Source organism: Thalassospira australica (assembly GCF_044790785.1).
Classification (GTDB): Bacteria; Pseudomonadota; Alphaproteobacteria; order Rhodospirillales; family Thalassospiraceae; genus Thalassospira; species Thalassospira australica_A.
In genome coordinates, this window is record NZ_CP085258.1 from 333,331 (window position 1) to 564,016 (window position 230,686).

Sequence of the window (230,686 nt, forward strand, 5' to 3'; positions counted from 1 at the left end):
AGCCGTTACCGGCGCTCTTAAAGAAGTTGTCGGTGCCACTGTCAAAGTGGACCTGAATGTCGATCCGGCGGTTCTTGGCGGCCTTGTCGTCAAGGTCGGTTCCCGGGTTTTTGATGCCTCGCTTCGTACCAAATTGCAGAAGCTCGAGCTCGCTATGAAAGGGGTTGCGTGATGGAAATCCGCGCCGCGGAAATCTCCGCTATTCTTAAGGATCAGATTGCCAATTTTGGCGCTGAAGCCGAAGTTGCCGAAGTCGGTCAGGTTCTTTCTGTCGGTGACGGTATCGCCCGTGTTCATGGTCTTGACAATGTTCAGGCCGGTGAACTGGTCGACTTCCCGGGTGGCATCAAGGGCATGGCCCTGAACCTTGAGGAAGACAATGTCGGTATCGTTATTTTCGGTTCTGACCGTAACATCAAGGAAGGCGACCAGGTCAAGCGTACCGGTGCCATCGTTGACGTGCCGGTTGGCAAGGAACTGCTGGGCCGCGTTGTTGACGCGCTTGGCAACCCGATCGACGGTAAAGGTGAACTGGGTGCAAAAGAACGTCGCCTTGCCGACGTCAAGGCACCGGGCATCATCCCGCGTAAATCGGTTCACGAGCCGGTCCAGACCGGTATCAAGTCGATTGACTCGCTGATCCCGATTGGCCGTGGCCAGCGCGAGCTGATCATTGGTGACCGTCAGACCGGCAAAACCGCGATCATCATCGACACCATTCTGAACCAGAAGCCGGTGAACGATGCCGCGAAATCCGACAGCGACAAGATGTTCTGCATCTATGTTGCGGTTGGTCAGAAACGTTCGACCGTTGCACAGGTTGTTAAGGTCCTTGAAGAACGTGGCGCGATGGAAAACACCATCGTTGTTGCCGCGACCGCTTCTGATCCGGCGCCGATGCAGTTCCTGGCACCGTTCGTTGCCTGCGCAATGGGTGAATATTTCCGCGACAATGGCATGCATGCCACCATCTTCTATGATGATCTGTCGAAACAGGCTGTTGCCTATCGCCAGATGTCGCTGCTTCTTCGCCGCCCGCCGGGACGTGAAGCTTTCCCGGGTGACGTTTTCTATCTGCACTCCCGTCTGCTGGAACGTGCGGCGAAAATGAATGACGAAAACGGCGCTGGCTCGCTGACCGCACTGCCGGTTATCGAAACCCAGGGCAACGACGTTTCGGCGTTTATTCCGACCAACGTGATTTCGATCACCGACGGTCAGATCTTCCTTGAAACCGACCTGTTCTATAAGGGTGTTCGCCCGGCTGTGAACGTTGGTCTGTCGGTTTCGCGTGTGGGTTCGTCCGCGCAGATCAAGGCAATGAAACAGGTTGCCGGTTCGATCAAGCTGGAACTTGCCCAGTATCGTGAAATGGAAGCCTTCGCGCAGTTCGCATCGGATCTTGATCCGGCGACCCAGAAGCTTCTGGCACGTGGCGCACGTCTGACGGAACTGCTCAAGCAGCCGCAGTATTCGCCGCTCAAGGTCGAAGAACAGGTTGTTGTGATCTATGCCGGTGTGAAGGGTTACCTTGACGGCGTGGCAGTTGGCAAAATTCGTGCTTTCGAAGAACAGTTCCTGAGCGATATCCGTTCGTCGGGTGCTGACATTCTTGATGCGATCCGCACCGAGAAAGTCCTTTCGGAAGCCACCGAAACGAAGCTCAAAGCGTTCCTCGACAAGTTCGCGAAAACCTTCGCGTAAGTCTGAAATTTAGGCGAAGGAGGAAACGCAATGGCTAGTTTGAAGGATCTGCGCTCGCGCATTGCCAGCGTCAAATCGACGAAGAAAATCACTTCGGCGATGAAGATGGTGGCAGCCTCCAAGCTCCGCCGTTCGCAGGATGCAGCAGAAGCAGCCCGTCCCTATGCGGATCGCATGGGGACGATGCTGGGACGGCTTGCAGCTGCGGTTGGCGGATCACAGGGGGCACCGAAGCTTCTGGCAGGTACAGGCAAGGACGATGTGCATCTGCTCGTCGTCTTTACTGCGGACCGTGGCCTTTGCGGTGGTTTCAACGCATCGATCATCAAGGCTGCCCGTCTTAAAATCCGCGCCCTTAAGGCTGCGGGCAAGACGGTGAAGCTGATCTGTGTTGGCCGCAAGGGGGCTGATGCGCTCAAGCGTGAATTTGGTGACGCGATTGTCGCCCGGTTTACCGGCATCGAAGGCAAGAAGGGGATTGATTTCTCTGCTGCTACCGACGTTGCCGACAAGATTCTGGCGCTGTATGACGAAGGCGAATTTGACGTCTGCTCGATCTTCTATAACAAGTTCGTGTCAGCAATTTCGCAAATCGTCACCGAACAGCAGCTGGTACCGTTCGCGGTGCCGGAAGCCGACGGGCAGGAAGAAGCTACCGGTTCTTCTGCGGTTTATGAATATGAACCGTCCGAAGAAGCCATTCTGGCTGATCTGCTGCCGCGTAACGTCGGGGTCCAGATTTTCGGTGCGATGCTGGAAAGCAGTGCATCCGAGCACGGTGCGCGTATGTCCGCGATGGATAACGCAACCCGCAATGCCGGCGATATGATCGACCGACTGAGCATCCAGTACAACCGCTCACGTCAGGCCCAGATCACCAACGAACTGATTGAAATCATTTCCGGCGCCGAGGCTTTGTAAGCGGGTCGCAGGAACTAACGGATAGTTTTGTCCGAGCAGGAGACAATACCTATGGCGAACAAGAAGGCGGGGAAAATTTCCCAGGTTATGGGCGCCGTCGTCGACGTTAAATTCGACGGCGATCTGCCTCCCATTCTGAACGCGCTGCATGTTGACAACAACGGCCAGCGTCTGGTTCTTGAAGTTGCACAGCATCTTGGTGAGAATGCCGTCCGTACCATCGCGATGGACACCACCGAAGGTCTGCGTCGCGGTCAGGAAGTCATTGATACCGGTGACGCGATCTCGGTTCCGGTTGGTCCGGAAACCCTTGGTCGTATCCTGAACGTCATCGGCGAGCCGGTTGACGAACGTGGTCCGGTCAACGCGAAAATGACCTCTCCGATCCACCGTGAAGCACCGTCCTTTACCGATCAGTCGACCGACACCGAAATTCTGGTTACCGGCATCAAGGTCATCGACCTGATCGCGCCGTACACCAAGGGTGGTAAAATCGGTCTGTTCGGTGGTGCGGGCGTGGGTAAAACCGTTCTCATCATGGAACTGATCAACAACGTGGCAAAAGGCCACGGCGGTTATTCGGTTTTCGCAGGTGTTGGTGAACGTACCCGTGAAGGTAATGACCTCTATCACGAGATGATGGAATCGGGCGTTATCAATCCGGAAGGTGCATCCAAAGCCGCACTGGTTTATGGCCAGATGAACGAACCCCCGGGAGCCCGTGCACGTGTTGCTCTGACCGGTCTGACGATTGCGGAATATTTCCGTGATGAAGAAGGCCAGGACGTTCTGTTCTTCGTCGATAACATCTTCCGCTTTACCCAGGCTGGTTCGGAAGTGTCGGCACTTCTGGGTCGTATCCCGTCTGCTGTGGGTTATCAGCCCACGCTGGCAACCGACATGGGTGCGCTGCAGGAACGTATTACCTCGACCAAAAAAGGTTCCATTACCTCGGTCCAGGCCATTTACGTCCCGGCCGATGACTTGACCGACCCGGCGCCGGCAACCTCGTTTGCCCACCTTGATGCGACCACGACGCTTAACCGTCAGATTGCCGAGCTTGGCATCTATCCGGCTGTTGATCCGCTCGACAGTACCTCGCGTGCGCTTGATCCGGGCGTTATCGGCAAGGAACACTACGAGACGGCCCGTGAAGTGCAGCGTATCCTTCAGACCTATAAGGGTCTTCAGGACATCATCGCAATTCTCGGCATGGACGAGCTTTCGGAAGAAGACAAACTGGTCGTGGCCCGTGCCCGCAAGATCCAGCGTTTCCTTTCGCAGCCGTTCCACGTTGCAGAAGTCTTTACCGGTACGCCGGGCGTGTTCGTTCAGCTCGAAGACACCATCAAGGCGTTCAAGGCCATCTGCGCTGGTGAATATGACCATATGCCCGAACAGGCATTCTACATGGTCGGCACCATCGAAGAAGCCATCGAGAAAGCCAAGAAGATGGCCGAAGCTGCCTAAGGCAGCTTCGGTCCCCCTTCCCATACGGGAGAGAGGACTGTCATGACTGATACGACTGTATTGGAACTTGTTTCGCCGTCTGCCCTGCTCAAATCCGAGCCGGTCGAGATGGTCGTTGTTCCGGGCACGGACGGGAATTTTGGCGTGCTGCCCAAGCATGCGCCGATGATCTCGACCATTCGTCCGGGTGTCATCGACATCTATGCAGGTGGCAAGGTTTCCGAACGTATCTTCGTTGCCGGTGGCGTCGCCGAGGTTAACCCCGAGCGTTGCACCATTCTGGCCGAAGAAGCTGTTCCGGTTTCCGATATCAAGGCCGATGAAGCCCAGGCACGTCTTGAGACCGCCGAGGCGGATATGAAGGCGGCAACCACGGCGCATGACAAGGCGAATGCCGAACGTGCGTACGAGATTGCCCGTGCGCAGATTGCCGCATTGTCCAACTGATCATCGATCTTTGATTTTGTGAGAAAGGCCGCTGTTGTGCAGACAGCGGCCTTTTTTCTGTTCAATCCCGTTTGCGGATCGCGGCTGCCGGAATGCTGTCCTTCAGGGGGTCGGGGTCAGGGCAAGACCCAGCCAGAAGGATTCGATCATTTTCATCAGGTCGATAAATTCGGTCACATCGACCGGTTTGCGCAGATAGCAATTGGCCCCGGCGGCATAGCACAGATCAACATCATGTTCGGCCCCGGATGTCGTCAGAACGATCACGGGGATGGAGGCTGATGACGGGTCATTGCGGATTTCGCGCAGCATTTCCCGGCCATCCTTGCGCGGCATGTTGAGGTCGAGCAGGATCAGGCGCGGCTTGGGCGCATTGCGATAGGGACCGTCCTGTTGCAGGAACTGGCGGGCGGTCATCGCGTCCTTGACGTGATGCAACTGAACCGGATGGGTGAATTCGCGCAGGGCTTCCTGAACCAATCGGGCATCCCCCGGATTGTCTTCAATCAGCAGCAAATTGCTTATGGTCCCGCTGGCACCGGCGATCATGCGATGTCCTTATTCTTTTGGGTGGGGGATAGATACATACAACCCCTTTGATTGATCATAATCATAATCAATATTTGTCGTAAAACGAAGAAAAAGACAGAATAATTTCAATGTTATAGGGCGATATGATCACATTTTCCGAATTTGGTTCATTTTTTGCCGGATATTGATCCGGGCTGGAATAAGACAAATCAATAGGAATTGGGAGAAGATTTCAACAAAATACTATTCTTGCGTATTAAATCTTATCAAATCCGAGGGTGTCGGTGCAAAGAAAAACGCACCGGAGAATCCCCGGTGCGTGTCGATAGAAATGGCAGAAATCATGCAAGGTGGATGATTGTTATTGCGCGGAAATGCCAAGTTCGTCGGCAAGACCGGCAAAGCGGTTTAACAATCCGGTATCGTCGGAAAATTGCTGCCGGGCTGTATCATAGGCCTGTCTGGCCTGATCGGGTTGGCCGATGACCATATAGGCACGCATCAATCGGGCCCATCCTTCGGGGTTTTCCGGGTCTTCGGCCAGTCTGTCGGCCAGTTGGGAGACCATGCCAAGGATCATTTCCCGGCGTTCCTCGGGCGTCATTTCAGCCGCGGCTTCCATGTCCTCGCGCGAGGGGCCATTGGGGGCCGTTGCCGCCATCGGTGGTGTTGCCGTGATGCGTCCGGTGATGTCTATGCCCTGGGCAAGGGCTGCTTCTTCGATCCGTCCCAGCACCATCGGAAGCCAGCCGGAATCCGCCGGGGCGGAATTCACAAGGGCGATCCAGCGGTCAATGGCAGCGGTAACATCGCCATTCTGGGCATCGGCAAGCCCCAGGAAATACTGGATGCGCGGGTCCTGGCTGTCAGATTTTGCGGCTTCTTCGAGCGCACCGCGTGCGATTGCATTGACCTGCCCGTTGTTGGCGCGAATGACGCTTTCGGCATACATCGCCAGATAATCGCCGTCCCGGCCGGATTGCTTGACTGCTTCGAGGAAGGCGGTCTGGGCTTCTTCGGCACGGCCAAGCGCCATCAGGCTGGCCCCAAGCAATTCCCACCCCTTGAGATCATCGGGGTTGTCAAGAAGCCGGTTTGACAGGTCTTGCACTGCGCGGTTCAGCGCGGCATTGCGGTTGGCGTCATTGTCGCTGGCCTGACGGGCGGCCATGATTTCGTCGGTGCGACCGGCAATGGGCCGATCACGCAGGTCCGGGCGGCCAAGGTCTGCATAAAGGCCAATACCGGCAGCGAACAGCAGTAGTGTAAAAACGGCGACGGTTGGTCGCAGGCGCGATACCCGCGTTGCGGCCTCGCCGGATTGCCGACGTTTGCTGATCCGCTGATCCGTGGCCAGAATACGCCGCTGAACTTCGGTACGAGCGGCATCGGCCTGTCCGGCTGTCAGCACCCCGCGTTCGATATCCCGGTCGATTTCGGCAAGCTGGTCGCGATAAACGGCAAGGTCGCGTTGCAGTTCGTCGGCACCGTCGTTTGAAGCATTTGCGGAGGCATTCGATGATCGCCAGATCGGCCACAGGACATAACCCGCTACCACCAGCGTCAAGGCGCCAAGAACAATCCAGATGGTCATAGAGATTCCTAACGCTATTCGGCTGGCACGGTGGTGGCGGTTTTGGCAGAGCGTGTCGGGGCGCCGACACGATAGCGGCGATCCGAAAGTGACATCAGCCCGCCAAGTACCATGATGATGCCACCGGCCCACATCCACGGGATCATCGGCTTGACATAAAGCCGGGTAACCCATTTGCCGCTGGCATCCTCGTCGCCGATGACGGCATAGATATCGCCGGTGAAACCGGACCGAATGCCGGCCTCGGTGGTGGGCATGCCTTCAACGGTGTAGACCCGTTTTTCCGGTGTCAGGGTGAAGGTGCGTTCGCCTGGCGTCGTGATGGTGATGGTGGCCTCGCGGGCAACGAAGTTCGGACCCTGATATTCACGCAGGCTGCTGAGTGTGAAGGTATGGCCGGAAACCACCGTGCTTTCACCAATGGCAAGCGATTGAACCGATTCCTCGGTCCAGGCCTGTGATCCGGTGATCCCGGCGACGACAATCGCCATCCCGGCATGGGCCAGCATGGTGCCGTGTGCGGAGCGCGGCAGATTGCGCATGCGGCGGAAGCTGTTGCCCAGTGGTTCGCGGAACAGTTTGATGCGTCCGGCCCATTCCAGCATCGTTCCGACAAACAGCCAGATTGCCAGCCCCATGCCAAACAGGGCAAAGGCCGGACCACCGGCAAGCCAGTAGGTGACGATCAGAACCATGATCACGGCGGCAATGGCGATTTTGAGCCTGCCCATTACCGCAAACAGATCGGCCCGTTTCCACGGCATCATCGGGCCAAAGGCCATGGCGATGATCAGGGGCGTCATGATCGGAACGAAAGTGGTATTAAAGAATGGCGCACCCACCGAGATTTTTTCACCGGTCAGGGTTTCCAGCAAAAGCGGATAAAGGGTGCCAAGCAGCACCATCGCAGCCGCAATCGACAGCAACACGTTGTTAAAGACAAGCGCGCCTTCGCGCGAGATCGGCTGAAACAGGCCGCCGCCCTTCAATGTCGGGGCGCGCCACGCATAAAGCGCCAGCGACCCGCCCACCGTCAGGCAGAGCAGGAGCAGGATAAACACCCCGCGCGTCGGATCGGTGGCAAAGGCATGCACCGAGGTCAGCGCGCCGGAACGGACAAGGAAGGTGCCGAGCAGCGAGAAGGAGAAGGCGAGGATCGACAGGAAGATCGTCCAGCTTTTGAGCGCGTCGCGTTTTTCGACAACAATCGCCGAATGCAAAAGCGCGGTTCCCGCCAGCCACGGCATGAAGGATGCGTTTTCCACCGGGTCCCAGAACCACCAGCCGCCCCAGCCAAGTTCGTAATAGGCCCACCAGGAGCCAAGCCCGATCCCCGCGGTCAGGAACATCCATGCGGCCAGGGTCCAGGGACGGACCCAGCGCGCCCAGGCCGGATCAACCCGGCCTTCGATGAGTGCGGCGACGGCAAAGGCAAAGGCCACCGAAAAGCCGACATAGCCGAGATAGAGGAAGGGCGGATGAATGGCGATGCCGGGGTCCTGCAGCAGCGGGTTCATGCCCTCGCCATCCAGTGGCGGGTTGAGGACACGCTCGAACGGGTTGGACGTCAGAAGAATGAACAGGAGGAAGCCGAGCGCAATCAAACCCATGACGCCAATGACGCGCGACAGAAGGCTTGGCGGCAGGTTCTGGCCAAAGGCGGCGACGGCAGCGGAAAACAGGGTCAGGATCATCACCCAGAGCAGCATCGAGCCTTCGTGGTTTGCCCAGACGCCGGTGATTTTATAGATCAGCGGTTTGGAGGTGTGGCTGTTGGCAACCACATTGACGACCGAGAAATCGGATGTGACATAGGCATAGGTAAGTGCCGCAAAGCTTGCGCCAACCAGCGCAAAACAGGCAATTGCCAGACGCGGGGCAATTTTCAGAAGTGCGGCATCACGCCGGGATGCGGCCAGAAACGGGATGGTCGACTGCGCCATCGCCATCACAAGTGACAGCACAAGGGCATAATGTCCGATTTCAACAATCATAAGTGGGCCTGTTGTTTGCTCTTATCCGCCTGCGGGGCTGATATAGTCGCTCCGGTCCGGTTTGAAAACCTTGCGGAATATCAAATATGCGCTATTTGCTGCACAGGCGAAGGTCAAAGTATGGCAATAGTCATTACATATTACGCCAATTCACGATATAAAACCGCAATCAGCGAGCGGAAATTGAAGACCAAGGGTCTGTAGAACATGAGTCAATGTCCTGTCATTGACATCGCGCAAAGGGAAATATGGGCACGTCGGGCAACGACGGCCTCTATTGTCATTGCCGCGACGCTGATTGCCATCAAGGCGGTCGGGTGGTTCATGACGGACTCGGTCAGCCTTCTGTCTTCGATGATTGATAGCATGCTTGATGTCGGGACGTCTGTGATCAACTTCATGGCGGTCCGCAGCGCATGGCGCCCGGCCGATCACGATCACCGTTTTGGTCACGGCAAGGCCGAACCGCTGGCGGGGCTTTTCCAGTCTGCCTTCATGATCGGGGCGGCCATTCTGGTTCTGGCGGAGGCCGGATCGCGGCTTGCCGATCCGCAGCCGATCCGGTTTGCCATTGAAGGCGTGTGGATCATGGCGGTATCGCTTGTCATGACCGTCGGGCTGGTGCTGCTGCAACGAAAGGCCGTGCGGATGTCCGGTTCGGTCGCCGTGGATGCAGATTCGTTGCATTACAGCAGTGACATCCTTGCCAATCTTGCGGTGATTGTTGCCCTTGTGGCCGGTTTTTCCGGTTTCAACTGGGCCGATCCGGCGATTGGCGGCATGGTTGCGCTTTTCCTGCTTTATTCCGCGGTCAAGGTCGGGCGCAATTCGGTTTCGGTCCTGATGGATCAGGAATTGCCGGAATCAGACAGCCAGCGGATCATTGAACTGACGATGAAAAACGCATCCGTGATCGGCATTCACCGTCTGCGTACCCGGTCATCTGGCGTGCATCGCTTTGCCGAGATCGAGCTGATCATGGATGGCGGGATGCTGATGCGGGAATCGCACACGATCTGCCATCAGGTGATGGACAGCATCCGGTCGGAATATCCGGATCTGGATATCACCATCCATCCCGAACCGCCCGAAGATATCCATCTTGATGAGTTTAGCGGTTATACAGAAGACCCGGAATTCTGGCATACGGGCCGGGCACGCAAGGCCGGGCAGGAAGATATTCCGGTTTCCAATGGCGAGCTTGCGACGGGCCGCTGATCTTTTGGTGCGTCGGGCCGTGTCCGCCGATTGACAACATTCCCATAACTTGCAACCCTGCAATCGATCACCTGGGGAGCCCCGACAAGGGGCTGAGAAACTGCTGGCTTTGCAGCGCAGTGACCCTTTGAACCTGATCCAGTTCATACTGGCGTAGGGATGGTGCGGATGCCGGCATATTTACCTGTTTTGACATATGGGGTGCGCCCTTTTTGTCATGGCGGGTTTACCCATCACCGGTCGGCATTTTTCATCAGCAGCCTCTCGCAGAACTGGGTCTCCATTGCCTTGATTGCAAAGGGGCCTTTTATGTCTGTTCCATCTACCAAAACCGATATCACCACCGGTATCACAGGCGATGTCACAACCGGGCCGTTGCCCGCATCGCGCAAAATCCACATTGCCGGATCCCACTTTCCCGATATTCGCGTGCCGATGCGCGAGATTGCGGTTCATCCCACGGCGGGCGAACCGCCGATCAAGGTGTATGACCCGTCGGGGCCTTATACCGACCCGGATGTCACGATTGATATTGCCAAGGGGTTGCCAAGGCTGCGCCGAAGCTGGATCGCGGCGCGTTCCGATACCGAAAGATATGCCGGGCGCGATATCAAACCCGAAGATAACGGCTTTGTTGAAAGCGAAAGCCACGCGGTTCCGCCATTTCCGCAAAGCCATGCACCGTTGCGCGCGATTGGCGGGCGGGCGGTAACACAATTGGCCTATGCCCGGGCCGGGATCATTACCGCCGAAATGGAATATGTCGCGATTCGTGAAAATCTGGGCCGGGCGGAGATGCGCGCCAATGCCAAGCGCGACGGCGAGGCATTCGGAGCGGTGATCCCCGATAATGTAACGCCCGAGTTTGTGCGCGATGAAATTGCACGGGGGCGGGCGATCATTCCGGCCAATATCAACCATCCCGAAGCCGAGCCGATGATCATCGGGCGGAATTTTCTGGTCAAGATCAATGCCAATATCGGCAATTCGGCGGTGACATCATCGATGGCCGAAGAAGTTGAAAAGATGGTCTGGGCGACGCGATGGGGGGCGGATACGGTCATGGACCTGTCGACCGGGCGCAATATCCACAATATCCGTGACTGGATCATTCGCAATTCGCCCGTACCGATCGGGACGGTTCCGATCTATCAGGCCTTGGAAAAGGTCGGCGGGATTGCCGAGGACCTGACATGGGAAATATTCCGCGACACCTTGATCGAGCAGGCCGAACAGGGGGTGGATTATTTCACCATCCATGCCGGATTGCGGTTATATCACATCCCGTTAACCGTGGACCGGGTGACGGGTATCGTATCGCGCGGCGGGTCGATCATGGCGAAATGGTGCCTGCATCATCATCGCGAAAGTTTCCTGTATGAGCATTTCGCCGAGATTTGCGATATCTGCCGGGCCTATGACGTTTCCTTTTCGCTGGGCGATGGATTGCGACCAGGATCAATTGCCGATGCCAATGATGCCGCGCAGTTTGCCGAACTGGAAACGCTTGGCGAATTGACCCGCATCGCGTGGGATCACGATTGCCAGGTGATGATCGAGGGGCCGGGCCATGTGCCGATGCATAAAATCCGTGAAAACATGGACAAGCAATTGTCGATTTGCGGCGAAGCGCCGTTTTATACGCTGGGGCCGCTAACCACTGATATTGCGCCGGGTTATGATCACATTACGTCCGGCATCGGGGCGGCGATGATCGGCTGGTTCGGGACCGCAATGCTGTGTTACGTGACGCCCAAGGAACATCTGGGCCTGCCGGACCGGGATGATGTGAAGACCGGGGTGATTACCTATAAGATCGCGGCCCATGCCGCCGATCTTGCCAAGGGGCACCCGGCGGCGAAGGTGCGCGATGATGCCCTTTCGCGTGCGCGGTTTGAATTTCGCTGGGAAGATCAGTTCAACCTGTCGCTGGACCCGGAAACAGCGCGGGCATTTCACGATCAAACCCTGCCGAAAGAGGCACACAAGGTCGCGCATTTCTGTTCGATGTGCGGGCCGAAATTCTGTTCGATGCGGATTTCGCACGAAATCCGGGCCGATGTGCAGAAGGAAGGCATGGCGGCAATGGCGGAAAAATACCGCGATGGCGGGGATTTATACATGCCCCGAAGCACCGGGGAATAAGCCTACGAAAATGGCGGGCCCGGTGACGGACCCGCCTTCTTCTTTTAGTTTGCCGTGCCGAAAGGTCAGAGGACGGTCAGCATGCTGGCGACCAGCGGATGACGGACGATGTCCTTATCCGCCAGTTTGACGCAGGCGATGTCTTCGACATTTTCAAGACGGTCCGACATTTCCGACAGGCCCGACATTTCCGGCAGAAGGTCGGTCTGATCCGGGTCGCCGGTCAGGATCATGGTCGAGTTCCAGCCAAGGCGGGTAACCAGCATCTTGAGCTGCCCATAGGTGCAGTTCTGGGCTTCGTCGATCACGACGAAGGCGTTGTTGAGCGTGCGGCCACGCATATAGCCGATTGGCGCGATTTCGATTGTGCCGTCCGAAAGATACTGCCGCAGGCGTTTGGCACCGAGACGGTCATTAAGCGCATCGTAAAGCGGGCGAAGGTAGGGGGCCATTTTGGCTTCGACGTCGCCGGGCAGGAAGCCGATATTTTCCCCGGCCTCGACCGCGGGGCGGGCCAGAACGATGCGGCCGATTTCGCCGTTATCAAGGGCCTCGACGGCTTTGGACACGGCGATAAAGGTTTTCCCGGTTCCAGCCGGGCCAAGTGCAAGGATGAGGTTGAAGGCGTCGATTGCTTCCATCAGGGCCGCCTGGTTTTCGCTTTTGGGGCGAATGTGGCGGCGGAAGCTTTGATCGCGTTGGCCGTTCTGGGGGGCGTCACCCTGACCGTTCAGGGGATGCCAGTTTGACTTGTCACCGTCAAACAGCTCGTGAACGTTGGTGTCTGCCTGCTGCGGACGGCTACGACGGCGTGCTGCGCGCTTACCCATAAGTCACCTCATCAATTGTGCCAATAAAGCAAAACGCGCCATTCCAGCATGGAAAGGCGCGCATTCAATTTTCATCTTGCGATGGAAGTGGCGGGTGGGTTCTCCGCCGTTCGCAGCAGCATGTTGCATCTGCGATCCGGGGGGCGAAAAATTCCGTTTTACAACGTGCTCTCGCGTCACTCGGGAACCCCTCCTTCGGTCCAGTTCTTGACCGTACTTTGGAATCGTACCCCTACATCCTGTGTTTTGTCACTGTTTTTTATCGGATGAAATTTAAGTGAAATCGGAAACTGAGTCTTTTCAGCGATTTATCCCGCATCTGCGAGATAACTTTTTTCTAATGCAGCCCCTAAGACGTTGCCGATTGGTGTTTTGGCAGGCCAAAACTGATCATCCAGCCGATCAGAAGGAACGCAGCCGACACCACCAGACAGCCGACCAGACCCCCATACATATAGGCCAGTCCCGACAGGACGGTGCCGGTCAGCCGCCCGACGGCATTGGACATATAATAGAACCCGACATTCATCGCGACCCTGTCCCCATCGGCATAGGCAAGGATCAGATAGGAATGCAGCGACGAATTGACCGCAAAGACCAGCCCGAAGACCATCAGGCCGCCCAGAACGGCGATTTCGGGCGAGATATCAAACTGCACGGCGGCCGCAATGCCCGCGGTCACGATGATCAGGGCGAAAATCCACAGACGCGCACTTTGACCATCCGGGGCATGCGTACCTGCGCGCAGGATTTTGGGGGCAATCGTCTGGATGAAGCCATAGCCGATCACCCAAAGCGCCATATAGGTGCCGACCTCGATATGGCTCCATCCAAGGTGCGTCGCCAGAAAGACCGGAAGCCCGACGACAAACCAGATATCGCGCGATCCGAACAGGAACATGCGGGCGGCTGACAGAACATTGATCTTGCGATCCTTGGAGAAGACTTCGCGGAATTTGGGTTTGGCTTTGTTGGCTGGTGCGGCCATTTCGGGACCGATTGAAAGGGCCACCGCAATAAGGATGATGGTCAACCCGGTTGCCATCGCCAGCAACGCCCCGCCAAAGCCAAGCCACGCCAGAAGTGCGCCGCCCATGAAAAATCCGGCACCCTTAAGCGCGTTTTTCGAGCCGGTCAGAAGGGCGACCCAGCGAAACAATGCCCCGTCGGCATTTTCGGGCACCAGAACCTTGATGGCCGATTTGCTGGACATTTTGGTCAGATCCTTGGCGACGCCCGATGCCGCCTGCAGGCCCATGACATAGGCAACGGAGATCCACGGCAGCCAGTTTTCACTGGTCAAAGACAGGGCGGAAAGGGCGGCGATCTGGGTGATCAGCCCGGCAAACAGGGTAAAGCGCAATCCGCGCGCCTGCGCCAGCCAGCCGCCGACCAGATTGGTGATAACCCCGGCACATTCATAAAGGACAAACAGAAGGGCGATTTCAAAGGCCGAGTATCCAAGGTCATTGAAATGCAGCAGAACCAGCATGCGCAAAGCCCCGTCCGTCAGGGTAAATCCCCAATAGGCGGACGTGACAAGGGCATAATTGCGAATGGCCGATGACATGAAAATGATCCTAAAGGCTTTGCGCGACTTTGGCGGCCAGATCAACCATCCGGCAGACATAGCCCCATTCATTGTCATACCAGGCGAATATTTTGACCTGCCGTTTGTCGATCACCATGGTTGATCCGGCATCGATGATCGAAGACCTGGGATCGTTGAGATAATCGCAACTGACCAGCGGGCGTTCCTCGTATCCGAGAATTCCGGCAAGATAGGTTTCCGATGCGGTGTGCAGCAGGTTATTGACCGTTTCGACATCGGTGTCGCAGGCGACCTCGAACACACAATCGGTCAGCGACGCATTGAGCAACGGCACGCGCACGGCAATGCCGTTCAGCTTTCCGGCCAGTTCCGGATAGATCATGGTGATGGCGGTGGCCGAGCCGGTGCTGGTGGGGATCAGCGATTGCAGGCTGGACCGGGCCCGGCGCAGATCCTTGTGCGGCAGGTCGACCACGGTTTGGGTGTTGGTCACATCATGGATGGTGGTGATGGAGCCATGCACGATACCGAGTTTTTCATGGATGACCCTGACCACCGGGGCCAGGCAGTTTGTCGTGCAGCTTGCCGCGGTCAGCAGGTGATGGACCGCCGGATCATAGAGATCGTCATTCACACCATAAACGATGTTAAGCGCACCTTCCTTGACCGGGGCGGCGACGATGACCTTTTTCACACCCTGATCGAAATAGGGCTGAAGCGTTTCGGGGGTTTTGAATTTGCCGGTGCATTCGAAAACGATATCGCAGCCCAGCCCGACCCAGTCGGTATCGCCCGGTGTGGCATTTTCCGAAAAGGTCAGGGTGGCTTGGCCGTCAATGACGACCGTATCATCGATACAGGCGACCTGATGATCCCAGCGCCCATGCACGGAATCGAATTCCAGCAGATGGGCGGCGGTTTTTGCCCCGCCGCTGATTTCGTTGATATGGACGAATTCAAGGCCGGGATGGCCCCAGCCCGCGCGCAAGGCAAGACGCCCCATGCGGCCAAAGCCGTTGATGCCGATACGGATTTTGCGGGTCATTTCGAGGACTCCGGGACAGGGGGTGTATCAGATGCCGGGAACCAGTGGCGCGACCGGTTGGCAATCGCGACAAGCGATAACATCACCGGGACTTCGACGAGAACGCCGACAACGGTGGCAAGCGCCGCACCGGACGAAAATCCAAACAGTCCAATCGCGGTGGCAACCGCCAGTTCAAAGAAATTCGATGCCCCGATCATCGCCGAAGGGGCGGCAATGCGATGTTCAACGCCCAGAAACTTGTTCGCACCATAGGCGATGGCGGCAATGAAATAGGTTTGCAGAATGATCGGCACGGCCAGCATGGCAATGATCAGCGGCTGGTCGATGATCTGTTTGCCCTGAAAGGCAAACAGCAAGACCAGTGTTGCCAAAAGGGCCGCCATTGAAACCGGGGCGAGTTTGGCCTCGAACCGTTTCAGGCGATCGGGACCGCCCTTCAAAACGCGGTTGCGGATCGCCTGACCGGCCAGAAGCGGAATGACGATAAAGGCAATGACCGAAATCGTCAGGGTTTCCCACGGCACCGTAATCGCGGAAATGCCGAGCAACAGGGCGACAATCGGCGCAAAGGCGAAAATCATCACCGTGTCATTCAGGGCCACCTGACTTAGCGTGAAATTCGCATCGCCGCGTGTCAGATGCGACCAGACAAAGACCATCGCGGTGCAGGGCGCGGCGCCCAGCAGGATCAGCCCGGCGATATAGCTTTCGATTTCGGTTTCCGGCAGGAAGGGGCGAAACACGATGCCGATGAACAGCCAGCCAAGGGCCGCCATCGTAAACGGTTTGATCAGCCAGTTGACCCCAAGGGTCACGCCAATGCCGCGCCATTGACGGCCGACTTCATGCAGGGCATGGAAATCGACCTTCATCAGCATCGGCACGATCATCAGCCAGATCAGAAGCGTCACGGGCAGATTGATTTCATAGGCGGTCAGGCTGCCGATCATCTGAAAGACATCGGGGAAAGTTTCCCCAAGGCCGATGCCGACGATGATGCTGGCAGCGACCCATAGCGTCAGATAGCGTTCAAAAATCCCCATCGGTGCGGGATCGGAGCGGGTGGTCATGTTCAGGCACTTTCGTTTGCAGGCAATTCCGTTTTGCCAATGTCGTCGAGTTTCTTTTGCAGCGACATCCGGTCAAGGGAGGCGAAAGGCAGGCTCATGAAAATCGAAATCCGGTTGCGCAGCATGCGATAGGCATCGGCAAAGGCAAGGCGGATTTCGGCCTCCGTCCCTACCGCACTTGCCGGGTCTGGCACGCCCCAATGGGCTGTCATCGGCGAACCGGGGAAAATCGGGCAGCTTTCCTTTGCCGTCTGGTCGCAGACCGTAAAGATGAAGTCGAATTTGATTTCGTCCTGCGCGGAATAGATCTCCATCGGCTTGGAGGAAAAGACAGACGGATCATCGCCTAGGCTTTTGAGAAGGTCGATTGTATAGGGATGCAGATTGCCGCGCGGATGTGCCCCGGCACTGTAGGCGTGGAAATGTCCGGCGCCTTCACGATTCATGATGGCCTCTGCCATGATGGAACGTGCGGAATTTCCCTGACACAGGAACAGGATGTTATAGGTACCGCCAGTCATGATGATGTCTCCGTCCGGTTATGCCGGTTTGGTGTTTCAGCAACAGGTCGAGCTCGCGTTCGATGTTTTGCCGGGAACCGCGATACCGCAAAGTTCCGGGCGGCCCTGACAGCAATCATCGGCAAGAAATCCCAAAAGATCACGCATGGCGTCGGGGACGATCCGATAGATGATCGACCGGCCATTGCGTTGCGATGTGATCAGCCCGGCCTGGCTTAGAACCGACAGATGGGTGGACATGGTGTTGTGCGGGACCGCAAGGCTGCGTGCAAGTTCGCCCGCCGCCATGCCGTCTTCGCCCACGCGCACCAAAATCCTGAATGCCGCCAGACGATGTTCCTGTGCCAGTGCGCCAAGGGCGCTGATTGCTGTATTCATTTCCATATGTCGGGAAATATCGACATGTTGTGCCAAAGTCAAATGACAAGTTTGCGACATCCGTTTCGCCGATCAGCAATTCAGAAAAAAGATGACAAAACTAGTTTTATAGTTATATTATTTTCCCCATGAGAGACACCGACAATATTGCAACGGCGTTTGCCGCCCTTGGTCATTCTGCCCGGCTGCGGATTTTCCGCCTGCTGGTGCGGGCTGGTGCGACGGGCCTGAACATTGGCGAGATTGGCCGACATACCGGATTGCCAGCATCCACATTGGCCCATCATCTTGGTGCGCTGGTGCAGGCCGGTCTGGTCTGGCAGGAACGCCACGGGCGCGAAACGATGAATCATGCCGATGTCGTGGCGATTCGCGACGTGCTTGATACGCTGATTGCGGAATGTTGCATCGGTGTGGAAGCCGAAGAAAAAGAGGATGCGGTCTAGCCGTCTCTTTTTTTGGGTCAATATAACTATTATTCTAGGGATGTAGATATGACTGAAATTGCACTGACACTGCGCCGTGTCGCCAGATCGGGCAAATCCCTTGACCGTGTCTGGATCAGCGTCGGCGCCATCCTGCTGGCGATTGGCATTTTTGTGCCGCATCAGCTTAATCCGAGTATCGGCTTTACCATTGATCAGCTGTTGGCGGTCGCGCCGTTCCTGATGGCGTCGGTTCTGATTGCGGCATGGGCCGGTGCGACCGGGGCGGATAGCCTGATTGCGCGTGCCTTTACCGGGCAGCCGGTTGCGATGGTATTGATGGCATCCGCGTTCGGGGCGCTGTCACCGTTTTGTTCCTGCGGCGTGATTCCGTTGATTGCAGCGTTGCTGTCGATGGGGGTGCCGTTGGCACCGGTCATGGCGTTCTGGCTGGCATCGCCGGTGATTGATCCGGGGATGTTTGCGTTGACCGCAGGCACCATCGGGATGGATTTTGCCATCGGCAAGACCATGGCCGCGATCGGGATCGGCCTTATGGGCGGGTTTGCGACATTATGGTTGTCGCGGATGGGGTTCCTGACCGATCCGTTACGCGACGGTGTGGGCAATGGCGGTTGTGGCGGGGCCAAAATGCGGACGCCCAAACCGCCGGTATGGGCTTTCTGGCGGGAAAGCGACCGTGTGACAAAATTTCGCCGTGACGGGGTGAAAACCGCACTGTTTCTTGGCAAATGGCTGGCACTTGCCTTTTTGCTTGAAAGCCTGATGCTGATTTATGTTCCGGCTGAAACGGTGGCGGCTGCGGTTGGCGGGGATGGCATCGCGCCGATCCTGATTGCGACATTGGTCGGGGTTCCTGCCTATTTGAACGGTTACGCCGCCCTGCCGCTGGTCGGGGGACTGATCGGGCAGGGGATGCAACCTGGTGCTGGTATGGCGTTTCTGGTTGCGGGTGGCGTGTCATCGCTGCCTGCGGCGATTGCGGTTTTTGCGCTGGTCAAGAAACCGGTTTTTGCCCTGTATCTTGCCTATGCCCTGATCGGATCGTTTGCTGCGGGGCTGGTGTTCCAGCTTGTGATATGAAACCGGACGTTCTTGTCCGTTCATGTCCGATATGACGATTTCGGGATGGCGCGCGCTGTAAAAATCAGTACAGTGCGCGCCAACCCGAAATCATGATCAATGGATGAACCATGCCGACGATCGACGAGCAGGTATCGCGCCGCCGTACCTTTGCCATCATTGCCCACCCGGATGCGGGTAAAACGACACTGACCGAGAAGCTGCTGCTTTTCGGGGGTGCCATTCAGATGGCCGGTGCGGTGAAGGCGAAAAAGGAACAGCGCGGGGCGCGTTCGGACTTCATGAAGATCGAACAGGATCGCGGTATTTCGGTGTCGTCCGCCGTTATGACGTTCGAGTTTGAAAAGAACATCTTCAACCTGCTTGATACGCCGGGCCACGAAGACTTTTCCGAAGATACATACCGCGTTCTGACCGCGGTTGATTCCGCCGTCATGGTGATTGACGGGGCGAAGGGCATCGAGGCCCAGACGCGCAAGCTGTTTGAGGTCTGCCGCCTGCGCGATGTGCCGATCACGACGTTTGTGAACAAGCTTGACCGTGAATCGCGTGATTTCTTTGAACTGATCGATCAGATTGAACGTGACCTTGCGCTTGATGTGTCGCCGGTGACATGGCCGATTGGATCGGGCCGGGATTTCCATGGCTGTTACGATCTGGTCAATGATCAGCTTCTGTTCATGGAAAAAGGCGGCAATGTCGTCAAGGAAGCCATTCCGATCAAGGGGCTTGATGACCCGAAGCTTGATGAACTGATCCCGGGTTACCTTCTGGAAAAACTGCGCGAAGAAGTCGAAATGGTGCGCGAAATCTGCCCGCCATTTGATTTGCAAAGCTACCGCGAGGGACATCTGACGCCGGTCTTCTTTGGCTCGGCGGTCAATAACTTTGGGGTTCGTGAATTGCTGCGCGGACTTGGCGATATCGCGCCGACCCCGCGCCCGCAGGAAGCGGCAACGCGGCTGGTCGAAGCGGCCGAGCCAAAGGTTTCGGGCTTTGTGTTCAAGGTGCAGGCCAATATCGACCCGAACCATCGCGACCGCATTGCGTTCATCCGCCTGTGTTCCGGCCATTTCAAGCGTGGCATGAAATTGAAGCACGTGCGCGCGGGCAAACAGATGGCGGTGCATAACCCGATGCTGTTCTTTGCCAATGAACGCGACATTGCCGAAGAAGCCTGGCCGGGCGATATCATCGGCATTCCGAACCACGGCACATTGCGCATCGGCGATACCCTGACCGAGGGCGAAGACCTTCGTTTCCGGGGTGTTCCGGCCTTTGCCCCGGAATTGTTGCAGAAGGTACGCCTTGATGATCCGCTGAAGGGCAAACATCTTCAGCGCGCGCTTGAACAGCTTGCCGAAGAAGGTGCATCACAGGTGTTCAAACCGATGATGGGTGCGGACTGGATCGTTGGTGTGGTTGGGCAGCTTCAGTTCGAGGTTCTGAAAGAACGCATCGCGGCCGAATACGGCATCAAGGTGCATTTCGAACCGACCCCGGCCTATGCCGCGCGTTGGGTGATTGGTAGCGATCCGCTGGAAATCAAGAAATTCCGCGATGCCAACCAGTCGGCCCTGTTCGAGGATCACGACGAAACGCTGGTGTTTATTGCGCGCAATGCCTGGCATCTTGAAACCACGCAACGCGATTGGCCGAATCTGAAATTCGAAGCGACGCGTGAGCAGAATATGGTTGCGGCGTAAAGCCCCTCGTAATCAGGATTTAAAAAGGCCGCCCGTAGATTTCCGGGCGGCCTTTTTGTTTGTGTATCGTGGTGTGTCGTCAGCCGAGGAAATACCGCCCCGCCGCGACAAGCACCATGCCCGCGACCATCGCGGCAAACAGGTTGCGCACGACAATCATCGTAATCACGGTGGCGGCGGCACCGGCGATGCCAATCGCACCGGCAGATAATGCGCTTGGCACCCAGACGGAAATCAGCACAGCACCCGGAAGGCGTTCAAGCACATGGGCCCAGCGACCGTGTTGCGGCAGGCGGTCGGCCATCAGAAGGCCGCCAAGGCGCATGCCATAGGTGACAATCGCCATGCCAAGGATGGTCAGGACCGAGGCGGTGCTAAAACTGGTCAGATCGGGAAAAGTCATCATTTGCCAGCCTCCGTCGAATAGGTGCCTTCGGGGGCGCCATAGGCATCTGCTGCTATTTCAGGTTCGGGTGCCGTATCGTCCATGTCTTCGCGCCATGTCAGGGCGGCAACAATCACCCCCGCCCCAGCCCCGGCAAGGATCGACCACGTGCCGGGCAAGGTGTAATGCCCGATCAGGGAGCCGATGGCGGCTGCCAGCCACGGCAGAAGATCAACCCGGCCCTTCCACATACCAACGGTGAGTGCGGCAAAGACGGCGGTGAAGGCGAAATCAAGGGCATAGACATTCGGGTCGGGTATGCCCCCGCCCAGCAGATAGCCAATAGTGTTGCCCGTCGCCCAGACAACGCCAAGGAAAATGCCGCCGCCGAGCAGGAAGCCCGGATTGGCAAGATTTTCCTGGGTCATGGTCACCGCCCAGTTTTCATCGGCCACCATATGCATGCCGCAGATTTTGACCCAGAGCGGACGACCGCGAAACACCGGGCGCAGCGACGCGCCAATAAGGACATAACGCAGATTGATCACCGCGGTTGCGACAATCATCGTCACACTGGGGATGGTTTCGCGCCACAGATCAACCGACACAAACTGCGCCGATCCGGCAAAGACCGTGAGGCTCATGAACAGAAGTTCCCCCAGCGACAGGCCGCGCTGGGTGGCAAGCACGCCCAGCACCGCGCCAAAGATCATGGTGCTGGGCAGCAGGGGCAGACAGGCGATGGCACCGCGTCTTATGGTGTCGGCATCAAAATGCCGTGTCGGGGCGGATTGGGGGCGAGACATCTTGTGCGTTTCCGTTTCAGTCTTTTGATTTTGATCGCTGGTGGCGATGGGCACGATTGGTGGTGGGCGAGGAGCCTGTCCTTAAGTTAAGGCAGTTCCAAGCAGGAATATTGGACGATATTGCTGTTTCGCAATCTTGACCCAAGGCGATGCGGGATGAAGCGAGGGCCTAGCGGGATTTTTTGGCTGCGGGGGCAAGGCCCGCGATGAAGGCACCGGGGCTGACACCCCACATGGTTTTGAAATGCCGGTTCAGGTGGCTTTGATCGGCATAGCCGGTGGCGGCCGCGACATCGGCGATGCCAAAGCCGTCAAACAGCATCCGTTTTGCCCGGCGCAGACGCATGTGATTGAAATAGGTGTGCGGTGGCAAGCCGGTCGCATGGCGGAAGACGCGGAGCAGGTGAAAGCGGCTGAGCCCGGTCAGGCTTGCCAGTTCATCGAGTGATATGTTGGCATCAAGATGGTCGGCCATATAGTCGATCACCGCCCGGACACGTTTGTCTTCGGAGCCCGGTTGATAGGAAAAGGGCGGCGCATCGGCATGGCGAAGGGCGAGGCGGGCGGCACTGTATAAGAGCTGGCTGTCGCGTTCGAGAAGGGTTGCGACCGGATCAAGGTCGGGGCGGAACATGCGATGCAGGGATTGCAGTTGCAGATGCAGTTCCGGGTCATCGACCACATGATTGCCAAAAAACGGCAGGCCGGTGCTTTTTGGGGAGAGTTCGGCCACCAGATTGCCAAAGATTTCAGGCGCGATGAACATGATTTGATACTGATAGCCGTCATCACAGGCCGGGCTGCCGTCATGGACCTGCATCGGGTTCATCATCAGCAACTGACCGCGTCTGGCGACATAGTTGGTGCCGCCGGTCATGAATTGTTCCGCGCCGTTCAGGATGGTGCCGAACGCATAATAATCATGGCTGTGTTTGGGGAAGGAAAACCGTTTGTAATCGGCTTCGAACAAATCAATGCCGTCTGCCGCCCGCCAGTGACGGGCGACTTCGCGGGTGGGGGCGGTTTTCCGTGCGCCGCGCGACGGATCATGTCGATGTGAGTGCGCCATGGGCGCAAGTATAATCATGGAATTGCCATTCCGCTTGAACATTCTTGCCATTCAAGCGGCTGCGGTTCTTTCCAGTGTCGAATCGGTGCACAAGTCGCGGATTCTGCCGGTTTTGGGCGCGGACATACGGATAGGCGCGGACTGAGCAACCGTATAGTGAGGGTTCGGTTTGCGTATTTTGCAACGCAGCAAATGTTCAGGTGAACATTAAAATGTCCTCATCTGCCCGAACTTGAATAGACAAATGCGGATTTCATCTAACTGTTACAAAACCGACGCGAAAGCCGGGTTATTGATCGCGGAAATGTCCCACATTCCGGATCATTGGAGATCCCATGTTTCTCGACCGTATTCGCATTGGCTATCGCATTTTTGCAGGATTTCTTGTGCTTGTCGTCATGCTGATCGGGTTAAGTGCCCTGTCTTCCTGGTATCTGCTGGGATTTGGCGGGCATGCTGATCGTATTGCAAAAAGCACCCAGCTTGTCGGGCTTGCAAACGAATATGCCCTGAAACTTGAACGCCTGTCGAACCAGGTTCTGCTGTTTGCCCAGACGGTTGATCCGCTTGATCGCGAAGGTATTTCGACCATCCGCGAAAGTGCGGAAGCCAGTGGTGCGGCCCTGATCAATCAGCTTCGTGCCGAGGGCGATGCAGAAAAAGCCGACGCACTCGAAAGCCTGAATGCGGAATATATCGCAACCCTGGAGCCGCTGGTGCTGCGGGCCGAGAATTTGACGGCGGCGTCTGATACGATGCTGCTGGGTGCCAATCAGCTTGGCAAGTCGGCGGGCGAACTGGTTGATTTCATCACCAAACGCGATCCTGCACTGGCAGAAAAATACGCAGACAAGCTTGGAACCGCCAACCTGAACGCAATTGTGGGCAACCTGCAATATGCGATCATGCGGACATCGGAAACCCTTGATGCGGCGCGGGCGCAAACCTCGGCGCTGACCGATCTTCAGGAAGAAATCAAAGGTTCGGTTGATGGTCTGACGCGGTCGGATAAAAAACTGTTCTCCTATGCCATTCGGGATAATGACCTTTTGAAGCAGGGGGCGAACCAGCTTGAAGGGTCGATCGTCGGTTTTCGTCAGTCGATGGATGATTTCAAATCAGCCGTTCGCGAAGTTCAGACAATTGCCCAAAATATCCGCGAGGAAGCGGTTGCGGGTCAGAATGCCCTGGTCGGGGCGGCGCATAGCCAGTCCGAAAACAAGGCGATCACCAATATGGTGGTTGCCGGGATCGGGGCGCTGATTGCGTTTGGTCTGGCGATTGGCATCGCGCTTAGCATTCTGCGGCCATTGGGACGTGTGAATGGTGATATGACGCGGCTTAGCGAAAACAACACCGATATCGATCTGGTTGATTTCAATCGTGGTGATGAATTTGGCGCGATGTCACGCACGGTGGCGATCTTCCGCGAAAATGCCCTTAAGATTGAACAGATGGCCGAGGAACGTATCGCTCTGCAGCGCGAAGAAGAAGAAAAACGCCGTGCATCCCTTGGCGCGATGGCCGAAACCATCGAGGGCGAGACCGCAGGGCTTGTGCAGTCGGTCACCCATCAGGTCACCCGGATGCGGGACGCGGTTGGCGAAGTTGCCGCCGCCGCCGAACGTGTGACAGGGCAAACCGAAACCGCAACGGCCGCCGCCGAACAAAGCCAGTCGCACGCTCATTCGATCAGCGAGGCGGCAACGCGGCTTTCCGATGCCATCGGATCGATTGCCAACCGCGTGGATCGTCAGCGTTCCATTGCGCAGAACGCGGTGGGGTCGACCCAGCAATCCGCCGAGGCGGTCGATGACCTTCGTGAAGTCGCGACCAGCATCGAACAGATTGTCGATCTGATCCGCGGGATTGCAGGGCAGACCAACCTTCTGGCGCTGAACGCGACCATCGAGGCGGCGCGTGCGGGCGAAGCGGGCAAAGGCTTTGCCGTGGTGGCGGCCGAGGTCAAGAACCTTGCAGGCCAAACGGCACAGGCGACCGAACAGATCACCGCCCATGTCAGCGCGATGGGCAATGTGACGGATCGTTGTGTGCGGTCGATGGAAGATGTTGGTGTGACTGTGCGCGACATGATGTCCATTTCCGAAGAAGTGGCAGGCGACGTTGAACATCAGCGCCGCGAGACCGAGGAAATCACCCTTGCGATTGCATCGGCCAGCGATGCGGCCCTTCATGTCAGCAATGCGATACACGAGGTATCGCGCGATATCGAGGTCACCCGTAAACTGAGCATTGATTTGACGCGTCAGGCCGATGAGGTTGATCGTGATGTGACGGCACTTTCGGGGTCGCTTGATCGCGCGGTGGAATCTGCTGCCAGCGATGAAAGCCGTTCTGATACGGATGGCGACGAGATGGAAGAAGTGTCAAACCTTGTTGATTTTCCAAGTAATTATATTCGCGGGGCAGCCTGATCCGTCCGGTTTCTTCGCCGTTTCGGACAACGGGTCACACAATTCAATCAGCCAAAAGCCCGTGCAGGTTTGTACGGGCTTTTGTCATTTTATCGGGGGAAAGTGATCCGGACAGGGCAAATCCGCCTATTACCTGATGCGTACAAGTTGCGACATTTCTGATACAATTTTCGGGTCGCTGCCCTTCGGGAACTAAAGTAAGTTCTATTGTACTGACAATAAGACATTTTCAGCGATGTCTTCGTATGTTTCCAGAACACACAAGAACGGACATTTGATGTCACGCACAGGTAGGCTAGTCGTTTTTCTGTTGGTTATTGCCGCAGCCGGTGGCGGCTGGTTTGCGTATTATAAGGGCATGTTGCCCTTTGTCGGGGCAGACAGCCAGACAGGGGATGATAACCTACAGCGTTCGGAAAATCCTGCCCTGCCGGTGATTGCCGAATATGCGAGCATCATGGAAGAAAAAACCGTTGTCGAGGCCGTCGGAACCGGCCGGTCGACACTGGGCGTTTCGATTTATCCGGCGGTTTCGGGCGAAGTAGATGATGTTCTGTTTCATGCCGGTGAAAAAGTATCGCGCGGACAGGTTCTGCTGATCCTTGATTCGGACCGGGAACGTCTGGCACGGGATCTGGCATCCGTCCAGGTCAAGGATGCAAGCCAGCTTCTGGACCGCTACGAACAGGCCCGTCCGCTTGGCGCGGTATCGGCAAGCGAGGTGGATGCGGCACGCACTGCCCTTGCCGAAGCGCGCATAAGGTTGGATCAGGCAGAGGTTGACCTTGCGGACCGGACCATTCTTGCGCCGTTTAACGGCACGGTCGGTATTCCACAGGTGGAGCCGGGCGACCGCGTGGACAGTTCCACATTAATCGCGACCCTGGATAACGTTGAAAGTATTCTGGTGGATTTCGAGGTTCCCGAAACCCGGTTTGACAATGTGAAGACCGGTCAGTCGCTTCGGGTAGAAACCTGGAGCCTTCCGGGGGAATGGTTTGAAGGCACGGTGGATTCGATTGCCAGCCGTATCGATCCCGAAAGCCGCACATTCAGGGTGCGCGCACGCATCCCCAACCCGACGGGGCGTCTTCTTTCGGGGATGTCCTTTGCGGTTTATGTCGATATCGAAGGTCAGACTTATCCGTCTGTGCCGGAAATTTCCGTGCTTTGGGGCGATGGCGGCACCTATGTCTGGCGGATCAAGGACGACAAGGTCGAACGTGTGCCGGTCCGTGTCGTGAAGCGGACACAGGGTCGGATCCTGCTTGACGGGCCGATTGCCAAGGGTGATCTGGTGGTGGTGGAAGGCGTGCTTCGCCTGCGGCCTGGTCGTGATGTGGCGGCAACTATCCGCAGTGGCGATGAAACCGGTGTGGCACAGCGCAACGGCACCGGCGAGGGATCGTAACATGCAGAACGAAAATCAGAATGACCTTGCGTCGCTGAGTATTCGTCGCCCTGTCCTTATTTCGGTGGTTGCGCTTCTGATCATTCTGGCGGGTCTTGCGGCCATGCTGGGGGTTGAAATTCGGGAACTGCCGAATGTCGATCAGCCGACCGTGACGGTTTATGCCACCTATGACGGGGCATCGCCGGAAACGGTCGATGCCGAGGTGACCAGTATTCTTGAAGGGGCGGCATCGCGGGTCAGCGGTGTCAAAAGCATCAGTTCCAACAGCGAAGAAGCCACGTCGCGGGTGCGTGTAGAATTTTATCCCGATGTTGAAATCAATGATGCCGCCAATGACATCCGCGAAGCGGTCAGCCGCGCGTCAAGAAGCCTTCCGGACGAGGTCGAGGATGTTCGCGTGGTCAAGGCCGATGCCGATGCCAGCGCGATCATGCGCCTGGCGGTGGTCAGCAACCGCCTGACCGAGGAAGAGCTTGCGAATATCGTCGATGACCAGATCAGTCCGGCACTGCTTTCCGTGCCTGGTGTGGCCGAAATCACGGTCAATGGCGAACGCGAAAAGGTTCTGCATGTGCGGGTGGATCCGCTGCGTCTGGCCAGTTATGGCTTTTCGGTTCAGGATGTTGCGGATGTTTTGAGGACCGCCAAGTTCGATATCCCGGCGGGCAGCTTTGATTCCAGTGATCAGAAGCTGTTTGTACGTGCTGATGCGTCGGTCTGGAAGGAGGAAGACGTCAAACAGATGTTCATCCGCAATCAGGTGCGGGTGGGCGATGTGGCGGATGTCTATTACGGGCCTGATGATGCGACGTCCTATGTGCGCCTTGATGGCCGGACAGTGATTGGCCTTGGCGTGGTACGCCAGGCGCAATCGAACACGATCGCGATATCGAATGGTATTCGCGAGGTGGCCGAACGCCTGAACAATCAGTATGACGATATCGAAGTCTTTGTGAATTCGGACGATGCGGTGTTCATCGAAGGCGCACTTTGGGAAGTTCTGAACAGTCTGGCGTTGGCGATCATCATTGTGATCGGGGTGCTTTATCTGTTCCTGCGGTCGTTTACCGCGACGCTTATCCCGACGGTGACCATTCCCATTGCGCTTGTCGGGACGGTAGCCGCGATCTGGATGATGGGCTTTTCGATCAATATCCTGACGCTGCTGGCGCTTGTTCTGGCGACGGGGATGATCGTTGATGACGCGATTGTGGTTCTGGAAAATATCCAGCGCCGCCGTCATCAGGGATTGGGATCAATGGCGGCCGCCGTTCTGGGGACGCGGCAGGTGTTCTTTGCGGTGATTGCCACCACCCTGACGCTGGTGTCGGTGTTTGTGCCGATTTCGTTTTTGCCCAGCACGGCGGGGCGTTTGTTCCGTGAATTCGGTTTCGTGCTGGCGTTTTCGGTTGCGGTGTCGTCGTTTGTCGCACTTTCGTTGTGTCCCATGCTGGCGTCGCGGTTAAAGCATATTGATCCGCATGACGGCCAAAAGGATGCCAAACCCAACTTCCTTGAACGGATAGGTCTGTATTGTTCGGGCATTTACAAATACGTTCTGGAATGGGTTTTGCGGTTCCCGGTGATTACCCTGATTGTCTCGATCTTTGCCGGGGTTCTGGCTTTTGGGGTCTATAACACGGTCACGCAGGAACTTCTGCCCGACGAGGATCGCGGTCGTCTTCTTGTATCGTTGCGCGGGCCGGACGGGGTTGGCATTGATTACATGGACCGGCAGGTGGAAACGGTTGAAAACATCCTGCGTCCGGTGGTTGAGGCCGGTGATGCCTATAATATATATACCATTGTCGGGTTTTGGGATCCGAACCGTGCCCTTGTGATTGCGCCTCTTGTGCCGTGGGATCAGCGCAGCCGCAGCCAACAGGATATCACCAGTTCGATCCGCGGAAGCCTTGAGGCGCTGCCCGGTGTGCAGGCCTTTGTCTATCAGCCCAACAGCCTTGGATTGCGCGGCGGTTCGGGCGAGGGATTTGAATTTGCCCTGACGGGGACGAATTATCAGACGCTGGCGGCGAATGCGCGCGCCTTGCAGCAGGAGCTTGAGGCGAATTATCCGCAGCTTGTCGGGCTTCGGGTTTCCTATCAGACGACACAGCCGCAATTGATGGTCAATATTGACCGGCAGAGGGCGTCTGATCTTGGCATTCCGATCGAAAGCCTTGATACGACGCTGCGTGCAATGATCGATGGATACGAAGTTACCGAGATCACCGTCGATGATGAGAACATCCCGGTCAAACTGCGCAGCAGTGCGGGCAGCATCAATGACCCATCCGACCTTGAGAATCTTTTTGTCAGCAATCAGGAGGGGCGCATTCTGCCGCTGTCGTCGGTGATTGACCTGAGCGAGGAAGCGGTTGCATCGGAACTGGAACGCGAGGGGCAGCAGCGCGCGGTGAAGATTTCGGGCAATCTTGAGCCGGGTTATGCCCTGCAACAGGCGGTTGTCGACATTGACGCGGCGGCGGACAAGGTGCTGCCGGCGGGTATGGATGTGCTTTTCCTGGGGGATGCGGCGACATTGGGCGAAACATCAAACGATGTTCAGATTACATTCCTGATTGCGGTGCTGGTGGTGCTTCTGGTTCTTGCCGCGCAGTTTGAGAGTTTCATGTCGGCGCTTGTCGTGGTTCTGACCGTGCCGTTCGGCCTGGCCGCCGCGATTTATGCGTTGGGCATCAGCGGCACATCAATCAATATATACAGCCAGATCGGGTTGGTGATGCTCGTCGGGCTTATGGCCAAAAACGGGATTCTGGTTGTCGAATTTGCCGACCAGTTGCGCGATGCGGGCAAATCTGTGCGCGAGGCGGTGCATGATGCGGCGATGATCCGTTTGCGCCCGATCATGATGACGATGATTTCAACCGTTCTGGGCGGGTTGCCGCTGGTGCTGGGCACCGGGGCGGGGGCCGAGGCCCGGGCCGCGATTGGCTGGGTGGTGTTTGGCGGGCTTGGTTTTGCAACGGTCTTTACCCTGTTTTTAACCCCGGTTCTGTATCTTTTGCTGGCACCTCTGGTCTCTGCGCGTGCAGATGGCGGCAAGAAACTGCAAAGCCAGTTGCGACAGGCCGAAAGCATTCCCGACAAGGGCGAGGTTGAAGGAAGTGTCAGCTAGAATGTCTGTAAAACGTCTTTCAATCTGTTGCACCCTGCCGCTTATGATCGGACTTTCGGCCTGCCAGACGGTCGGGCCGGATTATGTTGCGCCGCAATTTGACCTTGTCGGGGCCTATACCCCGCCGGTACCGGTGATTGCCGCCAATCAGGCCGATCATGGCCGATGGTGGGAAAGTACCAGTGACCCGGTTCTTTCTGATCTGATCGCGCTTGGTCTTGCCAATAACCTTGATCTGCGGATTGCGGCCAGCCGGATCGAGGAAGCCCGTGCGGTGGCGCGCGGTGTATCGGGGGAAAATGGCATCGAGGTTGGCGCCAGCCTTTCGGGTGACGCAGAACGCGGTACATCGTCACGCGAACGCGGCGATCAGACGACGGATATCGGTTACGGTGCCGGGATTGATTTTTCCTGGACCCCGGATGTCTGGGGCGGGCAGCAGCGCGAGGACGAGGTGGCGCTGGCGGATTATCTGGAACAGGTCTATCTGCGCGAAGACGTTTACCTGACCGTGATTGCCGATATCGTGCGCAATTATATCGAGTTGCGCGGCACGCAGAAGCGCCAGGAATTGCTGCGCAGTTCGCTTGACCTGCAACGCCAGACCAGCAACATTGTGCAGGTCAGGATGCAGACGGGGCTGGCGTCCGAACTTGATCTGTCACGCGCCCGTGCCGAGGTTTCCGATATCGAGGCGACATTGCCGACATTGCAGACCGATATTGACCGGTCGATCAATGCGATTGCCATTTTGCTGGGGGCGCAGCCGGGAACCTATCGCGACCGTCTGGTCGATGTGCAGCCATTGCCGGAATTTGACAGTTCTCCGCCCATCGGCATTCCGGCCGATCTTTTGCGGCGGCGTCCCGATGTCCGGGCGGCTGAACTTTCATTGATTTCCGCGACCGCCGAAATCGGGGTTGAAACGGCGGATCTTTATCCGGAACTGACACTGGACGGGTCGCTGGCACTCGGAGCGAGCGGGTATGGCACCGGACCGATTGTCCGTACCGCAATCGCAGCCATTGGGGCTGTCATTGATGCCACTTTGTATGATGGCGGTGCCCGGCAGGCTGATATCGACGTTGCCGAACAGCAGGCGCAGCAGGCATTTTACAGCTATCAGCAGACGCTTCTGGTCGCCATTCAGGATGTTGAAAGTGCAATTTACGGCTATGTTGGTGCCGTCCAGCAACGCGATTCCCTGATTTCGTCGGTGCGCTATCATCGCCAGGCGTTTGAACAGTCGCGCGTCCGGTATGTTCAGGGGCTTTCAAATTTCCTTGATGTACTTGATTCACAGCGCACCCTGACGCAGTCGCAACAGGACCTGGCGGATGCGGAAACCGATCTGGAACTGGAAACCATCAATCTTTATGCCGCGGTAGGGCTTAGCGTTGATGATGTGGAACGTTATGCCGACAAGGCCGGGATTGATATGACCAATGGCTAGCGCCACCAAACATCTGTAATAACGCTGATTTTCATAAGCTGTTGCTTGTTTTCGTCGACGGTTCGTCCTAGGTCTTGGGGATCATGAACCGGGGATAAAAATGACGGGCGATCTGTTTGCCAATGAACCACCACACAATCTGCTGCCCTTTGACGGGGAGGCATTGCTGCTGCGTGAGGTCATGGCGGCAAGTGACGCGGATCGTGTGTTTGAAAAGCTGACAAGCGGTATTGTCTGGCAGCAGGAAATTGCCAGATTGATGGGGCGCGAAATTGCCGTGCCGCGATTGACGGCGTGGTATGGCGACGTTGCCTATCGTTATAGCGGTGTTTATCACCCGGCGTCACCGTTTCCGAAAATTGTCGTGCCACTTCGCGAACTGGCGGAGGAAAGATCGGATGCGTCCTTTAACACGGTTTTGCTGAACCAGTATCGTGATGGTCGTGACAGCGTTTCATGGCATGCCGATGACGAGGATGTGCTGGGTGAAAATCCGGTCATTGCCAGCCTGTCATTTGGTGAAGAACGCCGGTTTCATTTCCGGCACAAGAAAACCGGGGATCGGGTCAGTGTCGATCTGCCGCACAATTCGTTGCTGATCATGCGGGGCGCAACCCAGCATCACTGGTTACACCAGATTCCCAAAACCGCGCGCCAGATCGGGCCGCGGATCAATCTGACATTCCGTCATACCGCACCGGAAAACAAGGTGCGCGGCCGATGAGTTCGGGGGGCTCTGAAAAAAGCCGCCCCGGCAAGGGCGGCTTGAAGTCAGCAATTCGAGATTGCCGGGAAAACCGTCAACACCAGGGTGCAAACGGACAAACGCATAGGCTGTTGTGCAATCGATGCGTGCAATAATGAATCGATTCAATGAATGCAGTGTGGCGGTTCAGAAGGGGTTCTGTCAATATCGGGATGAACCGATTCAAAAAAATGTCACGTGATCGCCGGTTAATCCGCAGGATCGGGTGAATATCCGGGTGAAGAAAAGGGGAGACATCGCAAGGATGGCAAAACGGGTACGTCTTCTGGATGTGGCCAAGGCGGCCGGGGTATCGCAAGGTACGGCATCAAATGCCTTTGGCAAGCCTGATCTGGTACGCAAGGAAGTCCGGGAACGCATTCTGGAAGTTGCCAAAGAGCTTGGCTATCGCGGGCCGCATGTGATGGCGCGCATGCTGCGTACCGGCAAGGCCGGGGCGCTTGGCGTGGTGTTTCCCGATAACCTTGAATATGCCTTTAGCGACCCGGTGGCGATTGAGCTTCTGCGCGGTGTCGGGCGGGAATGCGCGCGGCAGGCGGTCAATATGATGATCATTTCGGCCGAAAATCCCGAACAGGCGATTACCGCGATCAACAATGCCGCCGTCGATGCGTTTCTGGTGCATTGTTATTCCGATGACAATGACATCATTTCCGCCATTCAGCGCCGAAACCAGCCATTGGTCTGCATCGATACCGATATTGCCGGGGCGGCGGGGACCGTGGTGCTTGATGATTTTGCCGGGGCGGAAATGGCGGCCCGGCATTTGATTGATTGCGGCGCGCGAAAATTCGCCATCCTGTCCCTGCAGGCCAACAAGGCGGAAAATTTCGGCCCGATGAATGCCAAACGCCGGGGTGCTGTCAGCCACCGTGTGGTGCGCGAACGGCTTGGCGGATATCACGCAGCCCTTAAAAAGGCCGGGATTGCGATCGAGGATATCGTCCATATCGAATGCGAAAACCTGTCATCGCACAGTGCCGAAATGGTCGAAACCATGTTGCGCGACCACCCGGAAATCGACGGTATTCTGGCGATGTCCGATGTGATTGCCATTGGCGCACTTGACGGTGCGCGGGCCGCGGGCCGCAAAATACCCGATGATCTTAAGGTGATCGGCTTTGACGGTATTGCCGAGGGTGAACGCACCGACCCGCCATTATCAAGCATCCGTCAGGATTCCGTTGAAAAGGGACGCTTGGCGGCCGAAATGGCGCTTGGCGAAGCGCAAAGCGATAACAACCGCATCCTTCAAACCAGCCTGCTTGTGAGGGGATCAACGCGTTAAGCCGAAAGTGCTGCGTAGCAATGGCAATCGATGGTGTGGTCCATCACAAGGCCGGTGGCCTGCATGAAGGAATACATGATCGTGGTCCCGACAAACTTCATGCCGCGTTTTTTGAGGTCCTTGGACAGGGCGTCGCTGAGTTTTGTCGATACCGGCACGTCTGACATGGTTTTCCAGTGATTGATGATGGGTTTGCCGCCAATGAAATTCCAGATATAGGCATCGAAGCTGCCAAATTCCTTCTGGATTTCGATGAAGGCGTTGGCATTAAGGATGCTTGCCGCGACCTTGGCCCGGTTGCGGATGATGCCCGGATCGGCCAGAAGGGCCTGTTGTTTGGCCTCGTCATACCTGGCGATTTTCTGGACATCGAAATTGTCATAGGCCGCGCGATAGGTGTCGCGCCGGGCAAGGATTGTCAGCCAGCTTAAACCGGCTTGCGCACCCTCAAGGATCAGCATTTCGAAAAAGTGCCGGTCATCATGAACCGGAACGCCCCATTCCTGATCGTGGTAGTCGACATAAAACGGCTTGTCGAGATGGGTTTCGGCCCATTTGCAACGGGGGAGCGTGTTCGCCGACATGGTCGATCCTTCTTTGTCGTTTGATGGCGGGGGCATTGTTGGATGGGATCATGGGGGCTGGCAAGCCTGATGACTTTGTCCTGACATTTCTCCTGACAGAAACTGTCGGGGAGGGGGATTTTGCCGGTCATTCAAGCGTGATGGTGGGGCCAAAAATCCGCAATGTCTGGTGAAGCATGTCACATCATGTGGAAAACTTGATCAAAGCTTTCGAAATCAGGCGCTCTGTGCTTGCGCCCGGGGCTAAGGCCGACTAGGTTTTGCAGCGTGTTAACTATAATTCCGATCAGATCGGCCCGATCTGGACCGACTGCAAGAAGGAGCGGCGATGCTGGCGATTTTTTGGCTTATTGACACCGTTATCGGTATCTACATTTTCATGCTGATTGCGTCAGCAATCCTGTCATGGCTTGTGGCGTTTGACGTGATCAATTCCAGCAACCGGTTTGTCTATATGGTTGGTGATTTCCTGTACCGGATCACAGAGCCGGCATTGCGACCGATCCGCCGGATCATTCCGAATCTGGGCGGCATCGATATTTCGCCGATTATCCTGATCCTGATCCTGCAGTTTGCCAATATGCTGATCCAGACAGATGTGCGCGCGGCGGTAATGGGGTATTAAGCCCGCAGATGGGTAAACCGTTCTGCGAGAAGCTTTCGGATGGCAGCGGCATCAGGGTGTTTTTACGCCTTACACCAAAGGCTTCGCGAAATGCGATTGCCGGACTGGCTTTGGATGGCAACGGACAACAGCAGATCAGGGTGACGGTTACGGCCGTGCCTGAAAACGGCAAGGCGAACACCGCCCTGATAAAGCTTTTGGCAAAAACGGCCAAATGGCCTAAATCGTCAGTCGAAATTGTTGCCGGGCATACGGACCGCAACAAGGTTCTGGAAATTTCAGGCGATCCGGACGCACTCATTGCGCAACTTCATGAATTGACGGGCGGACAAGACATATGAGCGACGCAAAAATCATCGACGGCAAAGCATTTGCAGCCAAACTGCGCGGCGATATCGCAGCAGAAGTGGCCAAGCTTAAAGATGCGCACGGCGTCACGCCGGGCCTTGCGGTTATTCTGGTCGGTGAAGACCCGGCAAGCCAGGTCTATGTCCGTAACAAGGGCAAGCAGACCATCGAATGCGGCATGAATTCCTATGAGCACAAGCTTTCGGCTGACACGTCGCAGGAAGATCTTCTGGCGCTGATTGCGAAGCTGAATGCTGATCCGCAGGTTCATGGCATCCTGTGCCAGTTGCCGGTGCCCAAACATATCGACGATCAGGCGATCCTTGCGGCCATCGATCCGGCCAAGGATGTTGACGGCTTCCATGTCGTCAATGCCGGTGCACTGGCAACCGGGGGCGAGGGATTTGCGCCCTGTACGCCTTATGGCTGTCTGATGCTTCTTAAAGATACGCTTGGTGATCTTTCGGGGATGCGGGCGGTGGTTGTCGGCCGGTCCAACATTGTGGGCAAGCCGATGGCGCAGTTGCTTCTGAAAGAAAGCTGCACGGTGACCATCGCGCATTCGCGTACCCGTGACCTGCCCGAAGAAGTCCGCCGTGCCGACATCGTCGTTGCCGCCGTCGGCCGCCCCAATATGATCAAGGGCGACTGGATCGCGCCCGGTGCCACCGTGATTGATGTTGGCATCAACCGCGTCGAAGGGGCCGAGGGCAAAATGAAGCTGGTTGGCGATGTCGAGTTCGAAACCGCATCCAAAGTCGCCGGTGCGATTACGCCGGTGCCGGGTGGTGTCGGCCCGATGACGATTGCGTGTTTGCTCAACAACACCCTGATTTCGGCATGTCGAGCCAATGGGCTTGCGGTGCCGAACCTTGGTTTTGACGGCTAAGTCGTCATCAAATCGAATTTTAAAAGGGCAGCTTCGGGCTGCCCTTTTTCTTTACAGCGGCCAGATCCAAAGCAACATCGGCACTCCGACCAGAACGACGATGATTTCAATCGGCAGGCCGAGCCGCCAGTAATCACCAAAGCGGAAGCCGCCGGGGCCGAGGATCAGGGTGTTGTTCTGGTGGCCGATCGGGGTCAGGAAGGCACAGGATGCGCCGATGGCGACCGCCATCAGGAAGGCGTCGGGATTGGCGTCGAGTTGCGCGGCACTGCCAATTGCAATCGGGCACATGACAGCCGCCGTGGCGGCGTTGTTCATGAAATCCGAGAGCGTCATGGTGATGATCAGGATCAGGCCAAGTGCGATGACAGCATTCCCCTGCGCGACCGAGTTTAGCAGGAAGCGGGCAATCAGATCAGCCGTGCCGGTGGTTTCCATCGCGGTTGCCACCGGGATCAGGGCGGCGAGCAGGACAATCACCGGCCAGTCCACCGCGTCATAGACATTGCGCGGGGCGACCACGCGCATCACCATGGCGATCAGAACCCCGATGGCAAAGGCAATGGCGGCGGGCATGACGCCAAAGGCGGCGGCACCGATGGCAGCCGCCATGATGCCCGTGGCCTTCAGCGCCTGGGCATTGTCGGGGATACGAAGGGCGCGCTCGGCAAGCGGCACACAGCCAAAGCGGGAGGCAAAATCATAAATGGCTTCGGGCGGGCCTTGCATCAAGAGCACATCGCCAGCCTTCATCGACAGGGTGCGCAGGCGGGCCATCGAACGTTGCCCCTGCCGCGATACCGCCAGAAGGTTTACACCGTACCGGGTGCGCAGATGGATATCGGTGGCCGACCGGCCGATAAAGCCGGAGTTCGGCAGGATGGCGAGTTCCATGAGCGCAATATCATCGGACTGGATCGCGCCGCGGCGGCCATCATCGGGCTTTTGCGTATCGGCTTCGGGCGTATCGTTTTTCTTTTCGGCTTTTGCCGATTTGGCGGCAATTGTCTTTGCTTCCGGGGCATCGGAGGCATCCGTATCGCCTTTATCTTCCGGTTGTTCCGCCGCTTTTGCCTGTGCCTCCAGATCGCGCAATTCTTCCTCAAGTTTCAGGTCAAGTGCCGACAGGGCCGTTGCCAGTGCTTCGGGGTCGGCTTCGATGATCAGGATGTCGTTTTCATGCAGTTCGCGAAACGGATTGGGCGCGGGAATGCGTTTTTCATTGCGGATTAGCCCGATGACCTGTGCGTCGCCCTTTTCCAGTTCACGGTTTACATCGCGCAGCATCATGCCGATTGCCTTGCTGCCCGTGGCAATGCGTGCCTCGGTCAGGTAGGAACCGGTTTCAAAGCCCTCCGCCCCGGCGCGTTCGCGGGTGGGGACAAGCCAGCGGCCAAACATCATGACGAAAATCAGACCGGTAGCGGCAACAACGATCCCGACCGGGGTATAATCAAACATGGTAAAGCTGCCATCGCCGGCTTCGGTCCGGAAACCGGCGACGATCAGGTTGGGCGGGGTCCCGATCAGGGTGGTCATCCCGCCCAGGATCGACCCGAAGGCCAGCGGCATCAGGATTTTACCCGGCGGCAGGTTTTGTTTGGCGGCGATTTGCAGGGCGACAGGCATCAGAAGCGCCAGCGCGCCGACATTGTTCATGAAGGCCGACAGGATTGCGGCAAGCAGGCTGAGTGCGGCCATGGTCACGAACGGACCGGTCGATTGCGGCAATACGGTCCGAGTCAGGGTATCAACCGCACCCGATTGTTGCAGGGCCGATGACAGGATCAGGATACAGGCGACCGTAATCACCGCCGGATGACCGAAACCCTGAAACGCGTTATCGATGGGTACCAGACCGACAACCACACAGCACAGAAGGGACCCCATCGCGACCATATCATGACGCCAGCGCCCCCACAGGAACATGACGACCGTTCCGACAAGAATGGCAAGGATCAGGATTTGTTTGAGTTCCATGGATGCCTGTCTGGTTGCTTCTTCGGGTTGAGAAAATGATCAGCACGAACCGAGCGGTAACGAAGAACGATCCAGTCCGCCTGAATGTTCCTGCAACCTCCTGCCATTATTGTCAGGAGGGTATGATACCATCACACTGTTTTTCTTTGCGATTTTTCAAAGGCCATCATGATTAACGACAAAGCCGCGATTTCCGTATCCGCCCGGCAGGCGCGCAATCTGGCGCTAACGGCACAGGGGTTTGATCAGGACGATAGCCGACCGGTGACCAAACGCCGAATCATGAAAGCCATCCGCAAGACCGGCATGTTACAGGTCGACAGTGTCAATGTTTTGACCCGTGCGCACTATATGCCGGTCTTTTCGCGGCTTGGCATTTATGACCCGGCGGACCTTGATCAACTGAGCTGGGGCAACGCCCGGCAGCGGCGGTTGTTTGAATATTGGGGCCACGAGGCATCGATGATCCCGGTTGAGGATTACGGGTTTTATCGCTGGCGCATGGCGGATGCTGCGGAAGGCAAAGGCACCTGGGGGCAGATCGCCAAAATGATCCGTGATCATCCTGAATTTGTGCGCAGCATTCTGGACCGGATCGAAAAGGAAGGGGCACTTGCTGCCAGTGATCTGGAACAGGAAGGCGCATCGAGTTCGAAATGGTGGGGATGGTCGAAAACCAAAACCGCGATGGAATTCCTGTTCTGGAGCGGGCAGGTGATGGCGCGCAAACGGCGCACCAGTTTCGAGCGGGTTTATGACCTGCCCGAACGGATCATCGGCCCGGAGGCGCTTGAACAGCCAATGCCGCGCGCCGAAGCCCAGCGTGCCTTGATCCGCAACGGGATTGCCGCGATGGGGATCGCGACCGAGGCCGATCTTCGGAAGTATTTCCGCCTGCCGACCGATGATGCCAAGGCGCGCGTTGCCGAAATGGTCGAGGACGGCACGTTGTTACAGGCGAATGTCGAGGGCTGGAAACAGCCGGGATATTTGTGCCCGCATGTCAATCCGCGGTGCCGTGCCAAACCAACGGCGTTAATGGTGCCGTTTGATCCGGTCATGTGGGAACGCGACCGGGTGGAACGCATTTTCGGTTTCAATTATCGCATCGAAATCTATGTCCCGGCGGAAAAGCGGCAATATGGTTATTACGTTCTGCCGTTCATGCAGAACGGCGAATTTGTTGCCCGTGTTGATCTGAAAGCGGATCGGCAAGAAGGGGTTCTTCGGGTGCAGAGCGCGCATCTGGAAGAGGGTTGTGATGCAACGGCCGTTGCGGACGGTCTGATGGTGCATTTGTCGCGATTGGCGCGGTTTTTGGGGCTTTCGGGTGTTGTCGTTGTCCCATGCAATCCGTTTTCGGTGTATCTTGGCCGCCAGTGTGAAGGCTGAAAAGGTGAACGGGGCGAAGGTCCCACAACCACGCCCCGTTCCACCACAGTCCTGACCTGATCGCAGAAGCTTCAGGACAATGCGATCAACAGTTTTACCTGTGCCTTACCAGCAGGTATAACCCCCATCAGCCAGGACAATGGAGCCGGTCATCAGGCTGGACGCGTCGGATGCCAGGAACAGCACGACCGATCCGATTTCCTCGGTCAGACCAAGGCGGGCCATCGGGGTACCGTTGATCCAGGCGTCATACATGTCCGGCTTGGATTTCACGAATTCATTTAACGGTGTTGCGATATAGGTCGGGGCAACCGCATTGACGCGCACGCCACGCCCGCCCCATTCGGCAGCCAGCGATTTGGTCAGATGGTGAACGGCGGCCTTGGATGCGTTGTAATAGGCCTGTTCCTGCGGCTTGTTGACGATGAAGCCCGACATGGAGCCGACATTGACGATCACGCCGTTTTTCTTGGCCAGCATCTGTTTGCCAAATTCGCGGCAGCACCAGAAGGTGCCGTTCAGGTTGACGTCAATGACGTTGAGCCAATGTTCATCGGTCACGGTTTCGGCCGGGGTTTCGGAACGTGCGATACCGGCATTGTTGACCAGAATGTCAACACCGCCTTCGCGGGCCATTTTTTCGGCACTGGTGCGAACCTGATCGGTGTTGGTGACGTCCATGATGTCGATATCGGCGGTGTAACCCTTTGATTTCAGGTAATCACGGCCTTCTTCGGCCACGCCTTCGCTGATGTCACCGATAATGACATGCGCGCCTGCTTCGGCCAGTGCCTCGCAGCATGACAGGCCAATTGCGCGACCGCCCCCGGTGACATAGGCGCGGCGTCCGGTAAGATCGAACTTTTTGAGGTACATTTGGGTCTCACATTCTTGTGGTGGTCAGGCTGGGTCGCATGGCGTGTGGGGCAATGCGATCCGGTTTTTTTGAAAGTCTCAGGGATTTCCAAGAGCAATACCGTTTGCATCAAAACGGTGGATACGGTCCTGTTCCGGTGTCAGCCAGATCTTGTCATTCTCGCCCAGCGGCACTTCGCCGGTTGCACGTACCGTCATCGGGCCAAAGCCGTCTGCATTGACGTGCAGATAGGTTTCGGCACCAAGATGTTCGGCAATCTTGACGGTTGCGGCCAGATCACCGCTTTCGGTGCTGACCGCGACATGTTCGGGGCGGATGCCGATTTCGTGGCAGTCATATTTTTGGGCATAGTCGCCACCGATGAAGTTCATTTTCGGCGACCCGATAAAGCCCGCGACGAACTTGTTGGCGGGATTGTTATACAGTTCCATCGGTTTGCCGACCTGCTCGACCCGGCCGGCCTGCAACACGACAATCTTGTCGGCCATGGTCATGGCTTCGACCTGATCGTGGGTCACGTAAATCATCGTGGTTTTCAGTTCCTGATGAAGGCCGGTGATTTCAAGACGCATATTGACGCGAAGGGCGGCATCAAGGTTGGAGAGCGGTTCATCAAACAGGAAGGCCGCCGGATTGCGCACAATCGCACGACCAATTGCGACACGCTGGCGCTGCCCCCCGGAAAGCGCGCCGGGGCGGCGTTCCAGATAATCGGTCAGATTCAGGATTTTGGCCGCGTTCTGAACTTTTTCTTCAATCACGGCCTTGCTTTCCCCGGCCATTTTCAGGCCAAAGGCGATGTTGTTATAGACCGTCATGTGCGGATAAAGCGCATAGGACTGAAACACCATCGAAAGGCCGCGTTTTGCCGGGGCTTCGTTGGCGACATCGGTTCCGTCGATCAGGATCTTGCCATCGGTGACGTCTTCAAGACCGGCGATCAGGCGCAGCAAAGTGGATTTGCCACAGCCCGACGGGCCGACAAAGACAACAAATTCACCATCATTGATATCAAGGTCCACACCCGGAATAACATCCAGCGTTCCGAAGGTTTTCTTGACTTTTTCCAGTCGGATAGCACCCATTTCGGTGTTCCTTCTCGTTGAATTTCGATCAGGCGGCGGTTACTTGACCGCGCCAAATGTCAGGCCACGAACAAGCTGTTTCTGCGAGAACCAGCCGATGATCAGGATCGGTGCAACCGCCATTGTCGACGCCGCCGAAAGCTTTGCCCAGAACAGCCCTTCGGGGCTGGAATAGGAGGCAATGAAAGCGGTCAGCGGGGCGGCATCGGCAGTGGTCAGGTTCAGGGTCCAGAAAGCTTCGTTCCAGGCCAGGATGATGTTGAGCAGCATGGTCGATGCAATACCCGGAACCGCCATTGGCAACAGCACAAAGATGATTTCCTTGGGCAGGGTGGCACCATCCATGCGGGCCGCTTCAAGGATGTCGGACGGGATTTCCTTGAAATAGGTGTAAAGCATCCAGACCATGATCGGCAGGTTCATCAGGAACAGAACCATGATCAGACCGAACCGGGTATCGAGCAGACCCCAGTCGCGGAACACCAGATAGATCGGGACCAATACACCAACCGGCGGCATCATCTTGGTCGACAGCATCCAGAGAAGCGCATCCTTGGTCCGTTTGGTCGGATTGAAGGCCATCGCCCATGCACATGGCACGGCAAAAAGCAGACCCACCAGGGTGGAGCCAACCGACAGGATCACCGAATTCATGGCGAACCGGAAATAATCGGACCGCGCCTGTACCTCGGCATAGTTTTCCAGCGTCCAGTCGAACGAAATGAAGCTTGGCGGGATCGATACCGCTTCAAGTTCGGTTTTGAAACTGGTCAGGACCATCCAGAAAATCGGGAAGAAGATCAGAAGCCCGACAATCCAGGCAAAGATCGAAAAACCGATATGGCCAAGGGCTGTTTGTTTGTTTTCCATCTCGTGTCCCCTACCTGTCCAGGTTCTTGCCAATGAGGCGGATCAGGAAGATCGCCACGATATTTGCCAGAACGACAGCAACGATACCGCCCGCCGATGCACCGCCAACGTCGTATTGCAGCAGGGCCTGGGTATAGACGAGGAAGGCAATATTGGTGGTTGCAAGGCCGGGGCCACCGCCGGTTGTCACGAAAATCTCGGCAAAGACGGTCAGCAGGAAAATTGTTTCGATCAGCACGACCACCGTGATCGCACGGCTGAGATGGGGCAGCGTAATATAGAAGAAAATCGAAATCGGGCCGGCACCATCCATCTGGGCGGCTTCCTTCTGATCGCGGTCAAGCGACTGAAGGGCGGTCAGCAGGATCAGCACGGCAAAGGGCAGCCACTGCCACGACACCATGATGATGATGGCTGTCAGGGGGGCTTCGGAAAACCAGTCGATTGACTGGAAACCCAAACCGGTGGCAATCCAGGCAAACATGCCCGATACCGGATGCATCAGAAGGTTTTTCCAAACCAGCGCATTCACGGTCGGCATGATAAAGAAGGGCGCAATCACCAGCAGGCGCAGGATGCCACGGCCAAAAATCGGCTGATCAAGCATCAGGCCCAGCAGGACGCCGCCGACCACCGTGATCACAAGAACCGATCCGACGAGCAGAAGCGTGTTTGTCAGCGACGCAAAGAATGCCGGGTCGGTCAGGAAGAATTCATAGTTCAGCGTGCCAATCCATTCTTCCATACCGGGCGAAAGAAGGTTGTAACGCAGGAACGAGAAATAAATTGTCATGCCCAGCGGCACGATCATCCACAAAAACAAGGCGATGATCGACGGTGCAGACATAATGCGCCCGGTCAGGGTAGAGGACCGTGTCGACATGATGTGCTCCCTGTTTGAAGTCCCTGTTACCTCGATCCGGATGGAAAGAGGGTGGCGGTCAGAAGTGCCGCCACCCCAAGTTCATCAGGTCAAGGAGGCATAGGCCAGAAATCATTGCATCAGGTGCGGGTTTTCTGGCCTGTCATGCATCAGTAGTAACCGGCTTTGCGCATGGTGCGGTCGGTGCTGGACTGTGCGGCGGCAAGCGCATTGTCAACAGTCGAGGAACCGGCCAATGCGGCAGAGAATTGCTGGCCTACTGTGGTGCCGATACCCTGAAATTCAGGGATAGCGGCAAACTGAACACCGACATAGGGCTTCGGTTTCATGGTCGAATTGATCGGATCGGCACTGTCGATGGCAAGAAGGGTCTCGTCAGCGAACGGTGCGGCTTCCAGATATTTCGGGTTTTCGTACAGGGACATACGGGTACCCGGCGGAACGTTAGCCCAGCCTTCTTTGGAGGCTACGAGTTCCAGATAATCTTTGGACGTTGCCCAGGCGATGAATTTCTGGGCGGCTTCGACTTTCTGGGAACCGGTCGGAATGCCAAGGTTCCATGCCCAGAGCCAGTTGGCACCAGTGCAGGTTTCGGCGCACGGGGCTTCGGTGAAGCCGACCTTGTCTGCAACGGTCGATTCTTTGGGGTTGCTGACAAAGGATGCGGCGACGGTTGCATCGATCCACATACCGCATTTGCCCGAGTTGAACAGCGAAAGGTTTTCGTTAAAGCCGTTCGACGTTGCGCCCGGAGGGCCATATTTGCCGAGGATTTCGACATACATATCGAGGGCGTTTTTCCATTCGGGGCCGTCGAAGGTCGGGTTCCAGTTTTCATCAAACAGGCGCGCGCCGTAGGCATTGCCCATGGTGGTGATCAGCGCCATGTTTTCGCCCCAGCCAGCCTTGCCGCGCAGGCAGATACCATAAACACCGTTATCCGGGTCATGAAGCTTTTTGGCGATGTCGAGCGTCTGGTCCCAGGTCAGGCGACCATTGATGGAAATACCGGCTTTTTCAAACAGGTCGGTACGATACATCATCATCGAGCTTTCGCCGTAGAAAGGTGCGGCAAAAAGCTGATCATCCATGCTTACCGCAGAGCGGATCGCAGGCATGATGTCATCGGTATCGTAATCGGCACCCAGATTATCGAGCGGTGCCAGCCAGCCCTTTTCAGCCCAGATCGGAACCTCGTAGGTGCCAATCGTCATGATGTCATACTGACCGCCCTTGGTGGCGATGTCGGTGGTGACACGCTGACGCAGGGTGTTTTCTTCGAGCGTAACCCATTCAAGGGAAATGTCGGGGTTTTTGGAGGTGAAGTCATCCGTCAGCTTCTGCATGCGGATCATGTCACCGTTGTTCACGGTAGCGATGGTAAGTTTTGTTTCGGCATTGGCGGAGAATGCGACACCGCCTGCCAACAGCGCACAAAGCGCTGCTCCCGTTACGCGTTTCATAGTTCCTCCCAAAGGACTGTGTACCCGATGGGCAAATTATCTTGCCCGTTTGATCATTTGTTCAGGTAATGAGCATTCACTCAATTTGAGGGTGGTTTGTCAAACGAAATCGTTTTTGCGCTGCAACAAGAAAACCCCGCCAAAACTTTTGACGGGGTTGATTTCTGTATTGATTCAAAACGTGTTTTGCGGCGATCAGGCGCGCAACAAAGCTTCGGCGGTGGCTTCGTCGGTAATCAGTGTGGTGATCAGTTTGCCGCGCATCGCCCCGCGAATCGCGGCGACTTTTTTGGCCCCCTTGGCGACAGCGATCGTATTTTGTGCCGGAATATGGATCGGCGCGCTGGTGACACGATGGTTGACATCGTGGTCAAGGATCGCGCCATTTTCATCGAACGACCAACTGACGACTTCGCCGATGCCGCCATCTTTTTGCAGGGAACGCAATTCATCCTTGCTGATGAAGCCATCGATATAAAGCGGCGCATCGGCACCAAGATCACCAACCCCGACAAAGCGCACATCGGCCTTGGCGGCCAGATGCATGATATTGTCCATCGGCGGCTGTTGCTGCATCTGGGCGCGCACACTGGCACTTTCGACAATCACCGGGATCGGCAACGGATAGTGCGGCGCACGGGTCCGGTCCGCGAGGTCGGTGACCGCGTCATAGAAACTGGCCGCGCCGTCGTGGGCAATCGTTCCGACAAGCGAAACGATCTTGTGATGACGTCCATTGATACGTTGAACTTCATCGACCATGCCGCGCATCGCACGCCCGGTACCAACCGCAATGATTTTGGGTTCGGGGGATTGCAGCACGCGTTCAAGATAGGTCGCAGCCGTCTGCGCCATGCCAAACATCGCGTCCGGTGCCGCCGGATCGGTCGGCACGACATCGCAATTGGCAAGGCCGTATTCCTTGCACAGCGAGGCGGCCAGTTCCATGCAGTGGGCAATCGGGTGATCAAGGCGGACCTTGACCAGACCTTCGCTTATCGCGGCGGATACCAGACGCTGTGCCGTGGGGCGTGAAACGCCAAGTTTGGTGGCGATTTCATCCTGGGTATTGCCCGCGCAATAATAAAGCCATCCCGCGCGGGCGGCTTCATCCAGTCTTGTGGCCTCTTTGCGTGTTCGTTTTACCATCCCTGTCCTCGATTTATTTTTCTTTATGGATCGCGGCGCTGATGGCGGGAGCGCCGGTTAATCGATATAAATTCCCTATCGTTTTTTTGCGGTTCTGACCAGCGGGAATGATCCGGGCAAAAAGAAACCCGCCGGGATAGGCGGGTTTCGAAGATGTTCATTGAGGTCGCGATTATTTCTTTGGCAGATATTCCGCGACCAGCTTTTCGGCAATCTGAACCGCGTTAAGGGCGGCCCCTTTGCGCAGGTTATCGCCAACACACCAAAGCGAAAGCCCGTTTTCAACCGTCGGGTCCTTGCGCACGCGCGACACGAAAACATTGTCTTCGCCCTGGACTTCCTGGGGCGTGACATATCCCTCGTCCTGACGGTAATCGACGACGGAAACGCCGGGGAAGTCTTTCATTGCCTTGCGGGCTTCTTCGACGGTGACGGGGTGTTCAAACTCGATATTGATCGCCTCGGCATGGCCGACAAAGACCGGGACACGTACACATGTCGCATGAACCCGGATATCGGGATCAAGGATTTTGCAGGTTTCTGCCGTCATTTTCCATTCTTCACGGGTCGAACCATCATCCATGAATTCGTCGATATGCGGAATGACGTTAAAGGCGATCTGTTTGGTGAACTGTTCCTTGACCGGTAGATCATTGACGTAAATGCCCTTGGTCTGGTTGAACAGCTCATCCATCGCAAGTCGACCGGCACCGGAAACCGACTGATAGGTCGCAACCACAACACGTTTGATCGGTTGCAGGTCATGTAGCGGTTTGAGCGCCATGACCATCTGAATGGTCGAGCAGTTCGGGTTGGCGATGATGTTTTTCTTGGCGTAACCGGCCAGTGCGGCACCATTTACCTCTGGCACGACCAGCGGTACACCGGGCTCCATCCGCCAGTAGCTGGAATTGTCGATGACAACGCAACCCGCAGCAGCAGCCTTGGGCGCCAGCGTTTTGGCCGTTGTGCCACCGGCAGAGAACAGCGCGATATCGACCTTGGAAAAATCGAAGGTTGCGGCATCTACGACCTTGAGTTCCTTGTCACCGTAATCCAGTTCGCGGCCGACCGAACGCGAGGAGGCGAGTGCGAAAATTTCATCGGCCGGAAATTGGCGTTCTTCAAGCGTATTGAGCATCTCGCGCCCGACATTTCCGGTCGCGCCGACAACGGCGATTTTATAGCCCATCAGGAGCCTCTTTCAGTCTTGCTGGCATTGCTTTATACGCGTTGCCCCTCTTTGGTATGGGGCGTTCGGATTTTGCATATGCCTGTGGATAATCGTCTGTACAGCTTGGGGCGAGATGTAAGGTTTTATCGAGGAGCACGCAAGGAGTTCGTCGGTATTTACCCCTTGAGATTGCAAAAAAATCTGGCAGAATTACCAACGGGGTTCGAGCACCGAACCCTAAATCAGAATCGTTCGGCCCCGGCTTTGAGTTTTCTGTTTTCAATGTCCGTAGGTGCGCGGCCTGTCTTGTAGCCGTTTCTGCATTTCCTTATTCGAACGATTGACTAGGCGATCCTGATTTAGGGTCCGGTGCTTATGTGAAATTCGGAAACGGATTTCATGTGGGGCGATGGCATTTCCGGCTTAAAAAGGACGGCAGATGACGTACCCGATGACACTGGACTGGACACAGAAAAAGGTTCTCGATTTTTTCCGGGAACATGTCACGCGCGGAACACTGGTATTCCGGGCGGACGATAGACACGAGATTGTTCTGGGGGATGGCAGCGACCCCAGGGCAACGATGACCATACCGAACTGGACCGACACATTGAAAATGGCGCTAAGTCCCGATCCGGGATTTGGTGAAGCCTATATGCGTGGCGGTTTTGATGTTGTTTCAGGCGAGATGGAAGATCTGATCAGGGTCTTGCGGCTTAACTTCGAAGGTGGTCATTCGGCAAACGGATTTGGCCTGTTCATCGAAAAGCTGCAGGCGCTTAAATTCCAGATCGCGCAATTTACCTCGGTCAAGGCCGCGTCCCGGCGCGTGCGCCATCATTATGATATCGGCAATGATCTCTATACCCGTTTCCTTGATCCGGAAATGCAGTATTCCTGCGCCTTCTGGGATGATGGTGCCCAGACGCTGGAAGAAGCGCAAAACCGCAAAATGACCCTGACGACGCAGCGTCTGAAGATCGATCAGCCCGATCTTCGGGTGGTTGATATCGGCTGTGGCTGGGGCGGGTTGAGCCGCTTTATCCGGCGTACCACCGGGGCTGAGGTGCACGGGATCACGCTTTCGACCGAACAATATAACTGGGCGCTCGAACGCAAGGCGGAACTGCCCGATAACTTCCACGAAGGTCTTGGATATCATCTTCTGGATTACCGGTTGTTTGCCGATGCGAATGAAGGAAAATATGACCGGGTTGTTTCGGTCGGCATGTTTGAACATGTCGGGCGGCCACAATTCAAAACCTATTTCGAGAAGGTCGGCAAATTGCTGAAAGCTGGCGGTCGGGTGGTGATCCATACGATCATCAAACCGCGCCCGGATTTCACATCGCCCTGGATTGATCGTTATATCTTTCCGGGGGGATATATCCCGGCTGTCCACGAAGTCATCGAGGCGGCCGAGAATGCAGACCTTAAAGTCGAGGCATCGCATTTCCACGCGGGACTGAACTATGCCCGGACCCTGGTTGCATGGCGCGACCGGTTCCGCGAGATTGCCGATCAGCTTGATCCGGAAAAATACGACACCGAGTTTAAACGGATGTGGGAATTTTATCTGGCGGGCTGCATCAATGCCTTTGACGAACGTGAAGGCGGTGGCGGGATGCGGGTGGGGCAGTTTGTTTTCACCAAACCCGGCTATCGCTTTACTTGAAAACGCATCGGTCGGGCTGTCGTTTTGTGATGACCCGACCCATATATATTCAATGTTCAAACGGGCCGCAGAGCCCGAACCCGATAATGCGTGTCGTGGGTCAACCGGCATGGCGCGCGATGTTCATACCCGGTTGTTCCTTCGGGAGGAAACAACATGCTGAACATGACACACCGGGATACTCCGGGCACACGTGCATATTCCACCCAGATCACCCATCGTACCGGACCCCATATCGGCCGTGTTGACGATTATGTCCGGGCGCTTCGATCCATTGATATGTCGAGCTGCGAACGTGACATGCTGCGTGCCCATGCCAAGGCACCGGGGCGTGAAATCACCGGTAATCAACTGGCAAATACCATTGGCCATTTTGGTTCGCGGATCGGAAACAAAAAATATGGCAAACTGGCGCAAAAAATAGCCTTGGCGGCCGAATTGCCGATGTGCAAATCCGATGTCAGCGATTATCTGGCGGCGGTTTTCACATTGGCCGATGGTGAACAGCAAAACAGCGAAGACTGGCATTGGGTGATGCATAAAGAAGTCGCCGAAGCCCTGAAAAAGACCCGTATCCTATAGAATTCGGCGGCAATAAAATTTTTTGGCCGGATGTGTAACGTGGGGTAAAGCTGTTTCGTCCTGATTGCAAAGGGGGATTTTCCCCGGTTTTCAATCACGGAGAAACACAATGAGCCGTTTTGACGTTCCGAAATCCAGCCCGAAAATTTTTGAAGCGATGCTGGGGCTTGCCAGCAGCCTTGAAGACAACCCGCGGATTCCGCGTGTCTTGCGCGATCTGGTCGAATGCCGCGTGTCGCAAATCAATGGATGTTCGCATTGCCTGCGCATGCATTCCAAAAGCCATGCCGATCACGGTGGGGACGCCATCAAGGTGACCATGCTGGCGGTCTGGCGCGCGGCCAAGGGATATGACGAGGCGGAACGGGCAGCACTTGATTGGGCCGAGTGCCTGACCGAAGCGGTTGATCAGGACCGCATTTCGCAAAGCTATCGCAACCTTGTCGATCATTTCGAAAAAGACGCCATTTCCGAGCTGACCTGCATCATTTCAACGATGAATGCGTGGAACCGTCTTGGCATTGCGCAGCATGAGTTTGCCTGATCGCACTCCCCGATCCGATAGGGTCTTTGCTTCGCCAGACCTATCGGGCAGGATGACCACCCAATCGGCGATACGGGCCTGTCCCGTATCGCTTCATGTGTTTGACGGGGATCGCATGGCAGATCAGGTTTTCGAAACCCATCGCGGGCGGCTGCATGCCCTGGCCTATCGCATGCTGGGCAGTCATGCCGATGCCGAAGATGCCGTGCAGGATGTCTGGTTGCGTTGGCGGGCGACGGCAAAGGATGACATCCGCGATGCAACGGCGTGGCTGGTGCGGGTCTGCAGCAATATCTGCCTTGATGTTCTGAAATCGGCCCGTCGCCAGCGTGAAAATTATGTCGGGCAGTGGCTGCCCGAACCCTGGGCGCCAGTGATTGAGGCGGAAGCCGAAAACAACCTGATTGAACGGGATGGTCTGGGGCAGGCCTATGTCATGATGCTTGAACGGTTGGGACCGGTCGAACGGGTTGCCCTAGTCCTTCATGATGTGTTTGACTGGTCACACGAGGAAATCGCCCCGGTGATCGAGCGGACCGAAAACAATACCCGCCAGATCCTGTTTCGGGCGCGCCGTAAAGTAAACCGGGAACATGATCGTGATCCCACACCGGTGCCCGATAGTGACACTGCAGACAAAGAACAGGTCTCAGCCTTTGTCGATGCCCTGATCGGGGGTGATTTGAACGCTTTGATCGGGCAATTGGCTCCCAATGTGATCATGCATTCCGATAGCGGCGGCAAGGCCTCGGCTGCGGTGAATCCGATTTACGGGGCGCGAAATGTTGCGCGCTTCTTTGCCGGAGTCTGGCGCAAAAAGGCCGAGAATGCGGTTGAAAGCATCGCGTTTGACGGAACAGGTTACTGGATATTGCTTCATGAAGGCGACAGGCTGGTAAGTGCCGTTGGATTGGCGCAAAAGGACGGTGCCGTGGTTGATATTTTCGTTCACCGCAACCCGGACAAACTTGTTTTCCTGCAACATCTGGGGCGGCCATAGAAAAAGGCCGGATCGATGATCCGGCCTTTTGCGGTTCATTCAGTTTTTTTTGATCAGGCGATCTTGTCGAGTTCGTTGATAAGCGACTCACCCATGACGGTGGTCGAAACCTTTGCCATGCCCGGTTGCATGATGTCAGCGGTGCGAAGCCCGCCTTTCAGAACATTCTGAACGGCGGTTTCGATCAGGGTTGCATCATCGCCCATGTCGAACGAATAACGCAGCATCATGGCGAAGGACAGGATGGTTGCCAGCGGGTTCGCGATGTCCTGACCGGCAATGTCCGGGGCGGAGCCGTGTACCGGCTCGTAAAGCGCCTTGCGCGCACCGTTTTCATCGGCGGCCCCCAGCGATGCGGATGGCAGCATACCGAGCGAACCGGTCAGCATGGCAGCACAATCCGAAAGGATGTCGCCAAACATGTTGGTGGTGACCATCACGTCGAACTGTTTCGGGTTGCGGACCAACTGCATGGAGGCGTTATCGACATACATATGGCTGAGCTCGACTTCCGGGAAGTCCTTGGCAACACGTTCGACAACTTCGCGCCACAGGACGGTCGATTCCAGAACGTTGGCCTTATCGACCGAACACAGGCGTTTGTTGCGTTTCATGGACATGTCAAAGGCGACACGGGCAATACGTTCAACTTCCGGCTCGGAATAAACCAGCGTGTTGAAGCCAAAACGCACACCGTCGCGTTCTTCGATGCCGCGCGGCTGACCGAAATAAATGCCGCCGGTCAATTCGCGCAGGATCATGATATCCAGACCCTTGACGATGTCTTCCTTCAGCGTCGAGGCACCGACAAGCGCATCAAACACAAGGGCCGGGCGCAGGTTGGCAAACAGGCCCATTTCCTTGCGGATTTTCAAAAGGCCGCGTTCCGGTTTGATATCGAACGGAAGGTTGTCCCATTTCGGACCACCGACAGCACCGAGCAGAACCGCATCGGCAGCCATGGCATCGGCAAGCGTTTCGTCGGTCAGCGGGTTGTTGTGCGCATCGATCGATGCGCCGCCGATCAGACCTTCGGTGATTTCGAAATTGACGTTACGCTTCTTGGCCATCCAGTCCATGACACGCTGAACCTGACGCATGACTTCGGGGCCAATGCCGTCGCCGGGCAGCATCAGAACTTTTTTGGTGGTGCTCATCAAACAATCCTTCCCAGATATTATCGGGGCCGTTCACCCCGTATCGACAAAAAGGGCGGCAGGCCGATCTGGCCTGCCGCCACTTTGAATTACAGCGACAGCCAGGGCTGCGACGCAGCGCGCTTGGCTTCGAAGTCGTTGATTGCGTCTCCCTTTTGCAGGGTCAGGCCGATGTCATCAAGGCCGTTTAACAGGCAATGCTTGCGGAACGGTTCGACATCAAACGTGATGCAACCGCCATCCGGACCATGGATTTCCTGTTTTTCAAGATCGATGGTGATGGTGGCGTTTTCGCCGCGTTCGGCGTCATCCATCAGCTTGTCGACATCTTCCTGCGGCAGACGGATCGGCAGAATGCCGTTCTTGAAGCAGTTGTTATAGAAAATGTCGGCAAAGCTTGGCGCGATGATGCAGCGAATGCCGAAATCAAGCAGCGACCACGGTGCATGTTCGCGCGACGAACCACAGCCAAAGTTGTCACCCGCGACGATGATCTTGGCATTGCGATAGGCCGGTTTGTTCAGGACGAAATCCGGGATTTCGTTGCCCTTGTCGTCGTAACGCATTTCATCAAACAGGTTCTTGCCAAGGCCTGAACGCTTGATGGTTTTGAGGAACTGTTTCGGGATGATCATGTCGGTATCGACATTGATCATCGGCAGCGGTGCTGCCACACCGGTGAGGGTCGTGAACTTATCCATTAATCTTATCCCTTGCTTCCTGCTTCCCAGGCAAGACCGAGTGCCTCGATCAGTTCCTCGGTTGCGTCGATGTCCTTCGCAACGAAATCGGGCAGATTGATCCCGGTCAGCTGCGGTAGAAGCTGTTCAAGGATCGGGGCCCGGCCACAGCGCGCGGCGCCGTCACGGAAACTGATGAATGACTGTTCTGCCATGGGTGTCTGCCTTAACCGAGTTTGCGGACGTCAGTCAGATGACCGGTAACTGCTGCGGCCACGGCCATCGCCGGGCTGAGCAGGTGGGTGCGGCCACCACGGCCCTGACGGCCTTCGAAGTTACGGTTCGAGGTCGATGCGCAACGCTCGCCCGGCTCCAGACGGTCCGGGTTCATTGCCAGGCACATCGAGCAGCCCGGTTCACGCCATTCAAAGCCGGCTTCGAGGAAAATCTCGTGCAGGCCTTCGGCTTCGGCCTGTTCCTTGACCAGACCCGACCCCGGAACGACCATGGCACTGACGTGATCGGCAACCTTGCGACCCTTGGCGATAACCGCCGCGGCGCGCAGGTCTTCGATACGGCCATTGGTACAGGAACCGATAAAGACGCGATCAATCCTGATATCTTCGATATTGGTACCCGCGGTCAGGCCCATATATTCGAGCGACCGGGCGATGGCTTTCTGTTTGCCGGGATCCTTGGCATCGGACGGAGCGGGTACTTTGCCGTTAACCGGTACGACGTCTTCGGGGCTGGTGCCCCAGGTGACCTGCGGGATAATGTCGGCAGCATCGATTTCGACGATCTTGTCGTAATGTGCGCCTTCGTCGGACGGAAGCGTCTTCCAGTATTCGACGGCCTGTTCATATGCCGCACCTTTGGGTGCCATCGGACGGCCCTTGATATATTCAAAGGTTTTTTCGTCCGGTGCGATCAGGCCTGCGCGTGCGCCGCCTTCAATCGACATGTTGCAGACGGTCATGCGGCCTTCCATCGACAGCGAACGAATGGCCGAACCGGCATATTCGATGACATAACCGGTGCCGCCAGCCGTGCCGATGCGACCGATGATGGCAAGGGTGATGTCCTTGGCGGTAACGCCCGGATGCAGATCGCCTTCGACCTTGACCAGCATGTTTTTCGCCGGTTTCTGAACCAGCGTCTGGGTGGCCAGAACATGTTCGACTTCGGAGGTGCCGATGCCAAATGCCAGGGTGCCGAATGCACCGTGGGTCGAGGTATGCGAGTCGCCACAAACCATGGTGATACCCGGCAGGGTGAAACCTTCTTCCGGGCCGACAATGTGGACGATGCCCTGACGCAGGTCATTCATCGGGAAGTAATGGATGCCGGTATCCTTGGCGTTCTGGTCAAGGGTGTTGACCTGGATACGGCTGTCTTCTTCCTTGATGCCTTCGGAACGGTCTGTGGTCGGAACGTTATGATCCGGAACGGCAAGGGTCAGTTCCGGGTGGCGCACTTTGCGGCCGGCATTGCGAAGGCCTTCGAAAGCCTGCGGGCTGGTCACTTCATGAACGAGATGGCGGTCAATATAAATCAGGCAGGTACCATCATCCTGCGTATCAACCACGTGACTTTCCCAAATCTTGTCAAAAAGGGTTTTAGGCGCACCCATCTCGACCTCCTCTTAAAATCGATCTTTTATGCAGCGACGATCAGACATTTGCGCAGGTTTCGGATGTTGAACCGGGGGATAGCAAGAAGACAACCCAAGGATTGCCATGTCGTGTGGCGCGCAGTGTCGCCTGTTCCTCCGGGCATCCGGGTTTATCCCGGCTTGCGAAATATTATTATCCATAACCGCGCGGACTTGATCATTTTTGCCGCGGGAGTGCCTTTATACACTCAAGCTTCCAAATCGCAAGCAACCGGGCGCGTGTTTTTTTACCCGATTACATCCATAAGTAGATTGACGGAAAATCGGGCATCCAACGGTAGCGAAAACGATCAGATTCCGGGGATTCCAACTCAGAACAGAGATATCTGATATAAAATAAAATTATATATAATCCGCAAGGTTTCTGCGCTTCACATCAATTGGTCTGAAAAACCGGCGATTCGATATGATGCACGTATAAGGTGCATTCTGGAATTGTTTGTCGCCCGGTTTTGCGCCGCCATGCCCGGGTCAAAAGAAACGGGCTCACCCGAAGGTGAGCCCGCAGATCATTCCGACAATGCGAAACGCAGATTATTTCTTGCGTTCTGCGGCGGTCAGTTTGCCTTTGTGACCGGTGGTCTGTTCGGCGATACGTGCCGATTTACCGGTACGGCCACGCAGATAGTAAAGTTTTGCGCGACGAACGTCACCGCGACGGACGACTTCGATTTTGTCGATCGCCGGGGAGTAGTTCTGGAAGATACGCTCGACACCTTCGCCCGATGCGATTTTACGCAGGGTGAAGGACGAGTTCAGGCCGCGGTTTTTCTTGGCGATGCAGACGCCTTCGAACTGCTGGATACGCTCGCGGGTGCCTTCAACGACTTTCAGGTGAACACGGACGGTGTCGCCTGCGTCGAATTCCGGAACTTCGCGTTTTGCAGCGATTTTATCGAGCTGATCTTTTTCGATCTGCTGGATGATTGCGTTGGTCATGGTTTAACCCTCTTTGATGTGCCCGCGTGCGACATACTGGTCCCAAAGGTCAGGACGCCGAGCACGGGTAATTTCTTCTGCCTGAGCATGCCGCCAGGCTTGTACCTTGGCATGATGTCCGGAAAGCAAGATTTCCGGCACGTCACGCCCGTTCCAATTGGCCGGGCGCGTGTAATGCGGATATTCAAGCAACCCGGTTTCAAAGCTTTCCTCGTCGACGGATTCGGTCTTGTTGACCACACCTTCGATAAGGCGAATGCACGATTCAATCAGGACCATGGCCGGCAGTTCGCCGCCCATGAGGATGTAGTCGCCAATGCTGATTTCCTCGACCTGATGTTCATCCAGTACGCGCTGGTCGATACCTTCGTAACGACCGCACAACAGGATGGCACCCGGTCCCGCTGCCAGTTCGCGGCAGCGTTTCTGGTTCAGCATTTTCCCGCGCGGGCTGAGATAAATCAGCGGCAATTGCGGAGCTTCCGCACGCAATTCACGCAGGGTGGCGTCGACAATATCCGGGCGCATGACCATACCGGCCCCACCCCCGAAAGGATTGTCGTCAACAGTGCGGTGACGGTCGGTTGCATGATCACGGATGTCTTTGACATCCAGCGACCAGATCCCGTTTTCCAGTGCCCGTCCGGCCAGAGACTGACCAAGCGCGCCCGGGAACATTTCCGGGAACAGGGTTGCAACTTTTGCCTGCCACACAGACATCGATCAGGCCTCCTTTCCGCTGCCGGTCGCAGTTTCTGCGCCTACTGCATCGGCAGTGACGGCATCAGAATCGCGGTCGGCCTGAGAGTCCTTGCGGGAGCTGCCCGGACGACGGGTACGATTGCCCGGTCCTTCTTCTTCCTGCAAAAGCCCCTCGGGCGGATTTACCACCAGCTTGCGTTCCGAAAGCACCACATCGGGCACGACTTCTTTGGTAAACGGCAGAACGACGACTTTGCCACGGACTTCTTCCAGCGCGATTTCGATCACATCGCCCGCGCCAAAATCAGCCACACCCCGTACGGTCCCGAAAAGCGTGCCATCAACATGATGGGCTTTCAGGCCGACAAGATCGGCAAGATAGAATTCGTCTTCGTCTTCCGTTTCCGGCAGGGCCGTCCGCGGTACGTAAAGCTTGGTACCCCGCAGCCGTTCGGCGGCGTCCCGATCGTTCACACCATCGATCTTGGCGATCAACTGGTCGCGAACATGTCCGACAGGAGACAGTTTGAATTTCGCCTGTCCCTTGGCGTCGAACAACGGGCCGTAACCGACAAGGTTATCCGGATCGACGGTATAGCTTTTGACGCGCACGGCACCACGCACCCCGTGCGGGGCGGTGATCATGCCGACGCAGACAAAAGCATCGTCGGTTTTGGATTTGCGGGTATCAGCCATTTCGGTTCACAAATTTCCGGTATCTGATCAAAGCGTGCAGAAAAGCTTATTCTTCGCTGGCAGCTTCTTCAGCAGGAGCCGCAGCAGCTTCTGCGGCTGCAGCAGCAGCGGCTTCGGCTTTTTCAGCTTTTTCGCGAAGACGTTCCTGGGCTTTCGCTTTCGGAGCAGACTTCTGGGGCTGTTCGGTCGGTTTGAACGCTTCGGCCAGGCCAGCTTTGCCCAGGAAACGTGCAACACGATCGGTCGGCTGTGCGCCAACGCCCAGCCAATACTTGATGCGTTCTTCTTTGAAGGTCACGCGGTTGTCAGCATCCTTCGGGAGCATCGGATCATAGGTACCGACTTTCTCGATGAAGCTGCCGTCACGCGGGGCACGGGCATCTGCAACTACGATACGGTAGTACGGACGCTTTTTGGCACCGCCACGGGAAAGACGAATCTTGACAGCCATTCGGATAAGTTCCTTTCAGCTTGGGTTTGTAGTCTTCAAGTTACGACCCCGAGGGATCAATTCATTCCGGTTCAGTGAACCGGGGTGTTTGGTTCTTTCGAAAAATCTTGAGAACCGGGGGCTTGGTTATTTCTTTTTACCGAACCCCGGAAATCCCGGCGGCAAACCACCGCCGCCCAATCCCGGAAGCCCGGGCGGTAATCCGCCCCCGGCACCGGGAAATCCTTTTGGCAACTTGCTCATATCGGGCATATCGCCACCCTCCAGCATCGAGGGGTCCATTTTCGGCATGCCGCCAAACAGTCCCTTTTTGCCCATTTTTCCCATCTTTTTGATCATGGTGGACATGGTCTGATACTGTTTGAGCAGCTTGTTCACATCCTGAACCGAAAGACCGCAACCTGCGGCAATACGCTTTTTGCGCGATGCCTTGATCAGGGCCGGGTTTTCACGTTCCTTGGGCGTCATCGACAGGATGATCGCTTCCTGATGGGTCAGAAGTTTGGGATCAAGCTTGGTCTGCGACATTTGTTTTTTCAGCGCGCCCATGCCCGGCAGCATCCCCATGATGCCGGAAAGATCACCCATTTTCTGAAGCTGCTTGAGCTGGGAAAGAAGATCGTTCAGGTCAAACTGACCCTTTGCGAGCTTCTTCGCCATTTTCTCGGCGTCTTCCTGTTTGATCGTTTCGGCAGCCTTTTCGACAAGACTGACGACATCGCCCATCCCGAGGATGCGGTTGGCGATACGATCCGGATGGAAGGCTTCCATCTCGTCGATTTTTTCACCGGTACCGAGCATCTTGATCGGGCAGCCGGTGATCTGGCGCATCGACAGGGCCGCACCACCACGTGCATCACCGTCGATACGGGTCAGAACGATACCGGTGATGCCGACCTTGTCGGCGAACTCCTTGGCAACATTGACCGAGTCCTGACCGGTCATCGCATCGGTGACCAGAAGGGTTTCGGTCGGGTTGACCGCGTCACGGACCTGGGCGACTTCGCTCATCAGTTCCATATCGATATGCAGGCGACCCGCGGTATCGAGGATGACGGCGTCATAGCCTTCCTTGCGGCCCATATCCATCGCACGTTTTGCGATCGATACCGGCTTTTCGCCCATGATGATCGGCAGAACGTTCAGGCCATTATTGTCGGCCAGAATTTTCAGTTGCTGCTGTGCAGCCGGACGATAGATATCAAGCGACGCCAGCAGGACTTTCTTGTTGCGCTTTTTGCTCAGATGCAGCGCGATCTTGGCCGAGCTCGTGGTTTTACCCGAACCCTGCAAACCGACCATCAGGATCGGAACCGGCGGGGTGGCCGCAAGGTTGATATCCTCGCCTTCGCCCAGCATGTTTTTCAGTTCGTCATGGACGATCTTGACGACCATCTGGCCCGGTGTAACCGACCGCAGAACGTCCTGACCAACCGCACGTTCGGTGGCATTGGTAATGAATGATTTGACGACCGGCAGCGCAACGTCAGCCTCAAGCAGGGCGACGCGTACTTCGCGCATGGCTTCCTTGACGTCGGATTCTTTCAGCGCGCCACGTTTGCGCAGCTTGTCAAGAACACCGCCAAGGCGATCGCTTAGTCCTTCAAACATTCCAAATCCCGTCTGTGTTTCCGGTGTTTCCACCGTTTGCGCACAAAAAACTAAAACCCAGTGCTCGACAACTCGAGGACTGGGGGAGTCACCCCTTGGGCGACCTTTGCTGCGCAGGGTTTATGCGATAGGGGGTAGAGAGTCAAGCGCAATCAGGCGCAAAAGCGCGATGTTCTGCGCTTTTGATGCCAATCGCATCGCAATCAGCGATTCGTCCCGGCCAAGCCGCTGTTTAACCCGTGATATGGGCCGGTTCGATGGCGTGATTGTCAATCAGGCGGGCTTTGCCAAGATGGGCGGCGACAAAGACGCGGCTACTTTTGCGCACCCGATCTTCGACCCGTTCAAGCGTTTCCGCGTCGCGGATTTCAAGGTAATCAATCGATTTGAAACCGGCGTTCAGAATATCTTCGCGTCCCTTGGCCAGAAGCGGGGCGATTTCCGCCCCCGTTGCTGAGGCTTTGGTGATTTCGCCCAAAATCCGGTTAAGTGTCGGGGCGAGCGCGCGTTCATCGGGTGTGAGGTAACGGTTGCGCGATGACATCGCCAGACCGTCTTCCTCGCGCAGGATCGGTGCGCCGATGATTTCGACAGGGATGTTCAGGTCGGTGGTGAACCGGCGGATGACCATCAGCTGCTGATAGTCTTTCTGGCCGAATATCGCGCAATCGGGCAGGGCCTGAAGCAGAAGCTTGGTAACGATCTGGGCGACGCCATCGAAATGGCCCGGACGCGCAGCACCGCACAATACGTTGGTAAATGAGCCATCAACGCTGACACGGGTGGCAAAGCCATCGGGATACATTTCTTCGACCGAGGGGGCAAAGCAAAGCTCCACCCCGGCGGTGTCGAGCATTTTCTGGTCGTCTGGCAATGTACGGGGATAGGCACCGAAATCCTCGTTCGGGCCAAACTGCGTCGGATTGACGAAAATGCTGACAACAACACGATCAGCGTGATTGCGGATATGTTCCGTCAGGCTGATATGCCCGGCATGAAGGGCCCCCATTGTGGGAACCAGTCCGACGCGCAAACCTTCTGCGCGCCATTGGGCAATAACCGCGCGCAGTTCTGCAACGCTGTGAACGGTTTTAAGCGTCATTGTCGTGTTGTCGATCGTCTGTTGGGCGATATGCGGTGCTGCTATTTTACAGCGCGCAATTTGCCGGGTTTGGTCACGCCAAAGCAATGATCATCGGTCGGAAACTGACGTGTCCGGACTTCGGTGGCGTAGCTTTCAACCGCCTTGGAAATCTGATCGCCGAGATTGGCATAGCGTTTGACGAATTTCGGGGTGAAATCGGAAAACATTCCGAGGATATCTTCGGTCACCAATACTTGTCCGTCACAGGCGACAGATGCGCCGATGCCGATGGTCGGAATATCAATTTCCGTGGTGATGCGTCGTGCCACGGCTTCGACCGTGCCTTCGACAACCACCGAAAATGCACCGGCCTTGGCGATGGCCTTGGCATCCGCAATTACCTTCGCAGCGGCTTCTTCGCCGCGACCCTGGCTTTTGAAGCCCCCCATGGTGTTGACCTGCTGGGGCATCAGGCCGATATGGGCCATGACGGGAATGCCACGCTGGCTCAGAAACTCGATGGTGTCGGCCAGTTCGGCGCCACCTTCAAGTTTGACCCCGGCACATCCGGTTTCGGCCAGAATGCGCGATGCCGTGCGAAATGCCTGTTCCTTGGATTCCTGATAGCTGCCAAACGGCAGATCGACGATCACGCAGGCATTGGAACTGCCGCGCATCACGGCCTTGCCGTGATTGATCATCATGTCGACGGTGACGGCAAGCGTGCTTTCCATGCCGTAAACAACCATGCCCAGCGAATCACCGACCAGAAGAAGGTCGCAGTGTTCATCCAGGCGTTGCGCCATCGGTGTGGTATAAGCCGTCAGGCAGACAATCGGTTCTGCGCCCTTGCGGGCACGAATGGCCGGAACCGTTATGCGGCCCTGTTTTCTGGTGGTGGCACTCATGACGTTTCTCCCCCGGTGTTACCGGATTTGGCTGCCCGATCTGTGTCAGGCGTGCCGTCATGTTTACAATATGATGACCATTTGCGGGAACTGTTTTTTCGCAATCGCGAAATACGCCATTGGACCAATAACTTGTGGGCGTCGCGTTTCTGGCCTTCGTTTCCGCAGGATATTCAACGCATTTTCATATTCGTTGCGCAATGCACAACAATATTCACAGACCTTCGGCAAGATCTTCGAGCATATCGATGCCAATGGCTTCAATATGGCGATTGTCCCGGAACGAAATCGTTGCTTCCTTACGCAACTGGGTCAGGGTGCGCGATACGGTTTCGATGGTCAGGCCCAGATAATCGGCGATATCCGAACGGCTCATCGGAACCTGAATCGTATCGCTGTCCTCGCCACGATGTTCCTGCCGACGGGTTAGCATCAGAAGGAAAGATGCGACCTTTTCCTTGGCCGTCTTACGGCCCAGCAGCAACATCTGATCCTGTGCCGCAGCCAATTCGTCGACTGCCATACCCAGCATGCGTTTTTCAAGGCGCGGGAATTCATCAAACAGCTTTTCAAGCTTTTCACGCGGAAACCGGCACGCGGTTACCGGTTCGATTGCTTCGGCGGTGTAGCTATATGTGGTGTTCAGCGCCAGACCAAGGAAATCACCGGGGAAAAGGAAACCGGTGATCTGGCGGCGACCGTCACCCAGCAGTTTGTAAAGCTTCACCGAACCCGACGTGACGTTGAAAACATAATCGGCATCTTCGGCTTCATGAAAGATCGTGCTGTGCGGGGTATACTGAACATGAGTCAGCATCTGGCGCAAACGATCATGCTCCGTCCCCTGCAATGACGAGCAGAAGGTCAAGTCCTTGATTCCGCAGGCCTCACAAAGCTGGGAACGCACAGACATGGTAAACTCCGAAGCTACATGCATTAAGGTGTTGAATTGGAATTAATCTATTCGATCAGATAGGGGTAGTTCAAGCGATACTAACGTTTCATTCCGTTGTTTTTAGTATGGCTGTCCTGCGGTTCCTGATCGTCGTCATCAAACAAAATCCGGTTTGCCGCCCCTTCAATATCATCAAACTGCCCGGATTTAAGCGACCACAGAAATGCAGCCAGCCCGAGAAGCCCCAGAAACAGGGCGATTGGTATCAGAAGTAATAGGTTGCTCATACTGACGGAGCTCCTGCCTCTTGGGCACGTACGGAGAGGGTCGCGCGATCTTCGATTACCGGTTTGTCACTTCCTGATCGCAGGCGCAATGCGTTGGCGATCACAATCAAAGATGATGAAGACATCGCAATGGCGGCCACCAGTGGGGTGACCATACCCGAAACCGCCAATGGAATCGTAATCAGATTATAACCAAACGAAAGCATGAAATTCTGCCGTACAAGCCGGTCGGATTTTTTTGCAACGTCGATAGCCTCGACCACGGCCGAAAGACGATCACCCTGAAACACGATATCGGCGACATTCTGGCTGATTTCGGCGGCACTGGCGGGTGACATGGATGCGTAGGCCGCGGCAAGGGCCGGCGCATCATTAATACCGTCCCCCACCATCAGATCGCATTTGCCACCTTCGGTGCGACGGGCGATTTCGTTCGCCTTGTCCGCCGGTGAAAGTTGCGCCTTCCAGTTGCGAATACCCAGGGTTTCGGCAAGCCGGGCAACCGTAACGGCCCGGTCCCCTGATAGCAGCGATATGTCAAACCCGCGCGCAGACAGGGTTTCGATGACCTGTTCTGCATCATGACGGGGGGCATCGCGGAAAACAAAGCGGATTGCCGCCCGACCCGGCTCCTGCAACCACATTTCGGGACCTGCAATGTGGCTGGACAGGTCGGCATTTTCGGCGATGCCGCAAAACGCGCGACTGCCCAACCGGACCGTGCCACCGGGCAATTCGGCCGATAATCCCTGCCCCGGATGTTCCGAAACATTGGCGATTGGCGTCACATTTCCGGCCGCCCGGACAAGGGCGCGCGACAAGGGGTGGGTGCTGTTGGCGGCGATGGATGCCGCAAGGGCCAGCGAGCCGTCATCGTCCGGGTTGCTGATCAATTCCGGTTTGCCGGTGGTTAATGTACCGGTTTTATCGAAAATGATGCCGCGAATGCTGGTCAGTCTTTCAAGGGCCGTGGCCGATTTGACAAGAATACCCGCACGCAGCAGCCGCCCGGTTGCAATTACCTGAACGACCGGCACCGCAAGTGCCAGCGCGCAGGGGCAGGTGATGATCAGAACGGCAATCGCATTCATCAGCGCATCCTGCCAGCCGATCCCGCCAATCAGCCACCAGCCCAGAAATGTCGTGCCCGACAGAAGATGAACCACCGGGGCATAGGATTTGGCAACACGGTCGGCAAGGGCGACATATCGGGCGCGCCCCTGTTCGGCATTTTCCATCAACCGGACAATTTCTGCCAGAAGTGTGGTTTGACCGGTCGCGGTCACGCGGATGCGCAACGGGGCCGATATATTGGTTGTTCCGGCGAAAACGGTGGTGCCCGGTTTGGCGGTGTTGGGAATGCTTTCGCCGGTGATCAGGCTGGTATCGATATCCGATTGACCGTCAAGAATTTCGCCATCAATGCCGACCCGCTCCCCCGCTGCTACCAGAACCACCATGCCCGGTTTGGCCTTGTCCGGTGCGATCAGCCGACGGGAGCCATCGTCACCCAGAACCGTGACCGACCGCGCATTGAGCGATAGCAGATGTTCGGCGGCGGACCGGGCCTGACCGCGTGCGCGGCTGTCAAGATAACGACCAACCAGAAGGAAAAACAAAAGCGTTATGGCAGAATCGAAATAGGCATGCGGCCCGCCGCGCATGGTTTCGGCTAGGCTCATGCCAAGGGCAAGAATGACGCCGAGGCTGATCGGGACATCCATATTAACCCGGCGATTGCGGATTGCACCCCAAGCGGAACGGTAAAACGGCATCCCGGCATAGGCCGCCGCCGGAAGGGCAATCAGGGCCGATATCCAATGGAAAAGATCACGGGTTGCCCCGCCCATCCCCTGAAAATATCCGGCCCATACCGATACCGACAGCAGCATGACGTTGCCCGCGGCAAATCCGGCAACTGCCAGACAGCGCAGCAATTCGCTGTTGCGAGCCTGTGTGGCCTGCTCAAGCGCTGCGGGATCAAACGGGATCAGCCGGTATCCCATCTGCAGAACCGGTTTGACCAGTTCATCGACATCGGCAATGTCACCATTCCATGCCAGACGCAGGCGGCGGGTGGTCATATTGACTCGCGCGTGCCGGACAGACGGATTTTTTTGCAAAAGGGTCTCGATCAGCCAGACACAGGCGGCACAATGAATGCCGTCTACCATCAGGTTCAGATGATGACTGCCTTCGGCGTCGGTGCTGACAAGATCGGTGAAATTAATTGCTGCGATTTCATCCGTGTCAGGGCGCAACGGTCTGGTTTTGGGATCAATGCTGCGACGGTTGTAATAGGATTTGAGGTCCAGATCACCCAGAAGTTCAAACGCACCTGCACATCCCCGACAGCAGAAATCGGGTCCCGCCGGTGACATGGATGTCACCGGATCTCCGCAATGGAGGCAGGTGGTTTGGGAGATCATGGTTTTACGACAACGGTCTCGACCGCTTGGTAATCATCACCAAGGGCACGGGCAATGGTCCTGATTTCCCAACGACCATAGACCGGGAACGCGGCACTGGCGCGATATTCGCCCGGTGCGATTTCGGCCATGCGTACGGTCTGGTCAAGGTCGTCACGGTCCGAACGCCGCAAAAGGATTTCCATTTCGGCGCCACTGATCGGCCGGGAATCAATATCCCGGAACAGGATTGTAACCGTCGCGGAGCGATTGATCAGACCATCGACGGACAGTTTGCTGCGCCATCCGAGTTCTGCCTGACGCTGTGCGCCGGACATCGCGGCATTGTAATTATTGCCTTCTTCAAAGGCGTGCTTGGTGACAAGCCCGTTCCAACTGGTCATTGAAAACGTGATCAGCGCGATATTGGCAATCAGCATGATTGCGAAACCGCCGACGAAATACCACGGGATCAGACGATCCGATTTGCGCGGGCCGGCACCAGAAGCCTGTGAAGTTGTGGTCTGGATCGTCATAATCTTTATCTCCTGCCGGTGGCACGCGATCAGTGGCCGGATCATCAGGCCGGTCCGGTTATTTCGGACCGGCAAATACCGTATCATAAGTTTCGCGAACATTGTTCTCTGGATCGGTCACGCTGAACTCGAACGGTGTTGATTCACTGTTTAATGTTTCCGGATTTGCCGCAACAAAGACGCGGAAACTGCCGACGCGATCCGGCGCGACATTGAGGCTGAATGTGCCGTCCTGATCGGGTGTCAGGCCGATGACCTGAAAATCGGTGGCATCAAGGCCTTCGATCCGCAGGATATAGGTCTTTTGGGCCTGTTCCTTGTTCAGGACCTTCAAGGTATAACCGTTTCGAACGTCACCATCCGACAGCGTCACAAAGATCGGGTTGCGGTCACGCAGGACGTTTACCTCAAGCGTTGTGCGGTTCAGAAGGCCAAAGGCCATGACCGCAGCAACCAACATCAGAATGATCGAATAGAAAATCGTGCGCGGGCGGATAATGCGGATTTTTGTGGCTTTGCCATGAGCGCGCAACTGGCTGTTCTGCACCGAGTCAAACCGGACCAGATCGCGCGGGAAACCGACCTTATCCATCATCTCGTTGCAAGCATCGATACACAGGCCACAGCCGATGCATTCCATCTGCAATCCGTTGCGAATATCGACACCGGTGGGGCAGACGTTAAAGCAGGCATAGCAATCAATGCAGTGACCGGTTTCGGGGACTTCGCCGCGCACAAGGTTCTTGCGTTTGATCGGGCCGCGCGGTTCGCCGCGCCAGCCCTCATAGGTGACGATCATCGATTCGTCATCAAGCATCGCCGACTGGAAACGCGGCCACGGGCACATATAGGTACAAACCTGTTCACGCGCCCACCCCGCAAGCAGATAGGTCGAAAATGTCAGAAACGCGATAGTGACATAAACGCCCAGCGACGCATCACCGGTAAAGATATCGACCATCACCGTCGGGGCATCGTTGAAATAAAGCACGAAGGCACCGCCGGTTGCGGCCGCAATCACCAGCCATGACAGGTGGGTTGCGCCGATTTTCCAGATTTTTTCAAAGGTCCAGCGCGATTTATCCAGGCGCATACGCGCATTGCGATCCCCCTGGATATAACGTTCGACCAACATGAAAAGATCGGTCCACACCGTTTGCGGACAGCCATACCCGCACCAGATGCGCCCAAACAGCGACGTCGCCAGAAACAGACCAATGGCGGCCATGATCAGAAGGCCGGTGATGTAATAGACTTCCTGTGGCCATATCTCGATAAAGAAGAAATAGGCACGCCCCATATCCATATCGATCAGAACCGCCTGATCGGGTGCAGATGCACCACGATCCCAGCGCAGCCAAGGCACGACCCAGTAAATCGCCAGAAGGGCAATCAGTGCGAACCATTTGAGATTGCGGAAACGGCCCGACACCTGTTTCGGATAGACCTTGTCGCGGGTTTTATAAAGCGGCTGGTCACGGTCATCTTCCGGCAGCGTGTCGTTTTGCGGGACGGGATATGCGGGATCGGGCTGTTGCAAATGGGGCATGGCCATTGTCGCTACCTGACTGTTGTGCCGCATCGCAGATCGCTGCTCTCTTGTGGTGTTTGGCCACCAGTTTTCTGCAAATTGCGCGACATGGCATGCGGCATGCCTATGTCCGATTAGGATTATTCAAATGACAGTGCGAACATACGAAAAACCCGCGACACACCACCATGATACAGATCAATTTTCGATCAGATCATGGTGCGAAAGTGCCGCGGGTCGAAGATTTTTGGCGGTTACTGACCACCGCCAAGCGAATGGACGTAAACCGTCAGCATTTTGATGGTTTCCTCGTCAAGGCGACCACCCCAGGCCGGCATCACGCCACCGCGCGAATTGGTCACGGTTTCGGTGATGGATGCGGTATCGCCACCATATAGCCAGATCGCGTCGGTCAGGTTGGGCGCGCCAAGCTCCTGAATGCCCTTGGCATCTTCGCCGTGGCAGGATGCGCAGTTATCAGCGAATACCTCGGTGCCGCGAGTTGCGGCGGCCGTGTCGGTTTCGCGCCCGGTAAAGGCCAGGATGTATTGAACAACATCACTGATGTCCTCGCGTTCCAGTATCCCGTCGCGACCAAAAGCGGGCATATCGTTGAAACGGGTATCGTCATTGGCATCCCAGCGAACACCGACATGAAGGGTTTCATTGATGGTTTCAAGTGTTCCGCCCCACAGCCAGTCATCGTCCTGAAGAGACGGGAAGCCCGGATTGCCCGAACCGCCCGTGCCATGACACGGTGCGCAGTTTTCGGCAAATACGGCCTTGCCCCCTGCCATCGAGAAATTCAGCAATTCGCTGTCATTGACGATTTCATCCAGATCCAGTGCTGCCAGACGTTCCATATAGGGGGCGCGTTCGGCGGCAACATCGGCCATGGTTTCATGCAGTTGCGTGCGGTTGGTGGTTTCGAACATACCGGTCAGGTAGCTTGTTGCGGTTGGCCAGGACGGATAAACCACCCAATAGCCGACCGACCAGACGATGGTGGCCCAGAAAACATAGACCCACCAGGACGGCAGCGGCGTATTGAGTTCCTTGATGCCATCCCATTCATGACCGGTGGTTTCGCGACCCGAAACCTGGTCTTTTTCGACATGTGTCGACATAGCTCGGTTCTCCCCCTAATCCTGATCCCGAAGCGGAATCCGGGCGTGCTCTTCCATGTCTTTCCGGCGCTTTTTGCTGGGCCACATGACCCAGGCAATGATCGCCCCGAAAAGCAGCATCAGCCACAAACCCCACAAGGGCCGGAAAAAGTCAGCGAGTTGCGTAAAGAATTCCATGACGTTCCCCTTCGCCTTAGCGCAGGTTCAGTTGCGGGTTGTAGGTGGTGAAATCGACCATCCGGCCCAGGACCTGCAAATACGCGACCAGCGCATCCATTTCGGTCAGTTTTGCCGGATTGCCGTCGAAATCGCCGGTCGCCGCATTCGGATAGCGTGCAAGGAGTTCATCGTAATCCTCGTCCGCCATCGCTTGCAGATACAGGTCGGCCTTGGCATTCTCGATCTGCTCGTCGGTGTAGGGAACCCCGACCATTTTAAGCGTTTCAAGATGGGCTTGGGCGTCATCGAACTTCAGTTCGCGTTCGGCCAGGAACGGATAGCCCGGCATGATCGATTCCGGCACGACCGCGCGCGGATCAATCAGGTGGGCAACATGCCAGTCGTTGGAATATTTGCCACCAACACGGGCAAGATCCGGTCCGGTACGTTTCGATCCCCACTGGAACGGATGGTCATACATCGATTCCGCAGCAAGGCTGTAATGGCCATACCGTTCAACCTCGTCACGGAATGGACGGATCTGCTGGGAATGGCAGTTATAGCATCCTTCGCGGAGATAGATGTTGCGCCCCGCCTGTTCGAGCGGTGAATAGGGACGGACCCCTTCGACCTTCTCGATGGTCTGTTCCATTGTGAACAAGGGCACGATTTCGACAATACCGCCGATAATGATGGTCAGGAAAATCCCGAGGACGAGAACAAAGACGTTCTTTTCAACAATATGGTGTTTTTTCAGAAGCATTTTCCCATCCCCCTTATTCGGCTGCCACGGTGGCGGGTGTGCCGATCGGTGCTTCGCGACGCAGATCACCCCGGATCGTCTTGTAGACGTTCCAGACCATGATCAGCGAACCCAGCACGAACAGAAGGCCACCCGTTGCACGAATGATGTAGTAGGGGTGCATTGCCTCAACGGTTTCGATGAAGGAATACTGCAGGAAGCCAAGATCATCGTAAGCACGCCACATCAGGCCCTGCATGATCCCTGAAACCCACATCGACGTGATGTAAAGAACGATACCGATGGTGCCCAGCCAGAAGTGATAGGCAACCAGGCGCATCGAATAGAGCCGTTCACGGTGCCACAGGACCGGGATCAGGTGATAGATCGCACCAAAGGAAACGAAGGCCACCCAGCCAAGCGCGCCGGAATGAACATGCCCGATGGTCCAGTCGGTATAGTGTGACAGGCCGTTGACTGCCTTGATCGACATGACCGGTCCCTCGAAGGTCGACATGCCATAGAAACCGACGGCTGCCACCATGAAGCGCAGCACCGGGTCGGTACGCAGTTTGTCCCAGGCACCCGAAAGCGTCATCAAGCCGTTGATCATTCCGCCCCAGGACGGCATCCACAACATGATCGAAAACGTCATGCCAAGGGTCTGCGCCCAGTCCGGAAGGGCCGTGTAGTGCAGGTGATGCGGACCGGCCCAGATATACAGGAAGATCAGCGCCCAGAAGTGAATGATCGACAGGCGATAGGAATAGACCGGACGTTCGGCACGTTTCGGAATGAAATAGTACATCATGCCGAGGAAGCCCGCCGTCAGGAAGAAGCCCACCGCGTTATGGCCATACCACCACTGCGTCAGCGCATCCTGAACACCCGAGAACATCGAGTAGGATTTGGCACCCGTAAACGAAACCGGTATCGCCAGATTGTTGCCCAGATGCAGCATCGCAATCGTGACGATGAAGGCCAGATAGAACCAGTTCGCTACATAGATATGCGGTTCCGTACGTTTAAGCAGCGTACCGACGAAAACGGCAAGATACGCAACCCAGACCACGGTCAGCCAGATATCGACAAACCATTCCGGTTCGGCATATTCACGGCCCTGGGTAACCCCCGTGACATAGCCGATTGCGGCCATCACGATGAAAAGTTGATAGCCCCAGAAAACAAACGACGGAAGCGCCTTGCCACCATAAAGTGACGTGCGGCAGGTTCGTTGCACCACATAGAATGACGTCGCCAGCAGGGCGTTGCCGCCAAAGGCAAAAATCACTGCCGATGTATGCAGCGGGCGCAGACGTCCGAAGTTCAGAAATTCGTTATCAAAGTTAAGCGCCGGAAACGCGAGCTGCCAGGCAATTAAATCACCCGCCAGAAATCCGACGACGCCCCAAAATACGGTCGCCAGTGCGCCCCAGCGCACAACGTCCATATTATAATCGACAGCAACTGGCGTTGATGCTGTCTGTGCCATGCTCCCCTGGCTCATGCTTGACTCCCGTTCAAGGTGTTCGGGTGAGTTGTCCCCAATCCGATCGGTCAACTCCATCAGTCCCGGCGGCGACCGGGTGCAACACATGTCGTCCCCTTGTCACCTGCACCGAAAGCCCCGCTGCTTCTGTGATGAGCTATTTGCGACATCACATGCAAAACGGGTGAGGCTTTCGATTATCTGATGATTATGCGGGCAGAAGCCTTTCGCGCCTTTGATCCACGTCAATATTGGCGTGTAAAACCCCGGTCCTTTTCAATCTTCAGGCAAAGCTCGCCCGCGTTGCGGGACAATTGATTGCTAAGCCCCTTTATGCGCGTTCGGGGCGGCAAAGGTGTTGATGCAGGTCAAGGTTGATGGGGAATCTTTACGGCATGATCGCTGACAAATCGCTAGAAGAGCACCAATCATGTCAGCAACATATCAGGCACGGCCCCTTACACATCTCACGGCGGATATGACCTTTCCACTCGTGCAGATGATGCAAACAGGCCTTACGGTGGAACGCTGGCGCGAGTTTGTTGCCGAGTTCTGTGCAGATCGCGGTAACAGCGCGATCGGTGCCGGATGCGACGATATCCTGTGGCAGCGCCCGCGCGGCATCATCGTGATCGCCAATGAGCGGGGGTATATCCATGGCCTGTTTTCCTATCAGGTGCGTGACGACATTGCCGAGGGCCTTGTCCTGCATGTCGACAATGTGATGGCGGTTGAAATCGTATCGCGCCCCTATGTGCTTGATGCGATGCGTGATGCAATGAACCGGCTGGTTCGCGATCATCACTGTGCGGCGGTGCATGTATCGCTTGGCGAAATGGAAGAACGCCTGCGCCACTATTTCAGCGGTGCCGGGTTCGTGCCGCGCAAAATCCGTTATTGTGCCCCCGCTATACACGCCTGATCACATTGACTCTGGTGGACGACATGCGCCGACACCGCTATAAGGCGGGTATGAACGGTATTCCTTTTGTCAAAATGCATGGTCTGGGAAATGATTTCGTTGTCTTCGACGGACGACGCGATCCCGCTGTGCTTGATCTTGATAACGCGACCGCGGCCCGAATCGCGGATCGCAAGACCGGAGTCGGTTGCGACCAGTTGATCGTGATCGAACCGGCACGCGACGAGCTTGCAGATGCCTTCATGCGCATTCGCAATAATGACGGCGGTGAGGTCGAGGCCTGCGGCAATGCCACGCGCTGTGTCGCGAACATCGTCATGGGTGAACTTGGCCGTAAGGATGTTATTATTGAAACCGTTGTCGGTTTGCTTGATGCCAATGGACTGGCCGATGGCCGTGTTACGGTCGATATGGGGCAGGTCCGGCTGGACTGGCGCGATATTCCGCTAAACCAGGCAGTCGATACCAACCATATCCCGCTGTCCCTGGGCGGCCTGTCGGATGCGGTCGGTGTTAATGTCGGCAATCCGCATGCAGTGTTCTTTGTTGACGATGCCGAGTCGATTGATATCGAAAAGCTTGGACCCGTCCTCGAATATCACGAGATGTTCCCCGAACGCGCCAATATCGAGGTATGCAGCATCATCGGTGAAAACCGGATTCGCATGCGGGTCTGGGAGCGCGGTGTTGGTGTTACGCGCGCATGTGGCACGGGTGCCTGTGCTGCCGGTATTGCGGCTGCGCGCCGTGGTTTGACGGGGCGGAAAACCGAAATCATTCTGGATGGCGGTCCGCTGACCATCGAATGGCTGCCTGATGACCATGTCCTGATGACCGGGCCGGTTGCGACCAGTTTTTCGGGCTTTCTGCACGGATCCCTTCTGGGACAGCATTGATTGGATTTATGGTGCCGACCCCGTGGGCAACATGACGGGTCGGTGTCGCTATGAACGGGTTCTCCGTTCACCCCATGTCGGGACGCCCCCTCCCGTCTTTTGTTAAACTCAAAAGCAGGTTCAGATAATGGCTGACTTCAATACGCTTGACGGTGTCAATGTCGCTGGCAAGCGCGTTTTGCTGCGCGCTGATCTTAACGTTCCGATGAAAGACGGCGTTGTGGGTGATACCACCCGCATCGAACGGACGGTTCCGGGGCTGATCGAACTGTCCGATGCCGGTGCGAAACTGGTTGTGATTACCCATTTTGGCCGCCCCAAGGGCGAACGCGTTGCCGAAATGTCGCTTAAACCGGTTGCCGATGCCCTTGCCAAACAGCTTGGCCGTCCGGTGAAATTCGCCGATGATTGCATCGGTGCGGCGGCAGCAGACATTGTGAACAGCCTCAAGGACGGCGAAATCGCGGTTCTGGAAAACCTTCGTTACCACGCGGCAGAAGAAAAGAACGATCCGGACTTCGTTGCCGAACTGGCAAAGCTTGGCGATATTTATGTCAATGATGCGTTTTCGTGCGCGCACCGTGCCCATGCCTCGACCGAGGGGCTGGCGCGCAAGCTTCCGGCCTATGCCGGGCGTCTGATGCAGGCTGAACTTGAAGCTCTTGGCAAGGCACTTGAAGCGCCGAAACATCCGGTGATGGCAATCGTCGGCGGTGCCAAGATTTCAACCAAACTGGATCTGCTTGGCAATCTGGTTGCCAGGGTTGACCAACTGGTGATCGGCGGCGGCATGGCCAATACCTTCCTGGCGGCCAAGGGTGTCAATGTTGGCAAATCGCTGTGCGAGCATGACCTTCTGGAAACGGCGCGCGAAATTTTTGCCAAGGCCGAAGCCGCCAATTGCGAAATCGTCCTGCCAGTCGATGGTCTGGTCGCCAAGGAATTCAAGGCGCACGCCGATCACACGGTTTCCGACATTGATAATGTCGATGCCGATGGCATGATCCTTGATGCCGGGCCGAAAACCATTGTCGATCTGAACAAACGCCTTGAGGCTTGCGAAACGCTGGTCTGGAACGGCCCGCTGGGGGCATTTGAGATCGCCCCGTTCGATACGGCGACCGTTTCAGTGGCCCAGCAAGCGGCAAAACTGACCAAGGCGGGTAAACTTCTGTCTGTCGCGGGCGGTGGGGATACGGTTGCGGCCCTGCGGCACGCCGATGCCGATCAGGATTTCTCTTATGTCTCGACGGCGGGAGGTGCCTTCCTCGAATGGCTTGAAGGCAAGGAACTGCCGGGCGTTGCGGCCCTGCGTGGCTGATCCATACTCTTGCTGATATCAAATGCAAAACCCCGCCGGTCTGGCGGGGTTTTTGTTATCCGGGAAGGCTGTTTCCAGCTGTCTGGGCAATGATCGTATCGCGATCTTTCAGGAACGCCGCATAACCGTTATCCATCATCGCACTGGCCAGTTCGATATAAACGGCAAACAGGCGTGACAGGGTATCGGTTTCTTCCGGATCAAGGATCGCCAGAAGTTCGGCCGACCGGGCCTGTCCGGTTTCAAAATGTTCCCAGGCCCGTTCCAGCAGAATGGTGCCCAGACGATCCAGTTCGTCATATTTCTTTTGCCCGATGGCATTACGGATTTCACCAAGCGTGATGTCGGCGGCAATCAGGATTTCGGCCGGTATCGTCACCAGCCTGTCCGGGCCTTTGATATCGTCGGGAAGGTCGCGCAGGATATGCACGACATAACAGAAAATCGCCATGTCGCGCGCATGATAGAGCGGTGGATTGGTCAGGGGGGATGTATATCCGATCTCATTATCGAACCGTGCCGACAGCAGATAGACAAAAATCGATGCCGGGGCGGCGGTTGCTCCCTCGCAATAGGAGATGAAATCATCCCATTCATCCATCGGGTCTTCGGCAACGTCACGGCGCAGGGCATCGGCCAGATCAACCCACGGATCAACTTCCAGGTCGCTGCGGCCCAATGTCAGACGCAGGGCATTGAACACCGGCTGGCTGAGCGGGCCGCTTTCGGGATGGGGATTGTCGCCATCGATCTTGGCGGCTTCGATCTGTTGTTGCCACTGATCAATCGCAATCAGGGTATCCTCGCGCGCATAGTCGCGTTCGTGGTCGGTCAGTTCCAGAAACCCGTCATCGACAATATCGTCAATCACCCGCATCGACGCATAGGCCGCCAGAAAGAACCGTTGCCGTTCCGGGCCAAGGCGCATGGCGGCACGATACAGATTGGCGTTCTTCGCCGCCGCAAGGGCATTGCAGGCGGAAAACGGGTCGGCATTCGGGCCTTCTGTCGGTACTGGCGTCGTGGTCATGCTGCGTGCCATCTTTCCCTGATAAGTCCTGACCCTAGGAGTCATACAGCCTCGTTCGGGTCGACAAAAGGGTAATTGAACATCGCGGGCAGGATTGGGGCAAAACGGGCTCAGAATTCCAGACGATAACCCGCCGTCAGGCCTAGCATCGCATCGAAGCGGTCGGGCGCGGCGGCATTCGGACCTGATGATGAAAGGTCGCTGGTGACACGCCCGTGCAGACCGATCCAGATATCCTGAAACGGCATATAGGACAGGCTGGCGGCAATGCCCGCATCATCTGTTCCTGCGGGATTGCTTGAAAAGTTTTGGCTGTAGAAGTCACCGGGACGATGGGTTGGCGTCACATCGTAATCATTGACTGATCCGATGCTAGCACTTTGGCCGATCGGACCATTCAACTCGAAAACCGGGCCGAAGGCAAAGCCAAGATCGGGACGCGGCGCATACCCTACACCAAGCTGGGCCGCAATACCGTTGCCCGATGTCGGCTGACTGTCCATTTCAAGCCAGAAAAGAGATTGGTCATCTTCGGAATTGTTGCCGGGATTGCCCAGAACGATACCGCGATTGCCTCGCGTGGAAAAATAGTTGCGCATGCCGCGTGGCGATGCGGGCGGCAAAATACCGGGAACCAGTGAATTGGGGGAGCTATCGATTTTGGGCAGACCAATCGTCACGCCGGTTTCGTCTTGCGTGGTGGATAGTGTCGATTGTGCTTGGGCTGTTTGCGAAAACCCGCTTGCCACCAAGGCAATTGCAAGGCTTGCAATCGGCCACATCATTGGACGTGATACATTCATGCCTCGTATCCCGACAGCCTGATCCCAGTTGATGCACATCCCCTTGTGCGAAAAAATACTGGATGTTTCCGGTCCCGGCTTTATCAGTCGGTGAGGAACGCCTTGATGGCTTTTATCTGTTCCTCATCATTCAAGTGGGGTGCGTGTCCGCAGTTTGCCACTGTTAAAACCGGCATTTCAGGTTTTTGTTCTCGCATTTTTTCTACGATGGCGGGGGGAATCAGATCAGATTTGGCCCCGCTGATCAGCATAACCGGACAGGAAAGGGCATTAAATTGATCCCAGGCATCAAAGGAATCAATATGTTCGGCAAAAACACGCATGACTTCGGGGTCATAATGCATCATGAAATTTCCGTTCGGCATACGCCGGATGGAACGCGCAGAGATGAATGACCACGTGGCTTCGTCCGTGATCCCGAAGGGGGCATAGATCAGTTTTACGATTTCTTCGACATCATGAACTGTCTCGAACTCGGGCGTTGTGCCGACATAGGATTTGATCCGGGCAACCGCCGCCGGGTCAAGTTCCGGGCCGATATCGTTCAAAACCAGCTTTTCGATCCATCCGGCGGCCTCTGCGGTAACCGCAAGCCCGATCAATCCGCCCATCGATGTACCGATCCAGTTGCAGTTCGAAATTCTGAAATGTTCCAGCATTTCGAAAGTCTGCGCGACATAAAAGGGCAGGGTATATTCGCTGTCGGGATTTTTCGCCCATCCCGAAAGCCCGCGTCCGATCATGGACGGGCACAACACGAAATAGTCGTCAGCAAACTGCGGGGCGACATGATCGAAATCATCGGCCAGTCGCGCCAGTCCGTGGCTCATGACAAGGGCCGATTTGTCGGGACTTCCCCAGGTTCGGACATGAACTTCATAACCGCAGCAGGGAACAAAATGGTCGCGAAAGGCGGGCATGAGTTTCTCCGTTATCGGGATGCCCTCCAACCGACCTATGCGTCGCGTTTGCGGGCGATCATGAATAATCGGTTGAATGGAAACAGGGTGATGCCATCTTCACGCGGCGGATAGACCTGTTTCAAGCGGGTTTTGTATTTTTCGCAAAAGGTGGTGCGTGCCTCGTCATCGGGCAGAGCCGCCAGAACCGGCCGCAATGCGGTTGACGATATCCAGTCAAATACCGGGTCTTCGCCCCGCAATACATGGCAATACTGGGTTTGCCAAAGATCGATGGCATCGCAGTCACCTGATAGCACGTCAAAATAATCACCGGGCCGCATGATCCTGATTTGTCCGGTTGCTTCGGCCACCGCGTCGCGCCATTCAATCCCGGCTTCGCCAATCAACTGATGGCTTGGGGCCAGGAAATTGTTGGGCACCTGAACAGCCAATAACCCGCCTGGTCGCAAAAACGCGGTCAGGCGTGGAAACAGTCTGGCATGCTCGGGGACCCATTGCAGGGCGGCATTGGAAAAGATGATATCAACCGGCGCATCGGGTTCCCACTGCGCGATATCGGCCTGTTGCCAGTCGATATGTTCGTCACGTTTGCGGGCTGTTTCAAGCATTTCAGATGACGAATCGATGCCCGTAATCCGTATATCGGCATTGTCCGGCGTGCGATAGGCATGGTCGAGCAGGGCGGTAATCGATCCCGGCCCACAGCCAAGGTCGATGATGTGACGTGACACGAAACCGTCCACCGGTTTGGGCAGACGGGCAATCAGATCGATGGCCGGACGGCGGCGTTCATCGCCAAACAGTCCGTAACGGACGGGATCCCAGTGTGTGTTGCTCATACTCTGATCCATACCGCGCACGGCCCTGAAAGAAAACCATAAAGGCGTTTCCGGCGCTCGAACGCTTATTTGTGATGTTCTTTTTCCTGCTGGTCATAATGTCCCTTGATCAAATGGAACATGAACAGCACCGCACCGATGAACAGTGCCAGACCAATAAAATAAGAATACGCGTCAAGCGATCCCGAGGCATAAAACAGGCCGAAAAGACCCACCGCGATCGTCAGAACACCGAAGATCAAGCGATCCGCACCCATCTTGGAACTCCTCTAAGCTTCTGATGTATATCGATTTCAGGCAATAACCGGTGCCTTATATCGTGCCCAAACTACGAATTCTTTGAGGTACATCACGAAAGATTTCGACAAGTTGTAAATAAACCGGTCTTTTGAACGGCACAATCAGATCGGGCAGCGTACAAAAATCGGTCCAGCGCCAGGCATCGAATTCGGGGTGGGGCACGTCGATTTTGATATGCTTTTCCTTGCCAGTAAAGTGCATGGCAAACCATTTCTGTTTCTGGCCGCGATATTTGCCGCCAAACGCCTTACCGATCAGATGGTCGGGCAGGTCATAGGTCAACCAGTCCGGGGTTTGCGCAACAATTTCGGCCTTGCTGGTGCCGATTTCTTCGGAAAGTTCGCGAAAGGCGGCTTGTTCTGCCGTTTCACCTTCATCGATGCCGCCTTGCGGAAGCTGCCAAGCCCCTTCAAAGCCGACCCTGTTACCGATCCATACCTGACCGTCATCGTTAAACAGCGCAATACCGACACAGGGGCGATATGGTAGATCATCTGCCGTCAGGCCGTTTTGCCCGACATCGCGGGCCTCGTTGTCAGCCTTGTTGTCAGTCTGCTCATCGGTCGCTCTGGCAGTCTTCTTCGATTTGCCACTTGATTTCTTGGTCATGTTCATACCCTCGCCCTTGCGCCGACTGTCGGTCATTCGTTAATTTTCGATTGTTTCGGCTGCACCGTCGTCGGCCTCTGCCGGGGCGTCGTTTTGCTGTGCCCGTGCTTCTGCCTCGGCGGCTTCTTGCCGGGCGGCTTCCGCTTCGTCTGCAGATTGCGGTGTGACCTGCCGATTGGCAAGCGCCGAAACCGGTGCAAGCTGAACCCCCTGCCGCCCAAGTCGGGCAGCCCAGTTGCGCAGGCGCTGAATGGTGACCGGATAGGATTGGGCGATGCCAATGGCAACCCCGTTGCTTTTTGCCTGTTCGACCAGATCGGCAAGCCGTGCGTCAATCTGGCGACGGCTTGGAATATCGTCGATCATGATATTGCCGATGGCATTGGGGGTATCGGTATTGGCTGCCAGTTGCGCACCAAGGCTGATTGACCCGGAATTGGTGCCTTCGACATACATAAGGCCCGTGCGGTCGACAAATTCGATCACCGGGCGAATGGCGCTATCGAGACTTCCGAATTTTGAACCAAGATAGCTGACCACACCGGCATAGCCGGGGAACCGTGCCAGCAGCCATTCCAGCCTGACAAGGTTTTCACCTTCGGGCAGACTGGTTAAAAGCGCACGGGGGCCGGGGTCGGACAACGGGAAATCAATCGGCTCCATCGGCAATTGCAGGAACACTTCATGCCCCATGGCGCGGGCATCGGCGGCGACCTGCGGCAGATTGTTGGAATAAGGCGACAGCGCAAGCGAGATGTTAAGCGGCAGTTCTTCAATCGCAGACCGGGTGCGGCTGCTGTTCAGGCCAACACCGGTCACAATGATTCCGACATAAGGCTGGCCATCGACAATATCGAAAGGCCGTTTATAGGCGTCAAATGGTGTGGTGCCGTCATCTGCAATGCGCGGAATCCGCCCGAAACTGCCTTCTTCGTCAAGGCCGGGGATGGGGGCCGGGCGCAGGGGATCGGGGTCTATCGGCTGATCAAGTGCGCCTTCCTCGGCAAGGGCAGCAAGTTCTTCAGGCGTTGGTGTTGTACTGCCATCGGGTGTGCCGTCCTGCCCCGGTGTTCCAACCAGATCGGAAACGCCTTCAAGCTGTCTGGCAATGTCCTCGGCATTTTGCGGTTCACCGGGTTGATCTGCTCCGGCATTGGCAAGGGCTTCCTGCTCGGCCCGGGTGCGTTCTTCAACGTCGCGTACACCCTTGGCGATTTCTTCCTGAAGTTCACGTTCGGAACCGGGAACCGCCGCAATGGTTTTGGGGCTGCCCATATGGAACAGCCGCCAGCCGGTTTCCGGATCAAGGATCGGAATCAACCCGACCGAGACCGCCCCTATCGGACTTAAGAACAAGGCAATGATCAGGAGTTTGGATAACCACCAGCGCCGTGACGGCGGACGCTTGGGCAGACGTTCCCATTGCACCTCGACCGGCAGTTCGCCAAAAGGAACATCCACGTCATGCAGGATGTCTGAAACATCATCTGTCTCGTCGTCGCCCGTGCCCTCAAGAGGATCGCGATCCTTCTTTCGGCCAAACCGCAAGGATTTTATGAGTTTCCTGATCACGAAAGGTCAGTCTCTTTCGATCTGCGGTTCGCACCTCACCCTTGCGGGCGGGGTGCGAACAGGGCAATGCCCCGGATCATGTCAAGGGCACGCGACAGCTGATAATCCTCCTGCGCAAGTTTCTCTGCTGCTTCGCGCCGGTCATTCGCATCGAGTTCCGCGTCGCTAATGGTTTCGTCCTCGTTTTGCAGGGCACCGTTCAGGGTTGATTCAGACCGCCGTTCGGCGGCTTCGGTGCTTTCAACACGTCCCTGCGGCACGATAATATCGGGTACGATACCGACTTCCTGGATCGACGTGCCCGACGGAGTGTAATAGCGCGCGGTGGTCAGACGAAGTGCCACATTTCCCGGCATCGGCAGGATCGTTTGGACCGAACCCTTGCCAAAGCTGCGCGTTCCCATGATGACCGCACGGCGATGATCCTGAAGGGCACCGGCAACGATTTCGGACGCGGATGCTGACCCGTCATTGATCAGCACGATCATCGGAAGTCCGTCGGCAAGATCGCCCGCACGGGCATTGTAACGTTCGGTGTTTTCGGTATCGCGCGGACGGGTTGAAACGATTTCACCCTTGTCAAGGAACGCGTCCGAAACCGAAATCGCCTGATCCAGCAAGCCCCCCGGATTGTTGCGCAGATCAATCACAAAGCCCTTTATTTCCGGGCCGATCTGATCGCGCATATCGGTAATGGCACGCTGCAGTCCGCTATAGGTCTGTTCGTTGAATTTGGTGATGCGGATATAGCCGACATCGTCCTTTGCTTCGGCCTGAACCGACTGGATCTTGATCACGGCCCGGGTCAGGGTGACATCAAACGGTGCCGGTTCGTTCTTGCGCATGATGGTCAGAACGATATCGGTATTGACCTTGCCGCGCATCATCTCGACCGCCTCGTTCAGCCCAAGGCCGCGGATCGGCGTGCCGTCGATATGGGTGATAAAGTCACCGGGCTGCAAACCGGCCTTTTCGGCTGGCGTGTCGTAAATCGGGGAAATGACTTTTACAAAGCCTTCTTCCATCGTGACTTCGATGCCAAGCCCGCCGAACTCGCCGCGGGTATCAACCTGCATTTCCTCGAAATTATCCATATTCAGATATGAGGAATGCGGATCAAGCGATGTCAGCATGCCGTTGATGGCTGCTTCGATCAGCTGCTTGTCGTCGACTTCTTCGACATATTTCGATTTTACCTGTTCAAACACATCGCCGAACAGGTTCAGCAGCCGATAGGTTTCGGCTGAAGTTGATGTTGAAGATTGCGCCAGCGCGGGCGAAGCAAGGCCCAAAGTCATGCCGGTAGCGAGTGCGAATACTGCCAATCGAGAGGTTTTCATCCACTTACCTTGCCGTTTTTCGAGGCCAGCCAGGGAAGCGGATTGACCGCTTCACCGTCATGGCGCATCTCCAGATAGAGTTTAGGCGATATTTCACCCATTATTCCAACAGGTTCGCCCGCCAACAAATACTGTCCTACCACACTGTCGAGCCGATCAAAACCGGCGATAAGACTATGGTATCCTTCGCCGTGTTCGATAATCAAGAGGCGGCCATAGCCACGGAAGGGCCCCGCGAACACAACTTTACCGTCAAAGGGCGATACGACCTGCGCGTTTGGACGCGTATCGATCTCGATCCCTTTGGAATGCGTAACCGCCAATCCGTCCGGTCCGCGCGACCGTTCACCAAACAGTGTAACCACCTTGCCGCTTGCTGGCATACGCAATTGTCCGTGTGCCAAAGTGATTGAACTGCCAACAGCCACTTCTTCATCATCTGCCACCGACGGTTTGCTTGCCGGGGCCGTTTTTTCAGGCGGCGGGGCAGGCGGTTCGTTTCTGGCAATGGCTGATGGAGGCTGGGGCGATTTTGGTTCTTCACGTTTGGCGATCTGGCGTTCCGGTCGCGTGCGTGGTTGGGGAAGCCCTTCGGCCCGTTTTTTCAGGCTCTCCAGAAGATCGCCCAGTGATTTTGCCTCGGTGGCCAGTTCATTGACCGCACGCGATGCCATTTTTGCCTCGGCCTCGGTTTCCGAACGCAGCTTGCGCTTTTCGTTAAGCAAGGCGGCAAGTGACTGTCGCTCTGCCTGTAATTCTTCGGTGGCAGATGCCATTTCGCTGCGCCGCGAACGGATATCTTCGCGAAGGGTGCCGATTTCTTCAAGTTCGGCCCGCAGATCGCGCGCATGCTGTTCGACACCGGGCAGGGCGGCCTTTAACAGGATGGCCGAACGCAATGTATCCTGCGGGCTGGTCGGCAGGGCGATCACGGCTTCCGGCGGGGTGGTCGATAAACGCTGCAGGGCCATCAGGATGCGGGCATATTGCCCGGCCTTGTCTTCAAGGCTGGTAGCGGCGCGCTTTTCACGAATTTCAAGTTCGTCAAGCTGTTCTTCAAGCTCTGTCAGGGTTGTTTCAAGGCGTTGTGCGCGTCTGGCAACCGAAATGGCTTCTGATTGAAGCGCCTGTTCCTCGGTCCAGAGCTCGCGCGATTTGCGTGACAGGAATTCTTCCTGTTTCTGCTGTTCGGACAACTGGCTTTCAAGTTTATCAAGCTGGCTGTCGACCTTGCGCAGCGATTGGGCAAAAGAGGGCGCTGCCCCGCCCGCAATCATGGCTGCAATCACAGCCAGCGCAGGCAGGGCGGTCTTGGAACACAGATCAGCTCGCAAGAAGCGCATCATTTCCTTTCAAACCCTTGATCAACGGTTTGCCGGTCATTTCGTCGGGCTGCGGTAGGCCCAGAAGCTGCAACAAAGTCGGTGCCACGTCGGCCAGGCGACCATTTTCCAGTGTTACGCCTTCCGGCCCATTCACCAGAATGGTCGGTACCGGGTTCAGCGTGTGCGCGGTGTGGGGTTCACCGGTTTCCGGGTCGACCATCATCTCACAGTTCCCGTGGTCGGCGGTAACGAACATCACACCGCCCACCGATTTAACCGCATCAACAACCTGCCCAAGGCAGGTATCGACGGCTTCGGCGGCCTTTATCGCAGCCGAAAGAATACCGCTATGGCCGACCATGTCGGGATTGGCAAAGTTCAGAATGATCGCGTCATAGGTTTCCGCCCTGATCGCCGCCACCAGCTTTTCAGTCACTTCCGGGGCAGACATTTCCGGTTGCAGGTCATAGGTCGCAACCTTGGGCGATTGCACCAGAATGCGGTCTTCGCCCTCGAAAACCTGTTCCTCGCCGCCGTTAAAGAAAAACGACACATGCGGATATTTTTCGGTTTCCGCGATGCGCAATTGCTTCATCCCGGCCCTGGATACGACTTCACCAAAGATATTTGGCAACACCTGCGGCGGATAGATCGCATCCATATATTTCGCATGATCCGACGAATATTCGACCATGCCGGCCTGCACGGCAAACTTGATCGGGGTTCCGCGATCAAACCCGTCGAAATCGGGCGCGCAGATCGCAGCCAGAATTTCACGCGCGCGATCCGCCCGGAAATTGGTCATCAACAGCCCGTCGCCGTCTTTCATGCCATTATAATCGCCAATCACGGTCGGCAGAACGAATTCATCGGTGGTGTCGGCGTCATAGGCCGTCCGGATCGCGGCTTCGGCACTGTTGGCAGTGTGGCCATCGGCGTAGTTCTTGCCCTGCACCATCGTGAAATAGGCCTGGCTGACGCGTTCCCAGCGATTGTCGCGGTCCATCGCGTAATAGCGCCCGGTGACGGTCACGATTTCAACATTGGCATCGCCGATCAGGGCGCGGAATTTCTCAAGGAATTTGGCAGCACTTTTGGGCGCTGTATCGCGGCCATCCAGATAGGCATGGATTTTTACCGGCACACCGGCTGATGCGATGATTTTGGCAAGGGCCGCCATATGGGCCTGATGGGAATGCACACCACCTTCGGACAGAAGTCCTGCGATATGGCAGGCGCCACCGCTTTCTTTCAGCTTGGCGATCACCTTTTTGACTGTATCGGTTTTCGCGATAGAGCCTGTTTTGACCGCCTCGTCAATTTTCGGCAGTTCCTGCATCACAACCCGGCCGGCACCCAGATTCATATGGCCGACTTCGGAATTGCCCATCTGCCCTTCGGGCAGGCCGACATCAAGACCGCACGCTTTCAGAAAACCGGTCGGGTTATTGGCATAAAGCGCATCCCAGACAGGGGTATTGGCCAATGCAACCGCATTGTCCTTGCTTTCCTCGCGATAACCCCAGCCATCCAGAATGCACAGCACCACCGGACGCGGGCGCTTTACGGTATTTGATACAGTCACAATCATAACCCCACGAAATAAGGTAAAAGGCTGAATTACCGGTAAAGATGGTTATTTTCCGGTAATTTTGCTATCCGTACAAAGACGCCGGGCGCGGTGGGTCCGCCTTTGGGCGCTGCCAATCAAAGCATTTTCACCGCGCAATCTATCATGAATGGGGGCATTGAACAGCCTTCCCGCCGGGTATTTTTTGTGCAGGTGCAAAGTCGCTTTTTGACAAGGATCATGGCCTGCCTGTAATCTCTGGCGTGACGGTGATACCTCGAATAACCGCGATGGGAGAGCCCGCTTTGATCTCGCGATCAGATCGGCGCCGAAGGAGCAATAGCCCCGAAAACTCTCAGGCAGATGGACCGTTGCGGATTGAGGCTCTGGAGAGAGAAGTCGGTGACGGGGTTAAAGCCCGGCATCATATTTCCACCGAAGGATGAAGCCATGTTGTCAAGAACGGTTGTTTTTGATCGCAAGGCGCACAATCTCAGGTCAAGGGACAGAGGGGGCAAGACACCGGTTCTATAACGTCATGCGGCATTGATCCCGCATGACCAAGAGCCGTGGGAGGCCCTTTTGACCGAAGAAAACAAACAGCGTCCGCAAGACGTTAACCTTTCCGTTGTCGATCTTTATACCATCGGGATCGGCCCATCGAGTTCGCATACGGTTGGCCCGATGCGTGCGGGCTATCGTTTCTGTCTGGAACTTGACGCCCGTAATCTGCTTGAAAAGACTGGTTCGGTAATTGTCGACCTTTACGGATCGCTTGCCCTGACCGGTAAGGGGCACGCCACCGATACCGCGGTGCTCATGGGGCTTTCGGGGGAACGCCCGCGTTCGGTTGATCCCGACCGGATCGCACCGACAATGGATGCGATTGATAAAGATCACGTATTACAGCTTTACGGCACCCATCCGGTTGCGTTTAACCGCGATACCAATCTTGTGTTTCACATGACCGAAAGCCTGCCCGAACATCCCAATGGCATGCGGATCACCGCCTTTGACCGTGACGGTGTGGTTTTGCACAAACAGGAATATTTTTCGGTCGGGGGCGGGTTTATCGTATCGGGCGATGATCGCGGGGCGGAATATTCCGGCGATAACATCACGCTGCCTTATCCTTTTTCCTCGGCCGATGAACTGATGGCGATCTGCAAAAAGGAAAAGCTGTCGATTGCCGAAATCATGGCCGAAAACGAAAAAAGCTGGCGCGAACCCGCCGAGACCGAGGAATTCGTCGACCGGGTTCATCGCGCAATGATGGATTGCATCGAACGGGGCTGCAAGGCGGATGGCATCCTGCCCGGCGGGCTGAATGTCAAACGGCGTGCGCGCAAACTGTACCTTGAACTGACCGAACGACCCGAAGCCGGGCTTAAGGACCCTTTGACGGTGATCGACTGGGTCAATCTTTATGCCCTTGCGGTCAACGAGGAAAATGCCGCCGGTTCACGCGTGGTTACGGCCCCGACCAACGGGGCAGCGGGCGTCATTCCCGCCGTGCTGCGCTATTACGAACGGTTTGGTGCCAATGTGACGCAGGGAAAATTACGCGAATTCCTTCTGACCGCAGCGGCCATCGGTTCGATTTATAAAAAGCGTGCCTCGATCTCGGCCGCCGAAGTCGGTTGTCAGGGCGAGGTCGGTGTGGCCTGCTCGATGGCGGCAGGCGCGCTTTGTGCCGTCATGGGCGGCACCCCCGAACAGGTTGAGAACGCAGCCGAAATTGGCATGGAACATAACCTTGGCCTGACCTGTGATCCGATTGGGGGGCTGGTGCAGGTGCCCTGCATCGAACGCAACACCATGGGGGCGGTCAAGGCGATCAATGCTGCCCGTCTGGCCATGCGCGGCGATGGGCAGCATACCGTGTCACTCGACAAGGTGATCGAAACCATGCGCCAGACCGGCATTGATATGCAAAGCAAATACAAGGAAACCAGCCAGGGCGGGCTGGCGGTCAATGTCAACGTGGTTGAATGTTGATCTGACAGTTTGAAATACTGTTTAAACGCCCCCAAAACAGCGGTTTCGGGGGCGTTTTTCGTCCGGCCTGATTCTTGCCACCTTGCGCCTGCAATCTGATATCATTGAGAAATCAAAAACGGGGCAAAGACCCCGAACAGGTTGGGCAAAGCATGAAAAAGAAACTGTTCCGCATCTATATCGCGGTCAGTCTGGATGGCTATATCGCGCGCGCCAATGGTGCGGTTGACTGGCTTGATCAATTCGATCCAGCCGAGTTTGATTTCGAAGGCTTTTTGGGCACCGTGGGAACACTGATCATCGGGCGAAAAACCTTTGATCAGGTGATGGAATTTGGCGAGTGGCCCTATGAAGATCGCCGCACGATTGTCCTGACATCACGCGATTTACCCGATAACCGTCCGGCCAATACAGAGGCATATGGCGGCAGTCTGGTTGAACTGGCAAGCCAGCTTCGTGATGACAAATCTGATACCGGCGATATCTGGATTGTCGGCGGGGCCAGCGTGGTAACCCAATTCCTGTTTGGCGGCCTTGTTGATCAGCTTGAAATGTTCATCATCCCGGAAATTCTCGGCGATGGCATCCGCCTGTTTGGCCGGGATGCTGCGGGCACAACACCGAAATTGATTGCTTCGGAAAGCTACAAATCCGGTGTCGTGCGCATGCAGTATGATTTGCGTTAAAGCTGGCTACTTCAGCGTTTCCAGTTTCGCGGCAATCTTTGATGCAAGTTCACGAAGGGCATTAACAGCACTGCTTTGCCAGTCGCTGTCGAGCACCATCTGCATCTTTTCCTGATAGCTATCAGTTACTGTAACCGGTTCGCCATTGTTAAGCTGTGCGGATTTCAGCGTAACTTCAGAGTTGTTATGCACTGTCACCTGCCAGAATCCCGGTTCTAACCACGACCAGAACTTGATCAGGTCGGCATCCACGGCATCCGCACTATCATATTCTGCATCACCCGGTTCAAGGACGCGGTATCCGGCCTGTTTGAAGCCGTTTGAAATCGCCTTGTTGACGGCATCCGCAACGGTTTTGTCTTCGGGCAGCATGACATCGCCAAGCGCCATTCCGTAGGTATTACGTTTGCGGGCATAGGCGCGCGACGTAAAGGCAACATCATCAATCTCGTCATTCGACAGCGACGGAATGTCCGGTGTGGATGGATCAATCTCGAATTGGCGTTTGTCTTCGACCGAAACGATTTTAACGGCCGGGCCAGTAGCCGGGTTTTCGATTTTGGCTGGTTCCTGAATTTCCACAACGCTGCGCGAAGTTGCACATGCGCCAGTCAGCATTGCCAAGCCGATAACGGCGGCAATCTTTAAGTATCTGGTTTGCATCGTTAATTCCCCTACTCAAACAGATTGAGAAATACCCACGGACAAATTTTGAAACAACTTATCCAAGAGTGGGGGAACCAATGCTTTTGGTGACTTTGGGGGAAAGGGATGGTCGGCCTGGAAGCTGTGGGTGACGATATGCACCTGTCGCGTTAACGAATGTTGGATGGCAGCAAATGACGCAGTTCTTTAATGGTATCTTCTATATCGAATGGTGCCAGGCTGCCGATCCGCTTGAGGCTTGCGACCTCGACTGTCGCGATTTTGGCTGTTCTGATCAGCGAGGGTGATTTCAATCCTGTTGTGGTCAGGTTCGATATACGAACATCCCCTTTCCAGCACTGATTTGCTTCCGATGTGATCATCAAAACCCAGGCCAGCTTTCCTTCTGCCGGTGTCGCGATAATCAGGCAGGGGCGACGACGTGTGATCGGCCTTTCGACATAGGGGAACGGTGCTGCGACGACATCAAAAGGCTTAAAGATCGTCATATGCGTCCTCGTCGGCCTTTGATGTCCACTCTGTAAACAGCATGAACGGGTCGTCTTTGTTCTGCTCGATTGTCTTGCGTTTCAGGACGACCTCATCATTGCGAATTTCATACAGAATCTCGTCACCCGGACCGACATGCAGAAAGTCGCGGACGCTGCGCGGGATGACAGTCTGTGCCTTTGATGTCAGCTTCGAAGAAATCATTGTGATCACCCGGTAGGAAAAATTCTTACCCTCAGAATGTAAGAATTTATTCTTACTTCGTCAAGGTGGATCCTATTCCCGGTGATAGGGATGATTGGTCTGGATGGCGTGGGCGCGGAAAAGCTGTTCGGCAATCAGGGCACGCACCAGCATATGGGGCCATGTTGCCTTGCCAAGTGACCACAGCGTATCGGCGCGTGTTTTGATGGCGTCCCCGTGCCCGTCGGCCCCACCAATGGCAAAGGCGATGTTTCCGGCATATTGATCAATCCAGCCTTCAAGTTTTGTCGCAAAATCGATGGAACCGTATTCGCGGCCACGCTCGTCAAGTGCGATCAAAAAGGCATTTTCGGGGATGACGCCCAGTAAAAGCTCCGCCTCGCGGTCTTTGAGCTGATTGGGCGGAAGCTTTTTCTTTTCCTCGACTTCCCGCACGACAAAGGGCCAGCGCAGGCGGGCTGCGTAATGGTCAAAGAGATCTTTCTCGGGGCCGTTTTTTATCCGGCCCACCGCAGCAAGGGTAATTTGCATCTTTCCGATCCGGCTCCGGCCCGGCTTTAGGACCACCGATGGCATATCCCCGCGGTGGTCAAGGCAAACCGGGACGGACTGTATTAATACAGTCGCGCCGCCTGCTGTTTAAGCGCCGGGTTCTCAACGCCCCACATCTGTTCGATGTTGTAGAACGCGCGCACTTCCGGGCGGAACAGATGAACGATGACATCACCGGCATCAACCAGCACCCAGTCGCCCTGTTCCTTGCCTTCGGCCTGAGCACGGCCCTGACCGGCTTCTTTCAGCTTTTCGACAATATGCTCTGCCATCGACGCCACCCGTCTGGAGGATGACCCGGTTGCAATGATCATATGATCGGCAAGGGAGGTTTTATCGATCAGGTTAATGGTGACAAGGTCTTCGGCCTTGTCGTCTTCGAGTATGCTCTGGATAAGGGCAAGGAGCTCGCCCGGTGTCAGAGTCTTTTTTGCGGTACCTATGGTCGCCACCTCAATTTACGCGAGGAAGCCCGATCCGTTTCGGATCCGGGAACTTCCCGCCGGTCAAACCTGCCATCTGCCTTCGGCGCGGATTGCGGTCGAAGAGGCCGGATGGCGCTTTATTGGCAGGTAAACCCAGGCCGGAACATCGAGATCGGCCAGCAAACCCGCCCTGTCCGATGGAATGCGCCAGCGTTCCATACGCTTGGCTGCCGTCCCGGACAATGCCTTGTTAGAATACCCCTCGCGGTCAAGGACCGCAATGGGAGCGCGCAAAATCAACCTGTCCCACCATTTCCATTTATGAAACTGGGCCAGATTGTCCGCCCCCATCAGCCATACGAACCGCGTTCGGGTAAAACGACGCTGCAAGGCTGCGAGAGTGTCGGCCGTATAACGGGTTCCCAGTTCCGATTCAATTGCAGAAACAACAATGCGGGGATGCTTCGCCATCATCAGGGCCGAATCGAACCGGTCGGCAAGGTCGGCCATGCCTTGTGTGGGCTTGAGCGGATTTTGCGGCGACACCAGCCACCAGACCGCATCAAGTTGCAGGCTTTTCAAGGCTTCCAGCGATATATGCAGATGCCCTTCATGCGCCGGGTTAAACGACCCGCCCAGCAATCCGACGCGGGGCGGGGCACTATGACTTCTGGGCGTCGAAAAGCTCATGGACGGGTCTGGCCGGTGCCGCGCACGATGTATTTATAGCTGGTCAGCTGTTCGACTCCGACGGGGCCGCGTGCATGCAGCTTGCCCGTCGAAATGCCGATTTCCGCCCCCATGCCAAATTCGCCGCCATCGGCAAACTGGGTTGATGCATTGACGATCACGATGCCGGAATCAACACCGTTCAGGAACGTCGCCGTCACATCGGCATCCTCGGCCAGAATGGCGTCGGTATGGTGAGATCCATATGTGTTGATATGGTTGACCGCGTCCTCGACCCCGTTGATGACCCTGATCGACACAATCGCATCAAGATATTCGGTGACCCAATCCTCGTCGGTTGCGGGCAGGATGCGGGTGTCGGCCTTCTGCGCGGTGGCATCGCCGCGCAATTCACAACCCTTGTCGGCAAGGGCGGCGGCAATTTTCGGCAACAGATCATCGGCAACCGCCTGATCAATCAGGATGGTTTCGGTTGCACCGCAAATGCCGGTCCTTCGCATCTTGGCATTCACCACGATATCGACGACCTTGGACTGGTCGGCACTGGCATGGACATAGGTATGGCAAAGCCCTTCCAGATGCTTGAACAACGGAATGCGGCTCTCATCGGTAATCCGCGATATCAGCGACTTGCCGCCGCGCGGAACGATGACATCAATATAATCGGACAGTTTCAGCATCTCGCCAACGGCTGCGCGATCCGTCACCGGGATCATTTGCAACGCATGTTCCGGCAAACCGGCATCAAGAATACCGGCAAGCATGCAGTCAAAAATCGCGCGTGATGAATTGAAGCTTTCCGACCCGCCACGCAGGATCGCGGCATTGCCCGATTTGATGCACATGGCACCGGCATCGGCCGTGACGTTCGGGCGGCTTTCATAAATGATGCCGATCACGCCAAGCGGCACGGACACGCGCGCGATATCAAGCCGGTTACGTTCGGGGCTCCAGCGGGCAAGCTCGCGGCCCACCGGATCAGGCAGGTCGGCCACTGCCTCGACACCGGACGCCATGCTTTCGATGCGCGCAGGGTCAAGCGCAAGACGATCAAGCAATGCCGGCGTCAGGCCCTTGGCACGGCCTGCTTCCATGTCACGCGCATTGGCGACCAGAATGATATCGGCATTTTCGCGCAATTTGCGTGCGGCCGCCTTAAGAGCAGCGGCTTTTGGTTCGGACGGGACCTGTGCCAGTTTCAGCGAAGCTTCACGGGCATTGATGCCCATGTCGCTCATCAATGCTGCGATGTTCTGGTTTTCGATGCTGGCAAGTGCCGTCATGGTCCTGGTTCCGTTCCTTGAAGATGTTCCGCGGGCCGGAAATGCCGGGGCGGGCTTATCGCAATTTTATCGACAATTTGACAAAATATCCCTCTGACCGCGCAACTGCAATCATCTAGGAACGATAAATCAATGTTTTGCGAACTATCCCGTAGACTGCATGACATGCTTTCTTGTCCGACTTGCTTGCCAAATCATTGATTACGGGCCATCTGTTGTTTTGGGAAAGCGGGACGTCAATCAGAAAGCCGGGGCTGTGTCGGACACGCCACATGGTGCCCCCACCAGGGGATAAAAACTTGAAAAATATGGGTGATAACCAGCCATCAGCCCGTGCTGAATTTGGTGTTGTTAAAACTTTTCTGCCGTATCTTTGGCCGCGTGGCGAGTTCGAGCTCAAGGTCCGTGTGGTTATCGCCCTGCTGTTTCTGGTCGGGGCGAAGGTGGCCAACGTTTATGTCCCGGTTTTGTATAAATACGCGGTCGATGCGCTTGACGGCGGTGACAAAGCCGGTGCTTCGTCTGGTGGTGCCGTCGATGCGACATCCCTGATTGTTGTGCCGGTGGGGATGATTGTCGCCTACGGGCTTGTGCGGGTTTTATCCTCGGCCTTCGGGGAATTGCGCGATGCGGTGTTTGCCAAGGTCGCGCAACGCGCCATTCGCACATCGGCGCTTGGCGTTTTTGAACATTTACATGCCCTGTCGCTTCGGTTCCATCTGGATCGTCAGATGGGCGGGCTTTCGCGCGCGATTGAGCGCGGGGTCAAGGGGATTGAATTCCTTTTGTCCTTCATGCTGTTCAACATTCTGCCGACCCTGCTTGAAATCTTCATGGTCTCGGGCATTCTTTGGGTGCTTTATGATTTCTGGTTCGCGCTGATCACGTTTGTCACCATTGTGATCTATATCGCGTTCACCCTGATCGTGACCGAATGGCGCATGAAGTTCCGCCGCGAAATGAACCAGCGCGATGACGAAGCTAACACCAAGGCTATCGACAGTCTGATCAATTATGAAACGGTCAAGTATTTCAATAACGAGGATCACGAATCCAGGCGTTATGACAACGCCCTGCGCGGTTACGAAACCGCGGCGGTGAAGTCGCAGGAATCCCTGTCCAAACTCAATATCGGGCAGGGTGCGATCATTGCCGTCGGTCTGGTTCTGAACATGCTTCTGGCCGCCAAGGGCGTTCAGGATGGCAACATGACCATTGGCGATTTCGTGCTGGTGAACACCTATCTGCTGCAGCTTTACATGCCGCTCAACTTCCTTGGTTTCGTCTATCGCCAGATCAAACAGTCGTTGACCGACATGGAACGCATGTTCTCGTTGCTTGATGTCGAAAAGGAAGTCGAAGACAAGGCCGGGGCACCGGCCCTTGCCTGCGGCGATGCCGCGATCCGGTTCGAGGACGTCAAATTCGCCTATAACCCCGACCGTCAGATTCTGAAAGGCGTCAGTTTCGAAGTTCCCGCGGGCAAAACTGTTGCCGTTGTTGGGCCAAGCGGGGCGGGCAAATCGACCCTGACCCGCCTGATGTTCCGTTTCTATGATGTCTCATCGGGCCGGATCACGATTGACGGGCAGGATATCCGCGATGTGTCGCAGACATCCCTGCGCCGCTCCATCGGTATCGTGCCGCAGGATACGGTCCTGTTTAACGATACGATTGCCTACAACATCGCCTATGGCCGCCCCGGTGCGGACGAGGCGGAAATCACCAATGCCGCCAAACTCGCCAGCATCGATGGCTTCATCGCCGGTTTGCCGCAGGGCTTTAAAACCATGGTCGGCGAACGCGGGCTTAAACTTTCCGGCGGCGAAAAACAGCGTGTGTCGATTGCGCGCATGTTGCTGAAACGCCCGAAAGTCATGATCTTTGACGAGGCGACATCGGCCCTCGATACTCGCACGGAGAAAGACATCCAGCAGGCGCTTCGCGATGTGTCGCGCGGGCATACGACGCTTGTGATTGCGCACAGGCTTTCGACCGTGATTGACGCCGATGAAATCATCGTGCTGCGAGACGGGCAGGTCGCCGAACGTGGCCGCCATCAGGATCTTCTGTCACAGGACGGGCTTTATGCCGAAATGTGGGCCCAGCAGCAGGAAATCCGCGAGGCCGAGGAAATCCTTGCCCATGCCGGTGATGTCAAGGCATAGGCCCGAACACCTGTGTGATATCAAGCAGCCAAAGGGCGGTTGAGATGGTGATGAAGGACAGCAAGGTCGCAACCATAAGCGATGCGGCACACAGTCCTTCATGGCCATAACGCTGCCCGAAAATCGCATAGATGCTCAGCATCGGCGAACAGGCGAAACTGACCGCTGCGATCTGCAAAACCGGTTCCATCGGCGGCAGCATCCAGACCAGTGAAAACACCGCAACCGGATGGAGGATCAGCTTTCCGGCAACGATGCGGGCCATGGCAATCCGCATGCCTTTCAGTTTCAATCCAACCAGCCCCGCGCCAATGACAAACAGGGCTACCGGACCGGATGCCAGGGCCAGCATTTCAATTGCCTTCAAGGCGGGACCGGGCAATTTGATCCCCGTCAGGGCTAGGCCCAGCCCGATGAAAATCGCAATGATGATCGGTGTCTTGCACAGGCTTATTATGGCATTGCCAAGAACGCGAAGGCGTCCGTGCCCTCCGTTATTGGCACTGTCGCCCAGCACGAGAACAAGCGGCATCATCACCAGTGTTTCAATTATCACACATAATGCAAGCGCGATTGCCGCGGGCGGACCAAGGACCTGTACCGCCACCGGATAACCGATAAAGCCGCTATTGGAAAAGGACATGCCCATGCCCTGCAAGGTCGCATTGGCAAAGGATTTCCGCGCAACGAAGCGTGTATAGGCGATGCCGAGTGTCAACATGATCAGCGACCCGCCGCCATAGGCGATCAGAAATTCGCCGTGAATGATTTCGGCCGGTGCCCGCCCCGATAGCGTCTTGATCAGAAGGGCCGGAAGCGCGAAATTCATCACAAACGCCCCCATCCCGCGTGCCACATCCTGGGCAATGATGTTTTGCCGAACCGCAAAATAGCCCAAGGCGATGATCAGAAAGATCGGCGTTGTGATGGCCAGAACGTCAAGCATATGGTGGCATGTCCCGATTGCGGCATATCCGGGGTCCGCGACGGACATATCCCGCTTGCGCCGATAATGTTTGATTTCATTAGATATCCCGTGCCATGCGGTGAAGGTCAAGAAACGGAACGGATTTATCAATGAACCAACAGGTAATAGATTGGCCCGAAGACCTGATGCCCGGTCATTTTCGCGGCCTTGATCATCTGCGATCCGTTTCGGCACGCGCGCGGAATGTGGCCGGTCTGGTTTCCCGTCATGGTGTATTACAGGCCCTTTCGGGTTTCGATCCGCTCCTTGCCGGAACCATTCCGATCAATCTTGATATCGACGGATCGGATCTGGATATTCTGTGCCATTGCCCGGATCCGGACGCTTTTGCCGATCACGCACAGGCCGCCTTTTATCATCATGATGATTTCAGCCTGCATCGCCGCCCGGCAACGCAGAATGTCGGTCCGGCAATCATCATACGGTTTGTTCTGGGTGATCTGCCGATAGAGATTTTCGCAACCGACACACCGTCGGAATGCCAGTTCGGCTTTCGCCATATGCTGGTCGAGGCACGGTTGATATATCTACTGGGGCCGCAGCTTTCCGAAGAAATCCGAAAAATGAAATGGGCCGGTGTCAAAACCGAACCGGCCTTTGCCAGCCTTCTTGCGCTTGGCGGTGATCCCTATCTCGTGCTGGACGAAATGTATGACCTGGGCCCAGTTGCGTTAAAAAGCAGGGTGGGGCGGTTCATCATTTAGGGCCATCAAGGCTGCCATGTCTGTCCAGCGCATGATAGCTGACCGTATCGCGCCCGTTTTCCTTGGCTTCATAAAGGGCTTCGTCGGCGATGCGCAGCACTTCATGCGGTTCATAAAGACCAGTCGATTCATTGGAAATCCAGGTTGCGCCGACGCTAACCGTGATTGGAATCGTATCGCCGTTGGTGTCGCTGACCCGGCATTGATCGCGCACCGTATCGCACAGCTTGTAGCCAAGATACAGTGTCTGTTCGAGGCGAAGACCCGGCAGGACACAAACGAATTCGTCACCGCCGAAACGCCCGACAATATCATGATCGCGCAGGCTCGATGACATGATGGCGGCAATGCCCTGTATCACCTTGTCGCCGATCAGATGGCCATAGGTATCATTGATCTGTTTGAAATGGTCGATATCAAGCATGAAAACACCGACCGATCCGCCCTTGATCCGCGAACTTGTCATTTCCCGTGCCAGCAATTCCTCAAGTCCGCGGCGGTTCCACACGCCTGTCAGTCCGTCGATCATCACATCGCGGTGGGCCGCATCAAGATCAAGGAGAAGCTGCTTCTGGCTGCGTTCGGTATAACGCAGTGCCAGAACGGTCTCGACCCAGTGGGCAAGGTCTTTGAGCGTTTCAATTTCGGGATCGGAAAAATGGCGCACTTTTGAATCAATGATACAAAGCGTGCCAAGCTTGTATCCCTCGCTGTTTGACAGCGGAACACCGGCATAGGACCGGATATGCGGTGCGCCCACCACCAGCGGGTTGCCGTTGAAACGGTCGTCATTCATTGCATTTTCAACAACAAGCGGGGCATCGTGCATGATGGCATGGCTGCAAAATGAAATATCGCGCGGCGTTTCAGAAACCGCCAGATTGACGCGTGATTTGAGAAACTGCCTGTCGCCATCCAGCAGCGATATTGCCACCATCTCGGTCTTGAAAATGCGTTCGGCAAGCCGTGTGATCCGGTCCAGTTCGGGATCGCGCGGCGTTGACAGAATACCCATGCTGTCCAGCGATCTCTGCCGTTCGGCCTCGTCTTCCGGGGTGGGTGCAATTTTCAAGGACGATCTCCCGTTTCGTCATGCATCTGTTTCAGGGCGGTATTATTGCTGTTCAAGCAGCCCCTCGGGGCGATTTTCTACAATGTCGGTATTGAAGACAACCCGGTCACGCCCGCTATATTTTGCCGTGTAGAGCGCATTGTCGGCTGTCTCGAAGACGGGCTTGCGGTTAACGGTGCCCATATCGGGCGATATCCATGTCGCCCCGATGGATATTGTCAGGCGAAGGTTCGTACCCTCGCTGGTTTCAATCGGGCTATTGCGGATAATGTCACAAATCTTCTGGGCAATTTTCGGTGTCATCTCGCGCGAGATACCCGGAATGATACAGATAAATTCCTCGCCGCCGACCCGGGCGATGATATCGTTTTCGCGTAAACGGGTTTTCAGTGTTTCGGCAACATTGATGATAACCTCGTCGCCGATCAGGTGCCCGTGCGTGTCATTGACATGTTTGAAGTGATCTATATCGCATATCAGAACCCCAAGCGGTTCCGGCACGGGTGCCCCTTCCGGGGCCAGTTCCCGATTAAGAATCTCGTCAAGCCCTCGCCGGTTCCAAAGCCCGGTCATTGGGTCAATCATGCTTTGGCGCACCGCATCGTCCAGATTCTGCAAAAGCCGTTTCTGGCTGAACTGCGCAAACCGCAGCAACAAAATCATGTCGACCAGATAGGCAAGGTCCTTGAGGTTATCGATATCGCGCTGGCTCATCTCGCGTGGTTTGTTATCGAAAATGCACAGCGTTCCGATTGGATGGCCTTCGTGATGATACACCGGCATCCCGGCATAAAAAATGATCGGCTCGTTACAAACAACCAGCGGATTGTCGCAAAAACGGTCGTCATTGCGCGCGTCATTGATCACAAAGGGTTCTGTCTGGGTAATCGCATGGCCGCAAAATGAAATGTCGCGACGGCTTTCGGTCATATTGAAATTGGCACGGGATTTGAAAATCTGCCGGTCGTGATCCAGCACCGTGATGGTTGCCGATTTCACATCGAAAACACGCCGGGCAAGGGCGGTGATCCGATCAAGCTCCGGTTCGGCATCAAAGGTTGCAATACGCATCCGGGTGATGGCGGACTGACGTTCGATCTCGTTATGCGGTATCGGTGCAAGCTTCATCCTGTTCCCCGATCTGGTTGTTGCCTTTTTAGGTGGGATGCCGGCGTCGGATTTCCAGATGGGCAGCAGGCAGATCAGTCCGTAATAATCGGATCGCCAACCCGGATTGAACCGGGTTCGATGGTACGGCACGTAACGCCACCCCGCCAATCGGGGGCAAGCGCCTTTTCAAGGCCTGCTGCCGCGTCTTCCATCCGGCTGCACGGATCGGTTTCGCCGGTGATTTCAAGGACCAGATCACCGATCCGGATGCGCGCACCGGGCGTTTGCGGCAATTTCACACCCCGCACCAGCAGGTTGGCGCGTCGCGTGGTCCAGGGCAAATCCATACGGTCAATTTCCGCGCAGGCCGCCAACCAGTCTTCTTCGGCCATAACCGTGATCTGGCGTTTGCGAAGCCTGCCGCGATAATCGCCATCAATACCAAGATCAAGGCTGACAGAAACACCATCAAGCGTTTCCATTGGCGCACGCGAACGGGCCTTGCGGGCAATACCAATCAGGGTAGCGGTCATGACAGTCTCCGGTTTTGAGCCACGAAAGCAGGGAAAACATACCTTTTCGATCAGGTTTTCCATTGCCCGGAAACGACCCAGCGACCAGCGAAGTTTTCCGGTACCAGAATGGTCTGGCGTGGGGTCGCACTGTCATCGCGTTCCGGATAATCGGTGGTGTAATGCAGGCCGCGGCTTTCATGGCGCCACAATGCCGACTGGATGATCAGCTTGGCGACAACCGACAGGTTACGCAATTCAAGCAAATCGTTGGTGACACGGAAATTACCGTAATATTCGTCGATTTCCGATAACAGCAAATCAATGCGGTGCTGCGCCCTTTGCAGGCGTTTGGTGGTTCGGACAATGCCGACAAAGTCCCACATCACGTTGCGCAACTGTTCCCAGTTATGAGCGACGATGACTTCCTCGTCGGAATCGGTGATCCCGGTTTCGTCCCAGTCCGGCAGGACCTTGAACCTGTCATCAACCGGGAGTGCTTCGACAATGTCGCGTGCCGCCGCCTCGCCAAAGACCAGGCATTCCAGAAGCGAGTTCGACGCCAGCCGGTTCGCTCCGTGAAGACCCGTGCCCGCGCATTCACCAATCGCATAAAGCCCGGTCAGATCGGTACGCCCGCGAAGATCGGTCAAAACCCCGCCGCAGGTATAATGTGCGGCCGGAACAACCGGGATTGGCTGTTTGGTCATGTCGATGCCATATGTCAGGCAGGTTTCATAAATGGTCGGGAAATGCTCGCGGATGAAATCCTCGCCCTTGTGCGTGATGTCAAGGTACACGCAATCCGCACCAAGGCGTTTCATTTCATGGTCAATCGCGCGCGCGACAATATCGCGTGGGGCCAGTTCGCCGCGTTCGTCAAACCGGTCCATGAAACGCGTCCCATCGGCCAACAGCAATTTGCCGCCTTCGCCGCGAACGGCCTCGGTAATCAGGAATGATTTAGCCTGCGGATGATACAGGCAGGTCGGATGAAACTGGCTGAATTCCATATTCATCACCCGGCAACCCGCACGCCATGCCATGGCAATACCGTCCCCCGTCGATCCATCGGGGTTGGATGTAAACCGGTAAACCTTGCTGGCACCCCCGGTGGCAAGTACCACGGTGCGCGCATTGAAAGACCGGACCTTGCCGGTATTCAGATCAAGCGCATAGGCCCCGATGCATCGGCGGCCTTCACCGCCAAGCTTGCGGTCTGTCACCAGATCAATCGCAAGGTAATTTTCAAAAATCCTTATGTTCGGATGTTTGGCGACCTCACCCTGCAAGGTGGTCTGCACCGCGCGTCCGGTGGCATCAGCGGCATGAACGATGCGGCGATGGCTATGCCCGCCTTCGCGCGTCAGGTGAAACGGCTGATCATTGCCGCCTTCCGGGTCACGGGTTAGCTGAATGCCAAGGTCATCCAGCCATTTGATGGCATTGGGCGCGTTACGCGCGACAAATTCGACGGTATCGCGTTTGCACAATCCGGCACCGGCAACCAGCGTGTCTTCGACATGGCTTTCGATGCTGTCGGCGGCATCAAGCACGGCGGCAATCCCGCCCTGCGCCCAGTTGGTTGAACCGTCATCGATCTTGCCCTTCGACAGGACAGCAACCTTGACATGCGGCGCAAGCTTGAGTGCGGTGGACAAACCGGCAGCACCACTGCCGATGACAAGCACATCATAATGGAAGGACAGATCGGTCATGATATCCCATCGCTTGTGAGGCAAGGCGACGGATGGCATCTGGCGCGGTGGCGTCATCATCCGGGGCCCGAACAGAAGCGGCAGAATAGGACTGCTTTTGGCGAAGCTCAAACATTATCGTCGTAATTTCGCCAGCAATTACATCGATATTGCACCATGCCATGCTTGCATGGTGCCGGTTTTTATCCAGATACTGGTGATGGCATTCGATCAGAAGGGGAAGGTTTGATGAACACACCGACACCATCAGGGGTACCGTCCGGGGCCGTCCATGTTGGCGGCTGCCATTGCGGCGAGGTCCGTTATGAAGTGCGTGGAAAACTGCATGACGCCAAGCTGTGTCACTGCAATCTGTGCCGCAAACTGCATGGTCATGTCAGTTCCTATGCCAGCGTCGAAAAGGATGCGCTGCATCTGATCCGCGACGAAGGGCTTCGCTGGTATCGCCTTTCCGATCAAAGCGACCGGGGTTTTTGCAAGGAATGCGGATCATCCCTGTTCTGGCGGCCGGTCCGTTCGCAGGCGATTGCGATTACGCCCGGTACACTTGATGGCGCAACCGGTATTTCCACGTCGCTTCAGATGTTTTGCAAGGACAAAGGCGATTATTACCCGCTTGATCCGGCGATCCCTGCCTATGACGGCGATGACGAGGATTGATTGACGCGCAATCAGTCCTGATCGGTCACTCCGGGGACCTTCATCCAGGTCAGTTCGTGCTTGTTATTGTATAAATGCACGACCTTCGATCCGGGAATGTCGGCAAACTGCATAATGGCGGCATAGTCGGTGTCGCCCTGCAGTTTGATGGTGCAGATGAAATTGGTTGCCATACCGGCATCCATCCACTGATTGACCAGCTGGAACAGCCGGTCCGGATAACAGATCACGTCCGAACACAGCCAGTCGATATAACCGATTTCATCGGGGTTCAGCCCGAACGCGCTTTCCTGTCGGAAATCAACACGCGGCAATTTGGCGATCTTGGGATCAAGGCGCGCCTTGTCGATGCTGATCACATCGGTGCCAAACTCATGCAAAACCCATGTCCAGCCGCCGGGGCTGCCGCCCAGATCCATTGTGCGATCGCCAACTTCAGGCCCGACACCAAGACGGGTGAAGGCTTCCCACAGTTTCAGATAGGCGCGGTTGGGCGGGGTGGTTTTGTCTTCTTCAAACTCGACCTCGCCATTTTTCCAGGGGCTTGAACAATCCATCGATGCGATGATCGTATCGGGATCGATCAATGTCCATGAACCCAGCGGCGCGGTCGGGGCCGGTTCGCCAAAAACCTGCCGTTTGGCCGACACATGCGGCAGGTTGGCTTCGATCAGTTTCGCGCGCGAAAAATGGTCAAACTTGAACATCGCCCAGTTGCGCTGATTGAATTTCAGGATTTTGGCCGCCCCCTTGATCGATGGGATCGCCATCCGGATCGGGTTGCGCCAGACATTCTGCGCCCAGAAAACGCGCCGTTCCGGGCCGGGCGCAAACATCAGCCGGTCATGGCTTTCGATCACGTCGCCAAGTTCGGCGCGCAACTGATCTTCAAAGCCGACAGGGGCAAGATAACCGGTCGCATCCATCGGTTCGATGACCGCATCGATACCGTCGGGGATGTCAAAAGTCCGGGTGGTGTGTGTCTGATCGTTTTTCATGGGCCGCTTTTACGCTGATTTCGCCCAATAAAAAAGCGGGAAAGCCGCATAACAGCTTTCCCGCAATGTCAGATGATCCAGCGAGAGATCAGAATTTGTCTGCCTGCACCAGACCGTCGATCAAAAGCACCTTGGTGGCATCGCCCTTGATGCCGAAATCGTTGTCATTGATCAGGGCCAGCGCACCATCACCCATAATCGCAAGACCTTCGATCTTTGTCGGGGCCATAGGGTAATCGGCACTGTCGAAACGAAGTGTTTTGGCAACTGCCTTCAGGTCAAGCTTTGACAGGTCGTTTTCCTGTTCAAGCGACGGGCTGGTCGACATCTCGTCCCAGCGAGATGCCAGAATGTTCGACGCACCATCGAGTTTGACTTCATGCAGTTTGGTGGTGCCATCGGTCCGTTCCAGAACCAGCAGGCGGTCATCGCCAAGGCCAAGGACCTCGGAGATGCGCGGTGCATTCTGTTTGTCGGACGGATCGTTGCGGAAGGTCTGCGGATCATCAAGCTGATAGATATATTCGCCCGCAAGCTCGCCATTTATGCGGTCATAGACAAACAGACGGGTATTCTTGGCGGTTTTGTAAGCATCGGCATTCGGGTTGGCCAGCGGGTTCTGAACCATGAAATACAGTTTGCTTTCATCGGGCGATACGGCCATCGATTCAATACCGCGATTGGTCTGGCGGGTCACAAGGATCGCCGGAAGATCGCCGGTGATCTTATAGGCCGCACCTTCGAAATCCTTTCCCGAGCCGGCTGGAACGATACGTTCATTGACCGTGCCGTCGGCGGCAACATGCAGGATCGACGGACCGTTTTCTTCACCGATCCAGTACGAACCATCCGACAGGCGAATGATGCCTTCGGCGTCAATTGCCGACACCGACTGTGCCAGTTCCTTGCCATTGGCATCGACCGGCTTTTCGGTTTTGGCAACCGACAGCTTGTTGGTCAAACCGGTCAGGGGCACGCCATTCTGGTCCTTAAGCGCGATAACGTCCTTGACGTCAAAGCTGCCGTCATCATTCAGGAAGATGGTATAGATCGACGGCGAATAATCCGGGGTCGGATAGACGCGAACCTTGCGGCCCTGGCACACGACATCTTTGGAAACGCCAAGCACGTCCTGAACGTCATCGCAAACAAAGTTCGGGCCACGGTCGGAAACGGCATAGAACATATTGGCGGGATCACCGGGACGGCGATAGGCCCCTGAACCGAAACCAACCGTCAGGTCGCGTGCCTTGCCGCCATCCACCATGACGGTCGACAGATTGTTAATCGCACTTTTGGTTTCGAAAACCTTGGCCTCGCCCGCCATTGCCGTTGTTGCAAGAAGCATGGCCGCAATACCGGCAAAACCGGCTGCAATCGTCCGTTTCATGGTGTGATCCCCATCGAGTAACCCATACGAAGAAACGCCCGAACCCGGCATATGCATCGGTTCAGGCGCAAGTGATGAGGATCACATTAGAATTTTACTGTGACAGTTTGTTTGCGGTTGCGGGTCGTTTCCGTGAAACAACAGAAAGTCGTAACCTATCGCCGTAAACCGGCGGGCTGTTTACCAGAAATCCTCGCGCCGGACGGTAAAGGTTTCCGCTACACTGGCATATTCGTGATAGCCAAGCCGTGCGAGGGGCTCGAACAAAGTCACATCGACCATGCCGTCGCGAATGATCGCTTCATCGATATGCAGGCCGACGACGGTGCCGATCACCATGGCGTTTTTGCTTTGCGGGTTGGGGCCGGGCAGATCGACAATCTGGAACACCTTGCATTCCATATGGATGGGGACTCCCTTGATCCGGTGCGCGGCCACCGTTTGGCCCGGTTCCTTGGTCAAGCCGGCATATTCAAACTCGTCTTCGCCCGGTGGCAGCGGGGCGGAACAGAAATTGATTTCGCGCAGCATCGCACGCGGGGCGACGGCGGCAATGAACTCGCCGGTTTCACGGGCATTGTTCAGGCTGTCAATCGATCCGCCGGATGCAAACATGACCATTGGCGGATTACCACAGACCGCATTGAAAAATGAATAGGGGGCAAGATTGGCGTGCCCGTGTTTATCGACCGTCGAAATCCAGCCAATCGGACGCGGGGCCACACAGGCCTTGAACGGATCATGCGGCAGATTATGCGGCGTTTTGCCCGGTTCATAAAACATGGCGGTTCCCGGTAAAGTGCGTTTATCCCCATCATATGGAGCGTTACAGCGAATGGATCACGTGAATTGTCGCATTATGCGCCAACTCAGATTCTCGTAGACTGAAGGGTCGCAACAGTAATGTCATTCGCAGACCCTCTCAGACAAGGCTCTTGTGGAATTTGTCCAGAAAAACCCGAAGCTTGGGCAGGACCTGCCGCCGCGACGGGAATACGGCCCAGATCGCAAGATCGCGCGGCGATGCACCCTCGATTGGTATCGGAACAAGACTGCCGTTCTCAACCTCGTCCTTTACATCCCATGCAGAAAGCTGAGCCAATCCGAGGCCCGAGACGCACGCGGACAGGAAACCATCGACAGAGCTTGAGGAGAAGCGGCTTTTTACCCGTACCGAGCGTTCCTTGCCATCAACGAGGAATTGCCAATGGGTGAAGTTGGAAAAAGTAAGGCACTCATGGTGCTCCAGATCCTCGATCGTTCGGGGTGTTCCATGCTTTTCAATATAGGCCGGTGCGGCATAAATAAGCTTTGGATTAGAAACGATTCGTCGTGCGATAAGCCCGGAATCCTTGAGTGGGGCTATCCTGATTGCGAGGTCCACACCCGATGCGACGATATCGACGATAGCATCGTTCAGATCGAGTTCGATCATCAGTCCCGGATTCTCGTCGAGCAGTTCCTCGATGATTGGCATGATCCTTTTGCGGCCAAGCGTCACGGGGGCAGTAACCCTTAGCAACCCTGTCGCCCCGCCTCTGGTCGGGTTAAGCGTCGCTCGCGCGGCTTCCTGTGTATCAATGATTGCCGTGGCGAAAGGCATGAAAACCTCCCCCTCGGGCGTCAGTGCAAGGGATCGCGAGGTCCGGTGAAGCAGGCGAACACCCAATTCCTCCTCCAGTGCTGCCAGACGTCTGGTTGCGGACATCGGCGTCAGTCTGAGATGCTTGGCCGCCTCGGAAAGACTGCCCGTGCGCACCGCGCTTAGGAATACTTCAAGGCCTTGGGGATTCATGCCTATCATAACGAAATGTGTTATTGTAGTTAACAATATGCGTACATTGAAACAAATATCGTGATTTCATATGTTTTGTCCATAGCAAACCATATGAGGCAACTATGGAAAACGATCCTCTTTTCAAACCTCTCCGGCTCGGTGCTTTGAAGCTGAAGCATCGCGTCGTCATGCCGCCGTTGACCCGCATGCGTTCAAAGCAACCGGGTAACATTCCTTACGCGCTTAATGCCGTATATTACGGCCAGCGGGCCAGTGACGGCGGGCTTCTGATCACCGAAGCAACCGACATCAATCCGCAGGCCCATGGCTACAATTGGGTTCCGGGTGTCTACACCCCCGAACAGATCGAAGGCTGGAAGGCCGTCACCGCAGCGGTTCATGCAAAAGGCGGCATGATCGTCAATCAAATCTGGCATGTCGGTCGCGTGTCCCACACATCGCTCCAGCCTGACGGAATACTACCGGTTGCCCCTTCGGCAATCCCGGCCACGGGTCAGATTTATACATCTGAGGGCCAACAGGTTCCCTTCGAGACGCCGCGCGCCCTGGAGCTTGCCGAGATTGATGCAATCAGGGCCGATTTCGTTCAGGCAGCCCTGAATGCCAGGGCTGCCGGTTTCGATGCGGTCGAGATCCACGGAGCAAACGGCTATCTGATTGACCAGTTTCTCCACGATGCGAGCAACAAGCGTACCGATCAATATGGCGGTCCGATTGAGAATCGCGCCCGGTTCCTTTACGAGGTCGTCGATGCGGTTACAGCCGTCATCGGTGCAGATCGCGTTGGTGTGCGTCTATCGCCATGGTCCAATCTGCTTGGCATGGAAGATAGCGATGGTGTCGCCCTTTGGGAGTCTGTCATCGCCGGGTTAGGTAAACGCAATCTGGCCTATCTTCACCTTATCGAGCCTCGCGCAGATTTCACGGATGATGAAAGTCCGCTCGACATGGATGCACCGGACGTTGCGTCAATGTTCAAAAAGACGTTCGGTGGCCCGATCATTTCTGCCGGCGGATTTCAGCCGTCAACGGCACGTGCTGCCATCGCGTCCGGGAACTCGGATGCTGTGGCCTTCGGTCGCCCGTTCATTGCCAATCCGGATCTGCCGGAACGGCTTCGTCGTCATGCGCCGCTAAACCAGCCTGTTCGCGATACCTTTTATGGTGGTGGGGCAGAGGGATATACCGATTACCCTACGCTTGACCAGGTGGCCGCAGAATAGCCATGCAAGACGTCCGTTCAGCCGCCTTCAAGTTTTTGGGGGTGGCTGAACCCGGCAGCTTTTATATGCATTCATTCAAATGCCGGTTCTATTTCCCCGGGGCATAATCATCGCTGCGCACGGTTTCCGGCCGTTCCGAAAGATGCAGGCGGGTTTGCTGCAACGGGGTTTCGGCGATGATGTTAGCGCGCCGGATGACATAAAGCCGGTTGGCGCGAAGGCGGATGGCCTCGATCGTATCGCGGGCCTGCAACACGACGAAATCGGCATTGTTACCAACCGCAATCCCGTATCCCTCAAGCCCCATGATTTTTGCCGGTTCGGTTGTCACCGCGTCAAAACATGCCCGGATATCATCGCGCGACGTCATCTGCGCGACATGCAGCCCCATTGATGCGACTTCAAGCATATCGCCCGATCCCATCGAATACCACGGGTCCATCACGCAATCATGGCCAAACGCCACGGTAAGCCCCGCCTTGCGCAATTCCGGCACGCGCGTCATGCCGCGACGCTTGGGATAGGTATCGTGACGCCCCTGAAGCGTGATGTTGATCAATGGGTTGGCAATCGCGCTGACCTCGGCCTCGGTCATCAGGGCGATCAGTTTCGAGACGTAATAATTATCCATCGAATGCATCGATGTCAGATGCGATCCGGCAACGCGCCCCTGAAGGCCAAGGCGCTGCGTTTCATAAGCCAGCATTTCGATATGACGCGACAGTGGGTCATCGGTTTCATCGCAATGCATATCAACCCGAAGGCCGCGTTTGGCTGCCATTTCGCAAAGTTCGGTAATGCTTTGCGCGCCGTCTGCCATGGTGCGTTCGAAATGGGGGATGCCGCCGACAACATCAACGCCTTTATCGAGTGCGCGAATGACATTCTGCTTTGCCGTTGGGCTGCGCAGATAACCGTCCTGCGGAAACGCCACCAATTGCAGGTCGATATAGGGTGCGACCTGTTTTTTGACCTCAAGCAACGCATCGACCGCAAGCAGACGGTCATCGCAGACATCAACATGCGTTCGGATGGCAAGCAAGCCCTTCGATACCGCCAGATCGCAGTAACGAAGGGCGCGTCCAATCACCGCCTCGATGGTCAAAATCGGCTTAAGTTCCCCCCAAAGCGCGATGCCTTCCAGCAACGTACCCGACTCATTCATCCTTGGCAGGCCCAGCGACAGGGTGGCATCCATGTGGAAATGGCTATCGACAAATGGCGGGCTGACCAGCATTCCGTCGCAATCGATTTCCTCGCCCGCCAGGATCGGCAATTTCGGCCCGATTTCGATGATTTTGCCATCCTTGCAGGCGATATCAACACCGGTGCGACCATCGGGCAGATTGGCGTTTTTCAGGATCAGATCGGCTTGCATGGCGGCGTCCTTCGGTAATGGGATATTTTAATCATCAGGCTATTTGTTTCGGGGCGAAAATCAACGCTGTCCCTTGAACCACGGCACCAGCAATGCCTTGGGATAATCGGCCTTGCGCGCGACAATGATCAGGGCGGCAATCGACAGTAAATAGGGCATCATCAGGAAAACCTGCGATGGTAGAAATGCGCCGACCTCGGTTTGCAGGCGGACCTGAAACGCATCAAACGCACCAAACAGCAACGCCCCCAGCAATGCCTTGCCCGGTCGCCAGCTTGCAAACACGGTTAACGCAATACAAACCCAGCCACGGCCATTGATCATGCCAAAGAAAAACGCATCAAACGCCGACATGGTCAGAAACGCGCCGCCCAGCGCCATCAGGCTCGACCCGGCAACCACGGCCCCGATGCGCAGCGCATAAACCGATAACCCTTGCGCCTCGACCGAGGACGGATTATCGCCAACCGCCCGGATCGCAAGGCCAAGCGGGGTACGATACAAAACCCAGCCTGTGACAAACACCATGATAAGCGCCAGCATGGTAAGGGCCGTTTGCGAAAACAGCGCCGGGCCGATAAACGGCAAATCCGACAGGATCGGAATATCAAGTGGCTGGAACGGAATGATCCGTGGCGGCGACGACACATCGGGCAATGCCGTGCGATAGGTGAAATATGACAGGCTGGTCGCCAGCAACGTCACCCCGATCCCCGACACATGCTGCGACAGGCCAAGCGGCACGGTCAGGATCGCGTGGATCAGGCCGAAAAAACCACCGGCCAAGGCGGCAACTAGAACGCCACCCCACAATCCGGCACCCAGCCAGACCGCCATCCATCCCGCCATGGCACCGGCGGTGAAAATCCCCTCGATGCCAAGGTTAAGAACACCAGCGCGTTCACAAATCAGCGCGCCCAGCACCCCGAAAATCAGCGGGGTGGCAATACGAAGCGCTGCGGCCCAGAAATTCGTGGTCAAAAGGATATCGATGATTTCCATGGTCTTTCCCCTTAACCCGCCGATTTTTGGCGTTCGAAATGGACCTTGAACCGGGTCAGAAAACCGCCGATCAAAACGCACAGCAACGCCATCGCGACAATCAGATCGGCCAGATAGCTTGAAACGCCAATTGCGCGGCTCATGGAATCTGCACCAACAAAAACCGATGCTACAAACAATGCTGATATAATAACACCAATGGGTGACAGCCGGGCCAGCATGGCAACGACAATCCCGGCATAGCCATAACCCGGTGACAGATCGGTCGCGAGGTAACCCCGCGTTCCCGCCACTTCCGATACACCGGCAAGTCCGGCCAAACCGCCCGACAGCATCGCGACCAGGACCATGGTCTTGGTCACCGAAATACCGGAAAATTTTGCTGCGGCGGCATTTTCACCGACCGCACGGATTTCAAATCCCCAGACGGTGCGGTTGACAAAAATCGCCAGCGCCACGGCGCAAATCAGCGCGATCACCAGCCCCAGATGCACCCGCATCCGTTCGATCAGCGGGGGTAAAATGGCGCTATCAATCACCGGTTCGGATTGCGGCCACCCCATCGACATCGGGTCTTTAAGTGCCCCTTCCAGCATCATCTGCACAAACAGAATGACGATGAAATTCAAAAGCAGGGTGGTCACCACCTCGTCCACACCCAACCGCGTTTTCAAAAGCGTTGGCCCGATCAGCATCACCGCCCCGGCGACTGCCCCGGCGATCAGGACAACGGGGATCATGATATAGCCTGGCCCGTCAATGACCCCCGATCCGCTGGCAACAGCGGCCATCGCCCCCATATACAGCTGTCCCTCGGCCCCGATATTCCAAAGCTTGGCGCGAAACGCGATGGCGGCCGCCAATCCGGTCAGGATCAGCGGGGTGGCACGCGTCAGCATTTCCGAAATCGAAAACATCGATCCGAACGCGCCGCTTATCATCAGGCCATAGGCGTTTATGATCGGTGCTCCGGCAAGGGCAAGCGGGATCGCCGCCAGAAGAATGGCGATAATTGCCGCCATGACGGGTACGCCATAAACCATGATTGCGGATGGATTGGTACGGGGTTCAAACCGAATCACGCCGGGTCTCCTGATCTTGGGGCATTCTCGTCGGTTTTTGTGCTGGGCTTGGTACTGGGCTCAAAATGATCAGTCCCGAAATCGGCATCGCTTTTTTTCTGTCCGGCCATCATGAGGCCAAGCCCGGACCGGTCGATATCATTTGCCGCAATCGCCGATGAAATATGACCGGCATGGATCACCGCAATCTGATCGGACAGGGTCAGAAGTTCATCCAGATCTTCGGATATCAGTACCACGGCTGCCCCGCCCTCGCGCGCCTCAAGAAGCCGTCTGTGGACTTCGGATTGCGCCCCGACGTCAAGCCCGCGCGATGGCTGATTGGCAAGGATCAGTTTTGGTGATTTTTCCAGTACACGCGCAAGGATAAGTTTTTGAATATTTCCGCCAGATAGCAGGCGTGCCGGGGCATCCGGACCTGGGCAACGCACGTCGTAATCGGCAATTGCATGCTCGGCACGCTTGCGGATTGCGTCGAAGTCAAGGAAGCCGAACTTCTGATAATCACGGGACCGGACATCTTCGATGGCGATGTTTTCCGCCACCGTCATAGACCCTACCATGCCGTCATGATGGCGGTCTTCGGGGATGCGCGCGATGCCGTTCTGGGCGAACTGATGAGCATCGAATTTCGTGATTTTTTCACCAAAAATCTCGACGGAACCACCATCGGGTCGATCCAGCCCGGCAATCAGTTGCGCCAACGCAGCCTGCCCGTTGCCCGATACCCCGGCAATGCCAAGAATTTCGCCTTCGCGCACCAAAAGGTTCACCCCATGAAGGGACCGCCTGGCATCGCCACGATCAATCGTGACATCCCGAAGCTCGATGACCGGCTGGCCCGGTGCGCGTTGGCTTCGGCGGCTTACGGGGACATCGCGGCCAACCATCAATTCGGCAATCGAACTTCGGTCGGCCTGATCGGTTGTCATTTCGCCGACCTTTTTACCGCCACGCAGAATCGCAATACGATGGGAAACTGCCAGAACCTCGGCCAGTTTATGGGCAATTATAATGACCGAAAGTCCCGTCGCGGCAAGCTGGCGAAGGGTGGCAAAAAGGCTGTCTGCTTCCTGCGGGGTCAGAACCGCAGTTGGTTCATCAAGCACCAGCAAACGGGCATCGCGATAAAGAGCCTTGAGGATTTCAACGCGCTGCTTTTCGCCGACGGTCAGTTTATGAACCGGCTGATCCAGATCGACATTAAGACCTGATCCCGCCATCAGTTTCGCCAGCTTGGCCCGCGCCCTGGAGCGGTCGCGGCGCAGGCGGAAAATCGGCTCTGTACCAAGGACGATATTATCAAGGCCGCTTAGATTTTCGGCCAGCGTGAAATGCTGATGAACCATGCCGATCCCGGCATCAAGGGCTGCCTGCGGTGCACCGGGTTCAAGCGGGGCCAAGATACCATCCGCCCCCGCGACCATAACGGTTCCCGTATCTGCGACATAATGACCAAACAGGATATTCATCAGGGTGGTTTTGCCCGCACCGTTTTCGCCAAGCAGGGCAACGATTTCGCCCTTGTGGACGTCAAGGTCGATGGCGTCATTGGCGATCAGGGGGCCGAATTTCTTGGTGATTGCAGCCAGTTGCAGCAGCAATTTCGGGGACGTTTCCAAAGATGGGTTGGCAGCAGATGACATCCGGCTGATCCGTTAATTTTTATGTGTCACGCCTTGGCCGTATCGCGATAGCGGCGGGGGTGTTCCGCAAAAACGAAAGGCAGTCCGATGTTTAAACCGGACTGCCCGCAAAGTGGAAGAAATCTTACATGGAAGATTTCGGTTCTTCGTCATTCACCTTGACGGTAAAGCTGCCATCAAGAATTTCAGCCTGCTTGGCTTCAACTTCGGCAACAGTACCTTCGGGCAGAAGGGCACCATCCAGAACGACGGTGCCACCACCCGGTGCCATATAGCTGAACTTGCCGTAATCTTCGGCCTTGAATTCTCCCGCTTTGACAGCAGAAATAGCGTGATCAACGGTGGGTTCCATGTGCCACAGCGCCGAACCCAGAATGGTTCCCGGATAGTCGGCTGCGGTATCGATCACGTTGCCAACTGCCAGAACGCCGCGTTCCTTGGCGGCATCCGAAACGCCAAAGCGTTCGGCATACATGATATCCGCGCCTTTATCGATCATCGCAAATGCGGCTTCTTTGGCCTTGGGCGGGTCGTACCAGCTATTGATGAAGGTCACGGTGAATTCGACATCCGGATTGACCGATTTGGCACCTTCCATGAAGGCATTCATCAGGCGGTTGACTTCCGGAATGGCAAAACCACCCACCATGCCGATCTTGTTCGATTTGGTCGCCTTGCCAGCTGCCATGCCGACCAGATAGCTCGGTTCATGGATATAGTTGTCAAAGACCGAGAAATTGTCGCCTTCGGGGCCGAAGCTCGAACCCATCAGAAACGCGGTTTCGGGATAATCGGCGGCAACCTTGCGGGCCGCGCGTTCGACACCGAAAACCTCGCCCAGAATAAGGGCCGAGCCATTTTCGGCATATTCACGCATTACGCGCTCATAGTCGGTATTGGCGACGTTTTCGGAAAATTCATAGGTGATGTCGCCGCGTTCCTGGGCCGCATTCAGCGCCTTGTGGATACGTGAAACCCACTGCTGTTCGACCGGAACAGTGTAAATCGCCGAAACCTTGATCGGGTCGGCGGCCATTGCCGGTGCGCCAAGGCCAAAAGATACCATCGCGGCAGCGGCGGCCATTGCCGACACCATTGCGCGACGGGAAAGACGGAAATTGCCAGACTTCATGATGTCCCCCTGATGGTTAATAGCAAAAGATGGAATTCTGATTTTTCTGCGTAATTGCTGTGCAGATTGTATACATGATTAAGGGAAGGGCAATTACTGTCTTGTCCAAATGGTCAATTTTCCCCTTCTTTGGGGTGATGTCGCACACACTTGGGCCATGTCGGGTGGAACAAATCCTGCGGTTCTTGCGGCAGAGTGGTTAAGATAGTCTAAACAACTGAAATTCCTTCGAAAGTGATGCGACTCCTTGAAAATTTTCGGAGTCTATTAACTTTTTGCGGTGATGCTTCCCTCAAGAAATATGGGGGAACCTGGAACGCATCATGACAAAAAAGACATCCTTACCACTTGATCAGGTTATGGTTGGGGACTGCATCGAACTGATGAACAGCCTGCCGGAAAAGTCGGTCGATCTGATTTTCGCCGATCCGCCCTATAACCTGCAGCTGGGTGGTGATCTGCTGCGCCCTAATAATTCCAAGGTCGATGCAGTTGACGATCACTGGGACCAGTTTGACAGTTTCCGTCACTATGATGATTTTACCCGCGACTGGCTGACCGCCGCGCGCCGTGTCCTCAAGGATACCGGGGCGATCTGGGTAATTGGGTCGTATCACAACATTTATCGTGTCGGCACGGTGATGCAGGATATCGGTTACTGGATCCTGAACGATATCGTGTGGCGCAAAACCAACCCGATGCCGAATTTCCGCGGCAAACGTTTCTGCAATGCGCATGAAACCCTGCTGTGGTGTTCGAAAAATGCCGAGCAAAAGGCGATCACGTTCAATTATGAAGCGATGAAGCAGCTTAACGAGGGATTACAGATGCGGTCCGATTGGTTGCTGCCGATCTGTTCCGGGTCCGAGCGTCTGAAGAATGAAAAGGGCAAAAAGGTCCATCCGACCCAGAAACCCGAAGCATTGTTGCAGCGGGTTTTGCTGGCGACGACCCGTCAGGGTGATGTCGTGCTTGATCCGTTCTTTGGCACCGGTACCACCGGTGCGGCAGCGCGCCGTCTTGGCCGTCACTTCATCGGGCTTGAGCGCGAAGAAGAATATGCCAAGGCTGCGAAGGAACGTATTGGCAAGGTTCAGATGCTGGATGGCGAGAGCCTTGAAATGACGGAGTCGAAGCGATCACTTCCGCGTATTCCATTTGGCGCGGTCATCGAACGCGGTCTTCTGGCACCGGGCGACAAGATTTATGACAACCGCGGCAATGTTGCAGCGCTTGTTCGTGCCGATGGCTCAATCAGTCACAAGGACAATGCCGGTTCGATCCATCAGATCGGGGCCCATGTTCAGGGTGCACAGGCTTGTAATGGCTGGACTTACTGGCATTACAAGTGTGATGGACGGCTGGTTGTGATCGACAATCTGCGCAGTCAGCTTCGCAAGGAAATGGGACAGGTTTCCGCCTGATTTCGTGCGGTGCAGCATGCAAAAACAGATATGAGCCAGAAGGCCGGGATGGTTGGAAAACCTTCCGGCCTTTTGCATTTGGTGGCAATTCTTGCTATATCTTGGGTCTTGGAATTATCCGTAAGGATAGATGGAGAGCCCCATGCAGGTTGGCGCAACAGGTAGTGCCGCTTATGCACCGAACCCGGTCCAGATCCAGCAGGCAACTGCGCCGATCGCGGAAACTGGTAGTAACGATCTTCAATCGCCGCAGGACCAGCGGGTCGAGCAGGTCCCGGAAACCGAGACGTCACAGCAATCCGCCCCGCCCAGCAGTACGGGCCGTGGGCAGGTTATCGATATCTACGCCTGAACGGTCGAATAAAGATTCGAAAGGCCCGCGCCTTAATGGCAGCGGGCCTTTTTTGTTTAGATGGATTGATTGAACCCGGATCAGCGGTATTTCAGCGCGTGCCGCACGATTTTTTTCATCACTGTCGGCAGGGCAAATTCCGATAGTCCGTCAATTGTTGTCCAACTGCCATCAAGCTTTGCGGCATCGCTTTCAGATATGTTGGTGGCAAGAATCGTCACATCGAGATGGAAATGGGTGAAAGTGTGTCCGACAGTACCATCCAGTTCCGTCCAGTTGGCTTTGATCGGGGCTTCGGACAGCATCACATCGTCCGGGGCACCAATCGCGCGCCAGTCACTGCCCGGCACTTCGTAAAGACCACCCAGCAGTCCCTTTTCCGGGCGACGCCGGACAAGAATCTGGCCGTCATCGCGCTGTATCCAGAAGGCATAACCGACCCGGGTTGGTTTGGCGGGTTTTTTGCGTTTTCTGGGCAGTTCCGGGGCGATGCCCGATTTGCGGCCTTCGCAGGATGTCTGCCACGGACAAATGCCGCATGCCGGATTACGCGGCGTGCAGATGGTTGCCCCCAAATCCATCAGCGCCTGTGCGTAGTCACCCGGCCGGTCCGACGGCGTCAGGGCTGCCGACTTTTCCTTGATTTCGGTTTTTACGTCGGGCAACGGGGTTTCAAGCGCAAACAGTCGGGAAATCACACGTTCGATATTGCCATCGACCGGGCTTGAATGGCGGTTAAAGGCGATTGCCGCAACGGCGGCCGCCGTATAGGGACCGATGCCTGGCAGCTTTAGAAGGCCTTCTTCGGTATCGGGGAACCGACCGTCATATTCATCGGCAACCACCTTGGCGCATTTATGCAGGTTGCGCGCGCGTGCGTAATATCCCAGGCCTTGCCAGGCATGCAGAACTTCGTCGAGGTCGGCATTGGCAAGGTCAATTACGGTCGGCCAGCGTTGCAGGAAGGCGGCAAAATAGGGACCGACCGTAATTACGGTGGTCTGTTGTAGCATGATTTCGCTTAGCCAGACGCGGTAAGGATCCTGTGCGTCGCCCGGTTCGGCCCGCCATGGAAGGGTGCGATGATGACGGTCGTACCAGTCCAGCATGGTCCGACCGAGGTGATGGATTTCGTCGTTGGTGAAATGCACGGCGTTCCCGTGTTATGTTGCGGGTATGAAAACGGGTAATTACGTTTAGGTTCTGAGCAGACCCTACGAAAGAAGCGGGCGTGAGCAAGCAAAAAGATATGACCGATACGCCGACACATAGCACGTCCGATCAGCGTGCCGATATGGTTGCGGCAAAAAATGTGGTCAAAAAGAAACAGAAAATTACCCCGATGGGCAATTCGGAACGCCGCATGGGCCTGCGCAATATCGCCGCCATGGTTGGCAATCTGACACGTCCGCTGGTCCGCAAACGCGGTTTCTTTCAGGCCGAAATCATTTTGCACTGGGCGGAAATTGTCGGTCGTGACCTTGAACAATTCACCATGCCGGTCAAATACAACCCGCCGCGGGGTGAGAATGCCGGGGGTGGCACGCTTGTAATCCGGGTGACGGGGCCGGTGGCGATTGAATTGCAGCACCGCATGCCGCAGATCATTGACCGGGTGAATACCTATTTCGGGTATCGCGCGGTGGAACGCATCAAAATGATGCAGGGCGATATTTCCCGCCCGGAGCGCAAGGTCAAACGGCCGGAGAATGTGCCCGAAGGCCCGATCCGCGAAACCAGCGAGATCGATATCGCCAAAATCGAAGACCCGCATCTGCGCGAAGTGCTGACCCGGCTTGGGCGCCGCATTTCGGGGGATGTTCATGCCCGGGGACAACCGGGGCAGAAGAAATAGGCGGTGAAATTGCGTTCCAAATCACGTGTAAGTCATTTGCCAATCAGTGGCCCAAAGCTTTATTCCGGTGCGGGCTGGATCGAATCATTTTCCCATAATGTTTGATCACGGAGTTGCCGCATTTCCAAACGATGTTGGCGACTCGTTGGCACATTAGCGCTTTTGGGGGGCGTGTTGACTCCCGCGCTGCAACAGGCTTGTAATCACAAAATATTGTTTTAACGGAGGTTTCCTTGCTGAAGGCAGTTAAGTTTTTTGCGGTCGCATTCGCGTTTGCGATCGGTATTGTCGGGGCGCAGCAGGCCAAGGCTGTGGAATATAAGGAACATGTGCTTGGTAATCCGGATGCGCCAGTGACGATCATTGAATATGCGTCGCTGACCTGTCCGCATTGTGCCGCGTTCCACAATGAAACCCTGCCGGAAATCAAGAAGTCGCTGATTGATACCGGCAAGGCAAAGCTGATCTTCCGCGATTATCCGCTGGATGGCGTTGCGGTTCGTGCGGCTGCTGTTGCGCAGTGTGCCGGTGATGACCGTTATTTCGGGGTTCTGGGCATGCTGTTCAAATCGCAGATGACCTGGGCGCGCGCCGCAGATCCGATTGACGGGATCAAACAGGTGGTTCGTTTTGCCGGTATGGATGGCGATGCGATTGATGCCTGCATGGCGGACGAGGCCCTGATCGACGGGATCGTTGCATCGCGCATGCGCGGTGAGCAGGAATTCAAGGTCAATTCAACGCCGAGCTTCGTGATTGATGGCGAAACCTTTGCCGGTTCGCGCGATCTGAAATTCTTCGAAGACAAGGTCGAAGAACTGACCGATTGATAATGACGATTTTGCCGGATGCCGCCAATGCGGTATCCGGCACTCAGGGGAAGAAGGACGGACCGGGGGCATGATTGGTCCAGTTTAAATCGCTACGGCTGACGGGATTCAAATCCTTCGTCGATTCAACCGAATTATTGGTGGAAGACGGGCTGACAGGTGTTGTCGGCCCGAATGGCTGTGGCAAATCCAATCTTGTTGAAGCCCTGCGCTGGGTCATGGGGGAAACCTCGGCCAAGCAGATGCGTGGCTCCGACATGTCCGACGTTATTTTTGGCGGGACATCGTCGCGTCCCGCGCGCAACGTGGCCGAGGTCACGGTCGTACTGGACAATGCGGAACGCAAGGCCCCTGCGATGTTCAACGATTACGAAACGCTTGAGGTCGTGCGACGTATCGAACGTAGTGGTGGTTCGAATTACAAGGTGAACGGCAAGGATGTCCGGGCGCGTGACGTCCAGTTGTTGTTTGCCGATGCCGCAACCGGGGCGCGGTCAAACGCCATGGTGTCGCAGGGCAAGATTGGGGCGCTTATCGGGGCGAAGCCAAGCCAGCGCCGACTTGTTCTGGAAGAAGCCGCCGGGATCACCGGCCTGCATTCGCGCCGTCATGAAGCCGAACTTCGACTTAAAAACGCCGAACAGAATATGGAACGTCTCGAAGACGTTCTGGTCACACTTGATAGCCAGATCGCGTCCCTGCAAAAGCAGGCGCGACAGGCCGAACGATATCGCAAACTTTCCGACAGTATTCGACAGACTGAGGCGCTGCTGTTTCACATCCGCTGGACCGATGCCGAAAAACGGCAGGCAGACGCCCGCGAATTGCTGGTGCTGGGTGAAAGTGCGGTGCGTGACCTGACCGGTCAGGTGACAGAGGCAACCACCATTCAGGCCCATATTGCGGCAAGCCTTCCTGATCTTCGCAAAAAGGAAAGCGATGCGGCGGCAGCCTTGCAGCGCATGCTGATCGAACGCGAAGGGCTGGACAAGGACAAGGCCCAGATCGAAACCCAGATGTCGCAGCTTCGTGCGCGCATCCAGCAGATTGATGCCGACCTTGCGCGTGAAGCGGAATTGGCAAGCGACGCTGAAGGGGCCCTGAACAAGCTTAAAAATGAACGCGAAGAACTGCGAGAAGCGCAGGGCGGCGAGGATGACGAGCTTGACGAGGCAAAGGAACGCGCTGTCGCGCAGGCTGCGAGGGTCGAAACGCTGGAAGGGCAGGTTGACGAACTGACCAATCGGGCTGCGGCCGAGGAAGCCCGCCTTAAAAGCGTTCAGCAGCGACTAAGCGAACTTTCCGCCCGTCGGTCGCGTTTAACGGAACGCTACGACGAGGCGGTTGCCCGCCTTGATGACATCCGGGTTGAAGCCGATTTTACTGACGCGCTTGAAGAAGCCGGTCTGGCGCTTGAGGAATGCGAGGAACTTTGCGAGCAGCGCAAGCTTGCCATCGAAGATGCCGAAATGCGTCTTGCCGAATTGCGCGACCGCGAAGACAGCCTGAAAACGGCCGAAACCGCATCGCGCGATGCTTTGCGTGATGTCGAAAGCCGCAAGGCACGGCTTGTGGCCGAAATCGAAGCGCTTGAAAGTCTGGTCAAGGGGAATGCAGATCAGCAATTCCCGGCAGTGATCGAAAAGCTTTCGGTGACCAGCGGTCTTGAAATGGCGATGGCCGCGGCACTTGGCGAAGACCTTGACGCGCCTGATGCCGAAGATGCGCCGATGCACTGGTCGGCAGTTGATCCGGGTGCGGATGACCCGGCCCTGCCCGAGGGGGTTCAGGCGCTGGCAAAATTTGTTGAAGGTCCGGCATTGCTGAACCGCCGTCTTTGGCAGATCGGGGTTGTTGATGACGAGGCAACCGGTAACTGGCTGGCCAAGACGTTGAAAACCGGGCAGCGGTTGGTGTCGCGCGAAGGTGCGCTTTGGCGTTGGGACGGGTATCGGATCAAGGTTGGCGCGGAACTTCCGGCAGCGGCACGTTTGCGGCAGCGCAATAGACTTGAAGCGTTGCGCCTTGAGCTTGAGGAAGTCGACGAAGCGGTCGAGCTTGCAGCGGAAAAGGCCGATACAGCGCGCGAAAATGTTGAACGCCTTGAAGAAGATGTTGAAGCCGCGCGCAACGGCGAACAGGAAGCTCACCGCGCCCTTCGCGAGGCCGAGGGATCTTTGGCCCGCGCGCGTGAAGAAATCGCCAATATCAAACGTGACGCCAGTGCCATTGAAGGCCGCCTGCAAAACGCCGAAGAAGCCGAAAAGCGCGCCAAGCAGGATCTGGACGAACTGATCGCCGAGCAGGAAGAGCTTGCCGCAACGCCAGAGGAATCAAGCGAAGGCCTGATGGAAATCAAGGCCGAACTGATTGAAAAGCGTGCCGAGCTTTCGGATGCGCGTGCCGATCAGATGGAAGCGCGCAGCCAGCTTGAACGGATGCAGCGTGACGCCTCTGGCCGTCGCAAGCGACTTGAATTTGTCGAAAGCGAAATCGCATCCTGGAATGATCGCGCCTCGGGGGCGGGCGAGCGCGTTGCGCAGCTTCGCGAGCGTCAGGAAGAAGCGCGCATGGAGATCGAGGAGCTTGAGCTTAAGCCCGACGAGATCGAAGAACGTCGGGCGATCCTTTCGGACCGGATAGAGATTGCCGATCAGGCACGCAAGGACGCGGCGGATGAGTTGGCGCGTGCGGAAAACGCGCAGCGTGAAGCTGATCACAACCTGAAAGAAGCCGAGCAGAAACTGGCCGAGGCCCGCGAAGGCCGGGTGCGGTGCGAGGCGCTTCTGGAACAGGCGGAACAACATCGCCGTGATTTGATCGAGCGCATTCGCGAACGGGTTAATGCCACCCCCGATCAGCTTGTCGAACTGGCCGAGATTGACCAAACCAGGGAATTGCCATCCGAAGACGATATCGAAGCCCGTTTGCAACGTCAGTCGCGCGAACGCGAGAACCTTGGCGCGGTCAACCTGCGCGCCGAGGTCGAACTGGCCGAGATGGAAGAACAGAAAGACACGCTGGTTTCCGAACGCGACGACCTGATTGCGGCTATTGATAAATTGCGCAACGGCATTAACCAGCTGAACCGCGAAGCCCGAAATCGCCTGAAAGCGGCATTTGACGAGGTGGACAAGCATTTCCAGCAGTTATTTGTGAGGCTGTTTGGCGGTGGCGGCGCACATCTGATGCTGACTGATGCGGATGATCCGCTAGAAGCCGGGCTTGAGATTATGGCCTCCCCGCCGGGCAAGAAATTGCAGCACCTTTCATTGTTGTCGGGTGGTGAGCAGGCATTGACTGCGGTTGCATTGCTATTTGCGGTGTTCCTGACCAATCCGGCACCGATCTGCGTGCTTGACGAAGTTGACGCGCCGCTTGACGATGCCAACGTAGACCGGTTCTGTAAATTGCTTGAAGCGATTGGTCGTCACGCCAATACGCGCTTCCTTGTGATTACCCACCATCGCATGACCATGGCCCGCATGAACCGCCTGTTTGGTGTGACCATGGCGGAACGCGGTGTTTCCTCGCTGGTGTCGGTCGATTTGCGCCAGGCCGAGGTCTATTCCCAGAAAGAGCAAAAAGAGCTCGATTTCACCAACTGATCATTTTTCCCGTATTGGGGTTTCGTTAAGCTCTGTCTTTGGGTTAAGAGGGAGCCATGGTGAGACACTCCAACCGGGAAAAGTGTGCAGAATGTCCAAAGAAGTCCGTGCGTTATACGAACAGTTTCCTTATCCGATGCGCGATCCGCAGGAGGAAAGGAACCGGTTGCTGATGCCGCCGATGGATACCCTTTCCCGGGTCAATCATTATGGGTTTGGTGGCCGCAAAAAGATCGATGCAGGTTTCCGTGCGCTTGTTGCTGGCGGCGGGACCGGGGACAGTTTGATCTGGCTGGCGGAACAATTACGCGAATGCGGCGGGCAGGTTACCTATCTGGAACCATCAAGTGCCAGCACCAGGGTGGCGCGTGCGCGCGCCGAGGCCCGCGGGTTGACCAATGTTACCTATGTAAATGCAACGATTGGCGAGTTTGCGGCGACTAAACCGGAAAAGTTCGATTACATCAATTGTGCCGGTGTGCTGCATCACCTTGAAGTGCCTGAAGAAGGACTTCGTGACCTTGCCAGCCTTCTTGCCGATGATGGTTGCATCGGTGCGATGTTGTACGGGGAGCATGGCCGTCTTGCCGTGACCGAGTGGCGCAAGATGGTTGCACCGCTTCTGCCGGGCAAGACCCTTGATGAACAGCTTGCCATGACCCGCAGCCTGCTTTCGGCCCTTTCGGAGGGGAATATGCTGCTTAAAATGGGCGGTGGTCCGGGCTTTATCAAAGGATTGCTTGAAAACGATCCCGAGATCGTCGATCTGCTGTTGCATCCGGTCGAGTGTGCCTATGACGTGCACGGGGTTTATGATTTTGCCGCCTCGGCCGGGCTTGAGGTTGCTGCCTTTACCGGCTTTTTCGGTTTTGGCGGCACGGGAAAGGCGCATTACAGCATTGAAAACCATGTTGCGGACCCGAAAATCCTGCGGGATTTGATGGCTTTGCCGCTTCGCGACCAGCAGGCGTTTTGTGAACGGTATAGCGGGGCTATGCCGCTGCATGCCTTTTATCTGACGCGCCCGGATATGCTACATGCGAGAGTTTCTGCAATGCCGGATCGCGATCTGTGTCCGTATTTCTTTGTCGCGCCGGATGACAGTTTCTTTGACGATCTTCTGGCATATGCCGGAAAGCCGATTGTTCTTGTGGACGGAACGGGGAATGCGGTTGACTTGACGGGTGGGCCCGATCTGGCGAAGCTTCTGGCGCTGTTTGACGGCAAGACATCCTTTGGGGATATTTCGGCCCGGTTGCGTGATGAAATTCTGCATAAACAGCCGATCGACATGAACTCTATTGCCGACAATACGCTGGCTGCGGTCTGGGCGCTGTTTCACAAGTTTGACTGGATGCTGGCATCGTCATCCGCAAGCGGTTGGCAGCAGCATGACGAACAGCGTCGCCTGTCGATTCTTGCGCCGAAGTGATCGTTTGTCAGCGGTTCGCTGAAATGGTGTCGAGCGGGTTTACGATGAATCGGTCCTGCCGATTGATGGCGGGTTGGTGCCGGTATGATGCCGCCCGGGAGGATATTGCGCCTGAACCGCATGGCAAAAGGCGTAAATCGATAAAAAGCGATTGAATTCACACTCTTTACACAGACGGGCAATTCTGCGGTTCTGCAGGGCAAGAACCAAGGGAAACCGCCGGTTGCACACTGGCATATACCGCGATCCGGGGTAAAAGCGGGTGCGACTATCGCCTAACGTCAAATGTGAATGATCGCACATCTCGACTATAAAATCTTTATAAAACAAATAGTTAAATGCAATTCGATCCCTCCGGCAGGGCGGGGTTTTACGGCTTGACAGCCTATGGGGCGCTAAGTATGTTGCCCGCGCATTTCCTTGCGACGTTTGCGAGGCTGCCACAGCGGGGTTCACGACAATGAGCGATGATAAAGATCGCGCTTCATTAGCAGAGCTTGAAAGCAAGTTGGTAGCGGTCACAAGCAAGCGCGAAGAAAAGCACAGCCCGAACCGGGCGACTGGCAAACCATCCCAGGGGATGGCGTTAGGAATGAGAATTTCGGCGGAAATGATCGCTGCTGTTCTTGTTGGTCTATTGATTGGCTGGGCGCTGGATCGGGTGCTTGATACGACGCCCTGGTTACTTGTTCTGTTTGTATTTCTCGGAGCAGGTGCCGGTGGTCTTAACGCTTATCGGGTGGCCAAGGGTTTCGACAGTGCTGTCGGGCTTGGGCGCGCGATGGGGGAGCGCAAGCAGGGGGACAAGGATTAGCCTTGTCCTTCAAGAGATTGAGCGAGGATTACGGTGGCTGGACCGCTAGAGCAGTTTGAGATCAAGCCCTTGGCCGAGCTTTCGGTTGCCGGCGTTGATGTTTCCTTCACCAACTCCGCACTTTGGATGGTGATCGCAGCCGTTCTCGTAACGGGCTTCATGACGCTCAGCATGCGTCGCGGGGCATTGGTACCCGGCCGTTGGCAGGGCTCCGCCGAGGTGATGTATGAATTCGTCGCCAATATGCTAAAAGATAACGTGGGAACCGCGGGTCGCAAGTACTTCCCGTTCGTTTTCACCCTGTTTATGTTTGTTTTGTTCGGGAACCTGCTTGGCATGATCCCGCACAGCTTTACGTTTACGAGCCATATCGCTGTGACCTTTGCGATGGCTCTGGTGATTTTCATCGGTGTGACCATTATCGGTTTCGTCCGCCATGGCACGCATTACTTCCGGATGTTCTTCCCGGCAGGTGCGCCGATCGCGACGGCCTTCATTCTGATCCCGATTGAAATCATCTCCTATTTCTCTCGTCCGTTCAGCCTGGCGATCCGACTGTTTGCAAACATGACAGTTGGCCACATCATGCTGAAAGTGATTGGCGGGTTCGTCGGCCTGATCGGCATCTTCGGCGTCCTTCCGTTTGCTCTTCTGACGGGGATTACGGTTCTGGAGTTCGGCATTGCTGCGCTTCAGGCTTACGTCTACACCATTCTCACCTGCATCTATCTCCATGATGCAATCCACATGCACTGATGCTAGTGGACCGGTGTGATCTCTTCTGATTGCCTTTAAGAAATTCGAAAGGGTGAAGTTATGGAACTCGATGCTGCTAAGATGATCGGTGCTGGCCTGGCTGCTATTGGCATGATTGGTGCCGGTATCGGGGTTGGTAACATCTGGTCGAGCCTGATTGCGACTGTTGGCCGTAACCCGGCTGCAAAAGGCGACGTTGAACTGTATGGCTGGATCGGCTTTGCCGTTACCGAAGCTATCGCATTGTTCGCACTCGTCGTTGCGCTGATCGTTCTGTTCGGCTAATCGGCGCCTTTTGCGCGAATACTCGGCCCGGCGAGGACACCCCTCGCCGGTGTCGTTGAATTCGGGAGTAGGCTATGCCGCAGTTTGATATTGCGACGTTCTCGGAACAGATTTTCTGGCTGTTCGTTATTTTCGGCATCCTGTATTTCCTGATGTCGAAAATCGCGCTGCCGAAAGTTGGCGAAGTTCTGGAACGCCGTCACAAGACCATTGAAGACAATCTTGGCAAGGCCCGGGCGTTGAAAGACGAAACCGATGCCGCCATCGCGAAGTATGAGGCTGCCTTGGCAGAAGCTCGTGACGCCGCACAGGCCGATATTCGCGAAGCAACGGAAAAAGCAGCTGCAGAGCAAGCTGCGAAAACCGAAGCACTGGTCAAGAAACTGTCCAAAAAGACCGCTGATGCCGAAAAGGCGATTGCCGGTGCGAAAGACGACGCAATGAAAGGTGTGGCAGAAGCCGCATCCGACATCGCCCGTGAAGCAACCGACAAGCTTATCGGTGTCAAGGTTCAGGCCAAAACTGCCGACAAGGCCGTTTCGGCGATCGTAGGAGAGTAAGAAGATGGCAACCCCAAACGAGGTTACGTTCCTTACAGATCCCTACACTTGGACTACGCTTTCCTTCTTGCTGGTTGTCGGTTTCGGCGGCTTCAAGGCTGTTAAGGGTATTTCTGCCGCACTCGACAAGCGTGCGCAGAAAATCTCGGACGAGCTTGATGAAGCACAGCGTCTGCGTGAAGAAGCTCAGGAGCTTCTGGCCAAATATCAGGCCAAACAGCGCGAAGCATTGAAGGAAGCGGACGAAATCCGCGCCCATGCCAAGGTGGAAGCCGACCGCATGCTGGAGAACGCCCAGGCCGAACTGAAAGCGTCGCTCAAGCGTCGTGAACAGCAGGCCATGGACCGTATTGCCAATCTCGAAACCCAGGCCATTGCCGAAGTTCGTGCCCGTGTGGCCGAAATCGCGGCACAGGCCACGCTGGCACTGGTTTCCGAAAAGGTTACCGCAGCAAAGGCGGACGAGTTGGTCGATAATGCAATCGCGGAAATCAAAGTTCGCCTGAACTAGTATTTTCCGGTTTACCGGTACGCAAAACCCCCGCAGATCGTCTGCGGGGGTTTTTGTTTGGCCGTGTGTTGATCAAACCGCAGTATGGGGAACTGGCGGGGCTGCAAATTGTTTGTCCCGGCCATGTGGCGCATCAAGATCCAGAACCGGTCCCTTGGGCACGATGCCCGTCGGGTTGATCATCAGGTGGCTTTCGTAATAGTGCCCCTTGATGTGATCAAAGAATACGGTCTGCTTGATGCCGGGCATCTGATAAAGTTCGCGCGTATAGGCCCAAAGAGCCGGATAGTCTTTCAGCATCTTCAGATTGCATTTGAAATGCCCGTGATAGACGGGATCAAAACGGATCAGGGTTGTGAACAGACGCCAATCGGCCTCTGTCAGGCGATCACCTGCCAGATAGCGATGGGTCGACAGACGATCTTCCAGCCAGTCCAGCGTGCCAAAAAGCGTTGTTACGGCGTCCTCATATGCACCTTGTGCGGTTGCGAAGCCCGATTTGTAAACGCCGTTATTAACATCATTATAGACGCGCTCGTTGATTGCATCTATTTCGGTTTGCAGGTCTTCAGGATAGTAATCGCCCGGTTTTGCACCAAAATCATCAAAGGCGGTGTTGAGCATACGGATGATCTCGGCAGATTCGTTGCTGACAATCCGGCTGGTTTTCTTGTCCCAAAGGACGGGAACGGTTACGCGCCCGGTATAATCGGGTTTTGCCGCAGCATAAATCTGATGCATGAAACGGTGATTGCCAAGATGGTCGGGCAATCCTTCGTCAGGGGCGAATTCCCAGCCATTTTCAAGCATACGCCAATGCACGACGGAAACCGAAATCAAGTTTTCCAGTCCCTTGAGCGTGCGGAAAATCAACGTGCGATGCGCCCACGGGCAGGCATAGGAAACGTAAAGGTGATAACGACCGGCTTCGGCAGGGAATTCGGCATTGCTGTCACGCGACAACCAGTTGCGAAAGGCGGCGTCCTGACGCTTGAACTTTCCACCGGTTGATTTCGTGTCGTACCACTGGTCTTTCCATACACCGTCGACCAAAAGGCCCATGATCGTATCCTCCGGTTTGCAATCAATCCCGTTTATGCCTGTTACGTATGGCCGGGCTGGTTGTTCCCATCTTCGCTATTTCCCCGTTGAACGCAATCCGGGGATATGACATTAATTTGTTTCCATATGAGCAACAATTATATGGCGATGGGAGTACGGTGATGCTGATCGGTAATCTGGACGGAATGACGGTTTTTGCCCGTGTCGTGGAAGAACAAAGCTTTTCCGGTGCGGCGCGCAAACTTGGCATGTCGAAATCCGCTGTCAGCAAGCATGTCACCAAGCTAGAAGACAGCCTTGGCATCCGTTTGCTTAACCGTACCACACGCCGGTTGAGCCTGACCGATGCGGGATCTACTTTTTATCAGCATTGTGCGCGCGTGGTTGAGGAAATCGAAACAGCCGAACATGCCCTGACCGATTTGCGGGGCACACCGCGCGGTACGCTTAGGATTTCAGCCCCTCTGACATTCGGGCAGCGTTACATGCCCGATCTGGTGTCCGAATTCATGCGCCTGTATCCCGGATTGCATGTCGACATTCATCTGGCCGATCACATGGTTGATCTGGTTGCCGAAGGGTTCGATATGGCGATCCGCATCACGCGGTTAAAGGATTCCAGTCTGATTGCTCGCAAACTCGCCGATTTTAACGGTTACGTCGTGGCATCGCCGGGCTATCTCGCAGAATATGGCGAGCCCAAACACCCGACCGAACTGGCAAACCACAGGACGCTGGCCTATACCAACATTGCCAGCCCGAATGTGTGGGAATTTGAGGGGCCAGAAGGACAGATCAATGTCCGAGTCAATCCGGTCATGTCGTGTAACAATGGTGATTTCACCTCGTTCGCGGCCATTCGGGGACTTGGTATTGCGCGCGAACCGGAATTCATTGTTGCCGAGGCGCTTCAAAAAGGATCGCTGGTCGAAATCCTGAGGGAATATAATTCACTGGCCAGCGGCGGGATTTATGCGGTTTACCCGGAACGACGTCACCTGCCGACCAAAGTGCGTATCTTCATCGATTTTCTGGTGGAAAAGTTTCGCGGCGGATTGTGCAATTTCCACAAAACCATGTTTCCCTCCGGTTAGAGCTATTTGCTTTCGACCCGCCAGCCGATCAGACACATAAGCCCGAGCAATACCGCCACGACTGGCAATGGCAAAAGATTGGTTATACCGCCGATTACGGTGCGATAACTTTCGGTTTCCATGAGTCCGGCCCAACTGGTGCCGTGCCAGATACGTTCATCGCGTACCCGGCGGAAATCCGGTAATCCCTTTTCGAGGCGATTAATATATCCGCCATTGGCAGCCACCAGATCGTTCAAAAGGTCGGGTGTCGAATTGGTGTTGCGCCTTTCATTGGTTAGCACATCCCTGTCAACATGCAGGGCTGATTGGGTGCTGCCATCCCGATCATAGGCCTGAACACGGATCAGTCCCTGTTCGGCAATCGGCAATGTCGCCTGCCATGTCTGATCGGACTGGCGTTCGAATGTGGTCCGGACAAACTCGCCGGTTTCCGGATTGGTCCCAGTGGCGGTTGTCGGGGCAGCACCTATCTTGCGCCATGTCAGCGTCAGGCTTTCGCCATCTGCACTGCGTTCGGTGGTGATGGTGTTTTCATCAAGGGCCGGTTCCTTCATCAGCCAGTGTGACAGACGGCGCAGTAACTCGGCAATCGGCCCGCCGCCGTCATGCCCGCGTTGCCAGAGCCACATCTGATCCGAACTCAGCATTGCGGCCCGGCCTTCCTCAATCCGGCGCAGGGACAAAAGTGGCAATTGATCGGCCCCGGTCAGAAGGGTCATGACATCATTGTCAGCGTCGCGGGTTTCGATCTGGCGATACCAGCGCCCCCATTTCGGCGGGGTGTTGATCGAGCCTGCAATAGGGGCTGTAACCGGGTGGATGCGACCGGCCGTGTTTACCTGCGGGACGAAAGGTTGTTCAATCACGCGACCGGTGGCGGTAACCGGCATCAGATCGCCTAGAACCGTGTTTGAAAGTCCGTCAGGACCCAAATATTCCGGCCCGGCCACAACCAGAGCCGCACCGCCCCATTTCACATAATCCACGACCTTTTCCAGATAATGCGGCGGCAATACGCCGCGCATCTGGTATCGATCAAAGATGATCAGGTCGAACTGGCGCAGACGGACTTCAAACAGATCGCGGATCGGAAACGGAATCAGGGCCAATTCATTGATCGGGGTATCGTCGCCCTTTTCCGGCGGGCGCAGGATGGTGAAATGCACCAGATCAACACCCGGATCGGCACGCAGAAGATTACGCCATGCACGTTCGCCGGGATGTGGCTCGCCCGACAGCAGTAAAACACGCAACCGATCACGAACGCCGGTGGTTTCAAGGATCAGACGGTTATTGGACTGATCTGTTTCATCGGGGCTTTCATCCATCCGCAATTCGGCAATGACAGGTCCGGCATGCGGGACGGGAATGGTGACGCGGTGCGGTTCGTTCGCGGGCAGGGTCAGGCTGCGCTCGGTCCCGTCTTCATGGAGCATCCGGACAGATATCGGGCTTCCGGCGGCAAGGCTGTGATCAATCGCTTCGACCATGAAGTCGGCATTCTTGCCAACAATGCCATAATCCGCAGTCTGGCGAATTTGCAAACGCCGGTCGTGTTCATCTTCGCGTCCGGTAATGAGGGCATGCAGGGGTGCCCCCAGATCCAGACTGGCTGGAATGTCGTGGATCTGGCCGTCGGTAACCATGACGACCCCGCCCAACCGTTCACGAGGAATTCCACCAAGCAACCGGTCAAGGGCTGCGAACATGCGGGTATCGGTTTCACCCGGCACGTCTTCAATGCGCAATTCGACGCTTGGGTCATCGGCAAAACGATTACGTATTTGCGAAATGGCGGCATCTGTCTGATCGGTACGACTGCCGATATTCTGGCTGTTCGAGCGATCAACAAGAACAAGTACGATGTCGCTCAGCTTTTCGCGGTTCTGGTCGGTGAATTGCGGTGCAATCAGTGCCAGCAACATGATTGCCAACGCGATGGCCCGCCAGATGGTGCCGCGCAGGCGAAATACGGCAAACAGCAAAATTGCTACGACACAAGTCACGGCCAGAACCTGAAGCAGGCCGATATCGAGCAACGGGGCGATCTGGAAATCCTGCCAGCTTCTGTTCATCGGCCCAGCCTTTCAAGGATTGCGGGCAGGTGAACCTGATCTCCCTTGTAACTGCCGGTCAGGGCATACATCACCAGATTGACACCGAACCGCCAGGCCATTTCACGCTGGCGCGGGGATATGTCATCTGTTCGGTTTGCCGGTTCGCGTCCTTCTTCCAGCATCCAGGCAGATGCCCAGTCATTACCGCCAAACAAAACCGACGCAACACCGTCCAGTCGTTGGTCCGGGCGGGCATCAAGCCAAAGCGGTGCGGCAAAACGGCCATAGGCATGGTCAAGCAGATAGAAGCTGCGAAACAGGATGTGATCACCCGGAGCCTTGTCGAGGATCGGAATTTCCAGACCGGCAAGTAACCGGCGTAACCGGGCCGGTTCAACTTCCTGATCGCGACTGTCGATCAGGATCATGCCGCCGCTATCAAGATACCGGTTGATGCGGTTTTGGGCAAATTCCGAGAACGGTTGTTGCCCGTCGACCAACGGCCAGTAAATCAGGGGATAGAAACTGAGATCGTCGGATTCAGGATCAATGGCATCCGCCGGGGCCAGATCAGCCGCACTTCGACGGCGCAGGATTTCGGTCAGACCGGCAAGTCCGGACTGGCTGAGCCGGTCAATGGGGGCAACGTCTGTTTTCAGATAGGCCAGGCGTGGCTGCAATGCCGCCGCCTGCGTTTCAACAGCTTTTGCCGGACCTGCGCCGCCAAGGATCAACAGGGTGGTCGTGCCGCTGATAAAAGCCGCGATCAGGATCGAGGTCAGCGCATCGCTCCGCCGAGTGCGACGGATGCTGACGTGATGTACAAGGATCAAAGCAACCCCATCAAGTATCAGCAGTATCATGGCTGCCAGCATGCAGATTGCCGCGAGGTCAATCTGGTCCCGATCGGTAATCTCGCGCACTGTTGTATCGGCAGGCCAGCGTACCTGACTGTCGAGGTTTTCAAGATACGGGCCAAGGTTAAGCGCAACGGCTTGGCCGTTTTCACCATAAATTCCGGGTGGGTGCCGCGGGCCGGGTACCGGCAACGGTGTGTGTAGCGGCAGGATCGTCGCATCGGGCTGATGGGCGCGGCCAAATGCGTCAAGCACGGATTGTGGCGGCAGGCTGGTTTGCAGTTCGGCGTCCGACCGGTCGCTTGGGCTGGCAAGGGGCAGCAGGCGTTGCCAGATTTCAACAAACAAGCCCGACATCGGCAGATTGGACCAGTCCGCCCACGGGGTAACATGGAAAAGAACAATTCGCCCGGCATTGCGGGTGGCACTGGTGATCAGTGGCGTGCCATCCGTCAGGCGGGCCCAGGTTTTGGTAACGATATCGGGATCAGGTTCGGCAAGGAGTTGCCGGTTGACTGTGATTTCCCTGGGGATGGAGATGCCGAAGAACGGGCTGGTTTCGGGAAATTCCAAAAGGCGTTTCGGCTTTTCCCATGACATTGATCCACCGAAATCCCGGTTACCCAGACGCAATGTGACCGGCAGGAATTCGGGTTCGATCTCGGTCGTGCCGTCACCGGCAAAGCGGACAAGCATACCGCCATCACGTACCCAGCGTTCAAGGGCAGTGTATTGGCTGCCAAGACCCGATATCGAACCGGTGGAAACAAGGATGTCCACCCCGGATTCAAGCAATTTCCCAAGCGGCGCATAGGTGACATCCGCATAGGGCGAAATGGCCCGATCCAGAAAGAAATAGCGGTCGGACAACAGAACCGGGCTGGCCCCGGAACTGACGATCACACCGACTTTGCGCTGTTGCCAACGGGCACCGGTTTGAAACACGGTTGCCGCGGTTTCAATTCCTTCAATTCCGACGGACTGGATCGAATTTGTAATGTCGCTGGGCAGGGGGATTTCGGTTGTGGTCCGGTTGGTTTCCGGTTCAATCCGGACATCGTGACGTAACAGAACCCGGCCGCGATCATTGCGGGCCAGAAGAACCATGTCGCGCGATGTCTCAAAATACCGATGGGTCAGGGTAATGCCAAGCCCGGTCCGGTTACGCATCAGTGATTGGATCGCAATGCGGTTTTCCTGTTCCGGTCCCAGTATTGTAATGGGTGCAATCGTCCCAAGTTCGTTTGCCATTTCCGCCTTGCCGGGCTGTTCCATATTGTCGGTCAGCCACAGGATGCTGCCGATGGAATTGGCCATATGTTGATGGTCGGCGATCTGGCTGAACAAAGCGGCGTAATCCGGGGCCCAGGGACGGGGATGCAGGCGATCGATAAACCGGTCGGCTTCATGCGGGGAAACCGGGCCGATAATTTCGGGTAACCGGGATGTTGTGGCACCCGATGCTTCGGGTGCGGTCTGGGCAATATAGATACTGCGCAGGTCAAGCCGAGCCTGATTGACAATCTGGCGAAGGCCTGTGCGATATTCCGGCCAGTTTGCAGCCGATGACCAGCTGTTTTCGGCAATGATCAGAACGGCACCTTCGTTTCGGGAGAATTCGGTGCGGTTCAAAACCGGGCGGGCTGCGGCGAGAATCAGCATGGTCAGGATCAGGCAGCGCAAGATCGTCTGCCAGATCGGGGCACGTTGCATGTCCCGTCGGTTGGCGCGCAATCCTCGCAGCAGGCGTGCGGCCGGAAACACGATTTGCTTTGGCACGCGCGGGGCAGACCTGATGATCAGCCAGACAATCGGCAAAATCAGCAAGCCGGCCAGCATCGCTGGATACAGAAATGTGATTGCCGCAAGATTCATTGCGGCCTCTTCGTGCTGTGGCGGTTCATTGCCGGTCGGCCACGTCCATTTGATCCGCCTTGACTTTGGCGTTCGCTCAGATGTTGATACAGCGCAAGCAGGGTCGGGCTGGCACTTTCGGATGTGATATGCTGATCACACAGCCAGTCATTTTCCCGTGCGGCATCGCGAATGGTGGCCCGCCAGGCTTTCGCGCGTTGTTTGAAACCTTCTTCAAGGTCTTCGAACCGCTCGCTACGGTAAATCATCTGATCGTCGGTATCGAGGAAATTGACACGGCCGGTAAAGGGCGGGTCAATTTCGGCAGGATCAAGGACATGCACCAGTGCGCCGTCATTCTGATATTGCCCAAGGATTTTAATCGCACGGGCAGGCGATTGGTCACTGTCGGCAAATTCCAGAAAATCGCCCAGCAGCAGAACCGAATGTTTGCGTCCCGGATGCATTGCCCCGACATTTTCTGCAATGGTTGCAGGGCTTGCGAGCATCGCGTGGGCCAGTTTTTCAAGATGCTCGCCCGATGTGATGCGGGTACGTTCCGCATCGAATGTTCCCACCGTTTCTCCGTTGCTTAGCAATAGATCAGCCAGCGCGATGGAAATGATCAGGGTGCGTTCGGCCTTGATCGGAGTATCGCGGGTGGATGACCAGTACATGGATGGGGATAGAACCGGCCAGATCCAGTAATTGTGGCTTGCCTGCCATTCGGTCTGACGGATGAAGGTATGGTCGCTGCGCGCAGAACGACGCCAGTCAATCTGGTTGGTCGGGTCACCGGTGATATACGGACGGAACTGCCAGAAATCGCTGCCGGGTCCAACCTTGCGGTTGCCGTGCAGGCCGCTTCGCAGGCTGATCGCCATGCGGCGGCTTTCATCAATCAGTTGCGGCAATCGGGCCGCGAGTGCCCGTGCGGCTGCAACATGATCGTGAACCGCGGCCAATGCCAATTCCTATTTCTCCTGCAGGTAATCCAGCGCGTTGGTGATCAGGCCCTTGGCGGTAAATCCCTCTGCCCGGGCACCGTAAGTCAGGCCAAAGCGATGGCGCAGAACCGGAACGGCAAGGGCTTCGATATCTTCGATAGAGGGTGCGAAACGGCCAAACAGCATAGCACGCGCACGACATGCCAACGACAACGCCTGTGCGGCGCGTGTGCCGGGGCCCCAGGCGACGTTATCGCGGATATTGACCATATGTGTGCTTTCGGGGCGACATTCGCGGCAAAGGGCGATGATGGTATCAAGCACCCGGTCGGGCATCGGCAGACGCCGGACAAAGTCCTGTGCCTCGGCCAGGTCATCGGCCTGTAGTACCTGACGCGGGCGTACCGGATACCGGCCGGTGGTTTCGGTTACGATGCGGCGTTCTTCGTCCTGATCGGGATAGCCCAGCCGAACTTCCAGAAGGAAACGGTCAAGCTGTGCCTCGGGCAGGGGATAAGTGCCTTCCTGTTCCAGCGGGTTCTGGGTCGCCAGCACGTGGAATGGCTCCGGCAGTTTGTGGCTGTAACCGGCCACTGATACTTCGCGTTCCTGCATGGCCTGCAACAGGGCAGACTGGGTACGTGGGCTGGCGCGATTGATTTCGTCGGCCAGCAGCAATTGGCAGAATACCGGTCCCTTGATGAAACGAAATGCCCGTTTGCCGTCTGCCCCTTCTTCAAGGACTTCGGAGCCGAGAATATCGGCCGGCATCAGGTCGGGCGTGAACTGAACCCGTTTATCGAGCAGGCCGAGCACCTTGCCCAGTGTGTGGGCCAGTAATGATTTCCCAAGGCCGGGCGCACCCACCATCAGGACGTGGCCGCCAGATAAAATACCGATAAGTGTTTGCTCTACGGCTTCATTCTGCCCAAATATAACAGATGAAACCATTTTGCGAGCTTCGTCCAATCGGCCAACACAGGCGTCAAGTCGCGCTGCGTCGCGTTCAAGGCTGCTGTCTTGTGAAAAACCCATTTCTTCGGGAAAACGTGGCGCATTTGTCATGACAGGAAACTTTGCTTCCTCTGTTGTGCCGGTAATCGAAGCCGGTTACCCAATAAGGATGGTATCAGCGTTATAGAAGCGCGCAATCTTTTGGTTCCGGACCCTAAGTGTATAGCATGAGCAGTAACGAAAAAACCGTCGATCTTGCCGAGAAGCTCTGGGCCCGCCTTCGTGCCGGAAAACCGGCAGGCGGACGCCACCCACAGATTTGTGGCGACATTCCCATGTCTATAGGTCGTGATGGCACCTGGTTCTATCAAGGTGGGCCGATTGGCCGTATCGAACTTGTCAAACTTTTCTCATCCGTCCTGCAACGCGACGAGGAAGGAGGGCACTGGCTGGTGACCCCGGCCGAAATGGCGCGGATTGAGGTCGAAGATGTTGCTTTCATTGCGGTCGAATTGGAAAAAACCGGCGAGGGCGTGGCATCGGTCATCCGTTTTCGCACCAATATTGATCAGTGGGTCGAGCTTGATGAAAATCATGGTTTGAGGGTTGAACATGATCCTGAAACCGGCGAACCATCGCCCTATGTGCAGCTTGATCGCGGTCTTGAGGCCCGACTGAACCGGGCTGTATTCTATCAACTGGTCGATATGGCCGACGAGATTACAGAACCGGAGACCGGAAAAATGCGTATCGGTGTCTACAGTCACAATCAATTCTTCGAGATCGGAACGCTGGAGGCTGGTCTATGACACCGGCCCAGATCATTGCAGCACTGAATGCGCCACGTGGTGATATCCTGCAACGACGCGGGGACCACGCGGTTGACTATCCGGGGTCGAAATCACGCGCACGCGCCTTTGCCGAGGGGGAGCTGATCGCGCGCCCGGCAGCCGTTCTTGTGCCCCTTGTTCTTCGAGATGTGGGTTTGCATGTGATTTTGACACGCCGCACCGATCATCTGAGCGATCATGCAGGGCAAATCAGTTTTCCCGGCGGTCGTCAGGAAGATCAGGACAATACGCTGGAAGAAACCGCACTGCGCGAGACCGAGGAAGAAATCGGTCTGTCGCGTGCACATGTCGAGCTGGTTGGCCGGCTGGACGACTATTATACCGTGACCGGATATCAGGTCACGCCGGTTGTGGGTTTGATTACGCCGCCTTTCAACCTTGCGCCCGATGCCCATGAGGTGGCAGAAGTATTTGAAGTGCCGTTGGAATTCATTCTTGAACCGCAAAACCAGAAACTGCAGACGGTGACCTTCGAAGGTGTAAAACGGCGTTATTTTGCCATTCCATATCGGGAATATTACATTTGGGGGGCGACTGCAGGGATGCTGGTGAATTTCAGTGAAGTCTTAAAGGCCAGCACAGCGCGGTGAAGATTGGAGACTATCGGTAATGTTACGACAGATCATCCAGATTGCCCTTCCCATTATCCTGCCTTTTGTTGTTTATGGTTTATGGTTGAAATGGGCACGGGCCAAGGCGATCCGCGAAGGTCATGAAATTATCCCTCCCTGGAACGAAGGCCCCTGGCTTTTGTTGCTGGGCATCGGTGTGGCACTGGCGGCGGCAATCCTGATTGTGACAGCACTTGGCACTGGTGCATCGCCAGATTCGATTTATCATGCACCGGTACTGAAAGACGGTGTCGTCCAACCGGGATATTTCGAACCAAAGGAATAAGCCGGACCGGACTGCTTGATAGAAAAGTTCCAAGCCGACAAAGATTTACCCATGACCGCATTGACAGCAACCGGGCATTTGCAGCCATACGGGGTAATGACCCATCCCGATACGGCGCGTGTATTTGACGCGATTGCCGCGCATGGCGGCACGGCGCGCTTTGTGGGCGGGATTGTGCGTGATGCGCTTTTGAAGCGTGCGTTGGTGGATGTCGATATTGCGTGCGACCTGAAACCCGAAGAAACGGTAACCGCGCTTGAAAAGGCGGGGCTAAAAGTTATCCTGACCGGGCTTAAGCACGGTACGATAACGGCGATCACCGATACATATGCCTATGAAATCACGACACTGCGGGTCGATGTGACAACCGATGGCCGTCATGCCGAGGTTGCCTTTACCGATAGCTGGCTTGGGGATGCCAAGCGTCGGGATTTTACCTTCAACGCGCTTTATTGCGATCCGGACGGCACGATCTATGATCCGTTCGACGGTGAAGCCGACCTGCGCGAGGGCCGTGTACATTTTATTGGTGTTGCCGAGGACCGCATTGCCGAAGATTATCTTCGTATCCTGCGGTTTTTCCGGTTTCAGGCATGGTTCGGCCGACCGCCGCTTGATCCCATCGGTGCTGAAGCCTGCCGCAAAGGGGCGACGGGACTTCGCGATATTTCCCCCGAACGTATTCGCGATGAAATGCTGAAACTTCTGCGATCACGCAGTCCGGCGGCGACGATTGCCGATATGATCGGTTTTAACGTTCTGCCTGTCATTTTGCCCGATCTGGCCGATACGCCGCGTCTTCGCATGATGGAATGGCTTGATAGTACCGCCCTTTCCGATCCGGCGATCATGCCCGATCCGTTGCGACGGTTGGCCGCCCTTTATCGTGCACCGAAAAATGCCGATGATGAATTGCAGGCAGCAACCGAATTTTGCAAGGCATTGCGATTGTCAAATAATGAGGCGGAACGTTTCGCGGCGATGATTTCCAATGCCAACCTGATCAGCGCGGATATGTCCAAAGATGCCATTCGGCGCGATCTTTATCGTATGGGAGCGGATGCATTTCGCGATGCTGTTTTACTCGCCTGGGCGACACGGGCGGCCATCCCGCCGCGGGCAGACAGTACCGAAAACCGGCAGTGGCAGGGGTTGTTGCAGGCCGCTACAGACTGGGTGCCTGTAAAGCTGCCGATTCAGGGGCGTGATATTCTGGCTGCCGGTCTTGCGCCTGCCGGTCCGCAAATGGGATGGTTGTTAAAACTGGCCGAAGAATACTGGCTTGCCAATGCCTTCGTCCCCGGGCGCGACGATTTGATGACCTATCTGGCGGCGCAAGATACCGCAAAATTGCAGGAGTAATTATGACCGAAGGCGTTACAGGTCATCGTATTTGCTGTTTTGGTGACAGTCTGGTCAATGGCGTGCGTGACGCGGAAAAGGGTGGTTGGCCGATGCGGCTGGGCCGTCGTTTGCTTGACGAGGCAAAGCGTGAAACGACGATCTATAATCTGGGTATTCGTGCCGAAACCAGCGAAGGATTGAAAGCCCGCTGGAAGTTTGAGGCAGAGCTTCGCATGGTACCGGATTTCCCGACGATCCTGATGTTCAGTTTTGGTGTCAACGATGCCAATCACGCCGAAGATCGCGGCGAGCAAACCACAATGCGGGTTTCGCCCGCAAAATCGGCAGCCAATGCCGCCGAAATTATCGGCGAGGCGTCAAAGCTGGCTCCGACATTATGGATCGGGCCCCAAGCCGTGATTGATGGTGGAAAATCCAGCAAGGAAATTAATGAACGTCTTGAAGGTCTGAACCAGATTTACACCGAAACCGCACGCGGTTTCGGTGTGCCCTATCTTGACGTGCATGCCACGACGCTTGCCGATCAGGACTGGCAGAGGGCATTGCGTCGCGGTGACGGATATCATCCGGACCGTGCCGGTTATGACCGGATGGCAGAACTGATCTGGAACTGGGATGGTTGGAAAAATGCGCTTGGGCTCTGAACCCGGCGCGGGGTCACGTGGTTAGACGTAGAAATCAACAAGGTTGCCACGGCTGTTGGCGGAACTGGCAATGTTTCCGGTAGATTGCCCCTTGGTACCATAGCTGTTGGCAGCATCTTCGGTCTGGTTGTTGTCCAGTGTTAACGCATTCTGGCCGTCTTCAAACCGGCGTTCATTGCGGGCGGTTTCGGCGGCACGCTGAACACGCTCAATTTCCTCGTCGGAAAGCCGGATCGAATTTGCAACCTGTTCGACCGATTGCTCCTGATCGGGCTGTGCCTGATTGGCGCGCGGGGATACCGGACTCGCAGGGCGGACCGGGATCGGTGGCAGAATTTCCGAGGTGCTGGTAACGCTGACCATAATGGCAGGGCGGCTCGACACAGTTGTTATATGTTATATTCAAGCAGCAGATTAAGCATGCTGCCATATCGGGATATTAGCGCCAGCGATTTTAAAGAAAAGTGTTATTTGCAACGATAGCGCGAGTATCGTCGCCTTAACGGGATTCGGGTGCTGCCAGAATCACGGCATCCGGGGCATCGTAAAGCCCGGCGGCAAACCGGGCCGGGCTGTTTTTGGCAATCGTCTTGAGCTTGGCGGCTTCGATCGAGATGTGATCAAGCGTAATGTCGGTACGTTCCGGGGGAATGCGTACCAGTGCAGCACTGACAGTCATCAGGGGGAACTCGCTTGTTTCGCCGTTGCGTCCCTTGCCGATCAGATGCCCCCGGTCACGGGTTTCTGCGTCATAGAAGCTTTTGATCTGTTCATCGAACATTGATTGCGCACGTTGCACCGCGCTGACTGCGTCCTCGAAATCGATTGACTGGACATAGGCAAAGAAATCGTCCCCGCCGATATGGCCGACAAACCAGTCATTCTGGCTAAGTGCCTTGCCAAGGATATCCTTGAAAAGCAGGATCGCACGATCCCCTTGGCGAAAGCCGTACAAATCGTTGAACGGTTTGAAATTGTCGAAGTCAAAATACACAGCGAAGCGTCGGCGTCGCGGTTTGGCTAATGCATTGGCGGCATATCGGTAAATGGCGCTGTTTCCCGGCAGGCGGGTCAGCGGATTTTCATCGCGTGCATTAAGCGTGTTGCGTTCGTTAACGGCACGCAAAAGCGCACTTTGATCCAGAACACCAAGATAAAGCCCGTTTTCGGTCAGGATCACACCATCAAGCGAGTCAGCTGCGACAAAGGTTTCAAGCAGTTCGGACAGGCTGGTATTGATGTCGGCAATCGGGCAGCGGCGCAAAAAGCGGCTGATGTTTGTGCGATTGGCCGGGTTTTGCAGAAGTTCCCGCCCGAACGGGGTATAGATGAATGCCTTGAAATCGGAATCCCGGATCACACCCAAAGGCTCCCTTTGCCGATTGACGACCGGGGCAATGGCAATGTCGGTATTTTTCTGAAAATAGGACAGGATTTCGACCGGATTGATATTGTTTTCAATCGTTGGCGTTTCCAGCAGATATGACCGCAGCACATCCCCGTCGCGTTCAACACCGCGCCGATTTTCCAGCGAAACCCCGGAAATGGCCGGGACAATATCGGTCCGTTCCGGCAAATCAACAGATGGTCGTGCAATGAAAAAGCCCTGAACCAGATCGCACCCGATCCGCCGACAGCACAAAAATTCCTCGCGGGTTTCAACACCTTCGGCGACGACCTGTGCGGCGATCATATGGGCGAAAGCGGTAATCTGGGATACGAACAGTTCCTTGCGCCGGTCGCGATCAATTCCGTCGATAAAGAACCGGTCGATCTTGATAATGTCGGGTTCGCATTCATAAAGTGCGCGCAGCTGGGCAAAGCCGCTACCATAATCGTCAATCGCGACCTTGAAGCCCTGGCTGCGATATCGCAGCAGGATGTCCTGAAGATATTGGGCGTTGCTGATGTCGTGGCGTTCGGAAATTTCAAGGAAGATGGTGTCGCGTTCAAGCCCGGCTTTGCGCAGCAGTTCTGCCGTGCGACCGGGTTGATAATCGCGGGTGCGTACAACGCGGCTGTCGAAATTGTAAAAAAGCTTCAGACGGCGTGCTTCGGGCAGTCGGGCGAACTTCATGATCGCCTTCTCGCGCAGCATCATATCGACGCCATGCAGATTTCCGGTTTCCCAAGCGGTATCAAACAGGGACTGGATCGACTCAAATCCGCTGTCTTCCCAGTGGCGCAGAAGTGCCTCATATCCGAATACATGACCGGTATGCGGGTTGACGATCGGCTGAAAGGCAAAGTCGACCTTTTCGACAATTTGCTTCCAGTTTCGAAGGCGGATCGCAGGTCCGACGGATCTGTCCGCTGTCAGTTCGTCCTCCGCATCAAATGCCAAGGTTGTTCCCCGATCCTGAAAAATTTACTGAACCCTCCGGACAGCAAAGCATCATAAATGATGTAACGCTCCTATCGCAGGATCGACAACAACTTGGTGACAGTACAGTTACGAATATATGACATCCGCAGAAAACCGACATTTTTTACGTAGTTTGGCCGGAATTCCCTATACGGAAAGCTAGACAAATTTCGCGATGCAGGTGGATGTGATCAGCCGCGCTGAAGGTGAGCAAGCGGATGGTGTTCCTGTACAAGGCCACGCAAACGCGATTCGAGGACATGGGTATAGATCTGAGTCGTCGAAATATCCGAATGCCCCAACATCTGTTGCAGGCTGCGTAAATCCGCCCCGTTTGCCAGCAAGTGGCTGGCAAAGGAATGGCGCAAGACATGGGGCGATACCCGCGACGGGGCAATTCCGGCCTCGACCGCGAGGTCCTTGACCATATTCAGAAACATCTGCCGCGTCAGATGGCCTGATTTGCCGCGCGACGGAAACAGATAAGGTGAAAGCCCGGGCTGGTTTGCCTTCGTAACCGGGATAAAAGCGTCGCGTATTTCAAGATAGTCCCGCAAGGCATCGCGTGCCGGTTCGGAAAGCGGCACAAGGCGTTCCTTGCTGCCCTTGCCCCGAACGACCAGCATTTGTGGATCGCGCGCGGCAGCAGCGAATGGCAGTTCAACCAGTTCGGAAACGCGCATGCCGGTTGCATACATCAGTTCAACCATCGCCAGAAGCCGTTTGCCCTTGATGCCATCATGGCTTGTGGCGGTGGCAATCAGCCTGTCGATTTCATCAATCGTCAGAAATTTGGGTAATGTGCTGCCTTGACGCGGACTGTCGACATGGGCGGATGGATCGTCGTTGCGATAGCCGTCGGCATAAAGAAATTTGTGAAACTGCCTGATGGCCGAAAGACGTCGCGCTTGCGTGCGTGGTGCGAGACCGGCATCGCCCAACGACGCCATATATTTCCGGACATGGATGTCCTGTACGCCAATCAGATCGGTCTTTTGTGCCTGCAGGCTTGCTACATAATCCTCAAGGTCACGGCGATAAGCATCCAGTGTATGAATGCTTGCCCCGCGTTCTGCCGCCATCATTTCGAGAAAGGCCGCGACAAGGTTACTGTTAATCGGCTGTGCCACGATGTTCGTCCGTTACTGGCTGCGCGCCATCAGGATTTCGACCGCAAGACGACGTGCCTCGCGGTTCAGGCCAATATGGTTGAGTGCTGCAACCGCATCGGTAAGGTCTTTGGGGTCACCGTTTGGGGTGCTGGCAACCTGTTGGGCCTGGATGGCAAGTGCAACAGTCTTGGCGCGTTGCATGTTCATTGCTGCCGTTTCAAGATGATGACTGACGGCGGTGCTGACGGTCTGGCGGTCGTCCAGATAAGGTGCCGTCAAAAGGGCATCCCAAAGAGCGACAGGAACTTCGATATCAAAGCCGTCAAACAGGCTGAAAATGAGCTCGGCGTCGCGCTGCGCCTGAATGCGATCACCGCGTGCGGCATCCATTTCCTGCCATTCGGTCATGCGGGCACGATGTTTGGCTTGTGCCTCGCTCATGGGGGCATTTGTTATTGCAGGCGGTGTCAAGGTGATCACCCCTCCCAAGCCATAGCTGACCGGGGTTGTCGTTCCGTCATCGGGCAGGTTTACCGTCACATTGTCATCGGTTTTTTCGGTAATCGGCGTTCCGGTATCTTCAAGGCCGGCAAGGGCAAGGACCGGATAAAGCAGGATCAGTCGGGATTCGATATCGTTGCCTGCATTCGCGCTGTTCTTTGCGACCTGCAACCAACCCGATGCGCGTTCCATATTGTCGGCCGCGATCGAAGCCTTGAGCGCGTCAAGGGCAAACCATGAAAAGTCGCCATTAACCGGAATATCAGACAGCAATTCCGATGTCAGCCGGGCGGCAAGTCCAAAATCACCGCCGAGCAAGGCCGTTTCATAAAGGGATGCCAGGATTTCTGCGCGTGCGGCCGGAACATCATTGCGGCTTGCCGCCTGATAAAGTTTGGCATACTGGCGAGCCGGAACGCTGTCGGGGGCATCATCCAGAGCATTGCTGATAGCGGTGTCGTCAAAGGGGGCTGAACCAAAAATTTCCCGAAGCTGTTCTGTTTCGATCAGGCCCGTCTTTTCTGCTTTACGGGCGGCTTCAAGGCGCACATCGGGTGTCGTTGCCGATGCATTGACGATACCAAGAATGGCGGTTGCATTATCGGTTGCAAGCTGGCTGGTCGGAATGCCTTGTTTGGCGATTTCAAGCAACGCGATATCAAGCGGCCGCAGATTGGCAAGTATATCTGCCGCGGGGGAAGAACCATTTCGAATGGCAGCAACCAGACCGAAAAATGTCTTGTCGGTTTCGCCTTCCATTTCCCGGACCAGATCGGTCGAGAAAGAAGCCGATGTCCGGTCATTGGCATGAAGGGCGCACATGACGGCTGCTTTGAGCCAGAAAAGATCGTCAAAGCTGTTGCCATATCCGTCAATCGCGGCACAGGCATCATCAAGTTTACCGGTGATCATCAGAGCATTGACTTCTGCCTGTGCCAGCATTGAACTGCGGGTGCCTTGCGGGGCGGCCCGGACCAGATCAATTGCAGCATCCAGCTCACCCATATTGATCAGTTTGGCAGCGCGCGTTTCCAGCAGACTGATTTCCTTGTGATCGTTGGGCACGGCCGCGATGCTAAGCAAAAGGCGGCGCGCAAGATCACGCGCGGCATGCGTTGCAGGTGTTGCCGGCATATCGGTCATCAGGCGTGCGGCGGTTTCGCGACTGGTGCCGTTCCACATATCGACACCCAATCCGCCACTTTCGCGTCCAAGTGTGCCGACGGATTCGGCATCGACAGCCTGAAGGGTTACGGTTTGTACGGCATCGGGATCCGTGGGGAATGTTTCGGTTTGTGTATTGCTGCCTGCTGCTCCCGGTGCAGTCTGACCGGAACTGTTACCCTGTTGATTGCCAGAGGTACCTTCAGGCTGCGAAGTTGCGTCCTGTTCTGCTTCCTGTTTCAAAAACAGCGGTACCGGTGCCTGTGCATTGGCGAATGTCGCAGGCAGGGTAACACCGGCACCTGCCATCATGGTGATGAAACAGGATTGCATCAGCAGTCGGGAACGCAAGTGCATGTCAGTTAAACCTCGAATTCGGGATGGTTTCTTCGATCTGGGTCGTCGGAGACGGAATATCCCAAGTGACCAGAAATGTGGCGCCACCGACGATGACAGCAATGACCAGCAATAAAATGAGGCGCGATAAAATCTTCATGGTTTTTCAAAACTCGGTGCGTTGGTGCGTGATACGCAAAGATCAGTATGCGGAGCCCGGTACAAGATGCAAGACGGAGCCTGTCTGCAAGTCAGCAAAGCCATGAAATCGATCTTTGATTTCCATCCAACCCCGTTCCCCGAACCTTATTCCCTGACATTCCAATTCGGCGATATAAAGGCAGTTTAGGGGCCGGGTCCTCACAGAGGGTTAACAGCAATGCCAAAAGATCGATCCCGAAGAAGATCAAGGACAACATACAGGATATTGCGCAGGACCTTTCTGAAACGAAGGAATTTGTCCTGATAAGGCGCGGGTTACTTGCGTTCAGCCCGCAGCTGGCCTAAAGAAATGGGTAAATTATGTGATAACCGGTTTTAAAGACAGGACTGCAAACCGATCATGGAGAGCAATATTGCCGAGTCGGGTTTGCGCGATGACGTGGTTGCAAATATCCGGAACGGGCTGAAAGGCCGGCCGCTGGTGTTTATCGGTCTGATGGGGGCCGGGAAAAGCTGCATCGGACGGATGGTCGCCAAGGCGCTGGATCTGGATTTTGTCGATGCCGATCGTGAGATTGAAGAGGCGGCAGGATGTTCGATTGCCGACATCTTCAAGCTGTACGGCGAAGAAGCCTTTCGCGACGGTGAGGAACGCGTGATAGCCCGTTTGCTGGATGGTGACCCGCTGGTACTTGCGACGGGGGGCGGTGCGTTTATTCGTGAAAAAACCCGTGCGCTTATTCTCGAAAAATCGATTTCGGTCTGGCTGCGCGCAGACCTTGATCTTCTGTTGCAACGGACCAGCGGGCGCACGCATCGCCCGTTGCTGAACAATGGTGATCCGCGCCAGATTCTGGCCGATCTGATCGAAGCCCGCTATCCGGTTTATGCCGGTGCGGATATCATTTTTGATTGTGACGAATCTTCCAAGGAAGAAACCTGCAACGGGGTAATGACCCTGCTTGGACGTTCATTTGATGAAAACGGGAACATAATCCGGTGAGCAATCACGACGCACTTCGCGTAGAACTTGGCGAACGCAGTTACGACATTCTGGTCGGCAGCAACCTTCTGGCAGATACCGCAAGTCATATTGCGCCTTTTATCAGAAAGGCCGGTGCGGTCGTTATCAGCGATGCCACGGTTGCGGAACAGCATTTGCCGACGGTACTGGCATCGCTTGACGAGGCCGGGATTACACATCGCGAAGTGATCGTTCCGGCGGGCGAGAAATCCAAAAGTTTTGCCGTGTTCGAAGATGTTGTTGAGCAAATTCTTGCGATGGGCATCGAGCGGTCGACCCTGATCATCGCGCTTGGTGGTGGTGTGGTTGGCGATCTGGCGGGATATGTTGCTGCGTCGCTTCTGCGCGGGCTTGATTTCGTGCAAATTCCAACAACACTTCTGTCGCAGGTCGACAGTTCGGTCGGGGGCAAGACCGGGATCAATTCGAAATCGGGCAAAAACCTTGTTGGCGCATTCCATCAGCCGCGTCTGGTTCTGGCTGATACGGCAGTCCTTGATACCTTGCCGCGACGTGAAATGCTGGCCGGCTATGCCGAGGTTGTGAAATACGGTCTGATCGATGATCCGGAATTCTTTGACTGGCTGGAAAGCAATGCCGAAGCCATTTTGAACAATGATGGGCCGGAACGCCGCGAAGCTGTCATGCGCAGTTGTGCCGCCAAGGCGCGGATCGTATCGCAGGACGAACGCGAGTCCGGAAAACGTGCGCTTTTGAACCTTGGCCATACATTCGGTCATGCGCTTGAGGCGGAAACAGGCTATGGCGCGAAGCTTCTGCACGGCGAAGCGGTCGCTATGGGAATGGTCATTGCCCATGACGTATGTGCTGCAATGGGCATGGCCCCGGCCGGTGAGAAGGAGCGAATTGTCAGTCACCTGAAATCGGTCGGTTTACCTGTGGTGGCCTCCGAGGTGACGGGAATGCATTGGGACATTGATCGTTTGATCGGGCACATGTCGCGTGACAAAAAGGTCAGCGATGGCGAGATCACCTTTGTGATGACACGTGGTATCGGCAAGGCCTTTACATCCAGGGCGATGGATGTGGACAAAATGCGCGCTGCCATTACCCGGTCATGCCGTGCCTGAGCCAGCGGGGATGTTCCCGAAGACTGTGACGTTGATGACTTGCCGGATGGATGATTGACCTGATACGTCGCAACAGGACAAAGTGATGTTCTGTTGCGTGTATACCTTTTGGAGAAGGACCTGAATGACAATCACGATTGTCGTGATTTTTATCCTGCTGATGTTGTCGGCATTTTTCTCGGGCTCGGAAACGGCGCTTACGGCAGCATCGCGACCGGTCATGTATCACAAGGAACAGGATGGCGATGTCCGGGCCGCGATTGTAAACCGGCTTCGTCAGTATCAGGAACGCCTGATCGGTGCCATTCTGCTTGGCAATAACCTGGTCAATATCCTGGCATCTTCGCTGGCCACATCGGTCATGATCGAGCTGTTCGGTGAAAGCGGCGTGGTTTACGCAACGGCGATGATGACGGCACTGGTGTTGATCTTTTCTGAAATCATGCCAAAAACCTATGCTCTGCAACATGCCGACAGTCTGGCATTGCGCGTGGCGCGCCCGATGAGTGTCCTTGTGGTGGTTTTTGCTCCGATCACCCAGACGATTCAGGTGGTTGTCGGTGCCGCACTGCGTCTTTTCGGCAGCGGCGAGGGACCGGGAACTGATCGCGAACGTGAATTGCGTGGCGCGATCGAACTGCATGCCGATGACGTGGTTGTTGGCGATCATCATGCCGAACGCACCATGCTGCACGGGATTCTTGACCTTGAGGATGTCGGTGTCTGGGAAATCATGGTGCATCGGCGCAAGGTCCAGATGATCGACATTACCCGTCCGATGGATGAAATCCTTGATACCGTGCTGAGCAGTCCGCATACGCGTATTCCGATCTATGACAAGGACCCGGACAATATTGTCGGGGTCTTGCATGCGCGTGAAGCGCTCAAGGCGATTGTGCGCGGTGCCAAACCGGAAACGGCCGAAGATGTCCGTGCGCTGAGTTCGGAACCGTGGTTCATTCCCGATAGCACCACGCTTGCCGATCAGCTCAAGGCCTTCAAGGAACGCCACGAACATTTTGCGATTGTCGTCGACGAGTATGGCGCCTTTGAAGGTGTCGTATCGCTTGAGGATATCCTTGAAGAAATCGTTGGTGATATTGCCGATGAAACCGATGTCGAGGTCGTCGGGGTGCAGCCGCAGACCGATGGTTCGGTCATTGTGCGCGGCGATGTCACCATTCGCGATCTTAACCGTCGTTTTGGCTGGCGTTTACCCGATGAAGAGGCCGCCACCGTTGCCGGGCTTTTGCTGTATGAAACCCGCCGCATTCCCGATGTCGGGCAGCAATTCCGCTTTCACGGGCTGGAATTCGAGGTACTGCGCCGTATCCGCAACCAGATCACCCGGATCAAGTTGCGTGAAGTCAGCGAAGTCACAACTGACGAACTGAACTAGTTTTTGCGGGACCAGAACAGGCGGGTTGCATGGGAAACCATGCAGCCCGTTTTGCGTTAAAGGATGCAAAACTGTTATGATAAATCTACTTATCGGTTAAAATGATCGACAAAGGTCTTGATCGATGTGATTGCAGGGCCAATTGCAAATAAGGGCCCCAAACATGTTTGATGCACAGCATCTGGCAATCTGATCGGGGCAGGGCACGTGGCAACAGCAACCCGCAGAGAGAAAAAATATGGATACGAAAATCGTACCTGGTGTCGTCAAAGAACAATCGATAGCAATCCTTAATCCTGCAGATTCGGTTATGGATGCTGTCGTGATGATGACCGAACGCAAAATCGGTGCCGTGATTATTGTCGATAACAATGCCAAACTTGCCGGTATCTTTACCGAACGCGACCTTGTGAACAGGGTCGTGGCCAAGGGACTTGATGCGGCGTCGACACCGCTTCAAAAGGTTATGACCGCCAATCCCGATACCCTTGGTCCCAACGATACCGCGATGAACGCGCTTGAACTGATGAGCGCCCGACGTTACCGCCATCTTCCGGTGATTGACGGGGAAAATGTCATTGGCATGGTTTCGATCCGTGACCTGTTCAATGTCGTCAAGGCGCAGCTTGAAGAAGATCTGCGCGAACGCGAGAAATTCATTTTCGGGTCAGATTACGGCGTCGCTTAAATCAGATTCCGGCGAGGTAACTGGCTTCCGGCGGCTGACGCAGGGTTTTGGCGTCAGCCGTCTTGCGTTTTGAAGGTTGACAACGTGGGGGTGAATGTCTTTACGTTTACGTAAAGGAGAGATACGCCATGCCCCTGTCCAGCCCCGCTTCTGATCGCGAACATATCCATACCCGCAAGGTCACCTGTACCGGATATCGTCGGCAAGACGGCCTTTGGGATATCGAAGGTCATATCACCGACACCAAAACATATGGGTTTGAAAACAATGATCGCGGCGAAATTCCGCCGGGCGTGCCGATTCATGAAATGTGGCTGCGCATTACGGTCGGAGACAACATGGTGATCAGTGCGGTTGAGGCCGTTACCGATCATGCCCCGTTCAATGCCTGCGACGAAATTGCGCCAAACTATGAAAAACTGGTTGGCCTGAAGATCGGACCGGGTCTGAAACAGCAAATCCGCGAAAGGGTCGGCGGTATCCACGGTTGCACACATCTGACCGAATTGATGGGACCTGTGGCGACAACTGCATTTCAGACGATCTTTCCGATCCGCGCCCGCGAGGCCGAAGAACGGAGCAAACAGGCGGAAAAGGACGGCACCGTATCGAGCCCGCCCAAAAAACGCCGGTCCCCCTTGGTCAATAGTTGCCATGGCTGGCGCAGTGATGGTGCTGCGGTCAAACGCATAGCCCCGGATATGTATACCGGTGACTGAGCCCCTATCTTGTAACGATGACAGCCGACCCCAATATCATCTGTGACGGGTTTTGGTGAATGTCAGGTGTTGTATGGAACGCCACACGCAGCCATGGGGACGAAACATTTTCGGGCAATCTGCAGTGGTCTGTGTCCGCGTTTTGCGGATTGGTCTGATTGCATTCGGTTTTGCCTTCATCCTTAACAGTCCGCCCGCAGGGGCTCAGGAATTTTCCGATTCACCCGGCGAGGACGCATTTCTGATCCTGCAAACCAATCTGCAGCCCCCCTATCAGCAATTGCAGGATGGTATTCTGAAGGGCTATTCCATAACCGTACTGAATTGTGCATTTGACCGGATCGGACTGGGCTACGGGATTGCGATTGCCCCCCGTCAGCGCAACCGGGAAATGGTTAGAAACGGGCAGGCGGATGGTTTTTTCCTGGCGCGGATAAGCCCGTTTATGGACGAATATGCCGACCCGACCTTACCGCTTGCCCTTGAAAAATGGGTCTGGATTTCAGCCGCCGGGCAACAGGGCAGTTTCGCGTCGATCCCGGCTCCCGACAGCCTGCTGTCCGTTGCCGCCATTCTTGGCTCGAACGAGGCCGAGTGGCTGGCCGAGCAGGGATATCATGAAATCGCCAAGGTACCGTTGATCACCTCGCTGATCTCGCAGGTTCTGGCCGGGCGGGTGGAATATGCGCTGGTGGACAAACAGACATTCGAAGCCGCGCGTGATGATATGGGGCACCATGAAGCCCAGTTCAAGATTCAGTTCGAACGATATGCGCCGCTTGTTATTTATTTCGGGCGGGAATATACCCGTCGCAATCCAGATCTGATCGGGGCCCTGAACACGGCACTTCGTACCTGCGAAACGTTACCCATGCGGCTTGAGGACTGGGAGCGTGACCTTATCACCCGTCAGCAATTGCCGATGATCCGTACTATGGCTGGTGATCCTAATCTGATTGCCGCTGTCCGGTCTGCATTGGGCACGGCCGATGTTCGTGCAGGGGCACTTGCCGATCTGGATCGTGAATGGCGTCGGGACAGCGAGCGCGGTGTTGCTAGTGCCAAGGCGGGCGAAATCCTTGAAAACTCCCTTTCCGGTATCTTGCGCTCGTTCCAGAAAGGCGATGCTGAAAATATTGCGGAAATATTTGTGTTTAATACCAAGGGGGCGGTTATTGGCATGAACCGTCTGACATCCGATTTTGACCAGTCCGATGAACCGAAATTCAAAGTAGTCATCCGGCAGGACCCTGATCTGAGCCAGATTGCCGATATTTATTTTGACGGATCTACCCGTACCTTCCTGTCGCAGGTAACCGTTCCGGTTGTCGACCCCGAGACCGGAAATGTCATTGCGGCAATGACGGTTGGCCTTGATGTTTCCGGGGCTCTGCGCCCCGATAGCTGATCAGGGTTTTGCCGGATCGGTAATTTTGATTTCCATTGCGCTATACCAGTCTGCAACGGCCTGAATCGCGTTGTCATCCAGATCGGCTGCGATTTCTGTCATGACTTCATGATGTCTTTTACCGTTCCGAAATGCCTTCAGCTGGGTTTCGATGTAGATGTTGGTCTCGCCGGCAAGGTTCGGAGCATCGGGCATTTCCGAAATACCGTTTGCGCCATGGCACGCAACACAAAGTTCAGGCGCGTCGTCGCCGGATTTGCCGGTAGGGAGTGCTGAGATGATCTCGAAATGGTTATACCAGGCTGCAACGTCTGAAATCTGCTGATCGTTCAAGCCGCTGGCGACAACCGTCATCATTTCATGTTCCCGGCTACCGTTGCGAAAAGCGTGCAATTGCATTTCGATATATTCGGCGGGTTCGCCACCGATATGGGGCGCAATCGGGATGCGGGCAAATCCGTCCAGCCCGTGACAGGTGCGGCACATGCCCGCAATTTTTCGCCCGGCATCAATATCCTGTGCGAAGGCGGTCCCGGCGGGCAAAAGCCCGCCGAGGATTACGACAAGCAATATCCGCATTACTGGCCCTCGTACCAGATGCGATAAAGTGCACCGGCAAGATCATCTGACACGATCAGCGATCCGTCCCGAAGTTGGGCGACATCGACCGGGCGGCCAAGATATTCACCGTTTTCATCGATCCAGCCTTCGGCAAACGGTTCTGTACTTGCATTGCCGTCGTCGTCGATAAAGGTCACCATCACCCGCGCGCCGACCGGTGTCGTTCGGTTCCAAGACCCGTGCTGGGCCGAGAAGATGGCGTTGGTGTATTTGGCGGGAAACATCTTGCCGGTATAGAAGCTCATGCCAAGGTCGGCTGCATGCGCAATGGTTTCAACCGCTGGCATCACGACGTCATAGGGGACTTCTTCACCCGCATATTCATTGGTGCGAACGTCGCCACCGCCATACCACGGATGGCCGAAATGCTGACCGGCTGCGGTTTGCCGGTTGATTTCACCCGGGGGAATGTCATCACCCATGCCATCTACCTGATTGTCCGTCCACCATAATTCCCCGGTTTGGGGATGGAAGTCGTGACCGACGGAGTTCCTGACTCCGTAAGTGTAAACTTCGCGCCCGGACCCATCGATATTGATCCGGATGATGCCGCCGATCCCATGTTCGCGATAAAGATCAAGCTTGTCCTTTGGTGCAACATTGAATGGCTGCCCAAGCGAGATATAAAGTTTGCCATCCGGGCCGATTTTGCAGACACGTGCGGTGTGATTGTAACTTTCCTCGGATGGCGGAACCAGTTCACCCTGCTTAACGACATTAAATGCTGCAACATCCGGGCTTTCATAGAAAAACTCGGCGGCGGGGAATGTCAGAACCCGGTTCTGTTCTGCGATATACAGCATCCCATCGGGCGAGAAACACGGCCCGTTCGGAATGGAAAACCGCAAAGACGGGGCGAAATCCTTGACCTCGTCCGCAACCCGGTCCTTGTTGCGATCAGTGACCGACCAGACCTTGTCCTTGCGCGTGCCGACAAATGTTACAACCCCCTGGGGCCCAACCGCGATATGGCGGGCATCGGGTACGACGGCATAAAGGGCAATCTTGAAACCGGCAGGCAGGGTAATGCGTTCGAGAGTCTTTTTGATACCGTCGGCATAGTCACCGGTTTGTTCGATTCTGGTGAATTCGGTGGTTCCGGTTGACTGGAAATTGGAAAGCTTTTCGAGATTGTCCGGGGCAGGGGCCTGTGCATGGGCCGTTGCGGACATAAACAGGGCGACGCTCGCCCCGACAAGGCGCGTTTTCATCACATAGTCCTCCCGTTTGTATCGGACGCAGATTTGACCGGCGCCCGCGCCCCATACATAGGCAGGAACCTGCGCAGGGGGCTTCTGGGCTATTATTGCGCCGAAAAATAACGGTCGTCTAAGTTGATTTCACCATGTGGAATAAACGCGATGGTTATTGTCTGGTAAGGGCTGCGGCATACTCGGCAGGCGTCATGGTCTTGAGTGCCAGCGCATGAACCCGGTCCTTGAGAAGCTGGTCAAGGGCCGTGTAAACCAGCCGCTGACGATTGACGCGATTCTCGCCATCGAATTTTTTAGACACCACCAGCACCGAAAAATGGGATTCGCCGCGCGGGTCGGCACCGGAATGACCGGCATGTTTCGACGAATCGTCGATGATTTCGAGTTTCTCCGGGGCAAATTCCGTGGTCAGGATATCTCGAATCTGTTGGGCTACCTGCATGTCAATCGCCTCTTGTTTCGGTGTGTTTCACATTGATGAATGCGAAAATTCAGCTGTTGGCACCGTTCTGGCACGCAATGGCAGTTTTTCAAGCCTTTTATCGCATTAAATCGGCCCGTATGATATTGCGAACCCCGATGATCAGAACATATAGACGCAGATGAACCGAGGCCAACGCAACAAGCGCAAAACCCTTTACCATGAAGAACCAGACCTGCCCGCATGCGAGTGGCCGGGATGTGAAGGTCATGGCGAATTTCGTGCGCCCAAGGATCGCAAACTGCGTGACTATTACAAATTCTGCCTCGACCATGTCCGGGAATACAACAAGTCCTGGAACTACTACGAAGGCATGAAGGCCGAAGACATTGAAAATGATGTCCGGCGTGATACCCACTGGCAGCGGCCGACATGGCGGTTCGGCCATATTCGCGGTGCCAAAAAGCCGTTCAACTTCAAATTCAGCGACGGGTTCGGCTTCTTTAATGAAGATGGTGATCCAACCCATCATGGCCCGGGCGGAGACCCGGCCGGTGACCGTCGACGCAAAAGCGAAGACGCCCAGCGCCGTGCAGGAGCAATGGGCATGCCGTCCGAACAGCAACAGGCAATGGCAACACTTGACCTTGGCTGGCCATTTTCCAAGGACGAATTGAAGTCGAAATACAAAACGCTGTCGAAGAAATACCACCCCGATGCCAATGGCGGGGACAAGGGGGCGGAAGAACGGTTTAAAAAAATCAGTGCGGCCTATTCATCACTGATGAGCTACATCCGCGATCTGGAAGCACGCGTTTCCCTTTGAACAGAGCCCGGTGCCGGGACGATTTTGATAAAATCTGCCTTGCAATTCACGCCCCGGACCTTTTCATTGTTCGATCCATTTGCGGCGACAGACATTTTTTGCGCATCTTCCCTTTGTCACGCGCATCTTAGCCGCTATTAATGAGCTAGTTTCAAACGAGACCGCGTCACCGGTCCGATAAAATGCGCGAGTACTTATGAGCCAAGGTTACGAAGCGACAGGTGTAGCCGCCGAACATCCGCTGGATGCACCCGACATCAAAATCTCCGTGCGCGAAGCGTTCGGGATTGATAGCGATATGAAAGTCCCGGCATTCAGCCAGGGCAGCGAACATGTCCCCATGATTGATCCGACCTATCGGTTTGATCGCGATACCACATTGGCCATTCTGGCGGGCTTCGCCCATAACCGCCGTGTGATGATCCAAGGGTATCACGGGACGGGTAAATCGACCCATATCGAACAGGTTGCCGCACGCCTGAACTGGCCGTGTGTTCGTGTCAACCTTGATAGCCATATTTCGCGTATCGATCTGATCGGCAAGGACGCTATCGTACTGCGCGATGGCAAACAGATCACCGAATTCCGTGAAGGCATTCTGCCCTGGGCGCTTAAACGCCCGGTGGCCATGGTGTTTGATGAATATGATGCCGGTCGTCCGGACGTTATGTTCGTGATCCAGCGTGTTTTGGAAGTTGATGGCAAGCTGACCCTGCTTGACCAGAACAAGGTTATTCATCCGCATCCGAATTTCCGCCTGTTCGCGACGTCGAACACGGTCGGGCTTGGAGATACCACAGGCCTCTATCACGGAACCCAGCAGATCAACCAAGCACAGATGGACCGTTGGTCGATTGTTGCGACGTTGAACTATCTTTCGGTTTCGGATGAAACCAACATCGTTGCCGCCAAGGTGCCGTCATTCGATAATGCCGAAGGTCGCAAGAAAATCGAGGCCATGGTTGCGCTGGCCAACCTGACCCGTCAGGGGTTTGTTGCGGGCGATATTTCGACCGTCATGAGCCCGCGTACCGTTATTACGCTGGCCGAAAATGTCGAGATTTTCCAAGATATATCCTATGCGTTCCGCGTGACGTTTCTGAACCGTTGCGACGAGGTCGAACGCCCGATCCTGGCAGAATATTATCAGCGTTGCTTTGGCGAGGAACTGCCCGAAGAAGCCATCAATGTGATGGTCCGCTAAGGACCATCTGTTGTTAAAGCAAATCGGCGACCTGATTCCAGAAGCGAGTAGTGCAATGAAGAATGATGAAGCGCTTTCCGGATTTTTGCGCGGCACAGCGGCGACGTTTCGCGCGCTTGCCGGACGCAATGATCTTGAAGTCGGCTTTGTCAAAGGCGGCCGGGCGGGGGGCTATGGCGAACATGTGCGCCTGCCGATGCCCAAACAGGCTCTGCCGAAGGACGAGGTTGCCGATCTGCGTGGTGTTGCCGATGGCTGGGCCCTGAAACTGCGCCACCATGACGTGGCCCTTCATGCGCGTCGCATGCCCGAAACGGCAGAGGCACAGGCTGTTTACGACGCGCTGGAAACGGCACGTTGCGAGGCGGTCGGTTCGCGTTATTTCCCCGGTGTGCGCAAGAACCTTCGTGAACATGCCGAACAGGATTGCCGTGCCAAAAACTTCCATCGCCTGACTGCGCGCGAAGATGCCCCGTTTGCCGATGCAATCGGGATGCTGGCGCGCGAGATATTTACCGGCGAACCCGCCCCGCAATCGGCCCGTCCGCTGATTGATTTGTGGCGCGCCCATATCGAAAAAAATGCTGGTGCCGATCTTAGCGATCTGCGCGATGTGCTTGATGATCAGGATGCCTTTGCACGCGGCCTTCGCCGCTTGCTGGATCATTTGTCGCTTGAAGACGATATCGACGATGCCCCGCCGGAAAACGAAGGCGAGGACGAGGACGAAAAGGAAGGCGAAACCGACCCGGACGAGGAACTCGACAGCCAAGGCGGTCAGCAGGGGCAGGCCGACGAGTCCGAGCCTGATGGTGATGATCAGCAGCAGGATGCCGGTACCGAAGAAGCCGAAGCCGGTGAAGGCGATATCGACGATCAGCAGCTTGAGGCCATGTCGCAGGAAGAACAGCCTGCCGGACCGGGCGAACAGCCGGAATTTGATGGTCGGAACGAACCGATTGAACGCGGGTATGAGCCATTTACTCGTGAATTCGATGAAATCGTCACCGCCGATGAGCTTTGCGAAGGGCTGGAGCTTTCGCGTTTGCGTGCCATGCTCGATAAGCAGCTTGCAAATTTGCAGAATGTCGTTTCGCGCCTTGCCAACCGCTTGCAGCGTCGCCTGATGGCGCAGCAAAACCGCGGTTGGGATTTTGATCTTGAAGAAGGCATTCTTGATGCTGCAAAACTCGCACGCATTGTTGCAACGCCTTCGACCTCGCTGTCTTTCAAGCAGGAACAGGATACGGATTTCCGCGATACGGTGGTCACCCTGCTTATTGACAATTCCGGGTCCATGCGCGGGCGTCCGATCACGATTGCCGCACTTTCGGCCGATATTCTGGCGCGTACCCTTGAACGGTGCGGCGTGAAGGTCGAAATCCTTGGCTTTACCACCCGGCAGTGGAAGGGCGGACAATCGCGCGAAAAATGGGTTGAAAGCGGCAAGCCGCCAAAACCTGGTCGACTGAACGATCTGCGTCACATTATATACAAGGCCGCCGATACGCCGTGGCGGCGCGCACGCAAGAACCTTGGCCTGATGCTGCGCGAAGGGTTGCTTAAGGAAAATATCGACGGCGAAGCACTGCTTTGGGCGCATGAACGTCTTCTGGCACGTTCGGAACAACGCCGGATTTTGATGGTGATTTCCGACGGGGCTCCGGTAGATGATTCGACCCTGTCGGTTAATTCCGGAAATTATCTTGAACGTCACCTGCGCGAAGTGATCGACTGGATTCAGACGCGGTCACCGGTTGAATTGCTTGCAATCGGCATCGGGCACGACGTCACGCGCTATTACAAGCGTGCCGTTACGATCAATGACCCGGAAGAATTGGGTGGCACCATGTTGCGCGAATTGTCCGATCTGTTCGATGAACAGGGTGCCCGTCAGCCCAAACGCCCGATGCGTCATGTGCCCGCGGATACCGCCAAGGACAAGGCGACCGGTGATCGCGACCGCTGGTAGGCAAAGGGGATAGGGGCCGTCATGTCAGCCATTACCCGCTTTGCGCCCAGTCCGACCGGCTTTCTGCATCTTGGCCACGCGGCGTCGGCCCTGTTTTCTGCAAAACAGGCCGGGCCGGATGGCGGTTTCCTTTTACGGATCGAAGATATAGATCAAACCCGCTGTCGCCCGGAATATGTTGATGCGATCTTTGAGGACCTTGCTTGGCTGGGGCTTCAATGGGAAAACCCTGTCCGTATACAGTCACAGCATTTCCGTGATTATCAGAAGGTGCTGGATCGTTTGAGCGAGGCGGGGTTGCTTTATCCGTGCTTTTGCACGCGAAAAGACATTCAGGAAGAAATCGAGCGGATCGGAAATGCCCCGCATGGTCCTGATGGTGCACATTATCCGGGGACCTGCCGTCATTGCAGCGCGTCCGAGCGTGCGGACCGCATTGCGGCCGGTGAAAGCTATGCCCTGCGTCTGGATATGGGGGGGGCAGTCAGGCAGGCTGGTGGCCCGTTATCATGGTATGATCGCAAGGCAGGCAAACAGGATGCCACGCCGGAAATATTTGGCGATGTTGTTCTGGCGCGCAAGGATACGCCGACGAGCTACCATCTGTCTGTGACCCATGATGATCATTTGCAGGGGATCAACCTTGTCACACGTGGTGAAGACCTGTTTTTCGCAAGCCACCTGCATCGTCTGCTACAGGAATTGCTGGGCTATGATGTGCCGGAATATCATCATCACGGCTTGCTGACCGGGCCGGATGGCAAACGGTTTGCCAAGCGCGACAAATCAAAGACCCTTCGATTCATGCGTGACGAGGGCATGAGCGCAGACGAGGTTATTGCGTTAAGCGGCGGAACTATCTAGGCAATGTCGTTCTGGTTTCCAGAAGGTCCGGACGTTCGACGAACCAGCTTCGAATAAAATCGATCATCAGCCGGTTTTTGACCGGCAGGTTTTCCTGATAGGGATAAACCAGATAGATTGGCCGTAACGGTGATGAATAGCCATCGAGTGCCGTTTCAAGCAACCCGTCATGGATTGCCGGAAGGGCAACATATCGCGGCAGCCGGGCAACCCCCAATCCACGGATCGCGGCATTGCGCAATAGTGGATAATGGTTCAGGCGCAGATTGCCCTGTGCCGGAATTGACTGTGCGCCATCATCGGAAAAGAAAACCCAGTTGCCGTCCTTGTAGTACTGAAAGTTCAGCAGGCAATTGTGATTTGCCAGATCGGCGGGTATTTCGGGCTTTGGGTGCTTTGCCCAGTAGGCAGGGCTCGCGCAGACCAGTTCGGACAATTGACCCAACGGAATGGCAACCTGTTCCGGGTCGTCGGTTAATCCGGCACGAATGGCGATATCGATATGGGACGATTGCAGATCGCGAAATGTGTTTTCCAGTTCCATCTCGATCTGGATACGCGGATGGGTCCTTTGAAACGCGACGATGATGTCATTGAGAAACATTTCACCAAAGGACACGGGAACCGTAATGCGAACGGTGCCGACCGGCTCGCCGCGCAGGGCCTCGACGGCCTCGAATGCGGCGGAGGCACTTTGGATGATGTTCTGGCAATAACCCAGAAAGGTAGTGCCGATCTCGGTCGGCTCGACCTTGCGGGTGGACCGGAACAGCAATTGTGCGCCCAATTCGGCCTCCAGCCGTTTGACATGCTGGCTGATCAGGCCTTTTGACACGCCAAGCACCTTGGCGGCTTGGGTGAAGCCACCGTTTTCTACGACGGTCGCAAAGCTGCGCATTTCACTCAGATAATCTTTCATTGTTTAAAATACTAAACAAGATGTTTGGGAATCACCAGATTATCATTGTCATTGTCCTATGAGACGATCTTCCCATCGAAACACATTCCGAAGACGGAGGATGAAATGAAAGTTTTGCTGATAGGTGCATCAGGGATTATCGGACGCGGGATTGATGCTGAATTGTCCCAACGTCACGAAATCATTCGTGCCTCGCGATCAAGCGGGGACGTCAATGTTGACCTGACCGATATCGCATCAATTCGAGGCATGTTTGAAAAGGTCGGAAAAGTTGACGCCGTTGTTTCTGCGACAGGCAAAGTTCATTTCGGTGATTTCGCCGAAATGGACGATGACAAATACCGCATCGGGATCAATGACAAACTGATGGGGCAGGTCAATCTGGTATTGGTCGGGCGTGACCATGTGTCGGATGACGCATCATTTACACTTACCACCGGCATCCTGTCCAAAGATCCGATCCGTTATGGCAGTTCTGCCTCGATGGTGAACGGGGCGATTGAATCCTTTGTTCGTGCGGTGGCAATTGAAATGAAACCGGGTCTGCGTATCAACGCGGTCAGCCCCGGTGTGATCCTTGAGGCGATGGAAGGCTACGCACCGTATTTCCGCGGGCATGATCCCGTTCCGGCTGCACGTGCAGCCCTTGGTTATGCCAAATCGGTGGAAGGTCTTCAGACCGGTCAGGTTTTCGAGATTTTCTGATTTTTCAAAAATTAAACCGGCTGCGGCTTTCCGGCTGCAGCCGGTTATCATTACCGGATATGTATCGCGGGGTGTTATTGCGTGGCCGTACTGCGACCTTCGAACTCTTCGCGGAGTTGCGCAAGATAGCCGTTGTTCCGTATTTTCTTGGCGGCTTTGTTCATGCGAAGGACCAGTGTTTTGTCCACCCGGCGATTGCAGCCAACCCAGAGAGATGGGCGCTCAAGGGGCAGAACCGGTGTGATCTGATGGCGGCGGTCCGGTGGATTGAAATGATCAATGCCGTCATGGCTGTCGAACCATAAATCGATCCGCCCCGCCCGCAAAAGATCGGGTCCAAGGTCCCGTTCGGACATGACGACAAGATTGTATCCGCCAAGTGACTGAAGATATTCATGGCGGACGTCATTGCGGTAAATCCCGATGGTCAGATGGCGAATATCGGCCAGGCCGTGGGCCGTAATGCCCGATGATGCTGCAGCAAAAAACGTCCAGTCTGTCATCATCATCGGTCCGACCCACTGAAACAGGTTTTCGCGATCCGGGGTGCGGGTAATCAGAAAAATGCAGGCATCGGGATCATCAAGGACAAGACGGTAAGATTGGCCCAAGGGGCAAGAACTGTTGTATCCGAAAGTTTTGAAATTTCCCGGACAGCCTCGCTGGCCCAGCCGGTAACGGTGTGGTCTTTTTCATCAATATAACTACGAGAGGGAACATATTCCGTCAGGAATGTGATTGATTGTGCCGAAACATGCCCGGAGGCAAGCATGATCAACGTGAAACCCAACGCAAATTTTTTCAGTTGCGCTTTTAAGTAGCGCTGCATCGCACTTTGTTCCCCGTAAGGTGATAAAGTCGATATCGTTATACGCGTTTAAATTTCAATGTGTTTATATGAATGGTTAAGTATGTGCAGGCAATTTTCCCGCTGTGACGGGAATTAGCGGCTGAAATCCAGAAGAACAAGGAAGACGACCGGAACCAGTGCAAGGGCGACATAAATCCAGATCGACGCAACCGGAATACCGAAATGCGCCAGCACATAACCGGCCAAATACAGAACAAGGCCAATTACAGCAACCAGCAAAATGCCCAGAAGAGGCATGGATACCTTGGAATCGGTTTTCATCTTGCGCAATGCTCCCCAAGCGTGTGCGGAATATCTATGATAGCACCCTAGCACCGAATGCGCGATGATGTTTTGACAAGGATCAATCTGCGTTTTGGTGATGTCTCATGATTTATGTGGTGATCATTACATAAAGCATTCAGTGGACTTGTGGATCGGGCATATCCAGCAATCTGGCAACGTGACGCAGTTTGTCCGGATTGCGCGTGATAAAGATGCGGCTGATCTTGCCGTCGCGGATTTCCAAGGCAGTGGTTTGCAGGACATTGCCGCGTTCCAAACTGGCAAAGCCCGGTAACCCATCGATCCAAAGAAAGGAAAGAAGCTTTTCAGCCTCGCCATGCCGTTTGCGAAACAGCCCGGCAAACAGGCGTATGATCCGGTCTGCGCCGCGGATGGGGTTAAGCCACGCATTAACCTTGCCGCCACCGTCAGCGCGCATCACGACATTATCTGCCAGCATGGTGCTTAATGCGCTGATATCGCCATGAGTGGCGGCCTTGAAAAAGGCCAGTGTGATTTTCTCGCCCTCGTCACGTTCGACATTGTATCGCGGTTTGGCGGCTTGGACATGTTTACGCGCACGCACGGCAAGCTGTCGGACCGAGGCCGGGTCGCGATTTAGTGTTTCGGCGACATCGTTCAGGGATACGGCAAAAACGTCATGCAGCAAAAATGCCGCCCGTTCAAGCGGAGAGAGCCGTTCAAGTACAAGCATCAAGCCGAGGGTAAGTTCATCAGTCTTTGGTTTTTCCTCGACTTCGACCAAAGGTTCGGGAAGCCAGCTTCCGACATAAATTTCGCGCTGGGCGCGAGCGGACTTCATTACATCAAGGCACAGGTGGGTGACGATGCGTTTCAGAAAAACACCGGGATTGCGGACAACGCTTTGATCGGTGCGTTGCCAGCGAATCCAGGCGTCCTGCACAACGTCATCGGCCTCGGCCAAGGAGCCGAGCATTCGATATGCCAAACGTTTGAGCTGAATGCGGTGTTCTTCGAACACCGCAGTCGCTTCATCAGGCGGGTACATCGGACGCATTGACCGGATGAGATGCGGCAAAGCCGATCTGGAACCGGTTCCAGAGATTGATCGCACCGATAGCCATGGTCAGATAAACCTGTTCTTCGGGGGTGAACACGCTGGCAAGGGTAGCATATTCTTCATTGGGTGCACCTTTCTCGGCGATCAGGGTCAGGTTTTCGGTCCAGGCAAGGGCTGCACGTTCCCGTTCGCTGTAAAGCGATGATTCCCGCCATGCATCAAGCATATAGATACGCATTTCGGTTTCTCCGGCGGCACGGGCATCCGTGGTGTGCATATGAATGCAAAAAGCACAGCCATTGATTTGTGATGCACGGATTTTAACGAGTTCGAGCAGACGGTGTTCCAGACTGCTTTCCTCAATGACACCTTCCAGTGCCATCATCGGCTTTATGCATTTCGAGGCAAGTTTGAAATGGTTTTCAATGCGCAGTGTCATGGTTTGATTGCCTTGTTGCTGTTTGCTTTTGGACGGATGCAGATGTTCGCAACCATCCGGGGAAGGATCGTCGCCCCCCGGGGCGGGGGAAGCTGATGCGGGGATCCATGCCTGTGGGGATCCCCGCGGAGGGATTAATTTTCAATCGGGATGGTCAGGACGGTTTCGTCGGTGTCGACAACGAACACGGCAAGCAGTTTTGCCGGTTCGGTCTTGCTGGCATTTGCGCTAACGCCGTGGCGATCACCGGGATATTCGGAAAAGCTTTCACCGGCGCGATAGGTCACGACCGGGCCATCATTGACCTGGCTGTTGATTGCACCTTCAAGGATGGTTGCGTAAATGAATGCCGATTCCGCGTGGGTATGTGCCGAAGAAAAGCCGCCAGGACCATATTCGACCAACACCGCCTTCATGCTTTTACCCGGAACATTGGGCAGTTCATGTTCATAAACGACGGTGACTTTGGCATCTTTGTTGTGCGAGTGGGCCGAGACACTCTGCGCGAAAGGAAGGGTTGCAATTAACGCAGTCGCAAAAAGGAATTTTCTGATCATTTTCTTCTCCTGATAGAAGGGGGATGCCGTGACGGCAGTTACTGTGCGGCAATCGAATGGCCCAGCCAGTCTTCGAACCGGTTCGTGCCAAGTCGCGGGTTGATGCCCGGCACGAGGGCATTTTCGGAAAGCTCAACGCCGAAATAAGCTGCTTTGGGATCGGCAATGACGGTGCGCGGGTCCTGCATGGCGCGAAGATATTTCGCGACCAGTTCGTGCATTCGGAAACGATCCGGTCCGGCGATTTCGACAATGCCGTTCACCGGTTCACCAAGGGCAAAGACCGTCATCGCATCGGCAACGTCGTTCGATGAAATCGGCTGGATAAAGGCCGTTGAAAGATGAGTGTCATTACCGACCGTCCCGGCATTGGCGATGCCGCTAACGAATTCAAAAAACTGCGTTGAATGGACAATGGTAAAGGGGATGCCCGATGCTTTGATCAGGTCTTCCTGTGCCTTTTTGGCACGGAAGTAACCGCTGCCCTGCAACTGATCGGTGCCGACGACCGACAGGGCGATGTGATGGCGGACACCGGCGGCGTTGGCGGCCGACAAAAGGTTGCGGCCAGACGTCTGGAAAAATTCCATGACGGCGGTGTCTTCAAAAGACGGGGAATTGGCAAGATCAATAACGATCTCTGCTCCTTCAAGTGCCTTTGAAAGGCCTTCGCCGGTGATTGTATTGATACCGGTATTGGGGGAGGCCGCGATCACGTCATGTCCACGTGCGGCGAGACGCGCGACGGTTTTGGTGCCGATAAGCCCTGTGCCGCCGATAATGACGATTTTCATGTCTGAACCCTTCAAGCTGGTCTTGAGCGCTCGGACATCGGAATGACATTCCGTCGACGCTCATAAACAAGACGAGACGGATTTTGCCAAAGTGACATGGCAGGGCATTTTTTATGAAGAAAGTTCTGTGGAACTACTGCGGGGTTAAATTGGCCGACGGCAATGAAGGGGGGATGCACACTTTAATATATATGCATCTGGCAATCGCCGTTCAGAATCGGGCAATGCTTCGCGATATGAAAGGGAAAATCGAACCGGGGGTATAGGCTGTACCGGGGAAAATCGCTTGATTCCGTGTGGTTGAGATGGGAAAAGCCATCCTTGCGCGATGCAATATGAACGGATTGCGTAAAACAGGTGTTTTTGTCGCGTAAAAGCGTGGATGAAGGCTTGACGGCATCTGTCAGAGACGGTAATAACCCGGCTCCAAGCGCGGGCCTGCATGTCAGGCCAAGCGTCCTTTTGCGAATTATAGACCAGGAGATCAGGTCATGGCACGTCGCTGCCCGGTATCCGGCAAAGGCGTTTTGGTCGGCATGAATGTGAGCCACGCCCACAACCGCACCAAACGTCGTTTCCTTCCGAACCTGCAGCCGACCTCGCTGCTGAGCGAGGCGCTCGGTCGTTCGGTGCGTCTGCGTCTGACCACCAATGCGATCCGCACCATTGAAAAACGTGGTGGTCTGGATGCATATGTGCTCGGCACTGCAGCTTCCAAGCTGTCGGCGGAGCTGGTGAAAATCAAACGCCAGGTCGCCAAGGCTGTTGAAGCAAAAGCTGCCTGAGGTACGCTTTCTGCTTTAAGAATTACGAAGGCTCGCGATTGCGGGCCTTTCGTTTTTCAAAGAATTCGGATTGCCCTGTTCCGGGGCCATAAAAGGGTCGTGCATCACCGATGCACGGCCTTTTTGTTTGTGTCGGGTGCGGTGCGAGATGTGACGAGTCGTACTTCTTGCCGCAGAGTTTGACCAGATGTTTGCGACTCGGCACCAAGTGGCATTTGCGCTTTGCGAAAATTGGGCTATACTTTGCTCTATCAGTGATTTACGCGACCGCGTCGCATGGCTTGATGAAACGTCACGATATTTTCATCACCCGCGATTCGCGAACCTGCTAAATAGTGGGTGCGACTCGGTAAACACGGTGGAGCGGATGATATGCATTTATCGCCCAATGCGTGTCCGGCACTTGTTCTTAACGCCGATTTCCGGCCGTTAAGCTATTTCCCGCTGTCCTTGTGGTCTTGGCAGGATACGCTAAAGGCAGTGTTTCTGGAACGCGTTGATGTTCTTTCGGAATATGACCGTGAAGTCCATTCCCCGTCTTTCAAAATGAAATTGCCGAGTGTCATATCGCTCAAGGAATATGTTTCGCTCAAAAGCAGCCCGGCCTTCACCCGGTTCAACGTTTTCCTCCGCGATCAGTTCTCCTGCCAGTATTGCGGGGATCGTTTGCCGACCAGTGATCTGACATTTGATCACGTCATTCCAAGGTCGCGGGGCGGTCGCACGAACTGGTCCAACATTGTGACGGCCTGTTCGGACTGTAACCTGTTTAAGGGCAGTCGATCGATCCGGGAAGCCGGACTTCGGCTGCGCAGGGTCCCCGAACAGCCGAGCATGCACGAACTCCAGACTATCGGACGCCGCTTCCCGCCAAACTATCTTCACGAAAGTTGGCGGGATTTTTTGTATTGGGATACCGAACTGGAATACGATTTCTGATTTTCCAATCCCGGCAGAGATGAAGAAGCCGACGAATATCTCGTCGGCTTTTTGCCTGCTATGGCTCAGAATACATCCAGATCGCTGGCCAGAACGACTTTGCCATCATAACGTTCGGTTATTTCATTCAATGTGCTTTCGATCGGAGCCGAATAATGCAGAACATGATAAAGCACCAGCAAGCCCGGTCTGGTTTCATTAGCAAGTTTTGCCAGGTCGGTTGAAAGAGTATGCGCCGAAGCGTGATAGGTCTGCCAGTTCTCGGGAAGTCCTGACCAGCCTTCATGGCTTATGGCTTCGTGAAGCAGGACATCAGCACCACGCGCGATTTCGCGCAGCTTTTCATTATAGGTCGTATCGCCGGAAATGACGACAACGCGATCAGGCGTGGTAACGCGATAAGCAAAGGCATTGTCCCAGTTGCCATGTGTGATCGCGAATGCCTCGACTGTGACATCCCCGTCCTTGATGATGACGCCATCATCCGAAAACTCGGTAACGTCGGCATAGGCAGCGTCACGATTGACAACCGGCTGGTTTCCACCAAGGCGGGTCTGTGTATCATCGGCGAGCATTTTATAGACACCCTCGCTCATGCTTTTGGTGCCGACGGGGCCGAAAACCTTTATCTGGTTGGCGCGTCGCCACCAGTAAGTTGCGATCAGTTCCGGATAATCAAGGACATGATCGCTGTGCAGGTGGGTTAAAAACAGATGATCGATTTTGGTCGGGTACAGGCCGGATATATTCTTTTTCTGTGCTGCGGCGATGGCATTCTGAACCACGCCACCGCCAATGTCGAAGACATAGGCCTCGTCGTTATAGACAACAGCAATTCCGGCACCTGCGCGGTCGGCATCGGGAACCGGTGTTCCCGTACCCAGCATGACGATTTTGGTTTCGGCTTGCGCTATCTGTGGGGCAAGCATGGCAAAGCAGGTAAAAAGAACGGCACCAAGAATGCCCGAGGTTTTTACGGATTTGTGCATAGGTTCCTCCCGATGCGAATAGATCAATATGGGCGCCTTGTTGTATTTTTGGCGCTTCCCAAAGGCTACGGGTGATAGGCAACAAACCCTAGAAATTGACATTGGCGGTTGTTCTATTTTGATGTTATGGGCCGCATAGCGGTCCATATGACGAAGGCGTTATCATAAGGATTCAAAATGACATGCGAAAACACGCATGCAAAGTTGGGAGCAGACGGCATGAGTAAGGAAAAACGCGAAGAGTTGACCAACCGTGCCTTGGCGCGCGGATTGATGGTTGTGCGTATTCTGGATAAAGCAGGGGGATGCAGGCTTGCCGATCTGATGCGCCTAACGGGTTTACCCAAAACGACATTGCGGCGATTGCTGGCGGTTTTACTCGATCAGCGTTTTATACGGCGCAGCATGGGCGATGGCCGGTATCGGGCAAATGTCAGCTGGACATCGCACCCCTTGCAGAACGGTATGACCGATCTTTCCGAATTTCTCGACATTGCCTGTGACGTGATGCGTGATCTTACAGCTCGTGTACAGTGGCCGTCCGACATTTTGCTCCGTAATGGCAATCATATGCAGGTTATTGAAAGTACACGGTCCGTCAGCCCACTTTTTGTTGCACCCGGAAAGCTGGAGGTTGGTGTGGATATGATTCGGTCCGCAGCGGGGCCAGCCTATCTGGCATATTGTCCGGCCAAAGAACGTGAAGAGATCTTGGCAGGCCTCGGCATTGCAGGGGCCTTGCGCAGCCGGTTTGATGGTGTGTTGGCTGAAATCCGAAAGCGCGGATATGCGCTGCGCGATCCGGACTATTGGGGGGATAGTGTTGCCAATGATCGTCTACGTGCCATCGCGATGGCAATCCCCGGAAGGCAAGGCATTGCTGGTGTCATCAATCTGGTCTGGACCGCAGGGATGATTGATGAAGACATGTTCGCAGCCCGGCATGCCGAAGATCTTAGAATGGCGGTGAATACAATCAGTGAACGTTATTGCAGCTTGGTGAAAGCCTGAGCGAAATGAAAACACCGCCCTGTTGGAGCGGTGTTTTCGCCAAGTTGTTTTGTGCAGTGACTTACCAGTTCACAGTAAGCTTCAGCAGGGCGCTCCGTCCTTCAGCATAACCGCAGGCGGTGATAGAGCTACAACCCGCGACATATTCCTTGTCGAGAAGGTTGGATACATTCAGGCTGAGGTCCCACTGATCGGCGACGCCATAGCCAATTCCGGCATCAAACACAGTTGCGGAGGGCACTTCGTGTTCATTGCTTTCATCGGCATAGGAAGCTCCTTGATATCGTACACCGCCACCCAGACGGAAACCTTCAAGCATTCCCTGACGGAACGTGTAATCAAGACCAAGGCTGGCCATTTCGGTCGGAACAGTGACCGGTTGTTTGCCGATAACGCTTTGATCTTCATCCTCGGTGACTTCCAGATCAAAAGCGGTGGCTGCAGCTGTCAGTCTTAGTTCTTCGGTCAGGTTTGCTTTGGCTTCAAATTCGATACCGCGGGAATTGACTTCGCCCAATTGGCGCTCGTTGTTGAAAGTTCCGGTAACAACATTTTGCCGGGTAAGATCAAAGACAGCGACGGTGAACAGGCCGTCGAAGCTTTGTGGTTCATATTTCAGACCTGCTTCGTACTGTTCACCTGTTTCAGGTTGAAACACGCCAAGCGAGCTTGAGCCCAGAACCGGGTTGAAGAAGGTTGAGGTGCTTACATACGGCGTCAGGCCGTTGTCGAAAGCATAGGCAAGACCGGCTCGGCCGCTCCATTCCCCTTCGGTATCACTGAAGTTGTTGTAAGTTGAGATCGGATCGTCACTGTCCGTCGATATATAATCATAGCGACCGTTTAAAGTGGTAATCCAGCCACCACCGAATTTGATCTGATCCTGCATATAGAGGCCGACCTGATTCATTGAAACGTTCTGATCAAGGTAGGGTACCAAAGCCGGTTGATCTGCGCCATAAACCGGGTTTAAAGGGTTAATCGGCGTCGCAGTTTCCGGCCAGGATGGGGATGCCTGAGTCTGGTCCATCTGGTAATGTTTTAAGTCGATACCGCCAAGCACGGTATGGTTTAAGCTTCCGGTTGTGAAGCTCTGCTCCAATTGGTTGTCGAGACCAACTGATGTCATTCGTGTGCGATGTTCGAAGCCTACACGAGCGAGGTCAGGGCCGCCTGATGAATATCCGTTGGGGTAGTAATAGACTTCATGAATGTTGGTGTGACCAAGGCGTGCATTCTGTCGAAAAGTCAGATCATCATTGATGTCGTGTTCCAGTTCATAGCCAACCATAATTTGGCGGCGCAGTTCCTTGTCACGGCTTGGCTCCGTAAAGTTGGTTTCTGGGTCGATCTTGCCATACGAAGCGTCAACAACTGTACCGGTATAAGGAAGGAAGCCGAGCCCCCCATTGTGTTGACCATCGACGAAGGTAAAACTGCTAAGCAGTGTCAGACTGGTATCTTCATTTGGGCTCCAAAGAAAACTGGGTGCGATTGAGCCCTGGAATCCTTCATTTTCATCGACGTACTCTTCGCCCGCTGTGAATTGACCGGTTACGCGATAGGCAGCTTCGTCGCTCAACCGGTCGCTAAAGTCAACACCGGTACCAAACTTTCCTGTATCTGTTACCGATAGTTCAAGACGGCGCTGTGTTTCTGCTGTTGGACGTTTGCTGACATAGTTCACCATCCCGCCTGGGTTGGTGCCGCCATACAAAACCGATGCCGCGCCACGTAGAACTTCAATGCGTTCAAGGTTGTAATCATTGACTAGAAACGAACCGAAGCCGAAGGCATAATTCTGCAGGCCGTCGAGATAGACGCCAGTCTGTGTCGCGTTGAAGCCGCGAATATAGAACCAGTTGGTGTCGGTATCCGAACCGTAGGGCTGGGTGAAAACACCGCTGGTATAGCGCAAAGCTTCATCAACCTTGTTGACGCCCCGGCTATCCATTTCTTCTCGACCGATGACCGAAACAGATTGCGGAATTTCGCTGAGCGGCGTGTCTGTTTTCGAGCCCGTCGCGCTGCGCTTTGCAACATATCCCTTTACAGGTGAAGTAGGTGTTTCAGGTTGTTCGGCATTGATCACAAGAGGATCAACAACGATTTCCTCGTTTGCTTCGCTTGTTGCTTCCTGTGCGCCAGCCTGTATTGGCAAGCCTGCGCAAAGAATGGCGACGCTGCCAAGTAGGGTGTTTCTAAACCGCAAGTGCGTGATGGACGTCATTCGGGCAATTCCCTGCATCAATTGTCATGTATGACAATCCGATAGCATGGTTGGGAAAGCCGGATATTGAACCCTATTTGGTCGTATTGAACGGATTTTGGTTTATTTTCAGGCGGCCTGTTCGCGTCGCCATACGCCCGGTGTGGTGCCGGTGATGCGGCGGAACACCCGGGTCAGGTGCGCCTGATCGGCAAAGCCGACATGTGCTGCCACGCTGGCCAGCGGTGTGGCAGCATCGCGCAGCATGGACTTGGCACGTTCGATACGCGCCTTCATTTGCCATTGATGAGGCGGCATCCCGGTTGTTTCGCGGAATGCCGAGCAAAAATAGGACTGCGATAGTCCGGTCAGTTCCGCCAGTTCATCAAGGCGGATCACGCGGCCGCAATTCTGTTCAATATAATCCACGGATTTACGCAAGTGATGCGGGGCAAGCTTGCCACGTTTTCGGGGTGTGTCATTTTCGGGGAGTGGCGTGAGCAGTGCACTTGTTAGCGCGGTGACCAGACTTTCACCGTAAAGTTCCGGTGACGGAATGTCGCTTGCGAGATCATCGGCAATCATATGCACAAGCGATCTGATGCGCGGATCGCAAAAGCCGATCCGCGGCGTTTCAAGAACAGCACGATCAATTTCCTGCCCAAGGTGTGCTTCAAGGCTTGCGATATCAAGATGGATATCGAGATGGCGCAACCGGCATTTTTCCAAGACTTCGGATGAAATTTCCATCCCTGCCGGAATATAGGAAAGGCAGCCCTGTTCATGATGTTCAGTACCGGAAGTTTCGCCAGGCACATTGACCCGAAATTTCGATTGCCCGCTACAATCCAGAATGGCCACAAGCCTTGGTGCTTGGGAGACATAGTTTCCGCGCGCCCGATCATCGCATGCAACATGCCAAAGATCGGTAATCACTGTATTCCAGCGACGAAAGCGGAGCTCTTCGAGAAGCGAGAAGCCCTCTATCTTGCTGGTCATTTGCGGATGGAATGTCTTGTTTGGCATTCCGGCAATCGTCCTTCCTGTATTTAAACGGGATCAGCAAGTGTCTGATCCCGTATTTGGAAATTAACTGAAGGAGGGGAGATTATAAGAAGAGCTGCATGCAAACAAGAACAATTCTCATTATCATTATTGAGGATGTCGGGATTTTCCTGTTTTTTCACCCCCGCATTGAATGCGGGTATGAAAAAGTCCGCCAGACGTGTGTTTGGCGGACTTTGATAACGTAACGTAATGTGATGGTCTTACTGCTTCTTCATCCAGCGTGATGGTGCAATCAGGCACAGGATAGTCAGAACGGCCGAGAAAAAGACATTAACTGTCGGCATCGTAATGCCAAACAGGGTCCAGTCAATCTTGTCGCAGCGAACAATCGGTTGTGCCATCAGTTGCGCTTTCAGGTCCGCGACGGATGCCGCACTGCTGGTCAGGCCGCCGCACTTTGCGGGGCCTTCCCACCAGAGTTCCTGAACACCGACGTGATAGATCGCAATCCCGGTGCCGATGGCAAAAGCCACACCACATAGATAAACAAGAACACGTGAAGCGCCGGGTATGCGCAGCAGCAAAAGGGCCAGAATGGCAAGGCCGCCGGCAGCATAGAACGGCATGCGCTGATACAGGCACAGCACACAGGGCAGAAGCTTTTGCACATATTGGGCGTAAAAGGCAAAGCCAAGGCTTCCGGCAGATATCAGAAAAATCGCAACCGGCGGCAAGGCCGGGGCATAATGTGCACGAAGCAATTTGATCATCGGGTCGTTCCGTTATCGTTTTACGGTATTAGCCGTGCGGGATCAGTTTGATGGCCGCAAATCCACCGACAAGAACCACAACAAATATGGTGAAAACGAGGCCAAGCCGTTTTTCGATAAAGTCGCGAATGACCGGGCCGAATTTCCAGATCAGGGCTGCAATAATAAAAAAGCGCATACCACGCGCCAGAACCGATGCGACCATGAATATTGCCGGATCAAGTGCTGTCACACCAGACAGGATGGTAATGACCTTGTAGGGGAACGGGCTTACTCCCGCGATAAATACCGCCCATGCGCCCCACTCGTTATAATAATCGCGGAATATATCGAATTTCGCACTATAGCCGTAAAGCTGCAATACCGGTTGGCCGATGCTTTCAAACAGGAAGTAACCGATGCCATATCCGGCAATGCCACCCAGAACAGACCCGATAAGGCAGATTAATGCATAGCGCCATGCTCGCGTTGGCGCGGCAATGATCATCGGGATCAGCAGGACATCGGGCGGGATTGGGAAAACCGAACTTTCCACAAAGGCGATAATGAAAAGTGCAATGGCAGCGTGGCGATGGGCGGCCAGGCCAAGGGTCCAGTCATAAAGGCTGCGCAGCACGGAAACGCCCTTTGCGGTTAAGACGATAAAAACAATGCGGCGCGGTGGCCGATATGGGGGTGATGTAACCGCATTTGGCCTTGTGTCGCAATGACCTTTTCCCGGCGAAAGCCACATGCGGATCAGGATACAATTTTTGCGCAAAGCCCCATTGACCGAACGAAAATTACAGCTATTATCCGCCCCCACGATGGCGGGTGCGCAACGCACCCATATGTGCCTGCCCCTGTGGCGGAATTGGTAGACGCGGCAGACTCAAAATCTGTTTCTCTTTGAGAGTGGGAGTTCGATTCTCCCCGGGGGCACCATCGCTGTTTTCCTTGGTTCTACCATTTTTATGATCATGTTTGAGAGCAAGAACAGTCCTGCGTTGTAACGGTCTGTGCGGGCTGTAACCTTTTAGAGCTCGTCCATTGATCCGCGAAACAGATGACGAAACACAAGGATTTCCCGTAGCGCCGCACAGGTCGAACCCGGTTTGTGGTTGAATGCCGCAGTGGTTGGGAGTTTGACAGCATGACAAATTCAAAGTAAATGCAAACAATTCGCAGTTGCTTCGCTGCGGGATGTGATCTGTCGGGGGCCCATGGTTGCAAGTTGGCGCGACGAGGAATTGCTCGCCCTGTTCGTGACCAGAAGGCGCGAACTGGTCAATTACGCGCGCGCAATTGTCGGCGACCGTGCGGCTGCCGAGGATGTTGTGCAGGACGCCTATTTCCGGCTGGAACGGGCGGGTACCGTTAAAATGGATGACAGGCTTGATGAGCCGGTTGGCTATATTTTCCGGATCGTTCGCAACCTTGCCATAGATGGTCGGCGCAAGATGGTACGCGAAAGCAACCATGTTGGCATTGATGAAAACAGCATGACCTACGCCGTTCCCGAAGACCGGCCGGATCCCGAAGCTCAGGCCATTGCGCGTAGCGAATTTAGGCTGCTTGAACAGATATTGGCGGAGCTTCCGACCCGGTCACGCATTGCCCTTGAAATGCACCGGTTTGGCGGCTGCAAATTTTCTGAAATCGCTGCAAGGCTTGATATTTCGGTTGGTACGGCACACGCGCTGGTGACCGACGCGATAGAGCATTGCAAAACGCGTTTGGCCAGGGAGAGGTAAGCGAGTGCAAAAATGCTGAAAAACTGAAAATTCAGCAGACCGCCATCGTTTATTCAGTAAGGAAGCAACGCAATGTGTCAGGACATGAAAAATCCCGCAAACCGGACCGCAAAAGCGGCCGCTGTCCTGCGAAACACATGGAGAGATGCGAGGCGATGAACGATATGACGATGCCAAGGTCGGCAAGCGAATGGATCACATTGCTTAGCGATGAGCCCGATAACCCGGATTTGCGTGCCCGCCATGATGTGTGGCTTGAAAGCAGTGCGGAAAATCGCGTCGACTGGGACGAGACACTTCGTGTCTGGCAGATGCTTGATATGACTGTGCCGGTCCATGTCGCGGAATGGCAGGACGGGATAGAACAAGTACAACCGACTGTTGCGCGCGAAGATCGCGTCACTGCAATGCCGGATGCCGATCCGATTGCCACGGTGCGCGGACGGCGCGCGCATCCATTCTGGCAGCGGCAGCTTTCGCTTGGCCTGTCCGGGTTTGCGCTGGTCGCGTGCTTGTTGGTCTTTGCCGTGCCGGGCTGGATGATTGATCTGAATGCAGATTATCTAAGCCCGACCGGCGAGATGCGCGTCGTCGAACTGCCGGATGGCAGCATGTTGCATCTGGCCCCAGATAGTGCGGTTGCGCTGGATTTTGCCGGAGACGAACGACAGATTGAACTGTTGCGAGGCGAGGCGTTTTTTGACGTTGTGCCAATGGCGGATCGACCGTTTCGTGTGATTTCCGGTGAAACCGAAACGACGGTCCTGGGGACTGCGTTCGATGTCCGTCGTGGTGGATATGGCGTTGATGTCGCGGTCGAACACGGGCGGGTTCGTGTGGAACATACCCGTGGTGACCGGCCATCCGAACTTGGTGCGGGTGACATGATACATGTTGGCTTGGATGGCTCATTTGTCCGCCAGACGATTGCGCCCGAACTGGTGGCAGCATGGCGCGACGGGCGCCTCATCGCCAAGGATCAGTCGGTTGCCGAGATCGTTGAAACTGTTGACCGTTATTTCGATGGCTGGATTTTGATCAGCGATGATGCACTCGGAAGCGAGCCGTTGACCGGGATTTATAACCTTGAAGACCCCAAGAAGGCCCTTGCTGCGGTGGCAGATGCGCAGGGAGCTGTTCTGCGTGAAATTTCGCCGTGGATTCTTATGCTGTCATCCAAATAGCGCCTGTTTGAAGTCGCCGGAAAAGCACGGCGAAAATTGATATTAAGAAAAAATCGCAACTTTTTTTGAATATCGTGTCCTCCCCCTTCGTTGCTTGGTTAAAGGGTGAACTTAATTCGCATTTGCAAATCACCCATTCTGTAAAACGTAAAACCAGGCGGAGACTGAGCTTTATGACGGGGGTTAATTTGTCGATGGCTTCGGGGAAATGGCGTCGCACCTTTGCGATGTCGACAGCATTATCGGCATTTGCGGTTTCGGGGATCGCATTTTCGGCCGGTGCGATGGAAAATACGGCGTCGGCCACGGCAGCCCAAGCCGTAACCAGTGAACTGGCACAGGCCAGCCAGCGACATGATTTTGATATTGCCAGACAACCACTTGCCGATGCGCTTGCCCTTTTCGGGCAGCAGGCCGGTCTTCAGATTTCGGCCCATGGCGATTTGGTTCGTGATGTGCAAACCAATGGCGTCGTCGGTCTGATGAATACCGAGGCTGCGTTGCAACGTCTTTTGGCCGGAACCGGGCTTATGTATCGGATTGCCGATGACGGATCGGTCACGATCACAAGTTCGGCGCAAAGCAGTGACGCATCCGAAACCATGGTCAGCCCGATCCTGATCGAAGCAGCCAGTGCGGCCGATGATCGTCCGGGGGCTGCAGATCGGGCCAATTCCATCCGTGTTACGCGTGAGGATCTGGATCGCCGCAATCCGCAGGATGTCAAACAAGTCTTTGCCGGTGAATCCGGTGTTTCGGTCGGTGGATCGATCCCGTTGAACCAGAAGCTTTATGTTAACGGAATCGAGGAAACCAATCTTGCGGTTTCCATTGATGGCGCGCGCCAGAACAACAAGGTTTTTCACCATAGCGGGACGAATCTGATCGACCCCAGCCTCCTGAAGGCGGCCCGGATTGATCCGGGCGTGGCTCCGGCAGATGCCGGGCCGGGGGCACTTGGTGGTGCGGTTGTTTACGAAACTGTCGATGTTGCCGATGTTCTGGAACCCGGTCGCTCACTTGGCGGGTTCGTCAAAGGCAGTTATGACACCGATAGCGAAACCTTCACCAACGATCTGTCATCCTATGGGCGTGCCGGTGGTTTTGAATTACTGGGCTATTTCAAATGGGCCAAGGGTGACGATTACGAAGCAGGCAATGGCGAGCAGGTCCCTGGTACCGAAGCCGATATGCGTTCCGGCTTGGTCAAGACCGCCTATGAAGCCCAAAGTGGTCATCGGTTCGAGTTTTCCGGGGAACAGGTCCGTGACCGGGCGCAGCGTCCATATCGTGCCAATATGACCGACCTGACCAACCGGGATCAACCGGACGAACTTGGTTATGATATGCGTCGTCGTAACTTTGCCTTCAATTACGGGCAGGCTGGTGCGGAAGGCCTTTGGGATCCCAAAGCGGTTCTGGCCTATAGCGAGACATATCTGTACGCGCCGTTGACGGAAGAAAGTCGTGGCACGACCGGCAGCTTTTCGGGAAAGTTCGAAAATGACTTTAATCTGACGGACCGCGATACGGTTACGACCGGTGTCGATTTTTATAATGACTTTGCCGAATACGATGGGCCGGATACCGATGCAGACGAAGAGGCTACCAATTTTGGTGCCTATGCGCAGGCACGTATCCAGCCGCTTGATCCTTTGCGTCTTTCGTTTGGTATGCGTGGCGATACACAGAAATTTACTGGTATTGACGGTACAGAGTTTGAAAATGACGGGCTGAGCGGTAACGTATCTGCGGCGGTTGATGTTACTGATTTTCTGACGGTCAATGCAGGTTATTCCAATGTCTGGGGTGGTATTGCATTGGCTGAAAACTTTATCCTGAACCCGGCATGGGATTATAGCGACGGTATCAAGCCGGTTCGTTCGGAAAACTACACCACCGGATTTGAAGTCCATCACGAAGGGTTCAGCTTTAATGCCGGTATTTTCCGCAGTGTATTTGACAATGCCCGTGATCCGGGCTGGACACCCGGTCCGTCGGTCGTCGTTGACTTTGAAACGCGTGGTTACAACCTTGGTGCCGGTTACAATTGGGGACCGGGTTTTGTGCGCGTGTCTTATACCGACAGCGAAATCACCGTGAATGGCAAACCGGGTGATTCTGACGGTACCCAATATCTTGGTGCGCCGCTTGGTCGGATCATTGCGCTCGAAGCTGCCCACCGGATAGACACGATCAATCTGACCTTGGGCGGGACGCTTGATGCGGCGTTGAAAAATACCGATACCGCAGATGCTGGTGGATCGGCACAGGAAGCCTATGAGGTCGTCGGGCTTTATGCCGAATATCAACCCGAAGCAGCCGAGTATCTGACGCTTCGCATCGAAGCAAACAACATCTTTGATGAAGAATATGCAGATCGTGCGACCTATGGGCAGGACTTCACCAACGTTGTTCCGCTTTATGAACCGGGCCGGTCTTTCCTGTTGATGGCCAAGGCGCGCTTCTAGGGTTTTAAAGGATTTTGATGCATTGCCTGGGACCGGTTCGCCGGTCCCAGGTTTTTCTGTTAACGGAGGCAAAGTGGCATGCTGCATGTGATGCGCGCGCTTTTTCTGACGGGTCTGGCTTTGATGGCAAGCCTTCCTGTGCGGGCTGAAACGATTGAAATAACTGACCTTGCCGGGCGACAGGTGCGCATTGAAACGCCGGTCGAACGGCTGGTGATCAGTGAGGGGCGGTATATTCCGCTTTTGGCCATGTTGCGGCCATCTGATCCGGTTGGTGATGTGGTCGGTATGATGACTCCGCTTGGCTGGACACAGCCCGATCTTGAACAGCAGCTTTTTGCCGACTTTCCCGATGCAAAAAACATCCCCTTATTTGGCGGGCGCAGCGAGGATAGCGTTTCGGTCGAAAAGATTATCGATCTGGCCCCGCAATTGGCGATTTTCGGGCTGAATGACCACGGCCCGGGGGCAAAAAATGCAGAAATGATTGATCAGCTTACGGCCGCAGGTGCGCAAATCATCTTTATCGATTTTCGGGCTGATCCATTGAACAACACCCTGCCATCTATTGAAATTCTCGGTCGTGTACTGGGGGCGGAGGACCGGGCAGGCGACTATATTGCCTTTTACCAAAGCCGGCTTGAGACCATTCGCAAACGGGTCGCGGATGTTGATGTCCGTCCGACAGTATTTTTGCAGGCCCATCCCGGTCGTTTCGAATGTTGCAGGGGCATGGCAGAGGGCATGCTGGGACCGTTTGTTGGTGAGGCGGGCGGCCTTAATATTGCCGATGCCGTCGCCCCCGGACCAACGGCCCAGCATACGGTAGAGTTTCTGTTGACGGAAAATCCGGATGTCTGGATCGGGACAGCATCGGGTACGGTCAAGGAATATCGGGACGGGGCTTTGCCAGTTGCGCTTGGTGCGGGAATGACGGCCGATATGGCCGCCGACAGTCTCGCACGCTATCTCGCCGCGCCGGAATTTGCAGCCCTTGATGCCGTTCGGAATGGCCGAGCACATAGCATCTGGCACAATTTTTATAACTCGCCTTTTAACATTGTGGCGCTTGAAGCCTTTGCAACATGGATTCATCCGGACCTGTTTGCCGATCTTCATCCGGAAAAAACCATGCAATATATCTACGACATCTGGTTACCGTTCGACCTTCGCGGTGTTCATAGTGCGACGGTGCATCATGGTGCCCGCTGATCTTTCGCTTCATGACCGGTTTGGAGCCATTCATCGTCGCAGGTTAATGATCATATCTGCAATGATTCTGGCGCTTTTTCTCAGTCTTGGTCTTGATCTGGCGGCGGGGCCGGCAGGGCTTGATATCGGCGATATTGTTGGTGGTCTTCTTGATCCGCAATCGCTGGCGTTTCGGCACCGGATTATTCTTTGGGAAGTCCGCCTACCCGATGCGCTGATTGCGCTTGCGGTTGGGGCAGCATTGGGGCTGGCAGGGATCGAAACCCAGACCATTCTTGATAATCCGCTTGCCAGTCCCTTTACGCTTGGCGTGTCTTCGGCTGCGGTTCTCGGGGCCAGCCTTGCAATCGTAATTGTCCCGGTTCTGCCCTTCCTGCCCGAAACCGCGATCTTGCCGGTGATGGCGCTGCTTTTCGCGCTGGGGTCGGGGATATTGATCCTGTTGATTGTGCGATGGAGTGGCGGGGCGCGCGAAACCGTTGTTCTGTTCGGCATTGCATTGGTGTTCCTTTGCAATGCCCTGACCGCGGGGTTGGAATATCTGGCCAGTGCCGAAGCCGTTCAGCAGATCGTATTCTGGACCATCGGCAATCTGACCCGTGCCGGATGGCTTGAAGTCGGGCTGGTGGCGGCGTGCTTTGTGATTATTCTGCCCTTTTCCCTGCGACAGGTCTGGATCATGACCCTTCTCCGCGGTGGGGAGGCCCATGCGCGCAGCATGGGGATCAATGTCGCCAGACTTCGCATGTGGGTGATCCTGCGCATTTCCGTTTTGGCAGCTTTTGCTGTCTGTTTTGTTGGGGCAATCGGCTTCATCGGGTTGGTAGGGCCGCATATCGCCCGCCTGCTTCTGGGGGAGGATCACCGTTTGCTGGTGCCGGGATCGGCGATTTGCGGGGCATTGATCCTGTCGCTGGCGTCTTTCCTGTCCAAGGCACTTGTCCCCGGTGTCATCATTCCGGTTGGCATTCTGACCGCTGTTGTCGGCGTGCCGGTCTTTCTGGGGCTTCTTGCCGGGCGGAGAAAAGCGATATGACGATCTTTTTCGCCACCGGTATTTCCGCGTCCTATGGCCGGACCCGGATATTGCATGATGTTGATCTGCCTGAATTGCACGATGACGAGATATTGGGGCTTCTTGGCCCGAATGCATCGGGTAAATCGACCCTGATGCGGTGCCTGACCGGCGAGAAGACCCATCATGGCCGGATCCTCCTGGATGACAGCAACCGGGAGGACATGGACGTCAGGGCATGGCATCGTCGGGTGGCAACCATGCCGCAAACACCGCCCAATCCAAGTGTTCTGATGCCGACCGAACTGATGTGGAGTACGGCACGCGCCCTTGATCTTGATTTTTCGGATCGCGAACTGGCTGATCGGATCGAGGATATCTTTAGTCGGCTTGGGTTGGATGAATTTGCCCTGTCGCCGCTGCATGTTTTATCGGGCGGCAAGCGTCAGCTGGTCGGGCTTGCGCTGGCATTGCTGCGTGACCCGGATGTTTTGCTGCTTGATGAACCGACATCGGCGCTTGATCTGCATTGGCGGATGGTGGTGCTGGATCTTGTGCGGGAACGATTGACTGAGCGCGGCGGGGTGGTGATTGCTGCCCTGCATGATCTTGATCTGGCAGCACGTTATTGCGACCGGATTGTATTGCTTGAAGCAGGAAAAATCGTTGCATCCGGAACCCCCGGCGAGGTTTTGACCCCCGATAATCTGGCGCGCGTCTATCATGTCGAAACGTCGGTTTCGCACGATGAACAAGGCCGGCCCGTGGTGCAGGTGATCCGGCCAATTCGTTCCGGCAAACGGGTTGCCCGATAACCGCAAAAACAAAACGGCCCGGCTTTGCGACCGCCGGGCCGTTTTGTTTTTACGCCTCAGGCGCAGTCGGTCTTATTATTACCGGTCCTGATGCCAAGTGATTGTGCATCATGCAGGCGGCGATAAGCGCCACCGGCTGCAATCAGGGCATCGTGGGTGCCTTCCTCGGCAATGCCGTCCTGTGTGATTACGACGATCCGGTCGGCATTGCGGATGGTGGCCAGACGATGTGCAATCACCAGTGTCGTGCGGCCTTTGGCCAGTTCATCAAGCGATTGCTGAATGGCGCGTTCGGTTTCGGTATCAAGGGCTGATGTCGCCTCGTCGAGAATCAGGATCGGCGGGTTTTTAAGGAAAATACGGGCGATTGCGACACGTTGTTTTTGTCCACCAGAAAGTTTGACCCCGCGTTCGCCTATCACGGTATCAAGCCCGTCAGGCATGTCTGCAATCAGTTCTCGCAAACGGGCGCGATGGGCGGCGTCAATGATTTCATCCTCGGTGGCGTCAAGGCGGCCATAGGCAATATTGTCGCGCAATGTACCAGCAAACAGGAAAACATCCTGCTGGACGATGCCGATCTGACGGCGAAGCGATTTCATTTTGATATCGCGAATATCGATCCCGTCGATTGTGATCCTGCCCGCTGTCACATCATAAAAGCGTGGCACCAGCGAACAAAGCGTGGTTTTACCCGCCCCGGACGGGCCAACAAAGGCAACCGTTTCACCGGATTTGATCGAAAGGTTGATATCATTGAGTACAGTGCGTTCCGGGCTGTATCCAAAGCCGACCTGATCAAATGCAACATTGCCGGAGAGGTTTTCGATATCACGCGCACCATCACGATCGACAATATCGGGTTCGGTTGCCAGCAATGCCTGATAGTTTTTGAAACCGGCGATGCCTTTGGGATAGGTTTCGACAACAGCGGCGATCTTTTCGAGCGGTTGATAGAACACATTGACCAGTAGCAGGAAGCCGACAAACCCGCCAACCGTCAGCCCGCCGGTTACAACGAAATAGGTCCCCGTCACCAGAATGACGACCTGGACAATCCGCATGCCGAGGTAATTGATCGCAAGGCTGATCGCCATGATGCCATAGGCCTGCAATTTCACATGGCGATAAAGTTCGTTATCCTTGTGAAACAGGGCGCGTTCGTGATCCTCGTTGGCAAAGGCACGCACAACGCGAACGCCGCCGACATTTTCCTCGATCCGCGCATTGAAGGCGCCGACACGGCCAAACTGACTTTGCCAGTTGCGCGTCATTTCTCCGCCAAACCGGACGACCAACCACATCACCAGTGGCGCAATCGTCATTGCAATCAGCGCCAGTTCGGTATGTACGGTAAACATCAGGATCAGCGCCCCGACAAAGGTCATGACTGCAACAAACAGGTCTTCGGGGCCGTGGTGGGCAACCTCGCCGATTTCTTCAAGATCCTTGGTGATGCGTGCCACCAGGTGGCCGGTCTTCTGATTGTCGTAAAAACGGAAAGAAAGCTTTTGCAAATGGTCGAACGCGCGTTTGCGCATTTCGGTTTCGATCATGATACCCAGAACATGGCCCCAATAGGTGACCACGGCCATCAAACCGGTATTGGCAAGATAGACCAGAAGCAACCCGACGGCAGCCAGTCCGATCAACAGCCAATCCTGCTTGGGTAACAGCACATCGACAAATCCTGCAACCGCCACCGGAAAGCCAAGTGACAGGATGCCTGACAGGACAGCCGACCCGAAATCAAGCATGAAAAGCCGTTTATGCGGCAGATAGTAGGAAAAGAATTCTTTCAGCATGGGGCGGATCCGGTGACGGAGGATTAATCGCGATATCAGGGCAGTTGCTATCACATGGAATAGCGAAATTGATTACTATTAGCAATTGATGCGATGCAAATTTAGCCGTTATTTATCGGCGTTGCCGAATGGCCGTTCTGCGGATACGGCTTCCAAGCGTCCGAATTAAGCCCAATACACTCCTGGCAGGTGTTTTGTTGCCAAGAGTAGCATTTTGTTAGAGGCGGATGTTCGGTCAGGGGACGTTGAATTAATGCCTGCACAATCGAAGATCGGGTAGGCTGACATAATGCGATCTGCAGGCTCCGACAGAGCCTGCAGATATTTAGGGGATGATCTATCGTTTGCGGATCACCCGCCATGCCGCGAAATCAATCGGGGTTTGATCGTCGGTGGGTGGGTAAAGGCCAATGACGGATTTTCCGGCCAGGACCTGTTCGGTGACAAAGTCCTCGAACACGGTCATCTCGACGGCCTCTGTCGCGATTTCCGCTGCAAGATGTGCCGGGACGATCACGACACCTTCATCATCACCAACCACGATATCGCCGGGGAATATTGCAACATCACCACATGCAATCGGAATATTGACATCAATCGCCTGATGCAGGGTCAAGTTGGTCGGGGCGGATGGGCGGTTGTGGTAGGCGGGGATATCGAGCTTGGCGATTTCCGGTGAATCACGAAAACCACCGTCGGTAACGATACCGGCAACACCGCGTTTCATCAGGCGTGTGACAAGGATCGATCCGGCGGATGCGGCGCGTGCATCCTTGCGGCTGTCGATTACAAGCACGGCACCCGACGGGCATTGTTCGACCGCAATGCGTTGCGGGTGATCGGGGTTTCGGAAAGCCGAAATATCGTTCAGGTCCTCGCGGGCAGGGATATAGCGCAGCGTATAAGCCTCGCCCACCATATTGCCACGTCCTTCGCGAAGGGGGCGAACATCCTGAATGAACTGATTGCGAAGACCGCGTTTGAAAAGGGCAGTGGTCAGTGTCGCCGTGCTGACCTGCGCAAAGCTGTCTCGTAGGTCAGAGGTAAGAGTTGAGCTCATTTATCGCGTCTCCGGATCAGTAGATATCGGGTTCACCGGCGGTCGGGCCAAAGCCGGTTTCAAGGAAATCGAAATCGCAGCCGTCATTGGCCTGTTTGACATGACGGCCAAACATCCAGCCATAGCCGCGCTGGAAGGCCGGTTCGGGCGCCTTCCATTGCGTTTTGCGGATCGCGAGTTCCTCGTGGGAAACCAGCATGTCGATCTTGCGTTCGGGAATGCTGACCCGGATCATGTCCCCGGTTTTCAATAGGGATAACGGGCCGCCGATGGCGGCTTCGGGGGCGGCATGAAGCATGCACGCGCCGTAGCTTGTGCCGCTCATGCGGGCGTCTGACAGGCGCAGCATATCGCGAATGCCCTGTTTTACGAGTTTTTTGGGGATCGGCAGCATTCCCCATTCCGGCATGCCCGGACCGCCGAGCGGCCCGACATTACGCAGGACCAGAATATGGTCCGCTGTCACATCGAGGTTCTCATCCTCGATGGCTTCTTTCATTTCCGGGTAACTGTCAAACACGAGTGCCGGACCGGTATGATTGTAATATCGCGGATCGCAGGCGGATGGCTTTATAACGCAACCATCCGGGGCGAGATTGCCGCGCAATACGGCAAGTGATCCTTCCTGATAAACCGGGTTGGATAGGGGGCGAATGACATCGTCATTGTATATCTCCGCCCCTTCCAGCGTTTCTCCCAGCGTGACACCGGTCACCGTTTTGCAGGACAGATCAAGTTTTTCGGAAAGCTGGTGCATAAGAGCCCGCAGACCGCCAGCGTAATAAAAATCTTCCATCAGATAGGTTTCGCCACTGGGACGGATATTGGCGATGACCGGGGTCGTGCGGCTAAGCCGGTCAAAATCATCGAGCGACGCATCGATACCGGCACGGCGCGCCATCGCGATCAGATGAATGACCGCGTTGGTCGAACATCCGGTTGCCATTGCTACAGTGATGGCGTTTTCAACCGCTGCCTTGGTCAGAATTTGATCCGGTCGCAAATCTTCCCAGACCATTCTCACGATCCGCCGGCCCGATGCCGTGCACATGCGGATATGATTTGAATCGGCTGCGGGGATGGAAGTCGCACCAGGCAGGGTAAAGCCCATCGCCTCGGCAATGGCGGTCATGGTGCTGGCAGTGCCCATCGTCATGCAGTGGCCATATGACCGGGCAATGCCGCCTTCGATGCCAAGCCATTGTTCATCGGAAATATTGCCTGCGCGCCGTTCATCCCAGTATTTCCACGCGTCCGATCCGCTGCCAAGGGTGTTGCCCTGCCAGTTGCCGCGCAGCATGGGGCCGGCCGGAACATAGATGCAGGGTAGTCCCATGCTGATGGCACCCATCAAAAGGCCCGGTGTGGTTTTGTCGCATCCGCCCATCAGGACAACGCCATCGACCGGATGAGAACGCAAAAGTTCCTCGACCTCCATCGCCAGCATGTTGCGATAGAGCATGGTGGTCGGCTTGACATAGCTTTCCGAAAGCGAGATCGCCGGAAGTTCCATAGGAAAACCTCCCGCTTCGCTAATGCCGCGTCGGATATCGTCAACCCGGAACTTGAAATGCGCATGGCAGGGATTGGCATCAGACCACGTATTGATGATAGCGATTTGCGGTTTGCCTTCCCAGTCTTCCGGCCCCAAACCCATCTGCATGGCGCGGGAGCGATGCCCGAATGATCGCAAATCGTCATGGGCAAACCATCGCGCGCTTCTAAGGTCGGCAGCTTTTTTCTTTGTTTGTTCGTTCATGGAAACCTCGGGCGTTCCTGTTTCGGGACGGATTGTTTGTGTTGATGTGGCATCCCGATGGATTGGCGGAATTGATTCTGTGATTTCTAAAACACTAAAATATTAGTATAGAAACGACAAGGGATATTGTAGGATGCTCGCGGTTGGAATAGGAAAGAGCATAATGAGACACAAAACCCCGATCGATATCAGTTTCCAGGCCCTGGAAGGGACGCCATTTACGATCAGCCGGAACCGTCCGGCTGCGCTGCAGGTCTATGAGGATTTGCGCGATCGCATCGTTTCGTTGTCGCTTTTGCCGGGGCACAGCCTGTCGCGTGCAGGTTTGGCCGAGTTCTATGGCGTCAGCCAGACACCGGTTCGCGAAGCTTTTCTGAAGCTTGAAAAAGACGGTCTGGTCGAGGTGTTTCCCCAGTCAAAAACCCTGATTGCGCCGATCAGTGCCCAGAAGGTCAAGGCAACGCATTTTCTGCGTACCAGTCTGGAGCTGGAAGTTGCACGCACCCTTGCGCAGACCGGCAAAAAAGCCAAGATCGCCCCGGCGATTGAAATCCTTCAACAGCAGAAAAACCGCGATCTTGCGACCGAAGCATTCTCGCGTCTTGATAGTGACTTCCATCGTGCATTGTTCATGGCGGCAGGTTACGGAGACCTTTGGTCATTGCTGCGCGATCACAGCGGTCATCTTGACCGTGTAAGGCAATTGCAACTGCCGACCCCGGGCAAGATCGAGCGTGTGATCATGCAACACAGCAAGATCATTGATGCCATTCATGCATCCGATGTTGCATTGGCCGAGTCTCATGTACGCGAACATCTTGCCGGGTCGTTGCAGGAGCTCGACAGTATCATTGCCCGAAACGAAGACCTTTTCGGTGCCTGAAGCCACAGCAAGTTCCTAATACTTAAGGCAGTGAGTAAAATGCCTTGCCCAAGGAAGATGCCGTTATCTGGCGATATGTCCGGCATTTAATCTTGTCTTCCGGATGCATTCGATGCCGGAACAATCACCATATTGTTTCTCGTATGGGTCCTGTCCGTGGTGCTGTTTCCGGTCCGGGTGGGCATCTGCTGTGATCGTCAGAGTGTCATTTCAGTGCGTCAAATATCCGCTTTGGTCGGGTTGGTGGCCAAGAACATTTGACATTGATATACTAGTATTCTATTGAATTGAGCATAACGCCAGCCAAATTGCTGGCATCCTAGGGAGGTGAACATGAAACTAACCCGTCTTGCTGCAGTCGGTCTGGCTGGCTCCGCTGCATTGATCATGGCTTCATCGGCGTTTGCGGCCGATTATACACTTAGTGTCAATACCGCGCTCAGCACCAGCGATCCGCTATATAAGGGTCTTGAGGCATTCGTCGAAAATGTCGACAAGCGCACGAACGGTGCGCTGGAAGTTAAACTGTTCCCGAATTCGCAGCTTGGCCCGGACGAAGACGTTCTTGAACAGGCGCGTGTTGGCGCACCGGTTGCCGTGGTTGTTGATGGTGGCCGTCTGGCTGTATTTGAAAATGAATTCGGCATTCTCGGTGCGCCTTATCTGGCGTCCGGTTATGACGGCATCCGCAAGGTTGTTACCTCGGACCTGTTTGAAACCTGGGTGCAGAAATTGCGCGCGGCATCCGGACATCAGGTACTATCGTTCAACTGGTGGCAGGGGGAACGTCATCTTCTGACCAACAAACCGGTGACCAAGCCTGCCGATCTGGATGGACTTGCATTGCGCACGCCCGGTGCACCGGTTTGGACCGAAACGGTCAAGGCGATGGGCGGTGTGCCGACTCCGATGCCATTTGCCGATGTATATAGCGGCCTTCAGTTGAACACGATTGACGGAACAGAGGTGCAGCTTCCGGCGGTTATCGGAGCGAACTTGCAGGAAGTCATTTCACATATTACCAAAACCGGACATATCAACCTGATTACCGGACTTGTCACCAGCGCGATCTGGTTCGACTCGCTTCCGGAAGATCTTCAGGTTGCCCTTCGCGAAGAAGCACTTAAAGCAGGTGATATTGCGTCCTATGGGACACGTGATGCGCTTGCCAAGATCGAGGAAGATCTTAAAGCATCGGGTGTAACGGTTTCGGAAATCGACTTGACTCCGTTCGTCGAGGCAACCGAGGGCGTTTATGAAACGCTTGGCTATACCGAACTGCGCAAGCAGGTAAACGAAATGCTTGGCCAGTAAGCTGGTTCGATACAGGCCGCGATTATGATCGCGGCCTGTATGTGTTTTCAGGGGCGATTTTCTGTAATTGATCCCACCGTTTTCCCGAAAGCATACAGAAACTTTTTGCAGGCCTGAAAGTGCGGTACGGTTTTGCATATGACGGTAGGCTGCTCTGTATTGTCCAACGGCTCGGATAAACTGTTTCCACCCCACCTTTATCGAAGGAAAGTCAGGCTATGCTGAAACGATTGGCCCAAGCCGAGTTCCTCTTTGCATCGCTGTTGTTTGCGATAATCGTTTTGCTGGTCTTTGTTGCGGCAATCATGCGTAAATTCGGCCACCCGCTGATCTGGTCGTTCGATATGGCGCAACTGCTTTTTGTCTGGTTGTGCTTCTTTGCTGCAATCCGGACCATGCGAAAGAAAGGTCACCTTGGCGTTGATCTGTTTGTCCGCATCGCCGGTCACCGGTTTCGTCTGATCGTCGAAACTGTGGTGTCTGTTATTTTCCTTGGCATGCTCGTCTCGCTTGCCATTGTCGGCTACGAACTGACAATGGCGAACAAGGAACGAATCTTTGGCGACAGCCAGATTTCCTATGCCTTTGTCACCATTGCCGTCCCGGTTGGTTTCCTGCTTTTGGGGGCGACCATCATATTCAACATCGTCGATGCGTGGCGCAATCGCGCCGACGGCAAAACACTGGTTTATTCGCAGGCGGACGATGAAGAAGAAATGGGGGCGGAGATCTGAGAGATGTTTCTTGTTGGTGGTACTTTCCTTGCCTTCCTGCTGATCGGTGCCCCGGTGGCCTTTGCCATCGGACTGAGCGGGTTTGTCTTCTTCGTCAATTCCGATGTCATGCCGCTTTCAATCGGTGTACAGAAAATTGCAAACGTATCGCAAAGCTTTCCGCTGCTGGCTGTGCCGTTCTTTGTGTTGGCCGGGCATTTGATGAATGAAAGCGGCATTACGGACCGGCTGTTCAAATTTTCGAATGTCACTGTGTCATGGATGGCTGGCGGGCTGGCGCAGGTATCGATTATTCTGTCGACCCTGATGGGCGGGATTTCCGGTTCGGCCGTGGCGGATGCGGCGATGGAAGCGCGTGTACTTGGTCCGAAAATGACCGAGAACGGCTATTCCAAGGGATTCTCGGCTGCGGTCATTGCGCTTAGTTCCCTGATCACAGCGACAATCCCGCCGTCTATCGGGCTGATCCTTTATGGTTATGTCGGCAATGTTTCCATCGGAAAACTGTTTCTGGCCGGAATTGTGCCCGGTATCCTGATGATGACGGTTCTGATGGTGACAGCCTATGTGATTTCCAAAAAACGTAACTATGTCAGCGAAGGTGCGCGTATTCCGACATTTCGGGAGTTCCTGTGTGCGGTGGTGGATGCCAAATGGGCGCTGCTGTTTCCGGTTTTGCTGATTGCGACGATCCGCGGGGGGGTATTTACTCCGTCCGAGGTCGGCGCGTTTGCTGTTGTTTATGCCGCTGCTGTTGGTTTTTTTGGTCATCGGGAATTGACATTTGATGGCATCAAAACGGCCTTTGGCGATGCGCTGACCGATCTTGGCATGATCATGCTGATCATCCTGATGTCGGGTATGGTCGGTTTTGCCATCACATTCCTGCAGGTTCCGCAGTCTGTATCGGGCGCGTTGCTGGCAGGATTAAGTGATCCGACGGTGATTGTCGGGGTGATCCTTATCATTTTGTTTGTGTCGGGGCTGTTTGTTGAAAGTACCGTGCTGGTGTTGTTGCTAACCCCGATCTTTGTCCCGATCATCAAGCAGCTTGGTGTCGATCCAGTGCATTTCGGCATTCTGATGATGACGATTGTGACGCTTGGGTCGATGACACCGCCGGTGGGGGTTGCGATGTTCACCGTCTGCGCGATCATGAATGTCAAAATCGAAAGTTATGTCCGTGAATCCTTACCGTTCCTGGCGGCGATTTTCGTGCTGGTCTTTGCGCTTCTGCTGCTGCCGGACGTTGTCCTGTTTCTGCCCCGACTAGCTTTCTAGAGAGAAGAGCGTAAAGCGAACAAGGGCTGCGGTACCATTATACCGCAGCCCTTTGTTTTTCCGATGACGGGGTTAGCCCGCGAAAGACAGTTGAACCTTGACGGACTGGCTTCGGTCATGCGCCACATCAAAGGCTTCGGAGGCTGCTTCAAGCGGGAAGGTCTGGGTGATGATCGGGGTTACATTGATATCGCCGTTATCGATCAGGCTGACAGCCTCGGCAAATTCGTCGTGGAATCGGAACGTTCCGGTAATTGTGATTTCCTTGGCGACCAGTGGATTGAAGGGGACAGGAATTTCACCAGCAACACCGACCTGAACGAGAATGCCCTGCGGGCGCAAAACGCCGATTGCAGAACGTAATGCAGCCGGAGCAGCGGAACATTCCAGACAAACGTCAAACTGCCCCTTGTCTTGTTCATAAGCTTTCAGGTCGTCTGCAGCGGTGGCGATATTGATGGTGCGGGTTGCACCCATTTGCTGCGCAACATTCAATGCGAAATCCTGCAAATCGGTCACAACGATTTCACTGGCACCGGCACGTTTCGAAATGGCAACGCAAAGGCAGCCGATCGGTCCGGCCCCGGTGATCAGGACTTTTTTTCCCGAAAGATCACCTGCGCGCGCAACGGCATGTAAGCAAACTGCAAGGGGTTCAGCACAGGCGGCCTTGCCTATATCTGTTTGATTGCCAATCACAAAACACTGGCCCTCGCGCACATTGACCAGATCGCGAAATGCACCCTGAATATGGGGCATCGGCATTGCCGATCCAAAGAACTTCATGTTCAGGCAATGCTGCTGCAGGTTCATTTGACAATAGGAGCATGTGCCGCATGGGTGGCTCGGATTGATCGCCACCTTTTGTCCGACGGCAAGCCCGGTCACATCCGGGCCAAGTGCAACGATGGTACCGGCTGCTTCATGTCCAAGGATGATTGGCTCGCGCACGCGGATTTGACCAATCCCGCCTTCGAAATAGTAATGCATGTCCGAACCGCACACACCACCGGCCCCGACACGGATAAGGATTTCGTCACCAACAGGGGCGGTGGTTGCTTCGGTGTCGATCCGAAGATCGTTTTGGCCATACAAACGGCAAACACGTGTTTGCATCAATTACTCCATCAGGGATGGCAGCCAGGTTGACAGCGCCGGAACATAGGAAACAAGAAACAGGATCAGGATATTGGTCAAAAGGAATGGCATCAGCGCCTTGATCACCGTGGTGACGGGGGCTTTGGCAATGTTTGCGCAGATAAACATGCATATGCCGACAGGTGGCGTTGTGAGACCAATCATCAGGTTCAGAACTGCGAATACCGCAAAATGGATCGGATCGACCCCAACATTGGTGGCAAGGGTCAGAAGCGGCACAAACAGAATGATCAGGGCCGCGATGGTTTCCATGAACATGCCGACGATCAGCAGAACAATATTGATCAACAGGATGACAATATATTTGTTATCCGTAATCGACAGGACCGTATTCGAGATCATCTGCGGTATGCGTTCGGAAACAAGGATCCAGCCAAACACGTTTGCCAGGCCGACAAGAGCAAGAATGGCAGCAGCGGTAACAGCGCTGTCGATGATGATTTTCGGAACCTTGCGCAGCGGCAGTTCGCGATAGATGAAGCAGCCGACGAAAAAGGCATAGAGGCTGGCGATCACGGCGGTTTCGGTCGGTGTCGCGATACCGCTTAGCAAACCGCCAACAATCAGGCCGGTCATGGCGAGCGCCCAGAAGGTCCCGGTGAAGGATCGGGCCAGTTCGCCAAATCCCTGCCACGGCTGGTGCGGGAAATTGCGCCTGACGGCGATGATGTAGCAGGTGACCATCATTGCAAGCCCCATCAGGATGCCGGGAATGGCGCCCGCAATAAACATTTTGCCGACAGAAATGCCAGACAATGCACCAACGATGATCATGGGCATGCTTGGCGGGATGATCGGCCCGACGGTTGACGATGCTGCAGTGACAGCCGCAGAAAAAGCAGGCGTGTATCCGGCGCGAACCATGCCGGGGATCATCATGCCGCCGATTGATGCTGCGTCCGCAACAGCGGTTCCAGAAATACCGCCAAACAGCATGGAACCCGTCACGTTGGTCAGGCCAAGGCCGCCACGCATCCATCCGACCATGGCATTGGCAAATCGCACAATGCGCGGTGTAATCCCCCCGCCATTCATCAGGTTCCCGGCAAGGATAAATCCCGGAATACAAAGCAGGACAAACACATCCATCCCGGCAAACATCTTTTGCGGGATCACAACAAGAGGAATGCCTTCCAGCAGCAAATAGCAAAGCGAGGACAGACCCAGTGTCACGGCGACCGGAAGGCCGATGACGAGGCCGAGGGCAAAAACACCAAGTAAAATTGCGAGGCTCATGGGAAGTCCTTCGTCGTATCTTCAGCTTTTCCGTCAGAGACCCCGGCGATGACACGTATCATCCGCAGGACCGCGAAAAGACCGAGAACGGCAAGAAGAATGAAAACGGTGGCGTGAATGAAATCCATCCGGACGCCTAAGGCGGGTGACGTTTGAAGAACACCGATTGAAACAAACATCCACGCAGGGGACAGCAATACCAGACAGAATGCGGCCGTCAGCGCAGAGGAAACGAACATCAACACACGCTGGATACGTAGCGGTAGCATTTCGCAAACGATATCAACATTGACCAACTCGCCATTGCGAAACGATAGCCCGACACCGAAGGCCGCCAGAAACAGCAGCGCATGACGTGTCAGTTCTTCGGTCCATACCGGTGAACTGGACATAAAGGTTCGTGAAAAGACCTGTATCAACACCGTGCAGATCAGAATGCCAAAGGCGGCACCCGTTCCGATCCGACAAAGCGCAATGATGGATGTGTATAATCTGGCAGAAAGCACGTTACTTCCCCGTCGAGAAAGGTTCGGCCGCGATCACGCGACCGAACCGGCACAATTATTTTGCAAAAAGGTCTTCGACAATCGGACGGATTGCGTCGGGCACATTTGCAAGAACAGCGTCTTTTGCCTTTAGGGCAAATGCCTGCGTATCGACCTCGACAAAGGTCATGCCCTTGTCCTGAAGTTCCTGTGTCAGACGCTCTTCATCGGCTGTAAACAGATCGCGCTCATATGCTTGCGCGCGCTTGGCTGCTTCCATGACGGCTTCTTTATCGGCATCTGAAAGCTTGCCCCAAGTGATCTCCGAAATGGTCAGATAAATCCACGAACGGACATGCTCGGTCTTGTTCACGAATTTCTGCACTTCGTCGAAACTTGCCGATTCAATCAGGGCCAGCGGGTTTTCCTGTGCATCGATGGTGCCTGCCTGAAGCGAGGTAAAGACTTCGGAGAACGCCATCGGTGTCGGCTGCGCACCAAGCGATTTCCAGACATCAACAAAAAGCGGCACGTTCGGAACGCGCAACTTCAGGCCGTTCAGGTCGTCCGGGCTTTTGATTTCGCGGTTTGATGTCAGGTTGCGCGGGCCACGGGCAAAATAGGCAATCGGGCGGATGCGGGCTTTTTCGACAATCTGCTGTTCGATCTTGTCGCCGATTTCGCCACTGGCAACGGCATCCATGTCCTCCAGCGTCGGATAGGCATACGGAACAGCCAGAAGGGCCGCCATCGGTGCCCAATTCTGCAGGCTTTCACCGGTAATGGTCATGTCGACCGAACCAAGCTGCATACCGTTGATCAGGTCGATTTCCTTGCCGAGTGTTTCGTTGGGGAAGACTTGTACATCAATACGGCCATCGGTAAGGGTCGAAAGCTCCTCGCCGAATTTTACGGCAGCCTTGTGCCAGGCATTTTGTTCATTGGCGAGATGACCAAGTTTCAGGGTCATTTCCGCGGCAATCGCAGAATTGCCCATCATCATGGCAGCTACACCGGCGATCATTAGTTTCTTGGTCGTTTTTTTAAGCATCTTTTCCTCCCTGTTCGGTTGATGCCTTAGGGCGACAACGCAGAACCGGCGTTGTCAAAAAGCTCCGTTCTGGAGCGGGCAATATCAGGCAGCGTATGCAGAATCTCACGGAGGTGCTCACGCATGGCTGTGCTGGCTGCTTCGGGATCACGGGATGTAATCGCGGAAACAATTCGGATATGCTGTTCGATGATTTCGTTCATCGGAAACTGGAAGTAACTGAGGTAACGCACCCGGTCGAGCTGGGCGCGAACATCCTCGACGACCTTCCATGCGTATGTTTTGCCTGCTGCTTCTGCGAGGCAGCGATGGAAATCATGATCAAGTTTCAGAAATGCACGCGCATCGCCTTCCATGGCCTTGCGCTGATCGGTGATCAGTTGTTCAAGGCGTGACAGAAATGCATCATCGGGCTTGGTTGCGACGAAACGGGCAATGTCGGCTTCGATGGCTTCGCGGACAAAACGTGCATCAAGAACGGCGGCGACGGAAATCTTTCGGACATAGGTCCCGCGTTGCGGGCGAACTTCCAGAAGGCCTTCGTCGGCAAGCTTGATGAACGCCTCGCGGACGGGCTGACGACTGACATTGTAATGTTTGGCAAGTTCGGCTTCGGACAGACGCACGCCGGGAAGCAGATCCGTGCACACGATCCGTTCGCGAATGATGCGATGGATCTGTGGGCCTACGGCCTGATCGTGCGTGATTTCCCAGTCGTTTTGTTCGGGATCGCCCATCAATCGCTCCTTGCTTTTCTGAGTCATGATGCATACTACCATACTAGTCAACAAAATTATGTCGTGATACTGTTCATAACCGTTATAGTCGGTGTTGAAGACACCACGCCAATACAGAGAGAAATACATGAAACAAACTTGGAGATGGTTCGGCCCGCACGATCTGGTCAGTATTGACGATATTTGCCAGGCTGGCGCTCATGGCGTGGTTTCCGCCCTTCATCATGTGCCAAGTGGTGATGTCTGGACGTCGGATGAAATTGCCAAACGTCATGCCGAAATTGCGACCATGAAGGATGGGGCGCCGTCAGGCCTGACTTGGGATGTTGTTGAGAGTCTTCCGGTTTCCGAATCGATCAAACGGCAGGTTGGTCCGTGGCGCGATCATATCGCAGCCTATAAGCAAAGTCTGCGTAACCTTGCCGATTCCGGGATCAGTATTGTCTGTTACAACTTCATGCCGGTTCTTGACTGGACCCGGACCCACCTGAGCTGGCGCCTGTCAAACGGCGCGACCTGCATGCGCTTTGATCTGGTCGATTTTGTTGCGTTCGATCTGTTCATCCTGAACCGTGCTGGCGCGGAAAAAGATTATCCCGCCGGAATTGTTGCCGACGCAAAAAGCCGTTTCGCACAGATGTCCGAAGATCGCCGTGGCGAACTTGAACGAACGGTTGCTTTCGGCTTGCCCGGCTCGGTCGAGAATCTTTCACTGGATGATTTGCGTGCGTTGCTCGCAACCTATGCCGATATTGATGCCGATACGCTTCGTGGTAATCTGGTTGCCTTCCTTGAGGAAGTCGGGCCGGTCGCACACGAGGTCGGCATTCGCATGTGCTGCCATCCCGATGATCCGCCCTTTGCCCTTTTGGGGCTGTCGCGGATCATGTCGACCGAGGCCGATTATACCTACATCATGCAGGCGGTGGATATCCCGGAAAATGGCATAACGCTGTGTTCCGGATCGCTTGGTGTGCATCCGGAAAATGATTTGCCGGGGATGATGAAACGCTTGGGTGACCGTGTGCATTTCATTCATTTGCGCAATACAAAACGCGAAAGCGAAGGCCTGCCTTGCAGTTTCCACGAAGCGGAACATCTGGATGGCGACACCAATATGGTTGACCTGATTGAAGAAATTCTACGCGAAGAGGCACGTCGAAAGGCAGCGGGACGTGCAGACTGGGACATTCCCATGCGTCCGGATCACGGGCAGGATATTCTTGATGATTTGAACCGAAAAGGACAGCCGGGTTATCCGGCGATCGGGCGTCTCAAGGGCCTTGCCGAGTTGCGGGGTGTGATGACGGCACTTTCGGCAAGGTTTGATCTGCTTGGGGCTCAAAAATGATTTCGGATAATTCCGCTGCTGCACCCAATACAGATACGACAACGACCGGTATCGTCCATATTGGTATTGGCGCTTTTCACCGCGCCCATCAGGCAGTTTATACCGCCGCTGCAATGCAGGCCAAAGGCGGGAACTGGCGCATCATAGGTGTCAGTTTGCGCAGCACTGATATTGTCGATGTCCTGAATGCACAGGACTGCGTCTTTACGGTGATTGAACGTCATCCCGACGGCCCCAAGGCCTGCAGGATCACCAGCCTGTCGAAGGCTATAGCGGCTTCGCGTGATGTTGCGCCGGTTCTCGATGCGCTTGCCGATCCGGCGATCCGGATTGTTACCATCACGGTCACCGAAAAGGCATATGGCATTGATCGGGTGTCGGGGACGGTTCAGGCGGAACATCCGGCTGTAAAACATGATCTGGCAAATCCAGCCAAGCCAACCGGGCTTCTCGGGATATTGGTTGCCGGGCTGAAGCGGCGCAAACAGGCAGGCATTCGTCCGTTTACAATCGTTTCCTGTGACAACCTGCCATCGAACGGGGTGTTGTTGCGCAACGGTGTGATTGACTTTGCCAAGCGGAGCGATCCCCACCTTTCAGGCTGGATCAAGGATAATGTTTCCTTCCCCTCGACGATGGTTGACCGGATTACCCCGGCTGCGACAGCGACAACGCTTTCGGATGCCAGACGTTTAACCGGGGTGGACGACCCGGCTGCAGTTGAAACCGAACCTTTTTCACAGTGGGTGATCGAAGATGACTTCCCCGTGGGGCGTCCGGCATGGGAGGCAGGCGGTGCGATCTTGGTCGATAATGTCGAACCTTATGAGCGCATGAAACTTCGCATGCTTAATGGCAGTCATTCCCTGATTGCCTATATGGGGCAACTGGCCGGTTATCGTTATGTGCGCGATGCCATGGCAGATGACGATTTTGCGCGTCTTGTTGCACGGCATATGAAAAATGCCGCGATGACCATGGTGCAGCTTAACGGGATCGACTTTGCACAGTATGGTGCTGATCTTGTGAAACGTTTCCGGAATCCGGAAATCGACCATGAAACCCGTCAGATCGCAATGGACGGTACGGAAAAGCTACCGCAGCGCATTTTCGCCCCGGCAAGTGAATTGCCGGACGAAAGCCCGGCACTGGGTACTTTTGCCCTGTGCCTTGCGGCATGGATGGCGGTCATGCGCCAGCGCGTAAATGATGCCAAACCGGGCCAAGCAACCGAACTGCTGAACGATCCGCGCGACGATGAAATCATTGATGCCCTGGGCGATCATCAGGACGCCGCAGCAATATATGACGGACTTGCCATGCTCCCGGGTTGGATGCCAGCCCAATTGCAAGGCAGTTCGTCGTGGCGTGATGCCGTGATTGCGCGGTTATCCGTGTTGCTGGCGGGGGAGGTGGATAACACCATCAAAAACGAGGCATGCTTATGACGGCGCAACGATTTGTTGCCATCGGTGAATGCGTGATGGAAATGTCAGGCGGCCTTGGTGACCAATGGAGGATGGGCATTGCAGGCTGTCGTTTCGATTGCTAAAGGACTTCCAGAACCGGCGTGGTCAGAAGTTGACCGGTGGTGACATCGCCGATGCCGCGGTCGGTTTGATGCGGGCCGGGATTGCAGGCCAACGTTGCGCCAAACAGGGCCTTGAAAACCAGATAGGGCGGTTGCCAGTCGACAATCGCATCCGTTGCGGTTCGGATATCGGCAAATTGCTGCGCAACATGACCCATCGGTGCGTCCGATACCAGCCCGCAAAGCGGCAGGGGAAGAAGCGCATCAAGTTTGCCGTTGGATGCCACGGCCATACCACCACCGGCACGGATAACCGCGTTAGCCGCCACCATCATGTCGCGCGGGTTGCCGCCAAACACCGTAACATTGTGACTGTCATGCGAGACGGTGGTGCAAACGGCCCCTTTCCAGTCGCCCCATCCGGTCAGGAAGCCAATGCGTGGTTTGCTGTCTGCCTTTCCGTGGCGATGGGCAACGGCGATTATGGTCGTACCCTTGGGGGGCACAACATAGCCGTCTTTGACATCAGCATCGACTGTCGTCCAGCGGGTAAAGCGTGGCCGGTCGATGGTGGCGATCCGGACGCGATCCCCGGATGCGGGCACGTGAAAATCATCAATGATCAGGACATCCATCTTCATGGTGTCAGAAAGGGGAGCGAGATCAATCGAAACGGCTTTCGCCATCATTTCACCGGCCCGGGCAACAGTCTCGCCATTTGCGATGACGTGGCGCGCCTGAAAATCGGTCAGGTCGTCAAAGATGACAATATCGGCGCGCCGCCCGGCAGCAATCAGACCAAGATCGGAACGGCCAAGGCGCATCGCGGCATTCAGGGTAGCCGCCCGTAACGCCCATTCCGGCCTCATGCCATAACGGACCAGACGACGCACCACATCATCAAGCCCGCCCGCATTGAACAGGTCATCGGGGAAGACGTCATCGGTACAAAGCGTGACAGTTTGCGGCAGAAAACCCAATTCATTAAGCGTTTCGACAAAACCCGGCAGCAGGTGGTCGTGCGATCCGCGCATTTCAATTGCAAGACCGGCACGCAGTTTTGCCATCAGATCATCGTTTGAAACCAGTTCATGATCGGAACTGACCCCCGCCGTCATAAAGGCGGCAAGGTCAGGTCCTTGGAGGCCGCGCGCATGGCCACAGACAAGCTTCCCGGATGCAAGCCCCGCCTGCATGATATTGGCCATGCGCGGATCACGATCAATCACACCTCGCATATTCATGACTTCGGCAACCCCCACGATTTCCGGCCATGACAGCATTTCGGTCATGGCATCGCCGTCAAAATTCGCCCCGGACATTTCAAGGCCGGGGGCAGCGGGAACGCAGGACGGCGCCAGTACCAGAACACGCAATGGCAGACCGCGTGTTGCATCAATCGCCCAGCGCACACCATCAAGCCCCAGAACATTGCCAAATTCATGCGGATCCCAGACGATGGTCGTGACGCCACGCGCAACAACCGTTTCGGCATAGATCGCCGGTGTGACCATCGAACTTTCGATATGCATGTGTGTGTCGATCAGGCCGGGGCTGACATAACCGCCCCGGGCGCTGACGATCTTGCGGGCGTCACTTCTGGTTGCGGGTTCATGGACGCTTGCGATCATCGGGCCGATCAGGCCGATATCGGCCTTGCGGATTTCACCAGTCACCATATCGACGAGCTTGCCACCGGTAATCAGGATATCAAACGGTTCATCACCGCGTGCGGCGGCAATAGCACGTGTGCGCAATTTGTTGCAGGTCAGATCGCCGGGTTCTGTCGTGCGGTTAATCATTTTGCTGCTTCCGCCTTGAGGGCTGAAAAGATCAGGTCGCGCGTGTGTTCCGTGTGAACGGAAACGGCATATTGCGCGTTTTTGATCGCGGTCGGGCTTGGGTCAACACGGGTTCGCCCGCGCGAAGGGCCGTGACTGGTATCAATTTCGATATGTGCATCGGCAAAGCTGATGGCATCCTTGTCAATCACCGCGACAGCCGCGCAAGGATCGAAAATCGCCATTGCATCACGCCCGCGTGACAGGGCGATATTGATGTATCCTTCGGTCAGATCGGCCAGAAGTTCCGCATTTTTTCCGCCAGCATTACGGATAGGTGTCACATCATTCGGGGTGGCCAGTACCTGCCGACAAAGATCAAGATCAACCATGCGCAGGGGCACCTGATGGGACAGGGTAATGGCAACAGCTTCGGGGTCGGCAAAGGCATTATATTCGGCGAGTGCGGTGTGATTGCCGCGCGTTACGGCACCCCCCATCCATGTTACGCAGTCGATTTTGCGCGCCAGATCAGGCCGGGCCAGAACCAGCGATGCAATATTGCCAAGCGGGCCAAGGGCCAGAATATGGCGTTCATCATCCGGTCCGGATTTGCCTTCAAGCCAGTTGCAAAGACCGTCGAACGCGCAGCATTCGGCAATCGGACGGCAATCGGGCAGGTGCGCGCCGCTTGATTGCATGCCAAGGGGGCCAAGAATTCGTTCGGCGGTTTCAAGTCCGCCCATAACCGCCGTTTCGCGACCGGTATAGATTTTGAAACCCCAGCCAAACTGGCGTGCGGCACTGGCAGCGTTGATCCGCACGCGTTCAAGCGGGGAATTCCCGGCAATCAGCGACATTCCGTCGATCCGCTTTCCGGCATGGATGACAACCAGCACCGCAGCCAGATCGTCAAAGCCCATATCGGTGTCGATCCACAGTCCCATCAGAGGCTCCCGACCCGCGAAAGGGACGCAGCCCGCGACACAGGCAGATCGAATTTCAGGACAGAACCGAATTCATGGGCGGGAAGGCTGGCATCGCATTCAGCCTTGATCGGGCCAAGCGGGGTATCAAGCAGATATTCCCGTGTTCCTCCGGCAAAAGACGTACCGCGTACCGTGCCCTCGAACGGTCCGCTGCCAAGGGAGACCATCGACGGTCGCCAGGCAAGGCCTTTGGCATCAAGCGGGGGCGTGCCTGAAAGTTCGACAGTTCCGGTTGCGATTTTAAGTTTGCCGTCTTCAAGCGCGAAGACATTTTCAAACCCGACAAAGTCCGCAACAAAATCGGAAACCGGGCGGTTATATATATTTTCGGGCGTTCCGATCTGTTCGATGTGACCATCAAGCATCACGATAATCCGGTCGGCCATGGCAAGGGCTTCGACCTGATCGTGGGTGACGAAGATCATTGTCACACCGCTTTCCTTTTGCACACGCTGTAATTCGGTGCGCATTTCAAGGCGTAGCCGTGCATCAAGGTTTGAGAGCGGTTCGTCAAGCAGCAGCACCTTGGGTTCCATAACCATCGAACGCGCCAGCGAGACGCGCTGCTGCTGGCCGCCGGAAAGCTCGGCCGGTTTGCGTGTCGCGAATTTGGACAGGCCGACAGTCCGAAGGCCTTCCTGAACCTTGTCGTCCAGTTCCTTGCCGTGAACACCCATCAGTTTCAGGCCGAAGGCCACGTTTTCATAAACGTTAAGGTGCGGGAACAGGGCATAGGACTGGAACACAAGCCCGACCGGTCGTTTGTTGGCAGGTGTCCGGGTGATGTTGACATTATCAAGGATGATCGCACCCGATGACGGTTCCATCAGCCCGGCAATGGCGCGCATGGTTGTGGTTTTGCCACAGCCCGACGGGCCAAGCAGGGCAACCAGTTCACCCTTGCCGATATCAAGATCCATTTCCGGCACGGCAACATTTTTACCGTAGGACAGGGTCAGTTTTTCAAGACAAAGAAAACGGGCATCAGACATAGCGGGAAAATCCTAGGAAACGTTCGGCCAGAAAGACAATGCCCAGCGACATGAAGGCAAGCAGCGCGGACAGGGCTGCGACCGACGGGTCATAGGTGATTTCCATATAGGCGAGCATGTCGATCGGAAGGGTTCTGACGCCGGGGCCCGACAAAAACAGGGAAACCGGCACCTGATTGAAGCTGGTGACAAAGCCCAGAATGAAGGCAGCAAGAATACCACCACGGATATTGGGCATCACCACGCGGAAAAAGGCACCAATTCGCGAGGAGCCCAAAAGCACGGCGGCTTCTTCGATGTCAGATCGCAAATTGTTCAGACTGGCCGACACCACGCGTACCGCATAGGGCAGGATCAGTGCGGTATGCGCCAGAAACAGCGCAAACAGAATGCCGAAATTGAAAGGTACGACGAAGTAACGCAGCAGTGCCAGACCGACGATAATGCCCGGCACAATGATCGGTGACGATACGATGGTCCGGATGGTTTCCGCACCGGGGACCTTGTAGCGCGACAGCGCATAACTTGCCGGAATGCCAAGGATCAGGGCGGCAAGCGTGCCGCCGATGGCAAGAAACATCGAGATGCCGAAACTCGCACGGAAGCTTTCGACCTCGAAGACTTTCAGCACCCAGCGCAGGGACAGGCCTTGTGGTGGGAAGGCAAGCGTTTCGCCGGCCGACAGCGATGCCGCGATAATGATCAGGAACGGACCAATCAGAAAGGCCAGTACCAGTAAAAGAATGATCGGGGAAAACAGCTTGTTGGTCATCGCTTGTTCCTCGCGGTGGCAAGGCGTTTGAGCAGAAGATTGGCCGCAAATGCCATGACGATCAGGATCAGCGCGATCACACTGGCCGATACGAAATCATTGGCAACAGTCACGCGCTGATACAGCAGGGTTTCAAGCATCAGAACCTTGGAACCGCCTAGAATGGCCGGGGTGATATAGGCGGTCATTGAGCCGGTAAAGACCAGCGTGCCACCGATCACAAGGCCCTCTTTGGTTAGTGGCAGGATGACTTTGGTGAAAACCTGCAACCAGTTGGCGCCAAGAACGCGAGCAGCCGGCACCGCATCGCGCGGCATGTTTTCAAGCGCACTGATCAGCGAAATGATCATCAGCGGCAGAAACAGTTGCAGCAACCCGATGAAAACGGCTGTTTCGGTGAACAGAAAACGGATCGGTTCATCCGATAGCCCGACGGCAACCAGTGCCTTGTTCACAAAGCCGGTTCGGCCAAGGATGACCAGCCACGCATAGGTCCGTGCCACCGGCGAAATCATTAGCGGCAAGACAACAAGGCCCGTGATCCTGCCCTTGCCCTTCGGCGGCAGGTTCACGATTGCAAAGGCCGCAGCATAGCCGATGACGGCCGAGGCGGCGGTGACCAGTGCCGCAAGTTTGAGCGTGCGCAAAAAGACCGTCTGATTCAGCGACTGGGAAAAGAAATCGATATAGGCCTGTATCGTCCAGCTGTCGCCCGATCGAAAACCTTCGGACAGAAGAATCAGAACCGGGGCCAGAAAGACCACAGCGGCAAAGATCGCGGCAGGGAGGACCAGCGCAAGGGCTTCGGCCCGGTTCTGAAACATCTCGGCAACCTTGTCGTCGGTTAAAGTCAATAAGTGGTGGCGCGAGCGAGGCTCGCCGGGTCGGGGCAAATGGGGGGATGCCCCGATCCGATAATGATCATGGTGGCGATTACTGGCCGACCTTGTTGTTCCATTCCGACAGCCAGGTTTCCTGATTGTCGATGGCAACCTGTGACGGGATCAGATGCAGATTGGCAACGGTATCGGCCCCATAGGTCAGATTTTCGGCAATCTCGTCGGAAACCTTGACGTCCTTGTTGGCCGGGCTGTCGACAAGGTTTTCTGCCAATGCCGTCTGGATTTCGGTCGAAAGCCAGAAATCCATGAATTCAAGCGCAAGATCGCGGTTCTTGCTGCCTTTGGTCAGGACCATGACATTCATGCCGCCGGACTGACCTTCCTTCGGGGTTGCCCATTTGATCGGCAAATCCATTTTCGAAAAACCGGACCATGCAAAACGCCCGATGGGTGCGGCCCAGATTTCTTCCTGCTGCATCAGTTGCACCAGCTGGGAAGAACGGACATAGAAGGTGACGATCTCGTCCTTCTTTTCGCCAACGGCAGCAATCGGGGTTTTCAGCGACGGGTCTTCATCGCCAAGTGCCTTGCCCAGCATATAAAGGGTCAGCGGGCCCTGTGTGGTCGTGACGTTCGGAAGGGCGACATGATCAACCACGTCATCAGCCAGAAGGTCCGACCAGCTTTCGACTGTCATCTTGTCAGAACGATAGGCGATCGAGCTGGCATAGAAGGTGTAACCAACACTCATGCCATCGCCATTCGGGTCTTTGGCAATGTCGTAAAGCTTGTCAAAGTTCGACAGCTTCGACGTATCGATCTTGTCGGTCAGGCCATCCTTGGCAGCGGCCAGTGCATCGCGCATGGAAATAACCGCAAGGTCGATGACCGGATCGGCTTTGTTGGCTTCGATTTTGGCGAGACGTTCGACCGAGTTGCCGGTTTCAACAACCAGTTCGCAACCGCATTTTTCTTCGAACGGGTCATACAGGAGTTCCTTGAATTCATCCTGTGCGAAACCATAGACCGAAATGGTCAGGGTCTTTTCCTGGGCCTTTGCCGCACTTACGGACAGCAAAAGGACAGCAGAAGCCATAAGCAGTTTTTTGATCGGCATCACAGCGTTTCTCCGGTTGGGAAGGGTGCGTCAGGGGAAGCCGCCGGTCCGCTTGACGCGCGGACCATCAGTTCCATCGAAACCTTCGACGTATCGGCAGTGACGGTCTGTTTTGCCGCCTTGCCATTTTGAACGGTGGATTTGCCCTGTTCGATTTCACGGACAAGGGCGGCGATGGCCAGCTCGGCAATCCGGGCCATATCCATATGCACCGTGGTTAGCGAAGGGGTCACCACGGGGGAAAAAATCAGATCGTCAAAACCGGTCACGCTGACCTGCTGAGGGACCTTGATCCCGGCGGTCTGCAATTCGGTCAGAACGCGAAGGGCATGCAAATCCGAAACGGCAGCAATTGCCGTAACACCGTTTTTAATGTGGTCAATCAGGCCAAGCGATGCCTGTTCGCCACGTTCGTGCATCAATGTTTCAAGCCAGATCGTCGTATGGCGGGTATTGCGACCAAGGGCCGATTTCATGCCCCCTATACGGTCATTCTGCACATTTGATGCCGGATCATGCCCGATCAGAAGAAAGTTCTGATGACCCAGATCGACCAGATGGCGCGCGACCTTCGCCCCGCCTTCCCAATGGTCGGCTGAAACAGTGTTGCCCGGTGTTGACGGGGTATCGACCATTGCAACAGGACATCCAACATCGCCGATCCGTGTGCCACGACGCGGAATGACGACCAGACCATCAACGCCACGTTCGATCAGGCGGCTGATGGCCTGTGTTTGTGTGGTGACCTTGCCACGCGAGTCCGCAATCAGTACCCCATATCCGGCATTTGATGCCGCCGCTTCCATGGCCTGCGCAATTTGCGGGAATAGCGGATTGGAAATATCGGGAAGGACAAGACCCAGAACATTTGATCGACCCGTGCGCAGTGCCCGGCCCGCATTGCTGGGAACATAACCAAGCTCGTCAGCCTTTTTACGGATTTTATCAACCAGATCGGCCGATACCCGGCCCTTTCCCGACAGCGCGTTCGATACGGTTGCCGAAGACACCCCAAGGGCGTCGGCAATCATACTCATATTCGGTCCGGAACGTGGTGAAGCCACTTAATACCCCCGTCAAACACCCAAAAGATGTGATCTGGCAACATTGATTAGCTGGTTAATCGATTAATCATACGCTACCGGACTCTTTTTAAAGAGTCGAGGGTAAATTTATACAATATCCGGGGGTAGGCCATGCCAGCGCAACGGCATAGATGCGAAGTCTTTGAAACAAGGCCCAAAACCCGGGCGCGGAAAATCTCCGGCCCGGGCTTGGTCGGGATGTATTTTTCGGGGCGGGTTTGCGAGGGATTAAATGATGCCGATGGCAGCCCCGTCGCTACGTGGATCATGGGCACCGTCAACGCTGCCGTCGTGGGCGATCCGGATGATGCCGGCCTGTCCGGCAAGGGCGCTTTGTGCCTCGATTTCGCGCAGGATATGGCCGCGATTTTCCAGTTCGGTAAAGACGGTTGGTCCGGCGTCTACTTCCAGTTTCAGGCTGTCACGCGAATCAGAAAACGTTTTCCCCAGAAGGAAACGGGGGCGGGCAAGTGCATCGGTCGGGGATAATCCGAAATCAATCAACCGGGTCAACAGCATGGCCAGTGTCTGGGGTTGTCCGTCAGCACCCTGCGTTCCGTAAAGCAGGCAGGGTTTGCCGTTTCGCAAAGCCAGACCGGGGTTCAATGTATAAAACGGTCGTTTGCCCGGCTTAAGCTGGTTGGGATGGCCGTCGATTGTGCTGAATGCCGCACCGCGATTTTGCCAGACAATGCCGGTATCACCTGCGACAACGCCACTGCCCCAATCGAAATAGGTGCTTTGCAGGACACTGGCGCAATTCCCCTGCGTATCGGTTGCAGCAAGGAAAACCGTATCGCCATGGCGGAACTGATATGGCCATTCCATCGCGTGATCTGTTGCAATATGGGCGGCATTGTTGCGCAGCATTTCAACGCCGAGCATGTCGCTGAAATCAAGGTCTGTGCCGTCAGGGTCACCAATCCGGTCACGCTCAAGAAAGGCACGTTTGATGGCTTCGACCACCAGATGGAAATGATCCGGATTGCTTTCGCCCCAATCCTTCGTCCCCAACTCACGCAGGATACCCATGGTCATTAATGTCGCCAGCCCCTGCGTTGGCGCTGGCGGCGCAAACAGCGTGACATCCCTATATTCAAGTGAAACGGCATCCGCCGTCCGGGTGCGGGTCAATTCCAGATCGCGCGCCCGGAGGGGAGAGCCAACCTCGCCAAGGCCCTTGGTAATCCGGGCCGCCAGTTCGCCTTCGTAAAAATCACGTGCGCCATTTCTGGCAATCAGTTTCAGGCTTTCGGCAAGGTGCGGCTGAACGAATGTTTCACCTTCTTTGGGCGCACGGCTGTTCGGGGCGAAGATATCGGCAAAACCCGGCCAGTTGCGATAATCGTCTTTGCGGAAATCGAGCCAGAAACATTGTGACTTGCTGACGGGAAAGCCGTTTTCGGCCAGACCAATCGCCGGTTCGATCAGATCGGCAAGCTTGCGCGTTCCGCCCCAATGGTGTGCTGAATGATCAAGTGCATGTTGCCAGCTATCGACCGTGCAGGCGGTTGTCAAGGTTGATGCCGGACCACGCAGGGGAATTGGGATGCCTGCATCACATTTGGCATCAAGTGCGGCCTGTCCAATGCCAAGGAATGATGAAACCTTGCCGGTTCTGTCGGCAACCATCCAGACGGCATCGCCACCGATGCCGCAAAAATGCGGATATGTCACGGCAAGAACCGATGCGGTGGCCACAACAGCCTCGATTGCGGTCCCGCCATCACGCAGGACCTGAGCGCCTGCCTCGCTGGCGGCGATGCTCGGGCTTGTGACCATCGCGCGATAGGGTGTGGGAATGTTGGCAGCACGCATCTCGACATCTTTCGCAACGGATGGTTGGGGTGTAAATGAACTGTCAGATTGTGTGGATCGACGGTGGCACAATTGCATGCAATCGACTATATAGAGTTGCATTCATCATCATTGTTGCCGGGATTTCATGAAGGCTTCTGATAAAGCAAAGCATCGCAATGAACTGATCAGTTCGGCATTGCGGTCCGCCATTCTTGAACGTGTTCTGCTGCCCGGTATGAAGCTGCCCGAAGATTCCCTTGGTGAACGGTTCGGCGTCAGCCGCACCCTGATCCGTCAGGCGCTTGAACGGCTTGCGGCCGAGGGGCTTGTGGAACTTCGGCGCAATCGCGGGGCAATGGTTGCCAAGCCAAGCCTTGAGGAAGCCCGCGATATATTCGAGTTGCGCACCCAGATCGAGGACCTTGTGATCAGCCGTGTGATCAAGGAAATGACTCCGGAAAAGCTTGCGGAACTTGAAGCCCATCTTGCCAAGGAAGTTGAAGCTGAACACGCGTCCGAACCGATTTCGATCCGGCTTGCGACCGAGTTCCATATCCTTCTGGCGAAGCTGGCCGGAAGCCCGGTTTTGTTGCGTTACGTCGAAGAAATCGGCTATCGCTGCGGACTGACATTGTCGCTGTATGCACGACCGCATTCGACCGATTGCGGCATTCAGGAGCACCGTCAGATTATTGATGCCCTTGCCAGCGGGGACGAGGAAAAAGCGCGAGAATTGATGCGGTCGCACCTGACGGCAGTTGCCGACCGGGCACTGATCACGCGTAAGGAAGCCGGGCCGCTTGTGTATCTTGATGCGCTTGAACCCTATGCCCGCAAGGTGCGTGACGGTCAGGAATAGACCTTCACACAGAGGTACTTCCGACGAGAAAAGCCGTGGCACCCGATCAGGCCTTTGCGCCCTGGCGGATCAGGATGCGTTCCGCACTTTCATTCCAGACATCCATTTTAACGATCTTGCCGTCGCGAATGACAAAGCGGTCAACATAACGATTGCCGTCAAACGGGGTTCCATCCGGCCATTCGCCATATAGCGTACCTACGCTGTAAACCACGGTTTCGCCGTTGCCCGGTGCAACGTCGAACTGCCCGAATTTCTTTTTTACCCATTTATAGCGTGCCGCGTTAAAGGCGGTTGTGCCCGATGGATGGTCGTATTTGGCACCGTCGGTAAAGGTGATGACGACATCGTCCGACATATAAGTCGCGGCCTTTTCCGGATCGGGCTTCATCGATGCGTCCAGAAAATCGCGGACAATCCGGGCGTCGGGGGACAGTGGTTCCAGGGCATCCGGGGCGAGCGTGTCGGTCATTTTGTATCCTCGTTTCATGTGGCTGATCTGCAATCAGCATAATACGAAGGCAGATTTTTTGCATGCACTAATTTTATGCAATAATTGCATGCAATTTGCGTATACATGAGGCAACCGAAGTCAGAATTCTGGTCTGAAATCTTCTAAGTCATTGTATTAAATCATTTTTGATTCTTGGCACATGACTTGCTGCACTGCGAAGGCCAACAGGCACTTCAAAATAATCAGGGAGTCTCACATGTCTGCTTATTCGCCTATCCCGAAACTGACACGGCGTGCCGCGCTTTTGGGAGCCGCTGCTGTGATGATGCTTGCCAGCGCATTGCCGATGACTGCCGTACGTGCCGAGGATACCGTAAAGCTTGGTCTTGTCGCTGCCCTGAGCGGGCAGTCGGCCAAGTCGGGTGAGGCCATCACGCGTGGCATTGCCCTTGCGATCGACAAGATCAATGCCGAGGGTGGGGTCCTTGGCAAGCCGTTGGAGCTTGTGTCGCGTGATGACGAAAGCAACCCGGGCAAGGGGCTTGTCGCGGCGCGTGAGCTTGCGCAGCGCGAAGGGGTTGCTGCCCTGATCGGTGGCCTGGATACGCCGGTATCGCTTGCCATCGTACCGTTTGCCAACCAGCAGAAAATTCCGTTCATTGGTCCGTGGGCGGCCGGTACGCCGATCACCAAAAACGGTGCGGAGGAAAACTATGTTTTCCGTGTATCTGCCGTGGATGAATATGTCGACGAGGCGATCACCGAATATCTGGTGAAAAAATACGGTGCCCAAAAGCCGGGCATGATCCTGATCAACAACCCGTGGGGGGAGTCCAACGAGAAGGGGCTTCTCAAGGCGCTTGAAAAACGCGGAATGCCCAATGCCGGGATTGAAAAGTTTGAATCAAACGATGTTGATGTTGTCCCGCAGCTGACGCGCCTTAAGGAAAACGGGGCGGATTCCCTGTTTGTGGTTGCCAACGTGGCCCCGACTGCACAGGTCGTCAAATCGCTTGATCGCATGGGGTGGGATGTTCCGATTTCGTCCCACTGGGGTCCGGCCGGTGGTCGCTTTACCGAGCTTGCCGGTGCAAGTGGCGAGAAGGTTCATTTCATCCAGACCTATCTCTTTACCGATACCTCAAGCCCGATGTTTGTGAAGCTTCAGGAAAAATTCCCCGAAATCAAAACCCTGGCAGACGTTACCCCGGCGACCGGTATTGCCAATGCCTATGACGCGACCCTTCTGATTGCGGCTGCCATCGAAAAGGCCGGTTCGACCGACGGCCCGGCTGTTCGGCAGGCAATGTACGAGATCGGCGGGATAGAAGGCATGATCAAAACCTATGACAAGCCTTTCACCCCTGACGATCAGGATGCGCTTGGTCCGGAAGATTACACCTTTGCGCAGTTTGTCGACGGCGAGATCATTCCGATCACTGACTGATTCCGATTTTCCCTGCGGTTCTGCCTTACCTGTTGTGACCGCAGGGAAGCCGTCGGCCACTTCGCAGTGGTTTTGTCCGAAGGATAATTTGCAATGACCTTGTTAATGGCCGCCCTGATTACCGGTATCGGTTTGGGCAGCATGTATGGCCTGATCGCGCTTGGCTTTCAGATCACTTATTCGGTTTCATCCAAAGTCAATTTTGCCCAGGGCAGCATGGTCATGCTGGGGGCTGTTTTGGGTTTTGTTTTCTGCCAGCAATATGGAATGCCGGTGATTGTCGGGTATCCGCTGGCGATCCTGTGCTGTGGCGTGATGGGTGTTCTTGTTGAATTTTTCCTTGTTCGCCCGTTTGCTGTTCGCAATTCCGAAGCATGGCTGATGGCAACGGTGGCAGGTGGGATTCTGCTTGATAATGCGGTGCTTTTTACCTTTGGAAACGAACCCCGGACGCTGCCATCGATTCTTGTGGAAGACAGCTGGAATATTCTTGGTACCGGGGTTTATCCGCAACAGATCCTGATCCCGATTGCGGCGATTGGTGTCGCATTGGGATTGCATGCGCTGTTTCGTCATACCCGACAGGGTCGGGCGTTGCTGGCTGTTGTGCAAAACCAGACCGCAGCCAAGCTTATGGGGATCAACACCACGGTCATGGTGACCGGGTCCTTTGCCATTTCATCCATGCTGGCGGGGTGTGCCGGTCTTTTGATCGCGCCACTGTTTTCCGTGCATTCCGACATGGGAACACTGTTTGGCCTTAAGGCTTTTGCGGTTGCCATTCTGGGCGGCATGACATCGGCCTATAGCGTCATGCTGGCCGGGTTCATCTACGGGATGGTAGAGGCGGCTGTGACCACCTATCTCGGTTCGTCCTATACGTTCATTGTTGTTTTTGCACTGGTGATCGCGGTGCTGACGATCAAGCCAAGTGGCCTGTTTGGCCGTGCCGCCATCAAGAAGGTGTAGGGATGAAACTCTCCGTGAAATTCAAAAATCCGATCCCGAAGCTGAACAAGCCGGTCGCGCTCGACAGCGTCATTGTTGCGGCGATGATCGGGGGAATTATCGCCGTATTATTCACCGGCGGCTATACACAGTTCATCATCGGACTGGTAGCGATGACCGTCATTCTGACGGTGGGTCTGAATGTACTTTATGGCCTGACCGGTCTGGTATCGCTGGGGCAGGTTGGCTTTTTTGCCATCGGGGCCTATGCCAGTGCGATCCTGACGCTTGCCGGGCTTAATTTCTGGTTCAGTCTGCTGGCGGCCACCATCATTGCCGGGATTGTCGGATGTGTTCTGGCGATTTCAGCCGTGCGGATGGCAGGGCCGTTTCTGGCGATGGTGACTATCGCATTTGCCTTCATCGTTGAACATGGTGCAATTGAATGGCGTGACCTGACTGGCGGGCAAAACGGTTTGATGGGCTTCCCGATGCCACAGATCGGATCATATGTTTTTTCCGAACGTGATCTGGTGATGCTGTGCGTGTTGCTTGGCGGGATTGCGCTTCTGTCGTTCCGGCGTCTGGCTGTTAGTGGCTGGGGCATGGCGATGACCAGCATGCGGGATGCGGAAATTGCCGCAAGTTCGCTTGGTTATAATGCTTTTGTCGTCAAGGCATCGGGCTTTGCCATTGCGGCGGCAATGGCCGGATTGGCAGGTGCGTTGTTTGCCCCGCTGATGATGTTTATCGCACCGTCCAATTTTCCGTTTAGTCAATCCATCCTGTATCTGTTTGCGGTTATTCTGGGTGGGGCCGGAACCGTTCTGGGGCCGCTGGTCGGGGCGTCTGTTTCCGTATTGCTGCCGGAACTTCTTTCGGATTTTGCCGAGTATCGGTTGCTGATTTTCGGGGCACTTCTTGTTGCGGTTCTGCTGATTGCGCCGCGCGGTATTGTTGGCACGGTTGCGCGTTTCATACCGCTTGCGCGCCAGAACGTCACACCGGTTCCCGCCGAAAAGATCGAAGCCGGACTGGCCGACTACCCCAAATCCGATGGTTTGCGGGTTGATAATGTATCGATTGCCTTTGGCGGGGTGAAGGCGGTCAATCAGGTGTCATTCACGGCGCGACCGGGACAGGTGACATCGATCATTGGCCCGAATGGTGCTGGCAAAACGACGTTACTGAATATCATCAGCGGGTTTTACACGCCGACCGAGGGGGCTGTGCGCGTCGGTGATCGGGATATCGCGGGCAAGGCCACCGATTTTGCGGCGCGCAACGGCATCGCACGCACCTATCAGGCGACCCGTTTGTTTGAAAACATGTCGGTTATCGACAATGTGATTGCGGGTCTTTCATTGGGGCGGTTTGGTGCGCCATTTTCACGCATCGCATCGGATGAAAATCGCAATTTTGCAGCCGGGATTTTGCAGTTTTGCGGATATCTTGGTGACCCGGATGCACGTGCGGGTGATTTACCGCATGTGGACCGGCGTCTGGTCGAAATTGCCCGTTCACTTGCCACCAAACCCGGCGTCCTTCTGCTTGATGAACCTGCTGCGGGTTTGATGCATGCCGATAAGGTTGCCCTTGCCAGATTGCTGCGCAAGCTGGCGGATGCCGGGATTGCGGTGGTTCTGGTCGAACATGACATGGAAATGGTCATGGGCATTTCGGACCTGATCCTGGCGGTGGATGCCGGAACGCCGATTGCCCTTGGCAGTCCGCAGGATGTCCAGAAAAATCCGCGTGTCATTGCGGCCTATCTTGGTGATGGCAACAGCAAGGCCCATCCAAGACCCGCACCACTTGTGACTAGCGAAACACCGGTTATCGCGTCGCTGCGATTGACCGCAGGCTATGGCGCGGCACCGGTATTGAAATCCGTTGATATCAAGGTCCGGTCGGGCGAAATGGTGGCGTTACTTGGCGCCAACGGGGCCGGTAAATCGACGTTCCTGATGGCGCTTTCAGGGTTGCTGCGCCCGGTTTCGGGCAACATCATTCTGAATGACGAATATATCCATAATCTGGCCCCGCATCAGATCGTTGAACAGGGGTTGATCCTTGTACCCGAAGGACGACAGGTTTTCCCGGAACTGACCGTGCGTGAAAACATTGAACTTGGGGCCTACAAGCAGCCCAAACCGGTCAGCCGTGATGAACTTGAGGCGATCCTGGCCCGTTTCCCGCGCCTGCGTGACCGGATCAACAGTCAGGCCGGGCTTTTGTCCGGTGGCGAGCAGCAGATGATGGCCATCGCGCGCGGACTTGTCGCGAAGCCCAAGGCGTTGCTGCTGGATGAGCCATCCCTTGGTCTGGCACCGGCGATGGTCGAAGAACTTTACGCCATTCTGGGTGAATTGCGCGATGACGGGGTCACGATCCTTCTGGTGGATCAGATGGCGACCATGGCGCTGTCGGTGGCTGATTATGCCTATGTCCTTGAACAGGGAAAGGTCGTGGCCGAAGGCAACGCCAGGGACCTTCTGAAAGATGAACGTTTGATTGATGCGTATCTTGGCGGTGCGGATCAGTCCAAAAATGAAAAGGTGATCAGCGAACATGCTTGATTATGTGGTGAGGAACGCCTGCCTGCATGGTGAAACCGGCCTTCTTGATATCGCGATTCAGAACGGAAAAATCGTCGATATTGCGGCGTCGATTGCAAGTGAGGCACCGTCTTTTGACGCCGGTGGTAATCTTCTGACCGGTGGTTTTGTTGAAAGTCACCTGCATCTCGACAAGGCCTGTATTCTGGATCGTGCCAAAAATCAAAGCGGGACATTGCAGGGTGCAATAAGCGCGGTTGCAAAGGCCAAAAGCGGCTTCACCGAAGATGATGTTTACGCCCGCGGGGCGAAAGTCATCGAGAAAGCCACCACGCAGGGCACGAACGCGATCCGCACCCATGTTGAAATCGATCCGGGCATTGGGCTGGCCGGGTTTCAGGCGATCAAACGCCTGAAGGGCGATTATGCCTGGGCGATGGATATCGAGATTTGTGTTTTCCCGCAGGAAGGTCTTTTGAACTATTCGGGGACAGAGGAGCTTCTGCGCGAGGCACTTGATAACGGTGCGGACCTTTTGGGAGGCTGTCCGTATATGGATAGCGATCCGGTCGGGCAGATTGAGCGCCTGTTTGAAATGGCGCGTGATTACGATGTCGATCTTGATTTTCATCTGGATTTCGATCTGGACCCGACATGGCGGCATCTGGACGAGGTCGCACGCCAGACGATTGCCTTTGGCTGGCAGGGGCGGGTGATGATCGGTCATGTGACCAAATTATCAGTATTGCCCAAGGATCAGCTGGTTACGACAGCAGCCCTGATGCGAGAGGCGGGGATCGGATTGACGGTTTTGCCGTCAACCGACCTTTTTCTGACCGGTCGTGATTTCACGCATTCGGTGCCACGCGGCGTCGCCCCGGCACACAGTTTGTCGCATTCTGGTGTGTGTTGTACCATCGCGACCAACAATGTCCTTAATCCTTTTACGCCGTTCGGGGATTGCTCGTTATCGCGGATGGCAAACCTTTATGCCAATGTCAGTCAACTGAGCACGGTCGAGGAACTTGAAATGTGCTTTGCGATGGTTGCCGATAGCCCGGCAAAGCTTCTGGGGCGGTCAAATGAGATCATTGTCGGTGGAGCTGCGACCTTCATTGCGCTGCCTGCAACCAGTCGCGCACAGGTCGTTTCTGAAATTTCCCGTCCGGTCTGGGGCATGAAGGACGGAAGGGTCACTTTCGAACATCCAGCACCAATATTACTGCGCCCCTGATGGCGCAGTAATCAGGTGTTTGAAAGGGTGAAAGTTGCGCGCATACCGCCCGCGGCAAGGAAGGTTGTGTCGCATTTCCAGTTGCAGCGTTCGCAAATCCGGCGCACCAGATGCAGGCCGATGCCTTCGCCCTGATCGCGGACATAATCGCCGGCACAGGTCATCAGGTTGTTTTCGACAATCAGTCTGTTGGCTTCAAGCCGGACCGTGACCTGCCCCTTGGGGGTGTGTTCGAACGCATTGCGGATCAGGTTGGAGACAACAATCATCAGGGCGGCCGGCGATGCTGTGATCGCGCCGCTTTGATCGTCGGCACTGAATTCGCATGTCAGGTTTTTGCCGTCCGTCAGATAGGCAAGATCGACGATGGCTTCGCGGACGAAAGCCGGATAGTCGATCTTTTCCTGAATACCGTTCGGTGTTGCTTCGCGCCCCAGCCAAAGCAGGGTTTCAATCAGTTGCTGCATATTGCGGTTGGCGCGTTTGATACGCGCGGCCAGACGGACCTGAATTTCGTTCAACGGCGTTTTATCGAGCAATTCGACATTGCCGCTGACGATGGTGACGGGTGTTCGCAATTCATGGCTGGCCTGACGCAGGAATTCGCGTTCACGTGTCACGAACTTGTCGACCCTGACCAATGATTGATGCAGTTCGTTGGCCACATCATTCAGTTCGGTAAAGCCGAAATCGGGTACCGGTTGATCGAGATTTTCCGTCGACAGGGTTTTCGCCCAGCTTTGCAGATTTTCCGATGGCTGCGTCATGCGCTTGCCGATCAGCCACAGCACACAGGCAAATATCGCCATAACGCCAAGCGCAAACGGGATGGAAAGAAAGGCCAGTTTGTGCAGGCGCGCAAAATAGACGCTGTCCTCATCACCCGCGTGATAGGTTTGCAGCAGCATGATTTGCGTGCCGTCGGCAAGAATATGGGGAAACACCAGAAAGACCGGGTTATCGGGATCTTTTTCTGCGGCATATTTATCGGTGTTCAGATAGTAAAGCTCGCCCGGATCGATATCATCGGGCTTGTAGCGGTCGCGCAGGCGTTCCGGCAACGCGTCATAATCAGTGAAGGTCTGGATGTTGAAGCCGTTGGGAAGCGGGGTCGCCGGGTCTTTGGCGCGCATTTCATCATATTGTTCCGCGATGGTCTGCAACTGGAAACTCGCGACCATCCACTTGCCATACAGCATGTAGAAATTAACGATGCCGGTATAGATCACCAGTGTAATGACAAGTGCCAGCAAAACGTAATTCCGCACAAAGCGGGAAAAGGTTTTCTGGATCGGTGCGCAGGAATGCATGTCTTTTACTCGCGAAGGGCCACGCCCTGGCCGGCAATTGTATGGATCAGGTTTTGATCGAATGGTTTGTCGATGCGCATCCGCAATTTGTAAAGATGCGTTTTAAGTGCATTGGTATCTGGCGGGTCCCCCTGCCACAGCGCCATCGACAATCGGGACCGCGTCACGACGTGCGGGCTGTTTTGCGCGAGAACTTCCAGAATGGTCCAGCTTGTCGGTGAAAGACTGATTGCCTGTCCGGATCGTTCGACATGCCTGTTTTCAAAATCAACGATCAGATCGCCAAGTGAAAACCGCCGGATTTCACCACTGCGGCGGCGCGACAGGACCCGTGTGCGCATCAGAAGTTCTTCAAGGGCAAAGGGTTTGACCAGATAGTCATCGGCCCCGGCGCTGAAACCTTCAAGCTTGTCAGACAGCGTATCGCGCGCCGTCAGCATCAGGACCGGGGTATCGATCCCCTCGTTGCGAAGCGCGTTGCAGATACTAAGCCCATCGCGAAAAGGCAGCATGATATCAAGCAGTATCACATCATATTCGCCGGTCAGTGCGCGCTGAAAACCCGTTTCCCCGTCAAAGGCATGATCGCATTCGATGCCTTCTATCGTCAGGTAGTCGCTGATTGTTCCGGCAATATCCATGTTGTCCTCGACCAGAAGGACCATGATGTTGGCGGTTGATTTCATAAATGCACGGTTCCGGTTGCGGCGTTTTTCGCCAGATGCTGAAGATATCCAGATTGCCTTAAAATCGGTTGCAGGTCAGCTTGCTTCGAAAAACCGGTTGGCAAACAGTTGCAGATCGACCGGGGTATCAATATCGAATTCTGCATTTGGCATGGCAATCGCACTGATATTGTAACTGCTGTTATTAAGCATCTGTTGCGCCCCGCGCGGGCCACTCATCATGGCAAGTTCCGGAAAATATGTGGCGGGAAACAGGGCGGGAACGCCGTTCAGGTCCTTATAACGCGATGCAATAATGTGGCTTCCGTCAAAGGCATTGAGAAGTTTCTGATAGTCGCTGCCGGTCAATCCGGCCTGGTCACCAAGGGCGATCAGAACGCCGTCATACGTACCGGCTGCGCAAATTCCGGCAATGCCAACTGCAATCGATGATCCCATGCCCGATTGCCAGTTATTGTTGGCAATGGTTTTGGCGCGATTGCCGATCACCGAGAGGATTTCATCGCGATAGGCACCCAGCACGACATAAAGGTCATCTTCGAAAATCGGGCGAAGCTGATCAATTGCGTGTTCAAGCATCGGCTTGCCATCAATATCGGCAAGCTGTTTGCGTCCGCCAAATCGCGTGCTTTCACCTGCGGCAAGAATAAGACCGGCAATTTTCATCATTCCGCGGCCTGTGCCAGGGCGGGGGCGGCACAATGTTTGTAAAGTGCCGCGTGAATGCCTGATAGCATCGAAAGTGCGATGCTTTCGGGCAATTGGCCGCCGATATCAATCCCGGCCGGGCTTGCCACCGGGAAGGGAAGGGCAGGTTCGGCAAGGTCCGCACGTTCAAGAACATCGGCGAAACGATGGCGCGGACCCAGCATGGAAACATGACGCAGCGGGCTGGATTTCAGAATTTGGAGCGCCTTGGCATCAATATCAATGCTGTGCGACATCAGGATTGCGGCATCAACACGATGTTGCGCAACATAATCAACCATTGTTGCGTCCATCTGGCGCAGGATGGTGTCTGCCGTGGGGAAATGTTCCGGGCGGGCATTTGCGGGGCGCGGATCAACCAGTGTGGTTTTCCAGCCCATTTCATGCGCGATCGAAACCACAGGCCGGGCATCCAGTCCGCCACCGACGATCAGGATATGCGGTTCGGGGACAATCGGGGTGACAAGCCAGTCACCATCAGGCCGGTTTTCGACATAGGCGGTGCGTTGGCTGGTGTGATCTGCCCGTTTGAAATATCCCCGGACTTCGCCGATTTTCTGGAAATACAGACCGCTTTGGCGCACTGCCAAAGCATCGCAAAGATCGGAAAGCCCAAGGTCGTTTGCGGGATCAAGCGGTTGCAGCATGATGAAGACCTTGCCGCCGCACCCGACACCCAGCCGGAAAGACAGATCGTCTTCGTCATTGCCGTCATAAACCAGCATGACCGTTTTGCCGGTTACCATGGCGCGCCTTGCGTTGCGGATGATATCGGCTTCAAGGCAGCCGCCGCTGAGTAGCCCGAACTGCTGCCCGTGCCCGTTGATCAGCATCATCGCCCCGGCCTTGCGATAGGCCGAACCTTCGGTGCGATAAACGGTGCCCAGAACCCATTCGGTATCTGTTTTGCCTTCCTGCCAGGCGCGTAGCATGGCCGATAACTGGTTACTCATTGTGTGCTCCCGCAAGAGGGGCTGCCCGGGGGACGGGTGGGGACCCGAAAAATGTCCCCCGGGCAACATGCCTTACACGAAGTCGAAACCGGCTTTGGTCATCGGAAGATCCGTGATCCGCTTTCCGGTTTTGGCAAAAATGGCGTTGGCAACAGCCGGGGCGGTCGGGGGAACGCCCGGTTCGCCAACGCCCGTAGGGGCGTTGTTCGATTGAACAATCGCCACTTCGATGGCAGGCATTTCGGCATTTCGAAGCAGTTCGTAATCCGGGAAGTTGAACTGGTCGACTTCACCGTCTGTCAGGGTGATTTCGTTCCGGAAAACGGCAGACAGCGAATAACCGGCACCACCTTCCATCTGTGCGCGGATGACATCGGGGTTAACGGCAACACCGCATTCAACCGCCATGAACAGCTTGTTCACATGCACAGTCGTGTCTTCGACCGTGACGTCGGCAACAACCGCAACGCAGGTATTGAACGAAAGATGTGCTGCAAAACCGCGTTTGTCGCCCTTTTCCCATCCGGATATTTCGCGGACAAGTTTGATGGCCTCAATCATGCGGGCCTGATTGGCACCGGCCGGATCAAGCATTGCAAGTCGCATTTCAATCGGGTCCTGCCCGGTTTCGGTTGCGAGCATGTCCATCAGTGTTTCCATGACATATCCGGTGTGAGTATGTCCGACCGAACGCCACCACAATACAGGCGTCGGGGTCTGGAAATCGCTTAACCCGATGCCATGATTGGGGATGGTATAAAGACTTTCGGTGACACCCTCGACCGAGGTCGGATCAATGCCATCTTGTATCATGCCTTCCATCGGTCCACCCTTCATGATGGATTTGACGGCCAGCCGGTGATCCCAGCCAACAATCTTGCCATCGCTATCCAGACCGATTTTTGCGCGATGTACCGCCATCGGGCGGTAATAGCCGCCGCGAATATCGTCTTCGCGGCTCCAGACCAGTTTGACCGGAACCTTGCGGCCTGAAACGGCAAAGGCCATCGCGGCTTCGACATTATAGTCGGAGGCGCCGTTGGCGCGACGACCGAACGAACCACCGGCATAAAGCGTTCTGATCTCGACCTGAGATGGTTCCAGTCCAAGGGCGGCTGCGACCATCGGTCGGGTCAGGGTCGGGAACTGGCAGCCATCATGAAGGCGAACGCCATTTTCGGTCGGCTCGATGATGCAGTTTTCCGGTTCCAGCGGGGCGTGAGCCAGGAACGGGAAGGTGAATTCTGCATCAATGGTTTTGGAGGCATTGGCCAAAAGCGGTTCAACGGATGCCAGCGGTACTTCGTGATTGGCGTCAAACTGCGGCGCATCAAGCATTGCCTTGTGATCGGCAATCATGGCATCCGTGCTGCGTGTTTCGGCCTGGCTGAAATCCCATTCGACAGAAAGGGCATCACGCGCCTGAAAGGCCGACCATGTGTTTTTGCCAAAGGCCACAACCCCCGCCTTGTTTGGCAGAACCTGTGCGGCAATAAAACCGGCGACGTCTTTGGCACCACTGTCATCAAACGAAACGACGGTGCCGCCGAATTTCGGGCTGCGCATGATCGCGGCATAGATCATGCCCGGCAGATTGACATCCATCGCAAAGATGGCGGTGCCGTCTGTTTTGTTGGTGTTGTCCTTGCGGTGCAGTTTTTCGCTGCCGATCAGTTTGAACTGATCCGGGGTTTTGATGGTCGGCTTTTCAACCGCTTCAAGGGTTGATGCAATCGCAATAAATTCCCCGAAATGGCCGGAATTGCCACCGGATTTCAGCATGCCGTTTTCAACGGTGATGCTGCTGGCATCAACACCCCAGCTTTGTGCGGCCGCACGGACCAGAAGATCGCGCGCGGCAGCACCGGCTTCGCGGTATTGCATGAAGGAATTGGCGATGGATGTCGAACCGCCGGTCCCCTGCGCATGGAAGAACAAATTGGCGTAACGTTCATTATCGGCAGGGGCAAAGGCGGTCTGAACCGTGTCCCAGTCGGCGTCGAGTTCCTCGGCCACCAGAGTGGTCAGGCCGGTTGTGGTGCCCTGGCCCATTTCGAAATGTTTGATGATGACGGTGACGGTGCCGTCGGCATCGATTTTGACAAACGGGTTAAGGTCGGTTGTTACCGCTTCTGTGCCGCTGTCTGCGGCAAGAACGCCCTTGGCATTCAGGCCGACCAGAAGGGCGGCGGTACCGGTGGCTGATCCGATCATGAAGCCGCGACGTGATACATTGATTGTCATGACTTATGCCTCCAGCTTTTCAGACGCCAGCTTGATGGCTTCGTTGATACGAACATAGGTCACACAGCGGCAGGCATTGCCGTACATGTAGTCCTTGATTTCGTCGTCCGTCGGTTTCGGGTTTTCGGTCAGCAGGCCGATGGCCGACATGATCTGGCCGGATTGGCACCAGCCACATTGCACAACATCCTTTTCCTGCCATGCGGCCTGGACCGCCTGGGCGATCTTATCGGTGGCACCTTCGATCGTGGTGATTTCGCTGTCGACAGCGTCCTCGATAAAGGTCTGGCAGGAACGGGTCGGGTATCCGTCGATATGCACGGTGCATGCGCCGCAATAGGCAACGCCGCATCCGAATTTGGTGCCGGTAAGTTCCAGTCCGTCACGCAGAACCCATAATAGCGGGGTGCCGGGTTCTGCTTCGACGGTGCGGGATTCTCCGTTTATTTTTAGCTGATACTGCATGGCCGCCTCATCTCTCTCGATAAACTCTGATTTATCTTCTGATGAGCAGGGGTAACCGATGGGTAAACGCCAATTGGAGGCGTTAAAATGAGGGTTGAGCAGGTAATCAGGTGGCGGGAACAAACAAGCCCCAGAGGGGGCACGGCCATTATCACATCCGTGTCGCATCGCAAAACCGATATCCGGTTCACAACCGCGCGTGGCGAGTGCAGAATAACCGCACAAAATTTGCCCCGTGACGGGTGTTAAAACGGCAAGGGAAGCAAAGGGATGGAAAATATCCGGATACTCGGAACCAGCCATATCAGCATGACACGCGATGATATGGGAGAGTTTGACATCGCCAACGGTCTGTTACGCGCAACCCTTGCCCATGTGGCTGTCTGTGGCAATGGGGAGCCCGGCGAAGACGCCGAAAACTGGCTCCATCCCGAAGAACTTTCCCTTGCACGCCGTATGAGCCACGATGGACGTCGCAACAGCTATATTGCCGGACGAGTGGCTGCGAAAATGTGTCTGTCGCAATGGCTTGCGACAGATGAACCGGATCGTTTCTGGGTGCGTCCCGGCGTATTCGGGCAACCCTTTGTGGATGGTTCTGCGGCAATCGGGGCCGGGCTTGGGCATAAACTTCCCTGTGTTAGCATCGCGCACAGCGAAGATACCTCTATGGCGATAGCCTATCACCGGGCCCATCCGATGGGCATTGATCTGGCGCCGATTGACGAGGATGCGATGCCCTTGTTGCAGGCTGAACTGACCCGCGACGAGCTTGCCCTTATCTCGGAACTGAGCCTTCCGGAATGCGATGCGGCCCAATTGCTCTGGAGTTGCAAGGAAAGTCTGGGCAAAACGTTGAATACAGCCCTTATGGTGCCGCTTCCGGTTTTTGAGGTCGCCGAACTGATTGCAGACACCCCCTTCATCACCGTCCATTATCGCAATTTCGAACAGTATCGCACGATTGCCTGTCGCAATCAGTCCGGGTGGTTCAGCCTGACCCTGCCGCGCGCAACCGGGATTTCCGATACATCGTGGATGGGGTGCGTCTGACAGGGTTGATCAAGCCTGCGGACTTATTGGGGATCGACGGCCAACCCTTCAAAGTCCTTGAGCACGTTTAGCACAATCGATGTTTTGACATGCTGCACGGAATCGTGGGGCAGCAAAACCTCGTTCACGAAATGCGAAAGGGCGGCAAGGTCTTTGGTCACGACCTTCAGGTGATAATCCATTTCCCCGGTCAGGGAATAGGCTTCGAGCACTTCTGGGAGGTCGGCCAAGAGTTCGGAAAACCGTTTGGCATTGTCGCGATTATGCGTGGCCAGGGTTACGGAAATCACGACCATCAGGCCAAGGCCCATCTTTTGCCGGTCAATGTCGGCGCGGTATCCGCGAATGAAACCCTCGGCCTCAAGCCGGGCGCGGCGGCGCGAGCATTGCGACGGCGATAGGGCAATCCGTTCCGATAGATCATTGTTGGTCAGACGTCCGTCGCGCTGCAATTCGGCAAGCAGTTTCAGATCAAGTTTATCAAGTTGCGTCATTCATGCACCATTTTGATCATTGGTGCATGATATGTGTATGAAACGCCGAAAATCAACCATGAATGCACGCACATTGCGGCCAATCTGGCGCAAGATAGGTCCATAACAAGAACCATTCCAATTCCAGATCAAGGAGCCTTCGATGGGACCGTTTCCACATGATGCCCCCCGCGCAACGATCACGGTCGATAACCCGGCCGGAACCGATGGCTTTGAGTTCGTCGAATTCGCCCATGAAGAGGCTGAAAAGCTTGAAACCCTGTTTGCGCGCATGGGCTATACGCCGGTTGCCAGACACAAATCAAAAAACATCACCGTCTGGCGTCAGGGTGACATCAACTACATCCTGAATGCCGAACCCGGTTCGCACGGGATGAAGTTTGTTGCAAAGCACGGCCCCTGTGCGCCGTCGATGGCGTGGCGGGTGGTGGATGCCAAACATGCGTTTGATCATGCGGTTTCCAAGGGGGCGGAGCCGTATCTGGGCGATGACAAGACCCTTGATGTCCCGGCGATTGTCGGCATTGGCGGGTCGCTTCTGTATTTCATCGATGCGTATGGTGAAACCGGTTCGGCCTATGACGCGGAATTTGACTGGCTGGGTGAACGCGACCCGAAACCGGAAGGGGTCGGTTTCTATTATCTCGACCATCTGACGCATAATGTCTATCGCGGCAACATGGATAAATGGTGGGATTTCTATCGCGACCTGTTCAATTTCAAACAGATCCACTTCTTTGATATTGCAGGAAAAATTACTGGTCTGGTCAGCCGGGCGATTACATCGCCATGCGGCAAAATCCGCATTCCGTTAAACGAATCAACCGATGACAAAAGCCAGATTGAGGAATACCTCAAAAAATACAACGGCGAGGGCATCCAGCATATCGCGGTCGGGACGGATGGCATTTATGACGCCACCGACAGGCTTGCGGCCAATGACCTTAAATTCATGCCGGGGCCGCCTGATACCTATTACGAAAAATCCCATGACCGGGTGCAGGGGCATGACGAGCCGATCGAGCGCATGAAAAAACACGGCATCCTGATTGATGGCGAGGGTGTTGTGGATGGCGGCATGACCAAAATCCTGTTGCAGATTTTCTCCAAAACCGTGATCGGGCCGATCTTCTTTGAATTCATCCAGCGCAAGGGTGATGAAGGCTTTGGCGAGGGGAATTTCCGCGCCCTGTTTGAAAGCATCGAAGAAGACCAGATCCGTCGCGGGGTACTGAAAGTCGATGCGGCGGAATAGGATGATCCTGCCCAAGGTATTGATAAATATGCTCTTCTTGCCGCGCTGAACTTTGGCTGGGAACTTTTTCCGCTTTTTTGTGAAAAAGTTCTTGATTTGTTCTTTTCGTTGTGGCATAACAGCAAAATCAACGGGACAAATGGGCCCGGAGACAAAACCCGCAAAGCGTGATTCGCTTTTGCGGGTTTTTTGCGTTTCGGGCGGTAAAAACAGGAATGAGACGATGACAGGGCAGCGATCTGACGGGATGAGATGGCGGGGACGGTATCGCCGAAGGGACGTTCATGGCGCATGGAAAAGTCATTACGGCGGCCATACGTCCGGGCCGTGAGGCCGTTGGAATCATGCGAAAAACTGTAGTTTATCATGACGGGAGAGATGTGCCCTTGGGGTGAGGGTGTTTGTTCGGGGCAGCGGGAGCCGGGGCGAAGTTGGTTCGGTCCGGTTCAGTCCGGTTGGTGAAGCGTGAAAATGCCGAGAATCAGCGGGCCCGAATTGCGTCCGGATTGGATCGGCACTGGATCGGCTGGCCGGGGTGCCGGGATTGGTTGGCGGGATTGGCTTGGCGGTTGATCACAATTGTCATTCCGGTCGAAGCGGAGCGCAGACCCGGAATCCATGTCCGATTGAAAGAGACTGGATTCCCGCTTTCGCGGGAATGACGATCAGGTTGGGAGTGCTTTGTCAGCAGTCCGGGGCTGGTTGGCGGGGTTGGCTTGGTGATTGATCAAATCGTCATTCCGGGCGAAGCGCAGCGCAGGCCCGGAATCTGTGCCCCATTGAAAGAGGCTGGATTCCCGCCTTCGCGGGAATGACGGTCAGGTTGGGAGTGCTTTGTCAGCGGTCTGGGGTTGGGATGGGTTTCCGACATGGGTCGAAAGCGGTTACACCGGGGCGTGGGTCTAGTAGGCGCCAAACCCCAGAAGATGCGGCAGCCAGAGGACCAGACCGGGGATGGCGACCATCAGGATCACGCGGATGAAATCGGCGGCGAGGAAGGGCAGGATGCCGCGTGACAGGGTGGTGATGGTCATGTCGGAGGACACGCCCTGAATGATGAACAGGTTCATGCCAATCGGGGGCGTGATCAGGCCGATTTCAACAACCGATACCAGAACAACCCCAAACCAGATCGGATCATAACCAACCCCGGTGATCACGCCGTAGGCCGGGACCACGGTGAGGAGGATCATGGAAAGGCTGTCCATGAAGCATCCGAGCACGACGTAAAACACCAGAAGCGCGATCAGAACGACAAGCGGCGAATAGCCCTGTGTGGTGATCCAGTCGACGAGGGTCTGGGTCAGGCCGCTGGTTTCGATGAAGAAATTGAAAAGGGCGGCCCCGATCAGGATCAGGAAAATCATCCCGGTCATGCCGGCGGTTTCGCGAATGCCGGTGCGTAAAACCGTCCAGTTCAGCCGTTTGCGCAAAAAGGCAAACAGCAATGCGCCGCCGGCACCAACCGCTGCGGCTTCTGTGGGGGAAAACAGGCCGGTATAGATGCCGCCGATCACCAGAACGATCAGAGTGATGGCATCCCACATGCGCAGCAAGGCCCCCCAACGCTGTGACCAGGGGACATAGTCACTGACCGGGGCGAGGGAAGGATTGCGCATGACCTGAATGCGGATGGAGATGATGTAAAGCACGGTTGCCAGAAGGCCCGGGATCATCGCACCGGCAAACAGGGCACCGATGGATTGTTCGGTCATGAGCGCGTAGATCACAAGCAGGATCGATGGCGGGATCAGAACGCCAAGTGTTCCGCCCGCAGCAATTGATGCCCCGGCAAGGCTTTTGGCATAGCCGCGTTCGCGCATTTCAGGAAGGGCGACCCGGCCCATGGTCGCACAGGTGGCAAGCGATGAGCCGCAAATCGCACCAAATACCGCACTGGCCCCGATGCTGGATGCGGCCAGGCCGCCCGGACGATGGCCGGAAAATGCGGTAATGCCGCGAAACAGATTGTTTGATAGCCCGGAATGGGAGGCAAACACGCCCATGAAAATGAAGAGCGGCACCACCGAAAGGCCATAGGGGAAAATGGCCTCGAACGGGAGGCTTGCCATGACGTAGCTTGCCGACATCCAGTCGGTCAGAAGCAGGGTGCCGATGATGCCGACAATCGCCATCGCGACCGCGACCGGTACCCGCAAAAGGGCCAGTGCGAGAGCCGCAACAAACCCGATCAGTCCCGCCCATTCCGTCGCCATCAGTTCTTCTCGTCCGTTAAAAGCACTTTTAGAAATTGGATGAGGCATACCAGCGTCGAGATCGCCATGCCGGTCAGAAGGAAGGCCCAGAACAGGATCATCGGGATCGCAAGGTTTTGCGACACATCGCCATAGGTCCATTGTTCCATCGCACGGCCCCACGACAGATAGAACAGGAAGGCCATGAGGCCCGCACATAGCAGCGGGATCAACCTGTCGATGGTTTTAAACAGGATGCGAAGGCGGTTCTTGCCGATCAGGTCAACCGTGACATGGGCGTGCGCACTAAAGGCATAGGGGATGGCCCATGATGCGGCGGCCATGACGCAAAACTGGGTCAGGTCAACCGCGCCGACCATCGATTGCCCGCCAATGCGCCGCCAGATGATATCGACAACCACAATGGCAATCGCGCCAATCAAGGCCGCCATGCCGACAAAGGCGAGAATGTCGGTCAGCCGGTTCATCAAGTGATCCATTTGGTGAATCGCAGCATAAAGCCGCGATCCACCGGATTTTTCAGCGCGTTCCGTCATTTGTCGCCAGCGTGATATTTGGCATCAAATTCCGCGATCAGTTCCTGCGCGCGTTTATAGATGGCGTCGGGGTCGGAGACGCCCTTTTCCTTGAGCCCGGCCAGGTATTCCTTGATCATCGGCTGGGATGCTTCCTGCCATTCGGTGCGGGTGGCGTCATCAATCGTTATGATTTCATTGCCGTGTTTTTCCGCATCGGCCTTGCCGGCGGCTTCCCATTTGTTCCACCAGTCACCGAATTTGACGACAAGTGCATCGCCGGAAATTTCGTCAATGGCCGCACGGACATCATCGGGCAGGCTGTCATATTTTTTCTGGTTCATCACGAAATAGAACCCGGCGGTATAGGCCGCGGCATCGGTGTGATATTTCAGAAGTTCGTTGGCCTTGACCGCGTTGACCAGATCCCAGGTGGCAACCAGACCTTCGATATTGCCCTTTTGCAGGTTTTCGTAAATCGCCGATGGCGGCAGGCCGACCGGGGAGGCACCAAAGGATTCCAGCATGGCCGAAATCGCCGGGCTTGGCGTTCTGAGGCGAAGGCCCTTGAGATCGTCAAGGGATCGAACCGGGTTATCAAGGGTGTGGATCAGGCCGCCTGCGTGGGTGAACAGGCCGAGCACCTTGAAATCGTTATAGTCGGTGCCAAGCAGGCCTTCCTTGTAAAGTGCCCAGAGGGTTTCCGACCCGGAATCGGCATATTTCACCAGAAACGGCAGTTCAATGATCGAGGCGGCCGGATAGCGGTCACGCGGGATGCCGTTCAGGCCGACGGCCATATCCATCACGCCCGCGCGGACCTGATCGGCCTGCCGGTCGATTTTGCCAAAGGCCGATGTCGCGTCATAAATTTTGACGTCGACCTTGCCGTTGGTTTTTTCCGACAGTTCCTTGCCCCAGCTTTCGAGGAAGTCTTTCTGGAAGCCGTGGCTTGGCGGCAGATAGTGGCTGACCTTCAGCGTGATATCGGCGGCATGGGCCATGCCCGCACCGGCAAGGATCGTTGCCCCGGCCAGAAGCCCAAGCAGTGTGTTGCGAAGTTTCATCGGTTTCATGTTCGTCTCCCTGTTTTTTTGATCGTGTGTTTGTTCGGGCTTTTGATCGGGCGGGTGCCAAGGGCGCATCGGTCACTGATGGGTTTTCCGCGTCCTGATCATCGGTATCTGATCTGTTGTGGAATGCTGTTTTTTCTTTGAATTGGAATTATGATATATATAATCAATTACGCAATATGAAATTTATGCAGGTAAGTTTTGACCAAAGTCCCATCCAAACAAACCCGGATTACGGATGCCGAAATCGACATTGCTGATGCTGTTGACGTGGCTGATACGCGCAAGGGCATTCAGTCGGTCGAGGTCAGCGGGGTGATTATCGCGGCATTGTGCGATTTCAAATTCCCGGTGCCGTTAAAGGATCTGGCGGCGGCGGTGGATATGCCGCCGGCAAAGGTTCATCGCTATCTGGCGAGCCTGGTGCGGATCGGTCTTGCCTGGCAGGATGATCAGACCGGGCTTTATGGCCTTGGGCCGATGGCGCTGCGGATGGGTATTTCGGCGATTGAGCGCAATGATGTGGTCATGCGGGCCGGAAGGCTTTTGCGCAATCTGGCGATTGATTTGCGGTCGTCCGGGCATCTGGCGATCTGGGGGGAACGGGGGCCGGTCCTGATCAGGACCGAACATGGTGGCCCGCCGATCATATCGACCATGGGGCTTGGCACGGTGATGCCGTTATTACGCTCCGCCACCGGGCAGGCGTTTTTATCGACCATGCCGCGCGGGGCGATTGAGCATGTGATCCGGGCCGAACAGGATATCCTGCATTGGGATGATGCCACGGTGGATCGGCTGATTATTGAAACGCGCGAACGCGGTGCGGCGGTGATCGAGGGCGATATCGTGCCGGGCTTATCGGCGATCAGTGCGCCGGTCTATAATCTGGACGGGGCGGTGGCGTGTTGCGTGACATTGATGAACCCGAAGGCCAATTACTTCCAGCCGGGGCAGCCGGCCTTTGATGTGTTTTTGCGCGCGATTGCCGATTTTACCCAAAGCTGGGGCGGGAAGCCGCGCGATGAGGCCGAGGACATTCAAACAGCAATTGTCACAGGAAATGTCACAGGGACCATCAAAGGTCATTCAGCTTTGTCAGGAGGTCGGAAAGGCGTTTGAAATCCGCGTCGCCCAGAAAATCGCGCACCTTTTTGTCATAGGCAGTGCCCGCCTCGCACAGTGACTGAAAGGCCGATTGGCCCTGCGAGGTCAGTTCAAGGCGATGAACGCGCCGATCATTTTCGTTCTGGACGCGTCGGAGCCAGCGGCGTTGTTCGATGGAAAAAACGGCACGCGATACCTTGGTTTTGTGAAGGCCCGTATGGGTGACGATTTCGGTCGCGGTAAGCGCGCCATACTGCCCAAGGGTTGCCAGAACCCGCCATTCGGATCGCGTCATCCGGTATCGGTCGCGATAGATGTCGCGGAAGCCAAGACTGACCTTTTCGCTGGCGTGATGCATCAGAAACGGCAGAAAGCGGTGCAGATCGAATTCGGATTTCTCGGATTTCATGGCTTTAAAAGGCTGTTTGATAGTTACAAAAATTACAGTTACGGATGTAACTATATCGAAGATTGGTAGGAAAAAGGCAATGACGGATCACAACGTTACCAAGGGAACCGCCGAAAACGGCGTTGCGAACGATCTGCGTTACATGCCCGGTTTTGGCAATGATTTTGAAACCGAAAGCCTTCCCGGTGCCTTGCCGCAGGGGCAGAACAGCCCGCAAAAATGCGCCTATGGCCTTTATGCAGAACAGCTTTCGGGCTCGCCCTTTACCGCGCCGCGCGGCACCAATGAGCGGTCGTGGCTGTATCGCATGCGGCCCAGTGTGCGCCATAACGGGCGGTTCAAATCCTTTGCCCTTCCGGAGTGGAAAACCGCACCTTGTGTGAATGACCATAGCCTTGCGCTTGGTCAGTTGCGCTGGGACCCGGTGCCGATGCCGACCAAACCCACCGATTTCATTTCGGGTATGCGCACGATCACGACGGCGGGGGACGCCATGACCCAGACCGGCATGGCAAGCCACGTATATGTCTGCAACACCGATATGGTGGATGATTATTTTTTCAATGCGGATGGGGAATTGCTGATCGTGCCCGAAAGCGGCGGGCTTCGGATTTTTACCGAACTTGGCATCATGGATGTCGCGCCGCTTGAAATCGCGCTGATCCCGCGGGGCATGATGTTCAAGGTTGCGATCCTGACGCCGGGGATTGAGGGCGGGGCGCGGGGATATGTCTGCGAAAATTACGGGGCGAAATTCACCCTGCCGGAACGTGGGCCGATTGGGGCCAACTGCCTTGCCAATCCGCGTGATTTCAAGACACCGGTGGCTGCCTATGAGGATAAGGAAACGCCGTGCCGTATCCTGATCAAATGGTGCGGACAGTTTCATGAAACCGGGATCGGGCATTCGCCACTGGATGTGGTGGCGTGGCATGGCAATTACACGCCGTTCAAATATGATCTTCGAACATTTTCGCCGGTGGGCGCGATCCTGTTTGATCATCCCGATCCATCGATCTTTACCGTGCTGACCGCCCCATCGGGCGAGGCGGGAACGGCAAATATCGATTTTGTCATCTTTCCGCCGCGCTGGATGGTGGCGGAACATACCTTCCGCCCGCCATGGTATCACCGCAATATCATGTCGGAATTCATGGGGCTGATTTGCGGTCAGTATGACGCGAAGGAAAAGGGATTTGTTCCCGGTGGCATGAGCCTGCATAACATGATGCTGCCGCACGGGCCCGATGCGTTCGGGTTTGAAAAGGCATCGAACGGGGAGCTTGGCCCGCAGAAACTGGAGGGCACGATGGCCTTCATGTTTGAAACCCGGTTCCCGCAGCAATTGACGAAATTTGCCGCCGAGCTTGAAACCCTTCAGGATGATTATCTTGATTGCTGGGACGGGCTGGAACGCAAGTTTGATGGTACGCCGGAAGGTCGCCCGTAAACGGCGACCGGTAAAAAGAACATCACAGGACTTAACGACAGGAATGCCGGAGGCATAGAACCGATGAAACTCGCAACCCTTAAAAACGGCACCCGTGACGGCCAGCTTGTTCTGGTGACCAAAGACCTTAGGGAATATGTCGATGCCAGTGCGATTGCACCGACATTGCAGGCAGCGCTTGATAACTGGGATTCTGTTGCGCCGCGCATCCGGGAACTGTCCGATGAAATCGCCGCCGGATCGACGATTGCCAAACGTTTCGCACTTGATGAAAGCAAGCTGCATTCGCCGTTGCCGCGTGCGTTTCAGTGGGCGGACGGGTCGGCCTATGTCAACCATGTCGAACTGGTGCGCAAGGCGCGCGGTGCGGAAATGCCCGAAACATTCTGGACCGATCCGCTGATGTATCAGGGCGGTTCGGACAGTTTCCTGGGACCGCGTGATGATATCCGCATGGCCGATACGGCATGGGGCATTGATATGGAAGGCGAGATCGCGGTTGTGACCGGCGATGTGCCGATGGGCGCATCGCCTGATCAGGCGCGTGATGCGATCCGTTTGATCATGCTGGTCAATGATGTGTCTTTGCGGGGCCTGATCCCCGGTGAACTTGCCAAGGGATTTGGCTTTTTCCAGTCCAAGCCGTCCTCGGCCTTTTCGCCGGTTGCGGTGACGCCCGATGAACTTGGCGATGCGTGGGACGGGGGCAAGGTGCATCTGCCGCTTTGTGTTGATCTGAATGGCAAACCGTTCGGGCGGGCCAATGCCGGGGTCGATATGACCTTTGATTTTGCGCAACTGATCGCACATGCGGCGAAAACCCGGCCGCTTTGTGCGGGCACCATCATCGGGTCGGGCACGGTTTCGAACAAGCTTGACGGTGGGCCGGGCAAGCCGGTTGCGCAGGGTGGGGCGGGGTATTCCTGCATTGCGGAAATCCGCATGATCGAAACCATTGAAAATGGCAAACCGGAAACGCCGTTCATGCAGTTTGGGGATCGGGTCAGGATCGAGATACTTGATGCCAGCGGCCAATCAATCTTTGGCGCGATTGACCAGAGTGTTGTGAAGTACGCACCATGAGCGACGTCATCCTGTATGATTATTGGCGGTCGTCGGCCAGCTATCGGGTCAGGATTGCGCTTTCGCTGATGGATATGGCGTATCAATCCGTTGCGGTTGACCTTTTGGCGGGGGCGCATAAATCGCCCGATTTCCGCAAGCGCAATCCGCAGGGGTTGGTGCCCGCCCTTGAGATTGACGGGCTTGTTCTGACGCAGTCATTGGCGATGATTGAATATCTGGATGAGACCCGCAGCCATGCGGGTTTCCTGCCGAAGGACGCGGTCGGGCGGCAACGGGTTCGCGCCCTTTCACATGCGATTGCGATGGATATTCACCCGGTCTGTAATCTGGGTGTTGTCGGCAATATCATGAAGCAGGCCGAAGCCCACGGCGAAGACCCGGCGAAGGTGCGGCTGGAATGGATGGGGAAATATATCGGCGAGGGGCTTGAAGCGTTTGAACGGCTTCTGGATCATCCGGGCACGGGCAGCTTTTGCCACGGTGACCGGCCATCAATGGCCGATATCTGTTTGATCCCGCAGATTTATAATGCGCGGCGGTGGGAGGTCGATTTAAGCCACCTTCCGATGATCAACCAGATTGCCGAGCGGTGCCTTGCGATGGACGCGTTTGCGCGCGCCCATCCTGATCTTGCAAAGCCGAAGGATTAAAGAACGCGGGCGTAAATCGCGCGGGCATCGTCAAACGTGACCTCGCGCGGGTTATTGATCAGCAACCGTTCGACTTTCATCGCATCGGTCGCAAGCATATCAAGGTCGGATTGTGTGACGCCGACATCGCGCAGTTTTTGCGCAAACGGCATGCGCGCGACCATTGCCGCGATAAAGGCGATGAAGGCGTCGCAGGCCTCGGCATCGTTGGAAAAACGCTGGTCCGGCATGACGGCACTGGCGAGTTCGCCATAATGCTGCATCGCAGCATCGCGGTTGAATTTGAGAACCTCGGTCAGGACGAGGGCGTTGGATAATCCGTGCGGGACGTGAAAATGTCCGCCCAGCGGATAGGCCAGCGCATGGACGGCTGCCACCGGGGCATTGGCAAAGGCCATTCCGGCCATCATGGACCCTTGCAGCATTGCCTCGCGCGCGGCACGGCCGGGATTTGCCGAAACCGCGTCGTCGATATGGGATGTCATCAGTTGCAATGCCCGGATGGCGAGGCTGTCGGACAGGGGATTTTTTTTGTGTTTGGTCGTATAGGCCTCGATCGCGTGGACCATCGCATCGATGCCCGTGGCGGCGGTGATCGGGGCCGGCAGGCCCATCGTCAGTTCCGCATCAAGCAAGGCAATATCGGGATAGAGCAGGGGGGAAACGACACCCTTCTTTTCCGATGTCGGTGTGGTGACGATGGAAATCGGGGTGACTTCGGACCCGGTGCCCGCCGTTGTCGGCACCTGTATCAGACGCAGGCGCGGGCCTGTTGCCAGACCGATGCCATAGATATCGGCAAGATTTTGCGGCCTGCCGCAGAGCAGTGCCACCAGCTTGGCGGTGTCCATCGAACTGCCGCCGCCCAGCCCGATGACAATATCGGCACCGAATTCCTGCGCATGGCGGGTAGCGTCAAGGATGCTTTCCTCGGGCGGGTCGGCCTGCACACCGGTCCAGAGCAGATAATCGATCCCGGCCTGACGAAGGGAGGCACAGGGGCCCGATGTCAGCCCGGCCTTTTCAAGGCCGGGGTCGCTCAGGATAAAGGCGCGTTTTGCCCCGGTTTCGGCGCACAGTTTACCAAGTTCCTGTGCGCCGCCAAACCGGCAGATTGCACGCGGGGTGGTTTCGAAGATGAAATCGGACATCTAGCTTCCCTGACTGATCGTTTGTTTTGACAGCAAGGGTGCCGTGTATCCGGCCCGGCAGCAAGACGCTATTTCAGGCTTTTATGAACGCGATTGCGGGCGGCCATATCGCAAGGCCTGATCGATTTCATCGCGGGTGATGCCGATATCGTGCAAAATGGCACTTGAAGATTGACGAAGCCATACGGCGTCACGCGCAATTTTGCGACGTTTTGCAATATGGCGGATGGAAAGGACGAGCCAGCGCCAGACAACTGTGCCGAACGACGCATTCGCGGTCGGCCCGGCATGGGGGGCGGTGGCTCCGAGGGAGTGTGTAGATACATGCATTGTCATGATGCTGGCTCGCTAGTTTTGCTTTGCTAATCGTGTTCGGAATGGTCCCGAACACAACTGAAAGTTAGCCCGCCTCAATCGACATCGGTGCGCAAAGATCGCAAAAGCGTGCGAAGTTTTCGCAAAATTTTCGTAAAAACGATTTTTCTTCGCAGGCGCGTTCGGTCATTGTTTCAGGAGCATTCAGGATCATGCGTTTGGGGCAGAGGAATTTTGACCGAGCTTGATACATTCGACTATCGCCTGCTGGAACTGTTGCAGAAGAACAGTCGCCTGACAGGAAATGAATTGTCGGCACAGGTGGGGCTGTCATCGGCGGCGTGTCTTCGCCGGGTGCAGCGTTTGCGCGAAACCGGGGTGATTGAACGCGACGTTGCGGTGGTATCCCCCAAGGTGTTTGGCAAACGGATGATGGTCATCGTTTTGATGACCCTGGATCGCGACCGGCCGGATCGGTACATGCTGATCCGCGAGGAATTCGGTAAAATGCCCGAAGTCGTTCAATGCTATCACGTGACGGGTGCGCATGATCTGGTGTTGCGCATTCAGGTCGCCGACATGGATGAATACAGTGCGTTTGTCGACCGGGTTTTCCACGTACCCTATATCAAGCGTTATGAGAGCCTGGCGGTTATGGGGTTGCTTAAATAAAAAACGGCGGGCATTTGGCCCGCCGTTTGCGTTTATGGTCGCAAGGATCGTGGCTCAGGCGAAGTCGAGTGCCCGATCACCATTGGCATCCTTGATGCGGGTCGGAAGACCCATGTGGTTGAGCAGGTTCAGGAACGGTTTGGAGGGCAGTTCTTCGACATTTGCCATCTTTTTCACGTCCCATTCGCCGGTTGCGATCAGCATCGCGGCCGCGACGGGCGGCACACCGGCGGTATAGGAAATGCCCTGGCTTCCGACTTCCTCGTACGCGTCCTTGTGGTCCGCGACGTTATAGATCAGGACTTCGGTTTCCTTGCCATCCTTGCTGCCCTTGACCAGATCGCCGATGCAGGTTTTGCCGGTATAGTCCGGTGCCAGCGAGCTTGGATCGGGCAGGCAGGCCTTGACGACCTTGAGCGGTACGACTTCGAGGCCCTCGGCCGTGGTGACCGGTTTTTCCGAGAGCAGGCCGATATTGTTCAGGACCGTGAAGACATTGACGTAATGATCGCCAAAGCCCATCCAGAAACGGACATTGGGAACGTCCAGATTCTGTGAGAGGGAATGGACCTCGTCATGGCCGGTCATGAAGGTCTGGCTTTCGCCGACAACCGGCATGTCCCAGATTTTCTTGACCTCGAACATCCTGTTTTCCTGCCAGGCGTTGTTCTGCCAGGAATAGACCGTGCCGGTAAACTCGCGGAAATTGATTTCCGGGTCGAAGTTGGTGGCAAAATATTTGCCGTGGCTGCCGGCATTGATGTCGATGATGTCAATCGAGTCAATTTTATCGAAGTAATCCTCGACCGCGAGTTTGGCATAGGCATTGACCACGCCCGGATCAAAACCGACGCCAAGGATCGCGGTGACACCTGCCTTTTCGCATTCTTCACGGCGTTTCCACTCGTAATTTGCGTACCAGGGCGGGGTTTCGCAGATCTTGTCCTGTTCTTCGTGGATGGCGGTATCAAGATAGGCAACGCCTGCCTTGATGCAGGCCGACATGACCGGCATGTTGATGAAGGCGGAGCCGACATTGATGACGATTTCGCAGCCGGTTTTTTTGATCAGTGCGACGGTGGCATCGATATCGGTTGCGTCAAGCGCATGACCTTCGAGGACGCCGGCATTCTTCAGGTTTT

At 55.5% G+C, this 230,686-nt stretch carries 218 protein-coding genes, 1 tRNA gene and 3 riboswitches (2 of these 222 running past the window's edge); of the genes, 90 read left to right on the forward strand and 129 right to left on the reverse strand.

Features of this window, described 5'->3' with window-relative positions:
- The 5 genes in view from LG297_RS01560 to atpC are tightly spaced (at most 51 nt apart) and all read left to right on the forward strand, a layout consistent with a single transcriptional unit that may run on beyond the window.
- Window positions 1-172 carry the 3' portion of a F0F1 ATP synthase subunit delta gene (locus tag LG297_RS01560; RefSeq protein WP_404424448.1) on the forward strand. Its footprint begins 386 nt before the window's first position, so 172 of the gene's 558 nt are visible here — the last part of the coding sequence; its start codon lies off the left edge, out of view; the stop codon is at window positions 170-172.
- Entirely contained in the window at window positions 172-1,704 is a 1,533-nt protein-coding gene (gene atpA, locus LG297_RS01565; RefSeq protein WP_062953217.1) for a F0F1 ATP synthase subunit alpha, read from the forward strand. Before LG297_RS01560 ends, atpA begins: the two co-directional genes overlap by 1 nt.
- Window positions 1,705-1,734: 30 nt before the next feature.
- A complete protein-coding gene (locus tag LG297_RS01570; RefSeq protein ID WP_404424451.1) occupies window positions 1,735-2,625 on the forward strand; it encodes a F0F1 ATP synthase subunit gamma in 891 nt (296 codons plus the stop codon).
- Between the two features lie 51 nt (window positions 2,626-2,676).
- The gene (gene atpD / locus LG297_RS01575) at window positions 2,677-4,095 is read left to right on the forward strand and encodes a F0F1 ATP synthase subunit beta (protein WP_404424453.1); all 1,419 of its coding nucleotides are present in this window, start codon (window positions 2,677-2,679) and stop codon (window positions 4,093-4,095) included.
- Between the two features lie 42 nt (window positions 4,096-4,137).
- A complete protein-coding gene (atpC, locus tag LG297_RS01580) occupies window positions 4,138-4,542 on the forward strand; it encodes an ATP synthase F1 subunit epsilon (RefSeq protein ID WP_404424455.1) in 405 nt (134 codons plus the stop codon).
- A gap of 102 nt (window positions 4,543-4,644) precedes the next feature.
- Here the strand turns inward: atpC and LG297_RS01585 are convergent, their stop codons facing one another.
- From LG297_RS01585 to LG297_RS01595, 3 genes are all read right to left on the reverse strand, one after another.
- Complete coding sequence (locus LG297_RS01585; RefSeq protein ID WP_404424457.1) at window positions 4,645-5,091, reverse strand: response regulator; 447 nt, start codon at window positions 5,089-5,091, stop codon at window positions 4,645-4,647.
- 343 nt (window positions 5,092-5,434) lie between these two features.
- Window positions 5,435-6,667, reverse strand: a complete 1,233-nt coding sequence (ccmI, locus tag LG297_RS01590; protein ID WP_404424459.1) for a c-type cytochrome biogenesis protein CcmI — start codon at window positions 6,665-6,667, stop codon at window positions 5,435-5,437.
- Window positions 6,668-6,681: 14 nt separating this feature from the next.
- The gene (locus LG297_RS01595) at window positions 6,682-8,661 is read right to left on the reverse strand and encodes a heme lyase CcmF/NrfE family subunit (protein ID WP_404424461.1); all 1,980 of its coding nucleotides are present in this window, start codon (window positions 8,659-8,661) and stop codon (window positions 6,682-6,684) included.
- A 207-nt stretch (window positions 8,662-8,868) separates the two neighbouring features.
- Between LG297_RS01595 and LG297_RS01600 the strand changes: the two genes are divergently transcribed.
- Together LG297_RS01600 and thiC are read left to right on the forward strand one after the other, a co-directional pair.
- Window positions 8,869-9,879: a cation diffusion facilitator family transporter gene (locus tag LG297_RS01600; protein ID WP_404424463.1), complete on the forward strand. Its 1,011-nt coding sequence runs from the start codon at window positions 8,869-8,871 to the stop codon at window positions 9,877-9,879.
- Between the two features lie 62 nt (window positions 9,880-9,941).
- Window positions 9,942-10,057, forward strand: a riboswitch (TPP riboswitch).
- A gap of 131 nt (window positions 10,058-10,188) precedes the next feature.
- Window positions 10,189-12,024, forward strand: a complete 1,836-nt coding sequence (gene thiC / locus LG297_RS01605) for a phosphomethylpyrimidine synthase ThiC (RefSeq protein WP_404424465.1) — start codon at window positions 10,189-10,191, stop codon at window positions 12,022-12,024.
- A gap of 65 nt (window positions 12,025-12,089) precedes the next feature.
- Here the strand turns inward: thiC and LG297_RS01610 are convergent, their stop codons facing one another.
- The 6 genes from LG297_RS01610 to LG297_RS01635 all read right to left on the reverse strand — a co-directional run bounded on the left by LG297_RS01610 (window position 12,090) and on the right by LG297_RS01635 (window position 17,423).
- A complete protein-coding gene (locus LG297_RS01610) occupies window positions 12,090-12,854 on the reverse strand; it encodes a PhoH family protein (protein WP_062953226.1) in 765 nt (254 codons plus the stop codon).
- A 349-nt stretch (window positions 12,855-13,203) separates the two neighbouring features.
- Window positions 13,204-14,424 carry an organoarsenical effux MFS transporter ArsJ gene (arsJ, locus tag LG297_RS01615; protein WP_404424467.1) on the reverse strand — a complete coding sequence of 407 codons (1,221 nt, stop codon included), beginning with the start codon at window positions 14,422-14,424 and terminating at the stop codon, window positions 13,204-13,206.
- A gap of 10 nt (window positions 14,425-14,434) precedes the next feature.
- Window positions 14,435-15,451: an ArsJ-associated glyceraldehyde-3-phosphate dehydrogenase gene (locus LG297_RS01620; protein ID WP_404424469.1), complete on the reverse strand. Its 1,017-nt coding sequence runs from the start codon at window positions 15,449-15,451 to the stop codon at window positions 14,435-14,437.
- Window positions 15,448-16,497, reverse strand: coding sequence for an ACR3 family arsenite efflux transporter (gene arsB, locus LG297_RS01625; RefSeq protein WP_404426924.1), 1,050 nt, complete (start codon window positions 16,495-16,497; stop codon window positions 15,448-15,450). Before arsB ends, LG297_RS01620 begins: the two co-directional genes overlap by 4 nt.
- Before the next feature lie 29 nt (window positions 16,498-16,526).
- Complete coding sequence (locus LG297_RS01630) at window positions 16,527-17,045, reverse strand: arsenate reductase ArsC (protein WP_404424471.1); 519 nt, start codon at window positions 17,043-17,045, stop codon at window positions 16,527-16,529.
- 36 nt (window positions 17,046-17,081) lie between these two features.
- Window positions 17,082-17,423: an ArsR/SmtB family transcription factor gene (locus tag LG297_RS01635; RefSeq protein WP_404424473.1), complete on the reverse strand. Its 342-nt coding sequence runs from the start codon at window positions 17,421-17,423 to the stop codon at window positions 17,082-17,084.
- 128 nt (window positions 17,424-17,551) lie between these two features.
- Between LG297_RS01635 and LG297_RS01640 the strand changes: the two genes are divergently transcribed.
- The 3 genes from LG297_RS01640 to LG297_RS01650 all read left to right on the forward strand — a co-directional run bounded on the left by LG297_RS01640 (window position 17,552) and on the right by LG297_RS01650 (window position 20,658).
- On the forward strand, window positions 17,552-17,869 hold the full coding sequence (locus LG297_RS01640; protein ID WP_404424475.1) for an ArsR/SmtB family transcription factor: 318 nt from the start codon (window positions 17,552-17,554) through the stop codon (window positions 17,867-17,869).
- 48 nt (window positions 17,870-17,917) lie between these two features.
- The gene (locus LG297_RS01645; protein WP_404424477.1) at window positions 17,918-18,952 is read left to right on the forward strand and encodes a permease; all 1,035 of its coding nucleotides are present in this window, start codon (window positions 17,918-17,920) and stop codon (window positions 18,950-18,952) included.
- Between the two features lie 110 nt (window positions 18,953-19,062).
- Complete coding sequence (locus tag LG297_RS01650; protein WP_404424479.1) at window positions 19,063-20,658, forward strand: peptide chain release factor 3; 1,596 nt, start codon at window positions 19,063-19,065, stop codon at window positions 20,656-20,658.
- A 79-nt stretch (window positions 20,659-20,737) separates the two neighbouring features.
- On the opposite strand, the gene LG297_RS01655 is transcribed toward LG297_RS01650, so the two are convergent.
- The 3 genes from LG297_RS01655 to LG297_RS01665 form a co-directional block, all read right to left on the reverse strand.
- Window positions 20,738-21,064 (reverse strand): AzlD family protein, encoded by a 327-nt coding sequence (locus LG297_RS01655; protein ID WP_404424481.1) that lies wholly within the window; start codon window positions 21,062-21,064, stop codon window positions 20,738-20,740.
- A complete protein-coding gene (locus tag LG297_RS01660) occupies window positions 21,061-21,849 on the reverse strand; it encodes an AzlC family ABC transporter permease (protein ID WP_404424483.1) in 789 nt (262 codons plus the stop codon). The genes LG297_RS01655 and LG297_RS01660 overlap by 4 nt, the downstream gene beginning before the upstream one ends.
- Window positions 21,850-22,018: 169 nt before the next feature.
- Entirely contained in the window at window positions 22,019-22,936 is a 918-nt protein-coding gene (locus tag LG297_RS01665; RefSeq protein ID WP_404424485.1) for an AraC family ligand binding domain-containing protein, read from the reverse strand.
- A gap of 317 nt (window positions 22,937-23,253) precedes the next feature.
- Between LG297_RS01665 and LG297_RS01670 the strand changes: the two genes are divergently transcribed.
- The 6 genes from LG297_RS01670 to LG297_RS01695 all read left to right on the forward strand — a co-directional run bounded on the left by LG297_RS01670 (window position 23,254) and on the right by LG297_RS01695 (window position 33,413).
- On the forward strand, window positions 23,254-25,353 hold the full coding sequence (locus LG297_RS01670; RefSeq protein ID WP_404424487.1) for a methyl-accepting chemotaxis protein: 2,100 nt from the start codon (window positions 23,254-23,256) through the stop codon (window positions 25,351-25,353).
- A gap of 277 nt (window positions 25,354-25,630) precedes the next feature.
- Window positions 25,631-26,764, forward strand: a complete 1,134-nt coding sequence (locus LG297_RS01675; RefSeq protein WP_404424489.1) for an efflux RND transporter periplasmic adaptor subunit — start codon at window positions 25,631-25,633, stop codon at window positions 26,762-26,764.
- Window position 26,765: 1 nt separating this feature from the next.
- Window positions 26,766-29,906: an efflux RND transporter permease subunit gene (locus LG297_RS01680; protein ID WP_404424491.1), complete on the forward strand. Its 3,141-nt coding sequence runs from the start codon at window positions 26,766-26,768 to the stop codon at window positions 29,904-29,906.
- 1 nt (window position 29,907) lies between these two features.
- Window positions 29,908-31,359, forward strand: a complete 1,452-nt coding sequence (locus LG297_RS01685; protein WP_404424493.1) for an efflux transporter outer membrane subunit — start codon at window positions 29,908-29,910, stop codon at window positions 31,357-31,359.
- A 100-nt stretch (window positions 31,360-31,459) separates the two neighbouring features.
- Window positions 31,460-32,083 carry an alpha-ketoglutarate-dependent dioxygenase AlkB family protein gene (locus LG297_RS01690; protein ID WP_404424495.1) on the forward strand — a complete coding sequence of 208 codons (624 nt, stop codon included), beginning with the start codon at window positions 31,460-31,462 and terminating at the stop codon, window positions 32,081-32,083.
- A gap of 286 nt (window positions 32,084-32,369) precedes the next feature.
- The gene (locus LG297_RS01695; RefSeq protein ID WP_404424497.1) at window positions 32,370-33,413 is read left to right on the forward strand and encodes a LacI family DNA-binding transcriptional regulator; all 1,044 of its coding nucleotides are present in this window, start codon (window positions 32,370-32,372) and stop codon (window positions 33,411-33,413) included.
- Here the strand turns inward: LG297_RS01695 and LG297_RS01700 are convergent.
- The gene (locus LG297_RS01700) at window positions 33,410-33,997 is read right to left on the reverse strand and encodes a DNA-3-methyladenine glycosylase I (RefSeq protein WP_404424499.1); all 588 of its coding nucleotides are present in this window, start codon (window positions 33,995-33,997) and stop codon (window positions 33,410-33,412) included. The two genes, LG297_RS01695 and LG297_RS01700, sit on opposite strands and share 4 nt — an antisense overlap.
- 50 nt (window positions 33,998-34,047) lie before the next feature.
- Between LG297_RS01700 and LG297_RS01705 the strand changes: the two genes are divergently transcribed.
- The 4 genes from LG297_RS01705 (at window position 34,048) to folD (ending at window position 35,859) form a co-directional block, all read left to right on the forward strand.
- The gene (locus LG297_RS01705) at window positions 34,048-34,170 is read left to right on the forward strand and encodes a hypothetical protein (protein WP_404424501.1); all 123 of its coding nucleotides are present in this window, start codon (window positions 34,048-34,050) and stop codon (window positions 34,168-34,170) included.
- A gap of 155 nt (window positions 34,171-34,325) precedes the next feature.
- Entirely contained in the window at window positions 34,326-34,622 is a 297-nt protein-coding gene (locus LG297_RS01710) for a YggT family protein (protein WP_062951638.1), read from the forward strand.
- Between the two features lie 8 nt (window positions 34,623-34,630).
- Window positions 34,631-34,963: a DUF167 family protein gene (locus LG297_RS01715; RefSeq protein WP_404424503.1), complete on the forward strand. Its 333-nt coding sequence runs from the start codon at window positions 34,631-34,633 to the stop codon at window positions 34,961-34,963.
- Window positions 34,960-35,859 (forward strand): bifunctional methylenetetrahydrofolate dehydrogenase/methenyltetrahydrofolate cyclohydrolase FolD, encoded by a 900-nt coding sequence (folD, locus tag LG297_RS01720; protein ID WP_404424505.1) that lies wholly within the window; start codon window positions 34,960-34,962, stop codon window positions 35,857-35,859. Before LG297_RS01715 ends, folD begins: the two co-directional genes overlap by 4 nt.
- Before the next feature lie 51 nt (window positions 35,860-35,910).
- Here the strand turns inward: folD and LG297_RS01725 are convergent, their stop codons facing one another.
- Window positions 35,911-37,839 (reverse strand): SLC13 family permease, encoded by a 1,929-nt coding sequence (locus tag LG297_RS01725; RefSeq protein WP_404424507.1) that lies wholly within the window; start codon window positions 37,837-37,839, stop codon window positions 35,911-35,913.
- A 168-nt stretch (window positions 37,840-38,007) separates the two neighbouring features.
- Here LG297_RS01725 and LG297_RS01730 point away from each other — a divergent pair, with 168 nt between their 5' ends.
- Window positions 38,008-39,231, forward strand: a complete 1,224-nt coding sequence (locus LG297_RS01730; protein WP_404424509.1) for a winged helix-turn-helix domain-containing protein — start codon at window positions 38,008-38,010, stop codon at window positions 39,229-39,231.
- A gap of 105 nt (window positions 39,232-39,336) precedes the next feature.
- Here the strand turns inward: LG297_RS01730 and LG297_RS01735 are convergent, their stop codons facing one another.
- The 7 genes from LG297_RS01735 to LG297_RS01765 form a co-directional block, all read right to left on the reverse strand.
- Entirely contained in the window at window positions 39,337-40,107 is a 771-nt protein-coding gene (locus LG297_RS01735; RefSeq protein ID WP_062958805.1) for an SDR family NAD(P)-dependent oxidoreductase, read from the reverse strand.
- A 78-nt stretch (window positions 40,108-40,185) separates the two neighbouring features.
- Window positions 40,186-41,193, reverse strand: a complete 1,008-nt coding sequence (locus tag LG297_RS01740) for an ABC transporter ATP-binding protein (RefSeq protein WP_404424511.1) — start codon at window positions 41,191-41,193, stop codon at window positions 40,186-40,188.
- 39 nt (window positions 41,194-41,232) lie between these two features.
- Entirely contained in the window at window positions 41,233-42,063 is an 831-nt protein-coding gene (locus LG297_RS01745; RefSeq protein ID WP_404424513.1) for a carbohydrate ABC transporter permease, read from the reverse strand.
- 10 nt (window positions 42,064-42,073) lie between these two features.
- Window positions 42,074-42,946, reverse strand: coding sequence for a carbohydrate ABC transporter permease (locus tag LG297_RS01750; protein ID WP_404424515.1), 873 nt, complete (start codon window positions 42,944-42,946; stop codon window positions 42,074-42,076).
- A gap of 149 nt (window positions 42,947-43,095) precedes the next feature.
- Window positions 43,096-44,409: an ABC transporter substrate-binding protein gene (locus tag LG297_RS01755; RefSeq protein WP_404424517.1), complete on the reverse strand. Its 1,314-nt coding sequence runs from the start codon at window positions 44,407-44,409 to the stop codon at window positions 43,096-43,098.
- Window positions 44,410-44,604: 195 nt separating this feature from the next.
- The gene (locus LG297_RS01760) at window positions 44,605-45,558 is read right to left on the reverse strand and encodes a sugar-binding transcriptional regulator (protein WP_404424519.1); all 954 of its coding nucleotides are present in this window, start codon (window positions 45,556-45,558) and stop codon (window positions 44,605-44,607) included.
- Window positions 45,559-45,730: 172 nt separating this feature from the next.
- The gene (locus LG297_RS01765; RefSeq protein WP_404424521.1) at window positions 45,731-46,750 is read right to left on the reverse strand and encodes an aspartate-semialdehyde dehydrogenase; all 1,020 of its coding nucleotides are present in this window, start codon (window positions 46,748-46,750) and stop codon (window positions 45,731-45,733) included.
- A gap of 421 nt (window positions 46,751-47,171) precedes the next feature.
- Here LG297_RS01765 and LG297_RS01770 point away from each other — a divergent pair, with 421 nt between their 5' ends.
- The 4 genes from LG297_RS01770 to sigJ all read left to right on the forward strand — a co-directional run bounded on the left by LG297_RS01770 (window position 47,172) and on the right by sigJ (window position 50,533).
- Window positions 47,172-48,407 carry a class I SAM-dependent methyltransferase gene (locus tag LG297_RS01770; protein WP_404424523.1) on the forward strand — a complete coding sequence of 412 codons (1,236 nt, stop codon included), beginning with the start codon at window positions 47,172-47,174 and terminating at the stop codon, window positions 48,405-48,407.
- A 156-nt stretch (window positions 48,408-48,563) separates the two neighbouring features.
- Window positions 48,564-48,989, forward strand: a complete 426-nt coding sequence (locus LG297_RS01775; protein WP_404424525.1) for a hypothetical protein — start codon at window positions 48,564-48,566, stop codon at window positions 48,987-48,989.
- Window positions 48,990-49,098: 109 nt separating this feature from the next.
- On the forward strand, window positions 49,099-49,533 hold the full coding sequence (locus LG297_RS01780; RefSeq protein ID WP_404424527.1) for a carboxymuconolactone decarboxylase family protein: 435 nt from the start codon (window positions 49,099-49,101) through the stop codon (window positions 49,531-49,533).
- Between the two features lie 52 nt (window positions 49,534-49,585).
- Window positions 49,586-50,533, forward strand: a complete 948-nt coding sequence (sigJ, locus tag LG297_RS01785; RefSeq protein ID WP_404424529.1) for an RNA polymerase sigma factor SigJ — start codon at window positions 49,586-49,588, stop codon at window positions 50,531-50,533.
- Between the two features lie 53 nt (window positions 50,534-50,586).
- Here the strand turns inward: sigJ and leuB are convergent, their stop codons facing one another.
- From leuB to ccoN, 20 genes are all read right to left on the reverse strand, one after another.
- Window positions 50,587-51,690 (reverse strand): 3-isopropylmalate dehydrogenase, encoded by a 1,104-nt coding sequence (leuB, locus tag LG297_RS01790; RefSeq protein ID WP_404424531.1) that lies wholly within the window; start codon window positions 51,688-51,690, stop codon window positions 50,587-50,589.
- 89 nt (window positions 51,691-51,779) lie between these two features.
- Window positions 51,780-52,391: a 3-isopropylmalate dehydratase small subunit gene (gene leuD / locus LG297_RS01795; protein ID WP_404424533.1), complete on the reverse strand. Its 612-nt coding sequence runs from the start codon at window positions 52,389-52,391 to the stop codon at window positions 51,780-51,782.
- A 5-nt stretch (window positions 52,392-52,396) separates the two neighbouring features.
- The gene (locus LG297_RS01800; RefSeq protein ID WP_404424535.1) at window positions 52,397-52,585 is read right to left on the reverse strand and encodes a hypothetical protein; all 189 of its coding nucleotides are present in this window, start codon (window positions 52,583-52,585) and stop codon (window positions 52,397-52,399) included.
- A gap of 11 nt (window positions 52,586-52,596) precedes the next feature.
- Window positions 52,597-54,003, reverse strand: a complete 1,407-nt coding sequence (gene leuC, locus LG297_RS01805; protein WP_404424537.1) for a 3-isopropylmalate dehydratase large subunit — start codon at window positions 54,001-54,003, stop codon at window positions 52,597-52,599.
- 576 nt (window positions 54,004-54,579) lie between these two features.
- On the reverse strand, window positions 54,580-54,984 hold the full coding sequence (rplS, locus tag LG297_RS01810; protein ID WP_007089127.1) for a 50S ribosomal protein L19: 405 nt from the start codon (window positions 54,982-54,984) through the stop codon (window positions 54,580-54,582).
- A gap of 3 nt (window positions 54,985-54,987) precedes the next feature.
- Complete coding sequence (trmD, locus tag LG297_RS01815) at window positions 54,988-55,704, reverse strand: tRNA (guanosine(37)-N1)-methyltransferase TrmD (RefSeq protein ID WP_007089126.1); 717 nt, start codon at window positions 55,702-55,704, stop codon at window positions 54,988-54,990.
- A 3-nt stretch (window positions 55,705-55,707) separates the two neighbouring features.
- Window positions 55,708-56,382, reverse strand: coding sequence for a ribosome maturation factor RimM (gene rimM, locus LG297_RS01820; RefSeq protein WP_404424540.1), 675 nt, complete (start codon window positions 56,380-56,382; stop codon window positions 55,708-55,710).
- A 46-nt stretch (window positions 56,383-56,428) separates the two neighbouring features.
- Entirely contained in the window at window positions 56,429-56,833 is a 405-nt protein-coding gene (gene rpsP, locus LG297_RS01825) for a 30S ribosomal protein S16 (RefSeq protein ID WP_404424542.1), read from the reverse strand.
- A gap of 126 nt (window positions 56,834-56,959) precedes the next feature.
- Window positions 56,960-58,444, reverse strand: coding sequence for a signal recognition particle protein (gene ffh / locus LG297_RS01830; protein WP_404424544.1), 1,485 nt, complete (start codon window positions 58,442-58,444; stop codon window positions 56,960-56,962).
- Window positions 58,445-58,676: 232 nt separating this feature from the next.
- Window positions 58,677-59,546: a pantoate--beta-alanine ligase gene (gene panC / locus LG297_RS01835; protein ID WP_404424546.1), complete on the reverse strand. Its 870-nt coding sequence runs from the start codon at window positions 59,544-59,546 to the stop codon at window positions 58,677-58,679.
- Between the two features lie 41 nt (window positions 59,547-59,587).
- On the reverse strand, window positions 59,588-60,436 hold the full coding sequence (panB, locus tag LG297_RS01840) for a 3-methyl-2-oxobutanoate hydroxymethyltransferase (RefSeq protein WP_404424548.1): 849 nt from the start codon (window positions 60,434-60,436) through the stop codon (window positions 59,588-59,590).
- Window positions 60,437-60,650: 214 nt separating this feature from the next.
- A complete protein-coding gene (locus LG297_RS01845) occupies window positions 60,651-61,349 on the reverse strand; it encodes a cyclic nucleotide-binding domain-containing protein (protein ID WP_404424550.1) in 699 nt (232 codons plus the stop codon).
- A gap of 80 nt (window positions 61,350-61,429) precedes the next feature.
- Window positions 61,430-61,618 carry a cbb3-type cytochrome oxidase assembly protein CcoS gene (ccoS, locus tag LG297_RS01850; RefSeq protein WP_404424552.1) on the reverse strand — a complete coding sequence of 63 codons (189 nt, stop codon included), beginning with the start codon at window positions 61,616-61,618 and terminating at the stop codon, window positions 61,430-61,432.
- The gene (locus LG297_RS01855) at window positions 61,615-64,047 is read right to left on the reverse strand and encodes a heavy metal translocating P-type ATPase (protein WP_404424554.1); all 2,433 of its coding nucleotides are present in this window, start codon (window positions 64,045-64,047) and stop codon (window positions 61,615-61,617) included. Before LG297_RS01855 ends, ccoS begins: the two co-directional genes overlap by 4 nt.
- A complete protein-coding gene (locus LG297_RS01860; RefSeq protein ID WP_404424556.1) occupies window positions 64,044-64,562 on the reverse strand; it encodes a FixH family protein in 519 nt (172 codons plus the stop codon). The genes LG297_RS01855 and LG297_RS01860 overlap by 4 nt, the downstream gene beginning before the upstream one ends.
- Window positions 64,563-64,620: 58 nt before the next feature.
- The gene (gene ccoG / locus LG297_RS01865; RefSeq protein WP_404424558.1) at window positions 64,621-66,117 is read right to left on the reverse strand and encodes a cytochrome c oxidase accessory protein CcoG; all 1,497 of its coding nucleotides are present in this window, start codon (window positions 66,115-66,117) and stop codon (window positions 64,621-64,623) included.
- A 230-nt stretch (window positions 66,118-66,347) separates the two neighbouring features.
- A complete protein-coding gene (gene ccoP, locus LG297_RS01870; RefSeq protein ID WP_404424560.1) occupies window positions 66,348-67,220 on the reverse strand; it encodes a cytochrome-c oxidase, cbb3-type subunit III in 873 nt (290 codons plus the stop codon).
- A 15-nt stretch (window positions 67,221-67,235) separates the two neighbouring features.
- Window positions 67,236-67,397 (reverse strand): cbb3-type cytochrome c oxidase subunit 3, encoded by a 162-nt coding sequence (locus LG297_RS01875; RefSeq protein ID WP_404424562.1) that lies wholly within the window; start codon window positions 67,395-67,397, stop codon window positions 67,236-67,238.
- Between the two features lie 16 nt (window positions 67,398-67,413).
- Entirely contained in the window at window positions 67,414-68,142 is a 729-nt protein-coding gene (ccoO, locus tag LG297_RS01880) for a cytochrome-c oxidase, cbb3-type subunit II (RefSeq protein ID WP_404424564.1), read from the reverse strand.
- 13 nt (window positions 68,143-68,155) lie between these two features.
- Entirely contained in the window at window positions 68,156-69,613 is a 1,458-nt protein-coding gene (gene ccoN / locus LG297_RS01885) for a cytochrome-c oxidase, cbb3-type subunit I (RefSeq protein ID WP_404426925.1), read from the reverse strand.
- 475 nt (window positions 69,614-70,088) lie between these two features.
- On the opposite strand from ccoN, the gene LG297_RS01890 reads away from it, so the two are divergent.
- The 3 genes from LG297_RS01890 (at window position 70,089) to LG297_RS01900 (ending at window position 72,749) form a co-directional block, all read left to right on the forward strand.
- The gene (locus LG297_RS01890) at window positions 70,089-70,532 is read left to right on the forward strand and encodes a hypothetical protein (protein WP_404424566.1); all 444 of its coding nucleotides are present in this window, start codon (window positions 70,089-70,091) and stop codon (window positions 70,530-70,532) included.
- 23 nt (window positions 70,533-70,555) lie between these two features.
- Window positions 70,556-71,428, forward strand: coding sequence for a diaminopimelate epimerase (dapF, locus tag LG297_RS01895; protein ID WP_404424568.1), 873 nt, complete (start codon window positions 70,556-70,558; stop codon window positions 71,426-71,428).
- A 127-nt stretch (window positions 71,429-71,555) separates the two neighbouring features.
- Entirely contained in the window at window positions 71,556-72,749 is a 1,194-nt protein-coding gene (locus tag LG297_RS01900) for a phosphoglycerate kinase (protein WP_404424570.1), read from the forward strand.
- Window positions 72,750-72,804: 55 nt separating this feature from the next.
- Here the strand turns inward: LG297_RS01900 and LG297_RS01905 are convergent, their stop codons facing one another.
- The 10 genes from LG297_RS01905 to gpmI all read right to left on the reverse strand — a co-directional run bounded on the left by LG297_RS01905 (window position 72,805) and on the right by gpmI (window position 83,081).
- On the reverse strand, window positions 72,805-73,779 hold the full coding sequence (locus tag LG297_RS01905; protein WP_404424572.1) for a phytoene/squalene synthase family protein: 975 nt from the start codon (window positions 73,777-73,779) through the stop codon (window positions 72,805-72,807).
- Between the two features lie 110 nt (window positions 73,780-73,889).
- Window positions 73,890-74,582 carry a hypothetical protein gene (locus LG297_RS01910; protein ID WP_404424574.1) on the reverse strand — a complete coding sequence of 231 codons (693 nt, stop codon included), beginning with the start codon at window positions 74,580-74,582 and terminating at the stop codon, window positions 73,890-73,892.
- Window positions 74,583-74,665: 83 nt separating this feature from the next.
- Entirely contained in the window at window positions 74,666-75,502 is an 837-nt protein-coding gene (locus LG297_RS01915) for an alpha/beta fold hydrolase (protein WP_404424576.1), read from the reverse strand.
- Window positions 75,503-75,537: 35 nt separating this feature from the next.
- Window positions 75,538-76,344, reverse strand: coding sequence for a methyltransferase domain-containing protein (locus LG297_RS01920; RefSeq protein WP_404424578.1), 807 nt, complete (start codon window positions 76,342-76,344; stop codon window positions 75,538-75,540).
- Window positions 76,345-76,409: 65 nt separating this feature from the next.
- Window positions 76,410-76,601 (reverse strand): DUF308 domain-containing protein, encoded by a 192-nt coding sequence (locus LG297_RS01925; protein WP_404424580.1) that lies wholly within the window; start codon window positions 76,599-76,601, stop codon window positions 76,410-76,412.
- A 55-nt stretch (window positions 76,602-76,656) separates the two neighbouring features.
- Window positions 76,657-77,289: an RNA pyrophosphohydrolase gene (locus tag LG297_RS01930; RefSeq protein WP_404424582.1), complete on the reverse strand. Its 633-nt coding sequence runs from the start codon at window positions 77,287-77,289 to the stop codon at window positions 76,657-76,659.
- 3 nt (window positions 77,290-77,292) lie between these two features.
- Complete coding sequence (locus LG297_RS01935; protein WP_404424584.1) at window positions 77,293-78,825, reverse strand: divergent polysaccharide deacetylase family protein; 1,533 nt, start codon at window positions 78,823-78,825, stop codon at window positions 77,293-77,295.
- 35 nt (window positions 78,826-78,860) lie between these two features.
- Entirely contained in the window at window positions 78,861-80,165 is a 1,305-nt protein-coding gene (locus LG297_RS01940) for a S41 family peptidase (RefSeq protein WP_404424586.1), read from the reverse strand.
- Complete coding sequence (locus tag LG297_RS01945) at window positions 80,162-81,511, reverse strand: murein hydrolase activator EnvC family protein (protein ID WP_404424588.1); 1,350 nt, start codon at window positions 81,509-81,511, stop codon at window positions 80,162-80,164. The genes LG297_RS01940 and LG297_RS01945 overlap by 4 nt, the downstream gene beginning before the upstream one ends.
- Window positions 81,489-83,081, reverse strand: a complete 1,593-nt coding sequence (gene gpmI / locus LG297_RS01950; protein WP_404424590.1) for a 2,3-bisphosphoglycerate-independent phosphoglycerate mutase — start codon at window positions 83,079-83,081, stop codon at window positions 81,489-81,491. Before gpmI ends, LG297_RS01945 begins: the two co-directional genes overlap by 23 nt.
- Before the next feature lie 260 nt (window positions 83,082-83,341).
- Window positions 83,342-83,441: riboswitch (glycine riboswitch) on the forward strand.
- Between the two features lie 3 nt (window positions 83,442-83,444).
- Window positions 83,445-83,571, forward strand: a riboswitch (glycine riboswitch).
- Window positions 83,572-83,642: 71 nt separating this feature from the next.
- On the opposite strand from gpmI, the gene LG297_RS01955 reads away from it, so the two are divergent.
- Together LG297_RS01955 and LG297_RS01960 are read left to right on the forward strand one after the other, a co-directional pair.
- Entirely contained in the window at window positions 83,643-85,058 is a 1,416-nt protein-coding gene (locus LG297_RS01955; RefSeq protein ID WP_404424592.1) for an L-serine ammonia-lyase, read from the forward strand.
- 152 nt (window positions 85,059-85,210) lie between these two features.
- Window positions 85,211-85,744 (forward strand): dihydrofolate reductase family protein, encoded by a 534-nt coding sequence (locus LG297_RS01960; protein ID WP_404424594.1) that lies wholly within the window; start codon window positions 85,211-85,213, stop codon window positions 85,742-85,744.
- A gap of 6 nt (window positions 85,745-85,750) precedes the next feature.
- Here LG297_RS01960 and LG297_RS01965 read toward each other — a convergent pair whose 3' ends face one another.
- The 7 genes from LG297_RS01965 to LG297_RS01995 form a co-directional block, all read right to left on the reverse strand.
- On the reverse strand, window positions 85,751-86,407 hold the full coding sequence (locus tag LG297_RS01965) for a hypothetical protein (RefSeq protein ID WP_404424596.1): 657 nt from the start codon (window positions 86,405-86,407) through the stop codon (window positions 85,751-85,753).
- Window positions 86,408-86,559: 152 nt separating this feature from the next.
- Window positions 86,560-86,898: a type II toxin-antitoxin system PemK/MazF family toxin gene (locus LG297_RS01970; RefSeq protein WP_404424598.1), complete on the reverse strand. Its 339-nt coding sequence runs from the start codon at window positions 86,896-86,898 to the stop codon at window positions 86,560-86,562.
- Entirely contained in the window at window positions 86,885-87,103 is a 219-nt protein-coding gene (locus tag LG297_RS01975) for an AbrB/MazE/SpoVT family DNA-binding domain-containing protein (protein WP_404424600.1), read from the reverse strand. The genes LG297_RS01970 and LG297_RS01975 overlap by 14 nt, the downstream gene beginning before the upstream one ends.
- A gap of 72 nt (window positions 87,104-87,175) precedes the next feature.
- Entirely contained in the window at window positions 87,176-87,634 is a 459-nt protein-coding gene (rlmH, locus tag LG297_RS01980) for a 23S rRNA (pseudouridine(1915)-N(3))-methyltransferase RlmH (RefSeq protein ID WP_404424602.1), read from the reverse strand.
- 83 nt (window positions 87,635-87,717) lie between these two features.
- The gene (gene rsfS / locus LG297_RS01985) at window positions 87,718-88,107 is read right to left on the reverse strand and encodes a ribosome silencing factor (RefSeq protein WP_404424604.1); all 390 of its coding nucleotides are present in this window, start codon (window positions 88,105-88,107) and stop codon (window positions 87,718-87,720) included.
- A 54-nt stretch (window positions 88,108-88,161) separates the two neighbouring features.
- Entirely contained in the window at window positions 88,162-88,770 is a 609-nt protein-coding gene (locus LG297_RS01990; RefSeq protein WP_404424606.1) for a nicotinate-nucleotide adenylyltransferase, read from the reverse strand.
- Complete coding sequence (locus LG297_RS01995; protein ID WP_404424608.1) at window positions 88,767-90,053, reverse strand: glutamate-5-semialdehyde dehydrogenase; 1,287 nt, start codon at window positions 90,051-90,053, stop codon at window positions 88,767-88,769. Before LG297_RS01995 ends, LG297_RS01990 begins: the two co-directional genes overlap by 4 nt.
- Window positions 90,054-90,361: 308 nt before the next feature.
- On the opposite strand from LG297_RS01995, the gene LG297_RS02000 reads away from it, so the two are divergent.
- The gene (locus LG297_RS02000; protein WP_404426926.1) at window positions 90,362-92,221 is read left to right on the forward strand and encodes an ABCB family ABC transporter ATP-binding protein/permease; all 1,860 of its coding nucleotides are present in this window, start codon (window positions 90,362-90,364) and stop codon (window positions 92,219-92,221) included.
- On the opposite strand, the gene LG297_RS02005 is transcribed toward LG297_RS02000, so the two are convergent.
- A complete protein-coding gene (locus LG297_RS02005) occupies window positions 92,211-93,215 on the reverse strand; it encodes an AEC family transporter (protein WP_404424610.1) in 1,005 nt (334 codons plus the stop codon). The two genes, LG297_RS02000 and LG297_RS02005, sit on opposite strands and share 11 nt — an antisense overlap.
- A gap of 83 nt (window positions 93,216-93,298) precedes the next feature.
- Here LG297_RS02005 and LG297_RS02010 point away from each other — a divergent pair, with 83 nt between their 5' ends.
- Window positions 93,299-93,913, forward strand: a complete 615-nt coding sequence (locus tag LG297_RS02010) for a DUF4269 domain-containing protein (RefSeq protein WP_404424612.1) — start codon at window positions 93,299-93,301, stop codon at window positions 93,911-93,913.
- On the opposite strand, the gene LG297_RS02015 is transcribed toward LG297_RS02010, so the two are convergent.
- From LG297_RS02015 to nadB, 4 genes are all read right to left on the reverse strand, one after another.
- Entirely contained in the window at window positions 93,906-94,985 is a 1,080-nt protein-coding gene (locus LG297_RS02015; protein WP_404424614.1) for a diguanylate cyclase, read from the reverse strand. The genes LG297_RS02010 and LG297_RS02015 overlap by 8 nt on opposite strands.
- 42 nt (window positions 94,986-95,027) lie before the next feature.
- Window positions 95,028-96,113 (reverse strand): diguanylate cyclase, encoded by a 1,086-nt coding sequence (locus LG297_RS02020; RefSeq protein WP_404424616.1) that lies wholly within the window; start codon window positions 96,111-96,113, stop codon window positions 95,028-95,030.
- 74 nt (window positions 96,114-96,187) lie between these two features.
- Window positions 96,188-96,628: an MOSC domain-containing protein gene (locus tag LG297_RS02025; RefSeq protein WP_404424618.1), complete on the reverse strand. Its 441-nt coding sequence runs from the start codon at window positions 96,626-96,628 to the stop codon at window positions 96,188-96,190.
- A gap of 50 nt (window positions 96,629-96,678) precedes the next feature.
- Entirely contained in the window at window positions 96,679-98,325 is a 1,647-nt protein-coding gene (nadB, locus tag LG297_RS02030; RefSeq protein ID WP_404424620.1) for an L-aspartate oxidase, read from the reverse strand.
- Between the two features lie 228 nt (window positions 98,326-98,553).
- Here nadB and LG297_RS02035 point away from each other — a divergent pair, with 228 nt between their 5' ends.
- Window positions 98,554-98,985, forward strand: coding sequence for a GFA family protein (locus tag LG297_RS02035; RefSeq protein WP_404424622.1), 432 nt, complete (start codon window positions 98,554-98,556; stop codon window positions 98,983-98,985).
- 11 nt (window positions 98,986-98,996) lie between these two features.
- Here LG297_RS02035 and LG297_RS02040 read toward each other — a convergent pair whose 3' ends face one another.
- From LG297_RS02040 to LG297_RS02055, 4 genes are all read right to left on the reverse strand, one after another.
- Window positions 98,997-99,983 carry an SAM-dependent methyltransferase gene (locus tag LG297_RS02040; protein ID WP_404424624.1) on the reverse strand — a complete coding sequence of 329 codons (987 nt, stop codon included), beginning with the start codon at window positions 99,981-99,983 and terminating at the stop codon, window positions 98,997-98,999.
- An 88-nt stretch (window positions 99,984-100,071) separates the two neighbouring features.
- Window positions 100,072-101,373, reverse strand: coding sequence for an esterase-like activity of phytase family protein (locus tag LG297_RS02045; protein WP_404424626.1), 1,302 nt, complete (start codon window positions 101,371-101,373; stop codon window positions 100,072-100,074).
- Between the two features lie 180 nt (window positions 101,374-101,553).
- Window positions 101,554-102,156, reverse strand: a complete 603-nt coding sequence (locus tag LG297_RS02050) for a flavin reductase family protein (RefSeq protein ID WP_404424628.1) — start codon at window positions 102,154-102,156, stop codon at window positions 101,554-101,556.
- 139 nt (window positions 102,157-102,295) lie between these two features.
- Entirely contained in the window at window positions 102,296-103,168 is an 873-nt protein-coding gene (locus tag LG297_RS02055) for a LysR family transcriptional regulator (RefSeq protein ID WP_404424630.1), read from the reverse strand.
- 104 nt (window positions 103,169-103,272) lie between these two features.
- Between LG297_RS02055 and LG297_RS02060 the strand changes: the two genes are divergently transcribed.
- Window positions 103,273-104,394, forward strand: a complete 1,122-nt coding sequence (locus LG297_RS02060; RefSeq protein ID WP_404424632.1) for an alkene reductase — start codon at window positions 103,273-103,275, stop codon at window positions 104,392-104,394.
- Between the two features lie 88 nt (window positions 104,395-104,482).
- Here the strand turns inward: LG297_RS02060 and LG297_RS02065 are convergent, their stop codons facing one another.
- The 5 genes from LG297_RS02065 to LG297_RS02085 all read right to left on the reverse strand — a co-directional run bounded on the left by LG297_RS02065 (window position 104,483) and on the right by LG297_RS02085 (window position 110,634).
- Entirely contained in the window at window positions 104,483-105,772 is a 1,290-nt protein-coding gene (locus tag LG297_RS02065; RefSeq protein ID WP_404424634.1) for an amidohydrolase family protein, read from the reverse strand.
- A 60-nt stretch (window positions 105,773-105,832) separates the two neighbouring features.
- Window positions 105,833-106,774: an ABC transporter permease gene (locus LG297_RS02070; RefSeq protein ID WP_404424636.1), complete on the reverse strand. Its 942-nt coding sequence runs from the start codon at window positions 106,772-106,774 to the stop codon at window positions 105,833-105,835.
- A gap of 11 nt (window positions 106,775-106,785) precedes the next feature.
- Complete coding sequence (locus LG297_RS02075) at window positions 106,786-107,856, reverse strand: ABC transporter permease (protein WP_404424638.1); 1,071 nt, start codon at window positions 107,854-107,856, stop codon at window positions 106,786-106,788.
- Window positions 107,853-109,502 (reverse strand): ABC transporter ATP-binding protein, encoded by a 1,650-nt coding sequence (locus tag LG297_RS02080; RefSeq protein WP_404424640.1) that lies wholly within the window; start codon window positions 109,500-109,502, stop codon window positions 107,853-107,855. Before LG297_RS02080 ends, LG297_RS02075 begins: the two co-directional genes overlap by 4 nt.
- A gap of 124 nt (window positions 109,503-109,626) precedes the next feature.
- Window positions 109,627-110,634 carry a BMP family protein gene (locus LG297_RS02085; RefSeq protein WP_404424642.1) on the reverse strand — a complete coding sequence of 336 codons (1,008 nt, stop codon included), beginning with the start codon at window positions 110,632-110,634 and terminating at the stop codon, window positions 109,627-109,629.
- Between the two features lie 323 nt (window positions 110,635-110,957).
- On the opposite strand from LG297_RS02085, the gene LG297_RS02090 reads away from it, so the two are divergent.
- Both LG297_RS02090 and LG297_RS02095 read left to right on the forward strand, forming a co-directional pair.
- Entirely contained in the window at window positions 110,958-112,058 is a 1,101-nt protein-coding gene (locus LG297_RS02090) for a site-specific DNA-methyltransferase (RefSeq protein WP_404424644.1), read from the forward strand.
- A gap of 142 nt (window positions 112,059-112,200) precedes the next feature.
- Window positions 112,201-112,410 (forward strand): hypothetical protein, encoded by a 210-nt coding sequence (locus LG297_RS02095; RefSeq protein WP_404424646.1) that lies wholly within the window; start codon window positions 112,201-112,203, stop codon window positions 112,408-112,410.
- 80 nt (window positions 112,411-112,490) lie between these two features.
- On the opposite strand, the gene mutY is transcribed toward LG297_RS02095, so the two are convergent.
- Complete coding sequence (gene mutY / locus LG297_RS02100) at window positions 112,491-113,561, reverse strand: A/G-specific adenine glycosylase (RefSeq protein WP_404424648.1); 1,071 nt, start codon at window positions 113,559-113,561, stop codon at window positions 112,491-112,493.
- A gap of 80 nt (window positions 113,562-113,641) precedes the next feature.
- Here mutY and LG297_RS02105 point away from each other — a divergent pair, with 80 nt between their 5' ends.
- From LG297_RS02105 to LG297_RS02145, 9 genes are all read left to right on the forward strand, one after another.
- Window positions 113,642-114,265 carry a DUF721 domain-containing protein gene (locus LG297_RS02105; RefSeq protein ID WP_404424650.1) on the forward strand — a complete coding sequence of 208 codons (624 nt, stop codon included), beginning with the start codon at window positions 113,642-113,644 and terminating at the stop codon, window positions 114,263-114,265.
- Window positions 114,266-114,498: 233 nt separating this feature from the next.
- Entirely contained in the window at window positions 114,499-115,095 is a 597-nt protein-coding gene (locus tag LG297_RS02110) for a thioredoxin domain-containing protein (RefSeq protein WP_404424652.1), read from the forward strand.
- Between the two features lie 74 nt (window positions 115,096-115,169).
- Window positions 115,170-118,703, forward strand: coding sequence for a chromosome segregation protein SMC (gene smc, locus LG297_RS02115; RefSeq protein WP_404424654.1), 3,534 nt, complete (start codon window positions 115,170-115,172; stop codon window positions 118,701-118,703).
- Window positions 118,704-118,794: 91 nt separating this feature from the next.
- A complete protein-coding gene (locus LG297_RS02120) occupies window positions 118,795-120,135 on the forward strand; it encodes a class I SAM-dependent methyltransferase (protein ID WP_404424656.1) in 1,341 nt (446 codons plus the stop codon).
- Between the two features lie 460 nt (window positions 120,136-120,595).
- Window positions 120,596-120,949, forward strand: coding sequence for an AtpZ/AtpI family protein (locus LG297_RS02125; RefSeq protein ID WP_404424658.1), 354 nt, complete (start codon window positions 120,596-120,598; stop codon window positions 120,947-120,949).
- Window positions 120,950-120,982: 33 nt separating this feature from the next.
- Complete coding sequence (locus LG297_RS02130) at window positions 120,983-121,705, forward strand: F0F1 ATP synthase subunit A (RefSeq protein ID WP_404424660.1); 723 nt, start codon at window positions 120,983-120,985, stop codon at window positions 121,703-121,705.
- Between the two features lie 60 nt (window positions 121,706-121,765).
- Window positions 121,766-121,990 (forward strand): ATP synthase subunit C family protein, encoded by a 225-nt coding sequence (locus tag LG297_RS02135; protein WP_007089066.1) that lies wholly within the window; start codon window positions 121,766-121,768, stop codon window positions 121,988-121,990.
- A gap of 74 nt (window positions 121,991-122,064) precedes the next feature.
- Entirely contained in the window at window positions 122,065-122,550 is a 486-nt protein-coding gene (locus LG297_RS02140) for a hypothetical protein (RefSeq protein ID WP_404424663.1), read from the forward strand.
- Between the two features lie 4 nt (window positions 122,551-122,554).
- Complete coding sequence (locus LG297_RS02145; protein ID WP_404424665.1) at window positions 122,555-123,061, forward strand: F0F1 ATP synthase subunit B; 507 nt, start codon at window positions 122,555-122,557, stop codon at window positions 123,059-123,061.
- Window positions 123,062-123,133: 72 nt separating this feature from the next.
- Here the strand turns inward: LG297_RS02145 and LG297_RS02150 are convergent, their stop codons facing one another.
- Window positions 123,134-124,123 carry a glutathione S-transferase family protein gene (locus LG297_RS02150; protein WP_404424667.1) on the reverse strand — a complete coding sequence of 330 codons (990 nt, stop codon included), beginning with the start codon at window positions 124,121-124,123 and terminating at the stop codon, window positions 123,134-123,136.
- A gap of 161 nt (window positions 124,124-124,284) precedes the next feature.
- Here LG297_RS02150 and LG297_RS02155 point away from each other — a divergent pair, with 161 nt between their 5' ends.
- Window positions 124,285-125,217, forward strand: a complete 933-nt coding sequence (locus LG297_RS02155) for a LysR substrate-binding domain-containing protein (protein WP_404424669.1) — start codon at window positions 124,285-124,287, stop codon at window positions 125,215-125,217.
- Between the two features lie 2 nt (window positions 125,218-125,219).
- Here the strand turns inward: LG297_RS02155 and LG297_RS02160 are convergent, their stop codons facing one another.
- From LG297_RS02160 to LG297_RS02175, 4 genes are read right to left on the reverse strand one after another with little or no spacing between them, the layout of a single operon-like run.
- Complete coding sequence (locus tag LG297_RS02160) at window positions 125,220-127,295, reverse strand: hypothetical protein (RefSeq protein ID WP_404424671.1); 2,076 nt, start codon at window positions 127,293-127,295, stop codon at window positions 125,220-125,222.
- A complete protein-coding gene (locus tag LG297_RS02165; RefSeq protein WP_404424673.1) occupies window positions 127,292-130,009 on the reverse strand; it encodes a DUF4159 domain-containing protein in 2,718 nt (905 codons plus the stop codon). The genes LG297_RS02160 and LG297_RS02165 overlap by 4 nt, the downstream gene beginning before the upstream one ends.
- A complete protein-coding gene (locus tag LG297_RS02170; RefSeq protein ID WP_404424675.1) occupies window positions 130,006-130,959 on the reverse strand; it encodes a DUF58 domain-containing protein in 954 nt (317 codons plus the stop codon). Before LG297_RS02170 ends, LG297_RS02165 begins: the two co-directional genes overlap by 4 nt.
- A 3-nt stretch (window positions 130,960-130,962) precedes the next feature.
- Complete coding sequence (locus tag LG297_RS02175) at window positions 130,963-132,000, reverse strand: AAA family ATPase (protein WP_404424677.1); 1,038 nt, start codon at window positions 131,998-132,000, stop codon at window positions 130,963-130,965.
- 116 nt (window positions 132,001-132,116) lie between these two features.
- Between LG297_RS02175 and LG297_RS02180 the strand changes: the two genes are divergently transcribed.
- From LG297_RS02180 to LG297_RS02200, 5 genes are read left to right on the forward strand one after another with little or no spacing between them, the layout of a single operon-like run.
- Window positions 132,117-132,698: a DUF1285 domain-containing protein gene (locus tag LG297_RS02180; protein WP_404424679.1), complete on the forward strand. Its 582-nt coding sequence runs from the start codon at window positions 132,117-132,119 to the stop codon at window positions 132,696-132,698.
- Window positions 132,695-133,330, forward strand: coding sequence for a CoA pyrophosphatase (locus LG297_RS02185; RefSeq protein ID WP_404424681.1), 636 nt, complete (start codon window positions 132,695-132,697; stop codon window positions 133,328-133,330). Before LG297_RS02180 ends, LG297_RS02185 begins: the two co-directional genes overlap by 4 nt.
- Window positions 133,331-133,349: 19 nt before the next feature.
- Window positions 133,350-133,637 carry a hypothetical protein gene (locus LG297_RS02190; RefSeq protein ID WP_404424683.1) on the forward strand — a complete coding sequence of 96 codons (288 nt, stop codon included), beginning with the start codon at window positions 133,350-133,352 and terminating at the stop codon, window positions 133,635-133,637.
- A 51-nt stretch (window positions 133,638-133,688) separates the two neighbouring features.
- Complete coding sequence (locus tag LG297_RS02195; protein WP_404424685.1) at window positions 133,689-134,999, forward strand: CCA tRNA nucleotidyltransferase; 1,311 nt, start codon at window positions 133,689-133,691, stop codon at window positions 134,997-134,999.
- Window positions 135,000-135,001: 2 nt separating this feature from the next.
- Complete coding sequence (locus tag LG297_RS02200; protein ID WP_404424687.1) at window positions 135,002-135,646, forward strand: GDSL-type esterase/lipase family protein; 645 nt, start codon at window positions 135,002-135,004, stop codon at window positions 135,644-135,646.
- 21 nt (window positions 135,647-135,667) lie between these two features.
- Here the strand turns inward: LG297_RS02200 and LG297_RS02205 are convergent, their stop codons facing one another.
- The 4 genes from LG297_RS02205 to LG297_RS02220 form a co-directional block, all read right to left on the reverse strand.
- Window positions 135,668-136,009, reverse strand: coding sequence for a hypothetical protein (locus LG297_RS02205; protein WP_404424689.1), 342 nt, complete (start codon window positions 136,007-136,009; stop codon window positions 135,668-135,670).
- A 136-nt stretch (window positions 136,010-136,145) separates the two neighbouring features.
- Window positions 136,146-137,990 (reverse strand): GGDEF domain-containing protein, encoded by a 1,845-nt coding sequence (locus tag LG297_RS02210; RefSeq protein WP_404424691.1) that lies wholly within the window; start codon window positions 137,988-137,990, stop codon window positions 136,146-136,148.
- Window positions 137,991-138,202: 212 nt separating this feature from the next.
- Window positions 138,203-139,141: a site-specific tyrosine recombinase XerD gene (xerD, locus tag LG297_RS02215; protein WP_404424693.1), complete on the reverse strand. Its 939-nt coding sequence runs from the start codon at window positions 139,139-139,141 to the stop codon at window positions 138,203-138,205.
- A gap of 12 nt (window positions 139,142-139,153) precedes the next feature.
- Complete coding sequence (locus LG297_RS02220) at window positions 139,154-141,145, reverse strand: antifreeze glycopeptide (RefSeq protein WP_404424695.1); 1,992 nt, start codon at window positions 141,143-141,145, stop codon at window positions 139,154-139,156.
- Window positions 141,146-141,686: 541 nt separating this feature from the next.
- Between LG297_RS02220 and LG297_RS02225 the strand changes: the two genes are divergently transcribed.
- The 6 genes from LG297_RS02225 to LG297_RS02250 all read left to right on the forward strand — a co-directional run bounded on the left by LG297_RS02225 (window position 141,687) and on the right by LG297_RS02250 (window position 147,615).
- A complete protein-coding gene (locus LG297_RS02225) occupies window positions 141,687-142,289 on the forward strand; it encodes a shikimate kinase (protein ID WP_404424697.1) in 603 nt (200 codons plus the stop codon).
- Window positions 142,286-143,401 carry a 3-dehydroquinate synthase gene (aroB, locus tag LG297_RS02230; protein ID WP_404424699.1) on the forward strand — a complete coding sequence of 372 codons (1,116 nt, stop codon included), beginning with the start codon at window positions 142,286-142,288 and terminating at the stop codon, window positions 143,399-143,401. The genes LG297_RS02225 and aroB overlap by 4 nt, the downstream gene beginning before the upstream one ends.
- 124 nt (window positions 143,402-143,525) lie before the next feature.
- On the forward strand, window positions 143,526-144,800 hold the full coding sequence (locus LG297_RS02235; RefSeq protein ID WP_404424701.1) for an HlyC/CorC family transporter: 1,275 nt from the start codon (window positions 143,526-143,528) through the stop codon (window positions 144,798-144,800).
- 238 nt (window positions 144,801-145,038) lie between these two features.
- Window positions 145,039-145,488, forward strand: a complete 450-nt coding sequence (locus LG297_RS02240) for a CBS domain-containing protein (RefSeq protein WP_404424703.1) — start codon at window positions 145,039-145,041, stop codon at window positions 145,486-145,488.
- A gap of 128 nt (window positions 145,489-145,616) precedes the next feature.
- Window positions 145,617-146,207: a DUF2889 domain-containing protein gene (locus LG297_RS02245; RefSeq protein ID WP_404424705.1), complete on the forward strand. Its 591-nt coding sequence runs from the start codon at window positions 145,617-145,619 to the stop codon at window positions 146,205-146,207.
- 73 nt (window positions 146,208-146,280) lie between these two features.
- Window positions 146,281-147,615 (forward strand): substrate-binding periplasmic protein, encoded by a 1,335-nt coding sequence (locus tag LG297_RS02250; protein WP_404424707.1) that lies wholly within the window; start codon window positions 146,281-146,283, stop codon window positions 147,613-147,615.
- Here the strand turns inward: LG297_RS02250 and LG297_RS02255 are convergent, their stop codons facing one another.
- From LG297_RS02255 to LG297_RS02265, 3 genes are all read right to left on the reverse strand, one after another.
- A complete protein-coding gene (locus LG297_RS02255) occupies window positions 147,616-148,194 on the reverse strand; it encodes a c-type cytochrome (RefSeq protein WP_404424709.1) in 579 nt (192 codons plus the stop codon).
- Window positions 148,194-149,447, reverse strand: a complete 1,254-nt coding sequence (locus tag LG297_RS02260) for a PQQ-dependent sugar dehydrogenase (RefSeq protein ID WP_404424711.1) — start codon at window positions 149,445-149,447, stop codon at window positions 148,194-148,196. The genes LG297_RS02255 and LG297_RS02260 overlap by 1 nt, the downstream gene beginning before the upstream one ends.
- A 154-nt stretch (window positions 149,448-149,601) precedes the next feature.
- Window positions 149,602-149,892, reverse strand: coding sequence for a BolA family protein (locus LG297_RS02265; protein ID WP_404424713.1), 291 nt, complete (start codon window positions 149,890-149,892; stop codon window positions 149,602-149,604).
- Window positions 149,893-150,052: 160 nt separating this feature from the next.
- On the opposite strand from LG297_RS02265, the gene LG297_RS02270 reads away from it, so the two are divergent.
- The 4 genes from LG297_RS02270 (at window position 150,053) to gluQRS (ending at window position 154,737) form a co-directional block, all read left to right on the forward strand.
- Complete coding sequence (locus LG297_RS02270) at window positions 150,053-150,697, forward strand: DnaJ domain-containing protein (RefSeq protein ID WP_404424715.1); 645 nt, start codon at window positions 150,053-150,055, stop codon at window positions 150,695-150,697.
- A 196-nt stretch (window positions 150,698-150,893) separates the two neighbouring features.
- Window positions 150,894-151,901: a cobaltochelatase subunit CobS gene (gene cobS / locus LG297_RS02275; RefSeq protein WP_404424717.1), complete on the forward strand. Its 1,008-nt coding sequence runs from the start codon at window positions 150,894-150,896 to the stop codon at window positions 151,899-151,901.
- Window positions 151,902-151,956: 55 nt separating this feature from the next.
- Window positions 151,957-153,873: a cobaltochelatase subunit CobT gene (cobT, locus tag LG297_RS02280; RefSeq protein ID WP_404424719.1), complete on the forward strand. Its 1,917-nt coding sequence runs from the start codon at window positions 151,957-151,959 to the stop codon at window positions 153,871-153,873.
- A 21-nt stretch (window positions 153,874-153,894) separates the two neighbouring features.
- The gene (gene gluQRS / locus LG297_RS02285) at window positions 153,895-154,737 is read left to right on the forward strand and encodes a tRNA glutamyl-Q(34) synthetase GluQRS (protein ID WP_404424721.1); all 843 of its coding nucleotides are present in this window, start codon (window positions 153,895-153,897) and stop codon (window positions 154,735-154,737) included.
- Here gluQRS and LG297_RS02290 read toward each other — a convergent pair.
- Window positions 154,730-155,656, reverse strand: coding sequence for a LysR family transcriptional regulator (locus tag LG297_RS02290; protein WP_404424723.1), 927 nt, complete (start codon window positions 155,654-155,656; stop codon window positions 154,730-154,732). The genes gluQRS and LG297_RS02290 overlap by 8 nt on opposite strands.
- A gap of 105 nt (window positions 155,657-155,761) precedes the next feature.
- On the opposite strand from LG297_RS02290, the gene LG297_RS02295 reads away from it, so the two are divergent.
- On the forward strand, window positions 155,762-156,361 hold the full coding sequence (locus LG297_RS02295) for a short chain dehydrogenase (protein WP_404424725.1): 600 nt from the start codon (window positions 155,762-155,764) through the stop codon (window positions 156,359-156,361).
- 74 nt (window positions 156,362-156,435) lie between these two features.
- On the opposite strand, the gene LG297_RS02300 is transcribed toward LG297_RS02295, so the two are convergent.
- From LG297_RS02300 to LG297_RS02330, 7 genes are all read right to left on the reverse strand, one after another.
- Window positions 156,436-156,972, reverse strand: coding sequence for a substrate-binding periplasmic protein (locus LG297_RS02300; RefSeq protein WP_404424727.1), 537 nt, complete (start codon window positions 156,970-156,972; stop codon window positions 156,436-156,438).
- On the reverse strand, window positions 156,918-157,190 hold the full coding sequence (locus LG297_RS02305; protein ID WP_404424729.1) for a hypothetical protein: 273 nt from the start codon (window positions 157,188-157,190) through the stop codon (window positions 156,918-156,920). Before LG297_RS02305 ends, LG297_RS02300 begins: the two co-directional genes overlap by 55 nt.
- Before the next feature lie 114 nt (window positions 157,191-157,304).
- Window positions 157,305-157,493: a hypothetical protein gene (locus LG297_RS02310; protein WP_404424731.1), complete on the reverse strand. Its 189-nt coding sequence runs from the start codon at window positions 157,491-157,493 to the stop codon at window positions 157,305-157,307.
- 139 nt (window positions 157,494-157,632) lie between these two features.
- Entirely contained in the window at window positions 157,633-158,526 is an 894-nt protein-coding gene (locus LG297_RS02315; RefSeq protein ID WP_404424733.1) for a sigma-70 family RNA polymerase sigma factor, read from the reverse strand.
- Entirely contained in the window at window positions 158,513-158,977 is a 465-nt protein-coding gene (locus LG297_RS02320) for a carboxymuconolactone decarboxylase family protein (RefSeq protein WP_404424735.1), read from the reverse strand. The genes LG297_RS02315 and LG297_RS02320 overlap by 14 nt, the downstream gene beginning before the upstream one ends.
- Window positions 158,978-159,111: 134 nt before the next feature.
- Entirely contained in the window at window positions 159,112-159,534 is a 423-nt protein-coding gene (locus LG297_RS02325; protein WP_404424737.1) for a cupin domain-containing protein, read from the reverse strand.
- Between the two features lie 38 nt (window positions 159,535-159,572).
- Complete coding sequence (locus tag LG297_RS02330; protein ID WP_404424739.1) at window positions 159,573-160,328, reverse strand: SDR family oxidoreductase; 756 nt, start codon at window positions 160,326-160,328, stop codon at window positions 159,573-159,575.
- Window positions 160,329-160,819: 491 nt separating this feature from the next.
- On the opposite strand from LG297_RS02330, the gene rpmB reads away from it, so the two are divergent.
- Both rpmB and LG297_RS02340 read left to right on the forward strand, forming a co-directional pair.
- Window positions 160,820-161,113: a 50S ribosomal protein L28 gene (rpmB, locus tag LG297_RS02335; protein ID WP_062951537.1), complete on the forward strand. Its 294-nt coding sequence runs from the start codon at window positions 160,820-160,822 to the stop codon at window positions 161,111-161,113.
- A 372-nt stretch (window positions 161,114-161,485) separates the two neighbouring features.
- Window positions 161,486-162,052: an HNH endonuclease gene (locus LG297_RS02340; protein WP_404424741.1), complete on the forward strand. Its 567-nt coding sequence runs from the start codon at window positions 161,486-161,488 to the stop codon at window positions 162,050-162,052.
- 65 nt (window positions 162,053-162,117) lie between these two features.
- On the opposite strand, the gene LG297_RS02345 is transcribed toward LG297_RS02340, so the two are convergent.
- Window positions 162,118-163,041, reverse strand: coding sequence for an MBL fold metallo-hydrolase (locus LG297_RS02345; RefSeq protein WP_404424743.1), 924 nt, complete (start codon window positions 163,039-163,041; stop codon window positions 162,118-162,120).
- A 219-nt stretch (window positions 163,042-163,260) separates the two neighbouring features.
- On the opposite strand from LG297_RS02345, the gene LG297_RS02350 reads away from it, so the two are divergent.
- On the forward strand, window positions 163,261-164,052 hold the full coding sequence (locus LG297_RS02350) for a helix-turn-helix domain-containing protein (protein WP_404424745.1): 792 nt from the start codon (window positions 163,261-163,263) through the stop codon (window positions 164,050-164,052).
- A gap of 61 nt (window positions 164,053-164,113) precedes the next feature.
- Here LG297_RS02350 and LG297_RS02355 read toward each other — a convergent pair whose 3' ends face one another.
- From LG297_RS02355 to LG297_RS02370, 4 genes are all read right to left on the reverse strand, one after another.
- Window positions 164,114-166,282 (reverse strand): TonB-dependent siderophore receptor, encoded by a 2,169-nt coding sequence (locus LG297_RS02355; RefSeq protein WP_404424747.1) that lies wholly within the window; start codon window positions 166,280-166,282, stop codon window positions 164,114-164,116.
- 108 nt (window positions 166,283-166,390) lie between these two features.
- Window positions 166,391-167,287: a helix-turn-helix transcriptional regulator gene (locus tag LG297_RS02360; protein ID WP_404424749.1), complete on the reverse strand. Its 897-nt coding sequence runs from the start codon at window positions 167,285-167,287 to the stop codon at window positions 166,391-166,393.
- 242 nt (window positions 167,288-167,529) lie between these two features.
- Window positions 167,530-168,039, reverse strand: a complete 510-nt coding sequence (locus LG297_RS02365; protein ID WP_404424751.1) for a disulfide bond formation protein B — start codon at window positions 168,037-168,039, stop codon at window positions 167,530-167,532.
- A gap of 28 nt (window positions 168,040-168,067) precedes the next feature.
- Window positions 168,068-168,655 (reverse strand): YqaA family protein, encoded by a 588-nt coding sequence (locus LG297_RS02370; RefSeq protein WP_404424753.1) that lies wholly within the window; start codon window positions 168,653-168,655, stop codon window positions 168,068-168,070.
- A gap of 222 nt (window positions 168,656-168,877) precedes the next feature.
- Between LG297_RS02370 and LG297_RS02375 the strand changes: the two genes are divergently transcribed.
- The 7 genes from LG297_RS02375 to LG297_RS02405 all read left to right on the forward strand — a co-directional run bounded on the left by LG297_RS02375 (window position 168,878) and on the right by LG297_RS02405 (window position 176,469).
- A tRNA-Leu gene (locus LG297_RS02375) sits at window positions 168,878-168,963 on the forward strand.
- 278 nt (window positions 168,964-169,241) lie between these two features.
- The gene (locus LG297_RS02380) at window positions 169,242-169,772 is read left to right on the forward strand and encodes a sigma-70 family RNA polymerase sigma factor (protein WP_404424755.1); all 531 of its coding nucleotides are present in this window, start codon (window positions 169,242-169,244) and stop codon (window positions 169,770-169,772) included.
- Between the two features lie 155 nt (window positions 169,773-169,927).
- Entirely contained in the window at window positions 169,928-170,956 is a 1,029-nt protein-coding gene (locus LG297_RS02385; protein WP_404424757.1) for a FecR family protein, read from the forward strand.
- Between the two features lie 173 nt (window positions 170,957-171,129).
- The gene (locus LG297_RS02390; protein ID WP_404424759.1) at window positions 171,130-173,427 is read left to right on the forward strand and encodes a TonB-dependent receptor; all 2,298 of its coding nucleotides are present in this window, start codon (window positions 171,130-171,132) and stop codon (window positions 173,425-173,427) included.
- Window positions 173,428-173,505: 78 nt separating this feature from the next.
- Window positions 173,506-174,639, forward strand: coding sequence for an ABC transporter substrate-binding protein (locus tag LG297_RS02395; protein ID WP_404424761.1), 1,134 nt, complete (start codon window positions 173,506-173,508; stop codon window positions 174,637-174,639).
- A 46-nt stretch (window positions 174,640-174,685) separates the two neighbouring features.
- Entirely contained in the window at window positions 174,686-175,675 is a 990-nt protein-coding gene (locus LG297_RS02400) for a FecCD family ABC transporter permease (protein ID WP_404424763.1), read from the forward strand.
- Window positions 175,672-176,469, forward strand: coding sequence for an ABC transporter ATP-binding protein (locus tag LG297_RS02405; RefSeq protein WP_404424765.1), 798 nt, complete (start codon window positions 175,672-175,674; stop codon window positions 176,467-176,469). Before LG297_RS02400 ends, LG297_RS02405 begins: the two co-directional genes overlap by 4 nt.
- A 56-nt stretch (window positions 176,470-176,525) precedes the next feature.
- Here the strand turns inward: LG297_RS02405 and LG297_RS02410 are convergent, their stop codons facing one another.
- From LG297_RS02410 to araD, 3 genes are all read right to left on the reverse strand, one after another.
- Window positions 176,526-178,274 (reverse strand): ABC transporter ATP-binding protein, encoded by a 1,749-nt coding sequence (locus LG297_RS02410; protein ID WP_404424767.1) that lies wholly within the window; start codon window positions 178,272-178,274, stop codon window positions 176,526-176,528.
- 337 nt (window positions 178,275-178,611) lie between these two features.
- Entirely contained in the window at window positions 178,612-179,334 is a 723-nt protein-coding gene (locus LG297_RS02415; protein ID WP_404424769.1) for a ribonuclease activity regulator RraA, read from the reverse strand.
- A 16-nt stretch (window positions 179,335-179,350) separates the two neighbouring features.
- Window positions 179,351-181,093 (reverse strand): L-arabinonate dehydratase, encoded by a 1,743-nt coding sequence (araD, locus tag LG297_RS02420; protein WP_404424771.1) that lies wholly within the window; start codon window positions 181,091-181,093, stop codon window positions 179,351-179,353.
- Between the two features lie 163 nt (window positions 181,094-181,256).
- Here araD and LG297_RS02425 point away from each other — a divergent pair, with 163 nt between their 5' ends.
- From LG297_RS02425 to LG297_RS02440, 4 genes are all read left to right on the forward strand, one after another.
- Complete coding sequence (locus tag LG297_RS02425; protein ID WP_404424773.1) at window positions 181,257-181,976, forward strand: GntR family transcriptional regulator; 720 nt, start codon at window positions 181,257-181,259, stop codon at window positions 181,974-181,976.
- A gap of 333 nt (window positions 181,977-182,309) precedes the next feature.
- Window positions 182,310-183,290, forward strand: a complete 981-nt coding sequence (locus LG297_RS02430; protein WP_404424775.1) for a C4-dicarboxylate TRAP transporter substrate-binding protein — start codon at window positions 182,310-182,312, stop codon at window positions 183,288-183,290.
- 218 nt (window positions 183,291-183,508) lie between these two features.
- Entirely contained in the window at window positions 183,509-184,024 is a 516-nt protein-coding gene (locus tag LG297_RS02435) for a TRAP transporter small permease (RefSeq protein WP_404424777.1), read from the forward strand.
- A 3-nt stretch (window positions 184,025-184,027) separates the two neighbouring features.
- Window positions 184,028-185,305 carry a TRAP transporter large permease gene (locus LG297_RS02440; protein WP_404424779.1) on the forward strand — a complete coding sequence of 426 codons (1,278 nt, stop codon included), beginning with the start codon at window positions 184,028-184,030 and terminating at the stop codon, window positions 185,303-185,305.
- Window positions 185,306-185,377: 72 nt separating this feature from the next.
- Here LG297_RS02440 and LG297_RS02445 read toward each other — a convergent pair whose 3' ends face one another.
- The 5 genes from LG297_RS02445 to LG297_RS02465 are packed head-to-tail and all read right to left on the reverse strand — an operon-like array spanning window position 185,378 to window position 189,972.
- A complete protein-coding gene (locus tag LG297_RS02445) occupies window positions 185,378-186,421 on the reverse strand; it encodes an L-idonate 5-dehydrogenase (protein WP_404424781.1) in 1,044 nt (347 codons plus the stop codon).
- Between the two features lie 3 nt (window positions 186,422-186,424).
- Window positions 186,425-187,699, reverse strand: a complete 1,275-nt coding sequence (locus LG297_RS02450) for a TRAP transporter large permease (protein ID WP_404424783.1) — start codon at window positions 187,697-187,699, stop codon at window positions 186,425-186,427.
- Entirely contained in the window at window positions 187,696-188,205 is a 510-nt protein-coding gene (locus LG297_RS02455) for a TRAP transporter small permease (protein WP_404424785.1), read from the reverse strand. The genes LG297_RS02450 and LG297_RS02455 overlap by 4 nt, the downstream gene beginning before the upstream one ends.
- Window positions 188,206-188,260: 55 nt before the next feature.
- Entirely contained in the window at window positions 188,261-189,235 is a 975-nt protein-coding gene (locus LG297_RS02460; RefSeq protein WP_404424787.1) for a TRAP transporter substrate-binding protein, read from the reverse strand.
- Window positions 189,236-189,261: 26 nt separating this feature from the next.
- A complete protein-coding gene (locus tag LG297_RS02465) occupies window positions 189,262-189,972 on the reverse strand; it encodes a GntR family transcriptional regulator (protein WP_404424789.1) in 711 nt (236 codons plus the stop codon).
- Between the two features lie 127 nt (window positions 189,973-190,099).
- On the opposite strand from LG297_RS02465, the gene uxuA reads away from it, so the two are divergent.
- Together uxuA and LG297_RS02475 are read left to right on the forward strand one after the other, a co-directional pair.
- Complete coding sequence (uxuA, locus tag LG297_RS02470) at window positions 190,100-191,323, forward strand: mannonate dehydratase (RefSeq protein ID WP_404424791.1); 1,224 nt, start codon at window positions 190,100-190,102, stop codon at window positions 191,321-191,323.
- Window positions 191,320-192,771 carry a mannitol dehydrogenase family protein gene (locus tag LG297_RS02475; RefSeq protein WP_404424793.1) on the forward strand — a complete coding sequence of 484 codons (1,452 nt, stop codon included), beginning with the start codon at window positions 191,320-191,322 and terminating at the stop codon, window positions 192,769-192,771. Before uxuA ends, LG297_RS02475 begins: the two co-directional genes overlap by 4 nt.
- Before the next feature lie 100 nt (window positions 192,772-192,871).
- On the opposite strand, the gene LG297_RS02480 is transcribed toward LG297_RS02475, so the two are convergent.
- The 8 genes from LG297_RS02480 to LG297_RS02515 form a co-directional block, all read right to left on the reverse strand.
- Entirely contained in the window at window positions 192,872-194,656 is a 1,785-nt protein-coding gene (locus LG297_RS02480) for an adenine deaminase (protein WP_404424795.1), read from the reverse strand.
- The gene (locus LG297_RS02485) at window positions 194,653-195,582 is read right to left on the reverse strand and encodes a nucleoside hydrolase (RefSeq protein WP_404424797.1); all 930 of its coding nucleotides are present in this window, start codon (window positions 195,580-195,582) and stop codon (window positions 194,653-194,655) included. Before LG297_RS02485 ends, LG297_RS02480 begins: the two co-directional genes overlap by 4 nt.
- A complete protein-coding gene (locus tag LG297_RS02490; RefSeq protein WP_404424799.1) occupies window positions 195,582-196,616 on the reverse strand; it encodes an ABC transporter ATP-binding protein in 1,035 nt (344 codons plus the stop codon). The genes LG297_RS02485 and LG297_RS02490 overlap by 1 nt, the downstream gene beginning before the upstream one ends.
- Window positions 196,609-197,388 carry an ABC transporter permease gene (locus LG297_RS02495; RefSeq protein WP_037990613.1) on the reverse strand — a complete coding sequence of 260 codons (780 nt, stop codon included), beginning with the start codon at window positions 197,386-197,388 and terminating at the stop codon, window positions 196,609-196,611. Before LG297_RS02495 ends, LG297_RS02490 begins: the two co-directional genes overlap by 8 nt.
- The gene (locus LG297_RS02500; RefSeq protein ID WP_404424801.1) at window positions 197,385-198,212 is read right to left on the reverse strand and encodes an ABC transporter permease; all 828 of its coding nucleotides are present in this window, start codon (window positions 198,210-198,212) and stop codon (window positions 197,385-197,387) included. The genes LG297_RS02495 and LG297_RS02500 overlap by 4 nt, the downstream gene beginning before the upstream one ends.
- 109 nt (window positions 198,213-198,321) lie before the next feature.
- Entirely contained in the window at window positions 198,322-199,347 is a 1,026-nt protein-coding gene (locus LG297_RS02505; RefSeq protein ID WP_404424803.1) for a PotD/PotF family extracellular solute-binding protein, read from the reverse strand.
- The gene (locus tag LG297_RS02510) at window positions 199,347-200,384 is read right to left on the reverse strand and encodes a LacI family DNA-binding transcriptional regulator (protein WP_404424805.1); all 1,038 of its coding nucleotides are present in this window, start codon (window positions 200,382-200,384) and stop codon (window positions 199,347-199,349) included. Before LG297_RS02510 ends, LG297_RS02505 begins: the two co-directional genes overlap by 1 nt.
- 276 nt (window positions 200,385-200,660) lie before the next feature.
- Window positions 200,661-202,250, reverse strand: coding sequence for a gamma-glutamyltransferase family protein (locus LG297_RS02515; RefSeq protein WP_404424807.1), 1,590 nt, complete (start codon window positions 202,248-202,250; stop codon window positions 200,661-200,663).
- Window positions 202,251-202,377: 127 nt separating this feature from the next.
- Between LG297_RS02515 and LG297_RS02520 the strand changes: the two genes are divergently transcribed.
- Window positions 202,378-203,091: a GntR family transcriptional regulator gene (locus LG297_RS02520; protein ID WP_404424809.1), complete on the forward strand. Its 714-nt coding sequence runs from the start codon at window positions 202,378-202,380 to the stop codon at window positions 203,089-203,091.
- Window positions 203,092-203,137: 46 nt separating this feature from the next.
- Here the strand turns inward: LG297_RS02520 and LG297_RS02525 are convergent, their stop codons facing one another.
- On the reverse strand, window positions 203,138-203,563 hold the full coding sequence (locus LG297_RS02525) for a nuclear transport factor 2 family protein (protein WP_404424811.1): 426 nt from the start codon (window positions 203,561-203,563) through the stop codon (window positions 203,138-203,140).
- Between the two features lie 238 nt (window positions 203,564-203,801).
- Here LG297_RS02525 and LG297_RS02530 point away from each other — a divergent pair, with 238 nt between their 5' ends.
- The 4 genes from LG297_RS02530 to LG297_RS02545 all read left to right on the forward strand — a co-directional run bounded on the left by LG297_RS02530 (window position 203,802) and on the right by LG297_RS02545 (window position 209,732).
- The gene (locus tag LG297_RS02530; RefSeq protein ID WP_404424813.1) at window positions 203,802-204,992 is read left to right on the forward strand and encodes an ABC transporter substrate-binding protein; all 1,191 of its coding nucleotides are present in this window, start codon (window positions 203,802-203,804) and stop codon (window positions 204,990-204,992) included.
- A gap of 93 nt (window positions 204,993-205,085) precedes the next feature.
- Complete coding sequence (locus LG297_RS02535; RefSeq protein WP_404424815.1) at window positions 205,086-205,961, forward strand: branched-chain amino acid ABC transporter permease; 876 nt, start codon at window positions 205,086-205,088, stop codon at window positions 205,959-205,961.
- A gap of 2 nt (window positions 205,962-205,963) precedes the next feature.
- Window positions 205,964-208,519: an ATP-binding cassette domain-containing protein gene (locus tag LG297_RS02540; protein ID WP_404424817.1), complete on the forward strand. Its 2,556-nt coding sequence runs from the start codon at window positions 205,964-205,966 to the stop codon at window positions 208,517-208,519.
- Window positions 208,512-209,732, forward strand: a complete 1,221-nt coding sequence (locus LG297_RS02545) for an amidohydrolase family protein (protein ID WP_404424819.1) — start codon at window positions 208,512-208,514, stop codon at window positions 209,730-209,732. The genes LG297_RS02540 and LG297_RS02545 overlap by 8 nt, the downstream gene beginning before the upstream one ends.
- 11 nt (window positions 209,733-209,743) lie before the next feature.
- Here LG297_RS02545 and LG297_RS02550 read toward each other — a convergent pair whose 3' ends face one another.
- From LG297_RS02550 to LG297_RS02575, 6 genes are all read right to left on the reverse strand, one after another.
- Complete coding sequence (locus tag LG297_RS02550; RefSeq protein WP_404424821.1) at window positions 209,744-211,042, reverse strand: sensor histidine kinase; 1,299 nt, start codon at window positions 211,040-211,042, stop codon at window positions 209,744-209,746.
- A 5-nt stretch (window positions 211,043-211,047) separates the two neighbouring features.
- A complete protein-coding gene (locus LG297_RS02555; RefSeq protein ID WP_404424823.1) occupies window positions 211,048-211,728 on the reverse strand; it encodes a response regulator transcription factor in 681 nt (226 codons plus the stop codon).
- Window positions 211,729-211,803: 75 nt separating this feature from the next.
- A complete protein-coding gene (locus tag LG297_RS02560; protein WP_404424825.1) occupies window positions 211,804-212,397 on the reverse strand; it encodes an NTP transferase domain-containing protein in 594 nt (197 codons plus the stop codon).
- Window positions 212,394-213,389 carry an XdhC family protein gene (locus LG297_RS02565; protein ID WP_404424827.1) on the reverse strand — a complete coding sequence of 332 codons (996 nt, stop codon included), beginning with the start codon at window positions 213,387-213,389 and terminating at the stop codon, window positions 212,394-212,396. The genes LG297_RS02560 and LG297_RS02565 overlap by 4 nt, the downstream gene beginning before the upstream one ends.
- A gap of 72 nt (window positions 213,390-213,461) precedes the next feature.
- Window positions 213,462-215,633 (reverse strand): molybdopterin cofactor-binding domain-containing protein, encoded by a 2,172-nt coding sequence (locus LG297_RS02570; RefSeq protein ID WP_404424829.1) that lies wholly within the window; start codon window positions 215,631-215,633, stop codon window positions 213,462-213,464.
- Window positions 215,634-215,636: 3 nt separating this feature from the next.
- A complete protein-coding gene (locus LG297_RS02575; RefSeq protein WP_404424831.1) occupies window positions 215,637-216,098 on the reverse strand; it encodes a (2Fe-2S)-binding protein in 462 nt (153 codons plus the stop codon).
- A gap of 270 nt (window positions 216,099-216,368) precedes the next feature.
- Between LG297_RS02575 and LG297_RS02580 the strand changes: the two genes are divergently transcribed.
- The gene (locus LG297_RS02580; protein WP_404424833.1) at window positions 216,369-217,151 is read left to right on the forward strand and encodes a 4'-phosphopantetheinyl transferase family protein; all 783 of its coding nucleotides are present in this window, start codon (window positions 216,369-216,371) and stop codon (window positions 217,149-217,151) included.
- 23 nt (window positions 217,152-217,174) lie between these two features.
- Here LG297_RS02580 and LG297_RS02585 read toward each other — a convergent pair whose 3' ends face one another.
- Window positions 217,175-217,645 carry an Lrp/AsnC family transcriptional regulator gene (locus LG297_RS02585; protein WP_404424835.1) on the reverse strand — a complete coding sequence of 157 codons (471 nt, stop codon included), beginning with the start codon at window positions 217,643-217,645 and terminating at the stop codon, window positions 217,175-217,177.
- A 142-nt stretch (window positions 217,646-217,787) separates the two neighbouring features.
- Here LG297_RS02585 and hppD point away from each other — a divergent pair, with 142 nt between their 5' ends.
- On the forward strand, window positions 217,788-218,900 hold the full coding sequence (hppD, locus tag LG297_RS02590) for a 4-hydroxyphenylpyruvate dioxygenase (RefSeq protein ID WP_404424837.1): 1,113 nt from the start codon (window positions 217,788-217,790) through the stop codon (window positions 218,898-218,900).
- Window positions 218,901-219,802: 902 nt separating this feature from the next.
- On the opposite strand, the gene LG297_RS02595 is transcribed toward hppD, so the two are convergent.
- Genes LG297_RS02595 through LG297_RS02605 form a run of 3 tightly spaced genes read right to left on the reverse strand, consistent with a single transcriptional unit; the run spans window position 219,803 to window position 222,707 of the window.
- Window positions 219,803-221,116: a TRAP transporter large permease gene (locus LG297_RS02595; RefSeq protein ID WP_404424839.1), complete on the reverse strand. Its 1,314-nt coding sequence runs from the start codon at window positions 221,114-221,116 to the stop codon at window positions 219,803-219,805.
- On the reverse strand, window positions 221,116-221,652 hold the full coding sequence (locus tag LG297_RS02600; RefSeq protein WP_404424841.1) for a TRAP transporter small permease: 537 nt from the start codon (window positions 221,650-221,652) through the stop codon (window positions 221,116-221,118). The genes LG297_RS02595 and LG297_RS02600 overlap by 1 nt, the downstream gene beginning before the upstream one ends.
- Window positions 221,649-222,707 carry a TRAP transporter substrate-binding protein gene (locus tag LG297_RS02605; RefSeq protein WP_404424843.1) on the reverse strand — a complete coding sequence of 353 codons (1,059 nt, stop codon included), beginning with the start codon at window positions 222,705-222,707 and terminating at the stop codon, window positions 221,649-221,651. The genes LG297_RS02600 and LG297_RS02605 overlap by 4 nt, the downstream gene beginning before the upstream one ends.
- 198 nt (window positions 222,708-222,905) lie before the next feature.
- Here LG297_RS02605 and LG297_RS02610 point away from each other — a divergent pair, with 198 nt between their 5' ends.
- Window positions 222,906-223,826, forward strand: a complete 921-nt coding sequence (locus LG297_RS02610) for an IclR family transcriptional regulator (protein ID WP_404424845.1) — start codon at window positions 222,906-222,908, stop codon at window positions 223,824-223,826.
- On the opposite strand, the gene LG297_RS02615 is transcribed toward LG297_RS02610, so the two are convergent.
- Complete coding sequence (locus LG297_RS02615) at window positions 223,783-224,220, reverse strand: MarR family winged helix-turn-helix transcriptional regulator (RefSeq protein WP_404424847.1); 438 nt, start codon at window positions 224,218-224,220, stop codon at window positions 223,783-223,785. The genes LG297_RS02610 and LG297_RS02615 overlap by 44 nt on opposite strands.
- Before the next feature lie 79 nt (window positions 224,221-224,299).
- On the opposite strand from LG297_RS02615, the gene hmgA reads away from it, so the two are divergent.
- From hmgA to maiA, 3 genes are all read left to right on the forward strand, one after another.
- Window positions 224,300-225,670 carry a homogentisate 1,2-dioxygenase gene (gene hmgA / locus LG297_RS02620; RefSeq protein ID WP_404424849.1) on the forward strand — a complete coding sequence of 457 codons (1,371 nt, stop codon included), beginning with the start codon at window positions 224,300-224,302 and terminating at the stop codon, window positions 225,668-225,670.
- Window positions 225,671-225,733: 63 nt separating this feature from the next.
- Entirely contained in the window at window positions 225,734-226,753 is a 1,020-nt protein-coding gene (locus tag LG297_RS02625) for a fumarylacetoacetate hydrolase family protein (protein ID WP_404424851.1), read from the forward strand.
- Window positions 226,750-227,406, forward strand: coding sequence for a maleylacetoacetate isomerase (gene maiA / locus LG297_RS02630; RefSeq protein WP_404424853.1), 657 nt, complete (start codon window positions 226,750-226,752; stop codon window positions 227,404-227,406). Before LG297_RS02625 ends, maiA begins: the two co-directional genes overlap by 4 nt.
- On the opposite strand, the gene LG297_RS02635 is transcribed toward maiA, so the two are convergent.
- Together LG297_RS02635 and LG297_RS02640 are read right to left on the reverse strand one after the other, a co-directional pair.
- A complete protein-coding gene (locus LG297_RS02635) occupies window positions 227,403-228,557 on the reverse strand; it encodes an iron-containing alcohol dehydrogenase (RefSeq protein ID WP_404424855.1) in 1,155 nt (384 codons plus the stop codon). The two genes, maiA and LG297_RS02635, sit on opposite strands and share 4 nt — an antisense overlap.
- Window positions 228,558-228,638: 81 nt before the next feature.
- Window positions 228,639-228,893: a hypothetical protein gene (locus LG297_RS02640; protein WP_404424857.1), complete on the reverse strand. Its 255-nt coding sequence runs from the start codon at window positions 228,891-228,893 to the stop codon at window positions 228,639-228,641.
- Window positions 228,894-229,106: 213 nt separating this feature from the next.
- Here LG297_RS02640 and LG297_RS02645 point away from each other — a divergent pair, with 213 nt between their 5' ends.
- The gene (locus LG297_RS02645; RefSeq protein WP_404424859.1) at window positions 229,107-229,544 is read left to right on the forward strand and encodes an Lrp/AsnC family transcriptional regulator; all 438 of its coding nucleotides are present in this window, start codon (window positions 229,107-229,109) and stop codon (window positions 229,542-229,544) included.
- A 54-nt stretch (window positions 229,545-229,598) separates the two neighbouring features.
- On the opposite strand, the gene LG297_RS02650 is transcribed toward LG297_RS02645, so the two are convergent.
- A protein-coding gene (locus LG297_RS02650) for a saccharopine dehydrogenase NADP-binding domain-containing protein (protein WP_404424861.1) crosses the window boundary here: on the reverse strand, window positions 229,599-230,686 show its 3' portion. 154 nt of this gene lie beyond the right edge of the window; only the last 1,088 of its 1,242 coding nucleotides appear in the window; its start codon lies off the right edge, out of view; it ends in the stop codon at window positions 229,599-229,601.

Excerpts from the sequence above, each read along its gene's own strand:
- atpA (WP_062953217.1), top strand. The coding sequence starts at position 172 with ATGGAAATCCGCGCCGCGGAAATCTCCGCTATTCTTAAGGATCAGATT.
- LG297_RS01570 (WP_404424451.1), top strand. The coding sequence starts at position 1,735 with ATGGCTAGTTTGAAGGATCTGCGCTCGCGCATTGCCAGCGTCAAATCG.
- atpD (WP_404424453.1), top strand. The coding sequence starts at position 2,677 with ATGGCGAACAAGAAGGCGGGGAAAATTTCCCAGGTTATGGGCGCCGTC.
- atpC (WP_404424455.1), top strand. The coding sequence starts at position 4,138 with ATGACTGATACGACTGTATTGGAACTTGTTTCGCCGTCTGCCCTGCTC.
- LG297_RS01585 (WP_404424457.1), bottom strand. The coding sequence starts at position 5,091 with ATGATCGCCGGTGCCAGCGGGACCATAAGCAATTTGCTGCTGATTGAA.
- ccmI (WP_404424459.1), bottom strand. The coding sequence starts at position 6,667 with ATGACCATCTGGATTGTTCTTGGCGCCTTGACGCTGGTGGTAGCGGGT.
- LG297_RS01595 (WP_404424461.1), bottom strand. The coding sequence starts at position 8,661 with ATGATTGTTGAAATCGGACATTATGCCCTTGTGCTGTCACTTGTGATG.
- LG297_RS01600 (WP_404424463.1), top strand. The coding sequence starts at position 8,869 with ATGAGTCAATGTCCTGTCATTGACATCGCGCAAAGGGAAATATGGGCA.
- thiC (WP_404424465.1), top strand. The coding sequence starts at position 10,189 with ATGTCTGTTCCATCTACCAAAACCGATATCACCACCGGTATCACAGGC.
- LG297_RS01610 (WP_062953226.1), bottom strand. The coding sequence starts at position 12,854 with ATGGGTAAGCGCGCAGCACGCCGTCGTAGCCGTCCGCAGCAGGCAGAC.
- arsJ (WP_404424467.1), bottom strand. The coding sequence starts at position 14,424 with ATGTCATCGGCCATTCGCAATTATGCCCTTGTCACGTCCGCCTATTGG.
- LG297_RS01620 (WP_404424469.1), bottom strand. The coding sequence starts at position 15,451 with ATGACCCGCAAAATCCGTATCGGCATCAACGGCTTTGGCCGCATGGGG.
- arsB (WP_404426924.1), bottom strand. The coding sequence starts at position 16,497 with ATGGGGATTTTTGAACGCTATCTGACGCTATGGGTCGCTGCCAGCATC.
- LG297_RS01630 (WP_404424471.1), bottom strand. The coding sequence starts at position 17,045 with ATGACTGGCGGTACCTATAACATCCTGTTCCTGTGTCAGGGAAATTCC.
- LG297_RS01635 (WP_404424473.1), bottom strand. The coding sequence starts at position 17,423 with ATGAATACAGCAATCAGCGCCCTTGGCGCACTGGCACAGGAACATCGT.
- LG297_RS01640 (WP_404424475.1), top strand. The coding sequence starts at position 17,552 with ATGAGAGACACCGACAATATTGCAACGGCGTTTGCCGCCCTTGGTCAT.
- LG297_RS01645 (WP_404424477.1), top strand. The coding sequence starts at position 17,918 with ATGACTGAAATTGCACTGACACTGCGCCGTGTCGCCAGATCGGGCAAA.
- LG297_RS01650 (WP_404424479.1), top strand. The coding sequence starts at position 19,063 with ATGCCGACGATCGACGAGCAGGTATCGCGCCGCCGTACCTTTGCCATC.
- LG297_RS01655 (WP_404424481.1), bottom strand. The coding sequence starts at position 21,064 with ATGATGACTTTTCCCGATCTGACCAGTTTTAGCACCGCCTCGGTCCTG.
- LG297_RS01660 (WP_404424483.1), bottom strand. The coding sequence starts at position 21,849 with ATGTCTCGCCCCCAATCCGCCCCGACACGGCATTTTGATGCCGACACC.
- LG297_RS01665 (WP_404424485.1), bottom strand. The coding sequence starts at position 22,936 with ATGATTATACTTGCGCCCATGGCGCACTCACATCGACATGATCCGTCG.
- LG297_RS01670 (WP_404424487.1), top strand. The coding sequence starts at position 23,254 with ATGTTTCTCGACCGTATTCGCATTGGCTATCGCATTTTTGCAGGATTT.
- LG297_RS01675 (WP_404424489.1), top strand. The coding sequence starts at position 25,631 with ATGTCACGCACAGGTAGGCTAGTCGTTTTTCTGTTGGTTATTGCCGCA.
- LG297_RS01680 (WP_404424491.1), top strand. The coding sequence starts at position 26,766 with ATGCAGAACGAAAATCAGAATGACCTTGCGTCGCTGAGTATTCGTCGC.
- LG297_RS01685 (WP_404424493.1), top strand. The coding sequence starts at position 29,908 with ATGTCTGTAAAACGTCTTTCAATCTGTTGCACCCTGCCGCTTATGATC.
- LG297_RS01690 (WP_404424495.1), top strand. The coding sequence starts at position 31,460 with ATGACGGGCGATCTGTTTGCCAATGAACCACCACACAATCTGCTGCCC.
- LG297_RS01695 (WP_404424497.1), top strand. The coding sequence starts at position 32,370 with ATGGCAAAACGGGTACGTCTTCTGGATGTGGCCAAGGCGGCCGGGGTA.
- LG297_RS01700 (WP_404424499.1), bottom strand. The coding sequence starts at position 33,997 with ATGTCGGCGAACACGCTCCCCCGTTGCAAATGGGCCGAAACCCATCTC.
- LG297_RS01705 (WP_404424501.1), top strand. The coding sequence starts at position 34,048 with ATGGGGGCTGGCAAGCCTGATGACTTTGTCCTGACATTTCTCCTGACA.
- LG297_RS01710 (WP_062951638.1), top strand. The coding sequence starts at position 34,326 with ATGCTGGCGATTTTTTGGCTTATTGACACCGTTATCGGTATCTACATT.
- LG297_RS01715 (WP_404424503.1), top strand. The coding sequence starts at position 34,631 with ATGGGTAAACCGTTCTGCGAGAAGCTTTCGGATGGCAGCGGCATCAGG.
- folD (WP_404424505.1), top strand. The coding sequence starts at position 34,960 with ATGAGCGACGCAAAAATCATCGACGGCAAAGCATTTGCAGCCAAACTG.
- LG297_RS01725 (WP_404424507.1), bottom strand. The coding sequence starts at position 37,839 with ATGGAACTCAAACAAATCCTGATCCTTGCCATTCTTGTCGGAACGGTC.
- LG297_RS01730 (WP_404424509.1), top strand. The coding sequence starts at position 38,008 with ATGATTAACGACAAAGCCGCGATTTCCGTATCCGCCCGGCAGGCGCGC.
- LG297_RS01735 (WP_062958805.1), bottom strand. The coding sequence starts at position 40,107 with ATGTACCTCAAAAAGTTCGATCTTACCGGACGCCGCGCCTATGTCACC.
- LG297_RS01740 (WP_404424511.1), bottom strand. The coding sequence starts at position 41,193 with ATGGGTGCTATCCGACTGGAAAAAGTCAAGAAAACCTTCGGAACGCTG.
- LG297_RS01745 (WP_404424513.1), bottom strand. The coding sequence starts at position 42,063 with ATGGAAAACAAACAAACAGCCCTTGGCCATATCGGTTTTTCGATCTTT.
- LG297_RS01750 (WP_404424515.1), bottom strand. The coding sequence starts at position 42,946 with ATGTCGACACGGTCCTCTACCCTGACCGGGCGCATTATGTCTGCACCG.
- LG297_RS01755 (WP_404424517.1), bottom strand. The coding sequence starts at position 44,409 with ATGAAACGCGTAACGGGAGCAGCGCTTTGTGCGCTGTTGGCAGGCGGT.
- LG297_RS01760 (WP_404424519.1), bottom strand. The coding sequence starts at position 45,558 with ATGGTAAAACGAACACGCAAAGAGGCCACAAGACTGGATGAAGCCGCC.
- LG297_RS01765 (WP_404424521.1), bottom strand. The coding sequence starts at position 46,750 with ATGGGCTATAAAATCGCCGTTGTCGGCGCGACCGGAAATGTCGGGCGC.
- LG297_RS01770 (WP_404424523.1), top strand. The coding sequence starts at position 47,172 with ATGACGTACCCGATGACACTGGACTGGACACAGAAAAAGGTTCTCGAT.
- LG297_RS01775 (WP_404424525.1), top strand. The coding sequence starts at position 48,564 with ATGCTGAACATGACACACCGGGATACTCCGGGCACACGTGCATATTCC.
- LG297_RS01780 (WP_404424527.1), top strand. The coding sequence starts at position 49,099 with ATGAGCCGTTTTGACGTTCCGAAATCCAGCCCGAAAATTTTTGAAGCG.
- sigJ (WP_404424529.1), top strand. The coding sequence starts at position 49,586 with ATGACCACCCAATCGGCGATACGGGCCTGTCCCGTATCGCTTCATGTG.
- leuB (WP_404424531.1), bottom strand. The coding sequence starts at position 51,690 with ATGAGCACCACCAAAAAAGTTCTGATGCTGCCCGGCGACGGCATTGGC.
- leuD (WP_404424533.1), bottom strand. The coding sequence starts at position 52,391 with ATGGATAAGTTCACGACCCTCACCGGTGTGGCAGCACCGCTGCCGATG.
- LG297_RS01800 (WP_404424535.1), bottom strand. The coding sequence starts at position 52,585 with ATGGCAGAACAGTCATTCATCAGTTTCCGTGACGGCGCCGCGCGCTGT.
- leuC (WP_404424537.1), bottom strand. The coding sequence starts at position 54,003 with ATGGGTGCGCCTAAAACCCTTTTTGACAAGATTTGGGAAAGTCACGTG.
- rplS (WP_007089127.1), bottom strand. The coding sequence starts at position 54,984 with ATGACCAACGCAATCATCCAGCAGATCGAAAAAGATCAGCTCGATAAA.
- trmD (WP_007089126.1), bottom strand. The coding sequence starts at position 55,704 with ATGTCTGTGTGGCAGGCAAAAGTTGCAACCCTGTTCCCGGAAATGTTC.
- rimM (WP_404424540.1), bottom strand. The coding sequence starts at position 56,382 with ATGGCTGATACCCGCAAATCCAAAACCGACGATGCTTTTGTCTGCGTC.
- rpsP (WP_404424542.1), bottom strand. The coding sequence starts at position 56,833 with ATGGCTGTCAAGATTCGTCTTTCCCGTGGCGGTGCCAAAAAGCGTCCG.
- ffh (WP_404424544.1), bottom strand. The coding sequence starts at position 58,444 with ATGTTTGAAGGACTAAGCGATCGCCTTGGCGGTGTTCTTGACAAGCTG.
- panC (WP_404424546.1), bottom strand. The coding sequence starts at position 59,546 with ATGACGCTTAAAACCGTTCACAGCGTTGCAGAACTGCGCGCGGTTATT.
- panB (WP_404424548.1), bottom strand. The coding sequence starts at position 60,436 with ATGAGTGCCACCACCAGAAAACAGGGCCGCATAACGGTTCCGGCCATT.
- LG297_RS01845 (WP_404424550.1), bottom strand. The coding sequence starts at position 61,349 with ATGTCTGTGCGTTCCCAGCTTTGTGAGGCCTGCGGAATCAAGGACTTG.
- ccoS (WP_404424552.1), bottom strand. The coding sequence starts at position 61,618 with ATGAGCAACCTATTACTTCTGATACCAATCGCCCTGTTTCTGGGGCTT.
- LG297_RS01855 (WP_404424554.1), bottom strand. The coding sequence starts at position 64,047 with ATGATCTCCCAAACCACCTGCCTCCATTGCGGAGATCCGGTGACATCC.
- LG297_RS01860 (WP_404424556.1), bottom strand. The coding sequence starts at position 64,562 with ATGACGATCCAGACCACAACTTCACAGGCTTCTGGTGCCGGCCCGCGC.
- ccoG (WP_404424558.1), bottom strand. The coding sequence starts at position 66,117 with ATGGCCATGCCCCATTTGCAACAGCCCGATCCCGCATATCCCGTCCCG.
- ccoP (WP_404424560.1), bottom strand. The coding sequence starts at position 67,220 with ATGTCGACACATGTCGAAAAAGACCAGGTTTCGGGTCGCGAAACCACC.
- LG297_RS01875 (WP_404424562.1), bottom strand. The coding sequence starts at position 67,397 with ATGGAATTCTTTACGCAACTCGCTGACTTTTTCCGGCCCTTGTGGGGT.
- ccoO (WP_404424564.1), bottom strand. The coding sequence starts at position 68,142 with ATGCTTCTGAAAAAACACCATATTGTTGAAAAGAACGTCTTTGTTCTC.
- ccoN (WP_404426925.1), bottom strand. The coding sequence starts at position 69,613 with ATGGCACAGACAGCATCAACGCCAGTTGCTGTCGATTATAATATGGAC.
- LG297_RS01890 (WP_404424566.1), top strand. The coding sequence starts at position 70,089 with ATGACCTTTCCACTCGTGCAGATGATGCAAACAGGCCTTACGGTGGAA.
- dapF (WP_404424568.1), top strand. The coding sequence starts at position 70,556 with ATGCGCCGACACCGCTATAAGGCGGGTATGAACGGTATTCCTTTTGTC.
- LG297_RS01900 (WP_404424570.1), top strand. The coding sequence starts at position 71,556 with ATGGCTGACTTCAATACGCTTGACGGTGTCAATGTCGCTGGCAAGCGC.
- LG297_RS01905 (WP_404424572.1), bottom strand. The coding sequence starts at position 73,779 with ATGACCACGACGCCAGTACCGACAGAAGGCCCGAATGCCGACCCGTTT.
- LG297_RS01910 (WP_404424574.1), bottom strand. The coding sequence starts at position 74,582 with ATGAATGTATCACGTCCAATGATGTGGCCGATTGCAAGCCTTGCAATT.
- LG297_RS01915 (WP_404424576.1), bottom strand. The coding sequence starts at position 75,502 with ATGCCCGCCTTTCGCGACCATTTTGTTCCCTGCTGCGGTTATGAAGTT.
- LG297_RS01920 (WP_404424578.1), bottom strand. The coding sequence starts at position 76,344 with ATGAGCAACACACACTGGGATCCCGTCCGTTACGGACTGTTTGGCGAT.
- LG297_RS01925 (WP_404424580.1), bottom strand. The coding sequence starts at position 76,601 with ATGGGTGCGGATCGCTTGATCTTCGGTGTTCTGACGATCGCGGTGGGT.
- LG297_RS01930 (WP_404424582.1), bottom strand. The coding sequence starts at position 77,289 with ATGACCGACAGTCGGCGCAAGGGCGAGGGTATGAACATGACCAAGAAA.
- LG297_RS01940 (WP_404424586.1), bottom strand. The coding sequence starts at position 80,165 with ATGAAAACCTCTCGATTGGCAGTATTCGCACTCGCTACCGGCATGACT.
- LG297_RS01945 (WP_404424588.1), bottom strand. The coding sequence starts at position 81,511 with ATGATGCGCTTCTTGCGAGCTGATCTGTGTTCCAAGACCGCCCTGCCT.
- gpmI (WP_404424590.1), bottom strand. The coding sequence starts at position 83,081 with ATGATTGTGACTGTATCAAATACCGTAAAGCGCCCGCGTCCGGTGGTG.
- LG297_RS01960 (WP_404424594.1), top strand. The coding sequence starts at position 85,211 with ATGAAAAAGAAACTGTTCCGCATCTATATCGCGGTCAGTCTGGATGGC.
- LG297_RS01965 (WP_404424596.1), bottom strand. The coding sequence starts at position 86,407 with ATGCAAACCAGATACTTAAAGATTGCCGCCGTTATCGGCTTGGCAATG.
- LG297_RS01970 (WP_404424598.1), bottom strand. The coding sequence starts at position 86,898 with ATGACGATCTTTAAGCCTTTTGATGTCGTCGCAGCACCGTTCCCCTAT.
- LG297_RS01975 (WP_404424600.1), bottom strand. The coding sequence starts at position 87,103 with ATGATTTCTTCGAAGCTGACATCAAAGGCACAGACTGTCATCCCGCGC.
- rlmH (WP_404424602.1), bottom strand. The coding sequence starts at position 87,634 with ATGCAAATTACCCTTGCTGCGGTGGGCCGGATAAAAAACGGCCCCGAG.
- LG297_RS01990 (WP_404424606.1), bottom strand. The coding sequence starts at position 88,770 with ATGAGCTTTTCGACGCCCAGAAGTCATAGTGCCCCGCCCCGCGTCGGA.
- LG297_RS01995 (WP_404424608.1), bottom strand. The coding sequence starts at position 90,053 with ATGACGGCACTTGCCAGCATCGAAAACCAGAACATCGCAGCATTGATG.
- LG297_RS02000 (WP_404426926.1), top strand. The coding sequence starts at position 90,362 with ATGGGTGATAACCAGCCATCAGCCCGTGCTGAATTTGGTGTTGTTAAA.
- LG297_RS02005 (WP_404424610.1), bottom strand. The coding sequence starts at position 93,215 with ATGTCCGTCGCGGACCCCGGATATGCCGCAATCGGGACATGCCACCAT.
- LG297_RS02010 (WP_404424612.1), top strand. The coding sequence starts at position 93,299 with ATGAACCAACAGGTAATAGATTGGCCCGAAGACCTGATGCCCGGTCAT.
- LG297_RS02020 (WP_404424616.1), bottom strand. The coding sequence starts at position 96,113 with ATGAAGCTTGCACCGATACCGCATAACGAGATCGAACGTCAGTCCGCC.
- LG297_RS02025 (WP_404424618.1), bottom strand. The coding sequence starts at position 96,628 with ATGACCGCTACCCTGATTGGTATTGCCCGCAAGGCCCGTTCGCGTGCG.
- nadB (WP_404424620.1), bottom strand. The coding sequence starts at position 98,325 with ATGACCGATCTGTCCTTCCATTATGATGTGCTTGTCATCGGCAGTGGT.
- LG297_RS02035 (WP_404424622.1), top strand. The coding sequence starts at position 98,554 with ATGAACACACCGACACCATCAGGGGTACCGTCCGGGGCCGTCCATGTT.
- LG297_RS02040 (WP_404424624.1), bottom strand. The coding sequence starts at position 99,983 with ATGAAAAACGATCAGACACACACCACCCGGACTTTTGACATCCCCGAC.
- LG297_RS02045 (WP_404424626.1), bottom strand. The coding sequence starts at position 101,373 with ATGAAACGGACGATTGCAGCCGGTTTTGCCGGTATTGCGGCCATGCTT.
- LG297_RS02050 (WP_404424628.1), bottom strand. The coding sequence starts at position 102,156 with ATGTTTTATGAACCGGGCAAAACGCCGCATAATCTGCCGCATGATCCG.
- LG297_RS02055 (WP_404424630.1), bottom strand. The coding sequence starts at position 103,168 with ATGAATCCCCAAGGCCTTGAAGTATTCCTAAGCGCGGTGCGCACGGGC.
- LG297_RS02060 (WP_404424632.1), top strand. The coding sequence starts at position 103,273 with ATGGAAAACGATCCTCTTTTCAAACCTCTCCGGCTCGGTGCTTTGAAG.
- LG297_RS02065 (WP_404424634.1), bottom strand. The coding sequence starts at position 105,772 with ATGCAAGCCGATCTGATCCTGAAAAACGCCAATCTGCCCGATGGTCGC.
- LG297_RS02070 (WP_404424636.1), bottom strand. The coding sequence starts at position 106,774 with ATGGAAATCATCGATATCCTTTTGACCACGAATTTCTGGGCCGCAGCG.
- LG297_RS02080 (WP_404424640.1), bottom strand. The coding sequence starts at position 109,502 with ATGTCATCTGCTGCCAACCCATCTTTGGAAACGTCCCCGAAATTGCTG.
- LG297_RS02085 (WP_404424642.1), bottom strand. The coding sequence starts at position 110,634 with ATGAAGTCTGGCAATTTCCGTCTTTCCCGTCGCGCAATGGTGTCGGCA.
- LG297_RS02090 (WP_404424644.1), top strand. The coding sequence starts at position 110,958 with ATGACAAAAAAGACATCCTTACCACTTGATCAGGTTATGGTTGGGGAC.
- LG297_RS02095 (WP_404424646.1), top strand. The coding sequence starts at position 112,201 with ATGCAGGTTGGCGCAACAGGTAGTGCCGCTTATGCACCGAACCCGGTC.
- LG297_RS02120 (WP_404424656.1), top strand. The coding sequence starts at position 118,795 with ATGTCCAAAGAAGTCCGTGCGTTATACGAACAGTTTCCTTATCCGATG.
- LG297_RS02125 (WP_404424658.1), top strand. The coding sequence starts at position 120,596 with ATGAGCGATGATAAAGATCGCGCTTCATTAGCAGAGCTTGAAAGCAAG.
- LG297_RS02135 (WP_007089066.1), top strand. The coding sequence starts at position 121,766 with ATGGAACTCGATGCTGCTAAGATGATCGGTGCTGGCCTGGCTGCTATT.
- LG297_RS02140 (WP_404424663.1), top strand. The coding sequence starts at position 122,065 with ATGCCGCAGTTTGATATTGCGACGTTCTCGGAACAGATTTTCTGGCTG.
- LG297_RS02145 (WP_404424665.1), top strand. The coding sequence starts at position 122,555 with ATGGCAACCCCAAACGAGGTTACGTTCCTTACAGATCCCTACACTTGG.
- LG297_RS02150 (WP_404424667.1), bottom strand. The coding sequence starts at position 124,123 with ATGGGCCTTTTGGTCGACGGTGTATGGAAAGACCAGTGGTACGACACG.
- LG297_RS02155 (WP_404424669.1), top strand. The coding sequence starts at position 124,285 with ATGCTGATCGGTAATCTGGACGGAATGACGGTTTTTGCCCGTGTCGTG.
- LG297_RS02160 (WP_404424671.1), bottom strand. The coding sequence starts at position 127,295 with ATGAACAGAAGCTGGCAGGATTTCCAGATCGCCCCGTTGCTCGATATC.
- LG297_RS02165 (WP_404424673.1), bottom strand. The coding sequence starts at position 130,009 with ATGAATCTTGCGGCAATCACATTTCTGTATCCAGCGATGCTGGCCGGC.
- LG297_RS02175 (WP_404424677.1), bottom strand. The coding sequence starts at position 132,000 with ATGACAAATGCGCCACGTTTTCCCGAAGAAATGGGTTTTTCACAAGAC.
- LG297_RS02180 (WP_404424679.1), top strand. The coding sequence starts at position 132,117 with ATGAGCAGTAACGAAAAAACCGTCGATCTTGCCGAGAAGCTCTGGGCC.
- LG297_RS02185 (WP_404424681.1), top strand. The coding sequence starts at position 132,695 with ATGACACCGGCCCAGATCATTGCAGCACTGAATGCGCCACGTGGTGAT.
- LG297_RS02190 (WP_404424683.1), top strand. The coding sequence starts at position 133,350 with ATGTTACGACAGATCATCCAGATTGCCCTTCCCATTATCCTGCCTTTT.
- LG297_RS02195 (WP_404424685.1), top strand. The coding sequence starts at position 133,689 with ATGACCGCATTGACAGCAACCGGGCATTTGCAGCCATACGGGGTAATG.
- LG297_RS02200 (WP_404424687.1), top strand. The coding sequence starts at position 135,002 with ATGACCGAAGGCGTTACAGGTCATCGTATTTGCTGTTTTGGTGACAGT.
- LG297_RS02205 (WP_404424689.1), bottom strand. The coding sequence starts at position 136,009 with ATGGTCAGCGTTACCAGCACCTCGGAAATTCTGCCACCGATCCCGGTC.
- LG297_RS02220 (WP_404424695.1), bottom strand. The coding sequence starts at position 141,145 with ATGCACTTGCGTTCCCGACTGCTGATGCAATCCTGTTTCATCACCATG.
- LG297_RS02225 (WP_404424697.1), top strand. The coding sequence starts at position 141,687 with ATGGAGAGCAATATTGCCGAGTCGGGTTTGCGCGATGACGTGGTTGCA.
- LG297_RS02235 (WP_404424701.1), top strand. The coding sequence starts at position 143,526 with ATGACAATCACGATTGTCGTGATTTTTATCCTGCTGATGTTGTCGGCA.
- LG297_RS02240 (WP_404424703.1), top strand. The coding sequence starts at position 145,039 with ATGGATACGAAAATCGTACCTGGTGTCGTCAAAGAACAATCGATAGCA.
- LG297_RS02245 (WP_404424705.1), top strand. The coding sequence starts at position 145,617 with ATGCCCCTGTCCAGCCCCGCTTCTGATCGCGAACATATCCATACCCGC.
- LG297_RS02250 (WP_404424707.1), top strand. The coding sequence starts at position 146,281 with ATGGAACGCCACACGCAGCCATGGGGACGAAACATTTTCGGGCAATCT.
- LG297_RS02255 (WP_404424709.1), bottom strand. The coding sequence starts at position 148,194 with ATGCGGATATTGCTTGTCGTAATCCTCGGCGGGCTTTTGCCCGCCGGG.
- LG297_RS02260 (WP_404424711.1), bottom strand. The coding sequence starts at position 149,447 with ATGAAAACGCGCCTTGTCGGGGCGAGCGTCGCCCTGTTTATGTCCGCA.
- LG297_RS02265 (WP_404424713.1), bottom strand. The coding sequence starts at position 149,892 with ATGCAGGTAGCCCAACAGATTCGAGATATCCTGACCACGGAATTTGCC.
- LG297_RS02270 (WP_404424715.1), top strand. The coding sequence starts at position 150,053 with ATGAACCGAGGCCAACGCAACAAGCGCAAAACCCTTTACCATGAAGAA.
- cobS (WP_404424717.1), top strand. The coding sequence starts at position 150,894 with ATGAGCCAAGGTTACGAAGCGACAGGTGTAGCCGCCGAACATCCGCTG.
- cobT (WP_404424719.1), top strand. The coding sequence starts at position 151,957 with ATGAAGAATGATGAAGCGCTTTCCGGATTTTTGCGCGGCACAGCGGCG.
- gluQRS (WP_404424721.1), top strand. The coding sequence starts at position 153,895 with ATGTCAGCCATTACCCGCTTTGCGCCCAGTCCGACCGGCTTTCTGCAT.
- LG297_RS02290 (WP_404424723.1), bottom strand. The coding sequence starts at position 155,656 with ATGAAAGATTATCTGAGTGAAATGCGCAGCTTTGCGACCGTCGTAGAA.
- LG297_RS02295 (WP_404424725.1), top strand. The coding sequence starts at position 155,762 with ATGAAAGTTTTGCTGATAGGTGCATCAGGGATTATCGGACGCGGGATT.
- LG297_RS02305 (WP_404424729.1), bottom strand. The coding sequence starts at position 157,190 with ATGCAGCGCTACTTAAAAGCGCAACTGAAAAAATTTGCGTTGGGTTTC.
- LG297_RS02310 (WP_404424731.1), bottom strand. The coding sequence starts at position 157,493 with ATGAAAACCGATTCCAAGGTATCCATGCCTCTTCTGGGCATTTTGCTG.
- LG297_RS02315 (WP_404424733.1), bottom strand. The coding sequence starts at position 158,526 with ATGTACCCGCCTGATGAAGCGACTGCGGTGTTCGAAGAACACCGCATT.
- LG297_RS02320 (WP_404424735.1), bottom strand. The coding sequence starts at position 158,977 with ATGACACTGCGCATTGAAAACCATTTCAAACTTGCCTCGAAATGCATA.
- LG297_RS02325 (WP_404424737.1), bottom strand. The coding sequence starts at position 159,534 with ATGATCAGAAAATTCCTTTTTGCGACTGCGTTAATTGCAACCCTTCCT.
- LG297_RS02330 (WP_404424739.1), bottom strand. The coding sequence starts at position 160,328 with ATGAAAATCGTCATTATCGGCGGCACAGGGCTTATCGGCACCAAAACC.
- rpmB (WP_062951537.1), top strand. The coding sequence starts at position 160,820 with ATGGCACGTCGCTGCCCGGTATCCGGCAAAGGCGTTTTGGTCGGCATG.
- LG297_RS02340 (WP_404424741.1), top strand. The coding sequence starts at position 161,486 with ATGCATTTATCGCCCAATGCGTGTCCGGCACTTGTTCTTAACGCCGAT.
- LG297_RS02345 (WP_404424743.1), bottom strand. The coding sequence starts at position 163,041 with ATGCACAAATCCGTAAAAACCTCGGGCATTCTTGGTGCCGTTCTTTTT.
- LG297_RS02350 (WP_404424745.1), top strand. The coding sequence starts at position 163,261 with ATGAGTAAGGAAAAACGCGAAGAGTTGACCAACCGTGCCTTGGCGCGC.
- LG297_RS02355 (WP_404424747.1), bottom strand. The coding sequence starts at position 166,282 with ATGACGTCCATCACGCACTTGCGGTTTAGAAACACCCTACTTGGCAGC.
- LG297_RS02360 (WP_404424749.1), bottom strand. The coding sequence starts at position 167,287 with ATGCCAAACAAGACATTCCATCCGCAAATGACCAGCAAGATAGAGGGC.
- LG297_RS02365 (WP_404424751.1), bottom strand. The coding sequence starts at position 168,039 with ATGATCAAATTGCTTCGTGCACATTATGCCCCGGCCTTGCCGCCGGTT.
- LG297_RS02380 (WP_404424755.1), top strand. The coding sequence starts at position 169,242 with ATGGTTGCAAGTTGGCGCGACGAGGAATTGCTCGCCCTGTTCGTGACC.
- LG297_RS02385 (WP_404424757.1), top strand. The coding sequence starts at position 169,928 with ATGAACGATATGACGATGCCAAGGTCGGCAAGCGAATGGATCACATTG.
- LG297_RS02390 (WP_404424759.1), top strand. The coding sequence starts at position 171,130 with ATGACGGGGGTTAATTTGTCGATGGCTTCGGGGAAATGGCGTCGCACC.
- LG297_RS02395 (WP_404424761.1), top strand. The coding sequence starts at position 173,506 with ATGCTGCATGTGATGCGCGCGCTTTTTCTGACGGGTCTGGCTTTGATG.
- LG297_RS02400 (WP_404424763.1), top strand. The coding sequence starts at position 174,686 with ATGATCATATCTGCAATGATTCTGGCGCTTTTTCTCAGTCTTGGTCTT.
- LG297_RS02405 (WP_404424765.1), top strand. The coding sequence starts at position 175,672 with ATGACGATCTTTTTCGCCACCGGTATTTCCGCGTCCTATGGCCGGACC.
- LG297_RS02410 (WP_404424767.1), bottom strand. The coding sequence starts at position 178,274 with ATGCTGAAAGAATTCTTTTCCTACTATCTGCCGCATAAACGGCTTTTC.
- LG297_RS02415 (WP_404424769.1), bottom strand. The coding sequence starts at position 179,334 with ATGAGCTCAACTCTTACCTCTGACCTACGAGACAGCTTTGCGCAGGTC.
- araD (WP_404424771.1), bottom strand. The coding sequence starts at position 181,093 with ATGAACGAACAAACAAAGAAAAAAGCTGCCGACCTTAGAAGCGCGCGA.
- LG297_RS02425 (WP_404424773.1), top strand. The coding sequence starts at position 181,257 with ATGAGACACAAAACCCCGATCGATATCAGTTTCCAGGCCCTGGAAGGG.
- LG297_RS02430 (WP_404424775.1), top strand. The coding sequence starts at position 182,310 with ATGAAACTAACCCGTCTTGCTGCAGTCGGTCTGGCTGGCTCCGCTGCA.
- LG297_RS02435 (WP_404424777.1), top strand. The coding sequence starts at position 183,509 with ATGCTGAAACGATTGGCCCAAGCCGAGTTCCTCTTTGCATCGCTGTTG.
- LG297_RS02440 (WP_404424779.1), top strand. The coding sequence starts at position 184,028 with ATGTTTCTTGTTGGTGGTACTTTCCTTGCCTTCCTGCTGATCGGTGCC.
- LG297_RS02445 (WP_404424781.1), bottom strand. The coding sequence starts at position 186,421 with ATGCAAACACGTGTTTGCCGTTTGTATGGCCAAAACGATCTTCGGATC.
- LG297_RS02450 (WP_404424783.1), bottom strand. The coding sequence starts at position 187,699 with ATGAGCCTCGCAATTTTACTTGGTGTTTTTGCCCTCGGCCTCGTCATC.
- LG297_RS02460 (WP_404424787.1), bottom strand. The coding sequence starts at position 189,235 with ATGCTTAAAAAAACGACCAAGAAACTAATGATCGCCGGTGTAGCTGCC.
- LG297_RS02465 (WP_404424789.1), bottom strand. The coding sequence starts at position 189,972 with ATGGGCGATCCCGAACAAAACGACTGGGAAATCACGCACGATCAGGCC.
- uxuA (WP_404424791.1), top strand. The coding sequence starts at position 190,100 with ATGAAACAAACTTGGAGATGGTTCGGCCCGCACGATCTGGTCAGTATT.
- LG297_RS02475 (WP_404424793.1), top strand. The coding sequence starts at position 191,320 with ATGATTTCGGATAATTCCGCTGCTGCACCCAATACAGATACGACAACG.
- LG297_RS02480 (WP_404424795.1), bottom strand. The coding sequence starts at position 194,656 with ATGATTAACCGCACGACAGAACCCGGCGATCTGACCTGCAACAAATTG.
- LG297_RS02485 (WP_404424797.1), bottom strand. The coding sequence starts at position 195,582 with ATGGGACTGTGGATCGACACCGATATGGGCTTTGACGATCTGGCTGCG.
- LG297_RS02490 (WP_404424799.1), bottom strand. The coding sequence starts at position 196,616 with ATGTCTGATGCCCGTTTTCTTTGTCTTGAAAAACTGACCCTGTCCTAC.
- LG297_RS02495 (WP_037990613.1), bottom strand. The coding sequence starts at position 197,388 with ATGACCAACAAGCTGTTTTCCCCGATCATTCTTTTACTGGTACTGGCC.
- LG297_RS02500 (WP_404424801.1), bottom strand. The coding sequence starts at position 198,212 with ATGTTTCAGAACCGGGCCGAAGCCCTTGCGCTGGTCCTCCCTGCCGCG.
- LG297_RS02505 (WP_404424803.1), bottom strand. The coding sequence starts at position 199,347 with ATGCCGATCAAAAAACTGCTTATGGCTTCTGCTGTCCTTTTGCTGTCC.
- LG297_RS02510 (WP_404424805.1), bottom strand. The coding sequence starts at position 200,384 with ATGAGTATGATTGCCGACGCCCTTGGGGTGTCTTCGGCAACCGTATCG.
- LG297_RS02515 (WP_404424807.1), bottom strand. The coding sequence starts at position 202,250 with ATGCGTGCTGCCAACATTCCCACACCCTATCGCGCGATGGTCACAAGC.
- LG297_RS02520 (WP_404424809.1), top strand. The coding sequence starts at position 202,378 with ATGAAGGCTTCTGATAAAGCAAAGCATCGCAATGAACTGATCAGTTCG.
- LG297_RS02525 (WP_404424811.1), bottom strand. The coding sequence starts at position 203,563 with ATGACCGACACGCTCGCCCCGGATGCCCTGGAACCACTGTCCCCCGAC.
- LG297_RS02530 (WP_404424813.1), top strand. The coding sequence starts at position 203,802 with ATGTCTGCTTATTCGCCTATCCCGAAACTGACACGGCGTGCCGCGCTT.
- LG297_RS02535 (WP_404424815.1), top strand. The coding sequence starts at position 205,086 with ATGACCTTGTTAATGGCCGCCCTGATTACCGGTATCGGTTTGGGCAGC.
- LG297_RS02540 (WP_404424817.1), top strand. The coding sequence starts at position 205,964 with ATGAAACTCTCCGTGAAATTCAAAAATCCGATCCCGAAGCTGAACAAG.
- LG297_RS02545 (WP_404424819.1), top strand. The coding sequence starts at position 208,512 with ATGCTTGATTATGTGGTGAGGAACGCCTGCCTGCATGGTGAAACCGGC.
- LG297_RS02550 (WP_404424821.1), bottom strand. The coding sequence starts at position 211,042 with ATGCATTCCTGCGCACCGATCCAGAAAACCTTTTCCCGCTTTGTGCGG.
- LG297_RS02555 (WP_404424823.1), bottom strand. The coding sequence starts at position 211,728 with ATGAAATCAACCGCCAACATCATGGTCCTTCTGGTCGAGGACAACATG.
- LG297_RS02560 (WP_404424825.1), bottom strand. The coding sequence starts at position 212,397 with ATGATGAAAATTGCCGGTCTTATTCTTGCCGCAGGTGAAAGCACGCGA.
- LG297_RS02565 (WP_404424827.1), bottom strand. The coding sequence starts at position 213,389 with ATGAGTAACCAGTTATCGGCCATGCTACGCGCCTGGCAGGAAGGCAAA.
- LG297_RS02570 (WP_404424829.1), bottom strand. The coding sequence starts at position 215,633 with ATGACAATCAATGTATCACGTCGCGGCTTCATGATCGGATCAGCCACC.
- LG297_RS02575 (WP_404424831.1), bottom strand. The coding sequence starts at position 216,098 with ATGCAGTATCAGCTAAAAATAAACGGAGAATCCCGCACCGTCGAAGCA.
- LG297_RS02580 (WP_404424833.1), top strand. The coding sequence starts at position 216,369 with ATGGAAAATATCCGGATACTCGGAACCAGCCATATCAGCATGACACGC.
- LG297_RS02585 (WP_404424835.1), bottom strand. The coding sequence starts at position 217,645 with ATGACGCAACTTGATAAACTTGATCTGAAACTGCTTGCCGAATTGCAG.
- hppD (WP_404424837.1), top strand. The coding sequence starts at position 217,788 with ATGGGACCGTTTCCACATGATGCCCCCCGCGCAACGATCACGGTCGAT.
- LG297_RS02595 (WP_404424839.1), bottom strand. The coding sequence starts at position 221,116 with ATGGCGACGGAATGGGCGGGACTGATCGGGTTTGTTGCGGCTCTCGCA.
- LG297_RS02600 (WP_404424841.1), bottom strand. The coding sequence starts at position 221,652 with ATGACGGAACGCGCTGAAAAATCCGGTGGATCGCGGCTTTATGCTGCG.
- LG297_RS02605 (WP_404424843.1), bottom strand. The coding sequence starts at position 222,707 with ATGAAACCGATGAAACTTCGCAACACACTGCTTGGGCTTCTGGCCGGG.
- LG297_RS02615 (WP_404424847.1), bottom strand. The coding sequence starts at position 224,220 with ATGAAATCCGAGAAATCCGAATTCGATCTGCACCGCTTTCTGCCGTTT.
- hmgA (WP_404424849.1), top strand. The coding sequence starts at position 224,300 with ATGACGGATCACAACGTTACCAAGGGAACCGCCGAAAACGGCGTTGCG.
- LG297_RS02625 (WP_404424851.1), top strand. The coding sequence starts at position 225,734 with ATGAAACTCGCAACCCTTAAAAACGGCACCCGTGACGGCCAGCTTGTT.
- maiA (WP_404424853.1), top strand. The coding sequence starts at position 226,750 with ATGAGCGACGTCATCCTGTATGATTATTGGCGGTCGTCGGCCAGCTAT.
- LG297_RS02635 (WP_404424855.1), bottom strand. The coding sequence starts at position 228,557 with ATGTCCGATTTCATCTTCGAAACCACCCCGCGTGCAATCTGCCGGTTT.
- LG297_RS02640 (WP_404424857.1), bottom strand. The coding sequence starts at position 228,893 with ATGACAATGCATGTATCTACACACTCCCTCGGAGCCACCGCCCCCCAT.